208 protein-coding genes, 2 tRNA genes, 2 pseudogenes and 1 riboswitch are annotated in these 214,534 nt (G+C 37.5%); of the genes and pseudogenes, 43 read left to right on the top strand and 169 right to left on the bottom strand.

The window, feature by feature from the left end; genetic code table 11:
* Window positions 1-57: 57 nt before the first annotated feature.
* The 3 genes from ACYT32_RS05535 to uvrC form a co-directional block, all read right to left on the bottom strand.
* Window positions 58-492, bottom strand: coding sequence for a hypothetical protein (locus ACYT32_RS05535; protein ID WP_395264776.1), 435 nt, complete (start codon window positions 490-492; stop codon window positions 58-60).
* A 107-nt stretch (window positions 493-599) separates the two neighbouring features.
* A complete protein-coding gene (map, locus tag ACYT32_RS05530; protein ID WP_395264777.1) occupies window positions 600-1,436 on the bottom strand; it encodes a type I methionyl aminopeptidase in 837 nt (278 codons plus the stop codon).
* Window positions 1,437-1,449: 13 nt separating this feature from the next.
* Window positions 1,450-3,267, bottom strand: coding sequence for an excinuclease ABC subunit UvrC (uvrC, locus tag ACYT32_RS05525; protein ID WP_395264778.1), 1,818 nt, complete (start codon window positions 3,265-3,267; stop codon window positions 1,450-1,452).
* A 212-nt stretch (window positions 3,268-3,479) separates the two neighbouring features.
* Between uvrC and ACYT32_RS05520 the strand changes: the two genes are divergently transcribed.
* Both ACYT32_RS05520 and ACYT32_RS05515 read left to right on the top strand, forming a co-directional pair.
* A complete protein-coding gene (locus tag ACYT32_RS05520) occupies window positions 3,480-4,040 on the top strand; it encodes a hypothetical protein (protein WP_395264779.1) in 561 nt (186 codons plus the stop codon).
* Between the two features lie 72 nt (window positions 4,041-4,112).
* On the top strand, window positions 4,113-4,265 hold the full coding sequence (locus tag ACYT32_RS05515; protein WP_164480478.1) for an SPJ_0845 family protein: 153 nt from the start codon (window positions 4,113-4,115) through the stop codon (window positions 4,263-4,265).
* A 179-nt stretch (window positions 4,266-4,444) separates the two neighbouring features.
* Here ACYT32_RS05515 and ACYT32_RS05510 read toward each other — a convergent pair whose 3' ends face one another.
* The 5 genes from ACYT32_RS05510 to pfkB form a co-directional block, all read right to left on the bottom strand.
* Window positions 4,445-4,567, bottom strand: coding sequence for a hypothetical protein (locus ACYT32_RS05510; RefSeq protein WP_395264780.1), 123 nt, complete (start codon window positions 4,565-4,567; stop codon window positions 4,445-4,447).
* Entirely contained in the window at window positions 4,554-5,081 is a 528-nt protein-coding gene (locus ACYT32_RS05505; RefSeq protein ID WP_395264781.1) for a hypothetical protein, read from the bottom strand. The genes ACYT32_RS05510 and ACYT32_RS05505 overlap by 14 nt, the downstream gene beginning before the upstream one ends.
* A gap of 144 nt (window positions 5,082-5,225) precedes the next feature.
* Entirely contained in the window at window positions 5,226-5,930 is a 705-nt protein-coding gene (locus ACYT32_RS05500; protein WP_395264782.1) for an MgtC/SapB family protein, read from the bottom strand.
* Between the two features lie 63 nt (window positions 5,931-5,993).
* Window positions 5,994-7,937: a fructose-specific PTS transporter subunit EIIC gene (locus ACYT32_RS05495; RefSeq protein ID WP_395264783.1), complete on the bottom strand. Its 1,944-nt coding sequence runs from the start codon at window positions 7,935-7,937 to the stop codon at window positions 5,994-5,996.
* 3 nt (window positions 7,938-7,940) lie between these two features.
* The gene (gene pfkB, locus ACYT32_RS05490) at window positions 7,941-8,870 is read right to left on the bottom strand and encodes a 1-phosphofructokinase (protein WP_395264784.1); all 930 of its coding nucleotides are present in this window, start codon (window positions 8,868-8,870) and stop codon (window positions 7,941-7,943) included.
* Between the two features lie 120 nt (window positions 8,871-8,990).
* On the opposite strand from pfkB, the gene ACYT32_RS05485 reads away from it, so the two are divergent.
* Window positions 8,991-9,737 (top strand): MurR/RpiR family transcriptional regulator, encoded by a 747-nt coding sequence (locus tag ACYT32_RS05485; protein ID WP_395264785.1) that lies wholly within the window; start codon window positions 8,991-8,993, stop codon window positions 9,735-9,737.
* A gap of 77 nt (window positions 9,738-9,814) precedes the next feature.
* Here the strand turns inward: ACYT32_RS05485 and ACYT32_RS05480 are convergent, their stop codons facing one another.
* The 9 genes from ACYT32_RS05480 to ACYT32_RS05440 form a co-directional block, all read right to left on the bottom strand.
* The gene (locus tag ACYT32_RS05480; RefSeq protein ID WP_461793370.1) at window positions 9,815-12,697 is read right to left on the bottom strand and encodes a hypothetical protein; all 2,883 of its coding nucleotides are present in this window, start codon (window positions 12,695-12,697) and stop codon (window positions 9,815-9,817) included.
* Between the two features lie 454 nt (window positions 12,698-13,151).
* The gene (locus tag ACYT32_RS05475) at window positions 13,152-13,442 is read right to left on the bottom strand and encodes a helix-turn-helix domain-containing protein (RefSeq protein WP_395264787.1); all 291 of its coding nucleotides are present in this window, start codon (window positions 13,440-13,442) and stop codon (window positions 13,152-13,154) included.
* 188 nt (window positions 13,443-13,630) lie between these two features.
* On the bottom strand, window positions 13,631-14,731 hold the full coding sequence (locus ACYT32_RS05470) for a Glu/Leu/Phe/Val dehydrogenase dimerization domain-containing protein (protein ID WP_395264788.1): 1,101 nt from the start codon (window positions 14,729-14,731) through the stop codon (window positions 13,631-13,633).
* 17 nt (window positions 14,732-14,748) lie between these two features.
* Window positions 14,749-15,960: a dihydrolipoamide acetyltransferase family protein gene (locus ACYT32_RS05465; protein ID WP_395264790.1), complete on the bottom strand. Its 1,212-nt coding sequence runs from the start codon at window positions 15,958-15,960 to the stop codon at window positions 14,749-14,751.
* Window positions 15,961-15,971: 11 nt separating this feature from the next.
* A complete protein-coding gene (locus tag ACYT32_RS05460; protein WP_395264791.1) occupies window positions 15,972-16,958 on the bottom strand; it encodes an alpha-ketoacid dehydrogenase subunit beta in 987 nt (328 codons plus the stop codon).
* Window positions 16,951-17,949 carry a thiamine pyrophosphate-dependent dehydrogenase E1 component subunit alpha gene (locus ACYT32_RS05455; RefSeq protein ID WP_395264792.1) on the bottom strand — a complete coding sequence of 333 codons (999 nt, stop codon included), beginning with the start codon at window positions 17,947-17,949 and terminating at the stop codon, window positions 16,951-16,953. Before ACYT32_RS05455 ends, ACYT32_RS05460 begins: the two co-directional genes overlap by 8 nt.
* A 12-nt stretch (window positions 17,950-17,961) precedes the next feature.
* Window positions 17,962-19,380 (bottom strand): dihydrolipoyl dehydrogenase, encoded by a 1,419-nt coding sequence (gene lpdA / locus ACYT32_RS05450; RefSeq protein ID WP_395264793.1) that lies wholly within the window; start codon window positions 19,378-19,380, stop codon window positions 17,962-17,964.
* Window positions 19,364-20,470 carry a butyrate kinase gene (gene buk, locus ACYT32_RS05445; RefSeq protein WP_461793369.1) on the bottom strand — a complete coding sequence of 369 codons (1,107 nt, stop codon included), beginning with the start codon at window positions 20,468-20,470 and terminating at the stop codon, window positions 19,364-19,366. Before buk ends, lpdA (ACYT32_RS05450) begins: the two co-directional genes overlap by 17 nt.
* Window positions 20,471-20,484: 14 nt before the next feature.
* Window positions 20,485-21,306 (bottom strand): phosphate acyltransferase, encoded by an 822-nt coding sequence (locus tag ACYT32_RS05440; protein ID WP_395264795.1) that lies wholly within the window; start codon window positions 21,304-21,306, stop codon window positions 20,485-20,487.
* 227 nt (window positions 21,307-21,533) lie between these two features.
* On the opposite strand from ACYT32_RS05440, the gene ACYT32_RS05435 reads away from it, so the two are divergent.
* Window positions 21,534-22,937, top strand: coding sequence for an amino acid permease (locus ACYT32_RS05435; RefSeq protein WP_395264796.1), 1,404 nt, complete (start codon window positions 21,534-21,536; stop codon window positions 22,935-22,937).
* A 505-nt stretch (window positions 22,938-23,442) separates the two neighbouring features.
* Here ACYT32_RS05435 and ACYT32_RS05430 read toward each other — a convergent pair.
* Window positions 23,443-24,312 carry a LysR family transcriptional regulator gene (locus ACYT32_RS05430; protein WP_395264797.1) on the bottom strand — a complete coding sequence of 290 codons (870 nt, stop codon included), beginning with the start codon at window positions 24,310-24,312 and terminating at the stop codon, window positions 23,443-23,445.
* A gap of 148 nt (window positions 24,313-24,460) precedes the next feature.
* On the opposite strand from ACYT32_RS05430, the gene ACYT32_RS05425 reads away from it, so the two are divergent.
* On the top strand, window positions 24,461-26,083 hold the full coding sequence (locus ACYT32_RS05425) for a malolactic enzyme (RefSeq protein WP_395264798.1): 1,623 nt from the start codon (window positions 24,461-24,463) through the stop codon (window positions 26,081-26,083).
* A 34-nt stretch (window positions 26,084-26,117) separates the two neighbouring features.
* Window positions 26,118-27,086: an AEC family transporter gene (locus tag ACYT32_RS05420; protein WP_395264799.1), complete on the top strand. Its 969-nt coding sequence runs from the start codon at window positions 26,118-26,120 to the stop codon at window positions 27,084-27,086.
* Between the two features lie 138 nt (window positions 27,087-27,224).
* On the opposite strand, the gene ACYT32_RS05415 is transcribed toward ACYT32_RS05420, so the two are convergent.
* From ACYT32_RS05415 to ACYT32_RS05405, 3 genes are all read right to left on the bottom strand, one after another.
* Window positions 27,225-27,560 (bottom strand): hypothetical protein, encoded by a 336-nt coding sequence (locus tag ACYT32_RS05415; protein WP_395264800.1) that lies wholly within the window; start codon window positions 27,558-27,560, stop codon window positions 27,225-27,227.
* Window positions 27,561-27,635: 75 nt separating this feature from the next.
* A complete protein-coding gene (locus ACYT32_RS05410; RefSeq protein WP_395264801.1) occupies window positions 27,636-28,490 on the bottom strand; it encodes a fructosamine kinase family protein in 855 nt (284 codons plus the stop codon).
* Window positions 28,491-28,607: 117 nt separating this feature from the next.
* Window positions 28,608-29,747 (bottom strand): glycerate kinase family protein, encoded by a 1,140-nt coding sequence (locus ACYT32_RS05405; RefSeq protein ID WP_395264802.1) that lies wholly within the window; start codon window positions 29,745-29,747, stop codon window positions 28,608-28,610.
* 360 nt (window positions 29,748-30,107) lie between these two features.
* Here ACYT32_RS05405 and ACYT32_RS05400 point away from each other — a divergent pair, with 360 nt between their 5' ends.
* Together ACYT32_RS05400 and ACYT32_RS05395 are read left to right on the top strand one after the other, a co-directional pair.
* Window positions 30,108-31,160 (top strand): CdaR family transcriptional regulator, encoded by a 1,053-nt coding sequence (locus ACYT32_RS05400; protein WP_395264803.1) that lies wholly within the window; start codon window positions 30,108-30,110, stop codon window positions 31,158-31,160.
* 35 nt (window positions 31,161-31,195) lie between these two features.
* On the top strand, window positions 31,196-31,921 hold the full coding sequence (locus tag ACYT32_RS05395; protein WP_395264804.1) for an alpha/beta hydrolase: 726 nt from the start codon (window positions 31,196-31,198) through the stop codon (window positions 31,919-31,921).
* Window positions 31,922-32,026: 105 nt separating this feature from the next.
* Here the strand turns inward: ACYT32_RS05395 and ACYT32_RS05390 are convergent, their stop codons facing one another.
* Window positions 32,027-33,232, bottom strand: a complete 1,206-nt coding sequence (locus ACYT32_RS05390; protein WP_395265031.1) for a NupC/NupG family nucleoside CNT transporter — start codon at window positions 33,230-33,232, stop codon at window positions 32,027-32,029.
* Between the two features lie 211 nt (window positions 33,233-33,443).
* Here ACYT32_RS05390 and ACYT32_RS05385 point away from each other — a divergent pair, with 211 nt between their 5' ends.
* A complete protein-coding gene (locus ACYT32_RS05385; RefSeq protein WP_395264805.1) occupies window positions 33,444-34,289 on the top strand; it encodes an aldo/keto reductase in 846 nt (281 codons plus the stop codon).
* A 147-nt stretch (window positions 34,290-34,436) separates the two neighbouring features.
* On the opposite strand, the gene ACYT32_RS05380 is transcribed toward ACYT32_RS05385, so the two are convergent.
* From ACYT32_RS05380 to ACYT32_RS05325, 12 genes are all read right to left on the bottom strand, one after another.
* Window positions 34,437-35,213: a Cof-type HAD-IIB family hydrolase gene (locus ACYT32_RS05380; protein ID WP_395264806.1), complete on the bottom strand. Its 777-nt coding sequence runs from the start codon at window positions 35,211-35,213 to the stop codon at window positions 34,437-34,439.
* Between the two features lie 72 nt (window positions 35,214-35,285).
* On the bottom strand, window positions 35,286-36,008 hold the full coding sequence (locus ACYT32_RS05375; RefSeq protein WP_395264807.1) for a gamma-glutamyl-gamma-aminobutyrate hydrolase family protein: 723 nt from the start codon (window positions 36,006-36,008) through the stop codon (window positions 35,286-35,288).
* A gap of 91 nt (window positions 36,009-36,099) precedes the next feature.
* Window positions 36,100-36,960 (bottom strand): PRD domain-containing protein, encoded by an 861-nt coding sequence (locus tag ACYT32_RS05370; RefSeq protein ID WP_395264808.1) that lies wholly within the window; start codon window positions 36,958-36,960, stop codon window positions 36,100-36,102.
* 143 nt (window positions 36,961-37,103) lie between these two features.
* A complete protein-coding gene (locus tag ACYT32_RS05365; protein ID WP_395264809.1) occupies window positions 37,104-38,456 on the bottom strand; it encodes an APC family permease in 1,353 nt (450 codons plus the stop codon).
* 30 nt (window positions 38,457-38,486) lie between these two features.
* Window positions 38,487-39,392, bottom strand: a complete 906-nt coding sequence (locus tag ACYT32_RS05360; protein WP_395264810.1) for a proline iminopeptidase-family hydrolase — start codon at window positions 39,390-39,392, stop codon at window positions 38,487-38,489.
* A gap of 12 nt (window positions 39,393-39,404) precedes the next feature.
* Entirely contained in the window at window positions 39,405-40,724 is a 1,320-nt protein-coding gene (locus ACYT32_RS05355) for an APC family permease (RefSeq protein WP_395264811.1), read from the bottom strand.
* A 29-nt stretch (window positions 40,725-40,753) separates the two neighbouring features.
* Window positions 40,754-41,467: a gamma-glutamyl-gamma-aminobutyrate hydrolase family protein gene (locus ACYT32_RS05350; RefSeq protein WP_395264812.1), complete on the bottom strand. Its 714-nt coding sequence runs from the start codon at window positions 41,465-41,467 to the stop codon at window positions 40,754-40,756.
* A 331-nt stretch (window positions 41,468-41,798) separates the two neighbouring features.
* Window positions 41,799-42,614 (bottom strand): Cof-type HAD-IIB family hydrolase, encoded by an 816-nt coding sequence (locus ACYT32_RS05345; protein ID WP_395264813.1) that lies wholly within the window; start codon window positions 42,612-42,614, stop codon window positions 41,799-41,801.
* Between the two features lie 187 nt (window positions 42,615-42,801).
* A complete protein-coding gene (lacG, locus tag ACYT32_RS05340; protein ID WP_395264814.1) occupies window positions 42,802-44,223 on the bottom strand; it encodes a 6-phospho-beta-galactosidase in 1,422 nt (473 codons plus the stop codon).
* Window positions 44,224-44,235: 12 nt separating this feature from the next.
* Window positions 44,236-45,942: a lactose-specific PTS transporter subunit EIIC gene (locus tag ACYT32_RS05335; protein WP_395264816.1), complete on the bottom strand. Its 1,707-nt coding sequence runs from the start codon at window positions 45,940-45,942 to the stop codon at window positions 44,236-44,238.
* A gap of 40 nt (window positions 45,943-45,982) precedes the next feature.
* Window positions 45,983-46,333, bottom strand: coding sequence for a PTS lactose/cellobiose transporter subunit IIA (locus ACYT32_RS05330; protein ID WP_395264817.1), 351 nt, complete (start codon window positions 46,331-46,333; stop codon window positions 45,983-45,985).
* An 11-nt stretch (window positions 46,334-46,344) separates the two neighbouring features.
* Entirely contained in the window at window positions 46,345-47,199 is an 855-nt protein-coding gene (locus tag ACYT32_RS05325) for a PRD domain-containing protein (RefSeq protein WP_395264818.1), read from the bottom strand.
* A gap of 552 nt (window positions 47,200-47,751) precedes the next feature.
* Here ACYT32_RS05325 and guaD point away from each other — a divergent pair.
* Both guaD and ACYT32_RS05315 read left to right on the top strand, forming a co-directional pair.
* Window positions 47,752-49,074, top strand: a complete 1,323-nt coding sequence (guaD, locus tag ACYT32_RS05320; protein ID WP_395265033.1) for a guanine deaminase — start codon at window positions 47,752-47,754, stop codon at window positions 49,072-49,074.
* On the top strand, window positions 49,067-50,410 hold the full coding sequence (locus tag ACYT32_RS05315; RefSeq protein WP_395264819.1) for a uracil-xanthine permease family protein: 1,344 nt from the start codon (window positions 49,067-49,069) through the stop codon (window positions 50,408-50,410). Before guaD ends, ACYT32_RS05315 begins: the two co-directional genes overlap by 8 nt.
* A gap of 233 nt (window positions 50,411-50,643) precedes the next feature.
* Here the strand turns inward: ACYT32_RS05315 and ACYT32_RS05310 are convergent, their stop codons facing one another.
* Both ACYT32_RS05310 and ACYT32_RS05305 read right to left on the bottom strand, forming a co-directional pair.
* The gene (locus ACYT32_RS05310; RefSeq protein ID WP_395264820.1) at window positions 50,644-51,504 is read right to left on the bottom strand and encodes an aldo/keto reductase; all 861 of its coding nucleotides are present in this window, start codon (window positions 51,502-51,504) and stop codon (window positions 50,644-50,646) included.
* Between the two features lie 20 nt (window positions 51,505-51,524).
* On the bottom strand, window positions 51,525-52,382 hold the full coding sequence (locus tag ACYT32_RS05305; RefSeq protein WP_395264822.1) for an aldo/keto reductase: 858 nt from the start codon (window positions 52,380-52,382) through the stop codon (window positions 51,525-51,527).
* A gap of 136 nt (window positions 52,383-52,518) precedes the next feature.
* Between ACYT32_RS05305 and ACYT32_RS05300 the strand changes: the two genes are divergently transcribed.
* From ACYT32_RS05300 to ACYT32_RS05280, 5 genes are all read left to right on the top strand, one after another.
* On the top strand, window positions 52,519-53,382 hold the full coding sequence (locus ACYT32_RS05300) for a LysR family transcriptional regulator (protein ID WP_395264823.1): 864 nt from the start codon (window positions 52,519-52,521) through the stop codon (window positions 53,380-53,382).
* Between the two features lie 122 nt (window positions 53,383-53,504).
* Entirely contained in the window at window positions 53,505-53,642 is a 138-nt protein-coding gene (locus ACYT32_RS05295; protein WP_395264824.1) for a hypothetical protein, read from the top strand.
* Window positions 53,643-53,792: 150 nt separating this feature from the next.
* On the top strand, window positions 53,793-53,987 hold the full coding sequence (locus tag ACYT32_RS05290) for an IS1096 element passenger TnpR family protein (protein ID WP_395264825.1): 195 nt from the start codon (window positions 53,793-53,795) through the stop codon (window positions 53,985-53,987).
* Between the two features lie 207 nt (window positions 53,988-54,194).
* Window positions 54,195-56,000, top strand: coding sequence for a hypothetical protein (locus ACYT32_RS05285; RefSeq protein ID WP_395264826.1), 1,806 nt, complete (start codon window positions 54,195-54,197; stop codon window positions 55,998-56,000).
* A gap of 534 nt (window positions 56,001-56,534) precedes the next feature.
* Complete coding sequence (locus ACYT32_RS05280) at window positions 56,535-57,680, top strand: MFS transporter (protein ID WP_461793372.1); 1,146 nt, start codon at window positions 56,535-56,537, stop codon at window positions 57,678-57,680.
* Window positions 57,681-58,033: 353 nt separating this feature from the next.
* On the opposite strand, the gene ACYT32_RS05275 is transcribed toward ACYT32_RS05280, so the two are convergent.
* The 14 genes from ACYT32_RS05275 to ACYT32_RS05210 form a co-directional block, all read right to left on the bottom strand.
* On the bottom strand, window positions 58,034-58,348 hold the full coding sequence (locus ACYT32_RS05275; RefSeq protein WP_395264827.1) for a bacteriocin immunity protein: 315 nt from the start codon (window positions 58,346-58,348) through the stop codon (window positions 58,034-58,036).
* Window positions 58,349-59,045: 697 nt separating this feature from the next.
* A complete protein-coding gene (locus ACYT32_RS05270; protein ID WP_395264828.1) occupies window positions 59,046-60,173 on the bottom strand; it encodes a GGDEF domain-containing protein in 1,128 nt (375 codons plus the stop codon).
* Window positions 60,174-60,357: 184 nt separating this feature from the next.
* Complete coding sequence (locus ACYT32_RS05265) at window positions 60,358-61,521, bottom strand: GNAT family N-acetyltransferase (RefSeq protein ID WP_395264829.1); 1,164 nt, start codon at window positions 61,519-61,521, stop codon at window positions 60,358-60,360.
* A gap of 53 nt (window positions 61,522-61,574) precedes the next feature.
* A complete protein-coding gene (locus tag ACYT32_RS05260; RefSeq protein WP_395264830.1) occupies window positions 61,575-62,660 on the bottom strand; it encodes a DUF871 domain-containing protein in 1,086 nt (361 codons plus the stop codon).
* A gap of 20 nt (window positions 62,661-62,680) precedes the next feature.
* On the bottom strand, window positions 62,681-63,982 hold the full coding sequence (celB, locus tag ACYT32_RS05255) for a PTS cellobiose transporter subunit IIC (protein ID WP_395264831.1): 1,302 nt from the start codon (window positions 63,980-63,982) through the stop codon (window positions 62,681-62,683).
* Between the two features lie 137 nt (window positions 63,983-64,119).
* The gene (locus tag ACYT32_RS05250) at window positions 64,120-64,893 is read right to left on the bottom strand and encodes a MurR/RpiR family transcriptional regulator (protein WP_395264832.1); all 774 of its coding nucleotides are present in this window, start codon (window positions 64,891-64,893) and stop codon (window positions 64,120-64,122) included.
* 140 nt (window positions 64,894-65,033) lie between these two features.
* Window positions 65,034-66,491, bottom strand: coding sequence for a 6-phospho-beta-glucosidase (locus tag ACYT32_RS05245; RefSeq protein ID WP_395264833.1), 1,458 nt, complete (start codon window positions 66,489-66,491; stop codon window positions 65,034-65,036).
* A 27-nt stretch (window positions 66,492-66,518) separates the two neighbouring features.
* Window positions 66,519-67,964 (bottom strand): 6-phospho-beta-glucosidase, encoded by a 1,446-nt coding sequence (locus ACYT32_RS05240; protein ID WP_395264834.1) that lies wholly within the window; start codon window positions 67,962-67,964, stop codon window positions 66,519-66,521.
* A 5-nt stretch (window positions 67,965-67,969) separates the two neighbouring features.
* The gene (locus ACYT32_RS05235; protein WP_395264835.1) at window positions 67,970-68,305 is read right to left on the bottom strand and encodes a PTS lactose/cellobiose transporter subunit IIA; all 336 of its coding nucleotides are present in this window, start codon (window positions 68,303-68,305) and stop codon (window positions 67,970-67,972) included.
* Between the two features lie 93 nt (window positions 68,306-68,398).
* The gene (locus ACYT32_RS05230; protein ID WP_395264836.1) at window positions 68,399-68,707 is read right to left on the bottom strand and encodes a PTS sugar transporter subunit IIB; all 309 of its coding nucleotides are present in this window, start codon (window positions 68,705-68,707) and stop codon (window positions 68,399-68,401) included.
* Between the two features lie 182 nt (window positions 68,708-68,889).
* On the bottom strand, window positions 68,890-69,699 hold the full coding sequence (locus ACYT32_RS05225; RefSeq protein WP_461793371.1) for a Cof-type HAD-IIB family hydrolase: 810 nt from the start codon (window positions 69,697-69,699) through the stop codon (window positions 68,890-68,892).
* Window positions 69,700-69,792: 93 nt separating this feature from the next.
* Window positions 69,793-71,097 (bottom strand): 3-phosphoshikimate 1-carboxyvinyltransferase, encoded by a 1,305-nt coding sequence (gene aroA / locus ACYT32_RS05220; RefSeq protein ID WP_395264837.1) that lies wholly within the window; start codon window positions 71,095-71,097, stop codon window positions 69,793-69,795.
* Between the two features lie 156 nt (window positions 71,098-71,253).
* Window positions 71,254-72,591, bottom strand: coding sequence for a M20 family metallopeptidase (locus ACYT32_RS05215; protein WP_395265037.1), 1,338 nt, complete (start codon window positions 72,589-72,591; stop codon window positions 71,254-71,256).
* A gap of 30 nt (window positions 72,592-72,621) precedes the next feature.
* On the bottom strand, window positions 72,622-74,127 hold the full coding sequence (locus ACYT32_RS05210; RefSeq protein WP_395264838.1) for a YfcC family protein: 1,506 nt from the start codon (window positions 74,125-74,127) through the stop codon (window positions 72,622-72,624).
* 163 nt (window positions 74,128-74,290) lie between these two features.
* On the opposite strand from ACYT32_RS05210, the gene ACYT32_RS05205 reads away from it, so the two are divergent.
* Window positions 74,291-74,833, top strand: coding sequence for a hypothetical protein (locus ACYT32_RS05205; protein ID WP_395264839.1), 543 nt, complete (start codon window positions 74,291-74,293; stop codon window positions 74,831-74,833).
* 38 nt (window positions 74,834-74,871) lie between these two features.
* On the opposite strand, the gene ACYT32_RS05200 is transcribed toward ACYT32_RS05205, so the two are convergent.
* Window positions 74,872-75,369 carry an acyl-CoA thioesterase gene (locus ACYT32_RS05200; RefSeq protein ID WP_395264841.1) on the bottom strand — a complete coding sequence of 166 codons (498 nt, stop codon included), beginning with the start codon at window positions 75,367-75,369 and terminating at the stop codon, window positions 74,872-74,874.
* Between the two features lie 119 nt (window positions 75,370-75,488).
* On the opposite strand from ACYT32_RS05200, the gene ACYT32_RS05195 reads away from it, so the two are divergent.
* From ACYT32_RS05195 to ACYT32_RS05185, 3 genes are all read left to right on the top strand, one after another.
* The gene (locus ACYT32_RS05195) at window positions 75,489-75,752 is read left to right on the top strand and encodes a hypothetical protein (protein ID WP_395264842.1); all 264 of its coding nucleotides are present in this window, start codon (window positions 75,489-75,491) and stop codon (window positions 75,750-75,752) included.
* A 99-nt stretch (window positions 75,753-75,851) separates the two neighbouring features.
* Window positions 75,852-77,438 (top strand): L-lactate permease, encoded by a 1,587-nt coding sequence (locus ACYT32_RS05190; protein WP_395264843.1) that lies wholly within the window; start codon window positions 75,852-75,854, stop codon window positions 77,436-77,438.
* A 209-nt stretch (window positions 77,439-77,647) separates the two neighbouring features.
* On the top strand, window positions 77,648-79,114 hold the full coding sequence (locus ACYT32_RS05185; RefSeq protein ID WP_395264844.1) for a catalase: 1,467 nt from the start codon (window positions 77,648-77,650) through the stop codon (window positions 79,112-79,114).
* A gap of 74 nt (window positions 79,115-79,188) precedes the next feature.
* Here ACYT32_RS05185 and ACYT32_RS05180 read toward each other — a convergent pair whose 3' ends face one another.
* The 6 genes from ACYT32_RS05180 to tyrS form a co-directional block, all read right to left on the bottom strand.
* Window positions 79,189-80,340, bottom strand: a complete 1,152-nt coding sequence (locus ACYT32_RS05180; protein WP_395264845.1) for a quinone-dependent dihydroorotate dehydrogenase — start codon at window positions 80,338-80,340, stop codon at window positions 79,189-79,191.
* Complete coding sequence (pyrE, locus tag ACYT32_RS05175; protein WP_395264846.1) at window positions 80,340-80,978, bottom strand: orotate phosphoribosyltransferase; 639 nt, start codon at window positions 80,976-80,978, stop codon at window positions 80,340-80,342. Before pyrE ends, ACYT32_RS05180 begins: the two co-directional genes overlap by 1 nt.
* On the bottom strand, window positions 80,978-81,670 hold the full coding sequence (pyrF, locus tag ACYT32_RS05170) for an orotidine-5'-phosphate decarboxylase (RefSeq protein WP_395264847.1): 693 nt from the start codon (window positions 81,668-81,670) through the stop codon (window positions 80,978-80,980). Before pyrF ends, pyrE begins: the two co-directional genes overlap by 1 nt.
* Window positions 81,671-81,682: 12 nt before the next feature.
* On the bottom strand, window positions 81,683-82,957 hold the full coding sequence (locus ACYT32_RS05165) for a dihydroorotase (protein ID WP_395264848.1): 1,275 nt from the start codon (window positions 82,955-82,957) through the stop codon (window positions 81,683-81,685).
* Window positions 82,917-83,864, bottom strand: coding sequence for an aspartate carbamoyltransferase catalytic subunit (locus tag ACYT32_RS05160; RefSeq protein ID WP_395264849.1), 948 nt, complete (start codon window positions 83,862-83,864; stop codon window positions 82,917-82,919). The genes ACYT32_RS05165 and ACYT32_RS05160 overlap by 41 nt, the downstream gene beginning before the upstream one ends.
* 266 nt (window positions 83,865-84,130) lie before the next feature.
* Window positions 84,131-85,375, bottom strand: coding sequence for a tyrosine--tRNA ligase (gene tyrS / locus ACYT32_RS05155; RefSeq protein ID WP_395264850.1), 1,245 nt, complete (start codon window positions 85,373-85,375; stop codon window positions 84,131-84,133).
* A 337-nt stretch (window positions 85,376-85,712) separates the two neighbouring features.
* On the opposite strand from tyrS, the gene ACYT32_RS05150 reads away from it, so the two are divergent.
* The gene (locus ACYT32_RS05150) at window positions 85,713-86,285 is read left to right on the top strand and encodes a histidine phosphatase family protein (protein ID WP_395265039.1); all 573 of its coding nucleotides are present in this window, start codon (window positions 85,713-85,715) and stop codon (window positions 86,283-86,285) included.
* A gap of 71 nt (window positions 86,286-86,356) precedes the next feature.
* On the opposite strand, the gene yihA is transcribed toward ACYT32_RS05150, so the two are convergent.
* The 7 genes from yihA to rpsO form a co-directional block, all read right to left on the bottom strand.
* Window positions 86,357-86,941, bottom strand: coding sequence for a ribosome biogenesis GTP-binding protein YihA/YsxC (gene yihA / locus ACYT32_RS05145; protein WP_395264851.1), 585 nt, complete (start codon window positions 86,939-86,941; stop codon window positions 86,357-86,359).
* Between the two features lie 48 nt (window positions 86,942-86,989).
* Entirely contained in the window at window positions 86,990-88,237 is a 1,248-nt protein-coding gene (clpX, locus tag ACYT32_RS05140; protein ID WP_395264852.1) for an ATP-dependent Clp protease ATP-binding subunit ClpX, read from the bottom strand.
* Window positions 88,238-88,373: 136 nt separating this feature from the next.
* Complete coding sequence (tig, locus tag ACYT32_RS05135; RefSeq protein ID WP_395264853.1) at window positions 88,374-89,660, bottom strand: trigger factor; 1,287 nt, start codon at window positions 89,658-89,660, stop codon at window positions 88,374-88,376.
* A 208-nt stretch (window positions 89,661-89,868) separates the two neighbouring features.
* Window positions 89,869-91,059 (bottom strand): elongation factor Tu, encoded by a 1,191-nt coding sequence (tuf, locus tag ACYT32_RS05130; RefSeq protein WP_395264854.1) that lies wholly within the window; start codon window positions 91,057-91,059, stop codon window positions 89,869-89,871.
* Between the two features lie 205 nt (window positions 91,060-91,264).
* Complete coding sequence (locus ACYT32_RS05125; protein ID WP_395264856.1) at window positions 91,265-92,212, bottom strand: tetratricopeptide repeat protein; 948 nt, start codon at window positions 92,210-92,212, stop codon at window positions 91,265-91,267.
* Window positions 92,213-92,248: 36 nt separating this feature from the next.
* A complete protein-coding gene (locus ACYT32_RS05120; protein WP_395264857.1) occupies window positions 92,249-93,946 on the bottom strand; it encodes a ribonuclease J in 1,698 nt (565 codons plus the stop codon).
* Window positions 93,947-94,275: 329 nt separating this feature from the next.
* Window positions 94,276-94,545 (bottom strand): 30S ribosomal protein S15, encoded by a 270-nt coding sequence (gene rpsO, locus ACYT32_RS05115; protein ID WP_395264858.1) that lies wholly within the window; start codon window positions 94,543-94,545, stop codon window positions 94,276-94,278.
* 215 nt (window positions 94,546-94,760) lie between these two features.
* Between rpsO and rpsT the strand changes: the two genes are divergently transcribed.
* Window positions 94,761-95,009, top strand: coding sequence for a 30S ribosomal protein S20 (rpsT, locus tag ACYT32_RS05110; RefSeq protein ID WP_395264859.1), 249 nt, complete (start codon window positions 94,761-94,763; stop codon window positions 95,007-95,009).
* Between the two features lie 156 nt (window positions 95,010-95,165).
* Here the strand turns inward: rpsT and holA are convergent, their stop codons facing one another.
* The 17 genes from holA to ACYT32_RS05025 all read right to left on the bottom strand — a co-directional run bounded on the left by holA (window position 95,166) and on the right by ACYT32_RS05025 (window position 111,846).
* On the bottom strand, window positions 95,166-96,188 hold the full coding sequence (gene holA, locus ACYT32_RS05105) for a DNA polymerase III subunit delta (RefSeq protein WP_461793368.1): 1,023 nt from the start codon (window positions 96,186-96,188) through the stop codon (window positions 95,166-95,168).
* Window positions 96,139-98,109 carry a DNA internalization-related competence protein ComEC/Rec2 gene (locus ACYT32_RS05100; protein ID WP_395264862.1) on the bottom strand — a complete coding sequence of 657 codons (1,971 nt, stop codon included), beginning with the start codon at window positions 98,107-98,109 and terminating at the stop codon, window positions 96,139-96,141. Before ACYT32_RS05100 ends, holA begins: the two co-directional genes overlap by 50 nt.
* A complete protein-coding gene (locus tag ACYT32_RS05095) occupies window positions 98,067-98,405 on the bottom strand; it encodes a hypothetical protein (protein WP_395264863.1) in 339 nt (112 codons plus the stop codon). The genes ACYT32_RS05100 and ACYT32_RS05095 overlap by 43 nt, the downstream gene beginning before the upstream one ends.
* A 2-nt stretch (window positions 98,406-98,407) precedes the next feature.
* Window positions 98,408-99,028 (bottom strand): helix-hairpin-helix domain-containing protein, encoded by a 621-nt coding sequence (locus ACYT32_RS05090; RefSeq protein ID WP_395264864.1) that lies wholly within the window; start codon window positions 99,026-99,028, stop codon window positions 98,408-98,410.
* A gap of 39 nt (window positions 99,029-99,067) precedes the next feature.
* A complete protein-coding gene (locus ACYT32_RS05085; protein ID WP_395264865.1) occupies window positions 99,068-100,123 on the bottom strand; it encodes a SepM family pheromone-processing serine protease in 1,056 nt (351 codons plus the stop codon).
* 6 nt (window positions 100,124-100,129) lie between these two features.
* A complete protein-coding gene (coaD, locus tag ACYT32_RS05080; protein ID WP_395264866.1) occupies window positions 100,130-100,621 on the bottom strand; it encodes a pantetheine-phosphate adenylyltransferase in 492 nt (163 codons plus the stop codon).
* 1 nt (window position 100,622) lies between these two features.
* On the bottom strand, window positions 100,623-101,174 hold the full coding sequence (rsmD, locus tag ACYT32_RS05075; RefSeq protein ID WP_395264867.1) for a 16S rRNA (guanine(966)-N(2))-methyltransferase RsmD: 552 nt from the start codon (window positions 101,172-101,174) through the stop codon (window positions 100,623-100,625).
* Complete coding sequence (locus ACYT32_RS05070; RefSeq protein WP_395264868.1) at window positions 101,171-101,437, bottom strand: YlbG family protein; 267 nt, start codon at window positions 101,435-101,437, stop codon at window positions 101,171-101,173. The genes rsmD and ACYT32_RS05070 overlap by 4 nt, the downstream gene beginning before the upstream one ends.
* A gap of 4 nt (window positions 101,438-101,441) precedes the next feature.
* Window positions 101,442-102,620, bottom strand: coding sequence for an FtsW/RodA/SpoVE family cell cycle protein (locus ACYT32_RS05065; protein ID WP_395264869.1), 1,179 nt, complete (start codon window positions 102,618-102,620; stop codon window positions 101,442-101,444).
* Window positions 102,621-102,754: 134 nt separating this feature from the next.
* Window positions 102,755-104,596, bottom strand: a complete 1,842-nt coding sequence (gene typA, locus ACYT32_RS05060) for a translational GTPase TypA (RefSeq protein WP_395264870.1) — start codon at window positions 104,594-104,596, stop codon at window positions 102,755-102,757.
* Between the two features lie 74 nt (window positions 104,597-104,670).
* Window positions 104,671-105,450, bottom strand: a complete 780-nt coding sequence (locus ACYT32_RS05055) for an inositol monophosphatase family protein (protein ID WP_395264871.1) — start codon at window positions 105,448-105,450, stop codon at window positions 104,671-104,673.
* Window positions 105,434-105,727 carry a UPF0223 family protein gene (locus ACYT32_RS05050; protein ID WP_395264872.1) on the bottom strand — a complete coding sequence of 98 codons (294 nt, stop codon included), beginning with the start codon at window positions 105,725-105,727 and terminating at the stop codon, window positions 105,434-105,436. The genes ACYT32_RS05055 and ACYT32_RS05050 overlap by 17 nt, the downstream gene beginning before the upstream one ends.
* Window positions 105,728-105,853: 126 nt before the next feature.
* A complete protein-coding gene (gene lpdA / locus ACYT32_RS05045) occupies window positions 105,854-107,281 on the bottom strand; it encodes a dihydrolipoyl dehydrogenase (RefSeq protein ID WP_395264873.1) in 1,428 nt (475 codons plus the stop codon).
* A gap of 6 nt (window positions 107,282-107,287) precedes the next feature.
* Window positions 107,288-108,592 carry a 2-oxo acid dehydrogenase subunit E2 gene (locus ACYT32_RS05040; protein WP_395264874.1) on the bottom strand — a complete coding sequence of 435 codons (1,305 nt, stop codon included), beginning with the start codon at window positions 108,590-108,592 and terminating at the stop codon, window positions 107,288-107,290.
* A gap of 24 nt (window positions 108,593-108,616) precedes the next feature.
* Window positions 108,617-109,594 carry an alpha-ketoacid dehydrogenase subunit beta gene (locus ACYT32_RS05035; RefSeq protein ID WP_395264875.1) on the bottom strand — a complete coding sequence of 326 codons (978 nt, stop codon included), beginning with the start codon at window positions 109,592-109,594 and terminating at the stop codon, window positions 108,617-108,619.
* A 2-nt stretch (window positions 109,595-109,596) separates the two neighbouring features.
* Complete coding sequence (gene pdhA, locus ACYT32_RS05030) at window positions 109,597-110,700, bottom strand: pyruvate dehydrogenase (acetyl-transferring) E1 component subunit alpha (RefSeq protein ID WP_395264876.1); 1,104 nt, start codon at window positions 110,698-110,700, stop codon at window positions 109,597-109,599.
* Window positions 110,701-110,847: 147 nt separating this feature from the next.
* Window positions 110,848-111,846 carry a D-2-hydroxyacid dehydrogenase gene (locus ACYT32_RS05025; RefSeq protein WP_395264877.1) on the bottom strand — a complete coding sequence of 333 codons (999 nt, stop codon included), beginning with the start codon at window positions 111,844-111,846 and terminating at the stop codon, window positions 110,848-110,850.
* A gap of 241 nt (window positions 111,847-112,087) precedes the next feature.
* Here ACYT32_RS05025 and def point away from each other — a divergent pair, with 241 nt between their 5' ends.
* The 4 genes from def to ACYT32_RS05005 all read left to right on the top strand — a co-directional run bounded on the left by def (window position 112,088) and on the right by ACYT32_RS05005 (window position 115,684).
* Window positions 112,088-112,648 (top strand): peptide deformylase, encoded by a 561-nt coding sequence (def, locus tag ACYT32_RS05020; protein ID WP_395264878.1) that lies wholly within the window; start codon window positions 112,088-112,090, stop codon window positions 112,646-112,648.
* 134 nt (window positions 112,649-112,782) lie between these two features.
* A complete protein-coding gene (locus ACYT32_RS05015; RefSeq protein ID WP_395264880.1) occupies window positions 112,783-112,995 on the top strand; it encodes a DNA-directed RNA polymerase subunit epsilon in 213 nt (70 codons plus the stop codon).
* A gap of 3 nt (window positions 112,996-112,998) precedes the next feature.
* The gene (rnjA, locus tag ACYT32_RS05010; RefSeq protein WP_395264882.1) at window positions 112,999-114,690 is read left to right on the top strand and encodes a ribonuclease J1; all 1,692 of its coding nucleotides are present in this window, start codon (window positions 112,999-113,001) and stop codon (window positions 114,688-114,690) included.
* A 43-nt stretch (window positions 114,691-114,733) separates the two neighbouring features.
* Complete coding sequence (locus ACYT32_RS05005) at window positions 114,734-115,684, top strand: diacylglycerol/lipid kinase family protein (RefSeq protein WP_395264884.1); 951 nt, start codon at window positions 114,734-114,736, stop codon at window positions 115,682-115,684.
* A gap of 86 nt (window positions 115,685-115,770) precedes the next feature.
* Here the strand turns inward: ACYT32_RS05005 and recD2 are convergent, their stop codons facing one another.
* The 25 genes from recD2 to mraZ form a co-directional block, all read right to left on the bottom strand.
* Window positions 115,771-118,164 carry an SF1B family DNA helicase RecD2 gene (gene recD2, locus ACYT32_RS05000; RefSeq protein ID WP_395264886.1) on the bottom strand — a complete coding sequence of 798 codons (2,394 nt, stop codon included), beginning with the start codon at window positions 118,162-118,164 and terminating at the stop codon, window positions 115,771-115,773.
* Window positions 118,151-118,816 carry a tetratricopeptide repeat protein gene (locus tag ACYT32_RS04995; protein WP_395264887.1) on the bottom strand — a complete coding sequence of 222 codons (666 nt, stop codon included), beginning with the start codon at window positions 118,814-118,816 and terminating at the stop codon, window positions 118,151-118,153. The genes recD2 and ACYT32_RS04995 overlap by 14 nt, the downstream gene beginning before the upstream one ends.
* 7 nt (window positions 118,817-118,823) lie before the next feature.
* Window positions 118,824-119,474: a histidine phosphatase family protein gene (locus tag ACYT32_RS04990; RefSeq protein ID WP_395264889.1), complete on the bottom strand. Its 651-nt coding sequence runs from the start codon at window positions 119,472-119,474 to the stop codon at window positions 118,824-118,826.
* 205 nt (window positions 119,475-119,679) lie between these two features.
* Complete coding sequence (mnmA, locus tag ACYT32_RS04985; protein ID WP_395264891.1) at window positions 119,680-120,798, bottom strand: tRNA 2-thiouridine(34) synthase MnmA; 1,119 nt, start codon at window positions 120,796-120,798, stop codon at window positions 119,680-119,682.
* Window positions 120,799-120,811: 13 nt separating this feature from the next.
* Window positions 120,812-121,147: a hypothetical protein gene (locus ACYT32_RS04980; RefSeq protein WP_395264893.1), complete on the bottom strand. Its 336-nt coding sequence runs from the start codon at window positions 121,145-121,147 to the stop codon at window positions 120,812-120,814.
* Window positions 121,148-121,202: 55 nt separating this feature from the next.
* Window positions 121,203-122,351, bottom strand: a complete 1,149-nt coding sequence (locus ACYT32_RS04975; protein ID WP_395264895.1) for a cysteine desulfurase family protein — start codon at window positions 122,349-122,351, stop codon at window positions 121,203-121,205.
* Between the two features lie 12 nt (window positions 122,352-122,363).
* Window positions 122,364-123,053, bottom strand: a complete 690-nt coding sequence (locus tag ACYT32_RS04970; protein WP_395264897.1) for a 5'-methylthioadenosine/adenosylhomocysteine nucleosidase — start codon at window positions 123,051-123,053, stop codon at window positions 122,364-122,366.
* Window positions 123,054-123,063: 10 nt separating this feature from the next.
* Window positions 123,064-123,357 (bottom strand): hypothetical protein, encoded by a 294-nt coding sequence (locus ACYT32_RS04965; RefSeq protein ID WP_395264899.1) that lies wholly within the window; start codon window positions 123,355-123,357, stop codon window positions 123,064-123,066.
* On the bottom strand, window positions 123,347-123,928 hold the full coding sequence (locus ACYT32_RS04960; protein WP_395264901.1) for an NUDIX hydrolase: 582 nt from the start codon (window positions 123,926-123,928) through the stop codon (window positions 123,347-123,349). Before ACYT32_RS04960 ends, ACYT32_RS04965 begins: the two co-directional genes overlap by 11 nt.
* Window positions 123,929-124,035: 107 nt before the next feature.
* Window positions 124,036-124,272, bottom strand: a complete 237-nt coding sequence (locus ACYT32_RS04955) for a cold-shock protein (protein ID WP_395264903.1) — start codon at window positions 124,270-124,272, stop codon at window positions 124,036-124,038.
* The gene (gene ileS, locus ACYT32_RS04950; RefSeq protein ID WP_395264905.1) at window positions 124,265-127,042 is read right to left on the bottom strand and encodes an isoleucine--tRNA ligase; all 2,778 of its coding nucleotides are present in this window, start codon (window positions 127,040-127,042) and stop codon (window positions 124,265-124,267) included. Before ileS ends, ACYT32_RS04955 begins: the two co-directional genes overlap by 8 nt.
* Before the next feature lie 176 nt (window positions 127,043-127,218).
* Complete coding sequence (locus ACYT32_RS04945; RefSeq protein WP_395264907.1) at window positions 127,219-127,959, bottom strand: DivIVA domain-containing protein; 741 nt, start codon at window positions 127,957-127,959, stop codon at window positions 127,219-127,221.
* Between the two features lie 15 nt (window positions 127,960-127,974).
* Complete coding sequence (locus ACYT32_RS04940; RefSeq protein ID WP_395264909.1) at window positions 127,975-128,769, bottom strand: YlmH family RNA-binding protein; 795 nt, start codon at window positions 128,767-128,769, stop codon at window positions 127,975-127,977.
* 2 nt (window positions 128,770-128,771) lie between these two features.
* A complete protein-coding gene (locus ACYT32_RS04935) occupies window positions 128,772-129,038 on the bottom strand; it encodes a YggT family protein (protein ID WP_395264911.1) in 267 nt (88 codons plus the stop codon).
* Between the two features lie 14 nt (window positions 129,039-129,052).
* Window positions 129,053-129,466 (bottom strand): cell division protein SepF, encoded by a 414-nt coding sequence (locus ACYT32_RS04930; RefSeq protein ID WP_395264913.1) that lies wholly within the window; start codon window positions 129,464-129,466, stop codon window positions 129,053-129,055.
* A gap of 14 nt (window positions 129,467-129,480) precedes the next feature.
* Entirely contained in the window at window positions 129,481-130,725 is a 1,245-nt protein-coding gene (gene ftsZ, locus ACYT32_RS04925; RefSeq protein WP_395264915.1) for a cell division protein FtsZ, read from the bottom strand.
* Between the two features lie 37 nt (window positions 130,726-130,762).
* A complete protein-coding gene (gene ftsA, locus ACYT32_RS04920; protein ID WP_395264917.1) occupies window positions 130,763-132,121 on the bottom strand; it encodes a cell division protein FtsA in 1,359 nt (452 codons plus the stop codon).
* A gap of 75 nt (window positions 132,122-132,196) precedes the next feature.
* Window positions 132,197-132,892 (bottom strand): cell division protein FtsQ/DivIB, encoded by a 696-nt coding sequence (locus ACYT32_RS04915; RefSeq protein WP_395264919.1) that lies wholly within the window; start codon window positions 132,890-132,892, stop codon window positions 132,197-132,199.
* A gap of 17 nt (window positions 132,893-132,909) precedes the next feature.
* Window positions 132,910-134,010, bottom strand: coding sequence for an undecaprenyldiphospho-muramoylpentapeptide beta-N-acetylglucosaminyltransferase (gene murG, locus ACYT32_RS04910; RefSeq protein WP_395265040.1), 1,101 nt, complete (start codon window positions 134,008-134,010; stop codon window positions 132,910-132,912).
* A gap of 5 nt (window positions 134,011-134,015) precedes the next feature.
* Window positions 134,016-135,392 carry a UDP-N-acetylmuramoyl-L-alanine--D-glutamate ligase gene (murD, locus tag ACYT32_RS04905; protein WP_395264921.1) on the bottom strand — a complete coding sequence of 459 codons (1,377 nt, stop codon included), beginning with the start codon at window positions 135,390-135,392 and terminating at the stop codon, window positions 134,016-134,018.
* A gap of 16 nt (window positions 135,393-135,408) precedes the next feature.
* Window positions 135,409-136,374, bottom strand: coding sequence for a phospho-N-acetylmuramoyl-pentapeptide-transferase (gene mraY, locus ACYT32_RS04900; protein ID WP_395264923.1), 966 nt, complete (start codon window positions 136,372-136,374; stop codon window positions 135,409-135,411).
* A 14-nt stretch (window positions 136,375-136,388) separates the two neighbouring features.
* Window positions 136,389-138,557 (bottom strand): penicillin-binding transpeptidase domain-containing protein, encoded by a 2,169-nt coding sequence (locus ACYT32_RS04895; RefSeq protein WP_395264925.1) that lies wholly within the window; start codon window positions 138,555-138,557, stop codon window positions 136,389-136,391.
* On the bottom strand, window positions 138,554-138,919 hold the full coding sequence (gene ftsL, locus ACYT32_RS04890; RefSeq protein WP_395264927.1) for a cell division protein FtsL: 366 nt from the start codon (window positions 138,917-138,919) through the stop codon (window positions 138,554-138,556). The genes ACYT32_RS04895 and ftsL overlap by 4 nt, the downstream gene beginning before the upstream one ends.
* A gap of 15 nt (window positions 138,920-138,934) precedes the next feature.
* Window positions 138,935-139,885 carry a 16S rRNA (cytosine(1402)-N(4))-methyltransferase RsmH gene (gene rsmH / locus ACYT32_RS04885; protein WP_395264929.1) on the bottom strand — a complete coding sequence of 317 codons (951 nt, stop codon included), beginning with the start codon at window positions 139,883-139,885 and terminating at the stop codon, window positions 138,935-138,937.
* Window positions 139,875-140,306 (bottom strand): division/cell wall cluster transcriptional repressor MraZ, encoded by a 432-nt coding sequence (gene mraZ / locus ACYT32_RS04880; protein ID WP_395265041.1) that lies wholly within the window; start codon window positions 140,304-140,306, stop codon window positions 139,875-139,877. Before mraZ ends, rsmH begins: the two co-directional genes overlap by 11 nt.
* A gap of 211 nt (window positions 140,307-140,517) precedes the next feature.
* On the opposite strand from mraZ, the gene ACYT32_RS04875 reads away from it, so the two are divergent.
* Window positions 140,518-140,646: a DUF4044 domain-containing protein gene (locus ACYT32_RS04875; protein ID WP_461793367.1), complete on the top strand. Its 129-nt coding sequence runs from the start codon at window positions 140,518-140,520 to the stop codon at window positions 140,644-140,646.
* A 127-nt stretch (window positions 140,647-140,773) separates the two neighbouring features.
* Here ACYT32_RS04875 and thiT read toward each other — a convergent pair whose 3' ends face one another.
* The 12 genes from thiT to ACYT32_RS04815 all read right to left on the bottom strand — a co-directional run bounded on the left by thiT (window position 140,774) and on the right by ACYT32_RS04815 (window position 154,829).
* The gene (gene thiT, locus ACYT32_RS04870) at window positions 140,774-141,355 is read right to left on the bottom strand and encodes an energy-coupled thiamine transporter ThiT (RefSeq protein ID WP_395264931.1); all 582 of its coding nucleotides are present in this window, start codon (window positions 141,353-141,355) and stop codon (window positions 140,774-140,776) included.
* Window positions 141,356-141,404: 49 nt separating this feature from the next.
* Window positions 141,405-141,506, bottom strand: a riboswitch (TPP riboswitch).
* Between the two features lie 32 nt (window positions 141,507-141,538).
* The gene (gene minD, locus ACYT32_RS04865) at window positions 141,539-142,336 is read right to left on the bottom strand and encodes a septum site-determining protein MinD (RefSeq protein ID WP_395264933.1); all 798 of its coding nucleotides are present in this window, start codon (window positions 142,334-142,336) and stop codon (window positions 141,539-141,541) included.
* Between the two features lie 2 nt (window positions 142,337-142,338).
* Window positions 142,339-143,007 carry a septum site-determining protein MinC gene (locus ACYT32_RS04860; RefSeq protein ID WP_395264935.1) on the bottom strand — a complete coding sequence of 223 codons (669 nt, stop codon included), beginning with the start codon at window positions 143,005-143,007 and terminating at the stop codon, window positions 142,339-142,341.
* Entirely contained in the window at window positions 143,007-143,549 is a 543-nt protein-coding gene (gene mreD / locus ACYT32_RS04855) for a rod shape-determining protein MreD (RefSeq protein ID WP_395264937.1), read from the bottom strand. The genes ACYT32_RS04860 and mreD overlap by 1 nt, the downstream gene beginning before the upstream one ends.
* Window positions 143,549-144,409 carry a rod shape-determining protein MreC gene (mreC, locus tag ACYT32_RS04850; protein WP_395264939.1) on the bottom strand — a complete coding sequence of 287 codons (861 nt, stop codon included), beginning with the start codon at window positions 144,407-144,409 and terminating at the stop codon, window positions 143,549-143,551. The genes mreD and mreC overlap by 1 nt, the downstream gene beginning before the upstream one ends.
* A gap of 45 nt (window positions 144,410-144,454) precedes the next feature.
* Window positions 144,455-145,456, bottom strand: coding sequence for a rod shape-determining protein (locus ACYT32_RS04845; RefSeq protein WP_395264941.1), 1,002 nt, complete (start codon window positions 145,454-145,456; stop codon window positions 144,455-144,457).
* Window positions 145,457-145,550: 94 nt separating this feature from the next.
* Window positions 145,551-146,189 carry a RadC family protein gene (radC, locus tag ACYT32_RS04840; RefSeq protein WP_395264943.1) on the bottom strand — a complete coding sequence of 213 codons (639 nt, stop codon included), beginning with the start codon at window positions 146,187-146,189 and terminating at the stop codon, window positions 145,551-145,553.
* A 9-nt stretch (window positions 146,190-146,198) separates the two neighbouring features.
* Complete coding sequence (locus ACYT32_RS04835; protein WP_395265043.1) at window positions 146,199-147,473, bottom strand: bifunctional folylpolyglutamate synthase/dihydrofolate synthase; 1,275 nt, start codon at window positions 147,471-147,473, stop codon at window positions 146,199-146,201.
* Window positions 147,474-147,535: 62 nt separating this feature from the next.
* Complete coding sequence (locus tag ACYT32_RS04830) at window positions 147,536-150,184, bottom strand: valine--tRNA ligase (RefSeq protein WP_461793366.1); 2,649 nt, start codon at window positions 150,182-150,184, stop codon at window positions 147,536-147,538.
* Window positions 150,185-150,690: 506 nt separating this feature from the next.
* A complete protein-coding gene (gene thiI / locus ACYT32_RS04825) occupies window positions 150,691-151,908 on the bottom strand; it encodes a tRNA uracil 4-sulfurtransferase ThiI (RefSeq protein WP_395264947.1) in 1,218 nt (405 codons plus the stop codon).
* Window positions 151,909-151,917: 9 nt separating this feature from the next.
* Window positions 151,918-153,063 carry a cysteine desulfurase family protein gene (locus tag ACYT32_RS04820; RefSeq protein ID WP_395264949.1) on the bottom strand — a complete coding sequence of 382 codons (1,146 nt, stop codon included), beginning with the start codon at window positions 153,061-153,063 and terminating at the stop codon, window positions 151,918-151,920.
* 77 nt (window positions 153,064-153,140) lie between these two features.
* A complete protein-coding gene (locus tag ACYT32_RS04815) occupies window positions 153,141-154,829 on the bottom strand; it encodes a septation ring formation regulator EzrA (RefSeq protein ID WP_395264950.1) in 1,689 nt (562 codons plus the stop codon).
* Window positions 154,830-155,168: 339 nt separating this feature from the next.
* Between ACYT32_RS04815 and rpsD the strand changes: the two genes are divergently transcribed.
* On the top strand, window positions 155,169-155,780 hold the full coding sequence (rpsD, locus tag ACYT32_RS04810; RefSeq protein ID WP_395264952.1) for a 30S ribosomal protein S4: 612 nt from the start codon (window positions 155,169-155,171) through the stop codon (window positions 155,778-155,780).
* A 115-nt stretch (window positions 155,781-155,895) separates the two neighbouring features.
* On the opposite strand, the gene ACYT32_RS04805 is transcribed toward rpsD, so the two are convergent.
* The 6 genes from ACYT32_RS04805 to ACYT32_RS04780 form a co-directional block, all read right to left on the bottom strand.
* Complete coding sequence (locus tag ACYT32_RS04805; RefSeq protein WP_395264954.1) at window positions 155,896-157,527, bottom strand: PTS sugar transporter subunit IIA; 1,632 nt, start codon at window positions 157,525-157,527, stop codon at window positions 155,896-155,898.
* A gap of 5 nt (window positions 157,528-157,532) precedes the next feature.
* Window positions 157,533-158,699 carry a MalY/PatB family protein gene (locus ACYT32_RS04800; protein WP_395264956.1) on the bottom strand — a complete coding sequence of 389 codons (1,167 nt, stop codon included), beginning with the start codon at window positions 158,697-158,699 and terminating at the stop codon, window positions 157,533-157,535.
* Window positions 158,700-158,753: 54 nt separating this feature from the next.
* Complete coding sequence (locus ACYT32_RS04795; RefSeq protein WP_395264958.1) at window positions 158,754-160,196, bottom strand: PTS fructose-like transporter subunit IIBC; 1,443 nt, start codon at window positions 160,194-160,196, stop codon at window positions 158,754-158,756.
* A 22-nt stretch (window positions 160,197-160,218) separates the two neighbouring features.
* On the bottom strand, window positions 160,219-160,665 hold the full coding sequence (locus ACYT32_RS04790) for a PTS fructose transporter subunit IIA (RefSeq protein WP_395265044.1): 447 nt from the start codon (window positions 160,663-160,665) through the stop codon (window positions 160,219-160,221).
* A gap of 142 nt (window positions 160,666-160,807) precedes the next feature.
* A complete protein-coding gene (locus ACYT32_RS04785) occupies window positions 160,808-160,975 on the bottom strand; it encodes a hypothetical protein (RefSeq protein ID WP_395264960.1) in 168 nt (55 codons plus the stop codon).
* 89 nt (window positions 160,976-161,064) lie between these two features.
* Window positions 161,065-161,664, bottom strand: a complete 600-nt coding sequence (locus ACYT32_RS04780; RefSeq protein ID WP_395264962.1) for a DUF1054 family protein — start codon at window positions 161,662-161,664, stop codon at window positions 161,065-161,067.
* Between the two features lie 51 nt (window positions 161,665-161,715).
* Between ACYT32_RS04780 and ACYT32_RS04775 the strand changes: the two genes are divergently transcribed.
* The 3 genes from ACYT32_RS04775 (at window position 161,716) to ACYT32_RS04765 (ending at window position 163,849) form a co-directional block, all read left to right on the top strand.
* Window positions 161,716-163,020: a replication-associated recombination protein A gene (locus tag ACYT32_RS04775; protein WP_395264964.1), complete on the top strand. Its 1,305-nt coding sequence runs from the start codon at window positions 161,716-161,718 to the stop codon at window positions 163,018-163,020.
* A complete protein-coding gene (locus tag ACYT32_RS04770; RefSeq protein WP_395264965.1) occupies window positions 163,010-163,288 on the top strand; it encodes a hypothetical protein in 279 nt (92 codons plus the stop codon). The genes ACYT32_RS04775 and ACYT32_RS04770 overlap by 11 nt, the downstream gene beginning before the upstream one ends.
* A gap of 87 nt (window positions 163,289-163,375) precedes the next feature.
* Window positions 163,376-163,849 (top strand): universal stress protein, encoded by a 474-nt coding sequence (locus ACYT32_RS04765; protein ID WP_395264967.1) that lies wholly within the window; start codon window positions 163,376-163,378, stop codon window positions 163,847-163,849.
* An 81-nt stretch (window positions 163,850-163,930) separates the two neighbouring features.
* Here ACYT32_RS04765 and ACYT32_RS04760 read toward each other — a convergent pair whose 3' ends face one another.
* The 22 genes from ACYT32_RS04760 to ACYT32_RS04655 all read right to left on the bottom strand — a co-directional run bounded on the left by ACYT32_RS04760 (window position 163,931) and on the right by ACYT32_RS04655 (window position 180,693).
* On the bottom strand, window positions 163,931-164,788 hold the full coding sequence (locus ACYT32_RS04760) for a helix-turn-helix domain-containing protein (RefSeq protein WP_395264969.1): 858 nt from the start codon (window positions 164,786-164,788) through the stop codon (window positions 163,931-163,933).
* Between the two features lie 103 nt (window positions 164,789-164,891).
* The gene (locus ACYT32_RS04755; RefSeq protein ID WP_395264971.1) at window positions 164,892-165,185 is read right to left on the bottom strand and encodes a glycine cleavage system H family protein; all 294 of its coding nucleotides are present in this window, start codon (window positions 165,183-165,185) and stop codon (window positions 164,892-164,894) included.
* A gap of 8 nt (window positions 165,186-165,193) precedes the next feature.
* On the bottom strand, window positions 165,194-166,396 hold the full coding sequence (locus tag ACYT32_RS04750; RefSeq protein ID WP_395264973.1) for an FtsW/RodA/SpoVE family cell cycle protein: 1,203 nt from the start codon (window positions 166,394-166,396) through the stop codon (window positions 165,194-165,196).
* Between the two features lie 12 nt (window positions 166,397-166,408).
* Window positions 166,409-166,630: a DUF2969 family protein gene (locus tag ACYT32_RS04745; RefSeq protein WP_395264974.1), complete on the bottom strand. Its 222-nt coding sequence runs from the start codon at window positions 166,628-166,630 to the stop codon at window positions 166,409-166,411.
* A 16-nt stretch (window positions 166,631-166,646) separates the two neighbouring features.
* Entirely contained in the window at window positions 166,647-166,934 is a 288-nt protein-coding gene (gene yidD / locus ACYT32_RS04740) for a membrane protein insertion efficiency factor YidD (RefSeq protein WP_395265045.1), read from the bottom strand.
* A 7-nt stretch (window positions 166,935-166,941) separates the two neighbouring features.
* Entirely contained in the window at window positions 166,942-167,124 is a 183-nt protein-coding gene (locus ACYT32_RS04735) for a DNA-directed RNA polymerase subunit beta (protein WP_395264976.1), read from the bottom strand.
* 8 nt (window positions 167,125-167,132) lie between these two features.
* Complete coding sequence (gene mreB / locus ACYT32_RS04730) at window positions 167,133-168,122, bottom strand: rod shape-determining protein (RefSeq protein ID WP_395264977.1); 990 nt, start codon at window positions 168,120-168,122, stop codon at window positions 167,133-167,135.
* 102 nt (window positions 168,123-168,224) lie between these two features.
* A complete protein-coding gene (gene murA, locus ACYT32_RS04725; protein WP_395264978.1) occupies window positions 168,225-169,547 on the bottom strand; it encodes a UDP-N-acetylglucosamine 1-carboxyvinyltransferase in 1,323 nt (440 codons plus the stop codon).
* A 25-nt stretch (window positions 169,548-169,572) separates the two neighbouring features.
* The gene (locus tag ACYT32_RS04720) at window positions 169,573-169,806 is read right to left on the bottom strand and encodes a DUF1146 family protein (protein WP_395264980.1); all 234 of its coding nucleotides are present in this window, start codon (window positions 169,804-169,806) and stop codon (window positions 169,573-169,575) included.
* A 119-nt stretch (window positions 169,807-169,925) separates the two neighbouring features.
* The gene (locus ACYT32_RS04715) at window positions 169,926-170,357 is read right to left on the bottom strand and encodes a F0F1 ATP synthase subunit epsilon (protein ID WP_395264982.1); all 432 of its coding nucleotides are present in this window, start codon (window positions 170,355-170,357) and stop codon (window positions 169,926-169,928) included.
* Between the two features lie 17 nt (window positions 170,358-170,374).
* Window positions 170,375-171,826 (bottom strand): F0F1 ATP synthase subunit beta, encoded by a 1,452-nt coding sequence (gene atpD, locus ACYT32_RS04710; protein ID WP_395264984.1) that lies wholly within the window; start codon window positions 171,824-171,826, stop codon window positions 170,375-170,377.
* A 20-nt stretch (window positions 171,827-171,846) separates the two neighbouring features.
* On the bottom strand, window positions 171,847-172,764 hold the full coding sequence (locus ACYT32_RS04705) for a F0F1 ATP synthase subunit gamma (protein ID WP_395264986.1): 918 nt from the start codon (window positions 172,762-172,764) through the stop codon (window positions 171,847-171,849).
* A 17-nt stretch (window positions 172,765-172,781) separates the two neighbouring features.
* The gene (atpA, locus tag ACYT32_RS04700; RefSeq protein ID WP_395264987.1) at window positions 172,782-174,329 is read right to left on the bottom strand and encodes a F0F1 ATP synthase subunit alpha; all 1,548 of its coding nucleotides are present in this window, start codon (window positions 174,327-174,329) and stop codon (window positions 172,782-172,784) included.
* 15 nt (window positions 174,330-174,344) lie between these two features.
* On the bottom strand, window positions 174,345-174,893 hold the full coding sequence (atpH, locus tag ACYT32_RS04695; RefSeq protein WP_395264988.1) for an ATP synthase F1 subunit delta: 549 nt from the start codon (window positions 174,891-174,893) through the stop codon (window positions 174,345-174,347).
* A complete protein-coding gene (gene atpF / locus ACYT32_RS04690) occupies window positions 174,880-175,398 on the bottom strand; it encodes a F0F1 ATP synthase subunit B (protein WP_395264989.1) in 519 nt (172 codons plus the stop codon). Before atpF ends, atpH begins: the two co-directional genes overlap by 14 nt.
* Before the next feature lie 83 nt (window positions 175,399-175,481).
* Window positions 175,482-175,694, bottom strand: coding sequence for a F0F1 ATP synthase subunit C (atpE, locus tag ACYT32_RS04685; protein ID WP_395264990.1), 213 nt, complete (start codon window positions 175,692-175,694; stop codon window positions 175,482-175,484).
* Window positions 175,695-175,716: 22 nt separating this feature from the next.
* Entirely contained in the window at window positions 175,717-176,427 is a 711-nt protein-coding gene (gene atpB / locus ACYT32_RS04680; RefSeq protein ID WP_395264991.1) for a F0F1 ATP synthase subunit A, read from the bottom strand.
* A gap of 87 nt (window positions 176,428-176,514) precedes the next feature.
* Entirely contained in the window at window positions 176,515-177,144 is a 630-nt protein-coding gene (upp, locus tag ACYT32_RS04675; RefSeq protein ID WP_395264992.1) for a uracil phosphoribosyltransferase, read from the bottom strand.
* An 11-nt stretch (window positions 177,145-177,155) separates the two neighbouring features.
* A complete protein-coding gene (locus ACYT32_RS04670) occupies window positions 177,156-178,166 on the bottom strand; it encodes an L-threonylcarbamoyladenylate synthase (RefSeq protein WP_395264993.1) in 1,011 nt (336 codons plus the stop codon).
* Window positions 178,167-178,168: 2 nt separating this feature from the next.
* Window positions 178,169-179,050, bottom strand: coding sequence for a peptide chain release factor N(5)-glutamine methyltransferase (prmC, locus tag ACYT32_RS04665; RefSeq protein ID WP_395264994.1), 882 nt, complete (start codon window positions 179,048-179,050; stop codon window positions 178,169-178,171).
* Window positions 178,995-180,092: a peptide chain release factor 1 gene (gene prfA, locus ACYT32_RS04660; protein ID WP_395264995.1), complete on the bottom strand. Its 1,098-nt coding sequence runs from the start codon at window positions 180,090-180,092 to the stop codon at window positions 178,995-178,997. Before prfA ends, prmC begins: the two co-directional genes overlap by 56 nt.
* Window positions 180,093-180,111: 19 nt before the next feature.
* Window positions 180,112-180,693: a thymidine kinase gene (locus ACYT32_RS04655; RefSeq protein ID WP_395264996.1), complete on the bottom strand. Its 582-nt coding sequence runs from the start codon at window positions 180,691-180,693 to the stop codon at window positions 180,112-180,114.
* A gap of 152 nt (window positions 180,694-180,845) precedes the next feature.
* Here ACYT32_RS04655 and ACYT32_RS04650 point away from each other — a divergent pair, with 152 nt between their 5' ends.
* The gene (locus ACYT32_RS04650; RefSeq protein WP_395264997.1) at window positions 180,846-182,183 is read left to right on the top strand and encodes a MurT ligase domain-containing protein; all 1,338 of its coding nucleotides are present in this window, start codon (window positions 180,846-180,848) and stop codon (window positions 182,181-182,183) included.
* Window positions 182,184-182,249: 66 nt separating this feature from the next.
* On the opposite strand, the gene ACYT32_RS04645 is transcribed toward ACYT32_RS04650, so the two are convergent.
* The 3 genes from ACYT32_RS04645 to ACYT32_RS04635 form a co-directional block, all read right to left on the bottom strand.
* The gene (locus ACYT32_RS04645; protein WP_395264999.1) at window positions 182,250-183,218 is read right to left on the bottom strand and encodes a serine hydrolase domain-containing protein; all 969 of its coding nucleotides are present in this window, start codon (window positions 183,216-183,218) and stop codon (window positions 182,250-182,252) included.
* Between the two features lie 74 nt (window positions 183,219-183,292).
* Window positions 183,293-185,167 (bottom strand): ABC transporter ATP-binding protein, encoded by a 1,875-nt coding sequence (locus ACYT32_RS04640; RefSeq protein WP_395265000.1) that lies wholly within the window; start codon window positions 185,165-185,167, stop codon window positions 183,293-183,295.
* On the bottom strand, window positions 185,167-186,888 hold the full coding sequence (locus ACYT32_RS04635) for an ABC transporter ATP-binding protein (RefSeq protein ID WP_395265001.1): 1,722 nt from the start codon (window positions 186,886-186,888) through the stop codon (window positions 185,167-185,169). Before ACYT32_RS04635 ends, ACYT32_RS04640 begins: the two co-directional genes overlap by 1 nt.
* A gap of 96 nt (window positions 186,889-186,984) precedes the next feature.
* Here ACYT32_RS04635 and ACYT32_RS04630 point away from each other — a divergent pair, with 96 nt between their 5' ends.
* Entirely contained in the window at window positions 186,985-187,683 is a 699-nt protein-coding gene (locus ACYT32_RS04630; RefSeq protein WP_395265002.1) for a CPBP family intramembrane glutamic endopeptidase, read from the top strand.
* Window positions 187,680-187,898 carry a hypothetical protein gene (locus tag ACYT32_RS04625; RefSeq protein WP_395265003.1) on the top strand — a complete coding sequence of 73 codons (219 nt, stop codon included), beginning with the start codon at window positions 187,680-187,682 and terminating at the stop codon, window positions 187,896-187,898. Before ACYT32_RS04630 ends, ACYT32_RS04625 begins: the two co-directional genes overlap by 4 nt.
* A gap of 123 nt (window positions 187,899-188,021) precedes the next feature.
* Here ACYT32_RS04625 and ACYT32_RS04620 read toward each other — a convergent pair.
* The 10 genes from ACYT32_RS04620 to ACYT32_RS04575 form a co-directional block, all read right to left on the bottom strand.
* A tRNA-Glu gene (locus ACYT32_RS04620) sits at window positions 188,022-188,094 on the bottom strand.
* A gap of 278 nt (window positions 188,095-188,372) precedes the next feature.
* The gene (locus ACYT32_RS04615; RefSeq protein ID WP_395265047.1) at window positions 188,373-190,061 is read right to left on the bottom strand and encodes a glycoside hydrolase family 13 protein; all 1,689 of its coding nucleotides are present in this window, start codon (window positions 190,059-190,061) and stop codon (window positions 188,373-188,375) included.
* Window positions 190,054-190,470, bottom strand: coding sequence for a PTS sugar transporter subunit IIA (locus ACYT32_RS04610; protein ID WP_395265004.1), 417 nt, complete (start codon window positions 190,468-190,470; stop codon window positions 190,054-190,056). The genes ACYT32_RS04615 and ACYT32_RS04610 overlap by 8 nt, the downstream gene beginning before the upstream one ends.
* Before the next feature lie 10 nt (window positions 190,471-190,480).
* The gene (locus ACYT32_RS04605) at window positions 190,481-191,293 is read right to left on the bottom strand and encodes a PTS system mannose/fructose/sorbose family transporter subunit IID (protein WP_395265048.1); all 813 of its coding nucleotides are present in this window, start codon (window positions 191,291-191,293) and stop codon (window positions 190,481-190,483) included.
* Complete coding sequence (locus ACYT32_RS04600; RefSeq protein WP_395265006.1) at window positions 191,286-192,083, bottom strand: PTS mannose/fructose/sorbose/N-acetylgalactosamine transporter subunit IIC; 798 nt, start codon at window positions 192,081-192,083, stop codon at window positions 191,286-191,288. The genes ACYT32_RS04605 and ACYT32_RS04600 overlap by 8 nt, the downstream gene beginning before the upstream one ends.
* Before the next feature lie 14 nt (window positions 192,084-192,097).
* On the bottom strand, window positions 192,098-192,565 hold the full coding sequence (locus ACYT32_RS04595) for a PTS sugar transporter subunit IIB (RefSeq protein WP_395265007.1): 468 nt from the start codon (window positions 192,563-192,565) through the stop codon (window positions 192,098-192,100).
* A 57-nt stretch (window positions 192,566-192,622) separates the two neighbouring features.
* The gene (locus ACYT32_RS04590; protein ID WP_395265008.1) at window positions 192,623-193,630 is read right to left on the bottom strand and encodes a LacI family DNA-binding transcriptional regulator; all 1,008 of its coding nucleotides are present in this window, start codon (window positions 193,628-193,630) and stop codon (window positions 192,623-192,625) included.
* A 319-nt stretch (window positions 193,631-193,949) separates the two neighbouring features.
* Complete coding sequence (locus ACYT32_RS04585) at window positions 193,950-194,135, bottom strand: CsbD family protein (protein WP_395265009.1); 186 nt, start codon at window positions 194,133-194,135, stop codon at window positions 193,950-193,952.
* A 25-nt stretch (window positions 194,136-194,160) separates the two neighbouring features.
* Entirely contained in the window at window positions 194,161-194,298 is a 138-nt protein-coding gene (locus tag ACYT32_RS04580) for a hypothetical protein (RefSeq protein ID WP_395265010.1), read from the bottom strand.
* Between the two features lie 13 nt (window positions 194,299-194,311).
* A complete protein-coding gene (locus tag ACYT32_RS04575; protein ID WP_395265011.1) occupies window positions 194,312-194,557 on the bottom strand; it encodes a GlsB/YeaQ/YmgE family stress response membrane protein in 246 nt (81 codons plus the stop codon).
* A gap of 223 nt (window positions 194,558-194,780) precedes the next feature.
* Between ACYT32_RS04575 and ACYT32_RS04570 the strand changes: the two genes are divergently transcribed.
* The 4 genes and pseudogenes from ACYT32_RS04570 to ACYT32_RS04555 all read left to right on the top strand — a co-directional run bounded on the left by ACYT32_RS04570 (window position 194,781) and on the right by ACYT32_RS04555 (window position 198,535).
* Complete coding sequence (locus ACYT32_RS04570) at window positions 194,781-196,064, top strand: replication-associated recombination protein A (protein WP_395265012.1); 1,284 nt, start codon at window positions 194,781-194,783, stop codon at window positions 196,062-196,064.
* Between the two features lie 75 nt (window positions 196,065-196,139).
* A pseudogene (gene nfsA, locus ACYT32_RS04565) lies at window positions 196,140-196,878 on the top strand (oxygen-insensitive NADPH nitroreductase).
* 171 nt (window positions 196,879-197,049) lie between these two features.
* Window positions 197,050-197,865 (top strand): helix-turn-helix domain-containing protein, encoded by an 816-nt coding sequence (locus ACYT32_RS04560; RefSeq protein WP_395265013.1) that lies wholly within the window; start codon window positions 197,050-197,052, stop codon window positions 197,863-197,865.
* 43 nt (window positions 197,866-197,908) lie between these two features.
* Window positions 197,909-198,535, top strand: a complete 627-nt coding sequence (locus ACYT32_RS04555) for an NUDIX hydrolase N-terminal domain-containing protein (RefSeq protein ID WP_395265014.1) — start codon at window positions 197,909-197,911, stop codon at window positions 198,533-198,535.
* 99 nt (window positions 198,536-198,634) lie between these two features.
* On the opposite strand, the gene ACYT32_RS04550 is transcribed toward ACYT32_RS04555, so the two are convergent.
* Window positions 198,635-200,407: an oleate hydratase gene (locus tag ACYT32_RS04550; protein ID WP_395265015.1), complete on the bottom strand. Its 1,773-nt coding sequence runs from the start codon at window positions 200,405-200,407 to the stop codon at window positions 198,635-198,637.
* 451 nt (window positions 200,408-200,858) lie between these two features.
* Window positions 200,859-201,941, bottom strand: a complete 1,083-nt coding sequence (locus ACYT32_RS04545) for a serine hydrolase domain-containing protein (RefSeq protein ID WP_395265017.1) — start codon at window positions 201,939-201,941, stop codon at window positions 200,859-200,861.
* A gap of 172 nt (window positions 201,942-202,113) precedes the next feature.
* On the opposite strand from ACYT32_RS04545, the gene ACYT32_RS04540 reads away from it, so the two are divergent.
* Together ACYT32_RS04540 and htpX are read left to right on the top strand one after the other, a co-directional pair.
* Window positions 202,114-202,662 (top strand): LemA family protein, encoded by a 549-nt coding sequence (locus tag ACYT32_RS04540; protein ID WP_395265018.1) that lies wholly within the window; start codon window positions 202,114-202,116, stop codon window positions 202,660-202,662.
* Between the two features lie 12 nt (window positions 202,663-202,674).
* On the top strand, window positions 202,675-203,580 hold the full coding sequence (gene htpX, locus ACYT32_RS04535) for a zinc metalloprotease HtpX (RefSeq protein WP_395265019.1): 906 nt from the start codon (window positions 202,675-202,677) through the stop codon (window positions 203,578-203,580).
* A gap of 134 nt (window positions 203,581-203,714) precedes the next feature.
* Here the strand turns inward: htpX and ACYT32_RS04530 are convergent, their stop codons facing one another.
* The gene (locus ACYT32_RS04530) at window positions 203,715-203,951 is read right to left on the bottom strand and encodes an SHOCT domain-containing protein (RefSeq protein WP_395265020.1); all 237 of its coding nucleotides are present in this window, start codon (window positions 203,949-203,951) and stop codon (window positions 203,715-203,717) included.
* A 281-nt stretch (window positions 203,952-204,232) separates the two neighbouring features.
* Here ACYT32_RS04530 and ACYT32_RS04525 point away from each other — a divergent pair, with 281 nt between their 5' ends.
* On the top strand, window positions 204,233-205,042 hold the full coding sequence (locus ACYT32_RS04525) for a DNA/RNA non-specific endonuclease (RefSeq protein ID WP_395265021.1): 810 nt from the start codon (window positions 204,233-204,235) through the stop codon (window positions 205,040-205,042).
* 4 nt (window positions 205,043-205,046) lie between these two features.
* A complete protein-coding gene (gene glyA / locus ACYT32_RS04520) occupies window positions 205,047-206,291 on the top strand; it encodes a serine hydroxymethyltransferase (RefSeq protein ID WP_395265022.1) in 1,245 nt (414 codons plus the stop codon).
* Between the two features lie 87 nt (window positions 206,292-206,378).
* On the opposite strand, the gene ACYT32_RS04515 is transcribed toward glyA, so the two are convergent.
* The 5 genes and pseudogenes from ACYT32_RS04515 to ACYT32_RS04495 form a co-directional block, all read right to left on the bottom strand.
* On the bottom strand, window positions 206,379-207,203 hold the full coding sequence (locus ACYT32_RS04515) for a hypothetical protein (protein WP_395265023.1): 825 nt from the start codon (window positions 207,201-207,203) through the stop codon (window positions 206,379-206,381).
* 300 nt (window positions 207,204-207,503) lie between these two features.
* The gene (locus tag ACYT32_RS04510) at window positions 207,504-208,793 is read right to left on the bottom strand and encodes an SLAP domain-containing protein (protein ID WP_395265025.1); all 1,290 of its coding nucleotides are present in this window, start codon (window positions 208,791-208,793) and stop codon (window positions 207,504-207,506) included.
* A 124-nt stretch (window positions 208,794-208,917) separates the two neighbouring features.
* A complete protein-coding gene (gene yjeM, locus ACYT32_RS04505; protein WP_395265026.1) occupies window positions 208,918-210,453 on the bottom strand; it encodes a glutamate/gamma-aminobutyrate family transporter YjeM in 1,536 nt (511 codons plus the stop codon).
* A 46-nt stretch (window positions 210,454-210,499) separates the two neighbouring features.
* Entirely contained in the window at window positions 210,500-211,930 is a 1,431-nt protein-coding gene (locus ACYT32_RS04500; RefSeq protein ID WP_395265027.1) for a C69 family dipeptidase, read from the bottom strand.
* 10 nt (window positions 211,931-211,940) lie between these two features.
* Window positions 211,941-212,266: pseudogene (locus tag ACYT32_RS04495) on the bottom strand (heavy metal-binding domain-containing protein).
* Window positions 212,267-212,655: 389 nt separating this feature from the next.
* Between ACYT32_RS04495 and ACYT32_RS04490 the strand changes: the two are divergent.
* A complete protein-coding gene (locus ACYT32_RS04490; RefSeq protein WP_395265029.1) occupies window positions 212,656-213,510 on the top strand; it encodes an SLAP domain-containing protein in 855 nt (284 codons plus the stop codon).
* Between the two features lie 559 nt (window positions 213,511-214,069).
* Here ACYT32_RS04490 and ACYT32_RS04485 read toward each other — a convergent pair.
* Window positions 214,070-214,141 (bottom strand) — tRNA-Gln (locus ACYT32_RS04485).
* Window positions 214,142-214,238: 97 nt separating this feature from the next.
* The gene (locus tag ACYT32_RS04480; protein ID WP_395265030.1) at window positions 214,239-214,433 is read right to left on the bottom strand and encodes a hypothetical protein; all 195 of its coding nucleotides are present in this window, start codon (window positions 214,431-214,433) and stop codon (window positions 214,239-214,241) included.
* Between the last annotated feature and the right edge of the window lie 101 nt (window positions 214,434-214,534).

The following is a 214,534-nucleotide window of genomic DNA, read 5'->3' as shown; positions in this document are numbered from 1 at the left end:
AGTTAGAAAACTTTGAGGGTATAGAATTTATTTAAATTTAAAAAATATCATGCTGTTTTACTTCATATTCTGTTCGTCTCGTGCATAACTGAAATAAAGGTCTAACATAATTGATTTATCTTTAGTCGAAATATCATTCAGAGTTTGAACAGCGGTGGCGATCATCAAGTCATCTTCCATCGCTTCTTCAGAATGATAATACTCCTCTTGAATACCGATCGATTCGTCGAACCAATCGCCCATTCTAACAACGAATTTATAAAAATCATTGTCAAAATTTTGATTGATATAGTCAATCTGGGTGTCATTAAAGAGGTTGGCTAAATCAATAACTTCGTTGTACTTCAAGTTATTGACAAATGTTGCAACATTACCAGCTTTCCTAGCCTCATTCAGCAGTTTCTGGTCAATTCCAGTTAGTCGTTGAATTTCTGAGGCTGTAATAGAATCATCTTTCACTAACTCAATTGCGCGATCAATTTCTGATAACATAGTAACTACCTCGCTTTTCTTAAAGCTAGACTTTGTTGCTATCTATATTTTAAAACAAATCATTTTTTTCTGTCTGCAATTAGACTTATTCGAATGTAAAGAAATTATTACAATTGATTATGTTCTTTTAGATAATCATGAGCCCACTTTAAATATTTTTCATCTTCTGCGGCATCTTGGGAAGTCAAAATCTGCGGACCATTTTCAGTGATGGCCAAAGTATGTTCATATTGAGCTGACCATGAACCATCAGCACTGGCATAATAGATCCAGTCATCGTTAGGGTCTTTAAGTGACCGATCGACGATCTCCCAAGTACCTTCGTTGATCATTGGTTCAATAGTGATGGTCATCCCGTTCTTCAAGCGCAAACCTTTACCAGGTTCACCATAGTGCAAAACGTCTGGTTCTTCGTGCATCGTAGGTCCAATTCCGTGTCCACAAAGATCACGGACATCACCATAGCCATGCTCGTCTTCGGTGTAATGTTGAATTGCATAGCCAATATCGCCTAATCGTTTACCTTCAACGCTTTGAGCAATTCCTAAGTACAAAGACTTCTTGGTTACTTCCATCAAATCAGAAGTTTCTTGACTGACTGAACCGACCGCATAACTCCAGCAAGAATCACTTTCATAGCCTTTATAGTTCACCGTCATATCCACTTTGACGATATCGCCTTCTTGCAAAATCAGATCTTTTCTTGGTGTACCGTGAGCTACTTCATCGTTAACATCAACGCAAGTAGCATATTTATAGCCTTCAAACCCTTTTTCTGAAGGAGTTGCTCCATGGGCTTCAATGTAGTCGTTGGCGAACTCTTCAATCGAATAGGCGGAAATACCAGGTTTGATGATATCTCTTAAACCTAAATGAACTCCAGCTAAAATCTTGCCGGATTCACGCATTCCCTCAATCTCTCGTTCTGACTTTAATGTGATCATTAAATCTCTCCCTCTATCCTTTGTGATACTTTTTGTGAAAATCAGTACTTGCTAACGTAATTTTAATCGTCTGAGCCGTTGTCTTAGGAATACCTAAGTCAGTCAATTGCTCTATGGAAGCTTCTTTCATCTTCTTGACAGAACCAAATTTCTTTAATAATTTTGTCCTAGTCTTGGGCCCTACGCCTTGAATATTATCCAATTGTGACGACAAAGCATTCTTACTTCTGGTCTTACGATGGAAAGTAATAGCAAAGCGATGCACTTCATCTTGAATTCTTTGTAATAAGTAAAAGCCTTGACTCTTACGGTCGAGCGGTACTTCCACACCATCTTCTCCCACGATCAAATGTGAAGTATTATGGTGATCATCTTTGACCATTCCGGCCACAGGTATATCGATTCCCAGTTCATTGACTAAAACGTCCATCACAGCACGCAATTCAATGATACCACCATCCATTAGAATTAAATCTGGTAATGGCGACTTTTCTTTCAGCAAACGTGAATAACGTCGATAGATCACTTCTCGAGTATTGGCAGCTTCATCTGCTCCCGATTGATGCTCAACTTCACCTTTGATTTTATACTTCCGGTAACCACTCTTTTCAGGACGGCCATCTTTAAACATTACCATCGCAGAAACGGGATTGGTCCCTTGAATATGCGAATGGTCAAACGATTCAATAATATGACCATAAGGCAAGTCTAAAGCTTCAAAAATTTGCTTCTGGGCACCATAAGTTTGACGATTATCTAACTCCATCAAGCGGAATTTCTCTTGCAAAACTAATTTTGAGTTTTCTGCGGCCATATCCATCAAGTCTTTTTTCTGACCACGTTGCGGTGTTCGGAAAGGAATATTCAAAACTTGAGAAAGCGTCTTTTTATCCAAATTATCTGGAACTAAGATCTCTTTTGGTAAAACTTGGTTCCGGCGATTATAGAATTGCAAAATATAGGTCGATAATTCTTCTTCTGGCGTATTAATACAGGCAAAAACTTTCTTCTCTCGTTTCATTAAACGGGCTTGTCGAATAAAGAAAACTTGAATGGAAATCCAACCTTTTTCGACATAGTAATTAAAGATATCTCGCGGTGTACTATCATTAGAAATGATCTTTTGTTTCTCAACCGTAGTCTCGATATATTTGATCTGGTCACGCAATTCAGCTGCACGTTCGAACTCCATTTTTTTTGAGGCTGTTTCCATTCGCCGTTCTAGTTGATGCTTGATTTCACCAACATTGCCGCCTAGAAACTTCTTGATTTTTTCAATTTGTTTATCATATTTTTCTTGAGGAACAGTTTGGAAACAAGCTCCTAAACATTGTCCCATATGGTAATACAAACAAGGTCTACCTAAATGTCCCTGACAGCGACGCAATGGATAGACTTTTTGTAAGAAATTTAGAGTATTTGATGCAGCCCAAACATTTGGATAAGGTCCAAAATAATAGGCTCCATCTTTTTTGATCAAACCGGTGATCTCCATCTTAGGATCACGCTCGTTAGTGATTTTTATATAAGGATAGCCGGTCCCTCGTTTTAGTTTGATGTTGTAATAAGGTTGATGTTTCTGGATCAAAGTTATTTCCAACAAAAAGGCTTCTTTATCATTGGAAGTAATGATCGTCTCAAAGTCACGGATTTCCGAAACTAGTCGTGCTGTCTTACCTTCATGAGAACTCTTAAAATAAGACCGAACCCGATTCTTAAGATTTTTAGCTTTTCCAACGTAAATTATTTTAGAGTTGATATCTTTCATTAGATAACAACCCGGACGAGGTGGCAGCAGGCTTAGTTTATGTTCTATATATTCAGTCGCCAACAATAAACCTCCCTTTTAATTCAGACTCTGTTAATCATAAGTTATTCTTACTAATTGTCAACTTATATGCAACCATATGTTCTATTATACTTTTCTTTCATTAGAATGGTCTGCTAAAAAGATTATTGCTGATTGTTTGACAATTATTTTTCACCCTTTATGATTGGTTTTGTAAAATTAAATTAAATAAAATCAATCGGAGGTATCGTCATATGAGTCAAAAATATATCGCAGAGATCGTACCATTAAACGCCGAGTTTATCGGCAGCAGTGCTCACGGATCAGCTGAGTTTACTGTTGAAGAGAACAATTTGCACATTAAGATCGAAATGTTTGATACACCAAAGAACACCCAGCATTGGGAACATTTCCATGGTTTTCAGAATGGCCAAGATGCTCAAATTGCTACAATGAGTCAAGACGTAAATCACGACGGCTTAGTCGATTTGCCAGAAACTGAAGCGGTCTCAGGTACAACTATGGTGCCTTTCGACAATGCTCCAGAAAAAATCGATGTTCCAAATGATAATTATCCCGTCTCTGATGAGAACGGTCATTTTGCCTATGAAAAAGACGTTCCTTTGGATCAGTTACAATCTCAATTCAAGTCAGTTTTTGGAACAGACAAATTGGACTTAGATAAGAGAGTAGTCTATGTTCATGGTGTTCCTCAATCACTTGAGCTACCTGCTTCCGTAGGTGGCGTAGTTGGCAATTATGATGCTCATGTGACTTTGCCTATTGCTACTGGTAAAATTAAAAAAGTTAACTAAAAATTGCCTTTTGTGCACTTAGGTTCTATAATATAGTTAATTAAAAATGAAACTTGAAAGGGGCTGGTACCGATGGGCCTAACAGTGAAACGTGAAAGTAATTTTGGCAGTTTATTTGATAAGTTTGCCTCTCTTCCCGATGATGTAAAAGAAAACGTAAAACGCGTAGATTCTGCCGATAAGAAATCTTCAAAAGATCAAAAGAATCTGAAAGATAAAAAATAATTTCTCTTGTTTAATGTCACTTTGTTTAAAAGTGGAAGCCATTTATTTTTACTATTTCTTCAAAAAGAATCCTTTGAATTAGAAAAGCCTAGAACTCAATTGTCCTAGGCTTTTTTGGTATCTAAGTTAAATCGTGTTGGTAGAAAAGCGCTACCCAAATGATAAACTGTTGACCCTGTTTACAACTCATCTTCGTCTTCGAAAGGATTAATTAGCTGATTTTCCTCATTACGCAATTCCACTAATTCTTGATACATTAAATATTCAAAATAATCATCTGAAATATCCCTAAACAATTCCAAATTTCTCTCCTCCGTTTATCTTAGTCTGAATAAAGTCAGCCGATATTACCGGGCGAGAGGTTTTTAGACCTTTCTCACTAATATATCGCTCTGTCGTTTTGACATTGCCGTAAAATTTAATGGGTGTGTTTATTCTTAAATCAACATCGCCACGTTCAAATTTGGATTGTTCATATTTCAATTTGACAATCCTCGACTCGTCATTTCCATCCAACGCCACCAACAAATATTTGTGATTAAGATCGAACCTCTTTATGTGTCCCCATTGGTAAATCTTTGCGCCATAATACAAGCTGGTATTGATGTACAAATTTTCAAATGAAACATAATCATAATTCTTGCGTTCTCTAGAAAACTCCGAAACTGTTCTTTGTCTTGATTGATCGAGCATGGTAATTCTCAATTCTTGCAAATTGTTATTGATTTGAATCTTAAAAATGCCAATATAAAAAGATAAAAACATGATCCCACAGAATAAGACGATAAGGATTTCGCTTGGTACTTTTCTTATCATTTAATTCCCCCAATAACCACAAGATAACAAAGGTCTATACAAATTTCAATTGATTTGAACCATTTAAATATTTAAATTTTTTCATATTAATAAGCTGATACAAAAAGACAGAAATTATTCATATTCGAATAATCTCTGTCTTTTTTAAACGTTGATTGTTTCAACTTTAATGATATTTTCGTTCATCGACAAACCTTCAACAATATCAACGTAGTCTAAGCTTTTGCCAAAATCAATCGAATAAACATTCGTATAAACTTTTTCATTATTCAAACGTTCGACACTGAAACTGACGCCTTCGACAGTAATTTTATTTTTCTGAAAATAATCGTCGATGAATTTCTTCGATTCAATTTTATGAAGATACTCGACTTTCAGTTTGCGCACTGGACTGATGCGAATAATTTTTTTTAAAAATCCTAGAACCGCATAAACGACTAAAAATCCAGCAACTGCTATCAAATAATCTCCCATACCAACTGCTAATCCGATACAGGCAACGACCCACAAACTGGCCGCGGTCGTCAGTCCTCTGATTGAATGGTGCTCGACGATTATAGTTCCGGCACCCAAAAAACCGATTCCACTGACAACTTGGGCAATTAATCTGGCATCATCAGCCCGCAAAACTCCTTTTAATTCGGGATGATGCAGTGCCATCTCTAAAGCATTGAAGCCGATATTTTGCTGAATCATCGCAATAATACAAGCTCCCAAACAAACTAAAATATGTGTTCTCAATCCGGCTGGACGATGTTTGTAGGCCCGGTCGATCCCAATTATTCCTGAAAACAAAACAGAAATCAATAGTCTGATCATGACCGTTAAAACACTTAATTGACTCTGCAAAAAACCACTCCCATTAACATTTTTATTCGTCACCCTCTAGTATAATCCTCAAAAATTTAGCAATCAGGCTTTATCACTGAGAGATTTGTCTAAGAATAATTGAGCTATTCTCTCAGAATCAGCCGCCTTTTTCAGGGTATGGACAAATTTTGGGTCCGACAATAGTCGGGCAATACTCGACAAGTACGAAACATGTTGATAATCCTTTTCAGGATCGGGCATGATCAAGGCTAAAACGATTCGAACCTGATTGCCGTTTCCCCAGTCAAGAGGCTGTTTTAAAGTGACAATTCCCATCGTCAATCTATCAACCGAGCCATCTTGTGCATGAGGAATTGCGATACCTTTTTCCATACCAGTCGAACTTTCTGCTTCACGCTTTAAGTATTTCTGATAAACAGCTTTTGAATCAGTTGTATATCCTAATTTCTCAGCAAAATTTGCAAGATATTTCAATAAATCATCACGTGTATTTGCTTGAACATTTAAGGCAATATTATTGTCATTAATAATGTTACTTAATTCACTTTGAGGTTCTTCAACTGCATCATCACTATCCTCTGAATCTTGGGAATCAGAGACAACTGCACCTTCTGGAGTTACCAAAACTTGATCGTGGCGACTTTGACGTCCCGCTATGATTGATAGTAGGAAACCAGATACCAAAGCACCAATAACAATCCATAAGACCCATAAGAAAGGTTTATTAACTAATGGTAAAACGATGAATCCACCATGTGGGGCTGGTACAGAAATTCTGGTGACATAAGATAAAATTGCTGCAATGGCCGATCCAATCATGAATGATGGAATATTTAACAATGGATTTTTTGCTGCAAATGGAATAGCACCTTCAGTAATATGAGTTGATCCAAGTAAGAAGTTAACATAACCTGCACTACGTTCTTTCGCAGAATAAGCTTTCTTATTCAAAAGAACTGCAAAACCGGTGGCTAAAGGTGGTGCGATACAAGCTGCGGAGACACCTGCCATGAAATAATAATTACCTTGAGCAAGCAAAGCAGTACCTGTCAAATAGGCAGCTTTGTTGATAGGGCCACCCATATCAGCGGCACACATTATACCAACGATTAAACCAAGTAAGATGGGACTGGAATTTTCCATACTCTTTAGAAATGCCATCATACCTTGATTGATATCTTTCATTGGTACTGAAACATACCACATGATGGTTCCAGAAATCAGAACTCCCAAAACTGGAAAAATAAAAATTGATTTCAATCCATCTAATGACTTTGGCAAGGTCTTGAACAACTTTGTCAAAAGAACTGCGATATAACCAGCTAAGAATCCACCGACGATACCACCTAAGAAACCAGTACCATTTGTATAAGCAATCATACCAGTAACAAAGCCAATAACTAATCCAGTTCTTTTACCGATTGCCTCTGCAATATAGGCGCAAAGTACGGGAACCATTAAATTCATTGCAAAACCGCCAATAGTATTCAATAAAGCGGCGATAGCATTATATTCTGCACTTTTGGGATCTGCCGAATTAATTCCCCAGAAAAATGAAACCGCAGTGAGTACACCACCAGCAACAACTAAAGGCAACATATGGGAAACACCGTTCATTAAATAGACATATAATTTATGCCAAAACGATCCAGTTAATTCTGATTCTTCACTAGAGCTGGTAGTTGAACTACCAGAAGCATGATAAACTGGAACATTTTTATCATGTAAGATTTTTTCAATCAATTCATCCGGTTCCTTCATTCCTTTAGTTACCGAAACGTTTATTAAACGCTTACCATCGAAGCGATCAATATCAACATCCTTATCTGCTGCTATGATAACCCCATCGGCTTGTTCGATTTCCGATTTAGTAAAAGCGTGTTCAACACCTGATTGTCCATGAGTTTCAACTTTAATTGACACACCAATTTTTTTAGCTGCTTCTTCAAGCGCTTCTTGTGCCATATAGGTGTGTGCAATTCCGGTTGGACACCCAGTGGCAGCAATAATTTGATACTTTGTCATATTTCATCCCTCCAAATGAGTAATTTTAATCTGTCCTGACAAGTCTTTTACATCATGAAAATCCGTTAACCCAGCTGTAGCGGCAGTGGAACTGGCAGCAGCAATACTTCGTTTCAAGTTATCGTCAACATCTAATTGTTGTTCAATTCCAGCTAAAAAAGTTCCTAACATTGTATCGCCCGAACAAGCTGTATTAACTACTTTGATTTTAGGCGCATTACCAAAAATCACTTGCTGCTTATTAACTAGTAAAGCTCCCTTTGCTCCTAAGGAAACTAATACCTGACTAACCCCTCGATCAACTAATTTTTGGGCATCTTTGATCAAAACATTCATATCATCAGTTTGATCCTGTCCAAACCAACTCAAAAGTTCCGCATCATTTGGTTTGATCAAGTATGGTTGGTACTTAATTGCGTCGACAACTTCGGAATAACTGGTATCAATGATCAAATCAAAACGCTGTTGATGTGCCATCTGAGCGATGGTAACGATAATTTTAGGATCGATTCCTTTGGAAAAGCTTCCTGATACTACTAACTTATCGTCAGTTTTCAATTGTGAAACTTTTTCTAAGAAAGCTTTCACAGCCTCATCATTAACTTCAGGCCCACTGTTAACCTGTTTGAATTCTGTATCGCTATTGACTACTCGAGTGAAAACATTGATTCGGGAGATACCATCGATATGGGTAAAATCTGTTGAAATACCACGATCTCTTAACGACTGTTCGATGAATTCACTCGTAAATCCACCACCGACGCCCCAAGCTGTATTATTAACTCCTAAAGATTTCAGAATGAAAGAAACATTGACCCCTTTTCCGTTCGGTTGAATATCATAACTGTTGGTCCGATTGACGACCTCTGGTAACAAGTCATTTGTTTCAATAAATAAATCTATCGCTGGGTTTAAGGTACAAGTATAAATCATTTAGTTAACCCCTTTTCATTTGCTTAATTCCATGTTAACGCGTGGTATCATGTAAATGTTTACATAAAATAAAATTAAAACTAAATTTATGAAAAAGTTTTACAAAAAGGAGGCCGTCATTTGACAGCTAAGTTAAGCTCTTCCGAACAATATTTGTGGAATTATATTCAGGAAAATCTCAGTGACATCCCCAAACTGTCCATCATCAAACTAAGCGAAGTAGCAAATGTTTCCACTGCAACGATTGTTAGAGCTACTAAAAAAATGGGCTACTCAGGCTATACAGACTTTCGGCAAAGTCTATTAGTTCAAAACAAGGACAACTCACAATATAAGAATCTTGAAAAAGTTGACCGTGACATCAAAAAAGCTGTTCTAAAAAACAAATATGAAGTCGATAATACTCTCCAGGCTTTAAATGTCGGTACGATTGAAGACGCAATTCAAAAAATTCAAAATGCAGAGAACATTTATATTTTTGCACGGGGTTTTTCTGAATTTATTGCTCAGGAAATGCTCGTCAAATTACAACTCTTAGGAAAAAATTGCGTTTTGAGTTCTGATCCGAATATCATCGTCACGATGAGTAAACGAATCAAACGTGAAGATTTAGTAATCATCATCACCCTAAACGGCGAAACGAAGGAATTAGTCCAGGGAGCCAAAAATGCTTTTGAAAATGGTGTCAGTACTATCACCATCACAACGAATGAAAGTAGCTCAATTACAAAGTATTCCGAGATGGTGTTGCTTGGTTATAAATCTCAAACATCATATTTCCCCGATTACGAAGTCAGATCTCGTTTACCATTACAAGTCATCAGTCGCATTTTATTAGATTCATATGTAATTCGGCTTAAAAAATAATCCGACAAAAAAAATCGTCCGAGCACAAAATGTGTTCAGACGATCAAAAGTTTAATTACGTATTTTTAAGATGGAGCTTATTGCACTGAATCGACTGCTTCCCAAGTCCAGTCACTGACATATTTGCCTGGTGTTGAACCATTATTATTTGAACGGAAACTCAATTGGAGATTCTTTACGATATCATTGGTAAAGTCAGTCTTTTGTTGCCATTGTTCATTCTTTGGCCCACTAGTTCTTCCAACCAAGACATTTTTACTGGTAGCATGATGGCCTTCCCAAAAGACATCGTGTAATAATTGTTCTCTGTCTAATCTGAAATCATCATCATTATCACCATCATCATCTTCATCGTCGCCATTATTACCATCTACATTGGGCTTGTCATCTGACTTGTAAAAGGTATTGATAGCTAAACTTACGGCGACTGGATTTGAGCCGGGAGCCCTGAAATCGTCTAAAATTATCCGACCACCTTTTAGATCAGGACTTACTGGGTTACCTGCAGTTTGAGAGACTGATAAGCTACCAAAATCAATTGTCTCAGGAGCGGTCAAGTTTAAACGACCTGCTATATGTTGGAAATAAAATGTATCAGAACTGCTTTGACCCTTTTCATTGACAATGGTCACGACAACCTTATGTTTCTCAAAATCATTATATTCAGAAATGTTAATACTTGGTATCAGCCAGCTGACTGAATTACCAGGTTTTTTATTTTTAATATCAGTTTGAATGATATTGATTGGTTCTTCATCAACTTGATAAGACAGTGAAGTTATCTTATTAGACTTTTTATCTGACCAAGTCCCTGATAAGTGGATCGTGTCCGCAATTGGTGCAAAGGGGGATTCTTCAGTACTACTTGGCGAATTGACATCGATCAGTGGCCCACCATTCTTATCAGCCGTTTTAACTAATTTAAAATAATGTTCTGAAACTACTGACTCATTGCCATCACTGTCAATTGCCACCAAGTATACTTTGTGATTTCCCTTTGATAATCCCGAAAGATCGACTGGTTTTTCAAAACTATGAAAATCACCACGTTGTGCTTCTGCTGTCGTCTGAGTGCCGTGATGGAAAAGTCCCTTGATCATGTCTTCTTCGGCATCACTGTCGATTGCATAGTAAATCGTAACATCCTCACTATCAAAGTCGTACCATTGTCCTTTGAGTTTCAATTCAGGAGTACCTAAATCCAACACTTGAGGATTATCTTCGGTTCCTAAGTTATCATACTCAACGACCGGGTCAAAGGTACTACCAGGTACATCGGTTAAAGTCCCATACTGCATATGCACGGATTCACCGATTTCTAAGGTTTTAGACTTAGTCCGCATTGTCAAACCAGCATCCCAATTGGGATCTGATTCAGAATTAGTACCAAGTCGACCTCCGGCACCTCTCATATTAGCTTTATCGCCAGTATCATTGCGATCTTTAAAAGCATTTGGATAATGTTTGGGCGTCCAAGGAAAATTATAACGATGCTTGTTATCATCGAAATATTTACCAGATGGAGCTTTCCCTTTTTTCCAAGGATAGTAAGTCACACTACGGGCGGCTACTATTCCCAAAAGACCGGGATTATACAAATATCCTTTGTTGGCAACAAACGACTTACCAGCTGAACGTGCTGACCAACCAGCTGGTGCATCATCTTGATTCATATAAAAACTCGTTCGAACTTCATTATTTGGCGATTGGAAATACATGCCTCGATTATCAGACAATGAGCGCATTGGGATATAATTACCAATCTTTTTCCCATTAGTATCCGTCAATTCTTGACCATCTTTATTTAAAGACAAATCATGGTTAGAAAAACCAATGAAGTCCTTGAATGGAAATTGGCCGGTGTTCTTATAAGTAATATCAGTTATCACCCGACCTGTCTTGGTAAATGACATTTTAATGGTGGTGGTAATTTCGGGATTGATTCGACCCTTTTTCTCATCGTAAAAGGCTTTTTGTTTATAAACTAAACGTTGTTCTTCAAACCCAGTTCTCGGATTGAAACGGTAATACAGATTAGGCAAACCATACATCGCATATGACTTACCATTCTTATTTGGTCCTGAAGTACCGGGCTTCTCTGAATTATCAGTTTTTACGACATAATTAAACAGGTTGTTAGAAGTAAAACTGGTTGGTGCACCATATGGTAATAATTCTTCTTCTAACAAACCAGTTCCATAGTCTTTATTCTGAGAATCACCATAATGGATCGTGTAAATATGATTCTTGGGTGCATCTGGACCCGCTTTAACTGAACTACCTTCTTCAGCGTAAATAATGCCACTATTAGGTGCAGTCAAACTATTTTGGCGCGAATTGCCTCGTTCGCCCCAACTACTAGCAATAGTTGCGTTTTCGCGACTGGCTTGTAAGTAATCACCAAAATAAATAATTGGTTGTGTACTGGACCCATCCTCATGTTCGATAATGGGACCTTTTGAGACACGGAGATTAGAAGTCTTAGTCCAAGTTGATTCTTCAGCCATTTCATCATCGTCATCAACGGTTTCGACATATTTCTCAGGTTGATTGAATTGATAATGAAAAATTTCTTGTTCGTTGGCATCTGTTACCGTCAGCAAAAACGGTTTTTCATGATCGACATTCATCTTGAAACTGGCCTTATTTGGATCATCCAAAGTCAATTTGATTTCATTTTTTTCGGAATTTTCTTTGACCTTCTCGGTACCAAGCTCTTTTTCAAGGCTGGATGAATCAATCACGTCCTTTTGATCAGTTTTGAGATGCAATTCTTTTTTATCTTCTAAAAGATAAGTGATAATTACCTCGGCGTTGTCTTTTTTATCAACGATTGAATCTAGACCAGCGTCTGTAATTGGTTCATTTGCAGTTGTTTGAGCATTAATCGTGGTAGGTAAACAAGCTGAAAACAAGACCCAAAGACTGGCCAATATTAAAATTGGTCTCATCCTTCTCATTAAAACAAAACACCCTCCCATAAATTGATTTGGTAATCATATCATGGAGTTAAGTGCTTTCTAGCTCATATTTTCTAAAGTTATTTCTCGTGAAATGACGCAATTAATATTAATTTCACTATGTTTTGCATTAAAGAAAGCCTCATTATTCTTTAATTTATCTCACGACAATTTGGTAGTCATGGTATGTATAGACCATTCTTTAATCAGGGAACAGCTTGAGAATAATTTTCCAACAGATTGGGTAGCGCTTACAAAAAAAGGCTTTGCTTAAAAATATTCAGCTATTATTGATCTAACAACATTTAATTTGTTTAACAATATTTCAAGCCTGACAGCGGGCAAAAAAAATAAACTCAAGTTGAGTCGTAATCTAACTCATCTTAAATTTATCGTCTGCATTTTCTGCTATCGACGATTGAAAGAAATCGTCAAACTTCCATTGTTTTTGCAACTAAATTAACCCTAGTCTCTTCTTAACTTCTAGCAATTGTGCTTCGAGTACCGGATCTTTTCGACTCAATACATCTAGGGCATTCGCCTGCTTTTGAACGTTTTTTTTGGTTGTTTTAGTTGATTTGACGCTCTTTTGGGTGGACACGGTTGAATTCTTTTGGTACTTTCTCACCCAAGCAGCTACTTGCTGATAAGAAATATCGTATTTTTCACCCGTAGCTTTGTAATCCTTTTGATGGTCGATTGCATACTTTGCTATTTCTTTTTGCTGTTTCTCATTGTACTTCATTCTAAAACTCCTAAATGACTTGTTACTGAAAATTATACCATAGAAAAACGGCGGATTATTGCTGTTAATCAGTTTTAACACACTTAAAATCAAATTTTGAAAGAGAAATAGCCGTATTTTTTTAACGATAACTAAAAAAACCTCTGATTCCATTCCAAATCAGAGGTAATTTTGTGTTAAATAATTTTTTAAACTAATTCAAAGATCGTATGTTTTTCAGTATGTAAGAAATTACCACGCACATTTAGAATCGCATTGATGCGATTTTCAGCTAAATGGTCGGCAGCTTCAGCAGTAGTGATATTTTCCTTCTTGGCGATATCAAAGACCTCACCAATTTGATTATATATCATCGAAACTTTTTCCAAAGCACGAGCTTTATTGTAACCTTTCAATTCGTCGGAAACATTGATTACGCCACCAGCATTGGCAATAAAATCAGGGGCATATAAGATGTTTCTGTCTTTCAACATTTGACCATGGCGTTTGACATCTAATAATTGATTATTCGAGCTACCACAGATGGCCTTAACTTTCAGACGGGCAATCGTATCATCGTTCAAGACGCCACCCAAAGCACATGGTGCAAAGATATCAGCTTTAACATCATAAATTTCATCTGGTTCAACCGCCTTAGCGTTATACTGGTGAACCAAATGATCGACTGCTGCTTGATTGATATCAGTGACAATCAGTTTAGCACCATCTTCATTAAGATACTTGGCTAAACCTGTGGCAACATTTCCGGCTCCTTGAATCGAAATGGTTCGATTTCTCAAGTCATCATCGCCAAAAATCTCTTTAGCAGTACGTTTGAGGGCATAGTAAACTCCTAAAGCCGTCACCGGACTTGGATTACCTGAAGCTCCTTTAGCATCAGTCGTACCAGTAACAAAATTTGTTTCCATATAAATTTGATTCATGTCTTGAGTCGTAGTTCCGACATCTTCAGCGGTGATATAACGGCCATTCAAACTTTCAATATAGCGGCCTAAAGCTCTAAACATTGCTTCACTTTTATCGGTTTTGGGATCACCGATAATGACAGTCTTTGCACCACCAAGGTTTAAACCAGCAGCTGCATTCTTATAAGTCATCCCTTTGGCCAATCTCAACGCATCGATCAGGGCTTCTTCTTCTGAAGCATAAGGCCACATACGGCATCCACCAAGGGCTGGACCGAGAGTAGTATCGTGAATAGCAATAATGGCTTTGAGGCCAGAAACATTATCTTGGCAAAAAACCACTTGTTCGTAATCGCTCTTAATCATTTCATCAAATAATTTCATTGTTACACTCCTTAGTATCAGTAAATGTTGGTCGTACTATCGATTGTTTCCAAATTAGTTTTGACTTCATTCAAAAATCTTCCTGCGGCTAGTCCATCTAAAATACGATGGTCGATCGTCAGACAGAGATTAACTACGTCACGAACGGCAATCGCTTCGTCAGGCATAACTTTGACTTCTTTTCTAATTGCCTCGACTTGTAAAATTGCGGCTTGCGGAGGATTAATAATTCCTTTTGATTCTCGCGAGCCAAAACTTCCCGTATTATTGACCGTGAAAGTTCCATCGGCCATATCCGCACTAGTGAGACTATTCGTCTTGACTTTATCAACTAGTCGATTAATTTCACTGGCAATGCCTGCCACGCTTAAATAATTAGAATTTTTGATTACTGGAACAAACAACGCTTCTTCAGTTGCCACCGCAATTGAGGTATTGATGGCATCGTGATAGACAATGGTTTCATCTTGCCAGCTGCTGTTTAATTTCGGATGATTCATCAGCGCTTGATTGACGGCCTTGACAAAGAATGGGAAAAATGACAACTTAAAACCATTTTGTTCGAAAAATGCTTGTTTTAAATTATGGCGCAGTTTAACTAAATTAGTCACGTCGACTTCGATCATTGTCCAAGCTTGAGGAATTTCAGTTACACTCTGAACCAGATTCTTGGCAATCGCTTTGCGCAAAGGACTGATAGTTACGATGTCGTCAGTATTAATTTCAGTCGTTGGCCGGTCAAGCACTGGTTTTTCTGCCACCACTGTTTCAACTGTCTGAGGAATTGATTCACTTGGCTGATAACTTAAAACATCTTTTCTGGTGATCCGACCGCCCGTACCAGTACCTTTAACTTCGTTCAAATCGATTCCTTGTTCGCCAGCGATTTTTAATACTGCTGGTGAAAAACGTAACCGATTATTTGTCTCAGTCTCTGCCGGTTTGACAGCAGGTGTCGAATCGGTCTGCGTTGGTTCAGTCTTTTTCGAGTCGGTCTCCAGAGTTAAAATATCGCTGCCAATCGAAACGACATCTCCTTCAGTGACAAGTAACGTTTGAACGATACCATCTTCACTGGCTGGAATCTCGGTGGTGACTTTATCTGACATAGCTTCTAAAAGTGGTTCATACTTCTTGACGACACTACCTGGTTGAACTAACCACTGACTGACAGTGGCCTCGGTAACGCTTTCACCTAAAGGGGGCATTTTTACCATTATTTCCGACATTGGATTCCCTCCTAAAATTCTGCCAATTCAGTCACGGCTTGGGTGACATCGGCTTGATTTACTAGAAAAGCATCTTCTAAATTCTTGGCGTACGGCATACTTGGCGAATCTGGTCCGGCTAAGATTTTGATTGGTGCGTCAAGTTCAAATAATGCTTCTTCGGCAATGAGAGCGGAAACATTATTCATGACGCTGCCCTCTTTAGTATCTTCCGTGATCAGCAAAACTTTTCCAGTTTTTTTAGCAGCTTGAATGATTGTTGTCTTGTCCAATGGATATAGACTAACTAAGTCAACTACTTCAACTGAGACACCTTGATTAGCTAGTTCTTCACTGGCAGCCAATGCGTACTGCATCATCATGCCATAAGCAAAGATAGTCAGATCAGATCCTTCACGAACAACTTTGGCTTTGTCCAAATCGACTGTATAATCAGTGGTTGGTAATTCAGCCTTCAAAGCTCGATAGAGTCGCTTGTGCTCGTAGAATAAAACTGGATCATCGCTTCTGATAGCTGCTTTCAACAAACCTTTTGCATCGTAGACGGTTGAAGGTGTCACCACTCTTAACCCAGGCTGACCGACAAAAATCTTTTCGGTAGATTGGGAATGATAAAAGCCGCCACGAACTCCACCACCATACGGAGTCCGAAAGACTACCGGTACGGTATAATCACCAGCTGTCCGATAACGCATCTTGGCCGCTTCCGACATAATTTGATTGACTGCGGGCAAAATGTAATCAGCAAACTGAAATTCGGCAATTGCCCGATGACCCATTATGCCTAAACCGACGGCCAATCCAGCAATTTCAGATTCTCCTAAAGGTGAATTGAAAACTCTGTGATCACCGAATTGTTCAGCTAATTCCTTGGTAGCACCAAAGACGCCACCTTTATCGCCACCAACATCCTCGCCAAAGATAACTGTCTTAGGATCTCGTGACATTTCTTCTTGTAAAGCTTGATTGATTGCTTCTAAATACGTAACCTCAGCCATTGTTCAATCCTCCCGCATAAACATGTGTTGATATTTGGTCAGCACTTGGATCTGGCATTGCTTCAGCAGCAGTCGTTGCTTGATCAATTTCTTGAATGATCTCCTGATCGATTGTTTCAAGCTCGGATTGCGTTAAAATATTTTCGGCTAGTAACTGACTTTCAAAACCTTTGATACAGTCATTTTCTTTCATCGTATCAATATCAGACTTTTCACGATAAACTCGTTGATCGTCATCAGAGGAATGAGCTGTCAAACGATCGACGGTGATTTCTATCAAACTAGCACCTTGACCCGTCCGAGCATTCTCAATTGCTTCTTTGAAGGCTAAATATGTGCTAGTAAAATCATGTCCATCAACTTTTTTACCGGGCATTCCATAACCAATTGCCCGAGTGCTGAGGTCATTGGTAGAAAATTCCTCATGATTAGGCGTTGAGATTGCATAGCCGTTATTTTCGATTACAAAGATAACAGGCAATTTCTTAATACCGGCAAAATTCAAGGCTTCATGGAAATCGCCTTCTGCAGTCGAGCCTTCACCAGTTGAAGTCAAAACAATCCCTGGTTTTTGATCGATCTGTAAAGCCAAACCTACTCCGGTTGCCAGAGGAAATTGAGTCGTAACAGTTGAACTAAAGGATATTACGTGGTGCTCTTTATCGCCATAATGATTCGGCATCTGACGACCGTGAGAAGCAGGATCGGCCTCTTTACCTAAAGAACCCATCACGATACTCTTGGCACTAGTTCCAAAAACCATAACTGCTGCCATATCACGATAGTACGGTAAAAAATAATCAATCTCAGGGTCAAAGGCCAAACTCATTGCCACTTGAGCCACTTCCGCCCCTTGACCGGAAATATTAAAAGTAGATTTACCAATTCGATTAAGCTGCCAGAGACGTTCATCTAAACGGCGAGCTTTCTTGATGATTCGATAAGCTGAAATAATTTCACTATTGGAAAGTTGACTTTGCTTTAAATCCATTGCTCTACTCCTTTACTTATTAATTGCCCTACCAAAAATATCGTTATTAGCTTCCATAATGGCTTCACTTTGAGTGGGATGCGGATGAATCGTTTGACCGATTTCTTCTGGAGTGGCATTCAAATATAACGCCAAACTAGCTTCACTGATCATATCTGTGGCGTGCCCACCAACAATCGTCAAACCGATAAAGTCCTCGGTCATTTTGTCGCCAAAAGCTTCGACATAGCCAACGTCAAATTTTTCAATCATCGCTTTTCCATTGGCCTGCCAATCAAAACGACCTTGTAAAGCTTCCTGGGTGGAAATCGTTGTACCATCTGTCCGTCCAACGCTTGCAATCTCAGGATAAGTGTAAATACCTCGGGGAACATTTTGATAATCGAGTTTTTCAATCACTTGTCCAGCGATGTGTTCAACCGCTAATTCGGCTTCCTTAGCTGCCACATGAGCTAGCTGCAAAGTATTGATCACATCACCAATTGCATAAATATTGTCCAGATTAGTTTGATAATAATCATTCACGATGATCCCCTGCTGATCAAATTCAATTCCGGCAGCTTCTAAGCCAATATTTTCAACATTGGGGCGCCGACCGACCGCTACTAAAACTTTCTGGGCGGTGACATCAAAAAATTGATCCTCAGTTTTGGCAACGATTTTTAAATTTTCTCCGTCCAAATTGATTTCTTCGACTGAAGTACTCAAATCGACTTTGACACCACGTTTAGTCAATTCTGCTTGTAAAATTTTGGCTGCTTGGGAACTCTCACTAGCGATCAACTGATCTTGAAACTCAACTAATTCAACTTTGACACCTAAATCAGTCAACAACGAGGCCCACTCGACGCCAATCACTCCACCACCGATGATGACAATTGAGTCCGGCAATTCATTTAATTCCAAAACATCATTGGAACTGAGAATTCTTTCGCCATCGATCTCTAAGTTAGACAAGCTGCTTGGCCTCGAACCAGTCGCAATCAAAACATTCTTTGGTGTCAAAATCACTTCATCGTCACCATTATTAGGTTTAATCATCACTGAGCCTGCTTTAGGTGTGAAAATCGAAGTGCCCAAAACACTGGCTTGACCTGCAAAATAATCAATCTGATTCTTCTTGATCAGAAAAGCGACACCTGAACGAAGTTTCTCGACAATTTGGTCTTTGCGACGCTTGATTGAGGAAAAATCAACGCCAAATTCACCCGAATTAGTAATACCAAAGTTGTCAGCTTGTTTTACTTCTCTAAAGACTTCGGCTGATTTCAAATAAGCTTTGGTGGGAATACAGCCTCGGTTGAGACAAGTTCCACCTAAAAGGTCAGCTTCAACTAAGGCAACTTTTAACCCTAATTGACTGGCTCTAATGGCGCCACTATAACCGCCAACTCCACCACCGATCACCACCAAGTCATATGGATCTGCCATTTGCAAGTTCCTCCGCTTCTTTGACATAATTTTTTGGCTGCTCAATTTGTTGTAAAACTCTTTGAGCCCCTAAGTTTAAAGCTTGCATTTCCATCTGTCCGGGGATAACGGTCACAGGAGCAATCCAGTCCACCCTTTGCGTAAGCGCTTTCACTAACCGCCCAGAACGAGCCATCCCACCGGTCAAAACAATTAGATCAACTTGACCCATTAAAACTGTCGCTTGCTTGCCAATTTCTTTAGCAATCTGATAGACCATGCCATCAAAAATCAACCGCGAGTACTCATCGCCTTGATCGATTTCTTTTTCAATCGTCTTCAGATCATCGGTACCAAGGTATGATTTCAAACCACCTTCGTGAGTAATCAGTTTGACCACTTCGGACTTTTTTGGAGCTTGGTCATAAATATAATCGACTAAAGAGATGGCACTGACTGAACCTGTCCGATTCGGCGAATATGTTCCATCGCCATCGAGTCCGTTATTGACATCGACCACTCGACCTAACTTATGTGCCCCAACAGAAATACCGCCACCCATATGTGCCACGATCAGATTCGCATTCTCATAAGATTTACCAATTTGCTTTAGGGCTTGTCTGGCAACGGCTTTTTGATTCAATGCATGAAAGACACTCCGTCGATCCCAGTCTTTATAACCTGACAAGTAGGCCACAGGATCAAATTCATCAACGACGACCGGATCGACGACAAAGGCTGGACGCTGATACATTTCGCCAAAATAATCTGCAATAATTGCTCCCAAATTGGCCGCATGAATTCCGAAAAGCCCTTTAGTCAGATCAGAAATCATCTGTGTGTCAATCGTATAAGTACCTCCCGGGATTGCTCGCATCAGACCGCCTCGGCCAACGAAAGCATCGATACTTTGAAAGTCAAAATCATGCTTATTCATAAAATCAACAATACTTTTAATTCGAAAATCCTTTTGGTCCATCAAATCTACAAAATGCGCCAGATCAGCGGGTAAATAATTGATTTCCTGCTGGGCCAAAAGATGGGTATCTTCAAAAATAGCGATTTTGGTGGAAGTCGAGCCCGGGTTAATAACCAATGTTCGATAATTCATCATTTCACCTACTTTTAAATAACGTTAAACGCAAACTCTAACGAGGCCCGTTTATTTTCTAATTTGTCACCTCGTGAAGTTAACACGATCGGTACTTTTGCACCGACAATCAAACCACCAACTTGAGTCTTGGTAAAAAGTGTCAGTGACTTATATAACACATTGCCAACATCAAGATTGGGCACGACTAAAATATCCGCATCCCCGACAATGGGTCCGGTAAACTTTTTTTCGTGAGCAATTTTTGAAGAAAGAGCTAAATCAAATGAAATAGGTCCAAAAACGTCGGACTCTATCGGATAACTCTGATAGTGCTGGGTCAATTCCCGACCCCAGACTGATGATGGCATCTTGGGATTAAAGTTTTCCGCGGCACTCAACAGCGCAGTTTTCGGATGGTCAATCCCGAGATCATGTGCAACCGAAACGGCATTCTCAATGATGGCTAACGACTGCTCAAAATTAGGTTCGATGTTCATCGCCGCATCAGTCAGTAGAATCAGGCGGCTGATTTCCGGAATGTGTAAGATGGATACGTGCGATAACACAGGACTTTGGACCAACTCTTGCTTGTGTTGTAAAACAGCCTTTAACAAGGTGTGCGTCTGGATCAAACCTTTGAAAAGAATATCCGCACCTTGCAAAATATCGCTAACGGCCAAAGCTGCAATCTCATCATCATCTGAAGCTTTGATGACATTGACATTTTGACCAAAAACTCGATTGGGGATTTCAACCGTGAACAAGTCGAATTGGATCTCTTCGTTAAAAGAATCGATCATTTCATAAATCTTCTCTCCACCACCAGCAATCGCAACAACGGTCTTATTTTGCATCGTTACCTCCTATACCATTTGTGTGGAAAAAATTGGTTATGACAAAGTACACTCTACGGCACCATGATTATAACCGTTGTAATCGGTTTCAACAATTTATTTGCTCAATTTGTATAAACATATTTATTGACTTTTTGTAAATAGACCATTTATACTTTTCCTGGTTATGATAAAAGTCTTTCTCATGCGGCGATACCTCAAAACTTCCTACTGATGGAGGATACAATATGGAATCGACCCGTTTGTTAAAGAAAAAAGAATTTGAAATTGAATCAATCAACGAGTCACAGCTTAGTCGAAATCTTTCCGCTTGGGGATTAACAGCTATGGGTGTAGGAGCAATCGTCGGAGCTGGGATTTTTATTACTCCTGGAATCATCGCTGCTAATTATGCTGGTCCGGGGGCCATGTTCTCCTATATCTTGTCAGCTGCAGTCTGCGCCTTAGCTGCACTTTGTTACGCTGAATTTGCTTCGACCATCCCCTTGGCTGGGAGTGCTTATACGTACGTCTATACCGTCTTTGGTGAAATCGTCGCTTGGGTGATCGGTTGGGCATTAGTATCAGAGTACTTGTTTGCCGTCTCATCAGTGGCCGTCAGTTGGTCAGCTTATTTCCAAAATCTCTTAGCAGGTTTTGGGATAAAATTACCCGAATTTCTGTCAGCGTCACTAGGTACACCGGGTACCAAAGGTGGCATTAATTTAATTGCCGGAATCATTACTTTAATTATCGGTTTTATTTTGTCCAAGGGAACTAAAGAGTCAACTACCTTAAACACGATTTTGGTCGGCGTAAAAATTGCCGTGATCGTACTCTTCATCGCTGTAGCAATCTTTTATGTTAAACCAGCTAACTACAATCCAATGTTTCCTTTTGGCTTTAAAGGAGTATTGGCTGGTTCAGCAATCGCCTTTTACGCTTATATTGGTTTTGACGCCGTTTCAACAGCTTCAGAAGAAGTCAAAAAACCACAACGGGATATGCCAATTGGAATCGTGTCATCACTCATGATTGCTTCGGTTCTCTATGCCGCTGTGGCTGCTGTTTTAGTAGGTGTGGAACATTACACGAAGTTAAACGTTGCTGATCCAGTAGCCTATGTTTTGCAATTAATGAATCAAAACTGGGTCGCAGCTATCGTCTCCATTGGCGCAGTTGCCGGGATGACAACCGTACTTTTGGTAATGTCGTATGGTGGTACTCGTTTGATTTTTGCAATCAGCCGTGATGGCCTCTTACCCAAGAAACTTTCACAAGTTAATCAAAAAACGAAAGTACCAGTTTTTAATACTTATATTTTTGCAATCGTTGCTAGTTTAGTGGCGATGTTAGTTCCACTTGAAAAAATCACTGAATTAGTAAATATTGGAACCCTCTTTGCTTTCTCAGCAGTTTCATTAGGAGTAATCTTCTTACGCCGATTGAAGAATTACGACCAAATGCCAGTTGGTTTCAAAGTACCGTTCTTCCCAATCATTCCGATAGTTTCATTCATCATGTGTATCGTTTTAATGACCCAGTTGCAAGCATTCACTTGGATGGTCTTTGCCATTTGGTTTACGCTTGGCCTGATCATTTACTTTACATACAGTTTGCACCACAGTAAATTACACAAAAAGAAACTTTAAATTGTAACTAAAAGAGCCCCTACACAAAAGTGTAGAGGCTCTTATTTTTGTCTAAAAAAATGGTAGCTCAGGGAGGAACTACCATCAAACCAGTAATAGCTAAACTAATAACTATTATTATCATGAAATTCTCAAGAAGGTGTACTACGCAATAAGCAACCCTTCGATTAGTATAATACCATATTTTCAAATAAATATTGGCTAATATTTAAATTAGACATATTTTTATAAGTAAAGAAAAAAAGGTTGAAACCGTTTAACACAGCTTCCAACCTATAAAATGAGCGTTTTTTTTGAACTATCCCACAGATATCCACTCATTTTTATTTTAGAAAGTGATAATAACATAATAAAAATACAATTTATGGCCAAATATTGATGAGATATTTTTGCCATAGATAATACTTATCACCAAAATTCTCCGCCAATAAAAATCGGCAAATATATTGTAACGTGAATGGACTATACCTGTATACCTCGTTTTTTTTATATAAAAAATTATTATTTAAATATTTTTAAAAATATGCATTAATTCTGCCAATCTTTGGTTCCCAACCATACTGTGTCGGTAAACAAATAATAAGTAGAAAGAAGGTAACTTCAAATCAGGAATAGTTATCTCTTGAAGCCCTTTGATGCCTTCAATCGCTGTTTCTGTAACAAAACTGATTCCCTTATCAGCTTGAACCAAACTCAACATTAACTTGTAATCTGACGTTTGAAACATCGTATGCGGTGCCACATTGTAGTGCTCGATCAACTTTTGCAAAACAACATTATGAACTGAACCTTCATCCAAGGAAATAAAATCTTCCGCAAATAATTTTTGAATCGAATCAATTTTTGAAACATCACGTTGATCTGAGGCGATAAACTTAAAATGATGTTCTTGAATCAATTGATATTCAAGCTGTTCTTCTTGCGGCATAACCGTTGTTCCTAATAAAGACACATCCAAAGCGCCCTTTTTTAATTTCGATAATAGTTCCGCCGAACCATCACTGACTTGAACGATACTATCCAAGAGATCAGCATCTTTTAAGCGATCAAATACTTTGGGAATCAAATAGTTAGTAATTATCGGTGGCCAACCCATGACGATTTTGTCCCGTTTGATCCGCGAGATATCCTCATCGATCAAGTGCTCTTCCAACAAGATCCGCTCGATATGGCGTAAGACTTGCTGCCCGGCATAGGTCAGTTTTAAAGAGTTGGCATAGCTCTTTCGTTCGACAAGTGCCATCCCATAAGTGTCTTCCAAGCGTTTTAGGGCATATGTGATAGTCGGCTGGCTGACGCCAAAGAAAGTGGCAGTCTCAGAAAAGTTCTTTAATTCTGACAGTTTTTGAAAGTATTGATAATCTTTTAAATTCATTAGCTTCACCTATAAATATTATTTATTAATGATAACATATTTGACTATATTTTTTATAAGGGTTTATGATACATCACGAAAGTTAATTAACAGGCATTGGAATATTCCAATGTTGAACTAGATTCAATAAATTTAGGAGGAATTTTTTATGACATATGAAGGTTTAGATTTACTAAATAATCATTTTTTGAATAAAGGTACTGCCTTTACCAAAGAAGAACGTAAAGAAAATCACCTTGAAGGTCTTTTGCCACCATTCGTACAAACATTGGACCAACAAGTTGAACAAGCTTACGAAAACTATTCTAACAAGGATACTTTCTTAGCTAAGAGAATGTATTTAATGGACTTATTCAACGAAAACGTAACTTTGTTCTACAAGCTTTTCAGTGAACATGTTAACGAATTTATGCCCGTCGTTTATGATCCAACTATCGCTGACACGATTGAAAATTACAGCCACTTGTTCTTAGACCCACAAAATGCGGCTTACCTATCAATTGATGATCAAGATGATATCGAAGCAACTTTAAAGAACGCTTCTAAAGGTCGCAACATCAAGTTGATCGTTGTAACTGACGGTGAAGGTATTCTTGGTATCGGTGATTGGGGTGTCCAAGGTGTCGATATTTCAGTTGGTAAATTGATGGTTTATACTGCTGCTGCCGGCGTTGATCCTAAATCAGTTCTACCAGTTGTCTTGGATGTTGGTACTAACAGAAAAGAATTGCTTGCCGATGATCTTTATATGGGTAATCATCACGAACGTGTTACTGGCGACAAGTATTACAACTTCGTTGATAAGTTCGTTGAAACAGCTGAAAACTTGTTCCCAGATATGTATTTGCACTTTGAAGACTTTGGTAGAAGCAATGCTGCTAATATCTTGAACAAGTACAAAGACCAAATTTTAACATTCAATGACGATATTCAAGGTACAGGTATCATCACTTTGGCTGGTATCTTAGGTGCTTTGAACATTTCTAAAGAAAAATTAACTGATCAAGTTTACCTATCATTTGGTGCTGGTACTGCTGGTGCAGGTATTACTAAACGAATCTTCGATGCAATGGTTGAAGAAGGCCTTTCTGAAGATGAAGCTAGAAAACACTTCTATCTCGTTGATAAACAAGGACTCCTATTCGATGATACTGAGGATTTAACACCAGAACAAAAACCATTTACTAGAAAACGTAGTGAATTTGCTAATGCTGATGAACTTACAAACCTCGAAGCTGTTGTGAAGGCTGTTCATCCAACAATTTTGGTTGGTACTTCAACTCAACCTGGTACATTTACTGAATCAATCATCAAAGAAATGGCGGCTCACACTGACCGTCCAATCATCTTCCCACTTTCAAATCCTACAAAACTTGCCGAAGCAAAAGCTGAAGATCTTTTGAAATGGACTGATGGTAAAGCTTTGATTGCTACAGGTATTCCAGTTGAACCAGTTGAATATAATGGTGTTACTTACCATATCGGTCAAGCTAACAACGCTTTGGTTTATCCAGGTCTAGGTCTTGGTTCAATGGCTGTTAATGCTAAGATTCTTTCAGATGGTATGATTAACAAAGCTGCCCACTCATTAGGTGGAATCGTCGATCCAGAACAACCAGGTGCTGCTGTCCTTCCTCCAGTTTCTAAACTAGATGAATTCAGTATGACTGTTGCTGTTGGTGTTGCTCAACAAGCTATCGATGAAAAATTAACTGATGCTACTGACGCTAAGAAAGCCGTTGCTGACATCAAATGGGAACCTAAATATTAATTAAAATTTTTGTCAAATAAAGGGGTACATAATTATGGCTGCATTTATCACTTCATTGGAAAGTGTTGCTGAAATCGTTCTTGTCATCGCCTTGGGGTATTGGTTACGTGGCTCTGGCCGTTTAGGTGACGAGTTCAAAGGAAACATTTCATTCATTATTATGAAAATTGCTTTACCTGCTTCAATCTTTGTTTCAGTTTTGAAGTATTTGAACCGGGACAAATTAGCTAGTCTATCCGGTGGTTTGATTTTCACCTTTGCCAGTTTTACGATTGGCTACATCATCGCTTGGATTTTAACTAAAGTCTTCAAAATTAGAAAAGGTCGTCGTGGTACTTTCATTAACATGTTTGTTAACGCAAATACGATCTTCATTGGTTTACCTTTAAACATGGCTCTATTCGGAACTAAGAGTTTACCTTACTTCCTTATCTACTATGTTATGAACACAATCTCAACTTGGGCTGTTGGTATCTTCTTCATCTCCAATGATGATCCAACTGTTCAAAAAGGTGCTAAGAAAGAAAAATTCAATTGGAAGAAATTGCTTCCCGCACCATTAGTTGGTTTCTTGGTTTCACTTGTCTTCCTATTGTTGGCTATTCCAGTTCCAGAATGGATCAACAAGACCTTAGACATGGTCGGTGGTATCGTTACTCCAATGTCTTTGATCTACATCGGTATTATTTTAGCTGATGCTGGTTTGAAATCAATCAAGTTTGACCGTGACACAATCATTGCCCTACTTGGTAGATTTGTAATTGCTCCTGCAATCATGATCAGTATCATCTTGATTGGTGGTTCAATGATGGGTTCATCACTACCAACTATCGAATCAAACTCATTCATCATTCAATCAGCTGCTCCTGGATTAGCTGTCTTGCCAATCTTAGTTGATCAAGCACACGGTGACGTCGACTATGCTACTAACTTAGTTACTACTTCAACCGTTCTCTTCGTTATCGTTGTACCAATCTTGATGCAAATTGCCAATTTGATTTAATTCATTCACACATTCAAAGGAAAATTTGATCCTCCTCCAAAATAAATATTTCAAAAATAATACCCTCTGATTCAAATCCGAATCAGAGGGTATTATTTTGAATTGATATTCTTATATTTAGATGAATCTACGCTCTAATTAGACTTGTTTAGGTTCAATCAAAGCAATCAGACGATTGATCAAAGTAATGATTCGTTGAGTATCGGCCTCAATATCACTGCTTTGACGACTGCTGACCATTGTATGATTGACTTGCAATAAACCGACTGAATCAGTTTGATCATTGAACTGAGCAATTGGTAAATCCACTTGATGATCATACATCGGAACTTTTCCAGCCGAGACACTGACAATTTTAGTATCTTCGGGCATGCTAAGAATGTAGCTTTTGATTCGTTTGAGACTAAATTGATCTTGATAAAAACCATAGATAACGTTCAATTCATCTACAATAAATTTAATTTCATTATTCATCTGTTTCTATCACCTCGTATAAATATATCTATCTTAAGTATCCCGCAAATGCCATTAAAATGACAAGACTTGATTTCAGAATTCATCGATACTTTGTTGCAAGGCGCTCTCAAAGCTGGTGCCATAGGTTTCTCCAAAAAGATTCAGATGAGCGAGTAGATAATATGTCTGATACCAAGACATCCTTTTTTGCCAATCTTTTTTCAGTGGATAAACACTGTTATAGCCTTTATAAAAATCTTCTGTGAAACCACCGAATAACAAAGTCATCGCCAGATCCATTTCACGATCTCCATAAAACACATCTGGGTCAAATAAAATTGGCTGATGGTTACTTAGAAAACCGACATTGCCATTCCACAAGTCGCCATGCAACAAACTGGGCTCCACTAGATGATCCTGATAATAAGACTTCACCAAGCTTTCAAACTTGTGAATCAAATTATCACGATAATCATTCCAGTAAACTTTTTGTTTAACTTGGTCGACCAAAACCTTTATTCGCTGATCAATAAAGAAGTCGCCCCAATTGTCTTGCCAAGTATTGATTTTAGGATTCTTAGCGTTTAATACGCTGTGATCTAATCCAAACTGAGGACCCGTCTGTAGATGCATCTTTGCAACCATTTTTCCAAGTTCAAATTGTGACCCTGTACCGAATTCTAAATAATTGAGCACTAGATAACCGTTACCTTGAAAACTGCCCGCCTTAATTACCTTGGGGGCATTGATTACGTCTCCTAACAAATCTAACCCAGCTTTTTCATGCTCAAAAAAACTGGCATCATTATGCGGTTGAACTTTCAAAAAGTAGTTGCCACTTGTGGTCATAACTTCAAAAGCTTGATTAATATCGCCACCACGAACAGGCTTTATTTGTCGGATCGCACCTAAATTGAGTTCTTTACTCCAATTATCGTCAAGAATCATCGTGTCATCCCTTTCATTCTCACAATATCGTAACAAAAAAAACTGATTAACTTAAATGATTCAGCTTAATGACAAAACAAAAACCCAGTACCTAACTATTGGTCAGATACTGAGTCTCTATTTTAGTTTTTTAATTAAGCGACCGATATTTTCGGCGACTTGTTGTAAATTTGGGTCAGTTCTTTGAATGGCGGTAGGTAAATCTTGAACTCCCGGAACACAGGAGAAAATAGCATCAATTCCCAATGGATATAACTCAGAAATTTTTTCACCAATTGAACCAGCAACAGCAATGACCGGAGTCTTTGGACTGACGGACTTAGTAGCTTGGGCTACCCCAAAAGGTGTTTTTCCAAACTTAGTCTGAAAATCGATCTGACCTTCACCAGTTACGACTAGGTCAGCATCCTTAACTTTGTCTTTTAAATCAGTATAATCAATCACGATGTCAACGCCGGAACGAATTTGAGAGTTGGTAAAGGCTAATAAACCAGCCCCTAATCCGCCCGCAGCACCAGCACCGGAAACGTTTTTTACATCTTGGTTCAAATCTCGTTTTAAAACATCTGCATAGTGCGATAAAGCTGCATCAAGAAACTCAACCATATCAGGATTAGCGCCCTTTTGCGGTCCAAATACGTGGCTGGAACCATTAGGACCGGTCAAAGGATTAGTAACATCTGAGGCAATGATCACCTTGACTTGCGCTAATTCTGGCATCATTTCTGAAGTATCAATTCGATTCAGCTTCTCTAACATCGCACCACCATATTGTAACTCCTGACCATGACTATTCAATAAATGTGCTCCCAACGCTTGAGCCATACCAGCACCACCATCGTTCGTAGCTGAACCGCCCAGACCGATAATGATTGTTTGAGCACCGTGCTCAATGGCTGATTTAATTAACTGGCCTGTTCCAAAAGTGGTGGTAATATATGGATTTTGCGTAAATTTATTGATATATTGTATACCGCTGGCTTCTGCCATTTCGATCACAGCAACTTGACCATCATTGATCAGACCATATTGTGCTTTGGTCAGATGGCCTAGGGGATTGACTACCTCTTCAGTCACGAAGCGACCGTTCTTAGCATCAACTAGTGACTGAACTGTACCTTCGCCTCCATCAGCCATAGGTACTTTGATATATTCAGCTTCGGGAAAGACTTTGATAAAACCATTCTGCAAAGCTTGGGCAACTTCTTTAGCTGTCAGAGAATTCTTAAAAGAGTCCGGAGCTAAAAAAATTTTCATCTTTATTTCACCTCTAAAACAAATTTCCAACTATTCGACTTGAATTACTAGTATAAAAGCATAATGTTGTGCACATGACTCGAATATTCAATAACTGGTCAAAGACTCAATTCAACTCAACCATTATCTAGCAATCATAAATCACTTATATCATAGACCGAAAGACTAAATGACACAATGTGCAACTGCACAAATCTGTTCAGCAAACACGACTTTCAAAGTTGCAGGCTATTTTTACCGGAAATATTCCAAAAGTATAATATTAATGTTTTTATATTGTAATATTTTAACTATTTAAAGTAAAACATTGTAGAATAGTCATGTGGTATAGAGCAAATACTAAAAAAAAGGAAAATGCATATGAAATTAGATCCTGCCTTAGCTCAAGCCATCGTTGACAAAATGATGGAAAACGTTCCTTATAACATCAACATGATGAACGAGAAAGGCTATATTATAGCCAGCGGTGACAAGGAACGTCTCAACACTTTACATATTGGTGCAATTGACACTATCAAGAGCGGCAAAACTAAACCAATGGTTCAATCATATGGTATTTATGGCAAACCTGGCGTCAATATTCCGATTGAATTCAAGGGTGAAACTATCGGTGTAATTGGCATAACTGGAAATCCTCAAGAAGTCACTCCTTTAGCGTCATTGCTTAAAATATCAACCGAATTGTTGATTTCGCAATTGAATAATACTCAGATTGAAAATCAACACAAGGAATCATTGAATCACTTCCTATTTCAATGGATTGAAGCAGATGATGTCCAAAAAGATGATGAATTAAGATTACGGGCCAACACGCTAGGAATCGACCTGACTCTGCCCCGCTTCGCAATTATTATCAGTACCGAAAAGATCGATTCATTAACGGTTAAAGCTGGCGATTATCATTTTGAGAAATCTTCACATAACCAGTTGTTGATTACCAAAAGTGAGGAAAACGTCCAATTATACTTAGATTATGCCAAAAAGAATAATTTACAAATTGGTATCAGTAATAAGATGAATAATCTCAAAACCGCTGTTAAACAAGCTACCGACACCATCACAGTCAGTTCAGAGTTGAATATGAAAGATGTCTTCTACTTTAAGCAGATTAAGTTCTTGAATCATCTGTTAGAATGCAATTTACATTCAAATCGTATCTTAGAAGTCTTTAAAGGCTTATATAAAACCCGTGCTGGTCAAGAATTGCTATTAACGCTTGATTCATATTTCAAGCACAACGGTCAAGTCACCGATACTTCCAAAGATCTAAATGTCCATCGCAACACGACTAATTATCGGCTCAACAAACTGTCCGAATACTTCAGTCTTGATTTACATGATTTAAACGACACCTTGCAACTTTACATCAACTACTTATATTTTCAAAAATATCTCTACAATCGTCGCAAATAACGCTTTTTCCAAATTAATTTTATGAGGTTGTTATTATGGTACTAATGAATTTAAGCTATCGAACGAATTATTTGCATACTTATTTCAAAACCACTGTTGTCATTCCCGACACCAATCAAGACCATTACACCACTGTGTGGCTACTACATGGCTATACAGGTGACGATTCTAGCTGGATCAGGCATGTCAATATTGAAAAATTAGCTCGACAACATAATTGGGCTATTATTATGCCTGAAGCTCGAAACGCTTTTTATACTGATTCCGATTTCATTCCTTATTATTCATACTTCATCGATGAATTTATTCCTAAGATGCAACATCTTTTACCAATTTCTACTGATCGAAGTGAGAATTATCTTGTCGGTTCAAGTATGGGTGGCTACGGTGCCCTTAAAATTGGATTCTTAAACGATGACAAATTTAGCAAAATTGCGGCATTGTCCCCCATCACAGACATTGAACATTTTCGTGATAATCCCAAGTCACCAATGGCTAAGACTACCTTTGACAGTATTTTTGACAGTCCGCAAAAGATTGCTCAAAATCAGTTAACAAATATCTTCAACAATCTTCAGCCCAAACAAGAGCTTCTTACTCTCTGTGGCGATGAGGATTTTATGCACGAGGACAATATTATGTTTAAAAACTTTCTCTCGATCCATGCTAAAGGTCGATACACTTGGATGCCTGTCAGTGGTGATCATTCTTGGGATACTTGGAGTAAAAATATCGGCAAGGTTTTCACTTGGTTAGAGTAAATCACTATTCAGATTGACAATTAAAAAAATACTCTTTGATTCTGCACTAGAATCAAAGAGTATCTTTTTGTGAGTGGAATTAATTTCATCCACCTGATGATTTTTTTACCAAACAAACAATCCAACAAATGCGGCTGACAAGAGTGATACCAAGATACCAGACAATAACATGTAACCAACATTCTTAGAAATAATGTCGTTCTTTTCTTTATCAACGATTCCCTTGAAACAACCAATAATCATACCTAGAGTTGAGAAGTTAGCAAAGGATGTTACAAAGACTGTTAAGACAGCCTTGAAGTGAGGATCAAAGCTCTTAATAATTCCTGTTACACGCCCCATAACAACGAATTCGTTTGTAACTAACTTTGTTCCCATATATTGAGCCATTTGGAAAGAATCATGCCCATTCAAACCTAGTAACCAAGCGAATGGATACATGATAATTCCTAAGATGTGTTCCAAAGTTAGCCATGGGTTAACTAATTGAAGAACTTTATCGATCAAAGCAGCTAAAGCAACGAATGCAATAACATTAGCTGTAATGATCAAAATCAAACGACCAGCGCCTAAGATTGAATCGCCCAAGAATGAGAAGAATGGCTCTTTTTTGCCGCCTTCACCTTGACCACTCAATTTGGCAATCGTATCTTCTTCTGGTGTAACTGTGACTGGGTTTAATAAACTTGTCACAATAATAGAGTTAATGATGTTGATCGGAATTGCAGTTAAAATAAATCGACCTGGCATCATTTGAATGTATGCCCCAATAATTGAAGCTGTAACACAACTCATTGACATCATCGCCAATGTTACGTTACGTTGAGCTTTCATCTGTTTCAATTGTAAACTGGAAACAGCTAAAGCTTCAGTATTGCCAAGAAACATCATTTCTACGGCAAAGAAAGATTCAAATTTTGGTTGACCAGTAATAAATGATAAACCTTTACCGATCCATTTAATAATAAATGGTAATACACCGATATAAGTTAAAATATCAAACAATGGTACGATCAAAAGAATTGGTAACAATGCACTTGTAACAAAGTCCATACTTTTGACATTGACCCAACTTGGCAAAGCAAATTTGATTCCGACATATGCGACTTGGACTAACCAATTAAAGCCGTCCGCAGCACCAGAAACAATTGCTCGACCAGCATCGAAACCAGTCAAGAACCAAGCCAAAAACAAGTTCAGAACAACCATGATAGCAATCGATTTCCATTGAATCTTTGAACGATCCTTAGAAAAAAGGAAACCAATCGCTAAGAATGCGAAAACACCTATGATATTAACTAATAAGTACATACCCATACATACTTAACCCCTTTTTTTATTTGAAGCTCTTGTGTTCGTTAATTCTTTCACTTCATTTTAAATACTACCTTCGTGCTAAACGTTTGTAAATAATTTTTTACAAACAGTCCACACTAAAATCGTCTTCATTTTAAAAATAATAGGTAAGCTATATAATAGTAATGTTATCGTTTACAAATATTGATCAAAGAGAGGTATTAACTTGAAATCAATCACATTTAACCATCAAAACACCTCTGCCATTGGGATTGGAACATGGCATATTGGTGACGGCAGTGCGCAAAGAACGGAATCAGAAATGGCCGCAATGAGATATGGTCTGGATCACGGAATCAATTTGATCGACACCGCTGAGATGTATGGCGAAGGACGATCGGAAACTCTGGTGGGAAAAGTTCTCAAGGACTACCAGCGCCAAGACTTGCAACTGATTTCCAAATTCTATCCTTTTCACGCTACTCCTAAATTGATTGAGCAGAGTTTGAAGGCTAGCTTGAAACGTCTCCAAACCGATTATCTTGATCTTTATTTGTTACATTGGCGTGGCAATACTCCACTTTCAGAAACCGTTGAAGGCTTAGAACGGATGGTTCAAGCTGGATTGATTCGTAATTGGGGTGTCTCTAACTTTGATCGCCATGACTTAGAGGAATTAATCAGTATTGACCATGGTGACAATTGTCGCATCAACGAAGACCTTTACAATATCGGCAGCCGTGGGGTCGAATACTCAATCCTTCCTTGGCAAAAAGAACATCAGATGTCATTTGTTGGTTACTCTCCTTTTGGTTCTGATGACAGCGAGTATTTACAGATCAAACCGGTGCTTTCTGAAATGGCACACCAAAAACGAGTAACAGTTCATCAATTGTTATTAGCTTGGGTCTTGAGAAATCACGATTTGTTGAGTATCCCTAAAACGGGGTCAGTCGAACATATGCAAAGTAACCTTGCGGCAGTTGATCTGACTTTTAGCGATGACGAATTAGAATTACTTGATCAAGCCTATCCAGCACCTAAACATGAAGAACAGCTTGATACAATTTAAACAATTAGTTAGTGACGATTTATCACTAAGCTTCCAAATTTAACCTAAAAAATGAGGCTAGACATAACAATTTTACCTTCAATATTGCAGCATTAATAAATAGAGCGGTAACTCAAAATCGAGTTACCGCTCTTATTTTTTAATTATTTAAATTGAGTCAGTTGCTGGGATAATATTTTGTTCAAGAGCAATTGCGACCCCATCATGATCGTTATCTGGCACTGTTTGAGAAGCAACAGCCTTTACTTCACTTGTCGCATTGCCCATCGCCACACTGAGACCAGCAATTTTTAACATTGGTAAGTCGTTATCCATATCGCCAATCGCCATGACTTGTGAGAGATTTAACCCTAAATGCTTCACCAAATGTTCTAGCGCAGTCCCTTTGTTGACATCCTTCGCCATTAATTGCATTTCAGTATCGCTAGTCTGAACCACGTAGAACTTATCATCATACGTCGCATGAGCTAATTTTTTCAACTCTGCCAATTTATGCTTACGGGTCTTTAGAAGGACTTTTACAACGCCTAGTTTTGTATCAAGCATGTATTTTTCAATCCAGTCCTGATAGCCGTCATAAAGCGTCCCTTCATTATCGATCAGGCTAAATTTTACCTTCCGTTCCGATAAAAAGTCAGAAATTTTTTCACAATCTTCATTTCTTAATTTTTTAGAATAGATGACTTCACCAGCATAGTTTTGAATAATATTGCCACCGAGATAGATCAAATATTGATCCTTACCGCTTAAGCCAATCTGTTTAGCGTAGTCGATCAAACCGTTAAAAGGCCGAGCAGAACATAGCACCACTTTAATGCCCTTTTTGAGAGTATCTTTCAATGCTTGAAGATTCTTGGCCGAAATCTTACTGTGACTATTCAAAAGCGTGCCATCCATGTCAATTGCAACTAATTGATAATCCATACTTATGTCTCCCTTGTATCAATTCTCAGGAATATTGTAACGTAACCTACGGCAATTGTTACCAATAAGCAGCTAAATGGCTTCAATTCTAGCGACAAAATTCTTAAACAAAGTTCTTTGCTCATCATACTTAGGCCACATATTTTCCGGATGCCATTGAACACCTTGAATACTTGCATCAAAGTTTTCAACCCCCTCGATTACTCCATCTGGAGCGGTGGCAACGACTTTTAAGCCTTCGGCTACATCTTTGATTGCTTGATGATGTCTCGAATTGACGAAAACATTATCGCCAATCGTCTTGAACAGCTTCGAATCTCGATCGACAGCCACAAAATGAGTCGGTTGATCCCCAGGTGCATCTTGTTTGTGCTTAAGAACTTTCCCAGGAAATTGACTATTGAGATCCTGATAAACACTACCACCAAGTGAAACATTGATCATCTGCATCCCCCGACAGATTCCTAAAATGGGGATCTTCTTGGCCACAGCCGTTCGAATCAAAGCAATTTCAAAAATATCTCGATCTCGATTCGTTGCGCCTAATTGAGGAATTGGCTCCTCCCCCATAAAAGTTGGATCAATGTCCGGACCACCAGGAACGATCACTCCATCTAAATGAGTTAACAGACCATTGATCTGCTCTTTTGGTACATAAGGCAGACCCACCGGTATTCCTCCTGCATAGATTACAGCATCGACCAGTGGTCGGGGAACAAAGTCCATTAATATTTGATTTATTTTTTTAGTTTCCCCTGTAAAAATATCAGCCGAAATTCCAATTACTTTATTCATAGACAGACCAGCTTTCCAAAAAAATCATTTCATGAATATTTTACTAACATTATTAAATAATTTTTAATTTAAGTCCAGTATTAAATATTTTTTAATTCTTTTGGTTTAAGCCGTCTTCTTGAGTGATCCGTTGAATATGAATGACGAAATACAACATTTCCTTACTGTTTAATCGGACACCTCGCTGTTCAAAAATAGCATTGGATATTTGTTTAGCAATATCGGCAGAGCCAGGATAGTTTCGTTCCATCTCCAGTGCAAACCGGTGGTCAAACGCCCCATCAGCCGACATATTGTCTAACCTTTGTTCCAAATATTGCAGATGAATCATGAACCGATCGTAATAATTACTGTTGCTGCGTGTACGGAAGATATTATTTTTTATGAGAATTTTTTTAATTAAACTGCCAAAATCAATTTTGGCAGTTGGTCGGCTCAACTTGCTTTCGCCTGTATCTTTGGCATTAATAAAATGTAAGGCAATATTCTTAATTTCCGAATCTGGCAATTGTATTTTAAGATTTCGATTGATGATATCAAGACCCTTACTGGCAATTAAATACTCATCCAAGTATTGGTCGCTCATATCAGGAATCTTACTGGCTTGATAATCACCACTCCGATATCTTTGGTAAGCACCATAAATATGATCACTCAAGGTAATATATATATAATCCAAGGCGTGATAGTTCAACTTCTTTTTAGCATAATCGACAATTTCATAAGTTGTGGTGACGACATCGATTGGAATATCTTTTAATAAAAAATAAAGGTTCTTCTGCGAATCGGCTGTGTCCAAATAAAAAATCTTCTCTATTTGATCACTGTCGAGCTTAGAACCTTTTGATTTATTAAAAGCAATTCCCTTACCTTTGACAATCGCTTGTTGGTGGTCGCCCAAATCAACCACCGCCGTATTATTATTAAAAACCTGCTTTATAATTAATCGCATACTATCCCCCTATGCTTTTAATTATAAATTAACTTTAATTATTTGCCTTTAATCCAAAGCAAATTTTTCAATCGCTAAACCAACACCACTATGATTGTTGTCGGCGGTCAAAAATCCTTTTTCCCCAAAAAATATGTCTTTTCTTACATATCAATATCAACATTTTTCCTTGTCATTCTCATAATACCGTAATAGATAGCTCCAATAACTAGCCAAGCAAGTCCAATTTCTTTAGCTAACGGATCCAATCCAATCATCACAAATAGAACAATCAAGAATCCAATAATCGGTACAATTAGATGACGCAGATAATCGTGAGAATGATGTTTTATCAAATAATAGTTGATAACAGAAACATGAATTACTAAGAAAGCTGTTAGAGCACCACAATTAACAATTTCAGACAAAATATTACTATGATCCATGAATAATAAACCCACAACCAAAGAAACTAATGAGACTATAAGCGTACTAACATATGGAGTTTTAAATTTAGGATGTACCTTTGCTAAAATTCTAGGTAAATTATTATCTCGAGACATCCCAAAAAGAATTCTCGAGATGGCGGCCTGAGCTGCCAGAGCATTGGCAAAACCCCATGATAAGATCGTGGCAATTGTAGTGATATCCATCAGTGGTTTACCACCGACTTTTTCAGCAACCTCGTAAAAAGCAGTGTCTAAATCTGTGAATGAGTGCCAATCAGGAACAATCAGTGCCGCTAAATACGTTTGGACAATGAACAAAACTCCAACTAAAATTAGCGCCCACATAATACCTTTACCAACCGTTTTATTGCCACCTTTTGTTTCCTCAGCCAACGTACTGATACCATCAAAACCTAGGAAACTCAAAACAGCTACTGAAGTTGCAGTCATGACAAAATGGATATTAAAATTGGCTTTCTCATAAAATGGTTTCAAAGTGAATCCATCTCCTACCCCATGGGTAATTCCATAGAGAGCCATCCCAATAAATAGTGCCAAAACCAATAACTCACCAACTAGAAAGATCATATTAGTAATTGACGTAAATTCAATACCTACAACATTAATTACTGTATTGATCACGATAAACATCACCAACCAAATCCAAGTTGGCACTCCTGGTAAAAGTGACTTCAATGAATTAGCTGAGATCACATACAGCAATGACGGAACAAAAATATAATCGAGAATAATCATCCAGCCGGATAGAAAACCAACTGTCTTGTTGATTCCCCTTTGAGCATATGCATAAACTGATCCTGCGATTGGAAAAGCCTGTGCCATTTGACCATAGCTTAAAGCCGTAAAAAACATTGCGATGATTCCAATCAAATAAGTTAATGCAATCATACCCTTGGATTCAGAAATGACCGAACCGTAAATTCCCATCGGTGCAATTGGCACCATAAAAATCAATCCATAAATGACTAAATCCTTTAACGTCAGCGTTCGCTTTAATTCTTGTTTATAGCCAAAATTTGAAAGATCAGTATTCTTATTCACTTCCATAATATCATCGCCTAATTACTAAATTTTTATTTATTCAAATTTATTTACTCGAACATCATTAAAAAAATTTTTCAAATTCGTAAAGAATACACCAGGATTATCAATCATTTGATTGTGTCCTGCATCCGGGGTCACAACCAAACGTGAATTAGGAATATCCTTAGCCATTTGTTCAGCCGTACTCAATGGCATTGTTTCGTGATCAGCAAATGATAGTAATGTCGGGATTTTAAATTTTTTAATATTTTCTGAATAGTCCCAATCACCAAGATCACCAACGACAACAAACTCATTATCACCCTGAAAATGGTTGTAAACATTCTTAGCTTGAATATCGATTAAATGGGATTTCCTCTCCGGTTGACGACGATTGACATATTCATGATACAAATGAGTAATATATGTTTGATACTGTTTGTTTTCCCACTCACCGCGACGTTCAATTTCTTCCATAAACTTATTGATTGCGGGAGAGAATTCTTTATAACGAATTTCCTTCATGTGAGTTAAATAATCAGGAATATTGTCAATCATACTGATGATAATCAATCCTTTTAAGTGTTCCTGATAAGAATTGGCATACATCATCGAAAGCATTCCACCCCAGGAATGACCTGCTAAGAAGAATTTATCATATCCCAACTGCTTTCTAACTTCCTCCACTTCACCGAGGTAATATTCTTCATTCATGTACTTTTTAAAAATTTCCGGATCATCCCAATTTGGAGTATCCGAATACCAAGAGCCTAATTGATCGTATATGGTAACTTCAATATCAAGATCCTTTAATTCCTGGCCAAAGCGTTCAAAAACTTCATGTGTGTCACCAGGGCCACCATGTAGGCAAAGCAACTTATCTTTTCCACCAAGATTGAAGGTATGACTCCAAAGATGGTAGCCATTTTTCAATGTCAAAATTCGCGTAATGTTTTTCATAAACTCTTTCTCCTAATCAAAATTCTTTCTGCTTAAGAAATAAAATGGTACGGCAATCAACAAAGCTCCAAAACCCCAAACTAAGTTGACGAAACTTGTCTTATACAAAAGCCAGAGTGAAATCAAAACAGCGATAATTGGAATAACTGGGCCAAATGGAACTTTAAATCCAGGTTTTCTGTCTTTCATAGTTTTTCTAAAGACAATTACTGCAATGCATGTAGGTATGTATTGAGCAAAACGAGAAACAGCACTGATTTGGGCCAATGTATTAAAAGTACCTGAGAGAGCAATCATCAATCCTAATAAAGCCGAAACAACAATAGCCGCATATGGCGCATTGTAACGATTTTTATCAGCAAGAAAAGCTGGCATCATACCATGATTTGACATTGCAACACCCGAACGAGGTGTGATAAATGACGAAGCAACGCAAATACCTCCGATTGACAAAAGCGTTCCAGCAGCAATGAGATACTTACCAAATCCGCCAGCAATTTGAGCAAAGGCATCTTGAACAGGAGCGACACTATTTGAAAGTCCTGCACCTAAAACACCAATACAAACTGCTTGAATCAACATGTAAATTGCAGCAACGACAATAATGATAGCTAACAAAGCCTTTGGTAAGTTCTTTTCCGGATTTTTCATCTCCCCTGCAGCGACAACCGCGCCTTCGACGCCAGTAAAGGCATAAAACATCGTCATCGCAGCAAGAGCAAATGAACTTGTATTAGCTACAGAAGTTGGTAAAAATGGTGTGAAATTATTACCTCGAATGAACCAGATACCGATGGAAATGAAAAGCAATAATGGCAATAGTTTAGATACAGTAATGACATTGTTGATGATCGAAGAAATTTTTACTCCCATCAAATTCATCACCATCAAAGACAATGCCACTATCGTTACAATAATATCCTTAGAAACAGTGTTATTTAATTGCGGGAATATTCCTGCTAGAGCCGTGGCAAAAGCCACATACATTGTTCCCTCCGCAATGATTCTAATTGCCCAAGTAACAAAGCCGACCTCATAGCCAACAAAATTTCCAAAAGCTGCTTTCGCATAAATATAAGGACCTCCAGTTTCATCAAACAAACTGGCATCTTCTGCAAAACAAAGTCCAATAGTTAAAATTAATAGTGCGTCAAAACCAAGAACTGCCAAACTAGCGGGACCAAATAATTTCATTCCTTCATTTGGCAATAAAAAGATTCCAGAACCAATAATTCCGTTGATTCCAAACAAAAGAATCGTCCAAAAACCCATTTTATGATTCGTGTTGCTTGTTGATTTGGTATGTAGATGTGGAATAACCGCTTGTTTCATAAAATTCACCTTCTAGTTTAATTTTTAATCTAAGTTCGACTGACAAAATCCTTAAAGATTTCCAACTCCTTTGAATCTTGCTGCCACATATTTTCTGGATGCCACTGCACTGCTTGAACACTTGCATCACTATTCTCAATAGCTTCAATAACCCCGTCAGAAGCTGTAGCAACCACTTTCAAGTCCTCTGGAACATCTTTTATGGCTTGATGGTGTCTTGAATTTACGAAAATATTGTCACCAAATGCTTTAAATAATTTCGACTCGTGATCAACAGTGACAAAATGCGTTGGTTGATCACCCGGTGCAGATTGGTGATGTTTCAAAACTTTCCCAGGAAACTGTGTCCGCAAGTCCTGATAAACGCTGCCACCTAAAGCAACATTGATTATTTGTGCTCCACGGCAAATCCCTAAAATGGGGATGTGTTTTGCAACCGCTGTGCGAACTAAAGCAATCTCAAAGATATCACGATTGCGATTAGTAACACCCAATTGTGGAATTGGCTCTTCACCCATAAAAGTTGGATCAATATCCGGACCGCCGGTAAAAATCACTCCATCAAGTCGTTCTAGTAAACCATTAATCTCTTCTTTAGGTAGATACGGTAAACTAACTGGAATTCCACCGGTTGCCAAAACACCATTGACAGCTGGACGAGGTACAAAATCCATTGCTTTTTGATTGATCACAGATGTTGCTTCCAAATAAACATCTGCCGTAATTCCAATTAACTTACTCATATAAATAAAACTCCTTTGCAATTTTTTAATTTTCAGATTATCACTCTAAAAATCTCTGTCAAATGTTTTCTTAATAATATTAAATTTTGACTAATCATATTCTAATTCACGGACTTGACACTTGAAATAATCTGCAGTTATATTGAATTTGTATGGTTAATTTTCTCTAATAATTATCTAATGTTAGATAAAAAAAGCATTGTTTGAAGTTTTTCAAGAAAAAACAAACTTCAAACAATGCTTTTTGATATTGCTTATTGATTTTTTTAAATATTTTGTATTTTTACGGAATAATCTGAACACAATTCCACTAAGACTTAATTATTTGCCTTTAATCCAAAGCAAATTTTTCAATTGCTAAACCAACACCACTATGATCGTTGTCGGCAGTCACCTCATCAGCTACTTCTTTCACAGTTGGCAAAGCATTATCCATGGCAATACCTTTACCAGCAATCTCTAACATAGGAATATCGTTTTCCCGATCGCCTAATGTAATAACTTGAGATAAATCAATTCCTAATTTTTGGGCCAATGTTTTAACTGCTGCACCTTTATTAACATGTTGTGAGAATATTTCCAAGAAACCCACGCCAGTTCTAACTACGAAGTAATCTTTATCATAATGTTGGTGAACTGTTTCGGAAATACTATCAATTTCTTCTTCAGTCCCATTGATGATGGCTTTGACAATTTGAAAGTCAGCTGGCATTTGCGATGGTTCTCTCAAATAAAGACCATTATCGTTTTCAAAGGCTTGAATGATCGTAGAAGCGGAGATCCAATCTCGATGGCTGGTATAAGTATTGCCTTGATTATCGACTACGTTATATTGCAAGTCATGTTCATGGACAAAGTCGACGAATTCACGATAAAAATCATTGCTCATCAATTCTTCAGCAATAATATCGCCAGCCATATTTTCGATAATTCCACCGCCATTGGTAATCATATACTGATCACTTCCTGTAATACCTAGCTCATCAGTATATTCAGTCATAGCATTATGTGTCCGGCCCGAACAAAGAACAATCTTGATACCTTGATCCAGAGCACGCTTGATGGCCGCTTTATTGCGATCAGTAATAGTTTTTTTAGAAGTCAACAACGTGTCATCTATATCTATTGCAATTAATTTATAATCCATGATTTCCTCCTATTAGTCATACTTTTATTGTAATATTTTTTCTAAAAAAAGAACTCCAAGATGAGGAAATCTTGAAGTTCTCTTGTTTTTTAACAGTTAAGTAGAGTTTTTAATACCTAGGGGAAACAAATGAATGTTTCTTATTAAAAACTTTTTTTGAGGTAGAAGATATTAACGGCCAGAATCATTAATCTTCAATTTCGTGTGTTTCACTTAGTTTCTTAAACCAAAAGGCACTCTTTTTTACGTAGCGCTTTTGAGTAGGGAAATCAACGAAGAATAAACCATAGCGTTTGCTATAACCATTGGTCCATGAAAATTGATCTTGCAAGGACCAGATGAAATAGCCTTTGACATTAGCCCCATCATTTATGGCTTCGGCGATTGCCTTCATGTACTTCTTCAAATAATCAATTCGTTTTGGATCATCAATTATTGTGTCGGAAGTGGCATTCTCAGGTAGTTCTTCTTTCAAACCAATACCATTTTCTGTGACATAAATGGCAGGAACTAGTGGGTAGTCATCATGAATCCGCATAAGAATATCGTGCATCCCTTTTGGATAAATGGACCAATCCCAATCTGTTGTTTCAATCCCATCAGGTTTCTTTTCTTCGCCAATTCCATGTAATCGAGATACCGAACTGCCTTTAGCCCCAGTCCCATTATGGACCGTTTCGGAAGCTCCATCATAAGCTCTGATCCATTTGCTGAAATAATTATTTACTCCGACGAAGTCCAATTGATGAGCAGCTTCATTAATCTCACTCATTTCAGATTCAGTATATTTAAACATTGGTTGTTTATTTGCTTTCAAAATTTCATCAACTAACTGCAAAGTTTCTTGATGATATTCACCGGCCAAAGTTCCGTCCAAATATAATCTATTTTCAAAAGCATCTTGCAAAGCAGCGGCATGCTTATCCGCTTCACTATCGCTATATGGATAAACTGTTTGTAAAGCGTGAACTACACCGATCTCTCCACCTAAGTTCATCTCCTTATAGGCATTAACAATTCTAGCATGAACAACATTTTGATTATGCTCAGCTTGAAATGCATTATCAAATCTGCCTTTTTCACCAGGTGGAAATGTGCCGCTGACATGTTGCTGAATGGCCATTGATGTTGGTTCATTAATAGTTATCCAATATTTAACTTCGGGGAATTCTTTAAAGCAATATTTGGAGTATCTGACGAATGCGTCAAGCATTCTAGGACTTAGCCAATCACCAATTTCATGCATTTTTTCGGGTGTATCAAAGTGGTGTAAGGTTACGAACGGAATAATATGATGTTTTTCACAGGCCGCAAATAATTTATGATAATACTCAACACCGCGCGGCTCAACATCTCCATCACCGTCGGGGAATATTCTTGACCAAGCAATTGAAACTCGGATAGCTTGAACGCCATACTTTTCGGCTAATGCTAAATCTTCTTCATAACGGTGATAAAAATCAGCGGCGGGATCTGGACTAAAACGACCCTGTTTGGCGAGATAATCATCCCAAAGAACTTTACCTTTGCCGTCTTCTTTAGTAGCACCCTCTACTTGATATGCAGCACTGGCACCACCCATTAAAAAATCTTTTGGTAATTTAAGCATTCCATAAACCTCCTATAGATTGGCCTTTACAAATTGCAATGACTTTTCTGGATTACGTGTTAATTCAATATATTCTTTACCTGAAGTTGTAGCTAATTTAACACCATATTTATCGGTGATCTTTTGAACGTTACCTTTCATACTCTCCATTTGTGGTGCCAAAATAACTAGATCCATGTCTTGAATCATATTCATATCTTGCCCATAAGCACGAGCAGCTGCTGACAATGGTAAATTACGTTCTTTAGCAGTCTTATTCAGAGCGTTTGCCAGAATACCACTAGTTCCACCACCAGCACAGATAACCATTACGGCCGTGTCTTTCTTAAATCCAGAATCATCGGTCGAACTGTCGTCCGTGGATTGTGCGACAACGCCAACATCAGAACCATCATCAATATCAGTGTCACTAACTGTATCTGTTTCAGGTACTAATCCCTCAGCAACCGCATTCTTGTTTTCTTCATCAAGCAATTGTGAATCATAAACTTTCATAAATGGAAGCCAAATAAATACATCTAGTGCCAAACTCAAAATCACAAAGACAAATGCTAATGGAGCAAAGCCAGTACTAATCAAAATACCAATTGGTGCAGGAATAACCCATGGCATGGTGTACATCATACCGTTCATTCCCAAAACCGAAATGAAGAACTTGAATAGGCAAATATTAACCATTGGAGTAACTACAAATGGAATAAAGAAGATTGGGTTCATGATAATTGGAGCACCAAACAAAATTGGTTCATTAACTGAGAAACTGACTGGAATAAATGCTGCCTTACCTAAGGCCTTAAGCTGTTTAGATTTTGCTAGGAACAAAAATAGGAAAACTAAAACTAAAGTTGAACCTGTACCACCCATATTCATAACATAGTCTTGAGCATTTTGTGCCAAAACGTGAGTGGCCTGATGACCAGCTTGAATCAATTTCAAGTTCTCAGCTGTATTAGTAACTTCAATTGCGGCAACAGCAGGAGCAACAATTGATGGACCTTGAACACCAACAAACCAGAAGAAACCCATGGCACCAGCGATAATTGCCAAGCCTAAATATGAATCACTGGCTGAGAAAATTGGTGCTAATAATGAAATAATCAATTGGGCAAGATTTTTACCTGTGAAAGTTGCTAGTAATAAAGAAAATGCCCAGAAAACTGTAACTGATAAGAACATTGGAATAACATCTTTAAATGTTTGTGAAATATTCTGTGGTACTTGTGGAGGCATTTTAATAGTGACGTTATTCTTAATACATAAATAATAAATATTTGGAACGATCAAACCAACAAGGTATGAAGCGACCAAACCTTGTGTACCTAAGTATGTTAAATCTGCTCCACCTTTATTTTGAACAATGGCACTAATAATGAAGGCAATTTCAGCAGCTAAGATTACAGAAACTGCATTCATCTGATTTGTTTTTGGCAAATCCAAATTTTTGGTATCAGTTAAATTTTTAGCAGTCGTTGCGGTAACGAACAATGCCAATAGACCCATTGAATAGTTGTAAGCAATCATAATATTGTTTTCAACATTGGTTGGCCAGTGGTAACCCCAAGCATTTGGAACATATGCTACCAAAATAAATAATGATGAAAAGAGAATAATTGGCATTGCGGCAATAAAGCCATCACGGATTGCTGAGACATAGGCATTTGATGCAATTTTTTCAAATCCAGGTTTCATCTTTTCGATTTTACTCGTGAGAACATCCATTTTTAAAACTCCCCTCTAAATACTAATAATTTCTAAATAACTAATTCTCCATACCTAACTTCTTCTCAATCTTGTTAATACGTTCATATTCATCAATAAAGAACTTGCATTGATCCATCAACATCATGGTTGTCATCAATGTATCTTGTCCATGGACCATGATGAATGTAACGTCCATATCCATCCCACCAGCTTCATCGGCTAGTAGTTTAGTTTGTTCATTGTGGGCATCGTTAATTGATTGAGTTGCTTCTTCAACTAATTTCTTAGCTTCTTCGATCTTGCCTTCACGTGCATTGTCTAAGGCTTTAATTAAAGCTGTCTTAGCGTCTCCTGCATAAGCTACGATTGCAAATCCTGTCATTGAAATATCTTCTTTTGTAACTGCCATAATTCTTACCTCTACTTAATGTTTTTCTCTTGTGTTAATCGTTGGATGTGAATGATGAAATATAATAGTTCATTGCTGTTTAATTTCTTATTTAGTCTTGATTGCAACTCTTGATATATTTCTTTGGCAATCTCGGTCGAACGAGGATATTCTGATTTCATTTCTGTTTCCAACTTATTGCTAAAATCTTTATCCTCATCTTCGTTGCTATCAAGGCGTCCGGCTAAGTACTGTAAATGAATCATAAAGCGGTCAAAATAATTACCATTGCTGTCGATTCGATAAATTTGATGTTTATTCAAAATCTTAGTAACTGAATCATTGATCTCTTTGGTCGTGTCCTCTTTCAAGTCACTGGCTTTTGATTCTTCACCTTTAGCATTGATGAAATGTAGAGCAATACTTTTAATCTCTGACTTTGGAAATTGGACATGTAAATTACGGTTGATCACTTGCAATCCATGGCTAGCAATTAAATATTCGGTTGGATATTGTAGGCTCATATCAGGAATCAAACTTGCTTGATACGTGTGGGCCAATATACGCTGATAGGAACCGTAGATATGGTCGGAAAGAGTAATATAAACGTAATCTAAGATGTTGTAATTAAATTTTTCTCTAGCATAATCAATAATTTCATAAGTAGTTGTGACTACATCAATTGGAATGTCTTTGATCAAAAAATATAAATTTTCTCTTGACGTTTTTGTATTTAAATAAAAGATATTCTCAATCTTGTTCGAATCAACTTGTCCGCCCTTGGTCTTCTTAAAAGCTATTCCTTTGCCTTTCACAATGGCTTGGCGATCGTCTCCTAGGTTGACTAACGCACTATTGTTGTTAAAGACTTGGGCAATCTCTACCATCTCATTTCCCCCTTTCTGCAACAAAAAAGAGACCACCAACGTTTTTTCTTAACGATAGTCTTTGAGCAACTATCGTTAAGAAAAATACGTTGAGTGATCTCGCCTAATTTAATAGTAACAATTCACTGAAAATATATTCATCTTTCAACACCGATTAGTATATGACAGATTTTCATATTTGTAAACGGTTACAATAGATTATTTTTTAAATCAAATATTTTCAAATATCGTTATAACGAAAAGAATACCGAAATAATGGGCGTTATAACGGCTGACAAAATGTAAATTTTTTTACATAATTTTCGATCAGCAACAATTTTCAAGATGATATGAGACAAAATACGACCAAAAAGGTCTAATTAACTTAATATTTATTTATCGCCGATGTAAACCATTACATTTTGTTTCAAAAAATGATTTTTGAAGCTCACATAGCAAGTTTTTGAATATTTTTCAAGCAAAATACGAACTATTTACTATTTATTTACATAAACATTCATGTTATCCTTACCTATATAAAATTTAAGGAAGTGTTAGATTATCACCTATCAAATCGTTTTTGAAGGAAGTTATTTTTCTTCGGCTTCGTTTGACAAGGCGGATTTTACACCAGAATCACTTATATGTGTAGACCAGTCGGGAACCATTGACCGTGTTATATCCGCTAGCGATAGTGACTATCGATCCGTTAGACAAGCTGCAGCCGATAACCAAATTCTTCAAGAATTACCTCAAGGAAGTTACTTGTTACCAGGTTTTACTGATTTACATATTCACGCTCCACAATGGCCACAGGCTGGTCTGGCTTTAGATAGACCGCTCTTTGAATGGCTAAATACTTATACCTTTCCATTGGAAGCCAAATTCACTGACCTTCAATTTGCGGAAAAAGTTTATCGTAATCTGATTCAAACTTTGCTAGCTAATGGAACCACGACCGGCTTATTCTTTGGATCAATCGACAATGGAGCTAATCTTGTGTTGGCAAAGATTTGTGCTGAATACGGTCAACGAGCTTTTATCGGGAAAGTCGCCATGGATAATGTTGAACAGACACCTGATTATTATCGCGATGAATCTTCTCAAAAAGCTTTAGACGACACTGAGGCTTTTATCCATGCAATGCAAGAACTCCAACAAACCACTAAAACTACTTTAACTCCCGTTATCACACCTCGGTTCGTTCCAAGTTGTACAGACGAAACGCTACTTGGCTTAGGAAAATTAGCTAAAAAGTATGACTTACCGATTCAATCGCACTGCAGTGAAAGTATCTGGGAAGATCAATATGCGATTGACCGTTTCAACATGCGAGATGCGGAAGTTTTGAACCATTTTGGACTGCTGACGGATAAGTCGGTCATGGCTCATGGAACTCAATTGAGCAATACTGATTTAGATCTCTTTAAGAAAACCCAAACTGCCATCGCCCATTGTCCTATTTCTAATGTATACTTTGGCAATTCGGTTTTACCTGTTAAGAAAGCCTACCAAAAACAAGTCAAAATCGGTTTAGGGACTGATATTTCTGGAGGCTTTTCTCCTAGTATTTATCGTAATATGCAACAAGCTATTATGTCTTCGCAAATGCTTCAAGAAACTGGCGTTGACAATTCAAGAATTTCTGCCACAAATGCATTTTATCTAGCAACCGTGGGTGGAGCTAAAGCACTTCACCTTCCAACGGGACAGATTAAAACTGGTTTTCAAGCTGACTTTCAAATTGTTCAAGATAAATTTGCCAAGGTCGCTTCAAGTCAACCAGCAGCTGTCTTAGAACGGTTGATCTATCAGACCGAAACAGCAGATATTCAACAAGTTTATGTTTCAGGTAAATTAGTACATCACAATCAAGGGGAAAACAATAATGGATAATAATAAGAGTAGTTTATTAGTCGGTCCTGACGATAAGGTCGGCTATGGCGAAGCTGGTTTCTTAGGTCTACAACATGTTCTAGCTATGGATATTTATGTACCGCCAATCGTGTTGGCTAGTATGATGGCCATGGGATTGAGCGACCAAATGGGATTATTGCAGTCAACCTTTCTAGCTGCAGGGATCGGTACGATCCTCCAAACTTTCGTCTTTATGAAGATGCCAGTTTCACAAGGTCCTTCTTTCGTACCTCTAGGAGCCGCTGCTGGGGTCGTCTTGGCATCAGGTGGTCTAAAGGGTAATGGAATGGGCACTTTAATTGGTGCTTTATTAGTCGGTTCGATTATTTTAGTTATACTAGGTGCTATCGGAATCTTCCAAAAGATCATCAACCGCTTAGTACCTGCCTTGGTTGGTGGAACAATCATTACATGCGTTGGTCTGTCACTGATTCCTACAGCTTTGAATAGTAACATTTTCAACGCTCCTGGTAAGATCGACAATAATATTATCTTGGCTTCAGTAACAGCTTTAACGCTTTTAGTTTCTGTCGGAATCAGTTTGAAATTTCCTCGAGTACGTCGTTTCTTTAGAACTAGTTCAATCATCTTGGCTCTAGGTGTCGGAACAATTGTTTCAACTATGATGGGAATGTTTAATTGGAAAGAAGTTGCTGATGCTGCTTGGTTCGGTTTCCCTCAAAGAACCATTCTCCACTGGGGAATCAATTTCAGCCCTTCAGCTATTATTACTTTTATCGTCATCTATGCGGTGATCACGACTGAAACAACTGGTACCTGGTTTGCCATGGGTGCTGTCACTAATCACAAAATCACTGATAAGCAATGGAATCACGGTATCATTGGTGAGGGCTTAAGCTGTATGGTTGCCGCTCTCTTAGGAACAACTCCAGTTACTGGTTACTCAACTAATGCCGGTGTCATCTCAATCACTGGTGTCGCAAGTAAACGGGTTTTTCTATTTGCTGGAATCTGGTTCTCAGTCTTAGGCTTCTTCAGTAAATTATCGGCTTTCTTAGCTGCTATCCCAGCTCCCGTAATTGGTGGTGTCTTTGCCATTATCACGGTAACAATCATGTTAAACGGCTTAAATGTTATCCGTGGTTTGGAGACTACCGATCGTGATCTTTATATTATCGGTATTCCAATCGTTCTAACCTTGGCACTTGTCTTATTGCCAACAGCTGTGACAAAAAATGCTCCTCAAATTCTGCAATACTTATTAGGTTCACCAATCGCAGTCGCAGCAATTGCGGCTATCATCTTGAATCTCGTAATGCCTAAAACAAAAGAATTAAAAGTTAAGACAGTTTAAAATCAATAGTAAAGTTTTTAATAACCGCTGACTCCCCATCAGGAAATCAGCGGTTTTTTTTAATCCCATTAATTTACAATTCAACTGGAATATTTTTTTAAATAAAAAACGCATCTCACCAGTTGTGGTGGAATGCGCTATTTGTTTTGTAATTGCTCAAACGATTCGGGCAACTTGTCCGTTAACACCTAAAATCAATACTTGAGTCATTACATTTCTCATCTTAGTGGTAATTAGTCGTTTGCATGTACATCAAAAGCGGAAAGCAACATTTGTTCAACACCAGGATCATCTGGGTTGTGTGAACCATGGCCCTTATCGAGTGAACGCATTTGTTCCATTTCATCTTCAGTTAATTCGAAGTTAAAAATATCTTTGTTAGAAATCATACGAGACTCATGTGTCGACTTAGGAAGCACAATGACCCCCTCTTGATTTTCAAATCTCAAGATAATTTGTCCTGCATCCTTGTGATACTTCTCGCTTAATTTTTGGATAATTGGTTCTGAGAATAAATCAGCATTGCCCTGACCAAGTGGACCCCAGGCTTCAAGTTTTACATCCAATGGGTCTAAAATCTTACGAAGTTCTTTTTGTTGTGAGTATGGGTTGTATTCAACTTGGTTTACAGCTGGCATTACATCGAAGGAATCTTTGAATGAATTCCAAATCTTAGGAGTAGCATTGCTGATACCGATGGATTTGAGTTGACCAGCTTTTTGAGCTTCTTCCATAGCCTTCCAAGCACCAGGAACATCTCCATAAGGTTGGTGGATCAAGTATAAATCAATATAGTCTAAGCCTAATTTTTTCAAGGAAGTTGCAATTCCTTTTTTAGCGGCTTCATAACCATAATCTTGTAGCCATAATTTACTTGTGACAAAAATTTCATCACGAGGAATACCGCTGTCCTTGATTGCCTTGCCGACTTCATCTTCGTTGAAATAAGCAACCGCTGTATCAATGTGGCGATAGCCAACCTTTAGTGCTTCAGAAACTGCCTTGTAAGTTGAGCCGTCATCAGGAATCAAGAAAACACCAAATCCAACTGCGGGAATTTCATTACCATCATTTAATCTAATTGTTTCTGCCATTATATTTCTCCTCTGAAAAATTATTTTAGCTGTGCCAAGCTTGAACCAAAGATCTGTTCAATCGTAGTAAGGTCTCTGTGGTCAAAAAATTGACTTTCTTTCTTATCTAAAGTTGCCATTGTCTTCATTTCATCATCAGTCAACACAAAGTCAAAGACGTCAATATTTTCAGCAATACGTTCTTTGTGGACTGACTTTGGAATAACAATGATTCCACGTTGCAACAGCCATCTGAGCATTACTTGACCATTTGATTTGCCATACTTTTGACCAATTGCAGCGATTGTTTCGTTTGTAAAGATGTCATGTTTGCCTTCAGCAAACGGTGCCCAAGCTTCGACCTTAACATCTTCACTCTGGTTAAAATCAACCTCAGACTTTTGTTGATACCAAGGATTAACTTCAATTTGATTAACAACGGGTTTTACCTCATTGTAGAGTTCCAAATCTTTAAGTTGATCAGCGTAAAAGTTTGAAACACCGATGGCACGAATTTTTCCAGCCTTATATGCTTCAGTCAATGCCCGCCAAGCACCTGCTGTATCACCATATGGTTGGTGTAATAGGTACATATCCAAATAATCTAACCCTAGATTATTCAAGGAAGTTTCAATACCCTTCTTTGCCCGTTCATAATTCATATCAGAAACCCAAAGTTTTGAAGTGATGAATAAATCTTTTCGATCAACACCACTTTCCTTAATAGCCTCACCAACTGCAGTTTCATTTTGATAAGCTGCTGCTGTATCGATCAGACGGTAGCCGGCATCAATCGCATCCAACACTGCTTGTTTACATTGTGCTAAATCTGTTACTTGAAAAACTCCGAATCCTAATTGTGGCATTTCCACGCCGTTATTTAATTTCACTGTCTCCATATTTCTTACCTCGACAAACTGGACTAACGAACGTCCTCTTTAATTGATAAGTACAGCATAGTCCCAGGATCATGGTTTGAAAATTACTAGATAAGAATGCTACTATACGTATGACGTATACTAACGAGGTGAAAATATGATAGATAACTACTTATTAGAAGAGTTAGTTGCATTTAGCAAATATGGCACGTTTGCCGCCACTGCTGATCACTTAATGGTGACCCAACCGACCGTGACGCGGGGAATGCAGAAGCTTGAAGATGAATTAGGAGTAAAAATTTTTAATCGTCAACCCAATAATATATCTCTAACTGATACTGGAAATTTAGCTGTGACGGAAGCTCAAAAGGTTCTGGCACAAAATCAAACGTTTATCGACACCGTCCGACATTACGAAAACAGCCATCAATTCATTAAAATAGCTAGTGTTGCTCCTGGACCACTAATTTTTATCAATGACATTCGAAACCAACTATCATCCAAAATTAAAGTCGAGGATAGTTTAATAAAAGAAAACGATGTGTTGCCGAATTTAATGAACAACAATTTCTCCTTTATTATCACTGATAAAGAGATTTCTAACGATGAGGTCGAATCATATTTCATTGGCAGTGAAACACTATCAGTCAATCTCGATAAGTTCACCTATTTGGCAAACAAGAAGTCAGTCACATTTGCCGAACTAAAAGGTATGAGCTTTATCGTTATCGATCGAATCGGTATTTGGAAAGATATCATTCAAAAAAATATTCCTGGTGCGAAATTCATGTATCAGCAGCAAGCAGATTCATTTACAGAAATAACGAAATACTCCAATTTCCCTTATTTCAGTACTAATATCGCCAGATTTACGAATTATCACCCTACCAAAGATGATGATCGAGTGAACGTTAAAATATCCGATGATGCTAGTAAGATTGCCTTTTATGCAACATATTTAAAGAATAATAAAAAATTGGTAATGCCTACTATCGAAAATATCAATACCAATTGGGATTAAAATAAGAGTGAGAATTATCCCTTCATTAAAGGCGTTTCCAATTTCAGCCATGTATACCGTTATTTACAAACGTGATTGTCTTATCATTTTTAGAACAAAAAAATACTTTGGAGGCACATATTATGGAATCCCCAATTATAGCAATAGACGTTATGACAAAATTATTAGATGAGAAAACTTCATCTTGGCGACGACTATTAGTACCAGTTTCAATCAGATATGATCAACTACATGCGATCATGCAGTTAGTCTATGGCTAGAGTAACTCGCATCTGTATTCATTTACTACTAGTGCTGGACAAAGTTATGAGGCTTATCTGGATTAGGATTTTCAACCTTTTAGATCCGACGTAAAGAAACCAATTCTTTCTGATGAAGGTTATCTATATCCGGACTTACTCAATGGAAATGTGCGCTATGAGTACGATTTTGGAAGAAGTTGGCCTCATGAAATAATCCTTAAGGAAACTGTTACTGCCGACGAGCTAGACGGTCTTCCCATCCCATACTGCACCCACGGTACCGGGGGGAATCACGACGAAAATGGTGAACCAGATACAGTAGTTGGAAAATATAATCACAAAGAAATTGCAGATTTCTATTAAAATTAAAAAAAACTAATAAATACAGGATTAAAATTAATTTTGAATCTGTATTTATTGGTTTTTTTTTCAAAATTTATCAAATTAAAAATGAAGCATTGATAAATCAACAGAAAAATATCATTTACAAAACATATTTGCTATGATAATTTTATAAACATATTAAAATATTTTAATTATTTTTTAATAATGAAGCTTAAAGGGAAAAGGATGAAAAATATACTACGTAATTTTACAGACAATCATCAGTATTTTGAATCATTAAAGGAATCTAAAGGCAAATATATACCTATTAGAATTTCTTCTGAGCGACAAGATTTATTAGAAAAGATGAAAGAAATTAATACAAATAATTTTGAATTTCAAGAAAGGGAATTATGTGATTTTGGTTACGTAATATCCAATGAAGTAATCGAATATAATACGTATCCTTTTCTATGCAAAGATTGGATTGATCTAAAAAACATCAGCGGACGTGGACTTACGGGCAAGTCGTTATTGATTATCGGTCTATATAAAGATTTCACCCAGGAAAAAGTTTTAGATCTCCTAAACAAGGGATATAAAGCGGAAACAAACATATATTTTCTCTTAGGTAGAGATCTCAGTTCATTATCGTGGTTATTAGCTAAACAACTTATTGGCAAGTCAGTTGATTCTTGTAGAAAGGCAACATTCTCACTCCTAAACTTAAATAAATTTTCTATTGAAGATTGGGATATTTATGGGAGTAAATCCCTTCATGAAAAAAACATTAAAGAACTTGTAGAAAATAATCTTTGGGATACGTTAGTTTTCCATGGTCATGGAAAAGAAGATCATTTAAACCTGGATGATTACACTTTAACCGGATTAAACAAATATATTAATTATACTATTCCTAACGCTCCAGCAATCGGTCATAAGGGGCAATCATTTTTTAAAGATGCCAATAAGGCTATCGATATAAGCACTATAAAGGTTAATCGGCTTTTTCTTTTATCATGTAACAATTTGCCTTTTTTTGAATCAAGACTCTACGATTCTAAATACAGTCTTGTTTTGGACGCAATTGATGGATGGTCAAAAGAGATTATTGCATCAATTGCTGTACAGTCAGCAGACACTCCCGAACTGAAAATAGTTTTGAATAATTATAATCATTCTGACATTGCACTCCAATTAAATAAAAAGCTTGAGGATATTCAACCATTCATTTCGATTATTCATATCGGATTACCTGAAAAGATTAGCGATAATTCATTTGTGGAGCAAGCAACCCCCAGACTAAGCAAGCAAACGAGAACAGTTCTATCTCGAATTTCTAATTATTATTCTTCTACGATGTTGGATGATGATCATCCAATTACTAAGATGGCACATAAAATCATGGGAGATTATATGCAGTTAACAAGAAGAGGAACCGCAGGTTCTACAATTAAGGACATGCAGCAATTTGAATCTAATTTGACAAACAGAGTTAACCCGTTCTCTAAAAAAATGGCACAAATAATGTTTGAAGATCAAGATGATAACTTGCATAATTTCGACAGTTTTAATACCTATAGAGCAAGAATTGATTCAAATAGTATTAATAATCATACCTGCTCCTCATGTGGCGCAACAGCTACTTCCTGTACATATCTACCCGAAATATCTTCTATATTCCAGATAGATGCTGATTACTGTTACAAATGTGGAGATAAGTCTGCTCAGATGACTGGAATGCCATACATTGAATTTACTTGTGATGATTATAACAAGAAGGATCTATCTATTAATTATAAAATAAGCGTAACTTCCCAAGAATCAGGTGATGTTTTTATAGGTATTCAATTACCCAGCTATGTAGAAGGATACGTTAAAAACAAATTATCCATACAAAAATTAAAATTTAAGTCTCCTAATTTAACTAAGGAAATTGAAGGGACTATTAACTTTAGTGAAGAAACTGTTCTTCAAAGCTATTATTTAAAAATGTTTGCTATCCAAAATGGGGGTATAGCAGTCAACAGATGTTTCTTTAATTTAATTTGAGGTGGAAAGATGAGGAATTAATAGGTCTTTACGATATGATTCCGTCATCAAAAAATTTCTTTGATGACGATTTATTACTTCATTTTAGAAGATCCATATGTTCCTACCTTCCTCAGTTCCTATCTAAATACTTACATCACCCCATTCAAATGGTGATTCCCGTTGAAAAATTTAGTCAAATAAAAGCAATAACAAAAGCAAGAAAAATAAATCATGATATTGCTCCTAATATATATTTAGACATGCCTTCAATTACATGCAAAAATAGAATGCACCGTAGTCCTAATGGAAAAGTCTTCCTTTTCTCAGGAGAAATAGAAACATAATTTGATGAATCCTTTAAAAAATATATTAATAATATCCAACTTAAATGGATTTTCAATTCTTTCAGAACAAACGAGTTTTTAGTTCTATGCAATAAATTAAATGAGATGTGGGGTTAAGGTTATTGAATTATTCTATTAAATATTACTGTTATACTATTTTCACTCAATTTAGATTCACTAGAATTATTAATATACTTTTCATTATTCAATTTTTAAAGTTAAATTTAGTTCAATTTGCTCTATTACAATCTGTGTTCTTATTCTCTCAATTTTTTCCGAACTACCGAGCGGAATATTAGGAGATATTTTCAAGAAAAAAACAATCGTATTGTACGGATTGCTTATTCTGATTTTGACGCCCTTAATAACTGTTAGTGCCAGCCTCGTTGCAAAAAAATACGTTTTTTTTGTTTTAATAATGTCCTTTGTATTAGAAGGCATCGGAAATGCCCTATTAAGCGGTGCTGACGACGCACTTTTTTATGAAGGAATTCGAAAAGAAGGCAATGAAAAGCAATATGATAAAATTAGAGGAAATATGCAATTAATAAGTTCTATCATTTTAGGCATCGCTACATTCTCCGGTGGTTTTTTATATACACTGAATTTTGATCTTCCATATATATTCCAATCAATTACATTTGTTATTGCTAGTATTATCATTCTCAATACAAAGGAAATAAAAAAAGAATCTCTAGCTGATAAAAATTATAACCTTAACAATAGTGAATCAACTTTTATCAAAAGTTTGAAAAACGTTTTGTCTGTATTTAAAGAAATGGTTCTTTCTCCCAATATATTTTTTCTATTCATTTTCACAATAATTACCGTATCTGTCGTCAATGCTATTTTTGCATTACTTCCCGATTATATTTCAAAAATAGGATTCAATTCAGCCGAAAATGGAATTATATTTATGATATATAGTCTATTTGGTGGCATTATCGCAACCCAAGCATACAGGTTATCAAAATTAAAGTATTCCAATTTATCAATGCTGGTTTCAGCGATACTAATTATTTCAGCTGTACTTCAAATTCAAAATAATAAAATCATTTTTTTAATCGGGGCCGGACTTCTATATATAGTAGTGGATATTCTTGACCCAATTGTCATGCAAATGTTAAATCTATGGGTCAGGGATAATGCTCGAGCAACGTTTATTTCAGGATTATCTTTTGCAATCAGTTTAATTACTATGGTTGTTAACCCCTTAATAGGTTTAGTGGTTCAACGTTACGGAACAATTAATATGCTTACTATTACCTCTTCAGTAACTGTATTTTTAATTTTCATATCATACCTGCTTATTTTAGGTTCAAAAAAGAAAGAAAAATATACCACTGAAAATTAATGATTCAAAAATTTTTCGTTTCATATGGTATTTATTATACTTATCTTCATTTTCTTTAAATAAAGATTTGCTAGCTTAAGTGTTGATTAATTAACGGAATATCATATCTCAAAAAATCGATAAGTCTTACAACTCCACCCTTCGTGATGTCATTGGAATTAAAAATAAAAGAACCATACCAATTAAGGTATGACTCTTAGAAGTAGGTATCACCAACACGATTTGACTTAGAACCTTAAGTAATTGTAAAGCCCAAGGCTATTTATAAATTATTCAAATTCATGCTATATTTGTGATGTAACCATCGGTATTTAAACATTAAATATTTTTAATTGGAAAGCAAAAATTAAGTCTTAAAAAAACTGAATTCTTAAATCTCCCACACCAGTAGAGATCCACTTATAACTACCGGCCCGAGACAATTTGATTAGTTGAGTGTAATCAGCATTAAATTCAGCACTCAAATTCATCTTTTTATTACTTAAAACAAATAGGTTTATGCCATTAACCGTCTTAGCTGCTACTATTTGAGGAGCCATACCTTTATTAAGAGCTAAAGTGGCTTTCATTAGTACATCCAATATATCAGGATCATTGCTTCCCACTTTAACATTGTTATACATTGAATCTATTAGCCGAAACACTTCGTCTTTTGTATTATCTGTCATATAACCGCTCCCTCGGTTTTGATAGGATAGTCCTACTTTAAATTCGTTTATAGGTATTTGAGTTTACTAAACAAATTGTACATTGTATAAATAATTGTTAAAAGTCACTTTAAAAATAAATCATAACATTTAAAAGCATAAATAAAATAATTAATTTATTTTATAAATAAACTATAATAAAGTTAGAATTAATGATCTGAAGTGCACCCTCTGTATTGGAGACAATACCGAGGGTGTTTTTCTGTGGCTAAATATTCAAAAGAATTAAACCTTCAGGCAATTGAAATGTATAAATCTTGCATGGGCAGTACTACAATCTTCGCTCAACTCAAAATAGAGGTAATAACTTGGTTAGTAAAAAATAATACTTCGTTACCATAGACTGATAAGCACTTTAAAATTTCAAATGATGGAACAATTTGACAATGGAAGCTTAAATTTGATGTCAATGGTTCATCTAGTCCAGCTGACCGGAGAAGGCGAGCCCTAACGATGACTGACAATAAAAAGAAACCAACCAAAGACGCCAAGCTCAAACATGTCAGTTACGGTTTTAAAAATCTTGACCATTTTCTTAAGAGAATAAGACTTATTTGTACATAAAAAAGCATCCTGCGAGAGGATGCCTTTCATACAAAAACTATTCAATACGATTTGACAAGGAGCCGGTTTAACTTGAAACCGAAAAACGGAGTCCTTAGACGGCCGTTATCTGATGACGACCATTTTCTTTTGAATGATACAGATTTTTATCAACTCGTTTATAAAATTCATCGGTGCTTTTATCCTTATTATGCAAACTTGAAACACCGATAGAAACGGTAATTCTAATCTTTTTATCGTCATTTTCAATACTCATATTATTTAAAGTATCAAAAATTTCAGTCACAAGTGGTTTTGTCGAATTCAAATCATAACCCGGAAAAACAACGTTAAATTCCTCACCACCGGTTCGATACAATTTCACATTTGAATCATTCTCGTTTATGACTGTTTGAACGGCGGCAGCGGTTTTTTTCAGCACTTGATCACCTGCCAAGTGACCGTAAGAATCATTGACTTGTTTAAAATGATCGATATCAAACATCATCATCGATAAGTCTAAATTATTTTCTAAACTATGGTTAAATAGAATCTTTATATCAGAATTATATGCTGCATAGTTCTTTGACTTAGTTAAAGCATCGTGATTGGCAAAGTCCAACAAGTGACCCTTCAGCTTACTTTCACGGACTAACATGCGCACATAGCTATATAACAAGACTTCAAAGATAATTAAATAGCCCCACTCTTGTATGTAAACTATCGGTGAAAGGTGGAATTTTACGGCAACAAAGAACCACATTATGGCTCCACTAACGATACCAATTCCCATATAACTAATAAAAGAATCTGCATGAGCTGGCAAACGCTTGATAAAATTAAAAGCCCAATATGTCAAGATGAGACTGATCGCGTGACACCAAGATTCCCAATAACCAAAAGAACCATTAAAAAGCATATACACTAAGACAATCGGCAAAAATAAATAGATTGGAATTCTAATATTCAAAAAATAAGCACAGAATATTAAAGCAATAATGATGAAATTCATAAATTCCCAAGAGAACTTTTCTCCTACCAACGTCGATTGCATACTGAAGATAAAGATCAGCATATAAATAACTCCGAACCACGATCGCAAGGTTTCATCTTTGAAGTCAACTTGTTTTTCACGCAAGATGGTTTTCAGCCAATCAAAAACAACTTGATAAAGTGTAAAGACTCCTAGGATAAAAAAGATACTTGTAATTATTGGTGCTACTCGCCAAACACTCCAGGTCATCGACTTTGCCCCTTTCACTGTGAAGTATTCAAGATAATTACTCGTAGGCAAAGCTTACTCTTTTTATTATTATATACAATTAAAATAATAAATTACTTTTTTATAAAATTGTGAGTAAATAAATTATCATTGGAAACGAGAAATATTCCTTCTCATTTATTTTAACAAAATATTTTCTATTATATTAGAAGTAATCTATTAATTGTGGCTTATTTTTCACAAATATTTCATTCAGTTCAGCAAGCTTTTTCTGATCACCTGACACTGCCCCAGACTCAAACAGTGAATTCAGACTCCGATAGCCAAACATTGCCTTAGTCAAATTCTGAATCGTTAGCTCTAGTTGAGGGGTATGGTCGTCAGCAATTTTCAATTTAACAATGCCATCTTCAATCGCCAAACACCAAGTGTGGTTATTCCAAGCCAAAGTATCGTTGACCTTAAGATAAGTTTTAGCTAAGGTTGTTTTTTGAACAGGATAGCGTTGCAAGAAATCTGACAAATCAACTATTCGAGCCATCATATATGGTTGCACTTCTACTTTAGCTAAACCTGGTTCTTCTAATAAGTCAGCTTTTAAGTTGGGATCGGCGGATTCATAAACAAACTTTCGAAAAATAGATTGATGGCTAACGATAAAGCGACTCAATAACTTTCGGCTCAAATCAGTTAAGTTCTTCCATTCATGAATATAGAAAGTTTCCCCTTCGCTATAGTAGATCAAATAGCCAATTATCTCATCGTGATCATCAAAAGCTGTAGCAATTTGATAATCTTGATGTTTATCCAGCATGTGATCCCACCACCATTGCGGACGGATTACTCCCCCGAGTTCATTATCGCTCTGATAAATCGCCCTGATTTTTGGATTCATGTCCTTAATCTTGTCACGCATTACATAGCCGGCAGTTGAGTTCTTGATGCGAGGTAAATTGTAATTGTCCAGTGAAATAACTGTATGATCAAAAACTTGTTCGTAACCAAAGCGACGATAATAACGATAAGAAAATGGGGCCAGATATGACAATGTCACCTGATTCTCATGCATATCATTTAACGCCGCATTCAACAACGAACTAGCACCTCCGTGACCACCAAATTCTGGCGCACTCATCACATCCCCAATGCCATTCATCTTGTAATCGACGCCATGAAAGTTAACTTCAAATGGAATACTGAATAGTCCACTGCCAAGTTTTTGACGATTCATCAGGCCATACACTAAAGAGTGGTCAAAGCGTTCTTTGAAGACCTGCTTACGGTGGAGTGAATCTTCACGGTTAAAGGAATACAAGTACAGATTATAAAAAACATCGAATTTATCTTCGGAAAGTAAATATTTATTCATATTTTGCTCCTTATAAAAAAATACTATTCAATTGAGAATAGTATTTCTTTATTTTATTCTGCTAATTTGAAACTACTCCATGGTTCCAGATAATTCAACAAGAATGCCTCTTTCTCATCCAAATGTCCGACCACGTTACGACGTCCATCATTCTTGATATCACGAAGTGCAATTTGCGTTTCGCCTTTATATTGACCGTAATTCTCATTCACAATAATGATATCGCCACGTTTGATATCGTTGGTATCATGAGCTGGGAAATCGCCATCTTTATAAACGACTCGTGTCATCGTACTACGAAGCAAGTAATCAGAAGCATCGCCACGATAAATATGAGTAGTTTTTAAAATAACTTCTTTTTCTAGATCAGTTGTATCAGCCGAGAAATTAACTTTCAAGGTTGGATAAGGAGCAAAGAAAGCTTCTGCAGCTTCTTTTAACTCTTCATCGGAAGCGTAAGTATTGCCAATCAAAATATCATCAACGGCATCGCTCATCAACAAGTGTTTTACTTGAGTAGCAATTGGAAGATCACGATCATCTTCTAGTGTTGGTAGTCCATCTTGAACTGGCCAAGGACCAAAAGTTGCTTGATGTGAACTGACAAAAGCGGCTGAATGAATATTGCGTTGCTTGAAGAAGTTCGACCACTTGATAAAGAAGTCTTCACCGAGACCAGTGAAACGTTGTGGATAAAAGTTATGACAACCGAGTAAATTATCGGTATTGGGATGATAAGAAATAATATTGTCCAAGTAATGAGTACCTGAACTCATATTGATCTCAATTTTCAAACCATAAGGATTATGAGTCATTTTAGCTTCTTCCATACCAGAAAAGCCCTCATCTAATCTGATACCATAAGCTCCCAGTTCGTGGAAAAATGATAAATCATCATAACTAATATCCAATTCTTTAAATAAACGAGGATTCATATCAACAATTGTCACGAAACCTAATTGGTTTCCATAAGCAATTGTTTCTTTGAAACGACGAATCGTTTTGTCTTGATCTTCACCCAATTCCAGCAATGAAGCAAAGATCCGCGAATAACCTAGTTTATGTGCTGTCTCAAGATACTTCTTATCCTCAGCAAAAGTTGAATGTTCTGGATATAATGACAATCCCAGTCTTCTCAAAACACGACCTCCAAAAAGTTTTATTTAGCAGTTTCTGTTTGACCTAATTCTTCAGCCAACTTGTCTTTATCCATTGACTTGAAGAAGTAGAAGTAAATTAATGTATCAAGAACAATGTTGATAATTTGCAATACCGCACCTGAAATATGACCAGTTGCAATAAATCCTGACAAGATTGGTGGAGTTGTCCAAGGAATATAAACACCCATTGGTCTTGCCACTAAATTAGTAGCCATAGCGATATATGTTGTTAGTACGTTTACAAGTGGTGTCAAAATAAATGGAACTGCCATCTTGTAGTTCATAACAATAGGTAATCCAAAGACGATTGGTTCATTGATGTTGAACAGTGCAGGACCGGCAACCAATTTACCTAAAGTCTTAAGTTCCTTACTCTTTGCGGCAAAGGCTAGAAGCATTGCCAAACCGATTGTAGCACCGGAACCACCCATGTGGACGAAGTTATCGAAGAATGAAGTTGTAACGATGTTTGGTAAAGCTTTACCAGCTGTAAAGGCAGCGTGGTTTTGGTTCAAAGCTGTTAACCAGATAGGCATCATAACACCTGAAACAACGTTGGCTCCGTGAATACCGAATAACCATAGGAATGAAACCAGGAATTCAGCAACTAAGGCACCTGGTAAGGTATTGCTCAAGTGACCTAATGGATCAGCCAAGAAGAAGGAAATGATATTTGGAATACTTTGCATTGGTGTTGCTTCAACACCTAAACGAATTACCCAAACAAGAAGTAAAATAATTAAACCTGGGAACAAAGCAGCAAATGAGTTACTTACTGCTGGTGGAACTGTGTCTGGCATCTTAATAGTCCAATTCTTGTGAACCATCCAAACATAGAAGTCAGTAATAAATAGACCGACAATAATAGCTGTAAATAGGCCAGCTGAATCAAATTGTGTCAATGGAATCCACAAAGCTCCAGCTTTATCTGTCTTCAATGGAATCGTTAGGACAAAAGCACCTAATGAAACAATTGCAGCAGAGATAGGATCAACCTTATAACTCTTTGCCAAGTTATAAGAAATACCGATAACCGCGATCAGACCCATAATATGGAATGAGGCGTTAGTTGGATATTGTAATACCGTAGCCCAATTCTTACCAAAGATACTAGCCATAAAATCTAGATAGGCTTGAATTGGGAATTGTGCGATGATCATGAAGATTGAACCAATGATAATCATTGGAACAGCTAAAGTCATACCATCACGTAATGCAATCAAATGACGTGAAGAAGCAAGTTTGCCCGCAATAGGAATAAGTTTATCTTGGACGAAACTGCCGGATTTCTTTTCAGCCATATGCAAAACCCCCTCAAATAAAATTTGTTACATAGCAGAAACACCAATCTGCTTACAAATTCAATTGTAACCCTTTTCATTATTTTGTATATGCTTTTAAAAGTAAAATAATAAGTTTTAAACTAAAAAACATGTTACTAATCCGTAACATGTTCCGTGAAGTGATTTTCGCTATGGTCTACCATCTTATGGTAAGCACAATTTGAGATTTGTTCCAGCGTGTAAACAATTGGAACTTGAGTTGTCACATTGATATGCCCTTTACGATTCTGTGGTGTGTCATAAGAGATTGAAAAGTCAGTGATCTGATTTAAAACTGAATATGAATTAGCTGTTAAGGCAATCGTCTGCGCCCCATTCTTCCGATAATACCGGGCTTGAGCTAAGACTTCATCGGTTTCACCAGAGACAGAAACGAGGATCAATAAAGTCTTAGAGAAGTCACGATTGGAAAATGGTTCCGGTTGAAATGGATCAATGATGGGCAAGGAGTACACACCATAGCTGGATAAAATACTGGCGCCATATTGAGCGATCCGACCGCTGTTACCTACTCCAAAAAACAACACTAAGTCAGAGGCATTGATCATATCGGCTGCTTGATTGATTTTATTATCAAACGGTTCTTCATCTGCCACCAGCTGAAAAAAGTTCTTAATCGGTTCCATACTAGGATCTTGTTGTGATTTAGTAGGTTGCTTCAGGCTTTGTTTCAAGGCAAACTTGAATTCAGAAAAGCCGCTATAATCCATCTTTTTAAGAAACCTCAAAATTGTCGTAGTCGAAACATGAGCGGCATCTGCCATCTCACGAATCGTCATATTTTGAACTTCTTTAGTATGCCCGATGATATATTTATAGACGATCAACTCTAAACGATTCAATTCATGAACCTTCTGATAGGGAAACATAATCTCTTTCCTCCTTTCAAATTGGTCTATGTCATTTTTAGTAAAGATAATTATATTATACATGTAACAAATTACATTTGCATTGAAACAAAGAAGCTGAGACAAACAATTTGGTTTTGTCTCAGCTTCTTTTAGTTGATTCAGTCTAGTTGTGATCCATTGGAACGGATTACCTTCTGATACCAGTAGAATGAATCCTTCTTTGAGCGCGCTAACGTACCATTGCCGTCATCATCTTTATCAACATAAATGAAGCCGTAACGTTTGGACATTTGACCAGTTCCAGCTGAAACTAGGTCAATACAACCCCAAGGCGTGTAGCCTAACAGATCAACACCATCTTCGTTAACAGCTTTTATCATCTGTTCAATATGAGCTCTGAGATAGTCGATCCGATAGTCATCATGAATACTACCATCAGCTTCAACTTTATCATAAGCTCCGAACCCATTTTCAACAATCATTACTGGCTTGTGATAGTGTTCTGTCAACCAATTCATCGAATAACGTAAGCCAATTGGGTCAACTGGCCAACCCCAGTCGTTATATTTCAGATTAGGATTTTTGACTGTTTCACGATCACCAATGAATTTGAAATCAGGATTATCATCGCTATATTTAACCGTCATCGAATTATAGTAACTAAAACCGATATAATCAACGGTTCCTTCACGCAAAACTACTCGATCTTCTGCGGTAATATCTGGTCTGAAATTATGTGCTTTGAAATAAGCTTCCATTCCAACTGGATATTCGCCTAATGCTTGGACATCAGCCCACCAGTAACGTCTCTGCATGGCCTTTTCAGCCAAAAGGATATCTTTTGGATCTGAAGATGCTGGATAAACTGGAGTAAAGTTAACCATATTGCCAATTTCAAAATTAGGATTGATTTTATGACCAATCTTAACAGCCAAGGCACTAGCAACGACTTCATAATGTGAAGCTTGATACATCAATGCTTCACGTTCTTCTTCAGTCTCATTGCCATCAAATAATAAACCAGAATCAGTTGCGACCATAAAGTCATTGGTAAAAGTAGTTTGATTATTGATTTCGTTAAAAGTCATCCAATACTTAACTTTATCCTTGTAACGTTTAAAGCAAACTGTGGCAAATTTAACAAAGAAGTCGATCACTTTTCGATTTCTCCAGCCACCATAAGCTTCTGCCAAATGATATGGCATTTCAAAATGCGACAAGGTTATTACTGGTTCGATACCATACTTCAAACACTCGTCAAACAAATCATCATAAAACTTTAAACCAGCTTCATTTGGCTGTTCTTCATCCCCATTAGGGAAAATTCTCGTCCAAGCAATAGAAGTTCTAAAACACTTGAAGCCCATTTCCGCAAACAATTTAATATCGCCTTTATATTGGTGATAAAAGTCAATTGCTGTATGGTTGGGATAATTTTTCCCTGGAATAATACCTTTTGTTATCTCACGTGGTTTTTGGTATGCACCCGCAGTCATAATATCTGAGACGCTGACTCCTTTTCCATCAACGTCAAAAGCTCCCTCAAGCTGATTAGCCGCTACGGCACCTCCCCACAAGAAATCTTTTCTTAAACCACTTTTTGTCGTTTCAGTCATATAAAAATTCCTCTCCTTTTATATGTCTTATTCGTCGATATCCTCTCCATTTGAGGCGATTACTTTTTGATACCAATTGAAAGAATCTTTCTTATAACGTTTGAGACTACCGTGACCCTCATCATCTTGGTCAACGTAAATCATCCCATAACGTTTCTTCATTTCACCGGTACTTGCTGAAATCAAATCAATATGACCCCAAGGCGTGTAACCGATCAAATCAACGCCATCTTCTTTGACAGCTTTTTCCATTTGTAAAATATGATCGTGGAAATATGAAATCCGATATGAATCGTGGATCGTACCGTCATCTTCCAGCTTGTCATAGGCACCAAAACCATTCTCAACAATAAAGAGTGGCTTGTGCCAACGAGTTGTCATCCAATTCATGGCGTAACGTAGACCAACGGGATCAATTTGCCAACCCCAGTCAGATTTTTCAACATGCGGATTGGAAACTAAATCTTCGGCTTCATCATAGTCAAAGTGAGTCTCACCTGCATGTGCTTTAGTCGTAAATGACATGTAATAACTAAAGCCAACATAGTCAACAGTTCCCGCCTTAATTGCTGCCAAATCAGCGGCAGTAATATCGAGATCATACCCTTTCCGAGCCCAATACTTCTCGATCCATTCTGGATAAAAGCCTAAGGCTTGAACGTCGCCAAAGTAATAGCGATATTGCATGGCCCGTTCTGCTTTCATAATATCTTCTGGCTTAGAAGTCAAAGGATAAACGGGACACATCGCAATCATTGAGCCAACTTGGAGCTTAGGATTGATCTTATGAGCCATTTGAACTGCATGCGCACTGGCAACAAACTCGTAATGAGCAGCTTGGAACATTTCTTTTTCCCAGTTGTCATCAGGCCCTAACTCTAATCCTGAATCTTGGAGCAAGGGATGTGGATCTTTCCAATTTGTTTGATTGTTGATCTCATTAAAAGTCATCCAATACTTAACTTTATGTTGATAACGCTTGAAAACAACTTCCGCAAACCGATCGAAGAATTCAATCATCTTACGATTCTTCCAACCGCCATACTCCTTTACAAGATGATATGGAATCTCGAAATGTGACAATGTGATGACCGGCTGAATCCCATATTTGAGACATTCATCGAACAAATCATCATAGAATTTCAATCCCGCTTCATTAGGTTGTTCTTCATCACCATTGGGAAAAATTCTCGTCCAAGCGATGGAAGTTCTAAAACACTTCAATCCCAATTCAGCAAATAATTTAATATCTTCTGGATACTTGTGATAGAAATCATTTCCCCAATGATTAGGATAAATTTCTCCCGGTTTAACGCCATCAGTCACTCGACGAGCAACTCCATGAGCGCCAGCTGTCATGACATCGGCAATGGAAACTCCTTTGCCATCTTCATTCCAAGCACCTTCTAATTGATGAGCTGCAACAGCACCACCCCAAAGAAAACCTTCAGGCATTTGAATTCCTTCACTCATTGAAATTATTTCCCTTCTTTATCTAGTCTCTTGTACAAATCTACAATTTCTCCAGCCAAGTCTCTAAAGGTAATGGCATTCATAATATGATCTTGAGAGTGAACCATCAATAGAGTTACTTTGGCATGATCGCCGTTAGCCTCTTTGGTCAACATATCAGTTTGTGAGTTGTGGGCATCGACTAAGAATTTGTCAGCTTCTTTTAATTTTTGATCAGCAACAGTAAAGTGTCCTTTTTTAGCTTCATTGATTGCTTCAAAGGATGAACTCTTAGCGTTACCACCGTTAATAATCAATCCCATTACTGTTTCTAGTTGTTCATCATGTTGTTCTTCAGCCATTTTTAAAACTCCTCATTTTTTAATTAAGCGCTTACTTTTATTTAAAACAATTAAAGGGGCGCATTTGCACCCCTTTTGTGTGTATTATCTTGATTAATCGATCAGCTTAACAGCTTCTCTTAGCACCTTTTCACCATTCATCATACCGTAATCTTGCATATTGATTACTTCAACAGGAATGCTCAACTTTTGTTTGAATTGACCTTCAAGATATCTAACTTGAGGTCCAAGCATTAGAACATCAGGATGTTTTTCATCTAATTTTGCATCTGCATCTGCAGCAGCAGTAGCAAAGATTTCTGCATCGATTCCGTCGCTTTCAGCAGCTTTTTGCATTTTTGAAACAAGTAGACTTGTTGACATACCAGCAGCACATACTAGCATAATTGTTTTTTCAGCCATAATTTAGTACCCCTTCTATAGTAAAATATGTATTTGTTTTTTTCTTAAAACGTTTACTAAAAACGCTTTCATAGAACACTTTGATTGTATAACTTCTTTTAATTTTTATCAAGATGTTTTTATCGAAAAACAAAATACACGATAAAAAAATAGCCCCAATCTAATTTCGACTGGAACTACTCTTAATCAAATTCATTTTTCAAAGCACGATTGATGATCTTGGCCACTCCGTTTTGATTGTTGCTATCAGTGACTTTCCAAGCAACATCTTTAACACTTTCAACAGCATTTCCCATGGCTACACCATAGCCAACTTCTTTGATCATATCCAAATCATTCCCATAATCGCCAAAACACATGAAATTCGTCATCGGAATGCCGATCAATTCTGAAACATGTTGCAAGGCTGACAATTTTGTTACATCCTGTCCGTTGATCTCAAAATAATACTTACCAGAACGGCTGATCGTTATAGGCAGTGAAGTGAATGATTCTAGTCGTTTTTGCAATTCAGCAAGCCTGTTGGGAGGACAACTAAAAGAGACTTTGTAAATATCAAAGTCACTTCGTGCGTTCAACTTTTCTAAATCGTTGATCGAATGCGCTTTAAAATGGTGGCGATTCATCCCCTCGAAATACGTCGTCCAACTGTGTTTAGAATCATAAATGTAAATGTCGTTGAGTCCATCTAAAACAACCTTGAAATCGGTAAATTCGGACCGTTTTAAAATTTCAGCAATAACCTTTTGCTCGAGCGGCCGATTCAATAATACTTGTCCTTCTGGATCAACTACCACTGCTCCATTTAAGACTACTTTAAAGCCTGCGACCTTTAGATCTTTTTCAAAAAATTTATTGACTGAATGCAATGTTCGACCAGAGCAAATGGCAAACTTTTTCCCCGCTTGGACTGCTTCCCTGATTGCCGCAACATTCTGGGATGATATTTTGCTGTAACTATTTAAGAGTGTTCCATCTAAATCTGTCCCGATAAAATCAATTATTAATTCAGTAACCCCTTACATTGAAACGATTTACAACAATCATACGACACTACTCCAAAAAAAAGAAGTCCTTTGTTACGATTACTTCGCAACAAGAACTTTATTTAAGTCGGAAATGAATCCAGGATACGATATATCGATTGCTTCAATATTTTTAATTTTGAAGGGGCTGTCCGTCAAAATTGAGGCAATGCACAACATCATCGCTATTCGGTGATCATTATGACTGTCGACATCATCCTTGACCTTGATCTCTTGATTACCCGCTATGACGATTGAATCTTGATGAACTTCCATGACAATACCTAATTTTGCTAACTCCGTCCGCATATTACGAAGCCGATCATCAATTTGTAAATAAACATCGTGAATTCCTTCAATTACGGTTTTCCCATCTGCTTGCGAAGCAATCAGTGCAATTAAAGGAATTTCGTCGATAATGAATGGCACCTCTTCAGCAGTGACTGTGGTACCGTGTAGTTTCTGCGACTTTACAACTAAATCTCCAAAGGGCTCGACTGCATCGATCGATTGATTCTTAACTCCGATTTGAGCACCCATCTGCTTAACGACCCGTAAAAGTCCAATTCTGGTCGAGTTGAGGCTGACCTTTGGTAAGACCATTTGACTACCTTCAGACAATAAGGTGCCTGCAACATACAGAGCGGCAGAAGAAAAATCTCCCGGAATCGTGATACTCTGACCCAATAGATTTGTCTCAAGTGGATTTATTTTGATGATATCCGGTGTCACCTCGATGTTGGCACCAAAATAGTTGGCCATGACTTCGGTGTGATTTCTTGTTGGCAACTTGCGAATAATTTCCGTAGGACTTTGAGCGTATAGACCAGCCATAATCAAACTGCTCTTAATTTGTGCATTTGAAATATCCTGTTGATAAGTAATGCCCTCTAGACTTTGACTACCAGTTATTTGAAGCGGTAACGCATTTTCAGAGCTTTGTTGAAGGTTAACTCCCATCTTCGCCAAAAGCTCTAGTAAGTGATCCATCGGACTCTGACTCAAATATTTGCCACCGATAATTTTGTACTGATTAGGCACACTTGCCAAGACTCCGAGTAATAAACTTCGCATTGTGCCCACATTCTCAACATTAAGTGGTTCTGAAACGGGCTGAAATTGATGCTTCATTCCTTTGATGATCATATCTTTATTACTGATCTCGGAATGAATCTTAGCACCCAATTGTTTAAAGATCCTAGTGGTTACCGTTAAATCATCAGCGTACATGAAGTTGCTGATTTGGGTCACGCCGTCAGCTAAAGAGCCAAACATAATGGCTCGATGAGCGATACTTTTGTCACCTGGGACCGTAATTTCTCCTTGAAACTTAAATTTTTGCGCTTGCGTATTAAAATCAAACATAATCTTACACCTCAATATTTAACAAGCTTTTTCATAAAGAATTAAATATACTCTCATTATTTTCCTACTGTTACGCTACCTAATTTTTGAATATAAAACAAACTTTTAGTCTTAGAAAGGCAAAAAAAATAAGGCTTCTGCCTTATCTTTCAAAAATTATTCAACGCATAATCTATAAATTGCTTCGGCAAAGATTTCCATTGCTTTTCTCATGTCCGCTTTGCTCCATCTTTCATTAGCTTGATGCATATAATTCGGAGTAGTTGGGAACATGGCACCAAAGGCCACGCAATTATTCATGGTTCTAGCAAAGGTTGCTCCACCAGAAATGGCAGGTTGCGACTTTGTATCACCAGTGAGGTCTTGATAAGTTGACATCAAGGTCTTAACTAATTTGCTATCAGTTGGCACGTATAATGGTGCAACGTAGTCGAAGTTTTCATACTTCAAATCAAATTTAGCTACAGCATCTGAAACTTGTTGAATCAACTGGTCATGATCGATTTTAACTGGAATCCGTAGATCAATTTGCATCTTAGATTCTGTTGGTGTGATTTTCAGACTGGAAATATTAAAGGTCAATTGTCCTGAAACATCATCAGAAACGTCGCCTAATAAGTTTTTAGCATGTGCCTCTTCACCAAAAGCCTTCAAAAATTGCAAGACTTTAACATCAGGGAAAACGTCAGCCAAAGCAATACCTAATCTAACCACAGCATTAACTCCGTTTGGAGCTTCCATTGCGTGAACTGATTTACCATGAACTTCGATTCCATCAGCTGTTTTGTCTGCGGCAAAATTATGTTTCTCTAAGGCAGCCATTACTTCATCTTGTTTAGGACCATTGTAAACTGCTTTACCAGGAACAGCATTGAAGGCATTCTCCAAATCCAATTGCAATTCATCTGAACCAGGTCCAACTAGATATGATTGCTGTAAACCTTTTTCGGCATAAATTAATGGGAAGTCAGCATCTGGGGCAATACCTAGATCAATTGGATCTTCAATCTTGTTATATTCAGCCAAACATCTCCAAAGGATCTCTTCATCAGTCCCGAAGATCAAACGGATCTTTTTATTGAACTTATAGCCTTTATCTAAAATGGACTTGATCGCATAAATAGCACTGAGAGTTGGTCCTTTGTCATCTTGAACGCCACGACCATAAAGCACGTCATCTTTGATTGTTAACTTATAAGGTTCAACATCCCATGCTTCCAAATTACCAGCTGGTACTTCATCCAAATGGCAAACGACACCAAAAGTCTCATCGCCTTCACCGATATCAGCATAGCCGTAATAACCATCTGGATTCTCGTGAGTCTTGAAACCAAGGTTATCCAATAAACTCATCATTTCATCGAGTGCTTTCTTTGGCCCCTTACCAAAAGGTGCCTTTTCTTCAGCTGGTTCGTTGAAAGAGGCGATTCCAACCATTTTACCCAAATCTTTGATTGCTGCTTCCTGAATCTGATCTGTAATAAATTGTTCCATCATTAAACCCCCAGAATTATTTTTTTATAACTATTTGAACATCGAACAAATAACTAAGAACACCGCAATGACCACGAACAAAATTGCCACAAGTTTCCACATGTACTTCCACCATTTAACGATATCAACATGTCCAATGGCTAAGGCACCCATAACGATACCAGAAGTTGGTGTGATCAAGTTAACTAGTCCTGAAGCTGATTGATAAGCGGTAATAACTAATGAACCATCAACCCCTGAGAACTTACCTAATGGACCCATGATTCCCATCGTAGCAGCGGCAAGGCCGGATGTTGAAGGAATCAAGAATGACATTGGAATATAGAAGATGTATGTCAAAACAATGAAGACACCAGCGGAAAGATTTTGCAATCCAGTTTCACCAGCATGCAAGACTGTAGCAGTGATGTAACCATTGTTCATAACCACTTGGATACCACGAGCAACGGCAACGATGATCGCAACGCTTAAGAATTCGGTCATACCATTCAAGAATGCATTGATATATTCGGATTCTTTCATTCCAAAGACAAACATGATAATTACTGACATCATAAAGAACAAAGTTGTGATTTCTGTAAAGTACCAAGTACCTAATGGCGCAATGTCTTGACCAACCAAGGCACCCAAGAATGGAATATGTGTTAACCACTTTGTAAAACTTTCAAAGAATGTCCACTTAGGATTTAAACTTGTCCAAGGAATCAAACTGATGATCATAATGACAAAAGTTAAAGCAAATAACCACAAGACGCTCTTTTGCTTCTTAGTTAATTTTTCACCAATTGAGCGTTCTTCCATATTAAATTCTTCCAGATCCTTTTGACGACGCTCAAAAACATATGATTGTGATGGATCCTTCTTAATTTTTTCAGCATAGTGCATTACATAAACGATACTAATCACAGTTACGATAATTAACAAAATAAACCGTGGAATCAATCCATCACCAGGTGAGATATTCATCGTTTGTGATGCAACACCTGTCGCAAATGGATTTACTGTTGAAGCTAGACATCCAACTTGTGAACCGATCAAGGCTAACGAAATAGCGGTAATCGAGTCATAACCAACACTGATCATAACTGGAATCAAAATTGGATAGAAAGCAATCGTTTCTTCACCCATACCATAAGTTGAACCACCGATTGCGAATAAGGTCATTAAAATGGGAATAAGAGCTTTTTCCTTACCTTCGTACTTACGAACTGTGGCGCTGATCCCGTCATCCAAAGCTTTAGTCTTATTGACGACCCCTAAGAAACCACCAATAACTAAAATGAATAGGGAAACTGAAATTGAACCTTCAGTCGTATCAGTACCAACCATACCATTGATTGGAGCTAAGAAAACATCCCAAATACCCTGAGGACTGCTTGTTCGGGCTTTGTACGTTCCTGCAATAATATTTCCCGCTTTAGAAGTGGCATACTCGCCCGCGGGTATAATCCATGTCAAAACTGCTACCAGGATTATCAAGAAGAACAAAATTGTATAAGCTGATGGCATTTGCCACTTTTTTACCTTTTTTTCCATAATCAACCCTCCTACTTTATAATATAGTTTCAGGATATACGATAAAATAAACTATTACAATGCTTTCCAAAGAAATATTGATAAATAAATTCCTTTGTATAGCGGTTGTGTAACCGCTTACGGAATATTACAATGGAGTTAGCATTAAGAAGGAGCCTTGAATATGACCACTACAATTGAATTTGGCAAAAGAATCAATAAACGTCCAATTATTGTAAGTTTTTTAGTCAGTTTTTTGGCTGGAGCACTTGGTTTATTGGTAAATCTCAACTTGGGAATTAGCTTATTTTTACTATGTCTATTTCTATTACTTTTCGTTTACTACCCCATTAATCTACCTAAATTATTCTCGCATTGGCAACTTGAAAAACACGGTATTTCATACTACAAAATGGATAATTACCTCGATAAATTAAAGATGATTTTTCTTCCCCAGCAAGCGGATTTTCAATTCATTAGTTATTCACAAATAAAGGCTTTTTCAATACAAGAGGAAGCTCAAAACTACACTTTAAAAAATATCTTGACGATCAAACCAGCTAAGCAATCACCTTTTCCTTGGTTAAGAAAGCCATTCTTCTTGGAATTAGAATTAAATCATGCTACAACCAAGCTGGATCTCTCATATGACCAATTACACGATCCTAAAAACACGATGTTCAAAGTCAGCAATGCTTTAGACTTTTTATCAAAACATATCGATTAAAAAAAGAGTGACAACTCACAATTGAGTTCACTCTTATTTTAATCAAGTTCTAAATGACCTAAAAATTGATCTTTTTGCGTTAAATATGCTTGTCTCGACTGCAAACGTTCTTCAAAACCGGCACAGAGATACTTTTCTTCTTCGGTTTCCGGAACTAAAGTGGGCAATTCAATTTGAGTAGCGGAACGCAAGACTACCATTGTACAAAATCCGGTAAAAGCAATTTCTTTGATATTTGTTTTCAGATCATGACTGATGACCTTGGTAAAGACTTCGACTTGTCGACCCTTTATTCCGGTAACCACTGACTCGATTCGCATATACTTGTCAGTGGTGATTGGGCGCCAAAAATTAAGATGGTCATATCCTGCTGTAGCCACTTTGCCACGGACAACTTTGAAACTGGCTAGGCCAGCATTTTCATCTAGAAGACAGAGCGTCTTACCGCCAAATAATGTCTGTTTATCGTTTAAATCACCATCAAAGACTACTCGTTCACTGATAGTTTTAGTTTGTTGACATGTAATTTGTTTCATAATCTACCTCGCTTTTTTTATTGTAACGTGAGAATAAGCGATTGAAAACTTTTTTTATAAACGACTTTCAGACTAAAAAGTATTATATGATTAAGTTAGAAAAACTCTGGAGGAAAATTATGGCTTTTCAACTGTGGTATACCAACTACTTTATTGATTTCAAATCTGATCAAACGACTGATCCAAAAAATATTTCCGGAATTGAAACTATCGGCGACGTTTCTGCTAATGGCGATTTTTCAGCGTGGCACGTTAAATCACAATTAGCTGAAAATGACTTCAAAAGACATCTGAAAGATCTCTTAGCTGATCAAACGACGATCGACCCGGACACGATCACTATTACTAAAGGAATTAACGGTGGTCCACTTTCGATGCTCTAACATTTAGGCAGTTTTCTGAAAATATTTTATAGCTTTTTGTTCCCAACCATTAGTCAAAAATTATATAATGTATAAAATTGGTTTAGGGGGAAATACAATATGATCTTAATTGCACTATCAGCGGTCATTTTGCCACTCGTTCTCTTGGGCATCCTTAACATGCCAGCAACTAAGGGTATGTCGATCAGTGCATTGATCGTTTTATTAGAAGGCTTTTTCTTTTGGAAAATGCCCGCAAAAGTTTTATTAGCTTCAATTTTTCAATCCGTCCACAAAGCACTACCGATTCTGTGGATCTTATTTGGGGCTTTGATGATGCTCAATATCCTCCAACACACTGGAGCCATTGAGCGTATTAATGCCGGCTTTCACACGATTTCTGCTGACATGCGGCTTCAAGTTATTCTAGTAGCCTTCCTTTTTGGAGGACTCATCGAAGGAGTCTCTGGCTTTGGTACACCAGCGATGGTTACAGCACCATTGTTGATCGCATTAGGCTTCACGCCTATGGCAGCGGTGACGATTGCTTTAGTTGCCGATTCGACTCCGGCAGCCTTTGGAGCTGTTGGTACCCCCTTAACTGTTGGTTTAAGCAACGTAACGGAAAACACGAATCTTCTCAATACTGTCGGGCAAAGAGTTACGCAGATTGACCTCTTTGCTGGGACTTTCATGCCTTTGATGATCGTTTTAATGCTGACTTTCATGTTTGGAAAAAAAGATGGTAACGCAAGACATGACTTTCTAACCGTTGCCCCTTGGACGATTTTTATCGGTTTGGTCTATAGTATCTTTGCCATCGCCGTTTCAACTTTTGTTGGCTATGAATTCGTTTCGATTTTGGCACCATTTTTGACGATCATCGTGGCTATCGGTACGATCAAGTACCGCTTTTTATTGCCACAATCAGTCTTTGACGACCCTTGGACGATTTCAAAACAGAGCGTAACTTCCGACAATAAGATGTCGCTTTTAACCGCTTGGTCACCTTATATCGTGGTAATTTTATTGTTACTAGCAACTAGAACGATCATGCCTTTAAAACAGTTTTTAACTAGCAATGTTAATCTTTCCTGGAAAAACATTTTAGGATTTCAACAAGTCAATTCTGATTGGGAATTTCTCTATTCACCCGGAACTCTGTTAACGCTTGCCGTGGTCATTGGCCTGTTGATTCAAGTCCGTTCACTCAAGAGCTTCTTGCCAATTGCTAAAGACGTAGTCATCTCCATGCGATCAACTGCTTTAGCCTTGGTTGTAACCTTGATCATGGTGCAGATCTTTACTAACTCAGCACTGAATAATTCAAGTTTACCAAGTATGCCGATGTATATTGCGAAAATAATTTCCAAATACTTATCTTCAATTTGGATCGTCATCGCTCCATTCTTAGGCCAGTTAGGTGCTTTTGTGACTGGAAGCACTACCGTATCGACATTGACATTTGGACAAATTCAAGCCGATATCGCCTCAAAAGCAGGAGTCGGTCAAAGCTTAGTCCTCGCTTCCCAATTAATCGGAGCAGCGGCTGGTAATATGATTTGTGTACACAACATCGTTTCGGTCAGTTCCGTCGTTGGTTTGTCAGGACAGGAAGGCAATATCTTGCGGAAGACAGTTATTCCCGCTTTATCTTATGGCATATTAGTGGGTATCGTTGGATTTGTCTTTACCTTGTTTATCTAACAGCTTTAATCACAATATTTGTTCGAACAAAAAAATCATATACTATCAATTATTGAAGTAAATTACGTTTAGTAATTTGCTTCTTTTTTAATTAATCATTTTTGATGAAATTAATTATCATATAATTTATCATCTGATAAGACCTATAGTATGATTATTGCGTACTAGTAATTCGATTATTTTTTCAATTAAACTATAGGAGATTACCAATGCCAAAAAAATTAACGACAGAATCTGGCCAACCATGGGCTGATAATCAACACTCATTAACTGCCGGCAGTCGAGGCCCGGTCTTGATTCAGGACTATGACTTGCTAGAAAAACTGGCCCATTTCGATCGTGAACGTATTCCAGAGCGAGTTGTGCATGCTAAAGGTGCCGGCGCCAAAGGTGAATTCGTTCTGGAAAGTGACATGAGTAAATACACCAAAGCTGATGTTTTTAATGGTCTCAACAAAAAAACGTCAATTATGATGCGCTTCTCACAAGTTGCTGGCGAAAAGGGCTATCCAGACACCGTTCGAGACGTCCGGGGTTTTGCCTTACGATTTTATACAAAAGCAGGTAATTACGATATCGTTGGTAACAACACTCCCGTCTTCTTTGTGAACGATCCCTTAAAATTTCCTGACTTTATTCATTCACAAAAAAGAGATCCTAGAACTAACAGGACGAGTCAAACCATGCAATGGGACTTTTGGTCGCAATCACCTGAATCGATTCATCAAGTGACCTATTTAATGGGTGACCGTGGACTTCCTGCTTCCTATCGGATGATGAATGGATATGGGTCACATACTTTCAAGTGGGTCAATGCAAAAGGTGAGGCCTTTTGGGTTAAATATCATATGAAGACTAATCAAGGAGTTAAAAATATCACTAGCGAATTGGCTAATAAATTAGCTGGCACTAACCCCGATTATCTTCAGGATGACTTATTCAATGCAATAGAACAAAACAATGAACCTTCATGGAATTTATACGTTCAGATCATCCCTTTTAAGGACGGCTTAAATTACAAATGGGACATTTTTGACGTGACAAAGGTTGTCTCCCACAAAGATTACCCCTTGATCAAAGTTGGTACATTAACATTCAAGCAAAATCCGACGAATAATTTTACCGAGATTGAAGAAGCTGCTTTGTCGCCTGCCAATTTAGTCCCCGGAATTGAAGTTTCACCAGATAAATTATTGCAGGGACGACTGTTTTCATATAAAGATACTCAACGTTATCGCTTAGGTGTTAACTTCGAAGATCTTCCCGTCAATCGACCATTAACCGAAGTACATAATTATGAACGAGACGGAACCATGCAATCCAACTATCAAGGTTTGACTGTAAATTACGAACCGAATTCTTTTGATGGACCCAAAGAAGTTAAAAAAGCTTCGATTGATCCATATGAAGTTTCTGGTCAGGTCCAAAATCAAGCTTACAGTTATCAAGTCGACTATTCGACTCAAGCTGGTGATCTTTATCGGCTGATGTCATCGGGAGAACAAGAAAGATTGATCAAAACTATTGCTCAAACATTAGGCACGGTGACCAAAGATACTATCAAAATTCTAGAAATCAAACAAATGTATCAAGCTGACAAAGATTACGGTACCCGAGTGGCTCAAGCTTTAGGTTTTAAGATCGACGAAATCATTACGACCGGTGTTCAAGAATAATTTGTTCCCAAAAAATCCTCAGTAGCAATTAGCTGACTGAGGATTTTTGCTGAAAAATTTATCGCTAGATGGTCTTATTCTTCGTGAAAAGAAGCGCCGGAATTAGCATCCAATTCGACTTTTTTAGCTGCAGAAATATCGGACACGACGATATCGGTATTATCTTGTATTGGTGCTTGGGCAAGCGATTCTGAACGCTCCAAATTGGCTAGAACGTCATTGACTGAAAGGTATTGATTGATTTCATTCAACAAGGTTGGTCCATTGTAAATAATTCCTGTATAAACTTGCACTAAACTGGCACCTGCCATTAAGGCTGCCTGTGCATCTTCTGGAGTAAAAACGCCACCGGAGAACATGATTGGTAGATCGGGAAATTGCTGGTGGATTGCCCTGGTTAAACTCAATGACTTCTTAAAAATTGGTTTACCACTGAGGCCGCCACCTTGATTTTTATCAGCTGACTTTAAGTTGGTATAAATCGACCTAGGATTAGAGGCAGTATTAGTTAGAATAATTCCGTCCATTAAACCTTTGGTTTGTTCAAGCAGTTCCAACAAATGTTCTTCGGTAATATCATTCCCAAATTTGCAGAAAATTGGTTCTTTGATATGTAAATTATGAATTTTTTGAAGAAGATTCTTGGCTACAGCCGTTTCTTGTAAAGTAGTCACACCTTTTTGATTGGGGCAACTTTGATTCAAGGCGATATAATCTCCGAATGAATGAATTTGTTCGATATCTTCAACCATTTCGTTGACCATGCTGTCAGTGTCTAAACCGTGACCTGGTGCCACACTGATACCAACTTTTACGTGTTTAGGCGTATTGGCTAAATGCTGTCGAGTCTTTTCAACCCCCAAATTATTCAATCCCATCCGATTGATGATGGCTTTATCTGCAGGCAAACGGAAAATACGTTTTTTCGGATTACCTGGTTGGTCATTCTTTGTTATGCTGCCAATTTCAACAAAACTAGCACCTAAAGCACCAAGACTATTATAAAACTCGGCCTTTTTATCAAAACCCGCGGCAATTCCAATTGGTGAATCAAAAGTAACGCCTTTAACGGTTACTTTCAAATTAGGATATTGCTTAGTTCTAAATATCGTTTTCAACACTTCAGGTGTCCGGTTGAACATTTTCAACCCGTTTGCCACCAGGTGGTGATCAACTTCGGGGTCTAATTTAAAAATTGCGGGACGGATTAGTTTATATGGACTCATTATTTACCCCAGCTTTCTGGATCTTGATACCATTGTTGTAACAATTCCATATCTTCAGCTTCAACATAGTTTTGTTCTGAAGCGACTTTAATCATCGTTGGATAATCAGTCAGAGTGAACAATTTAGTTTCAGCATTAGCAAAATTCTGGGTACTTTCGGGCAAATCATAAGAGAAAATGGCAACTGTTCCAATGACTTCTCCGCCTTCTTCACGTACAGCTTGAACAGCTTTTAAAATACTGCCGCCAGTCGAAATCAAATCATCGATCAAAACAACTTTATCGCCCTTTTGACAACGTCCTTCAATTTGACTCTTCTTACCATGATCCTTTTTTTGAGGACGAACATAGTTCAATGGTAAATTTAAGATATTAGCTACCCCACTAGCATGTGGAATTCCTGCTGTAGCTACTCCACCGATAACTTCAACATCAGGATAATTTTCTTTGATCAGATCAGCTAAATCATGAGCAATTGTTTGGCGGAAATCTGGATAAGCAATTGTTAATCGATTATCAGTATAAATTGGCGATTTGATACCGCTTGCCCAAGTATATGGCTGTTTAGGACTTAGTGTCACCGCCTTGATCTTTAATAATTGTTCAGCAATATTCTTAGCAACCGCTAATTTATCCATTATTTATTCCACTCCTTACAAATATTCATATATGCTTGATAACCATTTTCCGCTTGGGTGATTGGACGACCGACGACGATCGCATCACTACCTAAACTTCTGGCTTGAGCTGGTGTTGCCACACGTTTTTGATCTCCCACTTGGGCTGTTTTAGGACGAATACCAGGGGTAACACAGAGAAACTCTGTACTTGTAGCAGCTTTGATCATGGGCACTTCTAAGGCTGAAGAAATAACGCCATCAGCCCCATTTTGATGTGCCAAACTAGCCAGATGAGTGACGTAGTCTTGTGATTTTAATGGTACTTGCAATTCATTTGCCAATTCTGTTTGACCTAAAGAAGTCAGTTGCGTCACCGCTAACAACTTAGTCTCTGATCCTGCTAAGCCGGCTTTTGCTGCTGCAATCATTTCTGCACCACCAGTTGCATGCACCGTCAACATCTGGACATCCCACTGGGCAATCATCTCACAAGTTCGTTTAACGGTATTAGGAATATCGTGCAACTTCAAATCGAGAAAAATATTATAACCTCGTTGTCGTAAATTTCTGACAAAAGGATAACCAAATTGGCAAAACATTTCTAAACCAATCTTCAAAAATAACTTTTCATCTTTCGGAAACTGATTTAAAAAATTAATACAATCAAAATCATCTGCAAAATCTAATGCTACAATTACTGGTTTGTTCATCTTTACCCCTCTTTATTTCGAATAAATACATTCTCCGTTAACGTAAGTTTGTTCAACCTCACCAAAAACTCTTTGACCGATAAAGGGACTGTTGGTTCCTTTAGATAAGAAGTCCACTTTTCTGATTTCAAATTCATCATCCAAATTAATGATCGTAAAGTCGGCTCTTTGACCAACTTTAATCGACCCTGCCGGTGCTAAGTTAAATATTTTGGCTGGATTATCAGACATTAATGATAACAGCTTTTCTAAACTGATCAGGCCAGTTTTTACCAAGTGTGTATACATTAGTGGGAAGGATGTTTCAATCCCGGTGATTCCAAAGGCACTCTTAGCAAAGCCCTGATTTTTCTCAGCTTCAGCGTGAGGTGCATGGTCAGTCGCAATCATGTCGATCGTTCCATCGATCAAACCTGCTACTAAAGCTTCACGATCTGTTTCTGTTCTCAAAGGTGGATTCATTTTAAAATTAGCATCGTCTAAGACAATATCTTGGTCACTCAACAATAAATGGTGTGGCGATACTTCACAAGTGACATTGATACCGGCATCCTTAGCCATACGGACCATTTGGACGCTGTCTTTAGTTGAAATGTGGCAGACATGGTAGTGCACGCCAGTTTCCTTTGCCAAAACTAAATCTCGAGCTAACTGAGAGGTCTCGGCAACTTGTTGAATCCCTGGTAAGCCTAAGCATTGTGAAGCCTGACCAAAGTTGATCACGCCGTGATTGAAGAGATTTTTATCTTCTACATGAGCTGCTAAATGACTATTGACTGCGGCGATCCTTTCCATAGCTGAAAACATCGCCTGGGCATTCATAATCCCATGACCGTCGTTTGAAAAAGCGAAAGCTCCTAGTTTACTCAAAGCTTCGATATCAACCAATTGATCACTCGTTTCATCTTTAGTGACCGGTGCATACTGCAAAGTGTTGATCAAAGAATTCTCTTGATTCAAACTAAGCTGCTGTTGAAATTTCTCGGTATCATCAGGTACAGGAATCACGTTGGGCATCGCTCCAACAGTTGTAAAACCACCGTGAGCTGATGCTGCAGTACCAGTTTTAATTGTCTCTTTATGCACTTGACCAGGTTCTCTAAAATGAACGTGGACATCAACTAGTCCTGGAGAAACCAACTGATATTTAGCGTCAACAATTTTTTCGTCAGCTGATGCAACTATTTCGGTGGCAATTTGTTTGAATTTGCCATCCTCGATCAATAAGTCACAGTTAATTAATTTATTAGTGTAAAATAGCTTGGCGTTTTTGATCAGCAGTTTCATTACTTGATTTTTCCCCTTCCAATACAGCTTCAATCATGGCCATGCGCATGAAAACTCCGTTAGTCATCTGTGGGAAGATATATGACTTATCACATTCAACTACATCATCGGCAATTTCGGCACCACGATTGACAGGAGCGGGATGCATGATCATTGCGTCAGCTTTCATCAGATTGACCCGATCCATATTCAAGCCATACTTAGCAAAGTAATCGGCCTTTGAGAAATTCTCATTTTCTTCAGCTGACAAACGTTCATGTTGGACCCGAAGCAGCATGACGACATCCATTTCGCGGCAAAGATCATCAACTGCCATATGTTCTCCCATTGCGGCAAACTCTGGTGTGTACCAAGCATCTAAACCGCCGAAACTAACACTTGCACCCAGGCGAGTCAGGATTTCAGCATTGGAATGAGCAACTCGTGAATGACTCAAATCACCGATAATTCCAACTTTTAGACCATCAAATTTGCCGAAGTGCTCGTAAATCGTCATCAGATCCAAGAGTGATTGTGAAGGATGTTGACCCGTACCATCACCACCGTTGATTAGGTGAATCTTCAAATCATGATTGTTAACTAGATCTTCATAATAATTATCTTGGCTGTGGCGAATGATTGCGACTGATGCCCCGATACTCTCTTCCGTCTTAACGGTATCGTAAAGACTTTCACCTTTTGAAGTTGAAGAAGTACTTGCCTCAAATTCAATTTCTTTCATACCTAATTTCATTTCAGCAACTTGGAAACTGGACTTCGTTCTCGTACTATTTTCAAAGAATAAGTTAATGGCAAATTTATCTTGGCCGATCTTTGACTTTTTGCCAGCTTTAAATTCCATTGCAGAATCAATTAAGCTGTAGACCTCTTGATTTGATAATTGTGACATAGAAAGTATGTTTTTCATTGTTTTCCTCCAAATTAAAAAGGGTTAGCTTTTATCCAGCTAGCCCCTAAAAGTTTGGTTTTATCCTGACCTTTTAGACCTCACTGGATCTATTTAAAAGTTCCCTGATTTTCTTTAAGTAAACAAAAAACTTCCTATCCCACAAGGAAAGGAAGTTTACACTTTTTTTGTCTATACGTGTAAGTAACCTTCCAAGCCTCACAGGACTCGATTAAAAGTTTTCGTTGCAAATAATATAAACGATTTCACACCGACAGTCAATAGTTTTATTTAATTGTAGCTAAGAAATACTTCTTCTTACCACGGCGAATAACAATATATTTACCGTCAAAAGAATCTTTGGGATCGATTTCGATCGTTGTATCAGTCAAACGTTCACCGTTGATTCTAATAGCACCATTTTGAATGTCTTCACGAGCTTGACGTTTTGATTTATCGACATTTGTGGCAATCAATAAATCAACCAAATTGATTGGGTCAGAAGTAATTTCAGCACTTGGTACACCGTGGAAAGCTTCTGCAACTTCTTCAGTTGTCAATTCTTGGATTTCGCCAGAGAACAAGACATCAGTAATCTTCTCCGCTGTCTTCAAAGCTGCTTCGCCGTGAACGAACTTAGTTACTTCTTGAGCCAAAGTTCTTTGAGCCAAACGTTTTTCTGGTGCAGTCTTAACAGAATCAGCCAAGTCTTCAATTTGTTCCTTGGTTAGGAAAGTGAATTTCTTCAATAAATTAATGACATCTTTATCATCTTGGTTGAACCAGAATTGATAAAATTCGTATGGTGAAGTCTTCTTAGGGTCTAACCATACCGCACCACCAGCAGTCTTACCAAACTTAGTTCCATCAGACTTGAGCAACAAAGGAATAGTTAAAGCATAGACTTTAGCGTCTTGACCTTCAGCTTTATGGATCAAATCAAGACCAGCAGTTAAGTTACCCCATTGGTCACCACCACCGACTTGCAATTGCACGTTATGTTTCCGGTAGAGTGTCAAGAAATCAAGTGATTGTAAAATTTGATAGGTGAACTCAGTAAAGGAAATACCAACTTCCAGACGGCTGGAGATAATTTCCTTATTCAACATCGTATTAACATTGAATAATTTTCCATAATCTCGTAAGAAATCTAAGATACCAATTGGTTCTGTCCAGTCATAGTTGTTGACCATGGTAAAACCACTGAAAATCTTCTTAGCTTGAGCACTCAAAGCCTCAACGTTGTGATTGACTTGGTCCATCGTTTGCATAGGACGTTCAGCCTTTTTACCACTAGGATCACCGATCGAACCAGTGGCACCACCGATAACGATATATGGATGATGACCAAACTTGCCAAATCTCTCTAAAGTCATAAAAGGCAACAAGTGACCGATATGCATGGAATCACCTGTAGGATCCATCCCACAGTACAATGAAATATCCTTGCTATCAACTAACTCACGCAAACCTTCTTCATCAGATTGTTGATTGATCAACCCTCGCCATGACAACTCATCAATAATATTCATAAAAATGCCTCCTATTTTTGACCCACGAATCTTAGGAATAAAAAAAACGCCTCTGCAACAATGCAGGGACGCTCTTGGCGCGGTACCACCCAAATTCAAGTTAAAAAAACTTGCTCTTTACTCCTGTAACGTAGGACACGATTTTTAGTCTAGTAATTCACAATTTACCCTGCTTGACTCGCACCAACCGTCAATTCGCTGAACTCTGAAGTAAATTCCTACTGCGCTTTTAAACTAAAACAAAACTTATAGTTATGATGATACACAGAGATTCAAGAATTTTCAAGGTATTTTTAGGACTTATTGTATAATATAAGTGCTTTTTGTGAGGGGGAAAATTATGACAAAAACACTCTATATCATGCGTCATGGACAGACACTATTCAACGTTCAAAAAAAGATTCAAGGCTGGTGCGACTCGCCATTAACTGAACTTGGAATCAAACAAGCCAAAATTGCCGGTCAATATTTTCGTGACCATCAGATCACTTTTGATGCCGCTTATTGTTCTACTTCCGAACGAGCCAGCGATACGTTAGAACTAGTCACCAAAATGCCTTACACCCGTTTAAAGGGACTGCGGGAACTTTCCTTTGGAAAATTTGAAGGCGAACCTGAATATTTGCACCCTCAGGATGATCCTAAGAAACACTTTGGCGACTACTACGTCCAATTCGGTGGCGAAGACAATCAGCAAGCTCAAAAACGGGTCAATAATACCCTAACGAAGATCATGCAACAAGATAATCAGACTGTCTTGGTCGTCAGTCATGCTGGTGCCATCATGATGTTCTCTGATCTGTGGACTGATATGCAAAAACTCCGACGCAGTGGCTTCACGAACTGTAGTATTTTAAAATTTACCTTTGAAAATGATCAATTCACATTCCAAGAAATCATTAATTTTTAAACGATCAAACTAAATACCCTCCGATTCATTGTTTTTGAATCAGAGGGTATTTTAAATAGCTTTAATAATTTTTATTGCATGTGGTCTTCGATCCAAGCCCAAACTTCATCCTTGCCTTTTTTGGTTTCAGAACTGAACAATTGTAAAGCGTCAGTTTGATTGATCTCCATTGTCTTTTTAACTTGACTGATAGTCTTATTCCACTGGTTTCCTTTAACCTTATCCATCTTCGTGGCTACGACTAAAGTTGGGATATGATAATAACTGACAAATTGATACATTGAAATATCATCATCACTTGGAGCGTGACGTCCATCAACCAAAATGACCACCCCTTTGAGTGGTTTGCGAGTTGTTAAATACTCTTCAATCATGACCCCAAAGGCTTCTCTTTGCTTTTTCGAGACTTTAGCAAAACCATAGCCTGGGACATCGACTAGATATAGTTGGTCTTCGATATTATAAAAATTCAATGTTTGGGTCTTACCGGGAGTACTAGACGTTCTCGCAAAGCTTTTCCGATTGATAAGCGTATTTATCAAAGAAGACTTTCCCACGTTAGAACGGCCTAAAAGCGCAATCTCAGGGTATCCTTCATCGGGATACTGTTTGGAACTGACTGCACTTAAATTCATAGATACATTATTTACCTGCATAATTCACCTCAATGGAGTAATTTTACCATAAGAAAAAAAAGCTGCCAATTAGGCAACTTCTCCATTCTTCAAAATCAATTCTGGGGCTTTGAGTTTGCGAACTGCGTCTTTTGTAACTTTAACGCCTTCCACATCATCACGACCAGGAATATCAAACATCGTATCGAGCATTGTCTCCTCAACGATTGATCTCAATCCACGAGCACCAGTATCTCTTTCAATTGACATCTTAGCAATCTCTCTTAAAGCACCATCAGTAAAGTCTAATTTGACCCCGTCAAGCTCCATAAGTTCCTTATATTGCTTGATAAGAGCATTCTTAGGCTTAGTTAGGATATTAACTAAGTCATCTTCAGTTAACTTTTCAAGTGCATTCACGATCGGAATACGACCGATGAATTCAGGAATGATCCCAAACTTCATTAAATCTTCAGGAATAATTTGTTGCATCAGACTCTTCTCTTCAGCAACACTAGCCTTTTGTTCAGCACCAAAACCAATCGTCTTGTCACCCAGACGGTTCTTAACGATTGTCTCGATTCCATCGAAGGCACCACCAACGATAAAGAGGATGTTAGTCGTGTCGATTTGAATCAATTCTTGTTGTGGATGCTTTCTTCCACCTTGTGGTGGCACACTAGCGATCGTTCCTTCCAAAATCTTCAAAAGTGCTTGTTGAACACCTTCACCGGAAACATCACGCGTAATTGAGACATTTTCACTCTTTTTAGCAATCTTATCAATTTCATCGATATAGACAATTCCGTGTTCAGCCTTATCTACATCAAAATCAGCATTTTGCAATAACTTCAGCAAAATGTTTTCAACATCTTCACCGACATAACCTGCTTCGGTCAAAGTGGTTGCGTCAGCAATGGCAAATGGTACTTGTAAAATTCGAGCCAAAGTTTGGGCAAGGAAAGTCTTACCTGAACCAGTTGGTCCGATCAAAGCGATATTACTCTTTTGTAATTCCGTTTCGCCATCTTTAAGATGCTCCATCTTATTAATTCTTTTATAGTGATTATAAACGGCAACTGACAATGCCCTCTTCGCATCAACTTGCCCAATCACATAATCGTCAAGAATCTTTTTAATTTCGATAGGAGTAGGAATATTATCTAAATCTAGTGGTGCCGCCTCATTTAATTCTTCGTCTATAATTTCTTTGCACAAATCAATACATTCATTACAAATATAGACGCCAGGTCCAGCAACGATTTTCTTAACTTGATCTTGTGTTTTGCCACAAAATGAACAGCTAATCGTGCCAGTATTCTCTGTACTATCAAACATATGCAATTTCTCCTTCAATAGTTCCAATACTTTAGAAAGTCTAGCATTGTCCCAATTAAGAGTAAAGTATTTAGTTTCTAAAGATAACTATAAAAAAAGGAAGCCTTCTGGCCTCCTAAGTTTTGCAATAGTTAAATTACTTTTCAACAGCTGAATCAACGATCAATTCAATTGCTTTCTTAGCAGCGATGTCGTGAGCCAACATTTCATCAGAAAGTGCATTTCTAACAGCTGATTCTTCCATCTTATATTCGTCAGCAAGTGACTTGATTTCTGCTTTGATTTCATCTTCTGTAGGTTTGATATCTTCTTTAGCAACAATTGCTTCAACAACTAAGTCAGTCTTAACACGTTCTTCAGCGTCTTTAGCAAATTGTTTCTTCAAGTCTTCTTCGTTTGTACCTGTCATTTGATAGTACAACTTAGGATCGATACCTTGACGACGTAAGTTAGCTAAGTATTGGTTCAATTGATTTTCAACTTCTGTGTCGATCATTGCTTGAGGAATTGAATCGATCTTAGCATTCTTAACTGCACCAGAAATTGCTTCTTCTTGAATGTTTTCTTCAGCAGTTTCTTTCTTTTGATCCTTGATTTCATCATGAAGCTTTGTCTTTAATTCTTCAAGAGTATCAACGTTTTCGTCAACATCCTTAGCAAAGTCATCATCTAATTCAGGCAATTCCTTTGTCTTAACTTCGTGAAGTTTTGTCTTGAAGATAGCCTTCTTACCAGCTAAGTCCTTTGATTGGTAATCTTCTGGGAATGTAACGTTAACGTCAACATCTTCACCAGCTGAATGACCGATCAATTCGTCTTCAAATCCAGGAATGAATGTACCTGAACCAAGTTCAAGTGAGTAGTTTTGAGCGCTGCCGCCATCGAATTCTTTACCATCAACACTACCTACGTAGTCAATAACAACTGTATCGCCTTTTTCAGCCTTGCCATCTTTTAGGACAAGTTCAGCTTGTTGTTGTTGTAATTCTTTTAGACGGTCATCAACGTCTGCCTTCATAACATTACGTTTTTGTTTCTTAACTTCGATACCCTTGTAATCGCCTAATTCAACATCAGGTTTAACAGTAATAGTAGCTGTGATAGCCCATGGCTTGTCTTTTTCCATTGATTCAACAGAAATTTGTGGTTGGTCAACAGGTTCTACCTTAGTATCGTCAACAGCTTTTTGGTAAGCGTTTGGTAAAACAGCATTAAGTGCATCTTCGTACAATGCTTCTTCACCGTACATACGATTGAAGATTTGACGAGGTACTCTACCTTTTCTGAAACCAGGTACGTTCAAGTTCTTCTTAACACGGTTGAAAGCTGTGTCCAAACCTTGTTTGATTGTGTCTTGGTCAATTTCAAATTTCAATTCACCAGTATTGTTTTCTTTTTTTGTAAATTTAGCCTTAGCAGACATTTATATTATCCCTCCGGTATTTCAACGATCTCATACTTTGTAATATTACCTTAAAATGGTGATATTGTAAACATTTGACGTGATTTATAGGTATTTTAAGACATCATGCTTTCTATTATAAAATACTTTGCACCATTTTTGAAGATTTCTGCAAAAAAAAAGAGTTAGCTTTCGCCAACTCTTTTTAATTAATCATCACTACTTAGGATTAGTCTAAGATTTCTGTAACGACACCGGCACCAACAGTACGGCCACCTTCACGAACAGTAAATCTTGTACCATTTTCGATAGCAACTGGAGCAATCAAGTCAACTTCAAAAGTAACTTGGTCACCAGGCATAACCATTTCTACACCTTCTGGCAATTCAATAACACCAGTAACATCAGTTGTATGGAAGTAGAATTGTGGACGATAGTTTGAGAAGAATGGAGTATGACGTCCACCTTCTTCTTTACTCATAACATAAACTTCACCCTTGAACTTGTTGTGAGTCTTGATTGAACCTGGCTTAGCAAGAACTTGTCCACGTTCGATTTGGTCACGGTTAATACCACGAAGAAGAACACCAACGTTATCTCCGGCTTCACCAAGATCAAGAGTCTTACGGAACATTTCTAGACCAGTAACAGTTGATTTTTCAACTTCTGGCTTAAGACCAACGATTTCAACTTCGTCACCGATCTTAACTTCACCACGATCGATACGACCAGATGCAACAGTACCACGACCAGTGATAGTGAAGACATCTTCAACAGGCATCATGAATGGCTTTGTGTTATCACGTTCTGGTGTTGGGATGTATTCATCAACAACATCAAGTAATTCTTCAACGTGTTTGATTTCTTCTGGGTCACCTTCAAGAGCTTTCAAAGCTGAACCACGGATAACAGGAATGTCATCCCCTGGGAAATCGTATTCTGATAGAAGTTCACGAACTTCCATCTCAACTAGGTCAACTAGTTCTGGGTCATCAACAAGGTCAGTCTTGTTCAAGAAGACAACGATGTATTCAACACCAACTTGGCGAGCAAGCAAGATGTGTTCACGAGTTTGTGGCATAGGACCATCAGTAGCAGCAACAACAAGGATGGCACCATCCATTTGTGCAGCACCAGTGATCATATTCTTAACGTAGTCAGCGTGTCCTGGAGCATCGATATGTGCATAGTGACGCTTTTCAGTTTCGTATTCAACGTGAGCAGTGTTGATTGTGATCCCACGTTCCTTTTCTTCTGGGGCTTTATCGATATCAGCGTAATCTTCAGCCTTAGCTAAACCTTTGTCAGCCAAAACTTTAGTGATTGCTGCTGTTAAAGTAGTCTTACCGTGGTCAACGTGACCAATTGTCCCAATATTTACATGGGGCTTTGTTCTCTCATAATGTTCTTTTTCTGCCATTACAAAGAATCCTCCTAAAATTTCATTTCATAAGATTGATCCAAAGAAAATGTTCTTTAGACGACTCTTTACTGAAAAATTATACTACTTTCAGAGGTGAAAGCAAAGTAATTCAACGCAAATCACCGACTAAAAATATACTCTTTGGAGTATACAGGCCGTAATTGAAATTGTAAATACTCAAAGTGAAAAAAGTTTAAAAATTTCACTCCTGGAAGGTATTTATTAGTTCATCGAACCTTTTTAGCCAAGATTGTACTTCGTCTAAACCCGAATTATCACTTACTTGTGAATCATCTACTAAACCATACCTTAAAAGCATAGCTTTTGTCCAGAGTTCAGGGGTTTTTATTATTTCATCTCCGAACGGATAGACAAATGCGGCGTAAAGCGATAATTCACCCTTGAAGTTTTCCATTTGGGTTTCGTTTTCATCCGTCAGCAATTTTTCTAATTCGTCACACATTTTCAAATAGACACTAGTTGACATGATAGGCATTAAGGTACTTGGATTGCAAGTTTTATTTTCACCGTAAAACGAGATATCAACCTCTTCATCAACCCCAAGTTTCAACAAATTCTCCAAAGCTTCGCTCTTCAAAAGCGGATGTAACAAGGGATTGCCCAATAATATCTTCGAATTTTTGATGTAATCTTCCTTGTTGAATTCCCTTAATTTTCTTAACAATTGAATTTGTTCGGAAGTCGGTTCAGTCACGATCGATAACAAACGCCGGATGATATTTTCCTTTTCAGGCTTAAAGGAACGTTCATGTCGGTCTTCAGCGATAGCAATTCTTTTCTTAAAATCATCGACGAATTCAGGTTTGATCTGAGGCGGTTGATTGGTGTCATAAAAATTCAACATTTGATTAGCTAACAAAAAATCATTGTTTTCTAAAATAATATCAAGCGCCAATTCCGCCGTTTCGGGTTCACTGAGGTAGTAATTAAAATAATCTAAAATTACCGCTTCCGCATCGCCAGGTCTTTTTTGATTCAACAAAGAAGCAGCAAGCCCTCTGTTGATATTAAAGGATTGCTGCATCGAATATGCTTGCGTATATAAATCTGTGGCTTGATCCCAATCACCTTGGTCAAAAGCTTCTTCTGCCTGTTCAATAATTTTCTTTAAATTATCTGAATCGTCCATACAATACCTCAATATATTCGAATTGATGAAACTCTTTTACTTCTTTGCTTTGCGATGTCTATTTTGATTAACTTCCATAATGACTGGCAAAATAACTGGATGTCTATTCGTTTGTTCATACAAGAAGTGGTTCAAGTTATCACGAACGCCTTGTTTCAAGTCTGACCAATCGAAATCTTTACTATTTTGCATATAATCAACAATTGTATTGACGATAATATCTGAGCTTTCACTCAAAAGGTCACGGCTAGCACGCATGTAAACAAAGCCTCTAGCTGTTATTTTGGGCTTAGCAACGACTTTTTTCTTCTTGCGGTCAATTGTAGCTACTGCAATGAAAACTCCGTCTTCGGCCAATAATTCACGATCACGCAAAACGATACTGCCAATATCACCAACGCCGATACCATCGATCATCGTATCGCCAGCATCAACACCTTTAGCTTGGTAGAATTGACCATTTTCATAGTTTAAAACATCACCCTTTTTAGTTAGGAAAATGTTTTGGTATGGTACGCCGGTTTCGTGGGCAATTCGAGCGTGAGCATCAAGTAAACGATATTCCCCTTGAATTGGAATAACATTTTCAGGATTCAATAAATTGATCATCAATTGCAAGTCAGATTTATTAGCATGGCCTGAAGAATGTTTGTCATCACTCAAAGCTTTCACTTCAGCACCGGTACGATAAATTGCATCACGTGCTTTAGCAACAGTTGTATCCATTGCATGTGAAGGAGTTGTGGCAATAAATACTAAATCACCATCCTTGATCTGGAACTTGGTCTTAGCAGCTGGATTAGCCATCTTCTGCAATAATTTGACAGGTTCGCCCATTTTACCAGTTTCGATGACAACTAACTTATCGTCTTCAACTTTTTTCAATTCTTTAGGTTTAACTAGTAACTCTTCATCACTGATCTTTAAATAACCTAATTTCAAAGCTGTCTTGAGGATCTTTTCTGCATCAGTACCGGATAGGAAGACACGACGACCAGTTTTAGCTGCAGCGTCCAGCACTTGTTGCATTCTTTGAATATTTGAAGCCACTTGGGCTACAATAATTCGTCCCGTATGATAACTGAATGTATCTAAAATATATTCATAGATATCTTTTTCGCTTGAATTTTCATATGGAGATTCGGCATTTGCTGAGTCGCTTAAAAGAGCTAAGACACGCTCACTACCTATCTTAGCGATTCGACCGTAGTCAGTCTTGTAAGTTGGTGCAGCGGCTTGATCAAATTTGAAATCACCAGTATAAACGATCTGACCTTCGCTAGTCTTGATTACAATACCTAAAGAGCCAGGGATCGAATGTGTAGTTTTGAAGAAGGAAACCGAAGCTTCCTCAAAATCAATCGCTGTATTTTCGTCAATAATATGAAAATCATTGAACTTTTTACTACGACGATCATTTGAGCAAACAATTTTAGCCAATTCAATCGTCATTTCTGAACCAAAGACAGGAATATCATATTCACTGATCAAATATGGCAAAGCACCGATAGCATCAGCATGTCCGTGCGATAAGAAGATTCCCACTACCTTATTGATATTCTGTTTGATATATGTCATATCGGGTACGACCATATCAATTCCATACAAGTCATTATCAGGATATTGTAAACCAACATCCAAAATATAGATCTCGTCATTTACTTCAACGGCATACATATTTTTTCCGTTTTCACGTACGCCACTTAACAAAATTATTCTAATTTTTTTGTCCATTTTCATCTCTCATTTCATTAATGAATAGCATAGATCATAATATTCTATTGTGATTTTTAAGTCTTGTAAGACTATTTAAGCTATACCTGATTTTTATTCTAACATATGAAAGTGGATTTAGAGAAAATAAAGGCAAAAAACTAGTTTTGGAAGATCTTTGGCAGTTGGAATATTTTCTGAATTTGGTTTATGGTCGATTTTAAGTTTAACAGCTTCTTAATGATATATGTTCATCTTTGGTGACCCCATAACATACTCTAGACAGCGCAGCTGTCAAGAGTATGTAAAAAAAAAGAGCCCTCCCGAATTGGGAGAACTCTTAAATCGTATTAACGACGTAGTCCTAATGACTTGATCAATTCACGGTAACGTTGAACGTCCTTGTCACGTAGGTAAGCAAGTAGGTTACGACGGTGACCAATCTTCTTAAGTAGACCAACATATGAATGGTGATCTTTCTTGTTAACTTTCAAGTGATCGTTAAGTGCATTAATATCATAAGTTAAAACAGCAATTTGTACTTCTGGAGAACCTGTGTCTCCGTCTTTGCGTGCATATTGCTTGATAATTTCGTTTTTCTTTTCTTTTGAAATAGCCATTTCATTCACCTTTTCCTTATATATTTAGCCAGACTATGTCTGCGTTGGTGATTCGTCAGACAGAGCATGGTTAACACAACTAAATAATTTACTACAAAATCAATAATATTGCAATACTGAAAAAAAATCGACATTTCATTGCATTGTGAAAATTAATTATGTATAATTCTATGTATTGAGTTTTAAACCTATCAAGGTAATCGGAGGTGAAATTAATGCCACAAATTAAATCAGCTATGAAACGTGTAAAGACTGCCGAAAGCGCAAACCTTCGCAACACTGCACAAAGAAGTTCAATGCGTTCAGCAATTAAGAACTTCGAACAATCAGCTGCTAAAAACGCTGACAACAAAGAAGATTTGTTCAGAACAGCTGTTCGTGCAATTGATATGGCTAAGTCAAAAGGCCTAATTAAGGCTAACAAGGCTGCTCGCGATAAGTCAAGACTAGCAAAATTGAATTAATGATAAGCAGCCGTTAGGTTGCTTTTTTTATTTGTCAATTTTTTGTTAGTCATATCTGGCTTAAACAATTGTAAAAACATTTTTAGTCCACAAAACCTCTGATTCTAATTGAGTCAGAGGTTATTTTTTGCGCTGATATTTAAGAATACTTGTATCTTAGGCGTACTTAGCAATAAAGAGATCGAATAATAATTCTTTATCGCCCTGCCCTGATTTAATTTGATAGTCCAATTGCACGATATCACTGTACATCTCTTGCAGTCTTTGTTGATTCAAATTTCGAGCATCCCGATAGGCATATTTAACTCGATAAGGATTCAAACGGAGATTCTTGGCGATTGAGGCTTCCGATAACCCTTTTTGTGACAATACTTTCACTTGCAACAATAATCTCAATTGAGAAATGATGATGGCAACTAACAAGATTGGGTCAATTTTTTGCAATAAGAATTGACGATATAATTCTTCGGCTTTATAAACATTTTTCTTCAATATCTCGGTCATCAAATCAAAAACATTGTCTTCTAATGATTGTGGAACTAATGCACTCACTGCTGCTTGATCGATAGTTTTAGTTTGAAGTGCATAAAGTTTTAACTTTTCCAGCTGATTTACGATCAAAGAATAGTTACTCTTGGTTTTGTTGATCAGCATTTCTAAAGCCGCTGGCTCGATCTGGTATCCGGCTTTCTTCAAGTCATCATTGATCAAACTCTTTAAGACCGGTCCTTCCATTTGTCCGGCATCAATTGGTGTAGCTGATTTTTTCAGTTCCTTAACAATTTTCTTACGTGAATCCAACTTATCATAAGCGGCAAAGATCACTAAGATAGTTGAGGGAGTGGGATTTTGAAGATATCTTAATAGTAATTCCGGATTCTGGTCGATTGCATTTTTGGCTTTTTCACCAGTGAGAAAAAATGGGTGTTGAGCAAAAACCAATCGTCTTTCACCAAAAAAAGGTGCTGAGATAGCTTCATTGATCATATCGGCAAGTAGATCATCTTCCAGATCAAAGCTTGAAAAGTTCATCTCACGTTCTTGTTCGCTCATGATTGACTTAAACGCTTCTTGTATCTCTTTTAGAAAAACTTCTTCTTTTCCTGTCACTAGATAAACATTTTGAAGTTTACCTTGTTGTAAATCTTTTTTTAATTCCGTTATTTTCAAGCAAGTCACCCTTTAAAAAAGTCGTTATTTTCTCTTCATTATTATAGGAAAAATAATACCAAGTAATCATACCATAATCTGCCGTATTAAAATATTGTACATGGTACTTTTGTAAGCGTTGGAGAGTTTCGATATTAGGATGTCCATAACGATTATTTATCCCAGCTGAAATAAAACCAAACTTTGGTTTAGTTTGTTCTAATAGTTCCTCACTTGTCGAGGTCCTAGAACCGTGATGACCCACTTTTAAATAGTCGACTTTAAAATGATGATCTTTTAAAATAGCTTGTTCGCCTTGATCGTCCAAATCGCCAGGAAAGAGCCAATTTTTCTGGTTGATCTTAGCTAGTAAAGTGAGAGAATCGCCATTTTCACCGATACTTTTCAGATGAGGCCACAAGACGTGCCATTTAATTGACCCTGTATCAACGACATTTCCTTGCTGTAATGGTTGGAATTTAATTCGCGGATGAAGTTTTTGGGCTTGTTTGATTCGGGTATTATTCTCTAAACCAGTTCCAAAGTCGACTTCCTTGACCGTAAATTTATTCAAAATCGTTTCTAAATTACCGATATGATCGACATCCTTGTGTGAAAGAAAGATTCTATCGATTTGACTAATTCCACGAGACTTCAAAAATGGAATCGTACTAGTATCGACTTGGTCACTACTGACTCGTTTAGCCCACTCTGGCGTCGGAAAATGCAGCTTACCACCGACATCGATTAAAAAAGTTTTTCTTCTAAAAGGTGTCGTCACGATAATACTATCCCCTTGACCGACGTCGATTAAATTTACTGAACCAAACAGAGGCACTTTGTTTAACAAGATACAGCAGCTAAAAATTAGCAGATAGCTTACTAAATAACGATTCCACACCGACTTACTCTCCACTAAAAACAAAACCAAAACGACTAATAAAACGACGATCAAAATGGGTAGACTGCCGGTCACAAAGGTAAAATTGGAGTCATGCGCAACTGTATCTAGGCAGCTATAAAATTGCTCAAAAAACTGATTTACCATCTTCCAGATCGACCAGTTGACCGTTAGAGCTGAAAACAAAGTTACCGGTAAGATGAAATACGTGAAAAAGGGAATAAAGATGACATTGGCCAAAAGAGTCAATAAATTGAATTGATAAGTATAAAAACAAATTAATGGCAGACTGACCAAATTCATTTTAAAAACCGTTGTTAAAAATTTGGTCCCTCGATATAGATAAAGAATTGCAAAGGACAACAGGAAGCTCAGTTGACCACCCATTTCCGTTATTCCGAATGGGTAAATCAGTAAACAAATCATGATTGTTATACTAAAAACATCCAAACGGCTATATGAGAGTTTCAATTTGTGCAAAGAAATCTCAACCATCGCTAAGACAATGGCCCGCCAAATACCACTCTTAGAACCGACTAGCATCCCATAACACGGCAATAATACTAATATTGCCGTATCGACCCATTCTAAAGGAAGTTTGATTGTGGAAGTCAATTTTCGCAACAATGTTAGTAAAATCAGCACGTGCAGTCCAGAGAGACTAAATAAATGAATCACTCCTAAAACACTGAGTAGTTTCAAAAAATTCTTATCTGAATTTTCTGTATAACCGATAATCAAACTTTGTGCATGAATCCGGAGCCATTTTGGTAATTTACGGAGATATTGAATGATATGTATTCGTAAAACATTTATCTTATCTAAAATCGTCTGTGGTTGAAAGACCGATTCTGAACCAATCTGTTTTAATTCAACTGTGTAATGGATATTTTTATGAGCTGTATAGCGTTGAAAGTTGAATTCACCAGGATTTCGCGGTCCATCAATTCTTGTGATCTTTTGGACCACTACAGGAGCAACAACAATCTCTGCTTGATTTTGCCATTTTAACTGGGCCTTTTTTGAAGGTATTCGATAAATAAGGCGCACTGTCTGCGACTTAGTTTTATTTCACCACTGAGCAGATCACCATTAACATTCACAACATCTGGAGCAAAAATTCCCGAATTGATCTGAGATGGCTTTGGCGGTGAACTATTTAACCACTGACAGCGAATCAAAAAAGTCGTTGCAACTAGCAAGATCAAGAGTAACAAACGGAGATTTTTCAATTGAATGATCCTAATTAATAAGACTGCTAAAATGATGACAAATAATTTTGATTCAAAATAAATGGCAATTACACAACCAGCTACTAAGGCTGGAAAAATCAAATGATCTTTCATAGTTAGACCGTCAATTGATCCTTTAGGCGCTCAATCGTTTTTTCACCGAATCCCGAAACCTTGGTCAAATCATGCAGGTCCTTAAAGTCACCATTTTGTTCACGAAAGGCGATAATCTTTTCGGCCTTCTTGGGACCGATTCCACTGACATCTTTAAAATCATCGACCGTAGCTGTATTGATATTAACGACCTTTTTTTCACTATTCGTATTCCCACCAGTCGTCACTGAGGGAGTTTTTTCACCCTTGATTGGAACATAAAGTTGCATCTGATCAGTCAATTTCTTAGCTCGATTTATTTGAGTCATATCAGCTTGAGCATTCACGCCACCCGCCTGGGCTAATGCATCTTGTACAATCGAATCTTTTTTCAAACGATAGACACCTGGTTTTTGAACCGCCCCTTCAATATCGACTACTAAAAGTTGCTTAGAATTGTTGGTTTTAGGCTTGGTGGGAAGTGACTTAGTTTTCTTGACTGGAGCCGTGTTCTCCACTTTTTCTTGAGCTGTAACGGTTTTGGACTGATGAGTCAAAAAATAACCGCTTCCTAACAAAATAACCACGACGCTGATTAAAATAGTAATTTTTTCTCGTTTACAATAATCCAAGATTTTATCCATCTCTATCACCTCAAACTAAAGTACGAAAAAAAACAGCCCTTATTTGGACTGTTTTGTCTTTTCAAGATAATTAATCGCATCATTTAAATTCTTAACTGGTACGATCTTCATCTTAGTATGAAGTTTCTTAGCTGCTCGAAGTGCTAAATGATAATTATTGACGTAACTTGGATCGTATTTCTTGATCTCTTTAGTAATGGGATCATTTGGTGCAAAGAAGATCGTTGCCCCTTCTTGAGATGCTGCATAAACCTTCTTTTCGATTCCACCGATTGGTCCAACTGTTCCATCAGGAGCGATCGTACCAGTACCAGCAATCGTTCGACCAGCTTTCAGGTCTTTATTAGCTACCTGTGAGTAAACTTGCAAGGTAAACATTAGACCTGCTGAAGGTCCTCCAATATCGCCAGCATTGATTTTTGTTGGTGGATTACCTTTGGCTTCAGTATTATCGGTTAAGGTAATACCGAGTCCAAAACGCTTCGTATCAGTCAATTTTACTAAACCGCCACTTGCAGTTTCTTTCTTACCGTTATGTAAGAAACTAATTTTCACGGTCGAAGTCTTTTTTTGTTTTCTAACATAATTAATAAACTGAGTCGAATTATTGAAATGATAGCCATTAATAGAGGTAATAGTATCACCGATCGACAATTTCTTTTTAAAAGCAGAATTGTCCATGATATCCATTACATAAACTCCTAAATACTTCTTAGTAAATGGTTTGCCAGCTTTAGAATAAGCCGCCTGGATAGCATTATTTTGAGCAGATTTCATATAGTACTTCTGAACTTGAAAATACTGCTGACTGTTCTCGTCGCCCATTAAATCTTGTTGCGAATAAATTGTTTCAAAATTATTTCCTAATGACTTGATCAAGGTGTATGGCGTTCCACTGACGATTCCAACCGTAGTCAGCAATAGATTACCTTTGGCCTTATCATGCTTGCCATCGACTTGAACAAATTGAGAAGTATCTTCTGCACTACCTGGGACTTCCAAATAGTAGCCCGTAGGCATCAAGAAAAAGGCTACAACAACGATGAAAATAAAAATTCCACCGAAAACTTTGTTTCTAGTTTTATTGAATTTCAAAATTAATTAGTCCTTCCTGTACTTCTCTATCAATGCATGTGCCACTGCCGAAGGAACATAACCTGAGATATCCCCGCCGAAACTAGCAACTTCTTTCATCATTGATGATGATATCGTAGCATACTTAGGGTCAGCAAGCAGAAATATTGTTTCAATTTTTTTATCTAAAATGCGATTGATTGCGGAAATTCCAGATTCGTATTTAAAATCATCGGCTGTTCTCATGGAACGTACCAAAAAATTAGCATTAAGTTCTTTGGCTAACTTAACGGTTAATTGCCCCTTAGCGTCTACGACTTGGACATTTTGCAAATCCTCAATCTCGTTTTCAATGAAACGCTTTTTTTCTTCATAAGTAAATAAATAATTCTTCGACGTATTAGTCATCGGTGCCACGTATAACCGATCAAACAAACTGGCTGCCCGACGTATGATATCCAAGTGACCAAAAGTCACCGGATCAAAACTTCCGACAAAGAGTCCAATTTTTTTTGGCATATTATCCTCCAAATCGATACAAGGCTACTTTGGTATCTTTATAACTTTTTTCTTTCAACAATTCGATCTGATCAAAATCATTCAGGTCAATTTGATAATCAGTTTCATCAACGATAATGGCGCCATCATTCAACAGATTATTGATTACCATATCTTTAATGATCTGCTCGGTTATTTTCATACGATAAGGTGGGTCAAGAAAGACTAAATCAAATTTGACTTGGTCTTCCGTAAATTTAGCTAACGCATCTGTGGCGGATGTTTTCATCACGATGAAGTTATCGCTTGACCGTGTCTTTTCAACGTTTTCCTTGATGGTATTGATTGCTTTGTAGGCCTTATCCACTAAATAAGCTTTTTGATAACCACGAGAGACTGCTTCAATACCTAAACTACCAGTTCCGGCAAACAAGTCCAAAGCCACGCCGTCAACCAAATAAGGCGACAACATACTAAAAACAGCTTCTTTAACTTTGGCTGAAGTTGGACGAGTATTGTTAGTCGGTACTGCCTTTAAATTTAAACCGCGAAACTTTCCTGAAACAACCTTCATTGATCTTCCTCATTTGACTTATTAAAATTTAAAACAAAATGTTCATCGAGTTCCTTACGATGTGCTAAAACAACCCGTTTGACATAATTTTTTGAAGTTAATTCCTTCTTAACTTCAGCCACTTTATTTGAATTCACATAAAGCATGACATATTTCATCTTGGGAGAAGTGTAATAAATCGTTCCATAACGTTGTAACTTTTTTCTCCACTTTAATGAGTAGACCCAGACATAAAGTGCCTGACGCTCTACTTTTTTATACATAGGATCACCCTTTTTTAACTTTTTCAAATTTTGCTGTCGCTTCCAGATTCAAAACTACCCCTAACGCAACAGACAAAACTAACATACTAGAACCACCATAACTAATAAATGGCAAAGTTACACCAGTCAATGGTACTAAACCTAACAATCCTCCGACATTAAGGACCGTTTGCGCCAAGATCATCGTCGCCACCCCGTAATAAATCAAAGAATTATAAGTCTTCTTAGAACGAAATCCTAAGGAAATCATTCGTAAAATAATTATCATCAAAAGTCCTAAAATAACTAATACACCAACGAATCCCAATTCTTCACTGATGATTGCCATAATAAAATCTGTATGTGGTTCTGGTAAATAGCCCCGCTTTTGGATACTATTGCCAAGTCCGACGCCGAAGATCCCCCCATTACTGATGGCGTAAAAGGAGTTGACCAATTGTGCTCCAGCATGCTGTTCCAATTGGAAAGGATGCTCCATGGCTAAAAATCTTTGATAGGCATAATTATGTCTGACAAAAGCTGGCGGAAATTTTGTAATAACGACTAGCGCTGCGACAAAAAGTGTTATCAAAATGGCCACAAGCTGCGAAATCAACTTACCTGGAATGGTTGAAGAAGTGATTAAAACTAGCGTAATCAGCGATAAAATTAAAGCCCCACCAATATCGGGCTGAAAAAAGACCATCGTAATGATTAAGCCCACTACAACCAGGGGCTGAACCACTTCTTTGATAACCTCTCGCCAGCCATTCTTAGTGAGCAAACGAGACTCTTTGTTCGTTAGCACTAAAGCCAAAAACATAATTAGAAATAATTTTGACAATTCCAAAGGTTGAAAGTTGATCAGGCCCAAATTAATCCAGGCCGATGCACCATTGACTCGACTACTGGGCACTAAAACAGCTCTAACTAACAAGTAAAATAGCGAGCCTAAAGTCACGACCATGACGAAACTCAGTATTCGCTGATTTCTAAGAACCCGCTCTTTCAACATGAAAGTTATATAGCATAAAAAGAGTCCCACAACCGCATATGAAGCTTGTTTGATCAAATATTGGTCAGTCTTACCGCCAGCAATCAATGCATTGTAAAAACTAGCTGAATAAACCATTACTATCCCAATGCCGAGTAATAACACAAAGGGAATAACTATCCATAAGTCTATTTTCCTGATTTTTTTCACAATCGAACTCCTAAAAATCTGATAATAAGATTATACCACCAAACAATTCGATAAAAAAACGTCCCTTGGCAAGAAATCCACTTCAAAAAAAAGAGGTTAAGACTAATCGTCTAAACCCCTCATCTATTAATTAATTATTTTGTATTTTTCTTTTGTTTGTCAAACTTCTTACGTTCGTTTGTGTTCAAGATCTTCTTACGTAATCTAACGTTTTTAGGTGTTACTTCACAAAGTTCGTCTTCATTTAGGAATTCGATTGATTGTTCAAGTGACATATCCTTAGGAGTCTTGATAGCAGCAGCGTGATCTTTACCAGCAGCACGAGTATTTGTAAGGTTCTTACCCTTAGTAACAGTAACAGCGATATCTTGATCACGGCTACTTTCACCAACGATCATACCTTCATAAACTTCAACACCGGCACCAATGAACAATGTACCACGGTCTTCAACTGATTGAAGTGAATATGTTGTTGATGGACCTTGGTTGATTGAAACCAAAGCACCAGTTCTTCTACCTGGGTTCCAGTTCTTAACAACTGGTTTGTATTCTGAGAATGTGTGGTTCAAAATACCATAACCACCAGTCATTGATAGGAATTCAGTTGAGTAACCGATCAAACCACGAGATGGTGCTGAGAAAATAAGTCTTGTTTGACCATTTCCAGTACTTTCCATGTTGACCATGTCACCCTTTCTTTGTGACATTGAGTCAATAACGGAACCAACATATTCATCAGGTGTATCGATGGTTACCTCTTCAAATGGTTCACACTTTTGATTGTCAACTGTCTTGTAGATAACTTCTGGACGTGATAGTTGCAATTCGAAACCTTCACGACGCATTTCTTCAACAAGGATTGACAAGTGAAGTTCACCACGACCTGAAACTAACCAAGCACCAGCTTGATCTGTGTCTTCAACTTTAAGTGAAACATCAGTGTGCAATTGTCTCTTTAGACGATCTTCAATCTTTCTGGCAGTAACTTCTGTACCTTCACGACCAGCGAATGGTGAATTATTTTGTAAGAATGTCATTTGTAGTGTTGGTTCATCAATACGTAGCAATGGAAGTGCTTCTTGATGATCGACTGGTGTAACAGTTTCACCAACATAGATATCTTCCATACCAGAAACTGCAATCAAGTCTCCAGCTTTAGCTTCGTTGATTTCAACTCGATTCAAACCTAAGAAACCAAATAACTTAGTTACCCGGAAGTTCTTAGTCGAACCGTCAAGTTTCATAACGGTAACATTATCACCAACTGCGATCTTACCACGGAACACACGACCGATACCGATACGACCAACGTAATCATTATAATCAAGCAAAGCAACTTGGAATTGTAATGGTTCGTCAGAATTATCAACTGGTGCTGGGATAGTCTTCAAAATTGTATCGAAAATTGGGTTCATTGTGTGTTCTTGATCAGCAGGATCTGATGAGTAACTTGATGTTCCGTTGATAGCTGAAGCATAAACAACTGGGAAATCAAGTTGTGAGTCGTCGGCACCTAATTCAATGAACAATTCAAGAACTTCATCCACAACTTCTTCTGGACGAGCACCTGGACGGTCGATCTTATTGATAACAACGATAGGTGTTAAGTGTTGTTCCAAAGCTTTCTTCAAAACAAAACGTGTTTGTGGCATTGTACCTTCATAGGCATCAACAACCAACAATACACCATCAACCATCTTCATGATACGTTCAACTTCACCACCGAAGTCCGCGTGTCCTGGTGTATCCAAAATATTGATCTTCTTGCCATCGTAATCAACAGCTGTATTCTTAGAAAGGATTGTGATACCACGTTCTCTTTCAATAGCATTTGAATCAAGGGCACGATCTTGAATTTCATAATGTGAACCCAATGTATCTGATTGTTTTAGCATTTCGTTAACTAATGTAGTCTTACCGTGGTCAACGTGAGCGATAATCGCAATATTTCTAATATCTTCTCTTCTCTTAGTCAAGTTAGTTCTTCCTTCCGTAAATACGTGTTTAAATTACTAGCAATAAAAAAACTGTGAATGATTGTCACAGTTCACTAACGCGTTTTAAGTGTCTTTAGCGCTTCAGAAACAACTTTCTGAGTACCAACTATTACGACTTGTGATTCTAACATATTTATTGGGGCACCGTCAATACTAACAACGCTCATCCCTGCAGCCTCACACATAACGCGTCCAGCGGCTAAATCCCAAGGAGCTAAGTATGACATATACATGACCTCTTTTCCAGTCAAAAGATGGCCAAAAATAATTCCAGCACTCCCATAAACTCGAAAACCGCTACTCTTCTTAATGACATCTTGCACCGAAAATCGATTGCTCAAAGCCATTGGAGCGGATACGTCAACTAGCCCTTCTATCAGGGGCAGATTCTTTGGTTCTTCAATTCTTTGATCATTGATAAATAAACCAATTTCTTTGCCGCCGTGATAAATTTCATTATCCATGACATCTATAATAGCACCAATTAACGGTTCACCGTCAATGTAAACGCCAATCATTGATGCAAAATTATCGCCACGTTTAACAAAATTCATCGTTCCATCGATTGGATCGACAAAAAAGACCAAACCTGACATGTCCTTAACTAAATCGCCATAGCCTTCTTCACTAACGATTGTTGCTTGTGGATAGGCCTTTTTGATTGCATCATTGATAAATCGTTCGGTTTTTTTATCGAAATTTGTTACTAAGTCGTTGCGATTCTTCTTCGTGTCCACAGACATTTTTTTGACTGAGTCCTCACGTAAATTAGCACCGACTTGATTAAGCAGTTCAACTAAAAATTTATCGATTTCTCTACTTTTTATTTCCATTTGAAATCCTGACTTTCTCGCTAGCCTTAGCTTGCTGACAGCGTTTGAAGACTTGATAGATCGAATAACCCGATTCCAGTTCAAACTCCTTGTCTAAACGTTTTTGTTCCATCTTCATCGGAACCACTTGTTGAAAAGCTCGATACTTTTGCAAAAACTCATCGCGCTTAATACCACCTTCATAGGCTTTCTCAACCGCATTATACAATGCAATCACCGTAACAATATCACTTTGACTCCAGGCAGCATCGAGCGGATAACTATAATTCTCTTGCATAAGGCAATCTCCCTTGGCTTTTACTCTACTATACAAAAAAAGCGGTGCAATTGCATCGCTTTTTTCCTCTTAAAATTCATTTAGTATACGAAATAAACATATTACGGTTTCTAAATAAAAGTCGTGCTAAATATGAGTAGGGTAACCGATCAAAATATCGGCAGCTTCTTGAATTGGTTCACCCAGTGTTGGATGTGGATGAATTGTTAGAGCAATATCTTCCGCATTCAATTGACAGTTAACAGCTACACTCAATTCAGAGATCAAATCACTAGCACCAGGACCAACGATTTGACCACCTAACAAAGTACCAGTATCTTTTTCAGCAATTAATTTAACAAATCCTTCAGCGGCATCTAGTGAAACAGCACGGGCATTCCCTGCAAATGGGAACTTAGCCACTTTGACCTCAATGTTCTTATCTTTAGCATCTTGTTCAGTCAATCCCACACTAGCTAACTCAGGATCGGTGAAACAAACGGCTGGAACACCAATATAGTCATTGGCAGTGTTCTTACCTGAAATTGCCCCAGCAACTGTCTTAGCTTCAAAGAAAGCCTTGTGAGCCAAAGCTGGTCCCGGAGTAATATCACCGATTGCGTAGATATGATCGACGGATGTTTTACCTTGTTGATCGACTTCAACTAAACCACGGTCGGTTGTCTTAACATTTGTCATTTCCAAGCCAAAATTGTCAGTATTTGGACGACGTCCGACAGTAACCATGCAATAGTCTGCCGTTAATGTTGTTGGTTGACCATCGACTTCATAAGTTACTTCAACACTATCGCCTTTATTTTCACTCTTCTTAGCCATGGCATTGGTAATAATTGTGACACCTTTCTTTTCAAGGTTCTTTTTCACAATTGAAACCATGTCTTTTTCAAAGTTAGGAATGATATTTGGAGAACCTTCAAGAATGGTTACGTGTGAACCAAGGTTAGCATATGCACCGGCTAATTCTGTTCCGACATAGCCACCACCAATGATGATGAATTCCTTAGGAACTTCTTTCAAGTTTAAACCACCAGTTGAATCGATCACACGGTCATCAAACTTGAAACCTCTAATTTCAATTGGACGACTACCAGTTGCTAAAATTAAATTCTTAAACTTGATTGTTTGGCCACCGCCATTGTCCATAAATTGTCTAGGACCACTTGGCATGACCCGCAATTGTGTATCACTGTCTAAATATGCTTCACCATTGATCAATTCAACGTGATGTTTCTTCAACAGCATCTGTACACCGCCAGTCATTCTGGCTACAACTTTTTCATCTTTCCAAGCTTGTGTCTTAGTAAAGTCAATTGTGGCATCACTTGTAGTAATTCCATAAGTCGAAGAATCTTTAGCTTGTTGAAGTCTGTGTCCAGCTGTGATCAAAGCCTTTGAAGGCACACAACCAACGTTTAAACAAACTCCCCCAACTGTATCAGATTTTTCAATTACGGTAACATCTTGTCCTAATTCAGAAGCTCTGATTGCGGCAACATAGCCACCAGGGCCTGAACCAATAATAACGGTATCTTTTTCTATTACGTTTTCTGCCATTTTAAACTAGCCCTCCATTAATAGCATATCTGGATCATGCAATAACTTCTTCAAGAGGTTCAAAGCATTTTGGGCTAAGGCACCATCGATCAATCTGTGGTCATAACTCAATGATAGCTTCAACATATTTCCTACTTGAATATTGCCATCTTCATCAACATAAGGTTCCTTGGCAATCTTACCAACACCAAGAATTGCAACTTCAGGATAATTGATAACTGGTGTGAACCAGCCGCCGCCGATTGAACCGACATTACTGATTGTGATTGAACCACCGGACATCTTATCCATACTCAACTTGTTGTCATAGGCAGCTTGTGAGTTTTCAGTGATTTCTTTAGCAATTTCAAACATACCTTTAGAATCAACATTCTTAACGTTTGGTACGTAAAGTCCGTGTTCAGTATTTGTAGCAATTCCGACATTGTAATAGTGCTTGTAGACGATTTCTTCAGTTGAATCGTCGATTGAAGCATTCAATTCTGGATATTCCTTCATTACGGCTACAAGAGCTTTCACGATGTATGGCAAGAATGTCAAATGAATACCTTTGTCAGCAGCAATTGCCTTATATTTCTTACGGTTAGCCATCAAAGCAGAAACTTCAACGTCATCAAAACTTGTAACGTGTGGAGCAGTGTGCTTGCTAGTTAACATTGCTTTAGCAATAGCTTTTCTAGTTAGTGACATCTTTTCACGAGTTTCAAGTTCAGGTGTAGCTGACTTGTATGGCGTGATTGGTTGTGCAGGAGCAGCAGCTGTTGGAGTTGCAGCAGTCGAAGCAGCAGGTTGTGCTGCAGCAGCTGGATTGCCACTCTTGTATGCATCAATATCACTCTTGGTAATTTGACCATGTTTACCACTAGGAGTTACTGTTGAAAGATCAACACCTTGATCACGTGCATACTGACGAACAGATGGCATTGCTAAATAATTAGCATTCGCAGAACCTGTTGGAGCTGCAGCAGGTTGTGCTGAGGCAGTTTGTGCAGGAGCTGCATTGTTTGCCGGAGCGGCTTCTTTCTTTTCATCAGCTTTTGGTGCAGGTGCTTCATCGTCGCCAGAATCTGGAGAACCATCGTCGATCACGATCAAAGTATCACCGATCTCTACTGTGTCCCCTTCTTGAGCAACAATTTGTTTAACAGTACCAGAAACAGGTGATGGTAATTCTTCGACTGACTTATCATTTTGAATTTCAACTAAAGAGTCATCTTCTTTAACGGTGTCTCCTTCTTTTACAAGCCAGCTGGCGATTTCACCTTCAGCCATACCTTCACCAAGTTCTGGTAATTTAAATTTGTATGCCATAGTTCTTTTCCCTTCCTTCGATTATTAGTAGTTGAGAATTTCGTTTACTTTTTCTTCAATTTCTTTAGCACGTGGAATCCAAATGTCTTCACCAAGAGCAAATGGATAGACACTGTTTGGAGCAGCGACTCTACCAATAGGTGCATCGAGTGAAAGGATAGCATCTTCGGCGATTGCTGATGCAACTTGAGCACCAACACCGGCCATCTTTTGTGCTTCTTGAACGATTACTACTTTGTGAGTCTTTTCAATTGATTTGAAAATTGTTTCAGTGTCAATAGGTGAAACTGTTCTCAAGTCAATAACTTCAGCGGAAATATTCTTTTCTGCCAATGTATCGGCAACTTTAAGAGCTTCACTTACTTCGGCTCCATAAGCGACGATTGTAATATCATTACCTTCACGAGCCACATTGGCCTTATCCAAAGGTACAGTATATTTACCATCAGGAATATCGTCTTTCATTGAACGATACAACTTCAAGTTTTCCATGAACAATACAGGGTCATTATTTTCAACTGATGAGATCAACAAACCTTTAGCATCGTAAGGATTACTTGGCATTACGACACGTAGTCCTGGGATTCCAGTGAAGAAGTTCTCGAGGTTATCAGCGTGCATTTCAGCAGTGTGAGTACCACCACCATATGGAGTTCTGATAGTTACCGGAGCATTCTTTAAACCATCGAATCTAAAACGCATTCTTGCCAATTGACCAGCAATTTGATCAACAGCTTCGAATGAAAAGCCCATGAATTGGATTTCTGGTAGTGGACGCCAGCCAGTCAAACCAAGACCAGTTGCCAATCCTAAAATTCCTGATTCAGCAAGTGGAGTATCGAAAACTCGGTCTTCACCATATTTCTCTTGAAGTCCTTGAGTAGTTCTGAAAACACCACCATTTTTACCAACATCTTCACCGAAGATCAATGTTTTTGGATCGTCTTCAAGAACAATGTCTAAGGCGTCTGTAATTGCTTGAATATAAGTTTTCTTAGCCATTTTTACTTCGACTCCTTTGCTTCGAATTTTTCAATTTCTTGTTTCATTTCTGGAGTTGGAATTTCAAATGTACGTTTCAACATATCGGAAACTTTATCAGCTGGAACATCATCTGCTTCCTTGATAGCTTCCTTGAAGCTTGCTTTGTACTCTTCAACTAATTTGTCTTCTTGATCTTCTGACCAAAGTCCCTTGTCTTCCAAGATCTTTCTCAAACGAATCAATGGATCTTTATCGAACCAAGGTTGTTCTTGTTCCTTAGTTCTGTAACGTTTAGGATCATCACCAGCACTTGAGTGGGCACCGAAACGATATGTCAAAGTTTCAATCAAGACAGGTCCATTTCCAGCAACCATGTAATCACGAGCAGCCTTAGCAACTGCATAGCAAGCCAAGATATCCATACCGTCTACTTGAACACTAGGAATACCCGCTGCAACAGCTTTTTGAGCCAAGGTTGGAGCAGCTGTTTGCTTTACACGAGGAGTTGAAATAGCGAAGCCATTATTTTGCACGATAAATAAGACAGGTGCTTGATATGCTCCGGCAAAGTTCATCCCTTCATAACTATCACCTTGAGAAGTACCACCATCACCGGTATAAGTGAATGCAATCGTATCTTCTTCTTTATTCTTCTTGATACCTAAACCAACACCAGCAGCTTCAACATAAGCAGCACCGATAATGATTTGTGGCATCATTGAACGAGCCTTGAACTTATTACCAACAACGTGTCCTCTTGACCAAAGATAAGCTTCAGTCACGGTTGCACCGTGTTGAATCAATTGTGGAACATCACGATAGGCAGGAAGCAGATAGTCTTGCTTTTTCATTGCTAAGACAGTCCCCATTTCAGATGCTTCCTCACCTTCAGTAGGTGCGTAAAATCCCATCCGTCCTTGACGAGAGAAGTTCATAGTTTGTTCGTGCAATGCACGTTCCCAAACCATCTTTTTCATAAATTCAACTAAGTCGTCATCAGAAAAAGTATCAAAAATTTCTTGATTAGTTATTTCAGCATTTTCATTCAAAACCTGAATAGGCTTTGGATTATCTGCTAAATTATTTTTAATTGATTCAAAATCAACAATAGGTTTATTTGCCATTCTCCACAGTCCTTTCAAAAAACTCATCCCTTGTGAATACTGTAAGGGCTTTCATATAATTTTAGTCTACCATTGATCCCCTAAAAAACAAGGGGTTTAGGCTTTCTTTCACGAAAAAAAATTTCATTAACATTGTGAAATATCTAACTATTTGCTGAAATCAACCTCATTTTTTGATGTACCAGTGTTTAATTCTTCGACCATCGAATTGAGTGAAACAGTGGCCATATTCTTGACAGCCTTGGTTGTATAGAAAGCAATGTGAGGTGTCAAAATGAATCTTGGGCTCTTGATCACTTTTTCTAAAAGTTCATCTGTCAAGCCTTGATCGCTTAAATCAGAATTAAAAATACCGACTTCATTTTCATAAACATCGAGCACAGCACCATAAAGTTTTCCACCCGCAACGGCATCGTAAAGATCACTCGTATTTACTAAATCGCCTCTGGCAGTATTGATTACGATAGCGTCGTCTTTCATTTCGGAAATGGTCTTGCTGTTGATCAAAGTATTGCCTTTACCTAAACTTGGAATGTGTAAAGTTACAACGTCGCTTTCTTTAAGTAAAGTGTCGAGATCATCAACATAGAGACCTTCTTTTTCGATCTCAGGGTTGTGAAACTTATCATAAGCAATAACTTTAGCGCCAAAACCTTGATAAATTTTTATAGCAGCGCGACCAATACGACCCGTTCCAGCAACTCCCACAGTCAATTGGTTCAATTCACGTCCAATATCAGGAGCCCAACGGAAGTCATTTTGGTCAACTTTACGGATCATGTGTTTCATGTTCCGCAATAGAGCCATCAAGCCAATCACTGAATATTCAGCGATAGCTTCTGGAGAATAGCTTGGTACGTTGGTTAAACGAATCTGGTTTCGTTTCAAGGCCTCAACTGGAACATTGTCCACCCCGACGTTTCTCAACGAAATTACGTGAATCCCATACTCATTCATTTGATCGAAAACTTTTTCATCATAAGGAAGTTGTTGATATGCAACGACCCCATCATAACCTTCAGCCATTTTGACAGTTTCAGGAGTTAACAGATCTGTGACGATCTTTACTTCGATCCCATTTGCTTGAGACCATTCCTGAATATACTTCTTCTCATCATGTCTGACACCGTAATCAATTAACTTCATTTCTCAAACCTCCAGTATTTTTTATGTGACCCTGTAATCGGTAACATATACAATAATAGTTTAGCATTTTACTTTTCATTATCACAAAATTAGCACTCAGAAATGGTTGCTAAAAAAAGCTAGATAGTTTTCAATGAAACTTATCTAACTTTTTTTTCAAATATTTCTATTTTTGATGAAAATTAATCTATAATAATATTACTAAGGTAAATTTTGTACTATTAAACATTTGGAGGAAAATATGTATTTTATGAAAGATATCGTCCGTGATGGCGATCCAGTTTTAAGAAAAGTTGCAGCTAAGGTTGAATTTCCACTAAGTGATGACGACAAAAAACTAGCTGCAAACATGATGGAATATCTTATCAAGAGTCAAGATGAAGAATACGCCGAAAAGCATCAACTAAGAGCTGGCGTTGGTTTAGCCGCTCCTCAAGTGGGCGTTTCAAAAATGATGGCTGCGGTATTGGTACCAAACGACGATGATCCCGACAAGCCCCTATTAAAGATCACTTTGATCAACCCAGTTATCGTGAGAAACTCGGTTCAAAAAGCTGCTCTCTCTGAGGGTGAAGGTTGTCTATCAGTCGATAACGACGTTCAAGGCTTTGTTCCACGGGCTGATCGCGTTACGATCAAGTACGATGACTTCGATGGCAATCAACAAACTCTACGTGTCAGAGATTACCCTGCTATCGTTTGCCAACACGAAATCGATCATTTAAACGGTCACTTGTACTACGACAAGATCAACAAGACTGCTCCATTTGATCTTGACCCAAGTACGATCGTAATTTCTTAGTCTGGTGTAAGTATACTTACTTTCTTATATATGGTAGAATTGTGCTATCTATTGATTACTGCACAAATGGACTGGAAAAAAAGTCAAATGAAACTGACCTGTTTCATTTAATTCAACTAAAGGAGAAACAAATATTGATTTATAAAGTTTTATATCAAACAAGTGAACTAGATAACCCCCGTCGTGAATTTACACATTCACTTTATATGGATGCCGCTTCAAGCATTGAAGTACGTGCAGCCGTTGAAAAAAATACTGACTACGAAATTGAATTTATTCAGGAACTCGATGAAAAACACCTTGAGTACGAAAAGAAGAGCCCTGATTTTAAATTGACGGAGTTTTAGTTAATGTCGTTTAAAGTTAAAAATAACGAAGTTGCCGTTTTTGCCATCGGGGGCCTTGGCGAAATTGGTAAAAATATGTATGGAGTTCAATATCAAGACGAATTGATCGTGATTGATGCCGGAATCAAGTTTCCTGAAGACGAACTCCTTGGAATTGACTATGTCATTTCAGACTACAGTTACTTAGTAGAAAACAAGGACAAGATCAAAGGTCTATTCATTACTCATGGTCACGAAGACCATATTGGTGGTATTCCTTTCCTTCTCCAAAAGCTTCCCAATATTCCTATTTATGCCGGTCCACTAGCATGTGCATTGATTAAGGGTAAATTGGAGGAACACGGTTTACTACGTACCACAGAAATGCACGTCTTACACGAAGATGATGTCATCAAATTCCCTAAGACAAGCGTTTCATTCTTTAGAACAACTCACTCAATTCCTGATACTTTAGGAATTGCCGTTCATACGCCACAAGGTATTATCGTTGAAACTGGTGATTTTAAGTTTGACTTAACACCTGTAGCTGGACTACCTTCACCTAACTTACAGAAGATGGCTGCCTTAGGAGCTAAAGGTGTTCTATGTTTACTATCTGATAGTACTAACGCTGAAATACCTACTTTCTCTAAGTCTGAGCGTTCAGTTGGTCTAACGATTCATCAAATATTTGAAACTATTCAAGGACGAATTATCTTCGCTACCTTTGCTTCAAATATTTATCGTATTTCCCAAGCGGTTGACGCTGCTTTACAACAAGGTCGAAAGATTGCTGTCTTCGGTCGCAGTATGGAACAAGCGATTGAAAATGGTCGTGAATTAGGATATTTGAATATCCCTGACAACATGCTGATCGATCCGCACGCATTGAATCAAACACCTGCCAGTGAAACCTTGATCCTCTGTACCGGTTCTCAAGGTGAACCATTGGCTGCCTTGAGTCGTATCGCAAATGGAACTCACAGACAGATTACAATTCAACCAGGAGATACCGTTATTTTCTCAAGTAACCCAATTCCTGGTAATACGATCAGTGTTAACCATTTGATCAACCAACTTTCTGAAGCTGGTGCTGAAGTCATCCATGGTAAAGTCAACAATATCCATGCCTCTGGTCACGGTGGCCAAGAGGAACAAGAATTAATGCTTCGTTTAATGAAGCCTAAGTTCTTCATGCCTATTCACGGTGAGTATCGGATGTTGAAGATTCACACTGAATTGGCTGAATTATGTGATGTACCACAAGATCACTCTTTCTTATTGGAAAACGGTGATGTCTTAGCTCTAACTAAAGATACTGCCCGTGTTGCTGGACACTTCCCTGCTGGCGATGTTTATGTCGACGGTAAAGGTGTCGGTGATATTGGAAATGTTGTGATCCATGACCGTCAAGTTCTTTCAGAAGAAGGAATGGTTGTAGTCGTGGCAACAATTGACTATCAAAAACATATCGTTCTTGCTGGACCAGATATTCTTTCACGTGGTTTCGTCTATATGCGTGAATCTGGTGAATTGATCAATCAAGCACAAAAGCGTGTCTTCCATTTGATCAAGAATGCCTTTGAGAATGAAGATGAAAAAGTTACTGAGGCTGCTTTAAAACGTATTATTATTGAGGGATTACAAGACTTCTTATACAAACGTACTGCTAGAAATCCAGTAATCTTACCAATGTTAATAGGAACTTCAATCTAAGTAGATCATTTTGATCTACTTTTTTTATTTAAAGGGTATAAAAATGAGGGATACAAATAAAATTGAAATTATTCTCAACCAACTTGCCGGAAATGGTCATGCCAAGAGTGCTTGCAAAAAAGTAACTAACTTTCTTGATAGCATTCAACTCGAATACGAAATTCACTTGACTAAAAAAGATGGCGACGGAGTTAGAATTGCTAACATGTTGGCAAATCAGCATCAAGACAACACTAAAATCGTTGTCATCGGAGGCGATGGCACTTTAAATCAATCCGTTAACGGCGTGAAAACTTCGGCTTATCCAAACACGCCGCTGGGTTATATTCCCGGTGGCTCTGGCAATGATTTCTGCCGTGGTATCAAATTGAAGAATCAGAACCCTGTCATCTTAATGCAAGCTATTTTATCAATGAAGACACCTCAAACTATCGATATCGGTAAAGCTGTCGGGCCCCACTTTTCCCATTACTTTATTAATAATATCGGTATTGGGTTCGATGCCAGTACGGTGTATTACACCAATCATTCGACTCGTAAGGAATTGTTGAACAAATTACACTTGGGAACATTTTCTTATTTCACTAATCTGTTGAAAGTAATTAAATTACAACCAGCTTTTGGGTTGGACGTCGATTATGATCATCAAGCCAAGCACTTTAATTCGGCTTATATCGTGGTTGCTACCAATCATCCTTATTTTGGTGGTGGTTTCGCGATTGATCCCACGGCTAATCCCTTCAACCACCATCTAAACTTGGTCGTTGTCAAAAAAATTACTGGTTTAACTTTTATTAATTTATTTACACGCTTGCTGACCAATGGCTCTCATCTAAAAGATAAAAATGTCTGGCATATTGAAAGAGATTCATTTACCTTAAAAAATGCCACTGATCAGTTTGGTCAGATGGATGGCGAAGAATTAACTCCTAGTGAATTTGATTTTCATTTTCAAGTTGATCAACATCCATTCTGGTTGCCCATCAATCATTAGATGTAGTTTTTCTAATTGATTCATATCAAAAAAAGGATTCCACTTCATCAACATGAAGCGGGATCCTTTTTCTTTAATTAACAAATTTAACTAGCCGCTGAATCAAGAAAATCATTTGGCGTAATACCATCCATCCCAATCATCGGATTGATAGCATTATTCATCACCATATCTAAAGTTAACCGATAATCTGTTTCTTGATTATCATCACTAACTTCAACAGCTTCATCCGGAGCTGCTTTTTGATTGATTTTGAAAGTTGTAAAGATTCGTTCTTTTAAAGTTGTTCGACGTTCACTCGATTGATCTCTGATTGAGCGTTCAAAAGCACTTCGATCACCAACCATGATCAGTAACCGCTTAGCTCTAGTTACAGCTGTATACAACAAATTACGACGCAACATTCGCGATTCTTCGTTCACTAAGGGTAAAATCACCATTTCAAACTCAGAACCTTGCGATTTATGAATCGAGGTACAGTAAGCCAAGGTGATATTGATCCAATCTTTGCGATTCAAAGTGACTTCATTCCCATCAAAATCAATGACTAACTTATCGACATGATCAGTATTTTCCTTTGCCAGGATGATTCCAATAATTTTACCAATTTCACCATTAAAGACGTTATCTTCTGGCGTATTAACCAAATAGACGACTTTATCATTAATTCGATACTTAGTATTGCCGACAGAAACTTCCTTGCGCTTTGGCTTCATCGGATTAACGACGTTTTGGATAACAACATTCAAGTTATCGATCCCTGCCGTTCCTCGATACATAGGAGCTAATACCTGCACATCAGCAATATCAAACCCGCGTTCACTCGATTTGTCGACGATCTGTGATAAAACATGTGGAACATCTCGGCTAGTACAACTGATAAAACTACGGTCAGCTCGATTTTGAAAAATTCCGTCCACGATAATACCTTCATTAATATCATGAGCTAATTGAATGATTGTGGAATCTTCATCTTGACGGTGAATATTCTTTAGAATAGTCGTTGGAAAAGCTTGACTATTGATCAAGTCAGCGAAAACTTGACCAGGGCCAACTGATGGCAGCTGATCACGATCACCTACTAAAACTATTTGCGTACCCGGTTGAACTGCAGATATCAAAATCTTAAACAATTGTGTGTCGACCATCGACATCTCATCAATGATCAGCAGTTTGCAATCCAAACTCGGTTCAGCGAACTCATCATCCTCTGTACCAGTCAGTCCCAACAAGCGATGAATCGTTTTAGCTGGTAGGCCAGTAGCCTCTCCCATGTGCTTCGCCGCCCGACCAGTTGGTGCTGCTAAAGCTATGGCAAAATCCTCTGAACTGGGATCTAAGGTCACGTCATTTAACTTTGCATACGCTGAGACTATCGCATTGATAATCGTCGTTTTCCCAGTACCGGGTCCACCTGTCAACAGAAAGATCGGCGAATTCAAAGAATGTTCGATGGCTTGTCGTTGCGAGTCATCATATTCAACTTTGAAATTACGTTCAATTTTATCTAATTGCTTCTTTAAATCCTTTTGTTGCCAAGGAACACCCTTAAAACTGTCCGTGATCATCTTTAAGGATTGAGCAATCGACCACTCGCTATCAGCAAGGTCCTTTTGATAAATCTTGCCATCTTCAACCGTTAAAACACCATCTTTAACTAGGTTTCTTAATCCTGCCAGTAATTTATTCTGTAAATCAGGCCCACTACCAGCTCTTAAAACACCACTGACTCGCTTGATCAATTCTTGTCCATCAACGTAAGTATCGCCTGTTTCATTGATCAAAAGACTGACCATTTGAATCAAAGCACCCTTGATTCGACGGGGATCATCGCCTGTGATTCCTAATCTTTTTGCTAACTCATCCGCCCGCTTAAAACCGACACCTTTAACATCGATCACTAACTGATAAGGATCTTCTGTTAATTTATCGATTGTTTGCGCACCGTACTTTTGATAAATACGCGCACTTAGAGTTGGTCCAAAGCCGTAATTATTCAACTGATACAAAACTTGTTCTGTTTGGTGATTACTGGAAATTTGTTCGATGATCGTCTGTGTTTTTTCTTCGCCAAGTTTCAAGAAGTCCAACGCATGCGGATCTTGCAAGATTTTATCAATCGCATTCTCGCCTAATTCGTCGACAATCTTTTCAGCTTTTTTCTTACCAATGCCAGGAAATTCATCACTCGAGAAAAACTTGACTAACTCTTTGCGGCCACTGGGACGACTGCGTTTGTATGAAGTAGCCTTGAATTGCTTACCGTACTTCGGATGATCAACGATCTCACCTTCAAAACGATACTCTTCTTCCTCGACGATTTCGCCAAAACTACCAGTAACTACGATGTCGCCAGCGTCCCAATCAGTATTGGTCTTTTTAACTTTGATCGTAAAAATTTTGAACAAGTTATCGGGATTTTCAAAAAAGATGGCTTTGACAGTGCCTAAGAAATAAGGCTTTTCGTTACTTTCCGTCATCGCTATCTCCTTGCTCGATAAATTTTTGTAAATCAGCTAGCTTTTTTTCATTCTTCAAGTAGTAATTCTCATCTAATTCTCTCGATTTCTTCAGAAAGACTTGGTAATCTTGATCGAGATTCATGGCACACAGAGCCATATTGAAGTAATATTTGGCTTCTGGCTTGATTTTATTAGCATCCTGATAAAATCTAAGTGACTCTTGAAAGTTACCGTTAGCCAGCAATAAATCAGCTAGTAATTCATTTGCTTGTTGATCCTTCGGCGACTTTTCTACAGCGGTCAAAGCATACATGATTGCTTTTTGCTTTTGACCTTGCTGATCCAAGGTTTTTGCCATCATAAAATAAGCTTCGAAAGCATAATTATCATCGATCAAATTTTGAAAGATTTCATTAGCCTTATCGAACTTATCGGCCAAGTAATAAACATTGCCAAGGTTATAGAGTAAATCTTGATTATCTTTGAACATTTCCAAAGAACGGGCTAAAAGTTCTTCAGCTTGTTCCAAATCTCCTGCTTGCACTAAGTAAGTAGATAATTGTAAAATTTCTGGCAATTGTTTGGGATTCTTGTTCAAATCAGCGACGATCAATTTAATAGCCGCTTCTTTGTCACCTTGATTAAATAACTCTTCTGCTTGCTTATTCATAACTACCTCAAATAGTATCTGAACTTTCCATCTTCTTGTTCAAATAACTTGTTTCATTCCATTTAATTAAACTAAATTCATCATTTTCATACCGAAGGTGAGTCAAACTGGTATTGGACAGTCCGCCATTTTTCCGAACGTCGGCAATCTTGGTTCCTAGAAGAGACTGAATCATAGTTACTAAAGCAGCACCATGACTTACAATCACTAGATTGCTGTCGGCTTTATTTGCAGCGACGATTTTTTTGACGGCACGAGTTGTGCGATCAGCAACTTTTTCAAAGGATTCTCCCCGAATCAAACCATAGTCATAGTCCCGTGGTTGATGCCGAAAAGCATAGATGACTTCAGGCATTTCGGTTTCTAATTCGGAAAACTTTCGACCTTCCATGATTCCTAAATCAAATTCACGTAAATCACGCACAATTGTTAAGGGAATTGGACGATTCAAGTCTTTAATCAAAGTTTTAGCAGTCGTCTTAGCGCGCTGCAAAGGACTGGAATACATGTTATCGATTGGAATATCCTCTAACCTTTTAGCTAAAAGACCGATATCATGCAAACTTTCCGGCAACAGTGGTGAATCGCCATGTCCACCTTGATATTTTCCTTCTAAGTTCCATTCAGTTTTCCCGTGTCTCACAAAATACAATTCCATTTTTCTCACCTTACAAAGTTAGTTAATATAATTATGAGTTTTTTGGAAAGTTTTTTCAAGTTCTGCCTCAGCTTTTCGGAAAATTATCGATCGACTTAACGAAAAAGACTAATCACATCCCCAAGTGTTCTCACTTGAGCTGTAATTAGTCTTTATTTTTTTAACGATTAATTAGACAATACCAAATTACGGCAATGCTAATTCTCTAGATATATTGTAACTTCTTTTCAGCCATGTATGCGGCATCGATTGTTGCGCCACCTAGACACTCTTCGCCATCATAGAAGACAACTTCTTGTCCCGGTGTGATAGCACGAACTGGATTATCAAACTCGACATTTACCTTACCATCACCCAAGACGTGGACTGTCACGCCTGTATCTTGTTGACGATATCTAAACTTAGCTGTGGCATGGAATGTATCACCATAATCTAAGCCGGTGATGAATGACAAGTCTGAAGCATCAAGATGATCGGCATATAATGCTGGGTTGTCATAGCCCTGGTCAACATAAAGAATGTTCTTTGACATATCCTTACCAACTACGAACCATGGCTCGTTTGACTTACCATTGCCACCGATTCCAAGCCCTGATCTTTGACCGATCGTGTAGTACATCAAACCAGCATGCTTACCCTTAACCACACCATCTGGTGTCATCATTGTTCCGGCTTGGGCTGGCAAAAACTCGCTTAAAAACTGACGGAAGTTTCTCTCACCAATGAAACATACACCGGTTGAATCCTTCTTCTTAGCAGTTGCTAAACCTGCCTCTTCAGCAATTCGACGAACTTCTGACTTTTGCATACCACCGATTGGGAACAAAGCCTTTTGTAATTGATGCTGTTGAACTGTACTTAAGAAATAAGTTTGATCCTTATTAGCATCGCCACCACGCAAAAGATGAACTACTCCGTTATCATCACGGAATGTTTGGGCATAATGACCCATAGCAATGTAGTCAGCATTCAACTTGTCAGCATAGTCTAAAAAGGCCTTGAACTTAACCTCTTTGTTACACATAACATCAGGGTTAGGAGTTCTTCCTTTACGATATTCTGCTAGGAAGTATTCGAATACGCGGTCCCAATACTCCTTTTCAAAGTTGACTGAATAGTAAGGAATACCAATCTTATTGGCAACCTTTGCTACATCCTCATAATCCTCAGTGGCAGTACATACACCGGAGTCATCAGAATCATCCCAATTCTTCATAAATACTCCGATAACCTCATAGCCTTGTTGTTTCAAAAGAAGTGCACTAACTGACGAGTCAACGCCACCACTCATACCTACTACAACACGCTTCTTCTTATTATCCATTTGAAAACCTCATTTATTTAACTAATACATTTTTTTCTTTCAAAAAGTTCATTAAGTATCGGTAGTCACTTACTTCTGCTTCAGTGTCCTTGATCTTGAACATATTGATATTATGCAATCCAGACTTATCTGTAATTGCTAATTTTAAACTGCTTAAATCTTTGTCAACAGTAGCTCGTAAATAATAACGAGCTTCGTATGGAGATGATCCATTGATTGGATGAACCAAACGAAAACTACCTTTGTTTGATTCCATGAAACCTGCATCTAACAACGAATATTTTTTTATTTCTGGGTTCAATTGATAAACTTCTTGATCCCCTGTTACTTGAGCTTGTAATTTAGTCATTTTTATCATCCCTTATAAGAAATTTCCACTTAATTATAAGTTTGAATAAAAAGGCCTAATTAGTCAAGTCTGAAACGATTTCAACTAGCTTATTAGTAAATTTAACAACTTCTTCTTCTGTGTTATCTTTACCGAAACTAATTCGGACAGAATCGTTGATCTTAGGGCTGTCTGCACCAAACATAGCTACCAAAACATGTGATGGTTCAAGACTACCAGCGGTACATGCTGAGCCACCAGAAATTGCAAATCCTTCCAGATCTAATCGAGTCAATAAGACTCCACGATCAACTCCTGGCAAATATAAGTTTAAGACATGATTTAACGCATGTTGATCATTTGGTCCATTGATCCCAAAGTCAATCTTTTTTGATTGTAAAATCTTTTGGATAGTTTGTTTAAATCCAAAATAACGTTCTTGACGAGCTTTCTTTTCTGCGGGAGTAATCAATTGGACGGCTTTGGCAAAACCAGCGATTGCGGGAACATTTTCTGTTCCGGCCCGACGTTTAGTTTCTTGGTCGCCACCTTTGATAAAGGATGGAATATGAATCGCTCCATTGATATAAAGAAAGCCAATAAATTTAGGTCCATTGATCTTGTGAGCCGACGTTGATAATAAATCAATATGTTCTGCTTTAACATCAATATCTTCCATTCCATAAGCTTGAACCGCATCAGTATGGAAAAAGGCTTGATGGTCTTTCAACAACTCCCCAATCTGTTTGATGGGATTTAAAGAACCAACCTCGTTATTGCCATACATGACTGATACCAAAATCGTATCATCACGCAAGGCTGCTTGAACTTGTTCGACCGTAACCTCGCCTCTTTCATTAGGTTTCAAATAAGTTACTTCAAAACCCAATGTTTCCAAATAGGCCATTGGTTTTAATACTGCTTCATGTTCGATGGCAGTAGTAATAATATGTTTACCTAGTTGCTGTCTAGATAAAGCTGTTTCAATCACCGCTGTATTATCACTTTCAGTCCCGCCACTAGTAAAGACAATTTCAGAGTCTTTAGCATTGAGACTTTGCGCAATCGTATGACGACTTTCGTCGAGAACTTTACGAGCTTGACGACCAAAATAATTGGTTGCCGAAGCATTACCAAAGTTATTGGCCATTTGGTCATGAATTACATCGACTACAGGTGTAGCCATTGGTGTCGTAGCAGCATTATCTAAATAAATAAATGCCACAATAAATCCCCTCTATTCTTGGTCTAAAAAGTTCAGTAACATCGTTACTGATTTGCGTCCGGCTTGTAAAACAAATTCGTCAAAATTAACACTAGCATTTTCGTCTCCAACATCACTCATTGAACGAATTACCACGAATGGTGTCTTGAATTGAGCACAGACTTGAGCCACAGCTGCGCCCTCCATTTCAGATGCTAAAGCATCTGGGAACGACTTTTTAATTGTAGCAATTTTTTCTTTTGAGTCAACAAATTGGTCTCCGGTGACGATCAAACCTACTTTTGTCGTCAAACCAGTGCGCTTAGCTGCGGCAGCAATTGCCTGTACATAATCAGTATCAGCGTTGAAATAAAGCTCTTGTTGAGGTAATTGTCCCACGGCATAGCCAAAGCCAGTTGCATCGACATCGTGATAAGCCAATTTATCAGAAATAACTACATCACCAATCTGAAGTCCTTCACCAATACCACCGGCGGAACCACTATTGATCACAAAGTCTGGTTGATAACGGTCATTAATAATCGTTGTGGTCATTCCAGCTTGCACTTTACCGATACCACTTTGAGCTAGATAAACTTGATGGTTCTTATACGTACCAATCGTGATATCGACTCCGGCAACTGATTCTTTTGTCACATCAGTTAGTGATTCTTTCATTAATTTAATTTCTTCTTCCATAGGTACAATTACGCCAATTTTCATACTTTACTCCTTAAATATAAAATAATATTAAAAACACCAAAATAATTAAACCGAATACTGTAATGATGGCAATATTCAATTTCTTCTTCAATTTATTGGTCTTAACTTCAAATTCTTCAAGATTTTCTTGTAGTTGAACTTCGGGATGTTGCTGTTGGTACTCATTTTCAGCCCGCTGTTGTTCGTGTTCACGGATCCGTTGTTGTTGCTGTTCAATTTGATCAGCTCGGACAACGGTCTGTGGTTGTTTTGCAGCTGATGACTTGGTCTTTGAATTAAAGAAATCTTTTATTTTAGAGAACATTGTTTCTTTCCTTTGCTTTCAATAGTTCCCAATAAGTAATCGCATAGATTGTTTTGGAATCGCAGATAACGCCTGCTTCAATTTGTGCCTTGGCCTGATCAAGCGTCAAAGTCTCAACATTCAAAAATTCATCCGGATCCAGAGGACGTTTAAACTCGATTTTCTTTAGATCAGTTGCCTTAAAGACCGTCAACTTTTCGTTTGAATAACCGGGACTAGCAAAAAAGGCGGTAACTTTTTCCAACTTATCAGTCGTCATCCCTAACTCTTCGTCCATTTCCCGGAGCGCAACTTCTTCTAAATCGCTGCCTTCATCAGGATCGATTTTCCCAGCAGGTATTTCCAAAGTTTCTTGTTCAAGTGGTGTCCGCCATTGTCTAACAAAGATCATCTTGTCATCTTTGGTAAAGGGAATAATTGCCACTGCGCCGTGGTGTTCAACGACTTCACGAATATCTGGAATTCCGTTTGGTAAAACAACTTGTTCCACGTCAACGTTAAAAATTTTGCCACCAAACATTCTCTTTTTAGCAACGACTTCTTCGTAATATCTTGAATCTTCTTTTTCCATTACTTAACCTTCTTGCTTCATTTTATTGGAAATTAATTAATAGAGCCAATGGAGATATTTTACCAGATATTGAATTAACTACAACCGGACCAAAGAAAAAGAAAGCACTAATCTGTGCTTTCTTCGTCTTTGATATTAATATTAACAGCTTGTGGTCCCTTATAGCCAGGAGCAATTTCAAAAGTTACTTCCAGCCCATCTTTAATATAATAGTCATCTCGATTAAGAATCGAATCAGCGAAGAAGAAAACATCTTCCTCACCATTATTGATAAAACCAAAGCCACGATTATTATTAAATCTTACAATTTTTCCGGTAAACATTGCGTCACCTATCCTATTCATCAAAACCAGCTGTCATTGTCTCTGGATATTCTTCTGAAACAATTTTAGCACATCTAGCACAGAATGTTGGATAATGTTGATCACTGCCAACATCAGTCTTGATCATTCGACATCTTTGACAAACATCGCCATCGGCTTTTTCAACTAGAACATCGGCTAATTCATACTTATCGGCTGAAGCAAGTTCATCAGCAGTCAATTCAAATTGAGAAACGATCAATAATTGACCGAAGTTACTATCGATCTTGTCCAAGACGGCTTTCAATTCAGCACTTGGTTTAACTGTAACTTTTGCTTCAAGTGACTTACCAATCAATTTATCAGCACGGGCAACTTCAAGTGACTTCAAGACATTGTCTCTAAAGTTCATGAAGATCGTCCAATCTTTTTCAATTTCTGCTTGATCAGAGATTTCTTCAACCTTAGGCATTTCGGCTAATTGAACAAAATCTTCTGGTTCTTTCAAGTATTCCCAAACTTGTTCCATTGTATGTGGCAAGATTGGTGTCAAAAGTTTAGCTAATTTAACTGCAACATCGTAAATCACAGTTTGCATTGAACGACGAGCATGGGAATCTTCGGCATCAATATAAACAACGTCTTTAGCGAAGTCCAAGTAGAAAGTTGACATTTCATTAACGATGAAACTAACAACTGACTTAGCCACATCAGCAAAGTCGTACTTGTCATAGTCAGCCAAAACTTCTTTAACTAAGTCATTCAACTTAACCTTGATGTACTTATCTTCTGGACGAAGGTCATCATAAGCGACAGCATTAGTCTTAGGGTCAAAGTCGGTTGTATTGGCCAACATGAATCTGATCGTATTTCTGATCTTACGATAAGTTTCAGATACTTGCTTAAATGAATCAACTGAAACAGAAACATCGGAACTAGCATCAACTGAAGCAACCCAGAGACGAATAATTTCGGCCCCAAATTGTCTTTCGATATCGCTAGGTGCAATAACATTACCCAATGATTTACTCATCTTAACGCCGTTCTTATCAAGCGTGAAGCCTTGTGACAAGATAGCTTTGTAAGGAGCGACTCCATAAGCAGCAACTGAAGTTACTAACATTGAGTTGAACCAACCACGATATTGGTCAGAACCTTCCAAAATTAAGTCAGCTGGGAAAGTTAAGTTATCACGAGTTCTAGCTACACCTGAGTGGACTGTCCCTGAGTCGAACCAAACATCCAAAATATCAGTTTCTTTAGTAAATTTACCATTGGGACTACCTGGATAAGTGAAGCCTTCTGGGAGCAAGTCCTTAGCATCACGTTCAGCCCAAACATTGGAACCATATTTACCAAATAAGTCAGCAACATGATCGATTGTTTCTTTAGTCATGATTGGGTCGCCATTTTCAGCATAGAAAATTGGTAGTGGTACACCCCAAGCACGTTGTCTAGAAATAACCCAATCGCCACGGTCGCGGATCATATTATAGAGACGAGTTTTACCCCAATCAGGCATAAAGTCGATCTTTTCAATCTCATCAAGAATCTGTTGTCTAAACTTATCAATTGAAGCAAACCATTGTGGAGTTGCTCGGAAAATAACTGGCTTCTTAGTTCTCCAATCATGTGGGTAACTGTGAGTGAAGAAACTCAACTTCAACAAGGAACCATTTTCCTTCATTCGTTCACTAATGAGCTTGTTAGCATCATCATAGAAGACACCTTCATATTCAGGGACTTCGTCAGTAAATCTACCTTGAGCATCGATTGGTGAGAAAATTGGTAATTTATATTTCATACCGACAACAAAGTCATCAGCACCAAATCCAGGAGCTGTATGAACTAAACCAGTACCATCATCCAAAGTAACGTGGTTACCAAGGATCAAGAGTGATTCACGATCATATAGCGGATGAGTAGCTGTTAAGCCTTCGAGGTCACGGCCCTGGATAGTCTTTAGAACTTCAACTTTTTCCCAACCTAATTGTTCTTGAACGTATTGTAATCTTTCTTGAGCGACAACATATTTCTTACCATCGGCTTCAACTTCGGCGTAAATAAACTTAGGATTGACACAGATAGCCTCGTTTGAAGGAATCGTCCATGGAGTTGTTGTCCAAATAATAAAGGATGCATCTTGATCTACGACACCTTTGCCATCACGAACTTTGAAAGCTACAAAGATTGATGGTGACTTGATATCTTTATATTCCACTTCAGCTTCAGCCAAAGTAGACTCAGAAGATGGAGACCAGTAAACAGGTTTTTTACCACGGTAAATGTAACCTTTATCAACCATTTCACCAAAAACTTCGATTTCAGCTTTTTCAAATTCTGGTTGGTAAGTAACGTATGGGTGATCCCAGTCGGCAGAAATTCCGAGACGCTTGAAACCAGCCATTTGTTTCTTGATTTCACCTTGAGCAAACTCGTAACATAACTTACGATAGTCTGACAAGCTCATTTCCTTACGTTTAACGCCTTTTTTAGCTAGTTGTTGTTCAATTGGCAAACCGTGAGTATCCCAGCCAGGCACATAAGGTGCGCGGAAACCATTCATTGACTTGTAACGAACGATAATATCCTTTGAGATTTTATTTAGAGCATGTCCCATGTGGATATCACCATTGGCAAATGGAGGTCCATCTAGTAATTCAAAAGTTGGCTTACCTTCGTTTAATTTTTGACGTTGTTCATAAAGCTTATTTTCTTCCCAGGCTTTTTGCCATTCTGCTTCTTTAGTTGGCAGACTGCCTCGCATTGGGAACTTAGTTTTACCCAAGTTTAAAGTATCTTTGACTTTCATTCTTTCACCCCTTCTAAAAATAAAAAGAACCCATCCAATTTAGGACGAGTTCTCGCTATACCACCTATTGGTAAATCAAATAAATTGTTTAAGAGCTGATATACTAAGCATCACTTTTACTAGTCTCACACCAACACTAGCTCGCTGAAAAAGTTTCCTGCAAAGCACTTATTCTCTTATTTTTTCTCCGAATCATCAGGCTGATCATCTTTGAAATTGAACGTTGGTTCATTTTGTTGATGATTAATCGTATAAGATTCATCAGGCTGATCATCCTGCATGTTGTTATTATAATTCATTTGCTGAGAATTGAAAACCGAATTCTGGTCATTTTCATAATCTTGTTGATTATCGGCTTGATAATTCTGGTCAGCGTTGACTGATTGATCGCCCACTTGTTTTTTCAACTGGTCAGTAGAAGTACTGTCATTAAGCTTCGACCACTCATCGTTGTCGACCATATCAAGCTGTTGTTTCAACATACCTTGCAAACCTTGACGGAAAGAGTTGACACTGCGTTTCAAGTTATCAGTTTCAATTGTTACCTGTCGTGCCCGATCAGAGGCATCTTGCAAAATTTGATTTGATTTTTCCGTCGATTGATTCAATAAATCGCGAGCTTTCTTTTGGGACTCTTCGATAATAATCTGAGCCTCTTGTTCCGATTCGCTCTTAACCTTTTCTGCTGCTTCTTGAGCAACTAAAATCGATTGATTTAAAGCATCTTTCATGTCGGTAAAGTACTTCAATTGATCAGAAGTCTCTTTTAATTGTTTTTCTAACTCGGCATTTTTTTGAAGAGCCAAATTATAATCCTGGGCTGCCTGTTTTAAAAAGCTATCTACTTGGTCGCGGTCATAGCCTCGAAATTTACTATCAAATTCTTTATCATGTATTTCTACTGGTGATAATACCATAACTTCACGCCCCTACTATTTCTTAATTATATTAACTGAGAGGATATACTTGTTGTTCTTTGACCGTCCCAAGATATCATTGATCCTGATTCGTCCAAAACCTCTTACACTCAGTGTATCAGTCATCGTGATAAATGAGCTAGCATTTTTATTGACGACCCAATTTATTTGAACTTTACCGTGATCAACTAACGCTTTGGCACTCTGTCTTGAGAGGTCATAAACATCAGCGATAATCGTGTCCAAACGTAATGATTGCACGGAGATGTTCTCATCGGTTGATTCGTCTTTGGGCAGCAATAATTCATCAAAACGCTTTTCAATCAGATGAATCTTGTACGGACCAATCTTTTTAACTTGCTCTTCAATAAAATCGCTCATTGACTTGAACACAAAAAATTGCCAATTTTCGCCATCGGTAATAATGTCTCCAAAACGATCACGTTCGACACCTGATCCAGTTAATGAGCCCAATATTTGTCCATGATGCAAATTAGCAAATTTCTCTGGATAACGAATCTCAAACATCTCAATTTCAAAATCCGCATCTTTAGGGACAAAATAGTCAGGAGCAATTATACCCCTGACTCTTTCTGCACCTTCATAGCCGCCAAAGTAATGAACGAACAAATCATCATACTTATTGATCAAGCTATTCAGGATAGTCTGTTCACGGAGATTCAAAAAATCAGTGAGTTGTGGAGTGTACATTGTTTGGGCCTTTAATAAAATGCCACTTATCTTATCAATGAACATTTTTTCTTCTGGACGGAAAAATCCTCCACCCATAATTGTTTTTTTATCATCCATAATTATATTATTAAAAATACCGCTTTCTGCAATAATTGAATTAAGATAATCGCAATTATTGGAGAAAAATCGAACAGGCCTAATGTTGTTGGTATGACCCGTCTGATTAGATTTAAGAATGGATCCACCATCGCAGAGATGAACCTTCCAAATCCCGAGTTATAAAGGGAAGGTATAAAAGACATCAAGCAATATATCAAGATGATCATTTCATACACTTGGAAAGCTAAACTAACGATAAATGGAAATCCACTAAAAATTCGATCCATATCTTTCCTCGACTTTATTCATTTATATCCGGTATACTTCCATCGATTTCAAACTTTGGTGGAGTGCAAAGAAAGATTTTTTCTCCAACACGTTTTATTTCACCATTCAAAGCAAAGATAGTACCTGTTAAAAAGTCGACGATTCTCTTTGATTGTTCATCATTGACATTATTAAAATTAACAACTACAGCCTTATTGTTTAGCAATTGTTTTGCAATCACCTTGGCGTCTGAATAGACTCTAGGTTGGTAGATAGCAATCTTGCTACTGGCCTTTACTCTATCGCTTGCTGTATTCATTGATACTACCTTTTCATTATTTGAATAGTTTGACTGAGATTGTTCAGCTTTAACATCAGTAGTTGCATTTTCTGAATAATCTTCATCGTCATTAATACCAAAAAAACTGCCTAATTTTTCAAATGCCATAGATATGTCTCCTTTTATTTATTATTACGACGTTTAAAAATTGGAGGTGTAGAATCGTCGTCATCGCCGTTCAAATCAATTGTTTCTGGCTTTTGGAAGATTTCAAAATCGCCCTTTTCTCCAGAGACATCAGTTGACTTAGAGGCATCGCGATTAATATCCCAAGCAGCTAAAGGATCGTTTGATGGCTTAGGTTGAGCAGCTCTTGTTTTCTCTTCACTAGCTGGCTCTTTGGTTTGGTCATTATTTAAAGTTGCTTGACGGTTATTCAAAGGACGTCTAGTTGTTTCACGCTTTTTATCTTCACTTTCAACACCTGTAGCAATAACTGTAACCTTAACTTGATCTCCTAGCGTATCGTCGATAGAAGTACCGAAGATAATATTAACATCTGAGGTAGCTTGTTCGGAAACAATTTGCGCTGCATCTTGAGCTTCAAACAATGACAAGTCAGGGCCACCAGTAATGTTAAGCAAGACTTGTTTGGCACCATCGATTGAAACTTCAAGCAATGGTGACGAGATAGCCTTCTTAGTTGCTTCAGAAATTCTATTTTCACCGTTAGCTTGACCGATACCCATCAAAGCTGAACCTTGATCAGACATAACGGTCTTAACATCAGCAAAATCCAAGTTAACAAAACCAGGTGAAGTAATCAAGTCAGAAATACTTTGAACACCTTGACGCAAAACGTCATCAGCAATACTGAAGGCTTCGTTCATAGGAGTCTTCTTATCGACAATTTCCAAAAGTTTGCTGTTTGAGATCAATACTAAAGTATCGACATCCTTTTTCAGTTCAGTGATTCCATCAGCTGCAAAACGTGAACGTTTTGAACCTTCAAAAGCAAATGGTCTCGTAACAACGCCGACAGTCAAAGCGCCGCTTTCTTTAGCAATATTAGCTACGATAGGAGCAGCACCTGTTCCGGTACCACCACCCATTCCGGCTGTAACGAAGATCATATCTGCTCCTTCAAGAGCTTCTTTGATAGCTTCTTCACTTTCTTGGGCTGCTTTTTGTCCAACTTCAGGGTTTGAACCGGCACCTAATCCACGTGTAAGTTTAGGTCCTAATTGGATCTTTGTTTCAGCATTTGAACTTTCTAGAGCTTGTACATCAGTATTAGCAGCGATGAATTGCACACCTTTGATTCCTGCTTCTACCATTCGATTGACAGCATTGCCACCGGCACCGCCGACACCAATAACTTTGATTACCGCTCCCTTATTTTGCGTAGAGTCTAAAGTATATTCCATTAAGGAGTTCCTCCTATAAATCGTTTATTATTTATTATTAATCAAAAAATCTGCTCCAAAAGTCCTTGAACTTCGACGATTTTTTACCATTATCAGCTTGTGCAGCCGCTGTTTGAGCAGGCTGTTCAACTTTTCTGGAAGCCTTAGTTTTCACTGGTTTCGATTGAGGCTTAGGCTGTGGTTGTTCAGAAACGGTTTGAGCTTGTGGTTGATAATCACTATTTTCAACCGTTGCACCGTTCACAACATTATCAGCAATCACTCCAATATCATTCAATCTTGAAGCGTAGGTAACCAAACCTAGCCCCAATGAATATGATGGATAACGCATTCCCATTTGCGTTGGTACATAGCTTCTTACCTTAACATCAAAGATTTTTTTAGCTAAATCTTCAACATTTGGCGTTGCAGCTACACCACCAGTTAGGACAATCCCACCTGGCAATGACAATGCACCAGCATCTTCAAGTGGCGCTTGTAATCTAGTAAAAATTTGATTAAGTCGTGCTTCGATAATTTCAGACAAATATTCTTCTGAAACCATTGTTGGTTCATTTTTGCCCACTACTTCAACAGAAATGTTTTCATCTTGCGACGCTTTATCAGGTGCCGCATTTCCATAATAAAGCTTCAACTGGTTAGCGTTCTCAACCGTAGTATTCAAAACGACCGAGATATCATGAGTTACATAGTCGCCACCTTCGAAATCGACTGTTGAAAGCTTTAAGTTATGGTCATGAACAACGGAAGCGGTCGTTTGACCAGCTCCCATATCAATAATCACTGCACCAAAATCACTTTCACCGTCATTCAAGACGACTTGACTCAATGCCATTGGAGAAATAACCTTATGGATAATATTCAAGCCAGCCTTTTGGATGGCCTTCTTTGTATTATGAACGATCGTTTTAGGTGCCGTATAGAGAATTCCAGACATCTCCAAACGCACGCCGATCATTCCACGTGGGTCCCGAATATTATTGAACCCATCAACTGAAAATTGCTTTGGTATTAGAGAAACAACTTCTCTTTCACTAGGTAAGTTTTGCACCATCGCTGCCGACATAACTTGTCTGACATCATTTTCATTAATTTCTTTTGATTGAGATCCAACCGCAATCATACCTCGGCATTTCTCAATCTGTAACATATTTGCTGATATTCCAACAACTACGTCGCGGATGGAAATGTTTGCTTGTGTTTCAGCCTTTTTGACAGCTCTTCTAATCGCATTCGCCGCTTTATCGATATCCACTATAACGCCACGACTTACACCCTCAGATCGTTCGCTACCAACGCCGACGATACTCAATCGTTCCTCAGACGCCTCAGCAACCACAACCTTGATTGAATTTGTGCCAATATCAAGACCTACAAAAAATTCAGAATTGTCCATTAATTGTGGGAACCTCCCTTACCTAGAAAAATCTATTCACTAAAAAATTTTAACACAAAAATGATTATATTAAACCTATTTCTTGTCTTTAAAAGGATAAGAATAGGCACCGATCTCTAAATCTATAACGCCCTTTTTTTTCATTTGTGACGCTATGCCAGGATAATATTTCAATTTTGACTTGACAGTCCTCATATCAGCGATAACTTTATTACCATCATTCATATCAATTTTGATCCGATATGGGTTCATTTTAGTTGGTGAATTATAGAATTCAGAAACGTTAGTTTGAACGCTGCTTGGTAATTTTGCATAGATTTTCGCCATCTGCTGAAGCCGTTTTTGATGAAAGCCAGAATAGATCGGATAATTACCAATTGGAGAAGCTAATTTTTGATTTATGACTTGTCCGTCATTGATGATCCGATAATAGCCACCATTCTTATTGATAAATCCTAAAGTTTGGTGCTCTTGCACTTTAATAGTCAAATCTCGCATATTTCTAGTATTAATTGAGACCGACTTGACAGAAGGCAACTTCTTTTCTGTCTGTTGTGCAATCGAACGATGATGCAATAAGACATCGATTAAAACCGAATTTTCATTGATCTTGGTCGCATCAATAACTTGTTGAGCACCCAAGTCATTGACGCCTTTGACGGTAATATTTCTGACCTTGCTCAAAGGCGACCCAAAATATGCAATAACAACTATCACGAAAACGATAATAAAAATTAGGACATTTTTATTTAATCTCAGTCTTTTTTTCAATATTATTAATCCTCGTATTACTTGTTTACTAGTCCCGTCAAAACCTTGATCAAACGATCAGCGGCATCTGGAACGCCGATTTTTTTCGAATTCTCTGACATCTTTTGGCGCAGACTTGCGTCACTCATGATCTTATTGACCGCTTCAAATAGCGTGTCAGCGTTGAGTTCTGATTCGGGAATCAGCTCGGCCGCATCAACCTTAGAAACCGACATAGCATTCTTAGTTTGATGGTCATGCGTTACATAAGGACTAGGAACAAAAATTGCTGGAATTCCTAAAGCAGTGATCTCAGCGATACTTGTGGCACCGCTACGACCGACAATCAGTTCAATGTCTGGTAAAATCTCTGGCATATTATCAATATATGGCATTACCGAGATATTTTCACTATCTAAGACTGATTTATTTATTAACTTAATAACATTGTCATAATGTACCCGTCCTGTAACAAACAAGACTTGATAGTCAGCTTTAGTAAAACGTTCCAAACTATTGATTGTGGCCTCATTGATTGGTTTTGCACCCCGTGATCCGCCAAAAATCATCACCGTTGGTTTATCAGCCGCTAAGTTGAACTCTTTTAAACGGTCATTAGGAGCAATATCGACAACCTCTTGTGCGCGGGGATTACCAGTAAAGACGATCTTTTGCTTCTGTTTAAATTGATCCGCTGCCTCGGTAAAGGCAATCGCAATCTTGTCAACAAAGTTAGCTAAAAACTTATTTGTGACACCAGCAATGGTATTTTGTTCATGAATGACCGTTGGTAGATGCATCGTATGAGCTGCATAAACAACTGCACTCGATACATAGCCACCTGTACCGATAACAATATCAGGTTGAAATTCTTTAATGATTTTTTTGGACTTATGAATGCTTGATAAAAATAAAGAGACGGTTTTGACATTTTCCAAGGTCAGTTTACGTTTAAAACCTTGAATTTCAATCGTTTTAAAAGCTATCCCGGCATTCTTGACTATTTTGCTCTCTAAGCCCTTCTCGGTCCCCACGTAAAGAACATCCTCAATCAAATCTCTTTGCTGTAGACGCTTGATTAGAGCCATTGCGGGATAAATATGTCCTCCAGTACCACCACCAGATACAATTATGCGCATTTTTGTCATTTATTGATTTCTCCCTTTAATGTTTCAACCTCTTGAATGAATTGGTCACCACGTTCTTCAAAGGTATGGAATTGGTCCCAACTGGCTGCCGCAGGCGATAATAAGATCACATCCCCTTCGTCACTTTGTTTGAAGGCTTCGGGGACAGCTTGCGTTAAATTATCAACCTTAACGATATTATTGACGTCAGCCTTTTGAGCTGATTCGATCACTTTATCAGCTGTTTGACCATAAACGACCAAATTATGAACCTTTCCTTTCAAAGCAGGAATCAATTCATCGAAACCATTACCACGATCTAAGCCACCTGCAATCAATGTGATTGGAGTCTTAAAGGCTGTCAAAGCAACAATTGTAGCTTCGACATTAGTTGCCTTAGAATCGTTATAGAACTTGTGGGTGCCAAATGTATCAACGTATTGAATTCGGTGCTTAACACCTCTAAAGGACGACAAGACTTCAATAATGTCTTCATTCTTAACTTCAAACAACTTGGCTACCGTTATAGCAGCGAGAGCATTTTGAACATTGTGTTCACCGGGGATTTGAATTTGGTCAGCTTTCATGATGGCCTCACCGTTACAATAAAGCACATCATCTTTAACATAGGCACCGTTATCTAAAACTTGATTATCGGAAAATGGTAAGATCTGGGCATTTGATTCCTTAGCTAAATCACGCCATTCTTGGGTATTGTAATTAACTACGAAGTAATCATCCTTAGTTTGATTCTTAGTAATATGCATCTTAGCTTTGATGTAATTTGCTCTATTTTTGTGAAAATCCAAATGAGTGGAATAAATATTATTCAAAACCGCGACATGAGGATGTAATGCAATCGTTCCCTCTAATTGAAAACTGGAGAGTTCAGTTACGACCACGTCATCTTTGGTAGCTTTTTGAATAACATCTGAAATAGGAATTCCGATATTACCAGCATAGTATGAATTCTTGAACTTTGGCGAATGCTTCAACATCAATTGAATTAACGTCGTCACGGTAGTCTTACCATTAGTACCAGTCACACCAACCATCGTGGCATCTGAAAAGCTATAAGCGATTTCAGGTTCAGTAATCACGGGGATTTTAAGACTTTCAGCGCGTTGAACTAATTCATTGGAATAGAAGATTCCTGGATTCTTGACCAAATAATCAAATGATCCATCAATCAAATTAGCGTCGTTACTACCGGTAATAACTTTGAAACCATCATCAATCAAAGCCTGAGCTTCGGTATTGTTGTCCAAAGGATTGGAGTCGACGACTGTCACTTTGGCACCTTTACTTTTCAAAAGCTTAGCAACTGCAAAACCACTCTTGGCTAAACCTAAAACTAAGATTTTTTTGTTTGAATAATTACTCTCTGTTTTCATTGCTTCTAATTACTTCCTATGCGAATAAAATTAAATAAATTGCTGAACAGATAATTCCTACAGTCCAAAAGACGATGTCGATCTTCCATTCAGACCAGCCCATCATTTCAAAATGATGATGAATTGGTGTCATCTTGAAGATTCGACGGTGAAATACTTTGAAAGAAAAGACTTGCAACATAACACTCAAAGTTTCAACGACGTAAACTAGACCAATCAATAAAAGTGACCAGTAGTGTCCTAGTAAAATGGAAATTGCTGCTAAGCCAGCTCCTAAAGCTAATGATCCCACATCACCCATGAAAATCTTAGCTGGTTTGTGATTGTAAACAAGAAAAGCTAACAAAGCACCTACGACTGAGAAACAGACGATAGCAAGATCGAAACGGCTCTGATTTAAAGCCATAATCCCGTATGTTGCATAAGAAATTGCTCCGAGTCCGCCGAGCAGACCATCTAAGCCATCAGTCAAGTTGGTAGCATTTGAAAAGCCAACTAGCCAGAAGATAGTGAATAAAGCAAAGATAACTACTGAATCAATTGACACTAACCCAGGAATCGTAAAGTTCATTGGCAGTTGATCGTTGTTATAGACGTACAAGAAAATTATCCCAACGATAACTTGCAAGAGAGCTTTTTGATAAGCTCGTAATCCTAAATTACGTTTTTTGAAAACTTTAATGAAGTCATCGATAAATCCAATGCAACCGTATAAAACAATTACAAAGGTCGTAATTAACAATGAATGCGTCAACTGTCCTTGCCAAGCACCAACCCACAAGTTAGTGATCAAGACAGCGATTAAAACTAAAAGTCCTCCCATCGTTGGCGTACCGGACTTTTTTTCATGCCACTTTGGACCTTCCTCACGAATGGTCTGTCCCTCTTTGTGTCTAACTAAATAGATGATCAGAAACGGCATTAAAAAAGCAACGATTGCAAATGAGCTGACTATGTCGAAAATAATATGACTTAATTCCATGAAAATCCCCTTAATTATTTATTTTTCAATGTAACTATAATTTTACCACTCCCGTTTATGACATGACCAGACTTGATAGACTGTTTCACAACATATCCGTCACCTTTTGTCGTAACTTGCTTCCCAGTGATCTCAGCAAACTTCAAAACATCATTCTTCGACCAACCGGAGAGATCTGGCATGGTCATAGCCCCATTAGTCAAAAGAACGATTCTTTGACCAGGCATGACTTTTTCACCACTGGCAGGTAATTGTTGCACGATCTTATTACCAGTACCGATTATTCCGGACTGTAATTTCAAATCTTTAATTTGACTTAAAGTATCGTCAGTCGATTTATCTAAGAAACTTGGAATGCTGACATATTGATTGCCGACATCCGTCGTATTGCTGGCAGCATTTTCTTGACTGACTAATCGTGTAACTAATGGATTGAAAATCTCCGACAAAATCTTTTCTGGCGCTTCGGTCATCTTTTGTGGTTGTTTCATCGTTACATAAACAATGTACTTGGGATTATTGTATGGCACCATCCCAGCAACTGAAAAAATATAATTATTTGAACCAGTTAAATATCCACCTGATGGTGAGGCAATTTGAGCAGTACCGGTCTTGACACCAACTTTGACACCCGGAACATTGTAAACAATTCCGGTACCATAATTTTTAGTAACTACTTGTCGCATAGCTTTTTGAACTTGCTTAGCTGTGCTAGCTTTGATCGGTTGACCAACGACTTCACGTTTATACTTCTGAGTCGTTTTACCAGTGTTCGGATCAACTACCTTTTGAATGATCTGTGGTTTAATCATCTTGCCGCCGTTAGCAATCGCTGAAAAAGCCTGCAACATTTGAATACTGTTGACATTAACACTCTGTCCAAATGAGGTCATTGCTTGATCACTGACGTGACTATATGAAATACTGCCTGCCACTTCACCAGGTAATTCAATCCCCGTTTTCTGACCGATATGGAATCGTTTCATATACTCCATCCAAGTTTTCGCGCCCATCTCCTGTTCCAATTTGACCATTCCGACATTGGAAGAGCGGGTAAAGGCTTGTGACAAAGGAATATATCCCCAACCGGCTGTATTCCAATCACCAATCGTACGGCCGCCAACCTCGACAGTTCCTGATTTATACAATTGATTAGGATTGTAATTGCCGGAATCAATTGAGGCAGAAAGAGTCAATATCTTCATGACTGAACCAGGTTCGAATTGATCTTCAACCAAAGTATCCCGCCAACTGTCAGTCAAGCCCTTACCGGTCGTTGGATTAAACGTTGGACGCTGTGTAGCAGCCTTGATTTCTCCAGTTTTGGCATTCATTACTAAAATCTGTAGATCTTTAGGAGCGTATTTTTCATCAATCGTTTGGGCCAAGATCTCAGTATATTGCTGCAAACGACTGTCCAAAGTTAAATAAACATCGGAACCATCAGACGAATTTTTCTCGATCACTTGTGAATTTGGCAATTCATTACCGCTATTATCAACTTTAGTAATCTTTTTACCATTGACTCCCGTTAGTAATTTATTGAAATACTTTTCAATACCCATCACGCCATTAAGATTGCTCTGATCTTTATTTGTCGCATCCGATTTAGTGATTCCAACTAAATTAGTTGCAAAAACTCCATTAGGATATGCCCGTGAAGGAAACTCTTCAAAATGGATTCCCGGTATTTTTTTTGCGGCAATTTTTTTCTTGATCTCGATTGACAAACCTCGACCGGATTGTCCAAATTCAACTTGATATTGTTTCTTATTCTGTGGTGTCAAATATTTGATGATTTGTTTCTTCGAAAGCGGTAAATATTTGCTCAATTCTTGAGCAGTTTTTTCTTTGTCAGAAACATAGTCTTTTTTGCCATCTATAGTTTTTGACTTGTGGGAAAGGATTGCATAAATATTATAAATTGTTGAATCACCAGCGATTAAATCGCCATTCGTATCTAAAATCTCACCACGTTTGGCATTGACATTATTAACTTGCTCGTATTTTAATTTAGTCTTTTCTACCAAATTTACCCCATCGTATTGCTTACTCGTTGAGATATAAGCAAATCTTTGGAGAAAAAGGATAAAAGAAAAGGCAGTCGCAATCAAAATAAATATCCCAACAACATAATGATTGCGTCTAGCCTTATTTTTAAATAATTTCCTGAACTTACTCATTTTGAAATATTCCTTACATTGTTGTCATCCATTTTCAAATTATGTTCTTTAGCAAAAGAAGATAAACGATCAAAACTTGTTAATCCGGAAATTTCTTGTCTTAAATTAACATTGCTTGTATTTGTTTTTGAAATTTGTGTCGTTAGACTATCCAACGTATTTTGAGAAGAAGTCATTGAGACTTTGATACTCACTAGAGTGACCATCAAAGCCAGAGCTACTAACCCAATACCAACTAATGAAAAGGCCTCAAATTTTGACAAGGCAACACTACTAGTCCTTGGACTCGCCTGAACTTTAGGCTCTGCTTGGACCTCTGTTTGATATTCTTGTAAATTTCTTGCTGTACTTTCTTCTCTCATATTCTTAATTCTCCATTATATCTTCTCAACCACACGCAATTTGGCACTGTGTGCCCGATTATTTTCAGAAAGTTCTTCTTCATTCGGTAATATTGGTTTACGAGTTATCTGTTTCAATGCCGGCTTCAAATCATCCGGTATCACAGGTAAGCCTCTTGGTATATCGACATGGGAATTGTCTTTAAAAATATGTTTAACGATACGATCTTCTTTGGATTGAAAAGTTATAACGCTGATGCGGCCTTTTGGTGCCAACAAATCAATTGCCTGTTGTAGAGATCTTTCTAAAGATCCTAATTCATCATTAACAGCAATTCGAATTGCTTGGAAAACCCGTTTTGCTGGGTGCCCACCAGTTCTTCTAGCTGCTGCGGGAATGGCATTTTTAATAATGTCAGCTAACTCTAAGGTTGAAGTAATACGATGATCTTCTCGAGTTCTCTCGATGGCCCGAGCAATTTGTTTAGCAAATTTTTCATCACTATATTTATAGAAAATACTTACTAACTCATTGTAAGACCAGTCATTGACAATTTTCTCAGCATCGAGATCTTGTCGCTGGTCCATCCTCATATCAAGTCTAGCTTCTTTTTTATAACTAAAACCACGCACGGCATCATCAAATTGAGGTGAAGAAACTCCCAAATCATAGACGATACCATCGACCTTCTCTATCCCTAGTTCGTTCAATCGTTCTTGCATATTTTCAAAATTATCGCGTATTAAAGTTAACGAATTATCGCCAATAATTTTGATATCATTTTGAATACTTTCACCGACTTCAATAGCAGCTTCATCACGATCAAAAACATAAAGATGACTATTATGCACCCGACTCAATAACTCTTTAGTGTGTCCACCACGCCCAAAAGTTGCGTCGACATAAATGCCATTATCATGAGGATTGACCTCATCAATTGTTTCTTTTAAAAGTACTGTCTTATGTTTATATTCGTTAGAAGTCAAAGTCCGTCATTTTCTCCGATATTTCTTCAAAATTATCTTCAGCCTCTTGGCTAAATTTATTCCAACGTTCTTCATCCCAAATTTCAATTCGGTCTGAAACGCCGACGATCACACAGTTCTTCTCTAAATTGGCAAATTTTTCAAGCGAAGTTGAAATATTAATACGGCCTTGCTTGTCAAACTCCACTTCTGCCGCAGCAGAATAGAAGAAACGTGTAAATGCTCTCGCATCTTTCTTTGTTAAAGGTAGCTTATCCAATTGAGCTTCGAGTTTGTTCCACTCTTCAACCGGATACCCAAATAGGCAGCCATCCATACCACGAGTTATTATGAAACTTTCACCTAACAATTTTCTGAACTTGGCTGGGACAATTATTCGCCCTTTTGTGTCAAGTGTGTGATGAAATTCACCCATGAACATGGACAGCTCACCTCGATTCTTTAACACTCCTAATTTACCACAATTACCCACTTTTAACCACACGATATTTGATAATCGTATCGATAATCTTGAAACCGTTATTAATTATACCTTTCTAGGGGTGGGGGTATTTTCCATATTTGGAAATACTCGCTTACAAATATTGCATATTTTGGCTTTGTGAAGTAACATTTCACTATAGATTAATTGGGTGGTGGAATCATTGGACGATAAAAAACCTAAAAGCACTTTGACTAAAATTACACAAGTAGTCGTATGGTTAATGATCATTGTTACCTTGGGCGGTATAATTTTAGGATCTGTGATGAGTTTTATTTAAAAAACACAAAAAGATAAAAAAGAGTTGATAGGCACTTTGCCATCAACTCTATTTTTGTGTTCCCTCAATTAAAAACAGCTAGACCGAGTTCGGCCTAGCTGAAAGATTCATAACTTCTGTTTAAAAATTAATTTTCAATAGCAATCAAGCGTTTGAAGACAGGGTTCAAAGCAACTACTAGCACTGTCATCATAATAACGTTCGCGATAAAACTGCCACCGTTGATGACTAGAGAATAGATCCAAGGGTTCATTCCTTTAGGAGCATAAGAGCCCCAATAAATACCACCGGCTAAGAAATGGAAGAAATATTTAGCAAAGAAACCAATTGCAGAATAAAGTAAGATCCAACCGATTGCAGAATGACCATTAGCAATTGAACTTTTAACTTGTTTACTACCCATTCCAATCAAACCAACGACACAAAAGGCGATTGGATATTCGACAATTCCTTGAAAGAGATTCAAGAAGCCACCGTTATTTAAACCAAACAATAATAGATCTAACAATCCCCAAACAAGTCCAGCCATTAATCCAGCTTTTAGGCCACGGCGCAGAGCATAAATTGCCATTGGTATCAAACCGTACATGAACTCGATCGCAGAAACTCCGGTCGTATGTGGTACGAATGATAAAGCCAAAGCCAAGGCCACGATTAGGGCCCCTTCAGTAATTACGATCAACTCGCTATTTTTACCGACATTAGTCATAAAAAAAACTCCCTTCTGATTTTTCGCCATCACAAGAGAGTTCGAGCATTTTGCTTGAACAACACTATCCCTACGCATGAATTAACATAACAGGTTTAAAGGGTCAGAACTAAACGTTCACTCTCAGCCGAAGGCTCCCCCTGTGTTGACTTATTCAATTACGGAAAAAGTGTACCATAACGGTCATTTTCTTCCAAATAATCTGCTCCAAAATCCAACTTTTTTTGTCTGTCCCGACAAATCTAAAGGAATATTTTCACCTAACATCCGTCGGGCAATATTTTGATAACTGTGACCGGCATCGCTATCGTCATCGAAAACAACTGTTCTTCCTGAATTCGAAGCGGAAATAACCTTGTCTTCATCAATAACAACACCTAATAGGGGAATTCCCAAATGGTTGACAATATCGTCAATCTTCATCGAAGTACCCTCATTGATCATATTCTTACGAATTCGGTTAATAATCAAATGAGGTGTGATTACCATGTTCATGTTTTCCAAAATTCCCACAACTCGATCAGCATCACTGACTGAGGCAACCTCAGGATTAGTAACAACTAATGCGCCATCAGCAATTGAGACGGCATTTTGAAAGCCGTACTCAATACCAGCCGGGCAATCAATCATCACAAAATCGAAACGTTGCTTTAATTCATTAACAATACTTGCAACTGATTCTTTGTCCAAGACGTATTTGTCTGCAAATTGTGAAGCTGCTAATAAGTACAAATTATCTTCAAAACGGGGATCACGCACCAAGGCTTGTGAAACAACGACTCGATGTTGCGCTACATCCACGATATCGTAAACGATCCGGTTAGTTAGCCCCATTACCGCATCAAGGTTTCTCAAACCAATGTCCAAATCGACCATACAGACCTTTTTACCAAGGCTGGCTAAGAAGGTACTAACATTTGCAGTAGTAGTTGTTTTACCAACCCCACCTTTTCCAGAAGTTACAACTATCGATATCCCCATTGCTAATCTGTCCTTTTTCTAAAATCATTTATTCTATCTTTATAATTACTCAAATCTTCTACGCTGATCGAATGCAAATCGTCTATAAAAGCAAACTTACCTGCTTGAAAATCATCTTGGTTTTCATCCGTCACAATCTCAATTACATCAGCAATTCGCAATTGATCGACATTCTTGAGATTTCCAAAAATGGCAGCATTTGGGTTGTCAGGATAACCGGCTTGGACGATACCATTGACCTCACCCAAAATGTAAATTGACCCACTAGTACAGATCTGTGCATCGCGATGTAACGAGCCTAGAAAAATCAAATCGCCATCATAAGTCAATTTCTGTCCACTGCGAACGATTCCTGATTCGATATTGATCTTATTGTCATCAAGAATCTTTTCAACTTTGGACTTATCTTCAACATCCGCTTGAATATCTTTTAGTTCAAAATTTGGATAACTTTCAAAGAACTCTTTGATGCCATCCTTTTGCTTGTCGGTCAAAAGTCTTCGTCCAGTTTTTACGGTGAAATAAATGACGTCATCATTTTGAGGGTTCGACTCTACGTTTTGTTGCACGATCAATTCTTTAAACTTTCTAAATGCATTAACGTAATTAGCTCTGTCATCGATAAAAACCGAAAATCCGTTCTTATCGCCCTTCAAAATGATATCTTTCATTATTTACTATCCCTCCGATATTTCACCAGCCACTCAGTCAACCTGTTCAAAGGAATGTAAATGATAAAAAATACCACAATATTCCAAAGCAATGTTGGTCCTAAAGTATACGTGATGAAATCAAACACACTTGCATCTGTCTGTTGCACAAGTTTCTCTAACAAATAAATACCAGATTGTAAAAATGTCAATGATAAAAAGTAAATTGACAATTCATATCCAATATTATTTTTCACTAATAAAAATTTAAAGTAGTCAATTCCCACCATCATTAATGGCAAGAGAATGGTATATAGACCGATGATTCCGTAATAGTAAGAATCATAGATCAAGCCAAAAATAACTCCGTAAAGAATCAACTGCCGACGGTCATCGATCCGCATAGTCAACATGACGATCATCATCACCATGATTTGCGGTAAAACATTCATCGTTCCGTGATTCATATTATTCAAAAAGGCCCATTTCATTAAACCGTCCAGGTAAAATGCAAGAAAAATGAATAATACTTGAAAAGTTATCTTACGCGCTTTGATATTCATTATTGTCCACCGGTAACTGATGACTTGATAACAGTTACAACTGTAAAGTTACGTAATTCAGCAGCGGGAGTGATATAAACTGAATTAGTCATCCCATAATTATCTTTCTTAATTCCGTAAACTTTACCGATATATAGTCCTCTTGGTGTCAAACCACCTAAACCGGATGTAATTACATTTTGGCCTTTTTTGATATCCTTAGTAGAATTGACATTTTCCATAACTAGATCACCAGTTGCACTGTCATAGCGGCTGACAACTCCAGTAATATTCTTGGTTTCACCTTGAATCTCAGCGGCAAACTTATCATTCAATTCATTGTCAGTTGAAATCAATTCAACCTTTGAACTCAATTTATCAACTTCAACAATTCGACCGATCAAACCTTTGCCTGACATTACAGGCATATTCTTCTTAATGCCACTGGCTTGACCACGGTTAATTGTCAAATAACTTTGCCAACTGCTTGGTGAACGAGACAAAACTGAAGCATTGATCGTTGAATAATCAGTTAAAGTTCCATCAAGTTTCAACTCTTGCTTTAACTTTTTATTCTCATCTTGAACCACTTTTAACTTAGCTTGATTTTGTGCTAACTCACCAATTCTAGCTTTGAGACGTTTATTTTCAGAATAGGTATTGTATAAATCAGAAAACTCTGAGGTAGCATTTTTGACAGCGTTCGTAGGATAAGCAAAGACTCCTCCAACGACACTGACGACATCATTACCGACTTGCTGAACTAGTGGCGGCGTATTCTTCTTATCACGAATATTAACTGAGACCGCTAATAGTCCAAAAGTTACGATAATAAGTATCATTAAAATAATTAATTTTTTATTTGAAAAAAACTTTTGCATTGCTTCCTCCTAGTAGATCAAATAAAAAAAACGGGATTAACCCGCTTATTTTTGGCGACGCATTACATCGATATTCTTAAGTGATTCACCAGTACCGATAGCCACACAATCTAGTGGGTCTTGAGCAATGAACACTGGAACTCCCGTTGCTTCAGATATAACTTCTGGTAAATGATGTAATAAGGCACCACCACCAGTTAGGACGATTCCGTGATCGATAACATCGGCGGCAATTTCAGGAGAGGTTTCCTCAAGGGTTTCTTTGATTGTTTCAATAATTTCTTCGACATTTTCGTGGATGGCTGTAGCAATATCTTCACCAGTCAATTGAATTGTCTTTGGAAGACCAGTTACTAAGTCACGACCACGAATTTGCATTGATTCAATTTCTTTAGCCTTTTCGATTGAGGCAGAACCAATTTGAATCTTAACATCTTCGGCAGTTCTCTCACCAATCTGTAGATTGAAGTTTGACTTGATATAAGCTGAAATTGATTCATCAAACTTATCACCAGCTACACGGATTGAACGAGATGAAACGATACCACCTAATGAAATAGTAGCAACATCAGTCGTACCACCACCAATATCAACTACCATGTTACCAGTTGGATCCATAACAGGAAGTCCGGCTCCAATGGCTGCAGCAAATGGTTCTTCTATTACATAAGCTTCACGAGCACCAGCATGTTGAGTTGCTTCGATAACAGCACGCTTTTCAACCTCTGTGACTCCACTTGGTACACAAACCATAACTGATGGTTTAGTGTTATTAGCCGTCTTTTCGATGAAATACTTCATCATAGCGGCAGTCGTATCATAATCAGCAATCACACCATCACGCATTGGACGAATAGCAGAAATACTTCCCGGTGTACGACCTATCATTTCTCGTGCATCAGAACCGACGGCAACGATTTCTCCTGTGTTGTTGTTCTTTGCGACAACTGAAGGTTCATTTAAAACTATACCTTTTCCTTCAGCATAAACTAGAGTATTTGCCGTTCCCAAGTCTATACCGAGCTTCTTTGATCCAATACCAAACAATTTATTTTCTCTCCTTTAAAGTACACACCACATTTTACGCTAATCAAAATTATATCATAGAAATGAATGATTGAAAGTATCACGAAATCATATCCTAAATTAAATTTAAACTCTTGAGACTTGAGTAGGTCTTCGAGGTAATAATTAAATGATCGATCAAGTTTATTCCTATTATTTGACAGCTTTTTTTCAACCTCAGACTAAATTCCTGATCATGTCGTGAAAAAGCTAGCGATCCATTCGGATGATTGTGAGCAACAATAATTTGAGTTGCTGACAATTTTACCGCCTCCCGCAAAATATCACGAGGATGAACCGTCGCTTGATCAACTGTCCCAATAAAAATAGTTTTCTCATCAATAACATGATAACTATTATTTAAATAGATCGTGATTAGCTGTTCTTGTGGAATGTTTCCAATTTTATTTATTAAATGTTGCCCAACATCATCGACCGAACTGATTCTTTCTGATAAGACATCTGCTTGTATTCTTCTAGTACCAAGCTCTAACGCTGCCATAATCTTACAGGCTTGAGCCACTCCGATACCGTCAAAAGATAGCAAGTCATCTAAACTCAGATTTAAATTTCTGGAATTATCAATGATTTCTTTTGATAGCTCCACAACCGAATTCTTTTTTGTTCCGTTGCCGATAATCACGGCGAGCAATTCTTCATTTTTTAAATTACTAACACCATAAGCTAGAATTTTTTCTCTTAAATTTATCATCATACTTTAAAATTACGAAAAAAAGTTTTCTAAGTCAGAAACTAAATAGAAAGATCCCGTAACTAATAACATTTGATTAGTTTCCAACGATTGAACTATTTTCTGTAATTCTTGACGATAATTTTCAACAAATGAAACATTGGTATAACTGTTTAGATTATAGTCACTAGCCGTTGCTGAACGCGCCATATCAAGCTTAGTGATATAAACGTGTGCCACTTTGGGGGCCAATTCTTCCAATATTTCATGGCGATCTTTATCTTTCATTCCAGCATACAAAACAATTATATCCTTATTTTCATGATTTATGGTCAAAGAATTAATTAAATTGTAAATTGCTGAAATATTATGTGCACCATCTAACAAAATCAATGGTTGTCGATGGACAACTTGGGCTCGACCTGGTAAATGATGACTGTCTAAATTGGCAATCACTAATTCCTTATTAACCGAGGCCAAGTGTTGCTTTTGATAGACCAAAAATGCCTTGATAGCGATGGCAGCATTCATCGCTGTAGTTCTTTCAAAACCGGCACAATGAATACCATCAATTGCTACTGTATCATCATAATACGAAAATGAAATATCAAAATCAGTATTTTTATAATTTTTTATACTAAATTCGTGCTCAAATTCAAAAAAAACACTTTTTTGCTTGATAGCAGCATTCTCGACGATTCCTTGAACTGAATCTTGCAAAAAGCCGGTCACTACTGGTCTTTCTGGTTTAATAATCCCAGCTTTTTCTAGCGCAATGTCTTGAATGGTGGGCCCGATTAATTGCTCATGATCCAAATCTATCGAAGTGATGATCGAAAGCTCTGGGGTAATGACGTTCGTCTTATCATGTCTTGCTCCGATACCAGCCTCGATGACAGCAACATCGACACGCCCACGAAAATAAAAATAACCCAAAACGGTCACAAATTCAAATTCTGCTAACGAAATATCACCAATTTTATCTTTCAAATAATTGACCAGCTTCAGCAATTCATCATCGGCAATATACTGATGGTTTATTTGAATCCGTTCATTGAATTTTTTTATGAAAGGCGAAGTGAACATCCCTACTCGTTTACCCGTACTTTCAAGCAGATTAGCTAAAAAGTTAGTCGTGGTCCCCTTGCCATTCGTTCCCGTAATATGAATCGTCTCATAGGCGTCTTGAGGATTGTCTAACCGCTTTAAAGCTTGCTTAATGTTGTCCAGATTGTTGGTACGATGAAATTTTGGTAATGAATGAATATAATCGACTGCTGCTTGATAGCTTTCTAACAATTTACTCACTCCAATTTTTTCAAACAAAAAGAGGTGGACAGATGCCAACCCCCTTTTGTCATTGAATTATCCTATTGATTATCTTTTAATTGTTGAATTCTTTGTTGAACTTTTGCTTGACGAGCTTGATAATCGGCCAATTTTTCTTTTTGTTCATTAACAACTTTTTCAGGTGCCTTTGAAACAAAGTTTTGATTGGATAGCTTCTTATCAAGACGAGTAATTTCTTGATCCAGTTTCTTCATTTCCTCATTTTGACGAGCAATCTCTTCATCAAGGTCAATTAGCTCGGCCAATGGCATGTATAATTCTGCACTAGTTGTAACAGCAGTCATTGCCAAAGCTGGAGCTTTCAAGTCAGTTGCGACTTGTAGTTCTTTTGGATGCATGAAGCGGTCAATATACTCTTTATTATTGAGAATAACAGCTTTAACTTGTTCATCTTGCGGTTTGATCAAAACGTCGACTGCTTTAGACATTGGGGCATTAGCTTCCAAACGGATCTTACGTGATGCTTTGATCAAATCGATCAAGACATCCATCTGTGTCATGGCCTCAGTATTATCTAAATCAGCGTGGTATTCTGGATACTTAGCTTGCATGATTGTCTTACCGTTATGTGGCATTGTCAACCAAATCTTTTCAGTTACGAAAGGCATGATTGGGTGCATTAGGCGTAGAGTTTGATCAAGAACATAAGTTAAGATCATCTTCTTTTGCTTCTTAGCAGCTTCATCGTCACCGGTTAACGTAGCTTTACTCATTTCAATGTACCAGTCACAGAAATCGTTCCAGATGAAGTTGTAGAGATTACGACCAACTTCCCCAAATTCAAAGTTATCCATGAGACGGTTAACTTCTTTAACGGTCGTATTCAACTTCATTAAGATCCACTTATCTGACAAGTCATAATCAGTTACTTTGGAAAGATCATCCATTGCTGGAGTGTCATCATCAAGATTCATAATTACGTATCTTGAAGCATTCCAAATCTTATTGATGAAGTTCCAAGCTGAATCCATCTTGTCATAACTGAAACGGGTATCTTGACCTGGAGTTGAACCATTCATTAAGAACCAACGTAAAGCGTCAGCACCATATTTTTGGATCACATCCATTGGATCGATACCATTACCAAGAGATTTACTCATCTTTCGACCTTGTTCGTCACGTATCAAACCATGAATAACTACGTGGTCAAATGGTTTCTTACCTGTAAATTTCAAACTTTGGAAGATCATTCGTGAAACCCAGAAGAAGATAATGTCATAGCCAGTTACTAAAGTATTCGTTGGGAAATAACGTTTGTAGTCTTCTGAGTCTTCATCAGGCCAACCCATTGTTGAAAATGGCCATAAGGCACTTGAGAACCATGTATCCAAAACATCAGACTCTTGTTCCCAATTTTCAATGTCCTTAGGAGCCTCTTCACCGACAAAAGTTTCACCAGTTTGCTTGTTATACCAAGCAGGAATTTGATGTCCCCACCAGAGCTGACGGGAAATAACCCAATCATGAACATTGTCCATCCACTGAGTAAAGGTATCTTCAAAACGGTCAGGGACAAAGTCAACTTTATTGTCAGTCTGTTGATTCTTCAATGCCATTTCAGCTAGTGGTTTCATCTTTACAAACCATTGTGTCGAAAGTCTTGGTTCAACTTGCACACCTGAACGTTCTGAATGTCCAACACTGTGAACATAAGGTTCAATTCTGATCATATCGCCGTTATCTTCAAGGTCTTTAACGATAGCTTTTCTAGCTTCAAAACGATCCATGCCGTTATACTTGCCAGCATTTTCATTCATTGTACCGTCAGGATTCATCGTGTTAATTCGTTTAAGATCATGACGATTACCAACTGCGAAATCGTTAGGATCATGAGCTGGAGTGATTTTAACCATACCAGTTCCGAATGACTTATCAACGTAGTGATCGGTGATAATAGGAATCTTGCGCTCAACTAATGGTACGATAACTTCTTTACCAACAATATCTTTGTAGCGTTCATCATCAGGAGCAACGGCTACCGCAACATCTCCGAACATTGTCTCGGGACGAGTGGTTGCAATTTCGATGAAACCAGACCCGTCAGCGAAAGGATACTTAACGTGATAAAAGGCACCTTGGTCATCCTTGTGGATAACTTCAATATCTGACAAGGCGGTTTGTAGTTGTGGATCCCAGTTGATGATGTATTCGCCACGATAGATCAAACCTTCGTTGTATAGCTTAACAAAGACTTTGCGAACGGCTTTTGATAATCCTTCGTCTAATGTAAAACGTTCTCTTGAATAATCGAGCGAAAGGCCTAACTTACCCCATTGTGATTTGATGATTGAGGCAAATTCATCTTTCCATTTCCAGACTTCATCAACGAACTTTTCACGTCCTAAATCGTAACGAGAAACACCTTGTTCGCGCAATTTAGCTTCAACCTTTGCTTGCGTAGCAATACCGGCGTGATCCATACCAGGTAAGTAAAGCGTGTCAAAACCTTGCATTCGTTTATAACGAATCAAAGTATCTTGAATGGTTGTATCCCAAGCGTGGCCCAAGTGTAATTTACCAGTGACATTTGGTGGTGGGATAACGATTGAATAAGGTTTAGCTTTCTTGTCGCCAGAAGGTTTGAAGTCATCATCATCAAGCCATGTTTGATAACGTCCTGCTTCGACTTCTTGCGGATTGTATTTCGTATCCATGTCGATTTCTCTCATAATTTGGTTCTCCTTTATTATTTTTTTATTATTGCTTAATTACAAAACATTGGTGATAAAACTAATTAAAAATCGGAATATTGTCCGAATCTATTACAGTCTCTAAGTAGCTTTGCCACTAAAAAATCGGAATACGGTCGCACGAGGCGACCCCATAACAGTCTCTAAGTGGCACAGCCACTAAAAATCGGAATACGGTCGCCAAGGCGACCCCATAACAGTCTCTAAGTGGCTTTGCCACTAAGAGACTGTAAAAAAAAGAGCCCTCATCCAACAATAGGACGAAGACTCGCGGTACCACCTAAATTAAGAGTCAATATGACTCTTCACTCAACAACAGTTAACGATGGCCCGATCAATAATTTTGATAGCTCACAGGTAACAGTTAAGTAACTTGATTCGGCAATTCTCAACAACATGCCTTCTCTGAAATCTAACTACATAACACTCCTGATCAAAGCTGATATTTTGATAATAAAGCATAAAATGAAAAACGTCAATTATTATTACAATAAACTATTGATGTTTTCTTGGTCATTTTCCATGAACTTGTCGCCATGTTCGATGGTTGTGATCTTAATTCCATCTAGAGCTCTTTGAATCAAGCCTTCAATATCGAGTGAACTTTCAAATTTTCTAGTCTTTTCGATATTAGGGCGTGTCTTTGGTGATGGTGGTGCAAAGACGGTACAGCAATCTTCGAATGGTTGAATGGATAAATTGAAGGTGTCGATTTTTTCGGCTAATCTAATAATTTCTGTCTTATCCATGGTTGCTACTGGTCTCAAAATTGGGGTCGTGGTTACGTCATTAATGGCAGCCATGCTTTCCAAGGTTTGTGATGCTACTTGACCAACGGCTTCTCCGTTAAAGATTGCTAATCCATGACGTTTTTCTCGGATCATGTCAGTTAGCCTTAACATAAAGCGACGTTGGATCGTCATCAAATAGCCTTCTGGTACGTTGGCTTTGATGGTTTCTTGTATTTCAGCGAATGGCACTTCGATAAAATTGATATTGCCCCCGAAGGCAGTCAATTTTGAAGTCAATTCTTTGGCTTTATTCAAGGCTTGTTCTGAAGTATATGGTGGACTGAAGAAGTGAACCATTTCAATATCAACGCCTCGTTTCATAGCCAAATATCCAGCTACTGGGGAATCAATTCCTCCTGATAGCATCAACATTGCTTTACCAGCTGTACCAACGGGTAGTCCTCCAGCACCTTTGACAGTTAGGTAGGATAGATAAATTCCATCTTGTCTTACTTCCACTGAAATCTTGATGTCTGGCTTTTTCATCTCAACATCGATTCCTGGAAAGGCATCACAGATGGCATCCCCTAATTGTAAGTTGATTTGATTAGTATCGAGTGGATAATTGTGGTCTGAACGTTTCGTACCCACTTTGAAACTCATTCCTGGCTGATAAGCCTCATGCATCATTTCCACGGCTTTTTTCTTCACATCTTCAAAGTCTCTGGAAACTTTGACACTCAAAGAAAAAGTTTGAATACCAAAGACGTTTTGAAGCTTTTCCATAACTGGCTTGGCATCGGTACCGTTTAATTTAATATGTAACCGATCACGATGTGGTTGCATTCTTAGTTCGGGAAAGTCTTTCAAAACCTTAGCGACATTTCCGTGCAAACGGTCAATAAAACTCTTACGGTTCTTTCCCTTAGTTGATAGTTCGCCGTAACGAACCATAATTTCTGTATATTCCATCTAAATCTCCTAATTCAAAATTTGGAAATGATCATGAATCTCATCCAAATTCTTGATAAATTCATCCATTTCTTTTTCAGTATTGCTTTCATCTAAACTGACCCGAACAGCACTGGTAGCGACATTTTCTTGAATATTCATCGCTTTTAATGTTCCTGACTCAAGTCCCTTTTTGGAAGAACAAGCACTGGTAGTCGAAATATAAATATCTCGGTCTTCAAAGGTGTGCACGATTGTTTCTCCACGTACACCATCGATTGTGAAACAAATAATATGAGGTGCAAAGTTAGTCGCGATTTGTGAAAAGACATGGACATTTTCCATTCCTGATAAATGGTTGATCAGCTTTTCTTTCAATTGTTCCATCTTAGTCGCTTTTTGCGCTTCATTTTCTTTCAATAAACGAATTGCTTTAGCCATTCCGGCAATAGCAGGTGTGTTTTCAGTACCACTTCTAAGGTTGGATTCTTGACCACCACCAGCCATTAAAGGCTCCAGCTGTTTGCCTTCTTTCATATAAATAAAACCAATCCCACGTGGGGCATGGAACTTATGACCGGAGAATGTATAAAAATCAACTCGTGGATCAATAAATTGTGATTGTAAATTCTTACCGATAGCTTGAACGGCATCCACGTGATAACTGATACTTGGATAGTCTTTTAACACGGCTGCCACTTCATGAATCGGTTGAACGGCCCCAATCTCATTGTTAACTGCCATCGTAGATACCAAGATCGTGTCATCTCTAATTGCATCTTTAACATCTTTAGCACTGATATGGCCAGTCTTATCAACTGGTAAATAAGTTACTTCAAAGCCTAATTCTTCCAATTGATGCATCGTATTCAAAACTGACGGATGTTCAATCGATGTGGTAATAATATGTTTGCCAAATTCACGCTTCTTAAAAGCCGTGCCTTTGATGATCCAATTATTGCCCTCTGTTCCCCCACTAGTGAAAACGACCTCATCAGCTTTGAAACCCATCAAACTAGCAATTTGCTTGCGCGATGTCTCCAAGAGCTCATATGCTTTCAATCCTAGTTTGTGCAAACTGGAAGGATTACCGAAGTATTCTTGACTAGCAGCGTTATATGTTTGTAGAACTGAATCATTTACTTTTGTTGTAGCACTATTATCAAAATATATCATTTTTGCCTCACCCAAAACAAAAAGGCCTTAACGGCCTAAATTTTTATCTATTATAATTTAACACACTTTTTACAGAATTATGAATTAATTGTCTCTTTTATTCGATCGACTGATCCAGGTTCAACACTCTCTAAGGCTTTAGAAATAACCTCAACCGCTTCATCATAGTTATAATCGTCATCAAATAATGAGCGTGCTTTGTTAACTTGATCTTTAAAATCTTGATCACTGTCAGTAAAGCGATTTGAATACTGCAATAATTTTTCGGCCAATTGAACATTATATTTCAACTTCTGCGTCTTTTCGACCAAGTTATCTAAATCTTCTTGGGTCACAATCACTTGCTTACTAATATCTTCCATATTAATTTGCTTAGCATCTAATTCATCATAAAGCTTATTGATTTCATCATAAACCATGTAGAAGTAATCGAGATAATCATCTGGCAAACCATTTAAACGTAATTGTTCCATCATCTTCTTTTGGATCTCTAAACGTTTGGCATATTCATCAACGCTGTTACGAGCAATTTGTTCACTAGATAACATTTGATTCAAATCGTCATTGATGTTCTTCTCACCTGATTCGATCTCATCCAACTGTTTAACAATTTCTCTGAAATCTTTTTTAACTTGTGAAAAGATAATCTGCTTATCGGCAATCCCTTGAACGTCGGCATCATATTGATGATGCAATTCATTCAGGTTGTTAAAATTAGTCTGGAAAGTATTGAGAGTTTGTTCAGTCAAAATATAGTTCTCTTGCAACTTTTGAATCCGTTTATCCAATTGATTGTGTTGGAAAACTGCGTGATTCAGATAATCCAAAACAGGTTTTTGTTCCTTCAAAACATCCCGTCGACCATCAATCTCCAATGTCAAAGTTTCATATAGATCGTCGATTCTTTGTTTAATATCTTCATTATTAGTATTGACAGCATCAAAATTCAAATCGCCTAATTTAGTATTAGATTCATCGATCTCTCGTTGAACTGTCGCAATTAAATCAACAATGTCATCCGCAAATTTATACTGTTGTTTATCCAACTTTTGATAAACAAACTTAATTTCATCAACTTGTCCTGGAAAGACCTCGTTTAAATCGTGGAATAATGGCTCAATGATCTTGACTTGGTCAGCAATTAAACCTAATTTGATTCTCACGTCATCCAAGCACTGACTAGCCTCGATGTGATCACCCTTTTGGGTCAATTCTTTTTCTCGGTCTAAGAGTTTGGCAATCTCTGCGAGTTCGTCTTCTAACTTATCAGTTGCTGGACCATAACTAAATGATTGGGTTAAGATCTGCTTACGTAAAACTTGATATTGTTCTCGTAACTCTTCACTGTGAGTGGCATTTAACTCATTGCTTTTCGAGAGTTCATCAAAACCCTTAGAAATATCGTTGAGCGACTTTTCAAAATCAGACAACTCTGAATTCATTTTTTTCAAGTCGCTGGCAGCACCAAAAACTTTGAATTCAGTATTTTTATACTCGGCCGCACGAATTTGCTTCAAAATCTCTGGGAACTTATTTTCCATTTGGCGATGGTACTCAACTTTAAGTTCATTCAAGCGGTCATCACTCGCTCCAGAAAATTTCATTTCTTCTAATTCTTTAATCTTGTCATCTAATCGAGATTTCTTTAAATCATCAGCATGATCTTTGGCTTGATTTAAAGTTGAAGCATTGCGTTTTTGCAAAAACCACATATACCACAGAAAGATCAGAATGATTAAGATTATTCCAATAATAATTACAAACACATTTACACCCCTAATGACGATTCAGTCTTATCTTTCAAAAATTATAACAAATATTAGTCTAATAATTATCCAAGTTAACTTTTCATAATAAAGACTTAAACTATTAACTTAAAAAGCTTGTTACTGAAAATAACTTTGACTTTCATCAAATATCACGGTATACTAGCCTTCGTGTAAAATATGCAGCAAAGAGCGGCAAGAACGTCAACATTTATCGACGATTTAGTTCAACTAGTAACCTGTGGCTGCACATGGCGAAGACTGTAACGATAACTGCACGAATGCTAAGCTCTAGTTAATTATTTTACTCCAGACAAACATTTTGGAGGAATTTATTTTATGTCAAGATATACAGGCCCACGTTGGAAATTATCACGTCGTTTAGGTATCTCACTTTCAGGTACTGGTAAGGAAATCGCTCGTAGAAACTATGCCCCAGGACAACATGGTCCTAATGGTGGCCGTCGTAAGGTTTCTGAATACGGTCAACAATTAGCTGAAAAGCAAAAGTTACGTTTCATGTATGATGTTAACGAACGTCAATTCCGTAACCTATTTAACCGTGCCGGTAAGATGGAAGGTATCCATGGTATTAACTTGATGATCCTTCTTGAAACAAGATTGGATAACATGGTTTACCGTTTAGGTCTTGCAAGTTCACGTCCACAAGCTCGTCAACTTGTAAACCACGGTCACATCACAGTTGATGGCAAACGTGTTGATATCCCTTCATACGAAGTTAAAATTGGTCAAAAGATCAGCCTTCGTGAAAAGTCAAAGGACTTGGCTATCGTTAAAGATAACCTAGAAAATGTTGTTGGTCGTCCTGGTTTCGTTACTTTCGACGATAACACATTGACAGGTTCTCTAGTACGTAACCCAGAACGTGACGAACTAGAACCAAATATTGACGAATCACTTGTTGTTGAATACTACAACCAAATTCTTTAATATTTTGTCAAAATACATTCACTTATTGGTGGATGTATTTTTTTTGTGAAATAAAATAAAGTCTAGAAAATAAATTTTCTAGGCTTTATTTTTATCTCGAACTTTTAATATAAATTTAACTGCTTTTAAAAAAGTCAAGGATACTTTCATAAGTTTGATTATGACTAACTTCCTCGAAGTTATCAGTCTTCAGAATCTTGTACAAATGATTAAATAATTGCTTATAATCCTCATTTAAATCATTGACAATCACTAAAATCATCAAATGTATTTCAGTTCCATTTAGTTTTAAAGGTTCATTTAAATTAATCACAAATATTTTACTTGAATTTGTATCATTAACCGCATGAGGAATCGCAACATGATTAATAATTAACTGATTTCCTTCTTCTTCTCTACTATAGATTTTTTTAACCATCTCGTCATCTATCAGATTCTGGCTCTTCAAAAGGGTTAATACCTTATTTAAGGTTCTAAAATAATTATTTGATTTATTAGAAACTGACAAATAATTACTTTCTGGAAACATTTGTTCAATATTTTTATAAAAGTAATTATCTGACACCATCTTCTTCAAAAGAGACATCGTAGAGTCATCAATCAGTCCATCAAAAACTAAATCAGGATGATAATTTTTTAAACTATCACTTAGACCGTTAATTATTACAATATCATAATCATCCATTTTCAATCTCTTATCAAACTCTGCTTTATTAAAGATACTTGATAAATCAATCCGTTTTATGGAATCGGTTATGGAATTTTCATTAATATAAGCAATTGCTCTTTGAGAGGTAAACATCAGTATTTTGACTGGTTTAATCATAGATTTGGTTTCCATACAATCAATTATGTACAACGCTAAGAAGTCACAATTAACTAAAATGTGCCTGCTAGTCTTTTGTAGCTCCTTTTTTAACTTTTTCGCCATTTCAAAAGCAAAAGGTTCTTTGAGCTTTAAGTCATTTATTTGCTTTAATAATAAATTTGAAATGAATGTTGGAAACAAGTTATAGCGCTTTAAGTGTAAAGTTATTTTCTCTGACAGACTTCTTTTTGAGAGTTTAATAGAAAAATTATCTGATACGCTTTCGACGTGTTGCAAGATTTGGGAATAACTAATGCTGTTCAATATTTCTTGTTTTTGAAGATAAAAATCATTGTAAGAAATATCTTTGAGTAAGCTCAAAGCCGTTAATTGTGCCTTCATTTGATTATCTGTTATATACTCACGTAAATTTTCAGGATAATTACTCTGTATGAAACCATCATTAACTTCCTTAGGAATTATTAAGATAAGATACGCTAAAAGATCAACTCGATTACCAAAAGTAAGATTCAAACTATATCCTTGTCCGGGCCTGGAAATTATTTGCATGCTTTCAGCATTTCCTGTATTTATTCTTTCAATACTGTTGATAACGTCGTTTTTTGACATGAGTGTCTTGCTCATTAAATCATCTAAACTCAAGTGTTCATTAACTAATAAGTAATACAAAATATTTCTATCTTGATTTTCAAATTGAACAATTAATGATTGAAACTTGGAATAATCAAATATCTCCAAATTATACTTTCCCTTAGACGTTATTATTGCAGTTTCACTCTTTTTAAGTTCATCATTAATCGAATTAATATCTCTAATTATAGTTCTACGGGAACTATTTACTTTTTTGGCTAAATAGTCCCCATTGCAATCTTGATCCCACAGAAGTAATAATATTTGAACTTGTCTGGCATTAAACATAATGATCAGTTGAAGCTACTTTTCAGCCTCTTCAGTCCTTCCTTTAATTTTTCACGTGGGCACGCAACATTCATTCTTAGATAATTACTATCTCCATACACCGTTCCAGGCATTATTCCAACTTTGCCGATATTTACCAATCTATCCTGCATTACCTCCATTGTCATGTTTACATGTGTAACATCTATCCAAGCCAAATAAGTTGCACTAGGTTTAACAAAATTAAATTCCGGCAAATTTTGATCAAGAAATTTCTTAACAATATCCATATTACCATTTAAATAATTTACTAATTGAGTAACATAGTTTGCACCATCGTCACCATAGGCTGCCATTTGGGCGTACATTCCTAAAATACTAACTGATGATAAGGCATTCTTTTCTTTTAATTCAATTAAAAATTTTTTACGCAGATCTGGATCTGGAATCAAAATATAAGAACCAATTAAACCAGGGGTATTAAATGTTTTTGAGCTAGAACAGCATAGTACAACATTATCAGTTGTTACCTCTGTTATAGGGACATATTTGAAATTCGGATAAACGATATCTTTGTGAATATCGTCTGAAATCAAGAAGACATTATTTTCCTTACACATCACTGCTAATCTTTTCAATTCTAATTTGGTAAAAACCTTCCCCGTTGGATTATGCGGATTCGTCAAAATGAAAATTCTCGTGTTTTCTTGTGACAAAATAGTATCTAAGCTGTCCCAATCAATTTGATAGTTTTCTTGTGCACTTCCCAAACGAATTGGAACTAGAATCCTTTGATTTGATTCAACAGTTTTATAAAATGCATCATACATGGGCGTAAAAGTTGCAATAACCTGTCCAGGCTGTGAATTCATTCTGATAAAAGTTGCAATACTAAACACTACGCTTGGACTATAAACAATCCAATCCGATTTAATTGTTACTGAATTACTTTTTTCAAACCAGTTTATAATACTGTTCTTATAATCATTATGGTTCCATCTTGAATACCCATATATCGGATGATCTATTCTTTCTCGCAAAGCACTTTGAACGGAATCAGGTACTTTGAAATCGGTATCGGAAATTGAAAATGGTAAAATATCATTTCGACCAAAACGGTCTTCAATATAATCCCATTGTGTACTATAAGTGTTCTTTCGATCTATAACTTCATCAAAATTATATTTCTTCATGATTAGATCCTCTTTTCTAAAAAAGACATGCTGAATGCATGTCCATTTTAAAATTTATGCAATTTGCTTTGCTTTTGCCTCTTTTTCTTCCTTTCTCTTAAGCCAGATACTCTTGAAAGTGATGATAAAGAGAACATTCAATGCTAAACCAATCGCTACACACAAGTAGAACCAATACCAAGGTGACTCTAGGCCAAGCAATGGATCAAAGATTCCGATACCAGGGGCAGTACGTTCAACATTTAGCATTATTGTTAAAGCACCGGTAATCCCTCCTGCTAAAGTATTTGCAGTAATCATTGGTAGTGGCGCTGCTAAAGCATATGGAATAGCTGGCTCAGTAGCGACTGTGCTACCTACGATAAAGGCACTCCAACTTGCCGCACGTTCTTGTTTGGTAAACAAACTAGGTTTTATCCAAGTTGAAATGGCCGCTGCCATTGGAGGCAAAAGTGTAACAACACCAACGATTCCGTACCAATTGAATACATGTGAACTAAGTAAAGAAAAACTAAAGAACCAAGCGGTTTTGTTGATTGGACCACCCATATCAAAAGCAAGCATTGCTCCAACAATGAAACCACCAACAATTTTCATGGAAGTTGGAATGTTTTGCAAGAATGAGAGTAAAACGGACATCAACCAGGCCATTGCTGGACCCAATAAGTAGTATGTCAATAATCCGAATATCAATAGCGTTACAAATGGAATAATCATAAATGGTAAGATTGATTGAAAGTTTTTACCTAATTTAATCTTCTTAAAATATTTAACAAAATAACCAACTGATAAACCAATTACAATTGCACCTAAGAAACCAGCACCTGATTTTGTTCCTAAAAGATCAGAATCATTTGCAAGAAATGTTACTAGAAATGCTGGAGCAAATGCTGGCTTATCTGCTATAGCGTAAGCAATATATGCACCCATAATAGGAATCATAAATTGAAATCCCAAATTACCAATGCTGGTAATAATCCATGCAATTGAGGGCGATGTCCCTTTTCCTAAAGGTGTATTAGGCATCCCAAATTGAACCATTAAGCTACCAATAGCAATTAGGAGTCCTCCACCAATTACAAATGGTAAAGCGGCTGAAACACCTGACATTAAATAACTCATTATCCCTTCAGTTACAACTTCTTGGTCGCCACCTAATTTAACTTTAGATGAAGTCATAATATGGGAATTTCCCTCAAGGTCACTGAACAAACTATCAATATGCTTAAGTGCTTCGGAAACCGGAAGTTCTACAACTTTTTTCTGATCGAATCTCGCCTTATCCGAATCGGTCAATCCTTTTCCAATTGCTAAGATTACGTAATCTGCTTCTGCTATTTGTTCTGGGGTTAGCTCATTTTCTACACCACTGGCTCCCTGTGTTTCAACATGTACTTCATATCCCAAAGATTTAGCTTTTTCTTCAATGGCTTCGGCCACCATATAAGTATGAGCAATTCCAGCAGGACAATTAGTTACAGCTACAATTTTCGTCATAATTTTATCCCCTTAAAGTCATTTAATTATTTAAAACTTTATCAATTGCTTCAAAGACCTCTTGTTTAGAACCAGTTTTTAAAATATCCACAAAGTCTTTATGAACTAATTGACGGCTTAACTTTGCTAATAACTTCAAATGCGTATCACTTTGATCATTTGGAACAAGTAAACTAATTACTGTATTTACAGGCTTCCCGTCCAAAGAATTCCATTCAATATCATTTGAAATTCTACCGAATAAAATTGCGGCCGATTTAACATTATCAGTTCTGGCATGTGGTATTGCAACCCCATTACCAAACCCAGTTGTTGATTCTTTTTCCCGCTCTAAGTAATCATTAACCAAAGTTGAAGAGTTATCGACTATTTTCAAATCCAGAGCCATATCTGCTAATGATTCAAGTACCTCTCGTTGATTTTTTCCAGTCAAATTCATATCTAAATGGTTTAAATTAAACATTTCCAATTTAATAACCTCCATTTCATTTTTCAATTAAATTATATGTGATACCGTTTTCTTTTTTAATACTGTCTTTGTCACCTAACAGTGACAAATCTTTGACAAAAAAAAGCCGTAAGCAATTAGCTTACGACGTCAACTAAAAAAACTAAACTTGTAACTTACCAATCACTTTCAGTATCAAAATCATTCCGACACCAGACAAGATCAAATCGCCCCACCATAGTACGCTATAAGTCGATACGAAGAATAATTGGAAAAATGCCATAGTAATTAATATTCCGATCCAAAACTCAATTGATTTATACCATTTCATCTTGATCATCCCTTTAAACTATAACTTAATATCTAACTTTATTATAGCCACTTTCATTCAAAAGAGAAGCTTAATTTTCATAATTATTTTTATTTTTTTATTTCTGAATTAAACGTAATTAGCCAGTGGCTAAGCTTCATGAACTTATCGATCAATAATTGATCATAGTTTCCTTTTTGGACAATTGGATCTGTTTTCATTAATTCATAACCAATCACCAAATCGCTAGACTTAACTTTTTCGTAGCGGTCTCTGATTGCTTCTAATTTATTAGCCGGCAACATTTCACTAGAAGTGTGGTCATTTGACACGCTCCAGCTCTCTGTTATGATTGAATTCTGATGTGTTTTCAATATCGGATAATATTGATCACGATCCTTAATATCAGCCAATAAACTAAAGGTGATAAAATAGCGATCGGGCCATAAGCCTAACTCCAGATGTGGTGTCTTTTTGTAACCACGTTTGTCTTGATTGATAGCTAGCCAAGTATCAGGTGGCGGATTTCTCGTCCGGCGTTGATGTTTCGCTATTTTCATATAGAACTGCTGTTGATATTCGATTTCCAGCTGCTTCATTAATTCAGCACCAATTGCTTCGAACTTAGGATCTAAATTAGTTCTGATTAAATTCAAACGGCCCGACAAAGTCATATCTTCAAAAACTTTAAAATCATTTTTATCAAACATGTTCTCAATCCTTTGTTGTAAAATATACATATCAATTATATAGGAGGAGCTATGCAAAAACCATTAGCATATCGAATGCGACCAACAAATATCGACGAAGTCGTCGGTCAACAGCATTTAGTCGGTCCGCATAAAATCATTCGTCGAATGGTTGAAGCAAAAATGTTATCATCCATGATACTCTACGGTCCTCCCGGGATCGGAAAAACTAGTATTGCCAGTGCGATTGCTGGTAGTACCAAATACGCCTTTCGGATGCTGAATGCGGCTACTGACACTAAAAAAGATCTTCAGATCGTCGCTGAAGAAGCAAAAATGAGTGGCACAGTGGTTTTATTGCTGGATGAAATACATCGACTTGATAAGACAAAACAAGATTTTCTATTACCTTTATTGGAAAGTGGCTCCATAATCTTGATCGGTGCCACCACTGAAAATCCCTATATCAATATAAGCCCCGCAATTCGCTCTAGAGTCCAAATTTTTGAGTTGAAGCCTTTGGAAAGTAAGGACTTGAAAAAAGCTGTCAAAAGAGCTTTGACGGACGAACAGAACGGTTTAGGCAAATACCAGGTCCAATTAGATGACAATGCACTTGATCTATTAGTTAGTTCCACTAATGGAGACTTAAGAAGTATCTTAAATGGTTTAGAGTTATCTGTCCTCTCGACGGCAGCTGACAAGAATGGTCAGGTTCACATTGATCTGCAATCGATTGAAGAATCGGTCCAAAGAAAAGCTATCTCGTCTGACAAAGATGGCGACAGTCATTACGATGTGATGTCAGCTTTTCAGAAATCGATCCGTGGCAGCGACCCTGACGCAGCTATTTTATATTTAGCAAGGTTACTAGAAGCGGGCGATTTAACATCTGCCATTCGTCGTTTGATAGTTTGTGCGTATGAAGATGTCGGCTTGGCCAACCCTCAAGCTTGTGCCAGAGCTGTTCAAGCTGCCCAAGTAGCTCAAATGGTAGGATTGCCTGAAGCTAGGATTCCTTTAGCCGACGCAGTCATCGACTTGTGTCTCTGTCCTAAATCAAATTCTGGAATGAGTGCAATCGACTCTGCCTTGAGCGATGTTCGTGCCGGGAAAGCCAATTCAATTCCAGATGATCTAAAAGACGCCCATTATTCAGGAGCTAAAAAACTTGGTCATGGCGTCGGCTACAAATATCCACATGAATATCCTAACGCTTGGGTCGACCAACAATACCTGCCTGATAATTTACGAAATAAACATTATTATCAACCAAATGAAACTGGTAAATATGAACAGGCCCTAAATCTGAGAATTCAACAAATCCATCAATGGAAAATAAATTCAAAACGGAGTCAAAATAACCATGATAATTAAAGTATTGATGATCTTCTTTATCTTATTTTTACTAGCTTTAGCATATATTTTATGGAACCACAGCAATGGTAAATTCCTGATCTACTCCCCTGATGAAAACGTCACCTTGAAAAATGTGATGCGTACAACTTCGATTTTACTCATTTTAGTAGCAATCGCGGGAGCAGTCATAGCCTTTGTTGGCAGCAAGGAAGCTAACCTGATCACCTTAGTTTTAGGTAGTTTGATTGCTGCATCATTTTCAATTTATTTAGCAAATATTCGCTAAATCCCATCGGATGACTGTATTTATTTACTTAAATAAACTAAAATGAATATATAAAGACAGTAATATTACATTAACGGGGTGATAATTATGTTACAACAATATAAAAACATTCTCGTACCAATTGATGGTTCATTTGAGGCTGAGTTAGCTTTTAAGAAGGCAGTTGAGGTTGCCAAGAGAAACAACGCTGCAATTCACTTGCTTCATGTAATTGATACTAGAGCATTTCAAAATGTTTCCAGCTTTGATTCAACAATGGTAGAACAAATTACCGAAAAAGCTAAAGAGACAGTCAAAGGTTACGTTAAGACTGCTCAAGACGCTGGTTTAAACGATATTGATTACAGTATCGAATATGGCGCACCAAAAGCCATCATCGCTACTGACTTCCCTAAGAAATTAGGCGTTGATTTGATCATGATCGGTGCCACTGGTCTTAATGCGATGGAAAGACTATTAATTGGCTCTGTTACTGAATACGTAACTAGAACAGCTGCTTGTGATGTTTTAGTCGTTAGAACTGACCTTGATAACAAGACAATTAAGAAAACTAAGAAATAATTTTTATTAACCAAATCAAAGAGGACCGATTCAATTAAGAATCGATCCTCTTTTTTTGGAATTTAATAAATTGATTTTTTATTAAAAGATATTTAAATGCATATCTTTCACTTTAGCTTTTATTTTTTCAAAAACTTGTTTATTATCACTGATACTTGAAATGACGTATGCTTTGATGTAATCATCGTCAGTCTTTTGACCTTCACGTGTACCAGCTTCTGCTAAGTAACAATACATTTCATCAAGCTTAAACAATGTCTGTTCTTTTCTAGCAATCAAAATTCCTTCGTTCGCAAAGTCCATTGCATTTTGATTATCTTCTAGTTTTAATGACAAATCAGACATATTAGCATAAATTAAAATGCTGTCGTGATAATTTTCATCACCGATCTTATCGAGACTTGACTTGATCAAATCTCTAGCCTGGTCATAATAGACCTTTGCTTCGTCAACTGATTTTTTATTGATATAAGCCTTTGCAGTGAAAATATCAATCAAAATATCGTACATATCGACATTAGCGATATTAACGTTCATTGCACGATTAAAATCAAAAATAGCCTTGTCATAATTCTTGTTGATCTCATACTCAATCAAACCATGGAAAAAGTGGATCAACTTGATTTCTTGTTTATTGTTAACATTGATGTTTTGAAGCTTACCCAGTTTGTCATTAATACCATCAAAATCATCTTGATAGAATGATTCTTTAATGTCACTAATAATCGAATAAATTTGGCTATCGTCATTGACGATAACAAGGTTCATTGTGATACCCAGTCTTTCACAAATGCGAACCAGAATTTCCATACTTGGAATCTTGTCTTTTTTTTCAATCAGGCTGACAGTTGCCTGTGTACAGATGCCATCAGCTAACTCAGATTGGGAAAGACCCCTGAGTTTTCTGTAATGGCGAATTTTATCACCTAAGATTTTCATTCTAAACTATCCCCATTCATTTATTAATTCCAAGGATAATTTAAACAGTTATTAAAAAATATTGCAAGAAATAAGCAGTGATAAAAAGATAAATTTTAAAAATTTAATTATTTACTTCAAAGAACCAAGCGTCTTTTTCGTCACCATTTAATAATTCTGGATTATCATTTAATTTATCATTAACCTTAACAATCTTACCATCCACGGGCGATTCAAGCTCTATAACTGCTTTTTGAGCTTCAATTTCACCAGTAGATTGACCCTTTTTAATCTCAGAATCTAGATCAGGCAATTCCACATATTTGACATCGCCTAAAGTAGCTTGAGCTTCTTTTGTAAGTCCTATACGAGTTGTATATTGACCCTTTTTAATCCAATAATAATTTTTATCTGACATTATAATTCCTACCTCTGTGCAAAAGTCCCATTTTCAAACATGTAACTCTTATGATGAAATCTCATCGACATGACTAAACCAATTCCGATCATATTACCTAACAAAGCCGATCCACCTTGAGAGATAAATGGCAATGGAATACCGGTCAATGGTAATAGACCAACACTCATACCAATATTTTCAAAAACGTGGAATAAAATCATCATAATAACACCAGTTGAAACATAGGCATAAAATTCATTTTTAGTATCAAAAGTTACTTGAATCATTTGATAGATCAACAAGAAATACAGCAAAATCAAAACACAAGAACCGATAAAACCAAAGTTTTCGCCGATAACTGAAAAGATCATATCTGATTCACGAACTGGAACATAAACATTTGAAACGTTGAAGCCTTTACCAAATAACTGACCTGAACCGATGGCTTTCATATTCTGCCAGATCTGATACCCATTCTCAGAAGTATCAGCCGACGGATTCATCCAACTATCGATACGAGCAAATTGATAAGCTCTGAAGCCGAAATGTCCAAGGATCTGCCGGCCCCAATCAGTTGTCGCTAAAACTAAAGCTGTTCCACCGACGATAGCTAAAACCACAAAACCTGGCACTAGGATTTTCCAACTTATTCCAGAGACTAAAATCATTCCTCCTAGAATCGCTACGAAAACCAAAATAGTACCAAAGTCGTTTTGCAATTTTAATAAGACCATTACTGGTACAGTCCACAGCAACAACTTCCCAATCAAGCGAAAATCGTTTTTGATGGTGTGAACTTGATACTGACTATTATGATTGGTAATTACTTTCCCCAGCATCAATATATACGCCGGTTTCATAACCTCCGAAGGCTGGAAAGTGAACGAACCAATAGCGAACCAACTCTTGGCACCAGTACTTGCTGCATAGGCCCGACTATAAAAAATCAAGACTAAAAATAGTAATGCGATACCGGCATAATAAGCATAATTAGCGACTTGCCATAGTTGTTCAGCATCAAACTGCATAATGACCGCTATGATAACGGCTCCAATAACGTACCAAGCCACCTGCGAAACGACGTTCTTTAAGGGACTTTGCGAATCTTGAACAGTTGCCACATAGATCGATAATAATCCGATTATTGCAAGCATCATTACGGAAAAAATTATTCCATAGTCGATTCTTGAATCAACATCATTTCTTCTTCTATTTTCTCTTATTTGCATTTTTTACACCTGCTAATGATTATGTAAGTTATATTGCATTAGCAATTCGTTAATTGCATCGTCCAATTTTACTGATTTAAAAGGTGTGTCGTTACTTTCGACAAATGAAAGATAACGATCAGCATCTTTTTTGATAGTACCAATGTACTTCTTGCCATCCCACAATTCGTATGTTTCAGGATCGCTACTGACATCTTTTAAACTAATTTCAACTGCTTTTTTTCTGTTAGACATTGAATCTTTCCTATTCTTATTTATTGTGAAATTTCTTTGCAATAATTTCGTCTTCATATCGCTCTGGATGAGGATTTCTAAAGATAGTGAAATTATCGGGTACGGGATCTACGCCACCACGGACAAAGGGATTGCAACGTAAAATTCGAGCAATCCCCATGATGGTTCCTAAAATTCCCCCGTGCATTTTTACTGCATCGATAAAATAAGTCGAACATGTTGGGTAATAACGACAACTCGGCGGCAATAGTGGTGAAATAAACTTCTGATAACCACGTACTAAAGAAATCAAAATTTTCTTCAGCATTGCACTACCTTAAAAAGTCAAACATGTGCATCCAAGTGCCTGGCCAAAGAACTGCCAAGGGATTTGAACCACCTAAGCCTGACCCGATCAACATGCCCAAAACTAAGAAGATCAGCATCAATAGTAATACCCAACCTATCTTTTTAAAAATATCACGACGATATTCTTTACCAAAGTCTCTTTTCATTTTTCATCCTAGTATTTCTTATGTTTTTCGATATTCTCTAATAATACACCAGTTCCTAAAGCAACGGAATCTAAAGGACTATCAGTTAGCAAGACTGGTACTTGAAGTTTTTCAGACAATAACTTGTCCAAATTCTTCAACAGTGCACCACCACCTGTAAGCATGATACCACGGTCAATGATATCACCTGACAGTTCTGGTGGAGTTTGTTCCAAAACGCTTTTAGCGGCGCTGACAATTTGATCTACGCCATCTGAAAGGGCATCTTGGATCTCAACTTCATTGGTAGTGATCTCTTTTGGCAAACCAGTGACGATATCGATCCCGCTAGCAGAAAATGTTTTATCTGCGTCAGCATCCATAACACAACCGATTTCAATTTTAATCTGTTCAGCAGTTCTTTCACCAATAATCAAATTATGATGTTGCTTGATATAGGCTTGAATAGCTGCTGTCATCTTATCGCCGGCAAAACGCAGTGAACGGCTGGTAACGATGTCTCCCATTGAAATAACGGCAATATCACTTGTACCACCACCAATATCGATCACCATGTTACCTTGTGGTTTAAAAATATCCAAACCAGCACCAACGGCAGCGACCTTAGGCTCAAGTTGAAGATAAACCTTACCACCACCAGCTTGTTCGGCTGCTTCGATAATAGATTTTTGCTCAACTGGGGTAACATTCGTTGGCGCACAGATCATAATAGTAGGTTTGGCAAAACGGCCACCAACATTTAATTTTTCAATAAAATATTGCAACATTTTTTCAGTGATATCAAAATCAGCAATCACTCCATCTTTTAAGGGGCGAATGGCCTTAATATTAGCTGGGGTTCTACCTACCATCATGTAAGCATCCTTACCCACAGCCACGACATCATTATTATTTGTATTAATTGCTACGACGGAAGGTTCGTTCAGAACAATTCCCTCGCCTTTTACATCAATAAGTACATTAGCTGTACCCAAATCAATTCCTAGATATTTCGACATACTATATCCTCCAAGACTTAAACACAAAAAGTATATCATAACCAGCTTATTCATCAAATCATCAAAAAAAAGAAAGTGGGGATTCCACTTCCTTAAATCAGATTAAGCCAATTTGGTCACACTTGATACGGTATTTAATACTAAAGTCTCGCGTCCAGCTTCATCAACTGAAACACGTCTAATTTTAGCACCTAAATTTCTTAATTTTTCAGTGAAATGATAATATCCACGATCCAAATATTGAAGGTTGGAAACTCTAGTTTCACCTTCAGCAACTAATCCTGCTAAGACGAGTGCTGCAGCAGCACGTAAATCTGTGGCAGCAACATTAGCACCACTTAGTTGAGCTGGACCAAACATAATAACAGAATTACCTTCGATCTTATAATCAGCTTTCATCTTACCAAATTCTGGGAAATGCATGAAACGATTCTCAAACACTGTTTCAGTCATCACTGTTGTACCAACACTAAGCAACTGAGCTAAAGTCATTTGAGCTTGCATATCAGTTGGGAAACCAGGGTGTGGCAAAGTTTTAACATCAACTGGTTTAAGTTGTTTCGTTCCTAGAACATGAATTCCCTCATCTGTTTCTTCAACAGATACACCCATTTCAATCAATTTTGAAATCAATGGACGGTTATGAGCCGCAACAGCATCCTTGATGAAAATATCACCTGCTGTAACGGCAGCTGCAACCATAAAAGTTCCAGCTTCGATACGGTCTTGCATGATTGAGTGTTCGCAACCATGCAAGGAATCTACACCATTGATCCGAACGGTATTAGTTCCGGCACCAGTCACTTCCGCACCCATTTTACTCAAGACATTAGCCAAATCGACAATTTCAGGTTCTCTAGCAGCGTTATCGATCACTGTTTCACCATCTGCCAATGTTGCGGCCATCATAATGTTTTGCGTTGCACCAACACTTGGAAAGTCCAAATAGATGTTGGCTCCGTGTAAACCATCAGTCTTAGCATCGATATAACCGCCATTTTGACTGAAAGTTGCACCCATGGACTCTAATCCTTTGAGGTGTAAATCAATTGGTCGAGAACCGATAGCACAGCCACCAGGCATCGCAACGTGTGCTTCTTTATTTCTAGCCAAAAGTGGTCCTAAAACTACAATTGAAGCACGCATTTTCTCAACTAATTCTTCTGGTGCAGTTGTCGAAGTACCCTTACTTGTATCAACGGTCAATACTTCGTCCACTTCATCATATGAAACATCGGCATCTAACGCCTTTAAAACTCTAGACATTGTTATTACATCGGATAACGGAGGGATATTAGTTAACAAAGTTTTACCTTCAGATGCTAAAATAGTCGCTGCTAAGATTGGCAAAGCGGCATTCTTGGCACCCTCAACTCTGACTGTTCCCTTTAATTGCGTAGGTCCATTTACGATTATTTGTTGCACAATATTCTCCTCCAAAAACCTGGAATCATTTAAAAAGTAAAGTTATATTTTGAGATAGACTAAAAATGCTCATAAAAAAAGAGCTTACTGTATAACCAAGAGCGATTGCAATAAACGCTACAAGTAATTGTAACATTTTAGGGTTGGTTTTGTTATATATCTTTTTCCAATCAACAACTTGTAATAAATTAAAACTCAACCAAATGAATATCACATGGCTCACAAGCGTAATTATTGCATTGATTCCAATATTTGTCATTTTTTAAACCTCGCTTTTTTTAAGAATAACACCTGAAAAATGTTGCCGCCTTCTTTTGATTAATTCTTTAAAATAATTTAACGCAAAAAAAAGAGGCCGAAAAATCAGCCTCCCCGTTTTTAAACATTTCTATGTGAACTAACATTAATTCTGTTAATTGCTTTACGTAAGGATACTTGAGCACGAGCCAAGTCATCAACGTTGTGTTTCTCTTCCGCAACCTTGATTGTTTCTTCAGCTCTTTGCTTAGCGTATTCCGCACGTCTTAAATCAATGTCTCTAGCTCTTTCGGCACTGTTAGCGACGATTGAAACTAGATCATTGCTAAACTCCAAGAACCCGCCATTTACAGCAATTGAGTCTTCATGATGAGGCTTGTCGACACGACGAACACGCACTTCATCAATTATCAATGGTGCAATAATTGGAGCATGGTGAGCCATGACACCAATTTCACCATCAATCGTACTTAAAACAACGAGTTTTGCATGATGATCGTAAACAACACCATCGGGAGTAACAATATTGACCGTCATAATATTTTCAGCCATATTATCTCCTCCTATCCTTAATTGGCAACAGCTTGTTCAGTATTTTCATCTTGTCCATCGGCTGGTTTCCAACCCATCTTCTTGGCTTTGTCGATAACATCTTGAATTCCACCGACACCGTTGAAAGCATCTTCTGGAATATCGTCATATTTACCATCCAAGATAGCACGGAAGTCCTTAACTGTTTCAGAAACTGGAACATAAGAACCTGGTACACCAGTAAATTGTTCAGCAACACTGAAGTTTTGTGACAAGAAGAATTGAATTCTTCTGGCACGAGCAACGACAGTCTTTTCTTCATCAGATAATTCATCCATACCCAAGATAGAAATAATATCTTGCAATTCATGATATCTTTGAAGAACTTCTTGAACCTCTGTGGCAACATCATAATGTTCTTGACCAATAACATCTGGATCAAGAGCTGAAGATGATGATGCTAGTGGATCAACGGCTGGATAAATACCTTGTTGTGTCAATTTACGTTCCAAGTTAGTTGTGGCGTCCAAATGGGCGAAAGTTGTAGCTGGAGCTGGATCAGTATAATCATCAGCAGGAACATAAACGGCTTGAATTGAAGTGATTGAACCCTTCTTTGTAGAAGTGATTCTTTCTTGCAATTGACCCATTTCTGTAGCCAATGTTGGTTGATAACCAACGGCTGATGGCATACGACCAAGCAAGGCTGAAACTTCTGAACCGGCTTGGGTAAATCTAAAGATATTATCAATGAACAATAGAACGTCTTGTCCTTCAACATCACGGAAGTACTCAGCAATTGTCAAACCGGTTAAGGCGACACGCATACGAGCACCAGGAGATTCGTTCATTTGTCCATAAACCATGGCTGTCTTAGAAAGAACACCTGAACCCTTCATTTCATAATAAAGGTCATTACCTTCACGGGTTCTTTCACCAACACCTGTAAATACTGAAATACCACCATGCTCTTCGGCGATATTGTGAATCAACTCTTGAATCAGAACGGTTTTACCAACACCGGCACCACCGAACAAACCAACTTTACCACCACGAACATAAGGTTCGAGCAAGTCGATAACTTTGATACCTGTTTCAAGAATTTCTGTTGATGTATTTAATTCATCATATGCAGGTGCTTGACGGTGAATACTATTTCTTGGGAAGTCAGCAGGGAATTCCTTGCCTCCATCGATTGATTCACCTAAGACGTTAAACACACGACCCAATGTTTCTTTACCTACTGGTACAGTGATTGGGCCTTCAGTATTAACGACTTCAGCACCTCTTTGAAGTCCATCGGTAGAACTCATGGAAATAGCACGCAAGGCGCCATCACCTAATTCTAGGGCAACTTCAAGGGTAATCTCATTTCCAGAGCTGTTTTTAACTTTTAAAGCATCGTTAATTTCTGGCAAATCTCCATCAATTGGAAATTCAACATCAACAACTGGTCCGATTACCTGAATAACTTTACCTTTGCTACTCATTAATTTGGCTCCTTTCTAAACTATTCAAGTGCAGCAGCACCACCGATGATTTCAGTGATTTCTGTAGTAATTTGAGCTTGACGGGCACGGTTATAATGCAATGACAAACTTGAAATAAGATCGTCGGCATTATCAGTCGCACTCTTCATCGCTGTTACAGAAGCAGCATGCTCTGCTGTTTTTGCATCCATCATTGCTCCTAAAACTAAACACTCAATATATTGAGGCACAATTGCAGATAGAACTGCTTTAGGGTTTGGTTCTGTGATATATTCACTAGCAACTTGTTGCTCTTCAGCTGTAACATCATCTGGTTCTGTCAAAGGCAATAACTTATCAGTCGTAAAGTTAGAAACCAATGAGTTAACGTGATGATTATGACAAATATCAATTTCATCGAACAATTCTGCTTGATACATTTGTAGAATCGTCTTCATAATTGGTGTTATATCTTTTACAGTTGGAATATCTGGTAAACCACGATATTCATAAGAAACATCGAAGCCACGTGCTTTAAAGAACTCTGTTCCCGTTGCACCAAGTGAAATAATTGTAAATTGACTCTTGTCGCCATGATGCTTCTTTTGAATCAGATCCATCATCGCTTTCAAGATATTACTATTATATCCACCAACAAGACCACGGTCTGATGTAATAACAACATAGGCAGTCTTTTTGACTTCACGAACTTTGAGCAGACTATTTAAACTGAGCGGATCAGTCGAATCATCAGCAATTGACAATTCTTTGAAAACATCAGCTGCTGTTAAATGTCTAACAATGTCCTCAACCTTTTTAGCATACAATTGATAAGCAATAGATTTCTTTTCAATACGAGAGAGTTTAGCACCAGAGACCATTTGCATGGCTCTTGTAATTTGACCGGTTTTCTTAGTAGAAGAAATTCTTCTTTTAATATCCATAAGGGACTCAGCCATTTTTTAAACCTCCTGTATTAGTTTGCTTGCTTGCTATCTGAATTATCAGAACTATCTGACTTAGATGCCAAGAAGTTTTCTGTAAATTCTTTTACAGCAGCTTTCAATTGATCTTCATCAGGTAAAGTACCTTTTTCTTTGATTGTTTGTAATAGATCTGAATGATTTGCATCGAAGTATTCAGAAAGTGAAGCTTCATATTCTTTAATATTCTCAACTTTAATGTTATCGAGGAATCCTCTTGTCAAAGCAAACAAGATCAAAACTTGTTTTTCAACTGGAACTGGTGAGTGTACTGGTTGTTTAAGAACTTCTTCAGTACGACGACCACGATCTAGTTTTGCTTTAGTTGCTTCGTCAAGGTCAGATCCAAATTGGGCGAATGATTCCAATTCATGGTATGAAGAAAGGTCCAAACGTAAAGTACCGGCAACTTTCTTCATCGCTTTGATTTGGGCATCCCCACCAACACGAGAAACAGATGTACCAGCATCGATAGCTGGACGTGTACCTGAGTGGAACATATCACTACTCAAGAAAATCTGTCCATCAGTGATAGAAATAACGTTTGTTGGAATATAGGCAGACACATCACCGGCTTGTGTTTCAACGATAGGTAGAGCAGTCATTGAACCGCCACCTAAATCGTCACTCAACTTAGCAGCACGTTCTAGTAAACGTGAGTGCAAGTAGAAAACATCACCAGGATATGCTTCACGCCCAGGTGGTCTACGAAGCAATAGTGATATTTCACGATAAGCATTAGCTTGCTTGCTTAAATCATCATAGACGATTAAAACGTGCTTGCCGTTATACATGAAATATTCACCCATTGCTGCACCAGCATATGGTGCAAAGTAAAGCATTGGGGCTGGTTGACTTGGACCAGCTTCAACGACGATCGTGTAATCCATGGCACCATGTTTTCTCAAGGTTTCAACTTGTGCTCTGATTGTTGATTCCTTTTGTCCGATAGCAACATAGATACAGATCATGTTTTGATCTTTTTGATTTAGAATTGTATCAATAGCAATTGATGTTTTACCTGTTTTACGGTCACCAATGATCAACTCACGTTGACCACGACCAATAGGAACAAGCGAGTCAACAGATTTCAAACCGGTTTGCAATGGTTCGAAAACTGACTTACGTTGCATAACACCAGGTGCAGGTGATTCAATAGGACGTGTTTTATCAGTCTTGATTTCGCCTTGACCGTCAACTGGTTCACCCAATGAATTTACGACACGACCAATCATTTCTTCTCCGACTGGAACTTCCATGATACGACCTGTTCTCTTAACAGTATCGCCTTCACGGATCTTATCGTAAGTACCTAAAATGATGATACCAACATCATCACTTTCAAGGTTTTGAGCCACACCAAAAGTACCGTCTTCGAATTCTAGCAATTCATTTGCCATAGCATTTTCAAGGCCATTAGCACGAGCAATACCATCACCGATGTATGTAACTGTACCTACTTCATCAACTGAGAGTTCATCTTTATAGTTCTTTAACTGTTCTTTGATCAGCGAACTAATCTCTTCAGTTTTGATGCTCATTCTTTTCACCTCGACTTAATTATTAACCAATAGCGTCTTCTTGATGTCATTAAATCTCTTAATAACACTACCATCGATAATTTGATCTCCAACACGGATTATAACCCCACCGATGATAGATGAATCAACTATTTTCGTTAAATTTACTTTATTTACTGAAAATCTACTCTTGATCACAGATTCAAGATTCTTAACTTGAGCCTCATCCAACTCAATAGTCGTAGTAACTGTAGCTTCCACAATCCCGTTTTCCTCATCATATCTCTTGATGAAAGCATCGGCGATTTCTTCCACACAGTCCATGCGGTTATTGTCAAAAATCATACCCAAGAAATCTTGCATTAATTCGCTAAATTGGCTCTTCAATGTATCCAAGATCTTAGCCTTTTCAGTGCGAGAAATAGAACGTCCTGCTAGAGCAAAGCTCAAACTAAGATTTTCTTCGTAAACCTGCTTTAAAGACTTTAAATCATCAAGCATTTCGTCTACAGAATTCTGTTCTAAGGCGACTTCATAAAGTGCCTTACTGTAACGCTTTCCCACTTGTTCTTTACTTAGATTCATTTGCCGTCAACTCCTTAATATAAGAGTCGATCAGTGACTTTTGATCGTCTGCATTAAGCTCTTTAGAAATAACTTTTGAAGCAATTTCCAAAGATAAGTTTGCTATGTCATTTTGTGCACTAGCCATAGCATCCTCTCTAGCTTTAGCTGCATCCGATTTAGCTCTTTGTCTTAATTCTTCAGCTTCGCTATGTGCATCGGAAACGATAGACTTCTTTTGAGTCTCGCCACTTTCCTTTGCTTTATTAACAATTTCCACTGCTTCAGCACGTGAATTCTTAAGTGCATCTTCACGTTCTTTTGCCAACTTTTCAGCACGAGAGCGTTCTTGGTCCGCATAATCAAGATCTCCACTGATCTTTTCAGATCTAGCATCCATCATCTTGGTTACAGGTGCCCAAGCAAAACGCTTTACTAATAGTGCTAAAACGATGAAAGAAATAAGAATGAAAAGCATGTCACCCAAAGCTACTTTACCAGCTCCGAGAACTAATAAACCTGCCATTATTCTTCACTCCTTCCTTTCTTAATAAACATATAACGTAAAAAGGCGTCTATCATAGATCGCCAAGTTTTTGGTTGTATGTATTAAACGAAAAGAATAACGAACGCAATAGCAATTGAAATGATAGGAACAGCTTCAATAAGACCAACACCAATGAACATTGTTCCTCTTAATTTGTCAGCTACTTCTGGTTGACGGGCCATACCTTCAAGAGTTTTTGAAATAACAAGTCCGTTACCGATTGATGCTCCAAGAGCAGCGATACCAGCTGCAAGAGATGCTGCAAGATACTTCATAATTTAAATCCTCCAATAGATGTTATTCTTGTTCCATTTTACGTGAAATATAAACCATTGATAAGGTGGTAAATACGTACGCTTGGATGGCTCCAATAAATACTGAAAAGCCTTGCCATACCATTTCTAATGGCATTGCTCCAACAAATGTCACAGCACCAAGACTATTAGCAACAGTTCCAATAAGTGCAAGAAGTACTTCACCGGCAAAAATATTACCGTAAAGACGTAATGACAATGTTAGGAAGTTGGTAAACTCCTCCAGAAGGTTAATTGGGAGCAAAAACTTAACAGGTCTCGCATAATTGGACAAATAACCACCGAATCCAAACTTCTTCACAGCATAATAGTGTGAAAGCAACAATGAAATCATCGCAAGTCCCATTGTAATCAAGGGATTAGATGTTGGTGACTTTAGATATGTGAAACCGTCGACCTTTACTTCTAAGATTAAACCTAATTGGTTCGAAACGAAGATAAATAGGAATAATACAAATGCGTAAAGATTGAATTGCTTACCTGAACCGTCTGGCATTGCTGATTTTACGATACCGTTCGTAAAATCGATCATCCATTCGAGTACATTCTGTGCTTTACCTGGTCTCATTGTGATCTTACGAGATAATGCAAACACCAAAATGAAAACAAGGACTGCAGAGACTAGAATTGACAAGTCATTTGCAACATTGAATTTTAAGCCTAAGAAATTGACATACTTATAACTTTCATTCAATTATAACCCTCCTTTCTTTGCTTATTGAAAACAATTGATACCTCAAAATAATAACACTAAATTTTATATATTCAAACAATGAAATGTTTATTTTGTCCCAAATAATCTGTCGCCAGCGTCGCCTAAACCTGGGAAAATATATCCACTGTCGGTAATCTTTTCATCAAGCGAAGCAGCGTAGATATCAACGTCTGGATGTGCTTCTTGAACAGCCTTTACACCTTCAGGAGCAGCCACTAAAACTACCAAACGCATGTGTTTGGCGCCACGTTTCTTCAAAGCTTCGATCGCCATATTGGCTGAACCACCAGTAGCAAGCATTGGATCAACGATAAATAGTTCACGTTGGTCGATGTCGCTAGGCAATTTAACGAAGTATTCATGTGGCTTCAAAGTCTTTTCATCACGATACATACCGATATGACCAACCTTAGCAGCAGGAATCAATTCAAGAACACCGTCAACCATACCAAGACCAGCACGGAGAATTGGAATGACAGCCAATTTCTTACCTGCTAATACCTTTTGAGTAGACTTACCCATTGGTGTCTCAACTTCCACATCCTTCAAAGGCAAATCACGGGTAATTTCGTAGACCATCAATTCACCAATTTCGTTGGCAACTTCACGGAATACCTTAGTACCTGTGTGCTTGTTACGGATAATTGTAAGTTTGTGTTGGATCAATGGATGGTTTAATACTGTAAATTTAGACATTTTAAATCTCCTTAGTTTTTATAATGTGCATTTCCTGCTGATTTATTCAAACGATTGCTATAGGCAGCTCCATGGCCTTCATCAGGGAAACCTTGCGCCAAAATATATTGAACGTGGTCATTATCTAATTGACGCAGACCCGCAAATAATTGCCGTGAGGCACTGATAACATCATCACCCAATGAGAAAGTTTCAATGTCGTCAGGTACCTGACTCAAAACTTCATCAGTGGCTAGAACTGCCATGGGAACACCCTTAGCACTGTATTCAGCAATCGCTGCCCCAAAGTCATTTTCGTCATTGACGATGACCACCTGAGCGTTGGGAGCATAGTGTTTGTATTTCATACCTGGTGCCTTTGGAACTTCGGTGGCGGTCACTTTATGATGATCAGAATTAACGTTATCGATCACTTTCAATAAGTCATCTGAATCGATCATCCCCGGGCGGAGAATAGTTGGAATATCAACTGATAAGTCGATTACCGTTGATTCAACTCCTAGCTTCGTTGGTCCATCATCTAAAATCGCCGCAATCTTTCCATGCAAGTCATGATAAACGTGTTTTGCTAGGGTTGGACTAGGTTTACCACTGGTATTAGCAGATGGCCCAACGATTGGCTTACCAAATGTTTTAATTAAATTCAAGGTAGCTTGGTTGTTAGGCATTCTAAAAGCTGCAGTTGACAATCCACCTGTCACTTCTTTAGAAAGCTTCCCCGGTTGAATTGGCATAATGATCGTCAATGGACCAGGCCAAAATGCTTTCATCAACTTTTCAGCCAATGGACGATAACTGGTATCGGCGTATTCCCACACCATCTCCGGTCCGGAAACGTGCACGATCAACGGATTATCGCTTGGGCGTCCCTTAGCAGCATAGACATCTTTGACAATATCTGGTCTGGTGGCGTCAGCACCTAAGCCGTAGACAGTTTCAGTTGGAAAGGCAACTAATTGCCCTTTGGCTAAAAAATCTGCCGCTGCTTGAATCTGTGTACTCTCTAGTATCTCAGTATCCAATACTACATCTCCTTTTTAGCTTTTAGATATCGATAATTTCCACTCATATCTTTATGAAATTCTACAACATAATCAGGCAAATTATCACGAAAAATCTGATTTATTGCATTTTTTTGTCGAAAACCAAACTCCATATACAAAATTCCATCATCGGCTAAATATTTTGGTATTTTTTGCGTGATAGCTTCATAAAATTCCAAGCCGTTATCTTGACCATATAAAGCTAAATCAGGCTCATATTTGATAACGCTAGTATCCATATCAACTTTTTCTGATTCAGCAATGTATGGTGGATTAGAAACTATGACATCGAATTTTTGTTCAGGAATATCTGCAAATAAGTCGCTTTGTTTAAAAAAGACATTGTTAGTTTGGTAATTATCGGCATTGAGCTGAGCAACTCGGAGTGCCGATTCAGAAATATCGGTTGCTAAAATCTCATCGTCAGGAAACTCCAACGCGAGACTGATAGCGATTATTCCTGAACCTGTCCCGATATCGCAAATTGATTCTACTTGACTCGAGTGCTCGTCGATAATTTTTTGGACCATTTCCTCGGTGTCTTGTCTAGGAATCAAAACGTGCTCGTTAACTGTAAAATTACGATTCATAAAATAAGCGTAACCTAAAATGTATTGAACTGGTTCATCCAACAATAATCTGCTTAGACCATCACGAAATTTACGTTTGACATCACTAGGCAATTCATCATTTCGATGCAATTGTAATTGCGTATAGTTAAAGCCTGTCAATTCTTCCATTAAGTACTGTGCGTCTTCCGGAAACTTATCATGGCTCTTTAACATAGAAAAAGCCCTTTTCAGGGCATTAGAATAACTTAGCTTCTCCACTTTGAATCTGCTCCAACTTCTTGGTTTGGTCATCAACGATCAAGGCATCAATGATTTCTTCCAATTCACCATTCATAATTCGATCAAGTTTATTCAAAGACAAACCAATTCTGTGATCAGTCACACGATTTTGAGGATAATTGTAAGTTCTAATTCGTTCTGAACGGTCACCTGTACCAACAGCAGACTTACGTTGCTCATCATACTCGCTTTGATTTTGTGATTCATAATAATCATAAACACGTGACTTCAAAATTTGCATCGCTTTTTGACGGTTTTGTTGTTGTGAACGTTGATCTTGCATGGCAACAACAATACCAGTAGGCAAATGGGTCATTCTAACAGCTGATGAGGTCTTATTGATATGTTGTCCACCGGCACCAGATGAACGATAAACGTCAGTTCTAATGTCTTTTGGATCGATATCAATATCAACTTCATCATATTCGGGCATAACAGCTACTGTGGCAGTTGAAGTATGCACACGACCCTGTGATTCGGTTGCGGGGATACGTTGAACACGATGTGCCCCATTTTCGTATTTGAGTTTTGAATAAACATTAGTACCAGTAATCATCACGGCCACGTCTTTGTAGCCTCCGACTTCGGTATCAGTTTCATCAATTATGTCAAAATTCCAGCCTTGCTTTTCAGCATATTTGCTGTACATACTCAATAGATCTGCGGCGAACAGACTGGCTTCATCTCCACCAGCAGCTCCACGGATTTCCATAATGATATTTTTGTCATCATTAGGATCTTTAGGCAACATCAAAAGTGTAATCTGATGTTCAACATCATCAAGTTCTTTTTTCGAACTCTCCATTTCGTCTTTAGCCATAGCCTGCATTTCAGCATCATCAGTTTCACGTAAAATCTCATCACTATCGCTAATACTTTGTTTTAACTCTTTGTAACGCTTAAAAGCAGCTACGACATCACGCATATCAGCTTCTTCTTTTGAATAAGCCATATATCGCTTCGTATCATTAATAACTTCAGGGTCACTCATTAACTCTTGAAGTTCTTGATATCTTTCAAGCAGTGTTTCTAGTTGTTCAAATATTTTATCCAACTTAACTATCCTTTCTTAATTAATCTTTTTGAAGCATTGGAGGATGGTTATAATGTCGACGGCAAACTGGATAATACATTTCGTTTCCACCAATTGCGACTTGTTCACCCTCAAAAACCGGCTTACCATCAAGCATGCGCATATTCATTGTAGCTTTTTTGGTACAGAACCAACAAATAGTTTTCATTTCTTCTAACTTATCAGCATACAATAGTAAATACTTTGAGCCCTCAAATAATTCATTGCGGAAATCATTCTTTAAACCAAAGGCCATCACAGGAATTCCTAAGTCATCGACGACTTGTGTTGCTTGAATCACTTGCTCTTTAGTCATGAATTCACATTCATCAATTAACACGCATGATGCATTAGGATTCTCTGATTTGACAATGTCAAAAACGTTTGAATCATCTTTTAAAGCAATAGCTGCACGGTCTAACCCCATACGACTGACAATTTTTCCAGCTCCTGATCGAGTATCCACAATACTGGTCATCAGAATAACTGACTTACCTTGTTCCTCATAATTATGTGCCACTTTCAAAATCTCAACTGATTTTCCACTGTTCATAGCACCGTATTTAAAAAATAATTGAGCCAAATTTACGCCTCCAAAATTATGTCCTACAAGATTATAACGAAAAAACGTCTCCTTGAACATATTAAACATTTTTCATTTTCAAACAAAAATGGCTAAAATGGTTGGTAGGTGTGATAATATTATTTTAATTAATTTAATTTGGGGTTTTGGTAATGACATTCAAATCAGGAATAGCAACACTTACAGGAAAGACATCTTATTTCATTTTGAGTAAGTTTTTCAACGGTGGTTCTTCATATCCCGGAAAAATTGCTTACAAAATTGATCCAGATATTTTAAAGAGCCTGGGCAAAGATTACGACTTGATCGTCGTTACAGGTACAAATGGTAAAACATTGACGACATCTTTGATCAACAAAATGTTGATTCAGAAATTTGACGACGTATTAACTAATCCAATGGGATCGAACATGATTCAAGGTATCGTCACAAGTTTTGTCACTCATCACAAGAAAAGTAAACGTCCACTTGCCGTTTTGGAAGTTGACGAAGCTAACGTTCCCATTATTTGTAGCTACATTAAACCAAAGTACTTCGTTTTGACCAACATCTTTCGTGACCAAATGGACCGTTACGGTGAGATCTATACTACCTATCAAAAGATTCTCGATGGTATCAAATTAGCGCCTGAAGCAACGATCATTGCAAATGGCGACGCTGCTATCTTCTCATCTAAGAAATTGCCTAACAAGGTCGTTTACTACGGCTTTTCTGATAAAGGCCATGAAAATGAAGATTTCAAAGTACCAACTAACACTGATGGCGTCCTTTGTCCTCAATGCAACCACATCATGCACTATCATATGATTTCTTATGCAAACTTGGGCAGCTACTTCTGTCCTAACTGTGGCTTCAAGCGCAATGAGTTGAAGTATCAAGTTACTGATATTTCAACCCTACTACCTAATAAAACGGAATTTTCGATCGACGGTCATAAGTTTACAATGAATATTGGGGGAAAATACAACGTTTACAATGCCTTAGCTGCTTATGCTATTGCTTCTGAAATGGGTATCAGCATTGAACAGATGCAAAAGGCCTTCGCTTACGATGAAAAAGTCTTCGGTCGTCAAGAGACAATCGATGTCGATGGCAAAGATGTTAATATCATTTTGGTCAAAAATCCTGTCGGTCTAAATCAAGTTATTGAAACGGTCCTGAGTGATAAAGATCCTTATACTTTAGCCTTTCTTTTGAACGCCAACTATGCTGATGGTATCGATACGAGCTGGATCTGGGACGCTAATTTTGAAGATTTTGACTACGATAAATTACCTTTAGTTATTACTGGTGGTAAACGAGTTAAAGATGTCACCTATCGCTTTAAGATTGCTGGTCTCGATATGAAGAAGAATATCGAAACGGTTGAAATTGAGGACTTCGTTAAAGAAATCCCTAAGATTCCAACTAAAAAACTCTATGTCTTAGCAACATACACTGCCATGCTAGGATTACGTAAAGCTTTAAAAGATAAAAACTATCTCAAATAATAATAACCTCTGAATTCGCATATTATATGCCGACTCAGAGGTTATTTTTGATTACGATAAAATTATTTAATTACTTTCTTGCAAAAAAGTATTCAAAATTGTCTCCCGACGCTTTAAGAATAATTGATTATTCTGTATCGGATGAACTCGATTAGTCATGACGACCATGGCGTTTTGATGTTGAAAGTCAACGGCAATAAATTCACCAGTATAGCCTGTATGGAACAAAACATGACCAAAACCATCAGGTTTAACGTCCCAGCCCAAGGATCGACCAGGATTTAAAGATGTGAAATTATGGTACAAAAACTGCTTGTCCGGCAACAGCATATCTTTAGCAAACTGCAAAACATCATCTAAGTTAGCAAACATTCCTGCCGAACCACAATCTTTTCCAAGTTGGCGTGCTTTAGGGTCATTGGCGATTCCCTGCAACATTTGCCCGTTCACTTCATAAGTTGGTAGACAAAGATCTGGATCTGGATCAAAAGTTGCACTCGTCAAACCTTCTGGTTCCATGACATATTTCATAATCGTCTTTTGCACTGGTATTTGATAAAACTTTTCAATAATAAATCCTAAAAAGATCAAGCCGGTGTCAGTGTATACCACTTTTGTATTAAAAGTATCAGTTACTGGTAACTTCAATAATGCACTGATCAACTCATCATGGCTCAAAGAATCTCGATTAGGGATATAGCCATGAATTCCGGAAGTATGTGTCAACAAATGAAAGATTTCAACTCGCTTGTCACCAAATTCTGGTAAATACTTGTTGACTGGGTCGTGCAAAGTTATCTTTTTTTCGGCGAGCATCTTCACTATCAAAGGAACAGTCCCCATCACCTTAGTTAAAGACGCCAGATCGTACAATTCATCACCTTTAAGCGGTAAAATTTCTGGGACCCATGATTTATTACCATAGATGAATTTTTGGCTCTGATGTGAATTAATGAAGCCAAAACTGGCTCCTGGAACAATTCGTCTATTCACAAGATCAATAATCTGTGCTTTCGTCTCTTCAAATTTTGCCATACTAGCCCACCTTCATAAATTTCAAAAAAAGAACGTGCCAACAGCGACACGCTCTCATTATATAGCTATTAATTTTACAATGCGACATTTCCAGCAAATTGAGAATTGTAGAGATCGGCATAAAAACCATTCTTGGCCATCAATTCTTCGTGATTACCAGTTTCAACAATTGAACCATGGTTCATCACGATAATCTTGTCAGCATTTTGAATAGTTGAAAGTCGATGAGCAACAACGAAACTGGTCCGATTCTTCAGGAGTCGTTCCATCGCATGTTGAATATGCAATTCAGTTCTAGTATCGACTGAAGAAGTAGCTTCATCCAAAATCAAAATTTCAGGGTCAGCCACAAACGCACGCGCAATTGTGATCAACTGTCTTTGACCTTGAGAAATATTTGAAGCCTCTTCGTTCAAGACGGTATCGTACCCATCTGGTAATTGACGAACAAAGTTATCCACATGAGCTGCTTTAGCTGCTTCAATGATCTCATCTTTAGTGGCGTCTTCACGACTATACTTCAAGTTGTCGTAAATTGAACCTGTAAAGAGCCAAGTATCTTGAAGCACCATTGCGTAATGACTTCTGACATCCTCACGAGTCATGTTACGGATATCTTTGCCACCAATTTTGATCGAACCACCATCTACATCGTAGAAACGTTCTAGTAAGTTGATAATGGTTGTCTTACCGGCACCAGTAGGTCCAACGATAGCCACCATCTCACCCGGCTTGACATTGAGATTATAGTCCTCAAGCAATGTAGGACGACCTTCATAACCAAATTTAACGTGATCTAAGGTTACTTTGTCATCAGTCTGGACATCAGGAACATCGACCGACTCATCTTCCATTTCTGGTTCATCAATGATTTCAAAGATACGTTCGGCAGAAGCCACTGTAGCTTGAATGGTATTAGTCAAGTTTGCTAGTTGGGCGATAGGTTGCGAAAATTGATTCATATACTGCAAGAAGGCTTGAATATCACCTAAAGCAATTCGACCATTGGCAACTTGAATACCACCATACATAGCAACGAAAACGTAACCTAAGTTATTAACGAAAGTCATCAATGGCATTACGATACCAGAGATTAGCTGAGCTTTCCAAGAAGCCTTGTAAAGTTTGGCATTCTCTTGTTCGAACTCATCGATCGACTCTTGTGCATGGTTAAAACTTTTAACGATTACATGTCCAGCATAATTCTCTTCAACTTGGTTATTCAACAAACCAAGTGAGGCTTGTTGACGCTTGAAGAATTTTTGTGATTGTGGTGCGATAAGTCCAACAACAATCAAACTCAAGGGCACCGTAGCCAAGGCAATCAGCGTCATTTTCCAACTGATGGTAAACATCATCCAAATAACACCGATGAAAGTGACCGTACTAGTAACAAACTGCGTTAAACTCTGTTGCAAAGTTCCGGCAATATTATCCATATCGTTGATCGCACGGGACATAATATCACCATTTGAATGTGAATCATAATAACTGATTGGTAAACGACGCATCTTAGATTTCAAATCGCTTCTTAGTTTGTAAACGGTTCTTTGAGAAATTCTCGTCATCATGAACTGTTGTACAAAACTAAAAGCAGCCGAAGCAAGATACATCAAGATTACGATCATAATTATTTGTTCGATCTTATTAAAGTTGATGGGCAGGCCATTGATCTTCATACCCGCTTTTTGTTGGGCCAGACCAGTCATCAAACCTTTATAGATCTCTGTTGTTGCTTCACCTAAAATTTTAGGAGTTTCAATTTGGAAAACTGCTGAAGCAATCGCTAGTGCTAGAACTGCGATTAAACCGATGACATAACTCGACATATAACGAGCAAGACGTATAGTAGTTCCCCAGAAGTTTTTGGGTTTCACCACAATTGCAGGTCCACGATTACCAGGACCATGTCCAACTGAAGGTGAAGATTGAGGTTTTTTATCAGCCATTACTTAACCTCCTTGATCTGTGACTCAATAATTTCTTGATAGGTCTTATTATTTTCTTTCAATTCTTGATGAGTACCCAAACCGACCATCTTACCTTCATCCAAGACGACGATTTGATCAGCATCAGCTACAGTTGAAATACGTTGTCCAACAATTACGATGACTGACTTGTTGATTCTTTCATCATTCTTCAAGGCTGTCCGTAAATTCAAATCAGTCTTGAAATCAAGTGCAGAGAAGGAATCGTCAAAGACATAGATTGAAGCATCTTTAACTAAAGCACGAGCAATAGCTAAACGTTGCTTTTGACCACCTGAGAAGTTATCACCAGCTTGTTCAACTTCGCCATCTAATTGACCATCTAAATCTCTGACGAAATCAGCTGCTTGGGCAATATCTAAAGCATGCCAGATCTCTTCATCAGTGGCATCTTCTTTACCATAGGCCATGTTGTCACGAATCGTACCTTTGAACAAAAAGGCTTGTTGTGGCACCATTGAAACTCGGCTATTGATATCATCAGTACTCAAAGCCTTAACATCAGTACCATTGACACTGACAACACCAGTTTCGGCATCATAGAATCTTGGAATTAAGTTGATCAAAGAACTCTTACCAGAACCAGTTCCACCAATGATTGCTAGTGTCTGTCCTTGAGTTACCTTGAAATTCAAATTAGACAAGGCCAAGTTTTCAGCGCCTTGATATCTGAAGTTCACATCATTAAAACTCAATGAAGCTTCATCGCCAACTTTAGCTGGTTTAGCCACGACATCAATTTTACTTTCAGTTTCAAAAACCTCTTGAATACGAGCTGCTGAAGCTGAAGCACGAGGAACGAAAACAAAGACCATTGATAGGATCATAAAACTCATCAAGATCTGCATAGCATAAGTCATAAAGGCAATCATATTACCAATTTCCATAGATTGGTTAGCAATATAATGTGCACCTAACCACGTGATTCCAACGTTAGTACCACTCATAACCAAAGTTACGACTGGGAACATGATCGCAACGATCGTGAAAACTTTGACCGCATTGTTAGTGTAGTCAGCGTTAGCATCTTTGAAACGATCTTGTTCAAATTGATCCTGACGGAAAGCCCGGATAACACGAACACCAGTCAATCCTTCACGAAAGACCAAGTTCAAACGATCAGTTTTCTTTTGCATAGCTTTAAATAGCGGCACGGCAAAATACATAACCAATCCAACAACAATGATCAAAATAGGGATTGAAATCAAGAAGATCTGTGTCATTTCAGTGTTCTTCTGATATGCCATAAAACTAGCACCAATCAACATAATTGGAGCCATGATCATCATTCTTAACATCATGATCATAACGTTTTGGATTTGCACAACATCATTGGTAGTTCTAGTTGTTAATGATGAAGTTTCAAATTTATCGAATTCATCATGAGTAAAGTTTAATATCTTGTTGAATAAGTCAGAACGAAGCTTTTGACCTAAACCTTGTGAAGCTTGTGAAGCCATCAAAACATTTCCAAAGGCGGCGACAACCGTAATAAGTGAGACAATAATCATCTTTATCCCAGCATTTACGATATAATTAGTATCACCAGTGATAACACCTTTGTTAACAATGTCAGATGTAATATTGGGGATATATAATGTTGCAACTACTTGGAAAATCATGAAAATGACTGCACCAAGAACTTGCCAACGATTAATCCTACCTCGAGCAATCTTGAACATTTATTCACTCCCTTTAAAACTCAATATAGCATTATAGTATTAAAGCACTAATCGCAAAAAAATTCTAATAATTCTGTTCGAAAAGGCGGTATTTCTATGAATAATCAAAAAAATACTTATCAACCTATAAAAGCCATATCTCATATTATAGCCTTTTTGGGACTGTTTTTGCTGGAACAATTACCACTAAGTTTCTTGATTTTAGACAAAAAAGATCTCGGTAAAAATTACTCCATCTATGAAAAACTTGCTCCAGTTGCTACTATTATATGTCTAATCATCTCTGCAGCCATAATTATTTATACTTTTAAAAGGGTCAATAAGTTCCCAAATTACAAATTCACCAAGAAAACTTGGACAATAATTTTGGTGGGAACACTGTTAACCGCGCTGATTAATTTAGCTACGGTACCATTTATTCACGGCAAAATTGACAATGTGGACGCTTTGAATCAAGTCGCAGGAAAAAGTATTATTATTTTACTAATTTTTTCTATTCTTGTAGCACCAATTTTGGAAGAAATTATTTTTCGGGGGATATTCATGAATTGGTTCTTCGTTAAACAACCGCTGATAGCAGTAATTGCCAGTGGCTTGGTTTTTGGCTACGTTCATGCGCCATTCAATGCCCAGACAAATTGGTTATATGCCCTCTCAAAAATTCTTCTTGGAATAGTTTTGGCTGGCGTTTATTACCGCACTAAAAATATCAAGGCAAATATTACAGTCCATTTTCTCAATAATTTATTGGCCATCCTTAGTGGCCTTGTTATGTCAGGAGTAATTTTATTTTGAAAAATAATAATCAAAAAAAATTCAATGAAATATATCAAGATTTGCTAAGACGAGTCGTGATGTTTGGTGTCTTAGCAATGCTTCTGATTGCCAGCGCCCGAGTAACTGGTTGGATTATTATGGAATATGCTGGTTTCGCTAGTGCGATATATACGATTGTTTTAATTGGAATGATGATTTACGTGCTGATTATTAAGGAAAAAGATAAGAAATGAAGTCGTTAATTATATTTTGTGATTTTTGGAAATGACTTTGCTTTCAGTTTGGTTACAAAAAAGCCGTAAACTCAACGTTTACGGCTTTTTTATAAAGTAATTGTGTTGGATATTAGTACAAAATCACCCGTATGGGAATCGAACCCATAACTCCACCTTGAGAGGGTGGCGTCTTAAACCATTTGACCAACGGGCAAATTTAACAACATCCATAATTTTAACTGTAAAACATGGTTTCTGTCAATATCAATATTGATTTTATTTTCTAGAATTTTTATTACACGCATAATCAATAAAAATATCTACCAATTCTTCAAAATAACATACACAAATACAACCCGAATCTTAAAACTATTCTGAACCTCTGTTCTGAACCTCTTTAAGATAATGAAACTCAAAAATTCATTGTCCTTTTCCTAACACAATATTCAATCAGAGTAGTAAACACCATTAATATCTTAGTTACTTCTCAATCTAATTATTGTATAAACATACAACTGTTCCATATGGAGATAAATTAATCTCTGAACGGGTAATCTCATTATCAAAGTTACTGATAATTAGATTACCTTTTTTAAATTGTAAATCATCAGGTAATCTAACTACTTGTTTCTTATTCGTAAAGTTACCTGTCACTAGTAGCGTCTGTTTATCCGTTTTTCGCAGATAAGTATAAGTATCTTCATTTTCCTTATCTAACAGAATATATTTTCCAGTAGTTATAATTGATAACTCATGTCTTAACTTAATTAACTTTTGATAGTAATAAAACACGGAATTCTGATCTAAAAGCGTTTCTTTAACATTTATCTCTTTATAGTTTGGATTTACTTTTATCCACGGTGTTTGATCGGAGAAACCCGCATTTTTCTCTTTTGACCAAGGCATTGGCGTTCTGGCATTATCACGAGATTTTAAATAAATAGACTTCATCGTATAGTCTTCGCTGAACTTTTTATTATTTATAAAGTCGTTATAAATATTCTTTGTTTCAATATCCTGATAATCTGTGATAGCATTGAACCTTGCATTTGTCATACCAAGTTCCTCACCTTGATAAATAAAAGGAGTTCCTTGTTGCATATGCAAAATCGTACCCAACATTTTAGCAGATTGCTCGCGCCATTTAGTATCATCGGCACCAAATCTAGTGACAGGACGTGCTTGATCATGATTACTCCAGTACAAACTGTTCCAACCATCATTTTGAGACATACCATCTTGCCATCTTGTGAAAACCTTTTTTAATTCGGATAATTTAAAACGTTTTGTTGAAAATTTACCATTTTCATCATAGTCTAAGTGCATATGATCAAAATGAAACACCATATTAAGTTCATGGCGCTTAGCATCTGTATACTTCACAGCCTCATTTATATTTGTATGAGGTGTTTCTCCAACCGTCACAATATCATATTTACGTAAAACTTTTTGATTCATCTCTTGGATATACTTATGAATCTTTGGACCATTCGCAGCACCTTTGTAATAACTTCCATACTCTTTATTTTGAATTACTGGTCCATTTGGATAGGATGGATCTTTTGATAATAGACTAATAACATCCATTCTAAAACCGTCAACACCTTTATCTAACCAAAAGCGCATGATGTCATATACTTCTTGACGAACCTTAGGATTTTCCCAATTTAAGTCAGGTTGTTGTTTGGCAAACAAATGCAAATAATATTGTCCTAATTTATCAACATACTCCCAAGTTGATCCACCAAAAGATGAGCCCCAATTATTAGGCAGCTTCTTGCCATCGCCGTTCTTCCAAATATAATAATCATGATATGGATTATTTTTGCTAGTTTTTGCTGATTTAAACCATGGATGCTGATCCGATGTATGATTTACAACTAAATCTAAAATTATTCTCATATGTCGTTTGTGAGACTCATCCAATAAATTTTTAAAATCAGCCATTGTTCCAAATTTTTCGTAAATTTCCCGATAGTTACTAATATCATAACCATTATCAACTTGAGGAGATTTATAAATTGGATTTAACCAAATAATATCTACTCCCAATTTTTTTAAGTAATCTAACTTTTCAGTTATTCCCGGAATATCACCAACCCCGTCGTTATTACTGTCATTGAAACTTTTTGGATAAACTTGATAAACGATACTTTTACGCCACCACTCTATATTATTCATCGTCATCATCAACATCCACCTTCATTTCATTGACATAAACAATGGCTTTCTTAGCTTCCTCAACAATTTCATTCATTCTCTCAGAAGTAATTTCGTGATCTTGCGGTTCCAATGCGACTGCTAGAGCCAATGGTAAGTTCATTCCGCTAATAATGTGTGTATGTGGGCGATTGCGATAATTAAAGAATTGTTGATTAACACTACCAGATAACATATCGGTTAAAATGACTACCTCAGTTTCATTAGGAATACTATCCATAACTGACCTAACTTGTTTATCAACTGGTTGATTATCCATATAAGCTGAAAGATCTGTTACATCGGCTATTCCATTAGAAATAAAATTAAGTGTGTCCGCTAAACCCGCGGCTAATTTGTGGTGTGATGCTAAAATTATTTTACGTTTCATTTTTACTCCCCTATGCCTTAAAAATTCCAAAGAATGTGCCAACTAACGAAATAGCAATAACAAGAAGAATTATTCTAGTTGGCGTCCATTTCTTATTACCCAATAACTTGTAAATCAGTAAAGTTAATAATGCAGGTAAAAGTGCTGGCATAATTTTGTCAAAAACACCTGTTTGCAAATTCAATTTAACTTTTCCAAATTGGAAAATTACGGGCATTGAGATTTTAACTACTGTTGCGACCAAAGCACCAACGACACTTAATCCAACAATCGACGCAGACTCAGTGAATATATTTAATCGCTCACCTAAAGATGTAATTAATTTAGTACCAGAGGTAAAACCAACATCGAACATTTTTAATTTGACAAACCAGAAAATTATATTGGCAATCAGCCATACAATAGCACCTAAAGGATTTCCTTGTAACGCCATATATCCAGAAATCGAGCCCATAATTATTGGCCACAAAACCCAAACTAAGGTATCCCCAACTCCGGCTAATGGACCCATTAAACTAGTCTTAAGTGATTGAACCGCATCTTTAGCACCAATTCCATCACGCTCTTCCATTGCAAGAGATGCACCTAGTATAAGTGATGACATCACGGTTGTTGAATTATAGTAATTAAAATGATTCTCAAGAGCCATTTGATACTCATCATCATCAGGATATATTTTTCTCAATGCTGGTGCTAAGGCCCAAGCAACTGCTGGTCCCATTTGTGACTCGTAATTAAAAATATTACATGCCATAAAATTATAACGGACTGCGGCATGACGACGATCCTTTTTTGTCAATTGAACTTTCTTTTCATCACTCATCATAATCGTCTCCTTCATCTTCAGTTTCATCTGCCGTTACAGCTGATGCTGTGACTTTCTTTGACTCACTGATGAAGTACCAATATGCGGCAGCAAAACCAATCAAAGCTACTCCTAAAACACCAACTTTTAAATAAGCTGCTAATACAAATCCAACAATAATATAACTGAGAAATTTTCTTACTGGCATATATCTTAATAACATACCAACACCAACGACTGGCAACATACCACCTGCGACTGTTAAACCATCAGTAACCCAAGATGGAACAACATTCAAAATAAATTTAACTACATCTGGGCCAAAGAAAACGATCAGAATTGCAGGAAGTCCAGTTTGTAAACTGAACAGTGCTGGTCCCCACCATGCTTCACGTTGCATCTTTTTAAAATCATGATTTTTGACATCAGTTAACATTCTATGTGCCAGAAAGTTTACAATAATTCTAGCAACTACCTCTAACTGAATGGCTAACAAACCTACTGGTAATCCAACAGCTATTGCAGATTTGATACCCGTACCGGTTCTAACAGCAACAAAAATACCAACAATTGTCGCCAAACCATAATTTGGTGCAGAAGCACCACCTAAAGCTGCAACACCTAACATCATTAATTGAAAAGTACCAGCAATAGTTAGAGCTGTCGTTAAATCACCCATGATAATCCCAGTAATTGTTCCAACAATAACTGGGAACCAGGACATGATAACTAATCCATTTTGATCAATGGTCATATATGCCGCTAAAATAATAATTAGTATATCTTGAATAAGATTTATTCCTGACATAATTCGTATCTCCTCTATGCGTTAAATGTTTCCTCATTGTCTGTAGGAACATATTGAATAACTAATGGAATTCCCTCAGATTGAATATTTTTTAAGTCCTGACGCTCTTTATCATCTAAAGCCACAAATTTTGAAACTGGTGTACGTCCGTTTTCATTAAAGATAATTCCTAAATCGACCTTTGGTATTTTAACTCCACCGTCAATTAACTTAATTAAAGTTTCTGGTTCTTTTACTAAAACAAAAACTCGTTGTGAATCGTACTTCCCAGCATTAAAATTAGTGATAGCTTTTTGAGTATCAATAATTGACATACCTGTACCAGTTGGTTTTGACATTCTCATACTTGCTTTAATGGATTCATTAGTGCTTAATTCATCATCCACAACCATAAAACGTTTAACATGTAATGATTGAGCCCACTGATTAACAATCAATCCATGAATCAATCTTTGATCTATTCTTGCTAATACTACTGTCATAATTAAATCCTCCATTTTTTGGTATCGATACCAAATTTCATTTTTAAAAAAGAGCTTCTATATAGATGCCCTTTTGACAATTTTTAATTTAAGTACTTTTGGCTTCTCAACCACATCCCCTGACATCAACTCCAGCATGGCCATAGCTGATCTAATCCCCATCTCATTGACAGGTTGTTTAATAGTCGTCAGTGGAATACTTAAGTTAGCTGAAACGGGTTGATCATCAACCCCAAGTACTCCTAAATCGTTTGGAATCTTTATTTGTCGTTCTTGTGCTTGTTGAATTATTCCCATTGCTACTTCATCACTACCCGCAATTATTACATCAGGCCGATTTTTTAAAAGCATTATTTCATTTAAAATTTTTTTTCCATCTTCTGCCGTATGAGCACCTGTAAACAGCCAATCATAGTTGAAACCTGTTCCATGTTCATTTAATGAATCCTGAAATCCTGCAAAACGGTCAGAATCAAAATTTTCACCTCTTTTCATAATTGTTATAGCTTTTCGACCAGTCGCATAAGCTATATTTTGATATCCATTTTCAAACAAAAAATTAGTAGCCTGATAAAATCCGGAGTATTGATCTGCTTTTATTGTGGGCACTTTTATATTTTCTTTAAAGTATTCATTAACTAGAACAATTTTTCCATATTTTAAATAATCTTCTATAACAGACCAAGGATTTTCGATTGAACAAAGAATCACTCCATCAACCTGCTGATTCTTCAATAGATTTAAAGCCGTAATTTCCTCTTCAGGTCTACTGAATGTCTGTACGATCAATGTACTATAACCTGCTTCATCTAACTTCTGTTCAATTGCATCCACTAGGTACGAAAAAAAAGGATTAACAATTCTTGGAATTGTAACAGCCATGGTATTTGTTTTCGAACCACGTAATTGGCGAGCTGCGGGAAGTGGTACATATCCGAGTTCTTGCATTGCTGACTCAACTAAACTTCTTTTTCTTTCGGATACGTGAGGACTATTATTAATCACTCTTGACACAGTTGAAACTGACAATCCTGCCAACTTTGCCACATCTGATATTGTTGTCAAAAAGCTCCCCCCTTTTTATTGAAATCGTTTCCATATGCATATAATATTAGCTTCTTACTTGTTTGTCAAACATTTTTTGATATCGTTACCATAATTTTTTAACTATTCTCAATATCTTGAATTTCTACCTCCATTCTTTAATCATTAATATTAAACAAATTTAGAATTGGGTTAATGAATGAATAAAAATACTTGGTAATTATCTCAAAACAAAAAACGCTCAACATGATAATTCTGAACGCAAAGAAGCATCAAAATCACCATAATGATTTTGATGCTCCTTTTAGACGAAGTTTTTATTTTAAACAAACCCGAAATATTATTCTTCAGTTTTGTTATTTATCTTTCCAGCAACTTTATCCAACATATCGTCAGCTTTTTCCTTAGCTTGTCCGACCTTTTCTTGGACCTTGCCTTTCAGTTCTTTCTTTTCATTACCAGTTGCCTTACCAACTGTCTCATTTGTTTTACCTTTGATCATGTCTTTTTTACTTTCAATACTCATTTTGAATTCTCCTTTAAAATATATTTTAATGAATCTTTTTTTGTAACTTATCGCCTACGTTATCAATACCTTTAGCGGCGACAACGGTCCCTCCAATTAATACGCCACCAACGATCAACGTACTAACGGCCATAAACTTAAAAACATTCTTTAATACATCCATGGGATTATCCTCCTCAAGTACTCTTTTTTAAGAAAAATGATGCAATCAATACTAAAATTATCGCACCGACTAAAGATGGAATGATTGCCATTCCTGCAAGTTGTGGACCCCATGATCCTAGTATTCCTTCACCAATGAAAGATCCCACAATACCGGCAATTATATTAGCAATCCACCCCATCGATGCTCCTCGATTAGTAATTGCTCCAGCAAGGGCACCAATGATGGCACCGACGATAAGAACCCATAACCAATGCATATAATCACTCCTTTTTTTTAGTAATAATAGCGTAATATATTGCGAAAACTTTAACAAATTATAAGCACACGAATAAAGTCTACTAATATGATTTTAAAAAAATATTATGTGTTAGAATAATCACCACTTTTAAACAAGATACAGCCTTAAATAGGCCATACTTTCAGTGGTTGTATTACAATTTACTTGATACAATTGCTCAAATTACGAAGGGAGAACTATCTTGGCATTTAAAACACCATTAGCCGACCAGATGCGGCCCCAAAAATTAGCACAAATGGTCGGTCAACAAGAACTGTTAAAAGAAGGTCAACCACTCCGTCAAATAATCGATCAGCACATCAACATCCCATTAATTCTCTGGGGGCCTCCTGGGACTGGTAAGACTACTCTAGCCAAAATTATCGCCACCCAAAATAATTATCCGTTTGCTTCCTTTAATGCGTCGATTGACAATAAAGCCAAATTGGTTCAACAGATCGAACAGTATCCTGATGATTCATTCGTATTGCTGATTGATGAAATTCATCGTATGACAAAAACTTTGCAAGACTTTCTCTTGCCACATTTGGAGAACGGCCATGTAATGTTGATTGGTTCGACGACTGAGAACCCAATTATGTCAATTGTGCCCGCAATTCGTTCTCGCTGTCAGATTTTTGAATTTAAGCCCCTTAGCGACAAAGATATTTTGATCATGCTACAGCGTGCTGGAAAGGATGTTTATCAACTCGACGACCAGCACCTTGAAAGTGACGCCTTAAATTTAATTGCTATTTCAGCAGATGGCGACTTGAGGGTTGCCTTGAATATGTTAGAAACAATTCATGCCATTAATCCGAATGAAATCACCGTCGCTGATGTAAAAAACTTTGCCCAACAACAACACTTTAGTTACGATAAAAAGGCTACTAAGCATTACGATTATCTTTCGGCTTATTCCGATTCTATGGCTGGTTCAGATACTGATGCCGCCCTCTATTATTTGGCTGTCCTCTTGAAAAATAATGATTTACCCTCAGTAGTTAGAAGATTGCGTGAAATTCCGTACACTTATATCGGTTTAGCCAATCCCGAACAAGCGACCCAAATTGTGATAGCAGCTAATCAAGCGGAGAAAGTCGGTATGCCCAAAGCTAAATATCCCTTGATGTTTGCGACTATGTTTATGTGTATTTCTCCTAAGTCAGGTGCCTTCGATGAAATTTGGGAGAAGGTTGATCAAGATAGCGAGCATCCTAATGAGCATCCGATGCCTAAAGGTTTACGAGATATGCACTACAAGCATTCTGAAGAAATAACTGGTGGTGGGCTTATCCAATCACCTTTCACTGCACCTCATCAAATTGCGTCTCAAAACTATATGCCTCAAGGACTTGAAAATCGCCGCTATTACTATCCCAAAGATAATGTCAATGAGAGAAAACTAGGTGAACAATACCTGAAACTACATCGTCTGATTTATCAAAAAGATTATCCAGATGAACAATCTGAAAAACATCACTAAGAGTTTAAAAGCAATCCCATTAGTAACAAGTGTTATCATACTAAGATATGTAAAAATATGGGAAGAGGTTTTAAAATGAATCCAACTATCGAAAAAATGCTTCAACACGTTTCGGTCCGTGACTTTACCGACCAACCCGTGACAGTTGAGGAGAAAAATGCTTTATTAACAGCTGCTCAGCATGGTTCATCTTCTGAATATATCGAGGCTTTTTCTATCATCGAAATTACGGATCAAAATTTACGTAACAAATTGGCTGACATTACTATCAGTTCCCCTCACGTCAGAAAAGCTGATACTTTCTATGTCTTTATTGCCGATCTACACCGTCAAGCAACGATTTTACGAGCACACCATCAAAGTGTCGACAGTTTAAAGAACATGGAGTCTTTACTAGTCGCCACGATTGATACTACGATTGCTGCTCAAAGTATGGCTTTGGCTGCTGAATCAATGGACCTTGGAATTTGTTATATCGGAAGTCTTCGCAACAATATCAAACAAGTAGCACAACTTTTGCAGTTGCCTGACTTTACAATTCCTTTATTTGGAATGGCAATCGGTCATCCCCAAACCAAAAATCAATTGAAGCCTCGTATGAAAAAAAATAATCAAGTTGCAACTAATTCTTATAATGAGACTCAATTCACAGATTTAACTGAATTTGATCAAACAGTAAAAGACTATTATTTAGAACGCAAGACAAATCCCGCCACAACTACTTGGTCTGAAAAAAAGTCTCGGCATTTTTAAAGATATTCGTCGCGCTGATGTGGCGGACTTTTTGAGGGAACAAGGTTTCTCATTAAACTAATAAAAAGGTGAAACAACATTCATAAAAAATATGTTGTCTCGCCTTTTTTAATTTTCTTTACACAATTGATACAAACCTTTACATTAATTGAACAAAAAATACACACTACTTTCTTATCATTAATTTATAGCAATTAATAAATTATTTCACTGATAAGTAGGTGCAGAAAATATGGATAATTTAGGTGATATTTTAAAAGAGACCCGGCAACAACGTCAACTTTCTCAACTGGAAACATCTGAAGATATTTGTTCGCAATCCACGCTCTCCGAAATTGAACACAATAAATACATCCCCAATACCAAACTATTGATCAATCTCTGTGAAAGACTTTCAATTGCATTCGATGATTTAACCTTAGCTTCTAATTTCAAAATAAGTAAGGAGAAATACTTCAACCAAAAAGTAAATTACTTCTATAAAAAACACGACTTTCGACAATTACAATCATTTCTAAACCGCCCCACGGTGACGGAAACGGTCAAAACCGGCAAACAAACTCAGGCCTATTATTTCTATCTTGCCTTATGTTCTTTAAAGCTCGAACGTAAATTCGATACTCCCAAAGAGTTCTTAAAATTATCTTTGGCCAGTGCTAGTCACAGTCGTAAGCAAACAACTTTAACCAGATTGGGAAATATTGCTCTAGCTTACGTTTATGCTCAACAAGGTTTCAAAACTTTTGCTTTATACCAGATTCATCTAGCTTTTGATGATCTACTGTCAGTTGAATACGAAGAAAATCTCAACCTAATTTTGTATGTCGCTGCCCTATCATATTTTCAACTTTCTAAATTCGATTTGGCCTTACAAACGATTCAGCAAGGGATAAACTTCATCCGTCAACACGATTCACACTTCATGTTGCTGAATTCACTTTATCTGATGGCTAACATTGAGGAAGATATTCATCGCCACAACCCTCAGTTAACTATTAGTAGTTATGCCGATTTCGTACACCGCTTAACTTTTGAAAACGCCAATTGATGAAAGCGTTCTAATGTTATAATCCCAATAAGGGGTGGTAACGATGGATGAAACAGAATTATTGTTAGAGCAATTGCAGGCGATTGCTCAAAGTGGCAAACACTATGGAAAAGACGTCTTTGACTTGGAAAGATATCAGCAACTAGAAACAGTGGCTAAAAAACTGACGGCTAGACTAGTTAAAAATTCCACGCCCAAAGCTTTGGACATATATTTTGATGCTGACACTGGCTATGTAACTCCTAAAGTCGATATTCGAGCTTGTACTTTCAAAGACGACAAAATCCTGCTGGTTAGAGAAAAAAGCAGTGGCCAGTGGTCGATTCCCGGTGGTTGGGGCGATATTGGCTACTCGGCTTCAGAAATCGCTGTTAAGGAAACTTTTGAGGAAGCCGGTATCAAAGTCGAACCACTCAAATTAATCTCCATTAAAGATATGCAAAAAAATCATTATCCAAAGAAAAATCTCAATTATATTTACAAACTCTTCTTTGAGTGTGCTCCTAAAGAAGCTGATATTCACAGTGGCGTCGAAACATCTGATGTCCGATACTTCACACTAGACCAGGCATTAAAATTGGACTTATCTTTAGCCCGAAATATGCCAGATGATTTTCACCGTGCTTTTGAGTGTCACCACCAAAAACAATGGACAACTTATTTCGATTAAAAAGGGCCCCTCTGATTCCGCAGATAGAATCAGAGGGGCTCTTCGTTTAATAATTGAAAACCGATCTTTTTAATACAGCTTTCTTCAGGCACATATTATTTAGAGAAGGTGTGCATCCTTCAGTAATTCTTCAATATAAGTACCATGGATCTTCTCCATAGCTTTCTTTTCAACCATTCTTTCCTTAAATGGCAACTTGATATCAGTCAATTTCTGCTTGCCATCCAAGTAGTAGATTGCTCTCATCAAAGTCCGGGCATCAAAGGCTGAAGCAAATACCTCTGGCACTCCACGGTCGACATCGAGCAAAGTGTATACAGCTTCCATTGCTGTTCTAACTGAATATTCAGTTGTAAAGACGGTGTCACGTTCTGTTTCAGCGAAGTTACCAATAAAGGCTAAATTCTTTGAGCCTTCAGGTACTACCAATGGACGGTCGCCGACTTTTCTAGGCATGAAGTAGGAAGTGATGTAAGGCATATGAGCTGGAATCGTATTAGCATGATTTTCAGCAATATCTTTGATCTTATCTACTGGCACACCGATATGATAAAGCCACTCTTCACAAAGTTCATCACCAGTACATTCAGTAATCTTCTTGTGAACATAATTACCTGGTTTATCTGAGAACAAACCATAAACCCAAACAATCAACTCGTTATCCTTTTGTTGCTTAAAATGCTTCTGACGACTAATTGAATAACCATAAAGCCAATTAGAATCCTTAATACTTACGGGTCCACTAGTTACAATGGAACCGCTGTGAGGATCTTTTTGACTGATTTTTTCGATATATGGTGTTACTTCATCGTCTGTTAAAGTGATCGTTCCGGAAATTGTCCAGTTAGCTTCAGGAATATTCTTGCAAAAAGCATCAGGATTACCAAAGGCTTTATCTTGTTTAGCCAAATTTTCCCACAATGACCAACTGCTGCCGAGTTCATGCTCTGTTGGTGCTGGATGAGTTTTATCACCATAAGTTGTACTTTCAGTAATGGAACCATTGGTTACAAAGACTAAGTCATTTTCAGTCAATTTGACCGTGCTATCTTTACCATCAGTTGTCATATCAATTTCTGTAGCAACTTTAGATCCATTTGTCGTATCAACTTTAATGTTATCTACATGTGTATTGTAAGTAAATTGAACTCCTTTACCTTCCAAGAATTTGATCATTGGTTGGATCAAAGATTCATATTGATTATATTTAGTAAATCTTAGTGATGACAAGTTGGAAAGTGAGTCGATATGGTGAACGAAGCGCATCAAATAACGTCTCATTTCCATGGCACTAGCCCAAGGTTCGAAAGCAAACATCGTTGACCAATAGAGCCAGAAGTTTGAATTCAAGAAGTCCTCTGAGAATACCTCATTGATCTTCTTACCATCCAAATCTTTTTCAGGAGTCATGACTAAATCGATCAATTCTTTAATTGCAGTTGGTGTCAAAGTCAATTGCCCTTCTGTTGGTAACTCCTTACCTTGTTCCTGAATAACACGGCCATGTGAATAACTTGGGTCTTTCTTATTCAACCAGTAGAATTCATCCAAAACGGAAACATCAGGATTTTCAAGTGATGGAATTGATCTAAATAAATCCCAAAGTGTCTCAAAATGGGGTTCCATTTCACGTCCACCACGAATGATATAACCTTTCTGTTCATTCCAAATACCATCCATACTACCGCCTGGTAAAGCTAATTCTTCCAGAACATGGATTTTATCGCCTTTCATTTGACCGTCACGAATCAAAAATGTCGCAGCTGCCAAACCTGCCAAACCTGAACCTATGATGTAAGCCGATTTATCATCGACCCCAGCTGGTTTCAAAGGTTTTGCGAAAGCCTCATAATTACCATTACTTCTATACATAAGAACCACCTCTTGTTTAAATAGTATCCGTTATGTAACTGCTTACAGGTAGAATATAGTTCTTATTTAGTTAAAATTCAATAGAGAATCTGTGACTTTTTTGTGAATTTTAGATTTAATATTTATCATATTTTGAGACAATTATTTAAAAATGTAGTATTTAAGATAAAACGAAACATCAATCTCTTTTTATTAATGCTTATACAACTGGACTATCCACTCTTTTGTATTAGAGCAATGATTCAAATGATCTCAAAGCGTTAAGGCCCAGGTTCAAATAACAAAACTTTTAAATTAAAAAAAACGACAAAAAAAGTCCCACATCAATCCGTGATGTGGGACTCTAGGCTACTTTGCAGTAAATCTTTGGAATGTACAAAGCAGTCATTTTTAATTCACAGGTAGGCTACCTGCACATACAATCATACAGACTTTTCACCTAAAATACCAGTTAATATTTCTCTGTTTGAACCATTTTATAAATTTGTGAAACCATAGGTTTAGCATCTGCGGCTGTTCGTGAATAGTTTTGTAACGCTATGACAGCATTATTGCCATCATCAGAAAGATGGACAACGGCTTGATAACCATAACCCCAGCCATTAGCAAAATTATCATTTTTGAGATGATACATCCCACCGCCATAAGTACTGCTGCTACCGGGCGTAAACAAAGTCTCTCTCGACTTCTCAGTCAACATACTGCCGGTTGCAATATACTTCTCTGTCTTATAGAGATCATAAGCACTCATATAAACCTGACCAGTACCTAATTCATCATATTCAAAATACTTCTTATAGTCGAAAGCATTTTTATAATCCAACTTGCTAGACAATGGATCTATATTGTTGTAACCCGTAGCCTTTAAGAGACCGGAACGTTGGTTATAAGCAAAGATCGTATGCTTCAATTTTAGTTTTTTAACGTAGGTTTCTTCAAACAACTTCTCATACGATTTACCCGTCACTTGTTCCAAAATTCCACTCAATAAGTTGAAGTTGATCGGTTGATAATTCCACTTATTGTAATAAAGTCTCAAAAAGTGAATCTTACTAATATCAGCTTTAATTATATCAGGGTCTGATAAAACTTGGTTCGGACCAGCATCACCCATCGTCAAGCCAGAAGTCATATCTAGCATCTGTCGAATCGAAATATTTTGACTATTTGGTACTTCAGGATAAAACTTACTCAACTTATCACTGAGACTTAGTTTGTTTTCCTGTACTAATTTCATGATCATTGCTGCAGTCATAACCTTTTGTACCGAATCTATTTCATAAGCCGTATCCTTATTATTGTAAGTTCCCGCGGAAAAATCTGCATGGCCACGACTGGTCAGATAAACTGGTTTGCCGTCTTGAATAACTAATAATGTACCAGAGTAGCCTTTTTGGGCAATCAAATTGTCAATATCTGATCCCAATTGGCTACCAGCAGTTGAATCAACCGAATCATCAGCTAAAACAGTGACTGGCATTGAAGCCGAGCTCACTAAAAAAGCCATTAAAACGGACAAAAATAATTTTTTCATATCATACTCCACCTATGAAACCTGTTTCCCAGAACCTCTCTATTATTTAATTATAAATTATTTTTCAAAAAATCTATACTAATTAAACCAACTTAATCAAAGTTGCTTAGCTTTATACTTGCTAACTTTCGATATGGTAAAATAGGCATATTAAGAGAAGAAGGAGATTTACATGAAAACCATTATAATTATTATCGTTATACTATTAGTAATCTTCATCTATGCTGGTATGTATAACAGTTTAGTTAAGTATCGTAATCGGGCTCGTGAATTTAGTTCTCAAATTGACGTACAACTAAAACGTCGGACGGATTTGATTCCTAACTTAGTTGAAACGGTCAAGGGTTATGCTAAGCATGAAAAAGAAACTTTGGAACAAGTTGTTGAATTGAGAAATAATGTTACTAATGCAAGTTCTCTTCAAGACAAAGTTGACGCTGATAATCAACTGACGGGAGCCTTACGTCAAGTCTTTGCTTTAGCTGAAAATTATCCTGATCTAAAAGCTAATCAAGAATTTTCACAATTAATGGAAGAACTCTCCAACACTGAAAATAAAGTTTCTTATGCTCGTCAAGCATATAACAGTCAAGTACAAGCATACGATACGGCAATTCAAACTTTCCCTCGCAATATCGTTGCAGGAATTCACGGTTTCAAAGAAATGGACTTCTTGCAGATTCCTGATGTTGAAAAAGAAGCACCTAAAGTTAAGTTTTAATCGAGGTAGCCTATGATCTATGAGCAAATCGATCGCAATAAACGTAAAACTTACTTGATATTCTTCATTTTCTTTTTGATTCTAGCAGCAATCGGTAGTTTTTTTGGTTTGTATTTTTTTGACAATTTGTACGCTGGTATCGTTATTGCCTTGATCATTGCTATCGTCTACACTTTGATCACTTATTTTCAATCGACAAGCATTGTCATGCAAATGAATCGAGCTAAAAAATTAAACTCGGAAAAGGATGCCCCCGACCTGTGGCACATCGTAGAAGATCTGTCGATGGTCGCTGATATTCCGTTGCCTGAAATCTACATCATCGAAGACGACAGTCCCAATGCTTTTGCGACCGGACGTGATCCTCAGCATTCGGCAGTTGCCGTCACTAGAGGACTTTATAAAATGATGAACCGTGAGGAACTTGAAGGTGTCTTAGCTCACGAAATTTCACACGTCAGAAACTATGACATTCGTGTCTCCACGATTTCCGTGGCTTTGTCATCGGCAATCATTCTCATCTGCTCCATTATCGGAAATGCATACCGTTGGTGGATTCCCTCTCGAAATGATCGAGATGATAGAAATTCTGGAGCGATTCAAGCAGTCTTATGGATCGTGGGATTGCTGTTTGCAATTCTCGGACCATTGATTGCTAGTTTAGTTCAAATGGCAATTTCTAGAAACCGTGAATACCTGGCAGATGTTTCCGGCGCTGAATTGACGAGAAATCCACAGGGATTGATCAACGCTTTAGGCAAATTAGAGACCAGCACTAAGCCAATGAAACGAGTTGACGATGCCAGTGCGGCACTCTACATCGATGATCCGACTAAGAAAAAACATTTTTCAGGATTGTTCGACACACATCCACCATTGGATAAAAGAATTGCCGCTTTAAAAAAGACTTTTGAATAATATCAATTATCATGTCCAGTCATCTTGGATCAAATCCACTGATTATTGACTAGAGACAACAAAAAGGCCACAAGAACTTGCTAAAAGTCCCTGTGGCCTTTTGAATTAAGAGTTTATCCACTTATCAATTCAAATTACTTCTTTAAATTCTCTTTTCGTTTCAAATAATCATCATCAGAGACATTACCCTTGGCATATTCTTGATCCAAAATATCCAGAGCACTGTTAGTAGTAACTTTTTGGCGGTGATTATTCTTGGTTAAAGATACGACGATCAAGACCAAAAAGGCAATAATACCAATCACGTACCAAAAACCTCCACCCATGAATCCTAGACCCATGGGTCCACCACAACTCGCAAAACCCATCATATCAATCATCTCCTTTTTATAACAAAGTATAAGAATTAATTTTCCCACCATCAACAATCTTGCCCACTAGTCAGTGGAAACTTTTGAGGAAACGTAATCCAGAAATCAACTAAAAATAGTGCCTGTTTTTCAGAGAAATATTACAAATCTTATATGTTTTTACCAATTATATATTATACGAATAAAAATTAGCAATTTTGGAAATATAGTTCTTGATTTCTGAAAATCTATGCTAAAATCAAACATGAAGATAACAAATCTTCATAGTGAGGGGATATTTTATGTATATGTTGTTAATGGTTGTTTTAGGGGCAATCGTTTTGTTTACAACTTTTATGGTTAAACCAAAACGACGAGTTCATCGCCGTTTAGTTTCCTTAGGTATTTTACTGGTTGTTGTTGGTGGATCTGGTATTTACGAATCGTATCAGAACCAAGTACCTGCGGGTGACAATCCACGACAATCAACCACGGAGCCTAATTCAACCAACACTGATTTGTCGAAGTTGAATTATAATGGCAAACAAGAAATTGTCGTCAACAACAATACGCCTACTTTCACAAAATCCGAACTAAATGTTTCAAACGGTCCTTGGCAACGTTTCGCTGATTTGGATAATCTCAACCGAGCAATTCAAGCTGATGCCTTATTGAGTAAAAGCTTGATGCCTACAGCAAAACGGGAACCTCTTTATGTCAATCCTACTGGTTGGCACAACAAGAAACTCAAGGATGGCTGGCTATATAATCGTTCACATTTGATTGGTTATCAATTAAGCGGGCAGAATAACAACCCCAAAAATTTGATGACTGGAACTCGCTCACTGAACTCTCCCGAAATGCTCAAACACGAAAATGACATTGCTTATTATCTTAAACAGAATCCTAATAATTACATTAGATATCGGGTCAAGCCAATTTATCGTGGTAATGAGCTTTTAGCTAGAGGTGTTCAGATGATGGCAGAATCGTTAAATAGTAATGGTCAAGCTGATCAGCAAGTTTCCTTCAATGTCTATATTTTTAACATTGAAAAAGGTGTACAGATTAATTATAGCGATGGTACTAGTGTAGTTAATAACAATTATTAGGGAGATGGTCGTAGTGCAATACAGTACAGGTGATAAAGAAATATTCGATCTTATTAAGAAAGAAGAAAATCGACAAAATAGAAATATTGAATTGATTGCTTCTGAAAACATCGTTTCTGACAATGTTAGAAAAGCCCAAGGTTCTGTTTTGACTAACAAATACGCTGAAGGTTATCCAGGGCACCGTTACTATGGTGGCTGTGAATACATCGATCAAATTGAGCAAATTGCCATTGATCGTGCTAAGAAACTTTTCAACGCTGAATATGTTAACGTTCAACCACACTCAGGCTCACAAGCTAATGCGGCTGCTTATCAAGCTGTTCTAAAACCTGGCGATTCCGTTCTTGGTATGGATCTTAATGCGGGTGGTCACCTAACACATGGTTCCAGAGTCAACTTCTCTGGTAAAATGTATCAATTCCATTCATACGGTGTTAATGCCCAAGGTTTGATCGATTACGATGATGTTCAAAAGATTGCACAAGAAGTCCAACCAAAACTTATCGTTGCTGGTGCTTCAGCTTACAGCCGAATCATTGACTTCAAGAAATTCAGAGAAATAGCTGACTCCGTCGGTGCCTACTTGATGGTCGATATGGCTCACATCGCTGGTTTAGTTGCCGTGGGATTACACCCTACTCCAGTTGGTGTAGCTGATATTGTTACTACAACTACTCATAAAACTTTACGTGGACCTCGTGGTGGTATGATTTTAGCCAATGCTGAACTCGGCAAAAAATTGAATTCGGCCGTTTTCCCTGGTACTCAGGGTGGTCCTTTGGAACACGTAATTGCTGGTAAAGCTGTTGCCTTTGGTGAAGACCTTCAACCAGAATTCAAAACTTATATGGAACAAGTTATCAAAAACGCTGCTGCCATGGCTAAGGTCATCAACGACGCTGACAACCTTTCCGTCCTAACTGGCGGAACTGATAACCACTTGCTCAACGTTGTTTTGACAGACTGTGACTTGAACGGTATGGAAGTTCAAAATCTTCTCGATACAATTCATATCACAACTAACAAGGAAGCAATTCCAAACGATCCATTGCCTCCAAAATTGACATCTGGTTTACGTCTTGGTTCTCCTGCCATTACCTCAAGAGGATTTGATGAAGAGGATTGTAAAGAAGTAGCACGTATTATTGTTGATGCTATCAAGTATCATGATGATGCTGAAAAGCTTCAAGAATTGGATGCACGTACTAAGGCTTTAACTGACAAGCATCCCGTTGAATTTAACTAAAATAATAACCAAAGAGACCGGTTTGAAATTAATCAAACCAGTCTCTTTTTTAGTAATTGATGGAAATTTCATTAGTCAGATGATGACCTATTCAGCAACGGCATCTTTTGACACAAAATTAGTATCAGGATTTGATCCTGTATAATTGTAAATATCCCGGAATCCTTGGCCAACTTCTTGATTCCATTTTGCCTCAAAGGCTGTTGAATTATCTGACATGCCCAACGAAGCTGGTGAGCCACTATAAATCAATTCAGCACGATGGCCGAAATGACCAACTTCACCTAGATTTGCCGATACATTATTATTATCGTCGTACCAGTCTTTTAAGAGATAATAAGCGACATCCCTGTCCGATGTCATGCCTTCGTATTGGCCGTATTTAAGAATATAACTATAACCAAATCCGCACAGATTTTCTTCAGATGCTAAAGGTGAATCAGTATCGTGGTTCATAGTGTCACCCACCTGCTGATAAGCTCTCAAGTTTGCGTACTCAAACAACTCTGGCGTTGAATAAATTGTTGGAACGTTATTTGCAACATGTAGCGCATTAATATATTTCATAAAATACTCATTGATTCGCTGAATATTAGGTGTGTAATTCAATGATTCATTCGCATTGTCAAACAATTTCTCCGACTCATTTGCCTTCAAGTATTCATTGGTAGCCACTTGATAATAAGTTTCATTGTTATGAGTGAAAATTCTACCAACTGCCCAATCAGTTTTTGGAGCTAAACCACGGTTGGAAATCTCCTTACCATCAACAGTATACAAACGATAATAACTTGCATCATTATTTGTTCTGGTAACTGTCTTCGCATCTGCTTGTCGTTGTGAACCCATTATTGCACCTGTCGCACCAATTAAAAATGTTGCTACAAGGATAACTGTTTTTTTAAACTTCATAAAATAACTCCCCCTAGAATATATGTATCTGTCTACATTTACAAGGTATCAAATTGGCATGTCACGTTATGTCATTATAATGATTTATCAAAATTAACTTTATTCTGGCACAACATCTTTTGACAAAAATTTCGTATCTGGATTTGATTCAATATAGTTATGTATACCATTAGTGACAAACATCCTGTTGAATTTAATTAAAGATAATAGAAATAATTCCCGTTGTAATTATTCCAAAGTGGAAATTAATTACAGCAAACATCCTTTATTTTTTGCGATAAATGTCTACGATTTTTTTATTTATTGAATATCACTAGCCGCTACCCATTCATCAGTAGCAACACGATACATCTTTTGACCATTGATTGTAGCTGATCTGTCCGTAAACCAAACAGTATTCTTGGCTAAGGCACGGTTAGTTATTTTAATACCCTTTGAATTATATAAAATGGCTTCCGAACTTGTTGTTACTGTTCCTTTATTAGGAATAACCTCCAAACCATCATCTTTTTTGACCCACTCATCTGTGGCTACTCGATAATAAGTTTCGCCGTTAAGCGTCATCGTTTGATTAACTGCCCAAACAGTGCCTTTAGCAAGAGCACGATTTGAAATAACTTTACCCTCTGAATTGTACAGTAAAGCCTGAACAGATGGTGAGTAAACCTTTGTCACGTTTGAAATATTGGTTGGTTTATTATCGTTATTCTCCGTAACATCAGTAGTTGGTGTTTTATTGGTTGAGGAAGTATTGCTTCCAGCATTCGTATGATGATTGTGATTTGTTGTTGGTGTATTTATTTTTGTATAAACTATTGGCGCACTAACTAGGGTCACTCCATTATAATTATAATAGCGCAATGCAATTGTAGCCTCTGGATACTTCAATGTATAACCTTCATATGTTGGTAGAGTGAATGTATAACTGTCTATGTTACTTAGATGATTAGCACCTTTAACTGGGATTTCAATTTTCTTACCATCCTTTGTTGCTGGAATACTGCCATTGAAAGTATATGAACCATCTTCATTCTCAGTTATGCCACCATCGATATAAACATAATGCTTAGGATCATAGCCACCATCGTTTGGAATTCTATCAATGATTTGAGTTGCGACATAATTACCATCATCCGTCTCAGAAGCCTCACCGGTCTTGTTATAAACAGGTTCATTGCTCAAAGTAACAAATCCGATAACTTTTCCTTGAGCATCATATTTCAATCCCATCAGTTCAATCGAATAATCAACTGATTTTCCATCACCAATGGTGTACCCCTCAATAGCAGGCAATTGTAATTTAACTTCTTCATAATCTTTCTTATTATCAAACATAATAGGATTGAACTTAACGTTCTCGAACTTAATTTCAATTTGTTTACCATCTTTTTTAGCTGGAAATGTTCCGCTAACCGAATAGGATCCATCTTGATTACAGACTAAATTTGTTACGCTATAACCATTAGTGCTCTTTGCTTCTTCAGCCTTAACAGTATTTTCAGTACTACTTTCAGCGTTGACATTCATAACTGGTGCAACAGCTAACAACACAGCTGCTGTAACTCCCATATATCTAATCCCTTTTTTCAAAATCCATTCCTCCAATAACATTTAAATTACACCTTTAGGTTAACAAATCAGAGTGACACCATCTGACACTGCAACTTTTTTCCAAAAAAAAATAGACCTTATCAAATTGATAAGATCTATTTTTTTACTTAGTTGCTGATGCATCAATACTTTCAGCATTTTTAGCATGTTCTTTATGTTCATATCTGTAATAGAGAATGAATCCAACTAATCCAAAGACTACTGGTCCAAGAATTGTCCAAAGAGCGTCAGTATAAGCACCCTCCATTAATGGTTGTAACAAGGTAAAGATAATTGCGAAAGCTAAGACTAAGAAGACAACGATTGAAACAGTCCACATAGCTTTTTTATTCTTATAGAATAAGTATGGCTTTTCGATATCTTTATTCATGTTAAAGAATGGATAAGCACCAACTAAGAATAAGTAAGGTACAGTTGTTGAAACATTAGCCATCAGTGTCAAAACATTATACAAGGCTTTGGCGTTTTTACCACCCATATCGACAATCAAAATTAAAACGATAACCACGATAGCCTGAACCCACATTGCGTAAGCGGGCATACCGTGTTTGTTCAAACGAGTAACTTTTTCTGGCCAAAAATCCTTTGGCGTACCCATAACGAATGATTTCAATGGTGAATAAATCAAGACGAAGAAGGCACCCATATAAAGAATAAACATGTCAAAACCAGTAAAATGAGCTAACCATTCACCCAAAGTGATGGCAGCTGCACTGCCTAAACCGATATGTGTTCCAAAGGTATAACCAAGGTTACTCATCATAACATAAGTAATATTACCCAAGTTAACGTTACCTTTAGCAATAACCGCATTCCAGTTAGCACTCATTGACCAACAGAGAATTGTTAGTGAATAAAGTAATGTGATAACAACCGCTGAGATCAAGACACCACGTGGGAAATCTTTCTTAGGGTTCTTCATACTATCGGTCACACCACCAACTGATTCCATACCACCATATGCAAAGATTGCATAAACGATGAACGATACCATCCCTAGTGGTGAAGCGAAGGCTGGATTAGCTGAATGGATAAAAGTATCCAAACCAGAAATTGGTTCAGCTGTATGGAAGCCTGACATAAATAGAACTGATAAACTCAATAGGAAGAAGACAACTTGTAAGACAATCGTCATAATTCCCCCGAAACTTGAAACTTTTGATATCTTATCCATACCTTGACTAGCAGTGTATGTAACAAAAATGATCCAAAGTACCGCTAAAAGACCGATTACTTGAGTAGCTGAAAGTCCAAACATTCCCCAAGTTTGCGTTGTATCATGACCGGCAAACATAGTTGAAAGTGGAATCCAAACTTTAGAAGAAGTTGACACCAGCCATACTTCCCAAGAAGCTAACCACATAAATGTACCGATGAAAGCCCATTTTGCACCCACAGCTCCATCGATCCAAGAATAAATTCCACCTTTAGCTTCATTAAAAGCGGAACCATACTCTGCCATCATAAATCCTACGGGTAGGAAGAAGAATAAAGCAGCGAAAACATACCAAACAATACTTGCTAATCCCATCTGTTCGTAAGCAACAGTAGTGTTAGCAAATCCAAAGATCGCCGTGAAGATCATCATTATTAAGCCAAACAATGTGATTGTTTTTGTCGGCGAATTACCATCATTCATTTTTATAAACCCCTCAGTTAATATTCAATGTATAAAATTATAATTTCTATAAATTCATATCTGTCTTGAAGTTTAGAGGTGAAAAATCAGTCGAGTCCGTAATTAATTGAGCAATTAGCTCTTTATAGCCATCAAGTGAAATTTTTGCCATTTCAAATGAAGCTTCTGTTAAATAATTAGGTAATTTATCATCATCTTTGCTCAAGGCTATTTGATCAAAATCATGCAACTTTTTACGTAACGTGATATTGATTTCCTTTTGCTTTGCTTGAAAATCTTTGCCAAGCTCTTGGTAATGACCGTCTAAAAGAACTCCGGCCAACTTATAAGTCCAATAGGCTGACTTACTATCGTATGGCAACTCACCAAGTTTGTATTCTTCCGGAGTATCGTTGATCCCCATATAAAATGGAACGTAAATACTCTGTGAAGCTACGCCCATGGCTAACCATTGCACACAAGCTATCTCAGGTTTCATGTTTGGTCTAATTTGTAAAACATGTGACTCCTGAGTCTTAGCCAAACTTATTGGACGATAGCGTTTGTTATTAGCTGACTTGTTCAAAGGATCGAACTCGGTCTTTTGATAATGAGAAGCTAGATAATCTTGCGCATCATCAACACTCAACAACCGATTAGCTTTTTTGATAAAAGCTAAGTCTTTACTTTCGGGACTCTCTGAAGTTTTCCCAGAAAATTGTTGTTGACCCCACCAAACACGAGGCGTGCTGTAAATCTCATCAGACAAATCATGTGTGCCAAAAATTTGTCTAAAGTTAAAACTATCAGGTCGGTTGTTCAAATGATTTTCTTTCACAAAATCCTCGATACCTTGGTGATACATAAAATTGTCAGTATCATTGAAATCAATCTCTTGAATCGCCAATTGATTAGCAACCACGGCATAACTATCGTCGGGGATACGTTGTGCCACCCAATAGTGCCCTGATCCACTTTCGAAGTACCAAACTTCTTCTTTATCAGAGAAAAGTACCCCATTCGTTTCACAAGTACCATAATCTTCAATAATCTTACCTAAGCGTAAAACGCCTTCCCTAGCGTTTTTGATATAAGGCAAAACAACTGTGATCATGGCTTCTTCACCAATACCATTTTCAACTAGAGGATCGACACCTAAAACACGCTGATTGGAATAAGCACTTTCTGTAGCACTCATCCCAACCCCGTATTCATTAAAACCATCCTCTTCAAATAATCCTTCTTTGAAGGTCCATTCTGGAGTAGCAGAATATTTATAGCGAATTTTAGGCAAATCTAATTGAAAGTCATTGGCTTTAGAGATAAAACGTTGATCCTCGGTAAATTCTTGATGCTGATGAACCACGAAATGTTTAGGCCAAGAAGCTTTGGCATCCTCATTTCTACCTATAATAGTTGATCCATCGACGGTTGCTTTTTTCCCGATCAAGATACTAGTACAAGCTGATAAAGAACTCTTGTTATATTCCAATGCCATTCTAACCACCTTACTTAAATTTGACTGCAGTACCATAGGCTGCAACTGTTTCCATGTCTGTGCTGATCGAGTCAGAATCAAAACGCATCATTACCACTGCATCGGCTCCCATATCAGCAGCATTACTTCTCAGACGTTCAATTGCAATATCACGGGCCTCAGATAAAAGTTCGGTATAAGCTTTTATCTCACCGCCGACGATATTCTTTAATCCAGCACCAATATTTGAACAACATTTTTTGATTGAGTGGTTAAACCAAAAACTTCACCAATAATCTCATAATCTTGTCCAGGAATATTTTCAGTTGTAGTTACTAAAATTTCGCTTTTCTCCATAAATTCACCTCACAAAAATAATTATTTCACTCCATAAATAATGTAACACAATTAGGCTCTAAATTGGCTATATCCTAAGAATTAAAGCTTTTAATTTACTCTAATTTTTATTGAATATTTGCCACAAAAAATGCCCCTCACCTTATGACTTAAGATGAGGGGCTTGAACAGTTTATTTATCGGCTGATTAGAATAATTTTAACCTAATAATATTCTTACACCTTTGCAATTAACGTTACGCAGACTATTTACAAGTCATTTCTATAGATGAAAACACTTTTTCAGAAAATTTATTGACTATCCTATTTCAAGGTTCTAATATAAATACAGTTACAATTGATGAGATTAAATACAATATATGTGTGAATTATATCGGAGGATCTTTTTAAATGAAAATATCTAAAATTTTGACGTTGTCTGCCATTTTCCTAATGGCAGCATCTTCTTCTGTTGCCATGACACAAGAAGATGTCAAAGCTGCGTCTGTCGCAACCACAAATGCCAGTGGAATTGCTCGACTATATACTGCTGATGGGAAGCTCATTTCCAATCGTGCCCTTGCGCCAAAAACTGACTGGGCCGTTGGGAAGGTTATCACTATTGATGGTACAAAGATGTACCAAGTTGCTACCAGCGAATATCTGAAAGCTAGTGATGCCACACTAACTGGAGATACAGTTCAAACCGCAGCGACAAATAGTGCTGAAATCAATAATGCTGAAACTGCTCCTGCCAAGAACGGTCAATATACACCCAACATCAGTAATATAAATAAATACTTCGTAGCTTACGTAAATGCCTTACACCAAGCTAACGGAACTAGTCCAGTTCACTCTACCAATGACCTTATTTCCTATGCTGGTCAAAGAGCTGACCAACAAGATGGGAATCATTTAGATCACAGTACCGCTGCTAGAAATATGTCAGAATGTCTATCTGGCGCCGGCTATAACTATATTATCAATCACAACGGTGCTAAGTCTGACAAGGAAGTGGCTTACTTCCTATTAAAAGAATGGTATGACGAAGATAACTGCGTTGACCCATTAGGTACACTAGGACACTTTGGCCACCGTTCTTCACTAATTTATGGTGGGCCCAACGTTGGATTGAACATTAATGACAAAAACTCTGCCTATGAAGCAGATTGGGACATTAATACCCTTGATAAAGCAAAAGCACTTTATAATTTTACTGGAAGCAACCCAAATACGAAGTTTATCTCTGAAGATTCCGTTCAATAAACTCCGCATTAACTACGACCTAGGAGGACTAAACTCTGCCTTGGGTCTTTTTTATTTATTTTAAAATTTGAGATCATCATCTGATCTAACTCTAAAAAAATTGATGAGATTAAATTAGTGTGTAATATCGGATGACTTCGTTTAACTATTTTTAAATACAATTAGTATTGTACTAGTCATTTTTACAAAAATAGTTCCACTTTAGAAAAGAATTCTTTTCCAAATATGGAACTACTTTTAGAAAATAACTTTGGCACATCTAGAACACTTCATTAAAAACATCATCACAGGGGCATGCTATTCTTTATACCTATTTTTCTACGGCAAGCTTTATAATCAAGTTCACCACTTTGATTTTTGTAGAATTGTTCCTGTTGTGGCAATAATATCGACTCTTACAACCATCAAATTTCATAAAAACAAATCTTTATTGACAAAAAAAGAAACTGCAAAAAGTTCTCAAGTTATGTGAGTTTTTAAGCTCGGACAATAACTCGGATGCTTTTCCAGTTTCAAGTGTTGAAACCCTTGAAATAATAAGGGTTTCTTGTTGTATATATTGGGCATATTGGGTTCGAACCAATAAATTGCGGATTCAGAGTCCGCTGCCTTACCATTTGGCGAATGCCCATTAACAATAAATCGATAACAGTAAAATGTTATAAAAGATTGAGTTTATTGTCAAGGGCTGAATCACCTTATCGAGCAATAAATTTATTAAAAATGCCTCAAGCAAAAATTAGCAGTAAACTTACGATCACTATCACTGCCAAGCAGATTTTTAAATTATGACGATTACGTATCGAAACAATAATTTCTTCATCCCCATTAAAAAGTTGTGCTCTAACTGGCCAAAAAACTCTCACAATGTATGCAAAGGCCATCAAGAATAACATCAATTCCAGAATAGTTGCTACTCGCATGCAAATTAATCCCCATTTCTTCTAAAATACTTTTTCAATTATATCTGAAAGGATAAATTTCCGGTGTAGTTTTTTAGAATTCAAGCATTGTTATTCAATAT

It is taken from the genome of Companilactobacillus sp. FL22-3 (assembly GCF_054881455.1).
This window is presented reverse-complemented; position numbering and strand designations above follow the sequence as displayed.

Bases quoted from the DNA above. Each gene is read 5' to 3' on its own strand.
- ACYT32_RS04640 (WP_395265000.1), bottom strand. From the start codon at position 185,167: ATGGCTGATAAAAAACCTCAATCTTCACCTTCAGTTGGACATGGTCCT.
- ACYT32_RS05215 (WP_395265037.1), bottom strand. From the start codon at position 72,591: ATGGAACAATTTATTACAGATCAGATTCAGGAAGCAGCAATCAAAGAT.
- ACYT32_RS04945 (WP_395264907.1), bottom strand. From the start codon at position 127,959: ATGGTATTATCACCAGTAGAAATACATGATAAAGAATTTGATAGTAAA.
- ACYT32_RS04770 (WP_395264965.1), top strand. From the start codon at position 163,010: ATGATAATTAAAGTATTGATGATCTTCTTTATCTTATTTTTACTAGCT.
- recD2 (WP_395264886.1), bottom strand. From the start codon at position 118,164: ATGACGGAAAGTAACGAAAAGCCTTATTTCTTAGGCACTGTCAAAGCC.
- ACYT32_RS05285 (WP_395264826.1), top strand. From the start codon at position 54,195: ATGAAAAATATACTACGTAATTTTACAGACAATCATCAGTATTTTGAA.
- mnmA (WP_395264891.1), bottom strand. From the start codon at position 120,798: ATGGATAATAAGAAGAAGCGTGTTGTAGTAGGTATGAGTGGTGGCGTT.
- ACYT32_RS05380 (WP_395264806.1), bottom strand. From the start codon at position 35,213: ATGGATTATCAATTAGTTGCAATTGACATGGATGGCACGCTTTTGAAT.
- pyrE (WP_395264846.1), bottom strand. From the start codon at position 80,978: ATGGATAAATTAGCGGTTGCTAAGAATATTGCTGAACAATTATTAAAG.
- ACYT32_RS05025 (WP_395264877.1), bottom strand. From the start codon at position 111,846: ATGAAGTTAATTGATTACGGTGTCAGACATGATGAGAAGAAGTATATT.
- ACYT32_RS04830 (WP_461793366.1), bottom strand. From the start codon at position 150,184: ATGAGAGAAATCGACATGGATACGAAATACAATCCGCAAGAAGTCGAA.
- ACYT32_RS05035 (WP_395264875.1), bottom strand. From the start codon at position 109,594: ATGGCTAAGAAAACTTATATTCAAGCAATTACAGACGCCTTAGACATT.
- ACYT32_RS05160 (WP_395264849.1), bottom strand. From the start codon at position 83,864: ATGAAAAACATACTTTCTATGTCACAATTATCAAATCAAGAGGTCTAC.
- htpX (WP_395265019.1), top strand. From the start codon at position 202,675: ATGATCTATGAGCAAATCGATCGCAATAAACGTAAAACTTACTTGATA.
- ACYT32_RS05470 (WP_395264788.1), bottom strand. From the start codon at position 14,731: ATGAAATTATTTGATGAAATGATTAAGAGCGATTACGAACAAGTGGTT.
- mreB (WP_395264977.1), bottom strand. From the start codon at position 168,122: ATGTCGAAATATCTAGGAATTGATTTGGGTACAGCTAATGTACTTATT.
- atpE (WP_395264990.1), bottom strand. From the start codon at position 175,694: ATGAAGTATCTTGCAGCATCTCTTGCAGCTGGTATCGCTGCTCTTGGA.
- ACYT32_RS04635 (WP_395265001.1), bottom strand. From the start codon at position 186,888: ATGTTCAAGATTGCTCGAGGTAGGATTAATCGTTGGCAAGTTCTTGGT.
- def (WP_395264878.1), top strand. From the start codon at position 112,088: ATGTATTTTATGAAAGATATCGTCCGTGATGGCGATCCAGTTTTAAGA.
- ACYT32_RS05430 (WP_395264797.1), bottom strand. From the start codon at position 24,312: ATGAATTTAAAAGATTATCAATACTTTCAAAAACTGTCAGAATTAAAG.
- ftsL (WP_395264927.1), bottom strand. From the start codon at position 138,919: ATGAGAGAAGAAAGTACAGCAAGAAATTTACAAGAATATCAAACAGAG.
- ACYT32_RS04560 (WP_395265013.1), top strand. From the start codon at position 197,050: ATGGATAATTTAGGTGATATTTTAAAAGAGACCCGGCAACAACGTCAA.
- ACYT32_RS04610 (WP_395265004.1), bottom strand. From the start codon at position 190,470: ATGAAACGTAAAATAATTTTAGCATCACACCACAAATTAGCCGCGGGT.
- tuf (WP_395264854.1), bottom strand. From the start codon at position 91,059: ATGGCAGAAAAAGAACATTATGAGAGAACAAAGCCCCATGTAAATATT.
- ACYT32_RS05355 (WP_395264811.1), bottom strand. From the start codon at position 40,724: ATGAAACAAGCGGTTATTCCACATCTACATACCAAATCAACAAGCAAC.
- mreC (WP_395264939.1), bottom strand. From the start codon at position 144,409: ATGCAAAAGTTTTTTTCAAATAAAAAATTAATTATTTTAATGATACTT.
- ACYT32_RS05330 (WP_395264817.1), bottom strand. From the start codon at position 46,333: ATGGCAGTTACAAAAGAAGATATTTCAATGACAGGATTTGCAATCGTA.
- tyrS (WP_395264850.1), bottom strand. From the start codon at position 85,375: ATGAATATTATTGATGAGTTGTCATGGCGAGGGTTGATCAATCAACAA.
- ACYT32_RS05195 (WP_395264842.1), top strand. From the start codon at position 75,489: ATGGCTTTTCAACTGTGGTATACCAACTACTTTATTGATTTCAAATCT.
- ACYT32_RS05415 (WP_395264800.1), bottom strand. From the start codon at position 27,560: ATGAATAATGAAATTAAATTTATTGTAGATGAATTGAACGTTATCTAT.
- ACYT32_RS05515 (WP_164480478.1), top strand. From the start codon at position 4,113: ATGGGCCTAACAGTGAAACGTGAAAGTAATTTTGGCAGTTTATTTGAT.
- ACYT32_RS05405 (WP_395264802.1), bottom strand. From the start codon at position 29,747: ATGAAAATTTTTTTAGCTCCGGACTCTTTTAAGAATTCTCTGACAGCT.
- ileS (WP_395264905.1), bottom strand. From the start codon at position 127,042: ATGAAAGTCAAAGATACTTTAAACTTGGGTAAAACTAAGTTCCCAATG.
- ACYT32_RS04955 (WP_395264903.1), bottom strand. From the start codon at position 124,272: ATGAATAGGATAGGTGACGCAATGTTTACCGGAAAAATTGTAAGATTT.
- ACYT32_RS04990 (WP_395264889.1), bottom strand. From the start codon at position 119,474: ATGGAATTGTATTTTGTGAGACACGGGAAAACTGAATGGAACTTAGAA.
- ACYT32_RS04595 (WP_395265007.1), bottom strand. From the start codon at position 192,565: ATGACAGTAGTATTAGCAAGAATAGATCAAAGATTGATTCATGGATTG.
- ACYT32_RS04970 (WP_395264897.1), bottom strand. From the start codon at position 123,053: ATGAAAATTGGCGTAATTGTACCTATGGAAGAAGAAATTAAATTAATG.
- ACYT32_RS04630 (WP_395265002.1), top strand. From the start codon at position 186,985: ATGAATAATCAAAAAAATACTTATCAACCTATAAAAGCCATATCTCAT.
- lpdA (WP_395264873.1), bottom strand. From the start codon at position 107,281: ATGGCAGAAAACGTAATAGAAAAAGATACCGTTATTATTGGTTCAGGC.
- tig (WP_395264853.1), bottom strand. From the start codon at position 89,660: ATGTCTGCTAAGGCTAAATTTACAAAAAAAGAAAACAATACTGGTGAA.
- pyrF (WP_395264847.1), bottom strand. From the start codon at position 81,670: ATGAACAAACCAGTAATTGTAGCATTAGATTTTGCAGATGATTTTGAT.
- ACYT32_RS04645 (WP_395264999.1), bottom strand. From the start codon at position 183,218: ATGGCAAAATTTGAAGAGACGAAAGCACAGATTATTGATCTTGTGAAT.
- ACYT32_RS04775 (WP_395264964.1), top strand. From the start codon at position 161,716: ATGCAAAAACCATTAGCATATCGAATGCGACCAACAAATATCGACGAA.
- ACYT32_RS05245 (WP_395264833.1), bottom strand. From the start codon at position 66,491: ATGACTGAAACGACAAAAAGTGGTTTAAGAAAAGATTTCTTGTGGGGA.
- celB (WP_395264831.1), bottom strand. From the start codon at position 63,982: ATGGCTGAAAAGAAATCCGGCAGTTTCGTCCAAGATAAACTTATTCCT.
- ACYT32_RS05235 (WP_395264835.1), bottom strand. From the start codon at position 68,305: ATGGCTGAAGAACAACATGATGAACAACTAGAAACAGTAATGGGATTG.
- radC (WP_395264943.1), bottom strand. From the start codon at position 146,189: ATGATGATAAATTTAAGAGAAAAAATTCTAGCTTATGGTGTTAGTAAT.
- ACYT32_RS04550 (WP_395265015.1), bottom strand. From the start codon at position 200,407: ATGTATAGAAGTAATGGTAATTATGAGGCTTTCGCAAAACCTTTGAAA.
- ACYT32_RS04600 (WP_395265006.1), bottom strand. From the start codon at position 192,083: ATGTCAGGAATAAATCTTATTCAAGATATACTAATTATTATTTTAGCG.
- ACYT32_RS04525 (WP_395265021.1), top strand. From the start codon at position 204,233: ATGTATATGTTGTTAATGGTTGTTTTAGGGGCAATCGTTTTGTTTACA.
- coaD (WP_395264866.1), bottom strand. From the start codon at position 100,621: ATGCCAAAAAAAATTGGACTCTTTGTCGGAAGTTTTGATCCGGTGACT.
- ACYT32_RS04650 (WP_395264997.1), top strand. From the start codon at position 180,846: ATGACATTCAAATCAGGAATAGCAACACTTACAGGAAAGACATCTTAT.
- ACYT32_RS04960 (WP_395264901.1), bottom strand. From the start codon at position 123,928: ATGGAAAAAGAAGATTCAAGATATTACGAAGAAGTCGTTGCTAAAAAG.
- ACYT32_RS05375 (WP_395264807.1), bottom strand. From the start codon at position 36,008: ATGAATAAAGTAATTGGAATTTCGGCTGATATTTTTACAGGGGAAACT.
- ACYT32_RS04750 (WP_395264973.1), bottom strand. From the start codon at position 166,396: ATGCAAATAAGAGAAAATAGAAGAAGAAATGATGTTGATTCAAGAATC.
- ACYT32_RS05325 (WP_395264818.1), bottom strand. From the start codon at position 47,199: ATGGTAGAGATTGCCCAAGTCTTTAACAACAATAGTGCGTTAGTCAAC.
- ACYT32_RS04555 (WP_395265014.1), top strand. From the start codon at position 197,909: ATGGATGAAACAGAATTATTGTTAGAGCAATTGCAGGCGATTGCTCAA.
- ACYT32_RS04530 (WP_395265020.1), bottom strand. From the start codon at position 203,951: ATGATGGGTTTTGCGAGTTGTGGTGGACCCATGGGTCTAGGATTCATG.
- ACYT32_RS04480 (WP_395265030.1), bottom strand. From the start codon at position 214,433: ATGCGAGTAGCAACTATTCTGGAATTGATGTTATTCTTGATGGCCTTT.
- ACYT32_RS04820 (WP_395264949.1), bottom strand. From the start codon at position 153,063: ATGATATATTTTGATAATAGTGCTACAACAAAAGTAAATGATTCAGTT.
- ACYT32_RS05240 (WP_395264834.1), bottom strand. From the start codon at position 67,964: ATGAGTGAAGGAATTCAAATGCCTGAAGGTTTTCTTTGGGGTGGTGCT.
- ACYT32_RS05275 (WP_395264827.1), bottom strand. From the start codon at position 58,348: ATGACAGATAATACAAAAGACGAAGTGTTTCGGCTAATAGATTCAATG.
- ACYT32_RS04585 (WP_395265009.1), bottom strand. From the start codon at position 194,135: ATGAGTATTGAAAGTAAAAAAGACATGATCAAAGGTAAAACAAATGAG.
- lpdA (WP_395264793.1), bottom strand. From the start codon at position 19,380: ATGGCAGATCCATATGACTTGGTGGTGATCGGTGGTGGAGTTGGCGGT.
- ftsA (WP_395264917.1), bottom strand. From the start codon at position 132,121: ATGGACAATTCTGAATTTTTTGTAGGTCTTGATATTGGCACAAATTCA.
- ACYT32_RS05295 (WP_395264824.1), top strand. From the start codon at position 53,505: ATGGAATCCCCAATTATAGCAATAGACGTTATGACAAAATTATTAGAT.
- upp (WP_395264992.1), bottom strand. From the start codon at position 177,144: ATGTCTAAATTTACAGTATTAAACCATCCATTGATCCAACACAAACTT.
- mreD (WP_395264937.1), bottom strand. From the start codon at position 143,549: ATGAATATCAAAGCGCGTAAGATAACTTTTCAAGTATTATTCATTTTT.
- ACYT32_RS04795 (WP_395264958.1), bottom strand. From the start codon at position 160,196: ATGACGAAAATTGTAGCTGTAACTAATTGTCCTGCTGGAATTGCTCAT.
- ACYT32_RS05410 (WP_395264801.1), bottom strand. From the start codon at position 28,490: ATGATTCTTGACGATAATTGGAGTAAAGAACTCAATTTAGGTGCGATC.
- ACYT32_RS05125 (WP_395264856.1), bottom strand. From the start codon at position 92,212: ATGGACGATTCAGATAATTTAAAGAAAATTATTGAACAGGCAGAAGAA.
- ACYT32_RS05400 (WP_395264803.1), top strand. From the start codon at position 30,108: ATGAAATTAGATCCTGCCTTAGCTCAAGCCATCGTTGACAAAATGATG.
- ACYT32_RS05040 (WP_395264874.1), bottom strand. From the start codon at position 108,592: ATGGCATACAAATTTAAATTACCAGAACTTGGTGAAGGTATGGCTGAA.
- pdhA (WP_395264876.1), bottom strand. From the start codon at position 110,700: ATGGCAAATAAACCTATTGTTGATTTTGAATCAATTAAAAATAATTTA.
- mraZ (WP_395265041.1), bottom strand. From the start codon at position 140,306: ATGTTCATGGGTGAATTTCATCACACACTTGACACAAAAGGGCGAATA.
- ACYT32_RS04860 (WP_395264935.1), bottom strand. From the start codon at position 143,007: ATGAAAGATATCATTTTGAAGGGCGATAAGAACGGATTTTCGGTTTTT.
- ACYT32_RS04780 (WP_395264962.1), bottom strand. From the start codon at position 161,664: ATGTTTGATAAAAATGATTTTAAAGTTTTTGAAGATATGACTTTGTCG.
- atpH (WP_395264988.1), bottom strand. From the start codon at position 174,893: ATGAATCTAAGTAAAGAACAAGTGGGAAAGCGTTACAGTAAGGCACTT.
- ACYT32_RS05335 (WP_395264816.1), bottom strand. From the start codon at position 45,942: ATGGATGTTCTCACGAGTAAAATCGAAAAGATGAAACCTGGATTTGAA.
- rpsT (WP_395264859.1), top strand. From the start codon at position 94,761: ATGCCACAAATTAAATCAGCTATGAAACGTGTAAAGACTGCCGAAAGC.
- ACYT32_RS05300 (WP_395264823.1), top strand. From the start codon at position 52,519: ATGATAGATAACTACTTATTAGAAGAGTTAGTTGCATTTAGCAAATAT.
- ACYT32_RS04765 (WP_395264967.1), top strand. From the start codon at position 163,376: ATGTTACAACAATATAAAAACATTCTCGTACCAATTGATGGTTCATTT.
- ACYT32_RS05180 (WP_395264845.1), bottom strand. From the start codon at position 80,340: ATGAGTCCATATAAACTAATCCGTCCCGCAATTTTTAAATTAGACCCC.
- rsmD (WP_395264867.1), bottom strand. From the start codon at position 101,174: ATGAAGGTTGTTTCAGGAAAGTTTCGCGGTTTAAATTTAAAGGCAGTA.
- ACYT32_RS05455 (WP_395264792.1), bottom strand. From the start codon at position 17,949: ATGGATTTAAAGCAAAGTCAACTTTCCAATAGTGAAATTATTTCAGCT.
- ACYT32_RS04995 (WP_395264887.1), bottom strand. From the start codon at position 118,816: ATGAATAAGCAAGCAGAAGAGTTATTTAATCAAGGTGACAAAGAAGCG.
- ACYT32_RS05095 (WP_395264863.1), bottom strand. From the start codon at position 98,405: ATGAAAGATCATTTGATTTTTCCAGCCTTAGTAGCTGGTTGTGTAATT.
- ACYT32_RS04490 (WP_395265029.1), top strand. From the start codon at position 212,656: ATGAAAATATCTAAAATTTTGACGTTGTCTGCCATTTTCCTAATGGCA.
- ACYT32_RS05315 (WP_395264819.1), top strand. From the start codon at position 49,067: ATGGATAATAATAAGAGTAGTTTATTAGTCGGTCCTGACGATAAGGTC.
- ACYT32_RS05480 (WP_461793370.1), bottom strand. From the start codon at position 12,697: ATGAGAAGGATGAGACCAATTTTAATATTGGCCAGTCTTTGGGTCTTG.
- map (WP_395264777.1), bottom strand. From the start codon at position 1,436: ATGATCACATTAAAGTCAGAACGAGAGATTGAGGGAATGCGTGAATCC.
- ACYT32_RS04720 (WP_395264980.1), bottom strand. From the start codon at position 169,806: ATGACAAATATTGGAATCAATGCAATAATTACGCTTGTGAGCCATGTG.
- ACYT32_RS05250 (WP_395264832.1), bottom strand. From the start codon at position 64,893: ATGTTTCCCTATCAGAAGGTTCATGAATTGAATCGTTTAGAGTTGATC.
- ACYT32_RS04515 (WP_395265023.1), bottom strand. From the start codon at position 207,203: ATGAAGTTTAAAAAAACAGTTATCCTTGTAGCAACATTTTTAATTGGT.
- ACYT32_RS05345 (WP_395264813.1), bottom strand. From the start codon at position 42,614: ATGGATTATAAATTAATTGCAATAGATATAGATGACACGTTGTTGACT.
- ACYT32_RS05165 (WP_395264848.1), bottom strand. From the start codon at position 82,957: ATGAAACTGCTGATCAAAAACGCCAAGCTATTTTACACTAATAAATTA.
- ACYT32_RS05535 (WP_395264776.1), bottom strand. From the start codon at position 492: ATGTTATCAGAAATTGATCGCGCAATTGAGTTAGTGAAAGATGATTCT.
- ACYT32_RS05070 (WP_395264868.1), bottom strand. From the start codon at position 101,437: ATGTATAAAAAAGTAGAGCGTCAGGCACTTTATGTCTGGGTCTACTCA.
- ACYT32_RS05520 (WP_395264779.1), top strand. From the start codon at position 3,480: ATGAGTCAAAAATATATCGCAGAGATCGTACCATTAAACGCCGAGTTT.
- yihA (WP_395264851.1), bottom strand. From the start codon at position 86,941: ATGCAGGTAAATAATGTATCTATGAATTTAAGTGCAGTCAGTTCCAAA.
- ACYT32_RS04755 (WP_395264971.1), bottom strand. From the start codon at position 165,185: ATGTCAGATAAAAATTATTATTGGATTAAAAAGGGTCAATATACAACT.
- rpsD (WP_395264952.1), top strand. From the start codon at position 155,169: ATGTCAAGATATACAGGCCCACGTTGGAAATTATCACGTCGTTTAGGT.
- ACYT32_RS05230 (WP_395264836.1), bottom strand. From the start codon at position 68,707: ATGGCTGAAAAAACAATTATGCTAGTATGTGCTGCTGGTATGTCAACA.
- ACYT32_RS05185 (WP_395264844.1), top strand. From the start codon at position 77,648: ATGCCAAAAAAATTAACGACAGAATCTGGCCAACCATGGGCTGATAAT.
- pfkB (WP_395264784.1), bottom strand. From the start codon at position 8,870: ATGATTTATACTTGTACCTTAAACCCAGCGATAGATTTATTTATTGAA.
- ACYT32_RS04615 (WP_395265047.1), bottom strand. From the start codon at position 190,061: ATGAATAATATAGAGTGGTGGCGTAAAAGTATCGTTTATCAAGTTTAT.
- ACYT32_RS05210 (WP_395264838.1), bottom strand. From the start codon at position 74,127: ATGGAAAAAAAGGTAAAAAAGTGGCAAATGCCATCAGCTTATACAATT.
- minD (WP_395264933.1), bottom strand. From the start codon at position 142,336: ATGGGGATATCGATAGTTGTAACTTCTGGAAAAGGTGGGGTTGGTAAA.
- ACYT32_RS05370 (WP_395264808.1), bottom strand. From the start codon at position 36,960: ATGCGATTAATTATAAAGCAGGTTTTTAATAATAATACGGCGGTGGTT.
- ACYT32_RS04760 (WP_395264969.1), bottom strand. From the start codon at position 164,788: ATGAAAATCTTAGGTGATAAAATTCGCCATTACAGAAAACTCAGGGGT.
- ACYT32_RS04805 (WP_395264954.1), bottom strand. From the start codon at position 157,527: ATGTTTAATGCCAGACAAGTTCAAATATTATTACTTCTGTGGGATCAA.
- ACYT32_RS04545 (WP_395265017.1), bottom strand. From the start codon at position 201,941: ATGAAAAAATTATTTTTGTCCGTTTTAATGGCTTTTTTAGTGAGCTCG.
- ACYT32_RS05200 (WP_395264841.1), bottom strand. From the start codon at position 75,369: ATGAAACAAATTACATGTCAACAAACTAAAACTATCAGTGAACGAGTA.
- rpsO (WP_395264858.1), bottom strand. From the start codon at position 94,545: ATGGCTATTTCAAAAGAAAAGAAAAACGAAATTATCAAGCAATATGCA.
- ACYT32_RS05090 (WP_395264864.1), bottom strand. From the start codon at position 99,028: ATGGATAAAATCTTGGATTATTGTAAACGAGAAAAAATTACTATTTTA.
- ACYT32_RS05120 (WP_395264857.1), bottom strand. From the start codon at position 93,946: ATGGACAAAAAAATTAGAATAATTTTGTTAAGTGGCGTACGTGAAAAC.
- ACYT32_RS05435 (WP_395264796.1), top strand. From the start codon at position 21,534: ATGGAATCGACCCGTTTGTTAAAGAAAAAAGAATTTGAAATTGAATCA.
- ACYT32_RS04745 (WP_395264974.1), bottom strand. From the start codon at position 166,630: ATGTCTAACAGAAAAAAAGCAGTTGAAATTAGTTTAAAAGATGTCAGT.
- murG (WP_395265040.1), bottom strand. From the start codon at position 134,010: ATGCGCATAATTGTATCTGGTGGTGGTACTGGAGGACATATTTATCCC.
- ACYT32_RS04735 (WP_395264976.1), bottom strand. From the start codon at position 167,124: ATGAAAAGAGACTTTGGTAAAGAATATCGTCGTGATATTTTTAAAAAG.
- ACYT32_RS05460 (WP_395264791.1), bottom strand. From the start codon at position 16,958: ATGGCTGAGGTTACGTATTTAGAAGCAATCAATCAAGCTTTACAAGAA.
- ACYT32_RS04575 (WP_395265011.1), bottom strand. From the start codon at position 194,557: ATGCATTGGTTATGGGTTCTTATCGTCGGTGCCATCATTGGTGCCCTT.
- ACYT32_RS05350 (WP_395264812.1), bottom strand. From the start codon at position 41,467: ATGAGTAAGTTAATTGGAATTACGGCAGATGTTTATTTGGAAGCAACA.
- ACYT32_RS05050 (WP_395264872.1), bottom strand. From the start codon at position 105,727: ATGCAAGAGAATTATAGTTATCCGCTCGATGCTGCCTGGAGTCAAAGT.
- atpA (WP_395264987.1), bottom strand. From the start codon at position 174,329: ATGAGCATCAAAACTGAAGAGATTAGTTCGCTGATCAAAGAACAGTTA.
- ACYT32_RS05365 (WP_395264809.1), bottom strand. From the start codon at position 38,456: ATGGAAGTGAATAAGAATACTGATCTTTCAAATTTTGGCTATAAACAA.
- ACYT32_RS04580 (WP_395265010.1), bottom strand. From the start codon at position 194,298: ATGGATGTATTAAAGAATGTTTTTAAGTTTATGGCCGTTAGTACGTTG.
- clpX (WP_395264852.1), bottom strand. From the start codon at position 88,237: ATGTTTGATAGTACAGAGAATACTGGCACGATTAGCTGTTCATTTTGT.
- glyA (WP_395265022.1), top strand. From the start codon at position 205,047: ATGGTCGTAGTGCAATACAGTACAGGTGATAAAGAAATATTCGATCTT.
- ACYT32_RS04540 (WP_395265018.1), top strand. From the start codon at position 202,114: ATGAAAACCATTATAATTATTATCGTTATACTATTAGTAATCTTCATC.
- ACYT32_RS05440 (WP_395264795.1), bottom strand. From the start codon at position 21,306: ATGCAAAATAAGACCGTTGTTGCGATTGCTGGTGGTGGAGAGAAGATT.
- lacG (WP_395264814.1), bottom strand. From the start codon at position 44,223: ATGCTTAAATTACCAAAAGATTTTTTAATGGGTGGTGCCAGTGCTGCA.
- prmC (WP_395264994.1), bottom strand. From the start codon at position 179,050: ATGACCAAACCAAGAAGTTGGAGCAGATTCAAAGTGGAGAAGCTAAGT.
- ACYT32_RS05005 (WP_395264884.1), top strand. From the start codon at position 114,734: ATGAGGGATACAAATAAAATTGAAATTATTCTCAACCAACTTGCCGGA.
- ACYT32_RS05420 (WP_395264799.1), top strand. From the start codon at position 26,118: ATGGCTGCATTTATCACTTCATTGGAAAGTGTTGCTGAAATCGTTCTT.
- mraY (WP_395264923.1), bottom strand. From the start codon at position 136,374: ATGGAATTAAGTCATATTATTTTCGACATAGTCAGCTCATTTGCAATC.
- buk (WP_461793369.1), bottom strand. From the start codon at position 20,470: ATGAATTATCGAACATTGGTTATTAACCCGGGCTCGACTTCCACCAAA.
- yjeM (WP_395265026.1), bottom strand. From the start codon at position 210,453: ATGAATGATGGTAATTCGCCGACAAAAACAATCACATTGTTTGGCTTA.
- ACYT32_RS04500 (WP_395265027.1), bottom strand. From the start codon at position 211,930: ATGGCATTGGAATATAACAAGAGTTCTTTATCAGCTTGTACTAGTATC.
- ACYT32_RS05360 (WP_395264810.1), bottom strand. From the start codon at position 39,392: ATGAAAAACATTACGCGAATTTTGACATTGAAAAATGGCTACCATCTT.
- ACYT32_RS04935 (WP_395264911.1), bottom strand. From the start codon at position 129,038: ATGGATCGAATTTTTAGTGGATTTCCATTTATCGTTAGTTTAGCTTTC.
- ACYT32_RS04930 (WP_395264913.1), bottom strand. From the start codon at position 129,466: ATGGCATTTGAAAAATTAGGCAGTTTTTTTGGTATTAATGACGATGAA.
- ACYT32_RS04605 (WP_395265048.1), bottom strand. From the start codon at position 191,293: ATGAGTGATGAAAAGAAAGTTCAATTGACAAAAAAGGATCGTCGTCAT.
- ACYT32_RS04980 (WP_395264893.1), bottom strand. From the start codon at position 121,147: ATGACTAAATTACAAGCTCAAGTAACAGGGGATCAAGAAGTTTATCAA.
- ftsZ (WP_395264915.1), bottom strand. From the start codon at position 130,725: ATGGAATATACTTTAGACTCTACGCAAAATAAGGGAGCGGTAATCAAA.
- ACYT32_RS04895 (WP_395264925.1), bottom strand. From the start codon at position 138,557: ATGAGTAAGTTCAGGAAATTATTTAAAAATAAGGCTAGACGCAATCAT.
- atpD (WP_395264984.1), bottom strand. From the start codon at position 171,826: ATGAGTAGCAAAGGTAAAGTTATTCAGGTAATCGGACCAGTTGTTGAT.
- ACYT32_RS04785 (WP_395264960.1), bottom strand. From the start codon at position 160,975: ATGAAATGGTATAAATCAATTGAGTTTTGGATCGGAATATTAATTACT.
- ACYT32_RS04940 (WP_395264909.1), bottom strand. From the start codon at position 128,769: ATGGATGATAAAAAAACAATTATGGGTGGAGGATTTTTCCGTCCAGAA.
- aroA (WP_395264837.1), bottom strand. From the start codon at position 71,097: ATGTTTGATTTTAATACGCAAGCGCAAAAATTTAAGTTTCAAGGAGAA.
- ACYT32_RS05305 (WP_395264822.1), bottom strand. From the start codon at position 52,382: ATGGAGACAGTGAAATTAAATAACGGCGTGGAAATGCCACAATTAGGA.
- murD (WP_395264921.1), bottom strand. From the start codon at position 135,392: ATGAAAACAGAGAGTAATTATTCAAACAAAAAAATCTTAGTTTTAGGT.
- ACYT32_RS05465 (WP_395264790.1), bottom strand. From the start codon at position 15,960: ATGTCGGAAATAATGGTAAAAATGCCCCCTTTAGGTGAAAGCGTTACC.
- ACYT32_RS05390 (WP_395265031.1), bottom strand. From the start codon at position 33,232: ATGTACTTATTAGTTAATATCATAGGTGTTTTCGCATTCTTAGCGATT.
- ACYT32_RS04965 (WP_395264899.1), bottom strand. From the start codon at position 123,357: ATGTTCTCTAAAATAAAAGATTTCTTTAATTCAAAGACCAAGTCATCA.
- ACYT32_RS05055 (WP_395264871.1), bottom strand. From the start codon at position 105,450: ATGGAAATAAAAAGTAGAGAAATCGATAAATTTTTAGTTGAACTGCTT.
- ACYT32_RS05205 (WP_395264839.1), top strand. From the start codon at position 74,291: ATGACCACTACAATTGAATTTGGCAAAAGAATCAATAAACGTCCAATT.
- ACYT32_RS05475 (WP_395264787.1), bottom strand. From the start codon at position 13,442: ATGAAGTACAATGAGAAACAGCAAAAAGAAATAGCAAAGTATGCAATC.
- ACYT32_RS05190 (WP_395264843.1), top strand. From the start codon at position 75,852: ATGATCTTAATTGCACTATCAGCGGTCATTTTGCCACTCGTTCTCTTG.
- thiI (WP_395264947.1), bottom strand. From the start codon at position 151,908: ATGGAATATACAGAAATTATGGTTCGTTACGGCGAACTATCAACTAAG.
- ACYT32_RS05310 (WP_395264820.1), bottom strand. From the start codon at position 51,504: ATGGCAGAAACAATTAGATTAAATGATGGTAATGAAATTCCCGCAGTT.
- ACYT32_RS05395 (WP_395264804.1), top strand. From the start codon at position 31,196: ATGGTACTAATGAATTTAAGCTATCGAACGAATTATTTGCATACTTAT.
- thiT (WP_395264931.1), bottom strand. From the start codon at position 141,355: ATGACTAATGTCGGTAAAAATAGCGAGTTGATCGTAATTACTGAAGGG.
- ACYT32_RS05495 (WP_395264783.1), bottom strand. From the start codon at position 7,937: ATGACAAAGTATCAAATTATTGCTGCCACTGGGTGTCCAACCGGAATT.
- atpF (WP_395264989.1), bottom strand. From the start codon at position 175,398: ATGGCAGGTTTATTAGTTCTCGGAGCTGGTAAAGTAGCTTTGGGTGAC.
- ACYT32_RS05425 (WP_395264798.1), top strand. From the start codon at position 24,461: ATGACATATGAAGGTTTAGATTTACTAAATAATCATTTTTTGAATAAA.
- ACYT32_RS04715 (WP_395264982.1), bottom strand. From the start codon at position 170,357: ATGGCTGAAAATATTATGACGGTCAATATTGTTACTCCCGATGGTGTT.
- ACYT32_RS04705 (WP_395264986.1), bottom strand. From the start codon at position 172,764: ATGGCTGAGTCCCTTATGGATATTAAAAGAAGAATTTCTTCTACTAAG.
- ACYT32_RS05270 (WP_395264828.1), bottom strand. From the start codon at position 60,173: ATGACCTGGAGTGTTTGGCGAGTAGCACCAATAATTACAAGTATCTTT.
- ACYT32_RS05505 (WP_395264781.1), bottom strand. From the start codon at position 5,081: ATGATAAGAAAAGTACCAAGCGAAATCCTTATCGTCTTATTCTGTGGG.
- ACYT32_RS04800 (WP_395264956.1), bottom strand. From the start codon at position 158,699: ATGAAGAAATATAATTTTGATGAAGTTATAGATCGAAAGAACACTTAT.
- ACYT32_RS05265 (WP_395264829.1), bottom strand. From the start codon at position 61,521: ATGAATAAATATTTACTTTCCGAAGATAAATTCGATGTTTTTTATAAT.
- rnjA (WP_395264882.1), top strand. From the start codon at position 112,999: ATGTCGTTTAAAGTTAAAAATAACGAAGTTGCCGTTTTTGCCATCGGG.